The sequence below is a fragment of the Neobacillus sp. B4I6 genome, from assembly GCF_050434045.1.
Lineage (GTDB): Bacteria > Bacillota > Bacilli > Bacillales > Cytobacillaceae > Neobacillus.
This window is the reverse complement of sequence record NZ_JBNPWB010000002.1, coordinates 230686-461371: the sequence shown is the minus strand read 5'-3', so window position 1 is coordinate 461371 and position 230686 is coordinate 230686. Positions and strand designations below refer to the sequence as shown.

At 39.4% G+C, this 230686-nt stretch carries 221 protein-coding genes, 1 tRNA gene, 1 other RNA gene, 3 pseudogenes, 1 riboswitch and 7 other annotated features (2 of these 234 running past the window's edge); of the genes and pseudogenes, 42 read left to right on the top strand and 184 right to left on the bottom strand.

Features of this window, described 5'->3' with window-relative positions:
• The 3 genes from aspS to QF028_RS04055 all read right to left on the bottom strand — a co-directional run.
• Positions 1-25 carry the start of an aspartate--tRNA ligase gene (aspS, locus tag QF028_RS04065; RefSeq protein ID WP_429464284.1) on the bottom strand. It extends 1745 nt beyond the left edge of the window, so the window shows 25 of its 1770 coding nt (coding positions 1-25); its start codon is at positions 23-25; the stop codon falls past the left edge of the window.
• Positions 26-39: 14 nt separating this feature from the next.
• Positions 40-1311: a histidine--tRNA ligase gene (gene hisS / locus QF028_RS04060; protein WP_429464282.1), complete on the bottom strand. Its 1272-nt coding sequence runs from the start codon at positions 1309-1311 to the stop codon at positions 40-42.
• 196 nt (positions 1312-1507) lie between these two features.
• Positions 1508-1749 (bottom strand) — a binding site (T-box leader).
• 61 nt (positions 1750-1810) lie between these two features.
• A complete protein-coding gene (locus QF028_RS04055) occupies positions 1811-1987 on the bottom strand; it encodes a hypothetical protein (protein WP_215000711.1) in 177 nt (58 codons plus the stop codon).
• 167 nt (positions 1988-2154) lie between these two features.
• Here QF028_RS04055 and QF028_RS04050 point away from each other — a divergent pair, with 167 nt between their 5' ends.
• The gene (locus QF028_RS04050) at positions 2155-3702 is read left to right on the top strand and encodes an N-acetylmuramoyl-L-alanine amidase (RefSeq protein WP_429464281.1); all 1548 of its coding nucleotides are present in this window, start codon (positions 2155-2157) and stop codon (positions 3700-3702) included.
• A gap of 274 nt (positions 3703-3976) precedes the next feature.
• On the opposite strand, the gene QF028_RS04045 is transcribed toward QF028_RS04050, so the two are convergent.
• Positions 3977-4936 (bottom strand): NAD(P)H-dependent flavin oxidoreductase, encoded by a 960-nt coding sequence (locus QF028_RS04045; RefSeq protein WP_429464279.1) that lies wholly within the window; start codon positions 4934-4936, stop codon positions 3977-3979.
• A gap of 80 nt (positions 4937-5016) precedes the next feature.
• Between QF028_RS04045 and QF028_RS04040 the strand changes: the two genes are divergently transcribed.
• Positions 5017-5529, top strand: a complete 513-nt coding sequence (locus QF028_RS04040) for a gamma carbonic anhydrase family protein (RefSeq protein WP_410883798.1) — start codon at positions 5017-5019, stop codon at positions 5527-5529.
• A 122-nt stretch (positions 5530-5651) separates the two neighbouring features.
• Here QF028_RS04040 and paaX read toward each other — a convergent pair whose 3' ends face one another.
• From paaX to QF028_RS03970, 14 genes are all read right to left on the bottom strand, one after another.
• The gene (gene paaX / locus QF028_RS04035; protein ID WP_215011276.1) at positions 5652-6542 is read right to left on the bottom strand and encodes a phenylacetic acid degradation operon negative regulatory protein PaaX; all 891 of its coding nucleotides are present in this window, start codon (positions 6540-6542) and stop codon (positions 5652-5654) included.
• Between the two features lie 82 nt (positions 6543-6624).
• Complete coding sequence (locus tag QF028_RS04030) at positions 6625-7401, bottom strand: enoyl-CoA hydratase-related protein (protein WP_429464276.1); 777 nt, start codon at positions 7399-7401, stop codon at positions 6625-6627.
• 64 nt (positions 7402-7465) lie between these two features.
• On the bottom strand, positions 7466-8668 hold the full coding sequence (locus QF028_RS04025) for a thiolase family protein (protein WP_429464274.1): 1203 nt from the start codon (positions 8666-8668) through the stop codon (positions 7466-7468).
• The gene (locus QF028_RS04020; protein WP_215000723.1) at positions 8665-9537 is read right to left on the bottom strand and encodes a 3-hydroxyacyl-CoA dehydrogenase; all 873 of its coding nucleotides are present in this window, start codon (positions 9535-9537) and stop codon (positions 8665-8667) included. The genes QF028_RS04025 and QF028_RS04020 overlap by 4 nt, the downstream gene beginning before the upstream one ends.
• 168 nt (positions 9538-9705) lie before the next feature.
• Entirely contained in the window at positions 9706-11226 is a 1521-nt protein-coding gene (locus QF028_RS04015) for an aldehyde dehydrogenase family protein (protein ID WP_429464271.1), read from the bottom strand.
• 23 nt (positions 11227-11249) lie between these two features.
• Positions 11250-12023: an enoyl-CoA hydratase-related protein gene (locus tag QF028_RS04010; RefSeq protein ID WP_215000727.1), complete on the bottom strand. Its 774-nt coding sequence runs from the start codon at positions 12021-12023 to the stop codon at positions 11250-11252.
• Positions 12024-12034: 11 nt separating this feature from the next.
• Entirely contained in the window at positions 12035-12811 is a 777-nt protein-coding gene (locus QF028_RS04005) for an enoyl-CoA hydratase/isomerase family protein (protein ID WP_215011265.1), read from the bottom strand.
• A 1-nt stretch (position 12812) separates the two neighbouring features.
• On the bottom strand, positions 12813-13115 hold the full coding sequence (locus QF028_RS04000; RefSeq protein WP_215000730.1) for an EthD family reductase: 303 nt from the start codon (positions 13113-13115) through the stop codon (positions 12813-12815).
• A 17-nt stretch (positions 13116-13132) separates the two neighbouring features.
• On the bottom strand, positions 13133-13630 hold the full coding sequence (gene paaD / locus QF028_RS03995) for a 1,2-phenylacetyl-CoA epoxidase subunit PaaD (RefSeq protein ID WP_215011263.1): 498 nt from the start codon (positions 13628-13630) through the stop codon (positions 13133-13135).
• A gap of 27 nt (positions 13631-13657) precedes the next feature.
• Positions 13658-14461: a 1,2-phenylacetyl-CoA epoxidase subunit PaaC gene (gene paaC, locus QF028_RS03990; RefSeq protein ID WP_429464268.1), complete on the bottom strand. Its 804-nt coding sequence runs from the start codon at positions 14459-14461 to the stop codon at positions 13658-13660.
• A complete protein-coding gene (gene paaB / locus QF028_RS03985; protein ID WP_088089105.1) occupies positions 14451-14810 on the bottom strand; it encodes a 1,2-phenylacetyl-CoA epoxidase subunit PaaB in 360 nt (119 codons plus the stop codon). Before paaB ends, paaC begins: the two co-directional genes overlap by 11 nt.
• A 15-nt stretch (positions 14811-14825) precedes the next feature.
• The gene (gene paaA / locus QF028_RS03980; RefSeq protein ID WP_215011259.1) at positions 14826-15782 is read right to left on the bottom strand and encodes a 1,2-phenylacetyl-CoA epoxidase subunit PaaA; all 957 of its coding nucleotides are present in this window, start codon (positions 15780-15782) and stop codon (positions 14826-14828) included.
• Positions 15783-15911: 129 nt separating this feature from the next.
• Positions 15912-16046, bottom strand: coding sequence for a hypothetical protein (locus tag QF028_RS03975; RefSeq protein WP_429464266.1), 135 nt, complete (start codon positions 16044-16046; stop codon positions 15912-15914).
• A 33-nt stretch (positions 16047-16079) separates the two neighbouring features.
• Positions 16080-17408: a phenylacetate--CoA ligase family protein gene (locus QF028_RS03970; protein WP_429464264.1), complete on the bottom strand. Its 1329-nt coding sequence runs from the start codon at positions 17406-17408 to the stop codon at positions 16080-16082.
• 275 nt (positions 17409-17683) lie between these two features.
• On the opposite strand from QF028_RS03970, the gene QF028_RS03965 reads away from it, so the two are divergent.
• From QF028_RS03965 to QF028_RS03955, 3 genes are read left to right on the top strand one after another with little or no spacing between them, the layout of a single operon-like run.
• Positions 17684-18034 carry a DUF485 domain-containing protein gene (locus QF028_RS03965; RefSeq protein ID WP_410883814.1) on the top strand — a complete coding sequence of 117 codons (351 nt, stop codon included), beginning with the start codon at positions 17684-17686 and terminating at the stop codon, positions 18032-18034.
• Complete coding sequence (locus QF028_RS03960) at positions 18034-19584, top strand: solute symporter family protein (protein ID WP_429464262.1); 1551 nt, start codon at positions 18034-18036, stop codon at positions 19582-19584. Before QF028_RS03965 ends, QF028_RS03960 begins: the two co-directional genes overlap by 1 nt.
• Before the next feature lie 15 nt (positions 19585-19599).
• Positions 19600-20049 (top strand): PaaI family thioesterase, encoded by a 450-nt coding sequence (locus QF028_RS03955; protein WP_429464260.1) that lies wholly within the window; start codon positions 19600-19602, stop codon positions 20047-20049.
• Between the two features lie 257 nt (positions 20050-20306).
• Here the strand turns inward: QF028_RS03955 and dtd are convergent, their stop codons facing one another.
• The 6 genes from dtd to QF028_RS03925 all read right to left on the bottom strand — a co-directional run bounded on the left by dtd (position 20307) and on the right by QF028_RS03925 (position 28849).
• Positions 20307-20750 carry a D-aminoacyl-tRNA deacylase gene (dtd, locus tag QF028_RS03950; RefSeq protein ID WP_215000753.1) on the bottom strand — a complete coding sequence of 148 codons (444 nt, stop codon included), beginning with the start codon at positions 20748-20750 and terminating at the stop codon, positions 20307-20309.
• Between the two features lie 13 nt (positions 20751-20763).
• Positions 20764-22962 carry a RelA/SpoT family protein gene (locus tag QF028_RS03945; RefSeq protein ID WP_215000756.1) on the bottom strand — a complete coding sequence of 733 codons (2199 nt, stop codon included), beginning with the start codon at positions 22960-22962 and terminating at the stop codon, positions 20764-20766.
• 219 nt (positions 22963-23181) lie between these two features.
• Positions 23182-23694, bottom strand: a complete 513-nt coding sequence (locus QF028_RS03940; RefSeq protein WP_429464257.1) for an adenine phosphoribosyltransferase — start codon at positions 23692-23694, stop codon at positions 23182-23184.
• A complete protein-coding gene (gene recJ / locus QF028_RS03935) occupies positions 23685-26048 on the bottom strand; it encodes a single-stranded-DNA-specific exonuclease RecJ (RefSeq protein ID WP_429464255.1) in 2364 nt (787 codons plus the stop codon). Before recJ ends, QF028_RS03940 begins: the two co-directional genes overlap by 10 nt.
• Before the next feature lie 97 nt (positions 26049-26145).
• Positions 26146-28410, bottom strand: coding sequence for a protein translocase subunit SecDF (gene secDF, locus QF028_RS03930; protein ID WP_429464253.1), 2265 nt, complete (start codon positions 28408-28410; stop codon positions 26146-26148).
• Positions 28411-28552: 142 nt separating this feature from the next.
• On the bottom strand, positions 28553-28849 hold the full coding sequence (locus tag QF028_RS03925; RefSeq protein ID WP_168245199.1) for a post-transcriptional regulator: 297 nt from the start codon (positions 28847-28849) through the stop codon (positions 28553-28555).
• A 138-nt stretch (positions 28850-28987) separates the two neighbouring features.
• Between QF028_RS03925 and spoVB the strand changes: the two genes are divergently transcribed.
• Positions 28988-30535, top strand: a complete 1548-nt coding sequence (gene spoVB, locus QF028_RS03920; protein ID WP_429464251.1) for a stage V sporulation protein B — start codon at positions 28988-28990, stop codon at positions 30533-30535.
• 46 nt (positions 30536-30581) lie between these two features.
• Here spoVB and QF028_RS03915 read toward each other — a convergent pair whose 3' ends face one another.
• Entirely contained in the window at positions 30582-31241 is a 660-nt protein-coding gene (locus tag QF028_RS03915) for a DUF421 domain-containing protein (RefSeq protein WP_215000771.1), read from the bottom strand.
• A 263-nt stretch (positions 31242-31504) separates the two neighbouring features.
• On the opposite strand from QF028_RS03915, the gene QF028_RS03910 reads away from it, so the two are divergent.
• Positions 31505-31867 carry a TIGR04086 family membrane protein gene (locus QF028_RS03910; RefSeq protein WP_429472174.1) on the top strand — a complete coding sequence of 121 codons (363 nt, stop codon included), beginning with the start codon at positions 31505-31507 and terminating at the stop codon, positions 31865-31867.
• Between the two features lie 97 nt (positions 31868-31964).
• Here the strand turns inward: QF028_RS03910 and yajC are convergent, their stop codons facing one another.
• The 12 genes and pseudogenes from yajC to nadB form a co-directional block, all read right to left on the bottom strand.
• Positions 31965-32258 (bottom strand): preprotein translocase subunit YajC, encoded by a 294-nt coding sequence (gene yajC, locus QF028_RS03905; protein WP_429464249.1) that lies wholly within the window; start codon positions 32256-32258, stop codon positions 31965-31967.
• Positions 32259-32287: 29 nt separating this feature from the next.
• Positions 32288-33427, bottom strand: a complete 1140-nt coding sequence (tgt, locus tag QF028_RS03900; RefSeq protein WP_168245203.1) for a tRNA guanosine(34) transglycosylase Tgt — start codon at positions 33425-33427, stop codon at positions 32288-32290.
• Positions 33428-33454: 27 nt separating this feature from the next.
• Positions 33455-34483 (bottom strand): tRNA preQ1(34) S-adenosylmethionine ribosyltransferase-isomerase QueA, encoded by a 1029-nt coding sequence (queA, locus tag QF028_RS03895; RefSeq protein ID WP_429464247.1) that lies wholly within the window; start codon positions 34481-34483, stop codon positions 33455-33457.
• Positions 34484-34512: 29 nt separating this feature from the next.
• On the bottom strand, positions 34513-35517 hold the full coding sequence (gene ruvB / locus QF028_RS03890) for a Holliday junction branch migration DNA helicase RuvB (protein WP_429464245.1): 1005 nt from the start codon (positions 35515-35517) through the stop codon (positions 34513-34515).
• A gap of 10 nt (positions 35518-35527) precedes the next feature.
• Positions 35528-36139 carry a Holliday junction branch migration protein RuvA gene (gene ruvA, locus QF028_RS03885; protein WP_168245206.1) on the bottom strand — a complete coding sequence of 204 codons (612 nt, stop codon included), beginning with the start codon at positions 36137-36139 and terminating at the stop codon, positions 35528-35530.
• A 378-nt stretch (positions 36140-36517) separates the two neighbouring features.
• Entirely contained in the window at positions 36518-37063 is a 546-nt protein-coding gene (locus QF028_RS03880) for a BofC C-terminal domain-containing protein (protein WP_410883837.1), read from the bottom strand.
• A 131-nt stretch (positions 37064-37194) separates the two neighbouring features.
• Complete coding sequence (locus QF028_RS03875; protein WP_429464244.1) at positions 37195-37890, bottom strand: YhcN/YlaJ family sporulation lipoprotein; 696 nt, start codon at positions 37888-37890, stop codon at positions 37195-37197.
• A gap of 105 nt (positions 37891-37995) precedes the next feature.
• Positions 37996-38985 carry a phosphotransferase gene (locus QF028_RS03870; protein ID WP_429464242.1) on the bottom strand — a complete coding sequence of 330 codons (990 nt, stop codon included), beginning with the start codon at positions 38983-38985 and terminating at the stop codon, positions 37996-37998.
• 1903 nt (positions 38986-40888) lie between these two features.
• Positions 40889-41023: pseudogene (gene safA, locus QF028_RS03865) on the bottom strand (SafA/ExsA family spore coat assembly protein); the annotation flags it as partial.
• 163 nt (positions 41024-41186) lie between these two features.
• Positions 41187-42284 carry a quinolinate synthase NadA gene (nadA, locus tag QF028_RS03860; protein ID WP_429464240.1) on the bottom strand — a complete coding sequence of 366 codons (1098 nt, stop codon included), beginning with the start codon at positions 42282-42284 and terminating at the stop codon, positions 41187-41189.
• Position 42285: 1 nt separating this feature from the next.
• Entirely contained in the window at positions 42286-43134 is an 849-nt protein-coding gene (gene nadC, locus QF028_RS03855) for a carboxylating nicotinate-nucleotide diphosphorylase (protein ID WP_168245211.1), read from the bottom strand.
• Positions 43103-44686, bottom strand: coding sequence for an L-aspartate oxidase (gene nadB, locus QF028_RS03850; protein WP_429464238.1), 1584 nt, complete (start codon positions 44684-44686; stop codon positions 43103-43105). The genes nadC and nadB overlap by 32 nt, the downstream gene beginning before the upstream one ends.
• Before the next feature lie 203 nt (positions 44687-44889).
• Here nadB and QF028_RS03845 point away from each other — a divergent pair, with 203 nt between their 5' ends.
• The gene (locus QF028_RS03845; RefSeq protein WP_429464236.1) at positions 44890-46041 is read left to right on the top strand and encodes an IscS subfamily cysteine desulfurase; all 1152 of its coding nucleotides are present in this window, start codon (positions 44890-44892) and stop codon (positions 46039-46041) included.
• Positions 46042-46096: 55 nt separating this feature from the next.
• A complete protein-coding gene (locus QF028_RS03840; protein WP_429464234.1) occupies positions 46097-46633 on the top strand; it encodes a transcription repressor NadR in 537 nt (178 codons plus the stop codon).
• Positions 46634-46687: 54 nt separating this feature from the next.
• Here QF028_RS03840 and pheA read toward each other — a convergent pair whose 3' ends face one another.
• From pheA to QF028_RS03700, 28 genes are all read right to left on the bottom strand, one after another.
• Positions 46688-47545 carry a prephenate dehydratase gene (gene pheA / locus QF028_RS03835; protein WP_168245214.1) on the bottom strand — a complete coding sequence of 286 codons (858 nt, stop codon included), beginning with the start codon at positions 47543-47545 and terminating at the stop codon, positions 46688-46690.
• 59 nt (positions 47546-47604) lie between these two features.
• Positions 47605-48054: an ACT domain-containing protein gene (locus QF028_RS03830; protein ID WP_168245215.1), complete on the bottom strand. Its 450-nt coding sequence runs from the start codon at positions 48052-48054 to the stop codon at positions 47605-47607.
• A gap of 39 nt (positions 48055-48093) precedes the next feature.
• Positions 48094-49386 (bottom strand): GTPase ObgE, encoded by a 1293-nt coding sequence (gene obgE / locus QF028_RS03825; RefSeq protein WP_410883851.1) that lies wholly within the window; start codon positions 49384-49386, stop codon positions 48094-48096.
• A 63-nt stretch (positions 49387-49449) separates the two neighbouring features.
• Positions 49450-49992, bottom strand: a complete 543-nt coding sequence (locus QF028_RS03820) for a Spo0B C-terminal domain-containing protein (RefSeq protein WP_429464232.1) — start codon at positions 49990-49992, stop codon at positions 49450-49452.
• Positions 49993-50202: 210 nt separating this feature from the next.
• Positions 50203-50496 (bottom strand): 50S ribosomal protein L27, encoded by a 294-nt coding sequence (gene rpmA, locus QF028_RS03815; RefSeq protein ID WP_066257887.1) that lies wholly within the window; start codon positions 50494-50496, stop codon positions 50203-50205.
• A gap of 12 nt (positions 50497-50508) precedes the next feature.
• Positions 50509-50838, bottom strand: coding sequence for a ribosomal-processing cysteine protease Prp (locus QF028_RS03810; RefSeq protein WP_429464231.1), 330 nt, complete (start codon positions 50836-50838; stop codon positions 50509-50511).
• Between the two features lie 15 nt (positions 50839-50853).
• Positions 50854-51162: a 50S ribosomal protein L21 gene (rplU, locus tag QF028_RS03805; RefSeq protein WP_168245219.1), complete on the bottom strand. Its 309-nt coding sequence runs from the start codon at positions 51160-51162 to the stop codon at positions 50854-50856.
• Positions 51163-51175: 13 nt separating this feature from the next.
• Positions 51176-51257: a sequence feature (ribosomal protein L21 leader region), on the bottom strand.
• Positions 51258-51327: 70 nt separating this feature from the next.
• On the bottom strand, positions 51328-52788 hold the full coding sequence (locus QF028_RS03800; protein WP_429464229.1) for an Rne/Rng family ribonuclease: 1461 nt from the start codon (positions 52786-52788) through the stop codon (positions 51328-51330).
• A gap of 201 nt (positions 52789-52989) precedes the next feature.
• Positions 52990-53856: a M50 family metallopeptidase gene (locus QF028_RS03795; protein ID WP_429464227.1), complete on the bottom strand. Its 867-nt coding sequence runs from the start codon at positions 53854-53856 to the stop codon at positions 52990-52992.
• Positions 53849-54637, bottom strand: a complete 789-nt coding sequence (locus QF028_RS03790; RefSeq protein WP_429464225.1) for a peptidoglycan DD-metalloendopeptidase family protein — start codon at positions 54635-54637, stop codon at positions 53849-53851. Before QF028_RS03790 ends, QF028_RS03795 begins: the two co-directional genes overlap by 8 nt.
• A gap of 136 nt (positions 54638-54773) precedes the next feature.
• Positions 54774-55577: a septum site-determining protein MinD gene (minD, locus tag QF028_RS03785; protein WP_088089143.1), complete on the bottom strand. Its 804-nt coding sequence runs from the start codon at positions 55575-55577 to the stop codon at positions 54774-54776.
• Position 55578: 1 nt separating this feature from the next.
• Positions 55579-56259 (bottom strand): septum site-determining protein MinC, encoded by a 681-nt coding sequence (gene minC, locus QF028_RS03780; RefSeq protein ID WP_215000832.1) that lies wholly within the window; start codon positions 56257-56259, stop codon positions 55579-55581.
• Positions 56260-56421: 162 nt separating this feature from the next.
• Positions 56422-56940: a rod shape-determining protein MreD gene (gene mreD, locus QF028_RS03775; protein ID WP_429464222.1), complete on the bottom strand. Its 519-nt coding sequence runs from the start codon at positions 56938-56940 to the stop codon at positions 56422-56424.
• Positions 56937-57818, bottom strand: coding sequence for a rod shape-determining protein MreC (gene mreC / locus QF028_RS03770; RefSeq protein ID WP_410883862.1), 882 nt, complete (start codon positions 57816-57818; stop codon positions 56937-56939). Before mreC ends, mreD begins: the two co-directional genes overlap by 4 nt.
• 92 nt (positions 57819-57910) lie before the next feature.
• On the bottom strand, positions 57911-58933 hold the full coding sequence (locus QF028_RS03765) for a rod shape-determining protein (RefSeq protein WP_214731769.1): 1023 nt from the start codon (positions 58931-58933) through the stop codon (positions 57911-57913).
• Between the two features lie 160 nt (positions 58934-59093).
• The gene (gene radC, locus QF028_RS03760; protein ID WP_429464219.1) at positions 59094-59783 is read right to left on the bottom strand and encodes a RadC family protein; all 690 of its coding nucleotides are present in this window, start codon (positions 59781-59783) and stop codon (positions 59094-59096) included.
• A gap of 44 nt (positions 59784-59827) precedes the next feature.
• Positions 59828-60400: a Maf family protein gene (locus tag QF028_RS03755; protein WP_088089149.1), complete on the bottom strand. Its 573-nt coding sequence runs from the start codon at positions 60398-60400 to the stop codon at positions 59828-59830.
• A 206-nt stretch (positions 60401-60606) separates the two neighbouring features.
• Positions 60607-61692 carry an SPOR domain-containing protein gene (locus QF028_RS03750; protein ID WP_429464216.1) on the bottom strand — a complete coding sequence of 362 codons (1086 nt, stop codon included), beginning with the start codon at positions 61690-61692 and terminating at the stop codon, positions 60607-60609.
• Between the two features lie 134 nt (positions 61693-61826).
• Positions 61827-62594: a pilus assembly protein PilO gene (locus QF028_RS03745; RefSeq protein WP_429464214.1), complete on the bottom strand. Its 768-nt coding sequence runs from the start codon at positions 62592-62594 to the stop codon at positions 61827-61829.
• On the bottom strand, positions 62591-63460 hold the full coding sequence (locus QF028_RS03740; RefSeq protein ID WP_429464212.1) for a PilN domain-containing protein: 870 nt from the start codon (positions 63458-63460) through the stop codon (positions 62591-62593). Before QF028_RS03740 ends, QF028_RS03745 begins: the two co-directional genes overlap by 4 nt.
• Positions 63460-64446 (bottom strand): type IV pilus biogenesis protein PilM, encoded by a 987-nt coding sequence (pilM, locus tag QF028_RS03735; RefSeq protein ID WP_429464210.1) that lies wholly within the window; start codon positions 64444-64446, stop codon positions 63460-63462. The genes QF028_RS03740 and pilM overlap by 1 nt, the downstream gene beginning before the upstream one ends.
• A gap of 16 nt (positions 64447-64462) precedes the next feature.
• Positions 64463-65224 (bottom strand): prepilin peptidase, encoded by a 762-nt coding sequence (locus QF028_RS03730; RefSeq protein WP_429464208.1) that lies wholly within the window; start codon positions 65222-65224, stop codon positions 64463-64465.
• 7 nt (positions 65225-65231) lie between these two features.
• Positions 65232-65753, bottom strand: a complete 522-nt coding sequence (locus QF028_RS03725; protein WP_429464206.1) for a prepilin-type N-terminal cleavage/methylation domain-containing protein — start codon at positions 65751-65753, stop codon at positions 65232-65234.
• Positions 65754-65887: 134 nt separating this feature from the next.
• Complete coding sequence (locus QF028_RS03720) at positions 65888-67105, bottom strand: type II secretion system F family protein (protein WP_429464204.1); 1218 nt, start codon at positions 67103-67105, stop codon at positions 65888-65890.
• Complete coding sequence (locus tag QF028_RS03715; RefSeq protein ID WP_429464202.1) at positions 67098-68147, bottom strand: type IV pilus twitching motility protein PilT; 1050 nt, start codon at positions 68145-68147, stop codon at positions 67098-67100. The genes QF028_RS03720 and QF028_RS03715 overlap by 8 nt, the downstream gene beginning before the upstream one ends.
• Positions 68148-68159: 12 nt before the next feature.
• A complete protein-coding gene (locus tag QF028_RS03710) occupies positions 68160-69821 on the bottom strand; it encodes a GspE/PulE family protein (RefSeq protein ID WP_429464200.1) in 1662 nt (553 codons plus the stop codon).
• 15 nt (positions 69822-69836) lie between these two features.
• Positions 69837-71165 (bottom strand): G5 domain-containing protein, encoded by a 1329-nt coding sequence (locus QF028_RS03705; RefSeq protein ID WP_429464198.1) that lies wholly within the window; start codon positions 71163-71165, stop codon positions 69837-69839.
• A gap of 73 nt (positions 71166-71238) precedes the next feature.
• A complete protein-coding gene (locus QF028_RS03700) occupies positions 71239-72039 on the bottom strand; it encodes a hypothetical protein (RefSeq protein WP_429464196.1) in 801 nt (266 codons plus the stop codon).
• A gap of 228 nt (positions 72040-72267) precedes the next feature.
• Here QF028_RS03700 and QF028_RS03695 point away from each other — a divergent pair, with 228 nt between their 5' ends.
• From QF028_RS03695 to QF028_RS03685, 3 genes are read left to right on the top strand one after another with little or no spacing between them, the layout of a single operon-like run.
• Positions 72268-72723 (top strand): type IV pilus modification PilV family protein, encoded by a 456-nt coding sequence (locus tag QF028_RS03695; protein WP_429464194.1) that lies wholly within the window; start codon positions 72268-72270, stop codon positions 72721-72723.
• A gap of 12 nt (positions 72724-72735) precedes the next feature.
• Positions 72736-73203 (top strand): PulJ/GspJ family protein, encoded by a 468-nt coding sequence (locus QF028_RS03690; RefSeq protein ID WP_429464192.1) that lies wholly within the window; start codon positions 72736-72738, stop codon positions 73201-73203.
• Entirely contained in the window at positions 73200-74414 is a 1215-nt protein-coding gene (locus QF028_RS03685) for a hypothetical protein (protein ID WP_429464191.1), read from the top strand. Before QF028_RS03690 ends, QF028_RS03685 begins: the two co-directional genes overlap by 4 nt.
• Positions 74415-74467: 53 nt before the next feature.
• Here QF028_RS03685 and QF028_RS03680 read toward each other — a convergent pair whose 3' ends face one another.
• The 4 genes from QF028_RS03680 to QF028_RS03665 form a co-directional block, all read right to left on the bottom strand.
• Complete coding sequence (locus QF028_RS03680; RefSeq protein ID WP_429464189.1) at positions 74468-75073, bottom strand: GGDEF domain-containing protein; 606 nt, start codon at positions 75071-75073, stop codon at positions 74468-74470.
• 31 nt (positions 75074-75104) lie between these two features.
• Complete coding sequence (locus QF028_RS03675; protein WP_429464187.1) at positions 75105-75230, bottom strand: hypothetical protein; 126 nt, start codon at positions 75228-75230, stop codon at positions 75105-75107.
• Between the two features lie 61 nt (positions 75231-75291).
• Positions 75292-76614: a bifunctional folylpolyglutamate synthase/dihydrofolate synthase gene (locus QF028_RS03670; protein ID WP_429464185.1), complete on the bottom strand. Its 1323-nt coding sequence runs from the start codon at positions 76612-76614 to the stop codon at positions 75292-75294.
• A 253-nt stretch (positions 76615-76867) separates the two neighbouring features.
• Entirely contained in the window at positions 76868-79510 is a 2643-nt protein-coding gene (locus QF028_RS03665) for a valine--tRNA ligase (RefSeq protein ID WP_429464183.1), read from the bottom strand.
• Between the two features lie 51 nt (positions 79511-79561).
• Positions 79562-79798 (bottom strand) — a binding site (T-box leader).
• 165 nt (positions 79799-79963) lie between these two features.
• Between QF028_RS03665 and QF028_RS03660 the strand changes: the two genes are divergently transcribed.
• Positions 79964-80155: a hypothetical protein gene (locus tag QF028_RS03660; protein WP_168245236.1), complete on the top strand. Its 192-nt coding sequence runs from the start codon at positions 79964-79966 to the stop codon at positions 80153-80155.
• A 20-nt stretch (positions 80156-80175) separates the two neighbouring features.
• Here the strand turns inward: QF028_RS03660 and ysxE are convergent, their stop codons facing one another.
• Both ysxE and spoVID read right to left on the bottom strand, forming a co-directional pair.
• A complete protein-coding gene (gene ysxE / locus QF028_RS03655; RefSeq protein ID WP_429464180.1) occupies positions 80176-81222 on the bottom strand; it encodes a spore coat protein YsxE in 1047 nt (348 codons plus the stop codon).
• Between the two features lie 126 nt (positions 81223-81348).
• Entirely contained in the window at positions 81349-82659 is a 1311-nt protein-coding gene (gene spoVID, locus QF028_RS03650) for a stage VI sporulation protein D (RefSeq protein WP_429464178.1), read from the bottom strand.
• Positions 82660-82831: 172 nt separating this feature from the next.
• On the opposite strand from spoVID, the gene QF028_RS03645 reads away from it, so the two are divergent.
• Positions 82832-83122 (top strand): hypothetical protein, encoded by a 291-nt coding sequence (locus QF028_RS03645; protein WP_429464176.1) that lies wholly within the window; start codon positions 82832-82834, stop codon positions 83120-83122.
• 127 nt (positions 83123-83249) lie between these two features.
• Here the strand turns inward: QF028_RS03645 and hemL are convergent, their stop codons facing one another.
• The 6 genes from hemL to hemA are packed head-to-tail and all read right to left on the bottom strand — an operon-like array spanning position 83250 to position 89469.
• Positions 83250-84536: a glutamate-1-semialdehyde 2,1-aminomutase gene (gene hemL / locus QF028_RS03640; protein ID WP_429464174.1), complete on the bottom strand. Its 1287-nt coding sequence runs from the start codon at positions 84534-84536 to the stop codon at positions 83250-83252.
• Between the two features lie 19 nt (positions 84537-84555).
• On the bottom strand, positions 84556-85536 hold the full coding sequence (gene hemB / locus QF028_RS03635) for a porphobilinogen synthase (protein WP_215000890.1): 981 nt from the start codon (positions 85534-85536) through the stop codon (positions 84556-84558).
• A gap of 3 nt (positions 85537-85539) precedes the next feature.
• The gene (locus QF028_RS03630) at positions 85540-86322 is read right to left on the bottom strand and encodes a uroporphyrinogen-III synthase (protein WP_429464172.1); all 783 of its coding nucleotides are present in this window, start codon (positions 86320-86322) and stop codon (positions 85540-85542) included.
• A complete protein-coding gene (gene hemC / locus QF028_RS03625) occupies positions 86319-87254 on the bottom strand; it encodes a hydroxymethylbilane synthase (protein WP_429464170.1) in 936 nt (311 codons plus the stop codon). Before hemC ends, QF028_RS03630 begins: the two co-directional genes overlap by 4 nt.
• Positions 87255-87279: 25 nt before the next feature.
• Positions 87280-88113 carry a cytochrome C assembly family protein gene (locus QF028_RS03620; protein ID WP_214731798.1) on the bottom strand — a complete coding sequence of 278 codons (834 nt, stop codon included), beginning with the start codon at positions 88111-88113 and terminating at the stop codon, positions 87280-87282.
• Positions 88114-88125: 12 nt separating this feature from the next.
• Positions 88126-89469 (bottom strand): glutamyl-tRNA reductase, encoded by a 1344-nt coding sequence (gene hemA, locus QF028_RS03615; protein WP_429464167.1) that lies wholly within the window; start codon positions 89467-89469, stop codon positions 88126-88128.
• Positions 89470-89743: 274 nt separating this feature from the next.
• Between hemA and QF028_RS03610 the strand changes: the two genes are divergently transcribed.
• The gene (locus QF028_RS03610; RefSeq protein WP_214731802.1) at positions 89744-90232 is read left to right on the top strand and encodes a LiaI-LiaF-like domain-containing protein; all 489 of its coding nucleotides are present in this window, start codon (positions 89744-89746) and stop codon (positions 90230-90232) included.
• Between the two features lie 31 nt (positions 90233-90263).
• Here the strand turns inward: QF028_RS03610 and yihA are convergent, their stop codons facing one another.
• The 13 genes from yihA to QF028_RS03545 form a co-directional block, all read right to left on the bottom strand.
• The gene (gene yihA / locus QF028_RS03605) at positions 90264-90845 is read right to left on the bottom strand and encodes a ribosome biogenesis GTP-binding protein YihA/YsxC (RefSeq protein WP_168245246.1); all 582 of its coding nucleotides are present in this window, start codon (positions 90843-90845) and stop codon (positions 90264-90266) included.
• Positions 90842-93169 carry an endopeptidase La gene (gene lon, locus QF028_RS03600; RefSeq protein WP_410883914.1) on the bottom strand — a complete coding sequence of 776 codons (2328 nt, stop codon included), beginning with the start codon at positions 93167-93169 and terminating at the stop codon, positions 90842-90844. The genes yihA and lon overlap by 4 nt, the downstream gene beginning before the upstream one ends.
• Positions 93170-93415: 246 nt before the next feature.
• Complete coding sequence (lonB, locus tag QF028_RS03595) at positions 93416-95083, bottom strand: ATP-dependent protease LonB (protein WP_215000905.1); 1668 nt, start codon at positions 95081-95083, stop codon at positions 93416-93418.
• A gap of 151 nt (positions 95084-95234) precedes the next feature.
• Positions 95235-96494, bottom strand: coding sequence for an ATP-dependent protease ATP-binding subunit ClpX (clpX, locus tag QF028_RS03590; RefSeq protein ID WP_088089168.1), 1260 nt, complete (start codon positions 96492-96494; stop codon positions 95235-95237).
• A gap of 398 nt (positions 96495-96892) precedes the next feature.
• Positions 96893-98170, bottom strand: a complete 1278-nt coding sequence (tig, locus tag QF028_RS03585; protein ID WP_429464163.1) for a trigger factor — start codon at positions 98168-98170, stop codon at positions 96893-96895.
• 158 nt (positions 98171-98328) lie between these two features.
• Positions 98329-99378, bottom strand: coding sequence for a tetratricopeptide repeat protein (locus tag QF028_RS03580; RefSeq protein WP_429464161.1), 1050 nt, complete (start codon positions 99376-99378; stop codon positions 98329-98331).
• Between the two features lie 101 nt (positions 99379-99479).
• A tRNA-Arg gene (locus QF028_RS03575) sits at positions 99480-99553 on the bottom strand.
• 110 nt (positions 99554-99663) lie between these two features.
• Complete coding sequence (locus tag QF028_RS03570) at positions 99664-100179, bottom strand: metallophosphoesterase family protein (protein WP_429464159.1); 516 nt, start codon at positions 100177-100179, stop codon at positions 99664-99666.
• On the bottom strand, positions 100179-100787 hold the full coding sequence (locus tag QF028_RS03565) for an XTP/dITP diphosphatase (protein WP_429464157.1): 609 nt from the start codon (positions 100785-100787) through the stop codon (positions 100179-100181). The genes QF028_RS03570 and QF028_RS03565 overlap by 1 nt, the downstream gene beginning before the upstream one ends.
• Before the next feature lie 13 nt (positions 100788-100800).
• Positions 100801-101556 carry a ribonuclease PH gene (gene rph, locus QF028_RS03560; protein WP_429464155.1) on the bottom strand — a complete coding sequence of 252 codons (756 nt, stop codon included), beginning with the start codon at positions 101554-101556 and terminating at the stop codon, positions 100801-100803.
• A gap of 133 nt (positions 101557-101689) precedes the next feature.
• Positions 101690-102742 carry a GerMN domain-containing protein gene (locus tag QF028_RS03555; protein WP_429464153.1) on the bottom strand — a complete coding sequence of 351 codons (1053 nt, stop codon included), beginning with the start codon at positions 102740-102742 and terminating at the stop codon, positions 101690-101692.
• A 235-nt stretch (positions 102743-102977) separates the two neighbouring features.
• Positions 102978-103772 carry a glutamate racemase gene (gene racE, locus QF028_RS03550; protein ID WP_251032917.1) on the bottom strand — a complete coding sequence of 265 codons (795 nt, stop codon included), beginning with the start codon at positions 103770-103772 and terminating at the stop codon, positions 102978-102980.
• Between the two features lie 14 nt (positions 103773-103786).
• Positions 103787-104236: a MarR family winged helix-turn-helix transcriptional regulator gene (locus QF028_RS03545; RefSeq protein ID WP_429464151.1), complete on the bottom strand. Its 450-nt coding sequence runs from the start codon at positions 104234-104236 to the stop codon at positions 103787-103789.
• 208 nt (positions 104237-104444) lie between these two features.
• Between QF028_RS03545 and QF028_RS03540 the strand changes: the two genes are divergently transcribed.
• A complete protein-coding gene (locus tag QF028_RS03540) occupies positions 104445-104747 on the top strand; it encodes a HesB/YadR/YfhF family protein (RefSeq protein ID WP_429464149.1) in 303 nt (100 codons plus the stop codon).
• Positions 104748-104825: 78 nt separating this feature from the next.
• On the opposite strand, the gene QF028_RS03535 is transcribed toward QF028_RS03540, so the two are convergent.
• The 7 genes from QF028_RS03535 to QF028_RS03505 all read right to left on the bottom strand — a co-directional run bounded on the left by QF028_RS03535 (position 104826) and on the right by QF028_RS03505 (position 111594).
• Positions 104826-105971 (bottom strand): ATP-binding protein, encoded by a 1146-nt coding sequence (locus QF028_RS03535; RefSeq protein WP_429464147.1) that lies wholly within the window; start codon positions 105969-105971, stop codon positions 104826-104828.
• A 105-nt stretch (positions 105972-106076) separates the two neighbouring features.
• Entirely contained in the window at positions 106077-106787 is a 711-nt protein-coding gene (locus QF028_RS03530) for a Na-translocating system protein MpsC family protein (protein ID WP_429472172.1), read from the bottom strand.
• 493 nt (positions 106788-107280) lie between these two features.
• Positions 107281-107505 carry a spore germination transcription factor GerE gene (gerE, locus tag QF028_RS03525; protein ID WP_026563391.1) on the bottom strand — a complete coding sequence of 75 codons (225 nt, stop codon included), beginning with the start codon at positions 107503-107505 and terminating at the stop codon, positions 107281-107283.
• A 141-nt stretch (positions 107506-107646) separates the two neighbouring features.
• Positions 107647-108228, bottom strand: a complete 582-nt coding sequence (locus tag QF028_RS03520) for a class D sortase (protein WP_429464145.1) — start codon at positions 108226-108228, stop codon at positions 107647-107649.
• 174 nt (positions 108229-108402) lie between these two features.
• Positions 108403-109164, bottom strand: a complete 762-nt coding sequence (gene sdhB, locus QF028_RS03515; protein WP_410883937.1) for a succinate dehydrogenase iron-sulfur subunit — start codon at positions 109162-109164, stop codon at positions 108403-108405.
• Positions 109165-109179: 15 nt separating this feature from the next.
• A complete protein-coding gene (sdhA, locus tag QF028_RS03510; protein WP_168245261.1) occupies positions 109180-110928 on the bottom strand; it encodes a succinate dehydrogenase flavoprotein subunit in 1749 nt (582 codons plus the stop codon).
• A 57-nt stretch (positions 110929-110985) separates the two neighbouring features.
• Positions 110986-111594, bottom strand: a complete 609-nt coding sequence (locus tag QF028_RS03505) for a succinate dehydrogenase cytochrome b558 subunit (protein WP_088089182.1) — start codon at positions 111592-111594, stop codon at positions 110986-110988.
• A 439-nt stretch (positions 111595-112033) separates the two neighbouring features.
• On the opposite strand from QF028_RS03505, the gene QF028_RS03500 reads away from it, so the two are divergent.
• Positions 112034-112477 (top strand): YslB family protein, encoded by a 444-nt coding sequence (locus QF028_RS03500; RefSeq protein ID WP_215000934.1) that lies wholly within the window; start codon positions 112034-112036, stop codon positions 112475-112477.
• Between the two features lie 47 nt (positions 112478-112524).
• Here QF028_RS03500 and QF028_RS03495 read toward each other — a convergent pair whose 3' ends face one another.
• The 11 genes from QF028_RS03495 to QF028_RS03445 all read right to left on the bottom strand — a co-directional run bounded on the left by QF028_RS03495 (position 112525) and on the right by QF028_RS03445 (position 125140).
• Positions 112525-113742, bottom strand: a complete 1218-nt coding sequence (locus tag QF028_RS03495; RefSeq protein WP_429464142.1) for an aspartate kinase — start codon at positions 113740-113742, stop codon at positions 112525-112527.
• 113 nt (positions 113743-113855) lie between these two features.
• Positions 113856-114033, bottom strand: a riboswitch (Lysine riboswitch).
• Between the two features lie 70 nt (positions 114034-114103).
• Positions 114104-115876: an excinuclease ABC subunit UvrC gene (gene uvrC / locus QF028_RS03490; RefSeq protein ID WP_429464140.1), complete on the bottom strand. Its 1773-nt coding sequence runs from the start codon at positions 115874-115876 to the stop codon at positions 114104-114106.
• A gap of 142 nt (positions 115877-116018) precedes the next feature.
• Complete coding sequence (gene trxA / locus QF028_RS03485; RefSeq protein WP_088089186.1) at positions 116019-116333, bottom strand: thioredoxin; 315 nt, start codon at positions 116331-116333, stop codon at positions 116019-116021.
• Positions 116334-116615: 282 nt separating this feature from the next.
• Positions 116616-117593: an electron transfer flavoprotein subunit alpha/FixB family protein gene (locus QF028_RS03480; RefSeq protein WP_429464137.1), complete on the bottom strand. Its 978-nt coding sequence runs from the start codon at positions 117591-117593 to the stop codon at positions 116616-116618.
• Between the two features lie 38 nt (positions 117594-117631).
• Entirely contained in the window at positions 117632-118405 is a 774-nt protein-coding gene (locus QF028_RS03475; RefSeq protein WP_168245266.1) for an electron transfer flavoprotein subunit beta/FixA family protein, read from the bottom strand.
• Between the two features lie 105 nt (positions 118406-118510).
• Positions 118511-119284: an enoyl-CoA hydratase gene (locus tag QF028_RS03470; protein WP_429464135.1), complete on the bottom strand. Its 774-nt coding sequence runs from the start codon at positions 119282-119284 to the stop codon at positions 118511-118513.
• 24 nt (positions 119285-119308) lie between these two features.
• A complete protein-coding gene (locus QF028_RS03465) occupies positions 119309-119893 on the bottom strand; it encodes a TetR/AcrR family transcriptional regulator (RefSeq protein WP_410883950.1) in 585 nt (194 codons plus the stop codon).
• A gap of 197 nt (positions 119894-120090) precedes the next feature.
• Positions 120091-121797: an AMP-binding protein gene (locus QF028_RS03460; RefSeq protein WP_429464133.1), complete on the bottom strand. Its 1707-nt coding sequence runs from the start codon at positions 121795-121797 to the stop codon at positions 120091-120093.
• A 362-nt stretch (positions 121798-122159) separates the two neighbouring features.
• On the bottom strand, positions 122160-123641 hold the full coding sequence (locus tag QF028_RS03455; RefSeq protein ID WP_429464131.1) for a sodium:solute symporter family protein: 1482 nt from the start codon (positions 123639-123641) through the stop codon (positions 122160-122162).
• Positions 123638-123841, bottom strand: a complete 204-nt coding sequence (locus QF028_RS03450) for a DUF3311 domain-containing protein (RefSeq protein WP_215000956.1) — start codon at positions 123839-123841, stop codon at positions 123638-123640. Before QF028_RS03450 ends, QF028_RS03455 begins: the two co-directional genes overlap by 4 nt.
• An 87-nt stretch (positions 123842-123928) precedes the next feature.
• Positions 123929-125140 (bottom strand): M20 metallopeptidase family protein, encoded by a 1212-nt coding sequence (locus QF028_RS03445; protein WP_429464129.1) that lies wholly within the window; start codon positions 125138-125140, stop codon positions 123929-123931.
• 157 nt (positions 125141-125297) lie between these two features.
• On the opposite strand from QF028_RS03445, the gene QF028_RS03440 reads away from it, so the two are divergent.
• The gene (locus QF028_RS03440; RefSeq protein ID WP_429464128.1) at positions 125298-127406 is read left to right on the top strand and encodes a helix-turn-helix domain-containing protein; all 2109 of its coding nucleotides are present in this window, start codon (positions 125298-125300) and stop codon (positions 127404-127406) included.
• 440 nt (positions 127407-127846) lie between these two features.
• On the opposite strand, the gene QF028_RS03435 is transcribed toward QF028_RS03440, so the two are convergent.
• The 5 genes from QF028_RS03435 to zapA all read right to left on the bottom strand — a co-directional run bounded on the left by QF028_RS03435 (position 127847) and on the right by zapA (position 133259).
• Entirely contained in the window at positions 127847-128254 is a 408-nt protein-coding gene (locus QF028_RS03435; protein ID WP_214731850.1) for a DUF350 domain-containing protein, read from the bottom strand.
• A 19-nt stretch (positions 128255-128273) separates the two neighbouring features.
• On the bottom strand, positions 128274-130631 hold the full coding sequence (locus QF028_RS03430; RefSeq protein ID WP_429464125.1) for an endonuclease MutS2: 2358 nt from the start codon (positions 130629-130631) through the stop codon (positions 128274-128276).
• 13 nt (positions 130632-130644) lie between these two features.
• The gene (polX, locus tag QF028_RS03425; protein ID WP_429464124.1) at positions 130645-132363 is read right to left on the bottom strand and encodes a DNA polymerase/3'-5' exonuclease PolX; all 1719 of its coding nucleotides are present in this window, start codon (positions 132361-132363) and stop codon (positions 130645-130647) included.
• 75 nt (positions 132364-132438) lie between these two features.
• Entirely contained in the window at positions 132439-132993 is a 555-nt protein-coding gene (locus QF028_RS03420) for a CvpA family protein (RefSeq protein WP_429464122.1), read from the bottom strand.
• Positions 132994-132998: 5 nt separating this feature from the next.
• Positions 132999-133259: a cell division protein ZapA gene (gene zapA, locus QF028_RS03415; protein ID WP_214731856.1), complete on the bottom strand. Its 261-nt coding sequence runs from the start codon at positions 133257-133259 to the stop codon at positions 132999-133001.
• 107 nt (positions 133260-133366) lie between these two features.
• Here zapA and rnhC point away from each other — a divergent pair, with 107 nt between their 5' ends.
• Positions 133367-134314 (top strand): ribonuclease HIII, encoded by a 948-nt coding sequence (rnhC, locus tag QF028_RS03410; protein WP_410883970.1) that lies wholly within the window; start codon positions 133367-133369, stop codon positions 134312-134314.
• A 63-nt stretch (positions 134315-134377) separates the two neighbouring features.
• On the top strand, positions 134378-134668 hold the full coding sequence (locus QF028_RS03405) for a 4a-hydroxytetrahydrobiopterin dehydratase (protein ID WP_429464119.1): 291 nt from the start codon (positions 134378-134380) through the stop codon (positions 134666-134668).
• A gap of 134 nt (positions 134669-134802) precedes the next feature.
• On the opposite strand, the gene pheT is transcribed toward QF028_RS03405, so the two are convergent.
• The 3 genes from pheT to QF028_RS03390 form a co-directional block, all read right to left on the bottom strand.
• Positions 134803-137217, bottom strand: a complete 2415-nt coding sequence (gene pheT / locus QF028_RS03400; RefSeq protein ID WP_429464117.1) for a phenylalanine--tRNA ligase subunit beta — start codon at positions 137215-137217, stop codon at positions 134803-134805.
• A 58-nt stretch (positions 137218-137275) separates the two neighbouring features.
• Positions 137276-138313, bottom strand: a complete 1038-nt coding sequence (gene pheS, locus QF028_RS03395) for a phenylalanine--tRNA ligase subunit alpha (protein ID WP_429464115.1) — start codon at positions 138311-138313, stop codon at positions 137276-137278.
• Positions 138314-138387: 74 nt separating this feature from the next.
• Positions 138388-138635: a binding site (T-box leader), on the bottom strand.
• 61 nt (positions 138636-138696) lie between these two features.
• Positions 138697-139446 (bottom strand): TrmH family RNA methyltransferase, encoded by a 750-nt coding sequence (locus QF028_RS03390; protein WP_429464113.1) that lies wholly within the window; start codon positions 139444-139446, stop codon positions 138697-138699.
• Between the two features lie 119 nt (positions 139447-139565).
• Between QF028_RS03390 and sspI the strand changes: the two genes are divergently transcribed.
• A complete protein-coding gene (sspI, locus tag QF028_RS03385; protein WP_088089203.1) occupies positions 139566-139772 on the top strand; it encodes a small acid-soluble spore protein SspI in 207 nt (68 codons plus the stop codon).
• 87 nt (positions 139773-139859) lie between these two features.
• Here the strand turns inward: sspI and QF028_RS03380 are convergent, their stop codons facing one another.
• The gene (locus QF028_RS03380; RefSeq protein WP_429464112.1) at positions 139860-140945 is read right to left on the bottom strand and encodes a M42 family metallopeptidase; all 1086 of its coding nucleotides are present in this window, start codon (positions 140943-140945) and stop codon (positions 139860-139862) included.
• A gap of 245 nt (positions 140946-141190) precedes the next feature.
• On the opposite strand from QF028_RS03380, the pseudogene QF028_RS03375 reads away from it, so the two are divergent.
• The 3 genes and pseudogenes from QF028_RS03375 (at position 141191) to QF028_RS03365 (ending at position 145055) form a co-directional block, all read left to right on the top strand.
• Positions 141191-142286 (top strand): annotated as a pseudogene (locus QF028_RS03375) (GerAB/ArcD/ProY family transporter).
• A gap of 57 nt (positions 142287-142343) precedes the next feature.
• On the top strand, positions 142344-143873 hold the full coding sequence (locus QF028_RS03370) for a spore germination protein (RefSeq protein ID WP_429472170.1): 1530 nt from the start codon (positions 142344-142346) through the stop codon (positions 143871-143873).
• A 27-nt stretch (positions 143874-143900) separates the two neighbouring features.
• A complete protein-coding gene (locus tag QF028_RS03365) occupies positions 143901-145055 on the top strand; it encodes a Ger(x)C family spore germination protein (protein ID WP_429464110.1) in 1155 nt (384 codons plus the stop codon).
• Positions 145056-145245: 190 nt separating this feature from the next.
• On the opposite strand, the gene dut is transcribed toward QF028_RS03365, so the two are convergent.
• Entirely contained in the window at positions 145246-145680 is a 435-nt protein-coding gene (gene dut / locus QF028_RS03360) for a dUTP diphosphatase (protein WP_429464108.1), read from the bottom strand.
• Positions 145681-145850: 170 nt separating this feature from the next.
• On the opposite strand from dut, the gene QF028_RS03355 reads away from it, so the two are divergent.
• The gene (locus QF028_RS03355) at positions 145851-146228 is read left to right on the top strand and encodes a sigma-w pathway protein ysdB (RefSeq protein WP_429464106.1); all 378 of its coding nucleotides are present in this window, start codon (positions 145851-145853) and stop codon (positions 146226-146228) included.
• An 18-nt stretch (positions 146229-146246) separates the two neighbouring features.
• Here the strand turns inward: QF028_RS03355 and QF028_RS03350 are convergent, their stop codons facing one another.
• From QF028_RS03350 to QF028_RS03240, 23 genes are all read right to left on the bottom strand, one after another.
• Complete coding sequence (locus QF028_RS03350; RefSeq protein WP_429464104.1) at positions 146247-146507, bottom strand: DUF1294 domain-containing protein; 261 nt, start codon at positions 146505-146507, stop codon at positions 146247-146249.
• Positions 146508-146605: 98 nt separating this feature from the next.
• A complete protein-coding gene (gene rplT / locus QF028_RS03345) occupies positions 146606-146965 on the bottom strand; it encodes a 50S ribosomal protein L20 (protein ID WP_066258061.1) in 360 nt (119 codons plus the stop codon).
• A 38-nt stretch (positions 146966-147003) separates the two neighbouring features.
• Positions 147004-147204, bottom strand: a complete 201-nt coding sequence (rpmI, locus tag QF028_RS03340; protein WP_066258063.1) for a 50S ribosomal protein L35 — start codon at positions 147202-147204, stop codon at positions 147004-147006.
• A 17-nt stretch (positions 147205-147221) separates the two neighbouring features.
• The gene (gene infC / locus QF028_RS03335) at positions 147222-147725 is read right to left on the bottom strand and encodes a translation initiation factor IF-3 (RefSeq protein ID WP_142292242.1); all 504 of its coding nucleotides are present in this window, start codon (positions 147723-147725) and stop codon (positions 147222-147224) included.
• 149 nt (positions 147726-147874) lie between these two features.
• Positions 147875-148006: a sequence feature (ribosomal protein L20 leader region), on the bottom strand.
• Positions 148007-148180: 174 nt separating this feature from the next.
• Complete coding sequence (thrS, locus tag QF028_RS03330) at positions 148181-150115, bottom strand: threonine--tRNA ligase (protein WP_429464101.1); 1935 nt, start codon at positions 150113-150115, stop codon at positions 148181-148183.
• Between the two features lie 277 nt (positions 150116-150392).
• Positions 150393-150640: a binding site (T-box leader), on the bottom strand.
• 96 nt (positions 150641-150736) lie between these two features.
• Positions 150737-151615, bottom strand: coding sequence for a sporulation protein YtxC (ytxC, locus tag QF028_RS03325; protein WP_429464099.1), 879 nt, complete (start codon positions 151613-151615; stop codon positions 150737-150739).
• A gap of 147 nt (positions 151616-151762) precedes the next feature.
• Positions 151763-152692 carry a primosomal protein DnaI gene (gene dnaI / locus QF028_RS03320; RefSeq protein WP_410883993.1) on the bottom strand — a complete coding sequence of 310 codons (930 nt, stop codon included), beginning with the start codon at positions 152690-152692 and terminating at the stop codon, positions 151763-151765.
• A gap of 13 nt (positions 152693-152705) precedes the next feature.
• Positions 152706-154094: a replication initiation and membrane attachment family protein gene (locus QF028_RS03315; protein WP_214731876.1), complete on the bottom strand. Its 1389-nt coding sequence runs from the start codon at positions 154092-154094 to the stop codon at positions 152706-152708.
• 55 nt (positions 154095-154149) lie between these two features.
• Positions 154150-154611, bottom strand: coding sequence for a transcriptional regulator NrdR (gene nrdR / locus QF028_RS03310; protein WP_144564449.1), 462 nt, complete (start codon positions 154609-154611; stop codon positions 154150-154152).
• A 90-nt stretch (positions 154612-154701) separates the two neighbouring features.
• Positions 154702-155097, bottom strand: a complete 396-nt coding sequence (locus tag QF028_RS03305) for a hypothetical protein (protein ID WP_215001018.1) — start codon at positions 155095-155097, stop codon at positions 154702-154704.
• 110 nt (positions 155098-155207) lie between these two features.
• Complete coding sequence (speD, locus tag QF028_RS03300; protein WP_088089215.1) at positions 155208-155582, bottom strand: adenosylmethionine decarboxylase; 375 nt, start codon at positions 155580-155582, stop codon at positions 155208-155210.
• Between the two features lie 343 nt (positions 155583-155925).
• On the bottom strand, positions 155926-156957 hold the full coding sequence (locus QF028_RS03295) for a glyceraldehyde-3-phosphate dehydrogenase (protein WP_429464096.1): 1032 nt from the start codon (positions 156955-156957) through the stop codon (positions 155926-155928).
• A gap of 166 nt (positions 156958-157123) precedes the next feature.
• Complete coding sequence (gene coaE, locus QF028_RS03290) at positions 157124-157738, bottom strand: dephospho-CoA kinase (RefSeq protein WP_429464094.1); 615 nt, start codon at positions 157736-157738, stop codon at positions 157124-157126.
• A gap of 19 nt (positions 157739-157757) precedes the next feature.
• Positions 157758-158393: a sporulation membrane protein YtaF gene (gene ytaF / locus QF028_RS03285; RefSeq protein ID WP_215001023.1), complete on the bottom strand. Its 636-nt coding sequence runs from the start codon at positions 158391-158393 to the stop codon at positions 157758-157760.
• A 104-nt stretch (positions 158394-158497) separates the two neighbouring features.
• On the bottom strand, positions 158498-159325 hold the full coding sequence (gene mutM, locus QF028_RS03280; protein ID WP_429464092.1) for a DNA-formamidopyrimidine glycosylase: 828 nt from the start codon (positions 159323-159325) through the stop codon (positions 158498-158500).
• Between the two features lie 18 nt (positions 159326-159343).
• Positions 159344-161980, bottom strand: coding sequence for a DNA polymerase I (gene polA, locus QF028_RS03275; RefSeq protein ID WP_429464090.1), 2637 nt, complete (start codon positions 161978-161980; stop codon positions 159344-159346).
• Positions 161981-162000: 20 nt separating this feature from the next.
• Complete coding sequence (gene pnpS, locus QF028_RS03270) at positions 162001-163419, bottom strand: two-component system histidine kinase PnpS (RefSeq protein ID WP_429464088.1); 1419 nt, start codon at positions 163417-163419, stop codon at positions 162001-162003.
• The gene (locus QF028_RS03265; RefSeq protein ID WP_429464086.1) at positions 163416-164132 is read right to left on the bottom strand and encodes a response regulator; all 717 of its coding nucleotides are present in this window, start codon (positions 164130-164132) and stop codon (positions 163416-163418) included. The genes pnpS and QF028_RS03265 overlap by 4 nt, the downstream gene beginning before the upstream one ends.
• Before the next feature lie 186 nt (positions 164133-164318).
• A complete protein-coding gene (locus QF028_RS03260) occupies positions 164319-164795 on the bottom strand; it encodes a MaoC/PaaZ C-terminal domain-containing protein (RefSeq protein ID WP_429464084.1) in 477 nt (158 codons plus the stop codon).
• A 90-nt stretch (positions 164796-164885) separates the two neighbouring features.
• The gene (gene mdh / locus QF028_RS03255; RefSeq protein ID WP_215001035.1) at positions 164886-165824 is read right to left on the bottom strand and encodes a malate dehydrogenase; all 939 of its coding nucleotides are present in this window, start codon (positions 165822-165824) and stop codon (positions 164886-164888) included.
• Positions 165825-165927: 103 nt separating this feature from the next.
• The gene (gene icd, locus QF028_RS03250) at positions 165928-167196 is read right to left on the bottom strand and encodes an NADP-dependent isocitrate dehydrogenase (RefSeq protein ID WP_215001037.1); all 1269 of its coding nucleotides are present in this window, start codon (positions 167194-167196) and stop codon (positions 165928-165930) included.
• 135 nt (positions 167197-167331) lie between these two features.
• Positions 167332-168450 (bottom strand): citrate synthase, encoded by a 1119-nt coding sequence (citZ, locus tag QF028_RS03245; protein ID WP_215001039.1) that lies wholly within the window; start codon positions 168448-168450, stop codon positions 167332-167334.
• 279 nt (positions 168451-168729) lie between these two features.
• Positions 168730-169191, bottom strand: coding sequence for a DUF441 domain-containing protein (locus QF028_RS03240; protein WP_215001041.1), 462 nt, complete (start codon positions 169189-169191; stop codon positions 168730-168732).
• A 219-nt stretch (positions 169192-169410) separates the two neighbouring features.
• Between QF028_RS03240 and ytvI the strand changes: the two genes are divergently transcribed.
• Positions 169411-170526 (top strand): sporulation integral membrane protein YtvI, encoded by a 1116-nt coding sequence (ytvI, locus tag QF028_RS03235; RefSeq protein WP_429464082.1) that lies wholly within the window; start codon positions 169411-169413, stop codon positions 170524-170526.
• A 46-nt stretch (positions 170527-170572) separates the two neighbouring features.
• Here ytvI and QF028_RS03230 read toward each other — a convergent pair whose 3' ends face one another.
• The 8 genes from QF028_RS03230 to dnaE form a co-directional block, all read right to left on the bottom strand.
• A complete protein-coding gene (locus tag QF028_RS03230) occupies positions 170573-170959 on the bottom strand; it encodes an FxsA family protein (RefSeq protein ID WP_214731903.1) in 387 nt (128 codons plus the stop codon).
• Between the two features lie 104 nt (positions 170960-171063).
• A complete protein-coding gene (gene pyk / locus QF028_RS03225; protein ID WP_215011047.1) occupies positions 171064-172827 on the bottom strand; it encodes a pyruvate kinase in 1764 nt (587 codons plus the stop codon).
• Positions 172828-172887: 60 nt separating this feature from the next.
• Complete coding sequence (gene pfkA / locus QF028_RS03220) at positions 172888-173847, bottom strand: 6-phosphofructokinase (protein WP_215001047.1); 960 nt, start codon at positions 173845-173847, stop codon at positions 172888-172890.
• Between the two features lie 309 nt (positions 173848-174156).
• Positions 174157-175134, bottom strand: coding sequence for an acetyl-CoA carboxylase carboxyl transferase subunit alpha (gene accA / locus QF028_RS03215; RefSeq protein WP_410884021.1), 978 nt, complete (start codon positions 175132-175134; stop codon positions 174157-174159).
• Positions 175128-176006, bottom strand: coding sequence for an acetyl-CoA carboxylase, carboxyltransferase subunit beta (accD, locus tag QF028_RS03210; protein WP_429464080.1), 879 nt, complete (start codon positions 176004-176006; stop codon positions 175128-175130). The genes accA and accD overlap by 7 nt, the downstream gene beginning before the upstream one ends.
• Positions 176007-176201: 195 nt before the next feature.
• Complete coding sequence (locus tag QF028_RS03205; RefSeq protein ID WP_429464078.1) at positions 176202-176843, bottom strand: FadR/GntR family transcriptional regulator; 642 nt, start codon at positions 176841-176843, stop codon at positions 176202-176204.
• Positions 176827-178065 (bottom strand): NAD(P)-dependent malic enzyme, encoded by a 1239-nt coding sequence (locus tag QF028_RS03200; RefSeq protein ID WP_429464077.1) that lies wholly within the window; start codon positions 178063-178065, stop codon positions 176827-176829. Before QF028_RS03200 ends, QF028_RS03205 begins: the two co-directional genes overlap by 17 nt.
• 128 nt (positions 178066-178193) lie before the next feature.
• Positions 178194-181556, bottom strand: a complete 3363-nt coding sequence (gene dnaE, locus QF028_RS03195; protein ID WP_429464075.1) for a DNA polymerase III subunit alpha — start codon at positions 181554-181556, stop codon at positions 178194-178196.
• A 154-nt stretch (positions 181557-181710) separates the two neighbouring features.
• Between dnaE and QF028_RS03190 the strand changes: the two genes are divergently transcribed.
• Positions 181711-182049 (top strand): YtrH family sporulation protein, encoded by a 339-nt coding sequence (locus QF028_RS03190; RefSeq protein WP_088089236.1) that lies wholly within the window; start codon positions 181711-181713, stop codon positions 182047-182049.
• Positions 182046-182546, top strand: coding sequence for a sporulation membrane protein YtrI (gene ytrI / locus QF028_RS03185; protein WP_215001056.1), 501 nt, complete (start codon positions 182046-182048; stop codon positions 182544-182546). The genes QF028_RS03190 and ytrI overlap by 4 nt, the downstream gene beginning before the upstream one ends.
• 37 nt (positions 182547-182583) lie before the next feature.
• Here ytrI and QF028_RS03180 read toward each other — a convergent pair whose 3' ends face one another.
• The gene (locus QF028_RS03180; protein ID WP_168245311.1) at positions 182584-183534 is read right to left on the bottom strand and encodes a DHH family phosphoesterase; all 951 of its coding nucleotides are present in this window, start codon (positions 183532-183534) and stop codon (positions 182584-182586) included.
• Positions 183535-183631: 97 nt separating this feature from the next.
• On the opposite strand from QF028_RS03180, the gene QF028_RS03175 reads away from it, so the two are divergent.
• Positions 183632-183943, top strand: a complete 312-nt coding sequence (locus QF028_RS03175) for a YtpI family protein (protein WP_168245312.1) — start codon at positions 183632-183634, stop codon at positions 183941-183943.
• Positions 183944-184006: 63 nt separating this feature from the next.
• On the opposite strand, the gene QF028_RS03170 is transcribed toward QF028_RS03175, so the two are convergent.
• The 3 genes from QF028_RS03170 to QF028_RS03160 all read right to left on the bottom strand — a co-directional run bounded on the left by QF028_RS03170 (position 184007) and on the right by QF028_RS03160 (position 186455).
• Positions 184007-185326: a DRTGG domain-containing protein gene (locus QF028_RS03170; protein WP_429464074.1), complete on the bottom strand. Its 1320-nt coding sequence runs from the start codon at positions 185324-185326 to the stop codon at positions 184007-184009.
• A gap of 124 nt (positions 185327-185450) precedes the next feature.
• Positions 185451-185690: a hypothetical protein gene (locus tag QF028_RS03165; RefSeq protein WP_088089241.1), complete on the bottom strand. Its 240-nt coding sequence runs from the start codon at positions 185688-185690 to the stop codon at positions 185451-185453.
• 84 nt (positions 185691-185774) lie between these two features.
• Positions 185775-186455 carry a metal-dependent hydrolase gene (locus QF028_RS03160; protein WP_215001060.1) on the bottom strand — a complete coding sequence of 227 codons (681 nt, stop codon included), beginning with the start codon at positions 186453-186455 and terminating at the stop codon, positions 185775-185777.
• Positions 186456-186646: 191 nt separating this feature from the next.
• Here QF028_RS03160 and QF028_RS03155 point away from each other — a divergent pair, with 191 nt between their 5' ends.
• Both QF028_RS03155 and ssrS read left to right on the top strand, forming a co-directional pair.
• Positions 186647-187744 carry a M24 family metallopeptidase gene (locus tag QF028_RS03155; protein ID WP_429464071.1) on the top strand — a complete coding sequence of 366 codons (1098 nt, stop codon included), beginning with the start codon at positions 186647-186649 and terminating at the stop codon, positions 187742-187744.
• 56 nt (positions 187745-187800) lie between these two features.
• Positions 187801-187996, top strand: a non-coding RNA gene (gene ssrS / locus QF028_RS03150) — 6S RNA.
• Positions 187997-188287: 291 nt separating this feature from the next.
• On the opposite strand, the gene ald is transcribed toward ssrS, so the two are convergent.
• From ald to QF028_RS03135, 3 genes are all read right to left on the bottom strand, one after another.
• Entirely contained in the window at positions 188288-189406 is a 1119-nt protein-coding gene (gene ald, locus QF028_RS03145) for an alanine dehydrogenase (protein ID WP_429464069.1), read from the bottom strand.
• A gap of 175 nt (positions 189407-189581) precedes the next feature.
• Positions 189582-189926, bottom strand: a complete 345-nt coding sequence (locus QF028_RS03140) for a hypothetical protein (protein WP_429472167.1) — start codon at positions 189924-189926, stop codon at positions 189582-189584.
• 218 nt (positions 189927-190144) lie between these two features.
• Positions 190145-190303 (bottom strand): hypothetical protein, encoded by a 159-nt coding sequence (locus QF028_RS03135; RefSeq protein WP_410884040.1) that lies wholly within the window; start codon positions 190301-190303, stop codon positions 190145-190147.
• A gap of 105 nt (positions 190304-190408) precedes the next feature.
• Here QF028_RS03135 and QF028_RS03130 point away from each other — a divergent pair, with 105 nt between their 5' ends.
• Together QF028_RS03130 and QF028_RS03125 are read left to right on the top strand one after the other, a co-directional pair.
• Positions 190409-190861, top strand: coding sequence for a universal stress protein (locus tag QF028_RS03130; protein ID WP_429464067.1), 453 nt, complete (start codon positions 190409-190411; stop codon positions 190859-190861).
• Between the two features lie 141 nt (positions 190862-191002).
• Positions 191003-191317, top strand: a complete 315-nt coding sequence (locus QF028_RS03125) for a hypothetical protein (RefSeq protein ID WP_429464065.1) — start codon at positions 191003-191005, stop codon at positions 191315-191317.
• 37 nt (positions 191318-191354) lie between these two features.
• On the opposite strand, the gene QF028_RS03120 is transcribed toward QF028_RS03125, so the two are convergent.
• The 9 genes from QF028_RS03120 to sppA form a co-directional block, all read right to left on the bottom strand.
• On the bottom strand, positions 191355-191867 hold the full coding sequence (locus QF028_RS03120) for a MogA/MoaB family molybdenum cofactor biosynthesis protein (RefSeq protein WP_429464063.1): 513 nt from the start codon (positions 191865-191867) through the stop codon (positions 191355-191357).
• Entirely contained in the window at positions 191864-192706 is an 843-nt protein-coding gene (locus tag QF028_RS03115) for an EcsC family protein (RefSeq protein ID WP_429464061.1), read from the bottom strand. Before QF028_RS03115 ends, QF028_RS03120 begins: the two co-directional genes overlap by 4 nt.
• A gap of 104 nt (positions 192707-192810) precedes the next feature.
• Positions 192811-194004, bottom strand: a complete 1194-nt coding sequence (locus QF028_RS03110; protein ID WP_215001074.1) for an acetate kinase — start codon at positions 194002-194004, stop codon at positions 192811-192813.
• Between the two features lie 244 nt (positions 194005-194248).
• Positions 194249-195232: a class I SAM-dependent methyltransferase gene (locus QF028_RS03105; RefSeq protein ID WP_215001076.1), complete on the bottom strand. Its 984-nt coding sequence runs from the start codon at positions 195230-195232 to the stop codon at positions 194249-194251.
• Positions 195233-195341: 109 nt separating this feature from the next.
• Entirely contained in the window at positions 195342-195842 is a 501-nt protein-coding gene (gene tpx, locus QF028_RS03100; protein WP_215001077.1) for a thiol peroxidase, read from the bottom strand.
• A gap of 194 nt (positions 195843-196036) precedes the next feature.
• Positions 196037-196537, bottom strand: coding sequence for a GerW family sporulation protein (ytfJ, locus tag QF028_RS03095; protein ID WP_429464058.1), 501 nt, complete (start codon positions 196535-196537; stop codon positions 196037-196039).
• Positions 196538-196554: 17 nt separating this feature from the next.
• On the bottom strand, positions 196555-197226 hold the full coding sequence (locus QF028_RS03090; RefSeq protein ID WP_410884057.1) for a DUF2953 domain-containing protein: 672 nt from the start codon (positions 197224-197226) through the stop codon (positions 196555-196557).
• A 103-nt stretch (positions 197227-197329) separates the two neighbouring features.
• Positions 197330-197797: an RDD family protein gene (locus tag QF028_RS03085; protein ID WP_429464056.1), complete on the bottom strand. Its 468-nt coding sequence runs from the start codon at positions 197795-197797 to the stop codon at positions 197330-197332.
• Between the two features lie 12 nt (positions 197798-197809).
• Entirely contained in the window at positions 197810-198820 is a 1011-nt protein-coding gene (gene sppA / locus QF028_RS03080) for a signal peptide peptidase SppA (protein ID WP_410884061.1), read from the bottom strand.
• 169 nt (positions 198821-198989) lie between these two features.
• Between sppA and QF028_RS03075 the strand changes: the two genes are divergently transcribed.
• A complete protein-coding gene (locus tag QF028_RS03075; protein ID WP_168245330.1) occupies positions 198990-199793 on the top strand; it encodes an NAD kinase in 804 nt (267 codons plus the stop codon).
• 300 nt (positions 199794-200093) lie between these two features.
• Here the strand turns inward: QF028_RS03075 and QF028_RS03070 are convergent.
• The 9 genes and pseudogenes from QF028_RS03070 to refZ all read right to left on the bottom strand — a co-directional run bounded on the left by QF028_RS03070 (position 200094) and on the right by refZ (position 210758).
• A pseudogene (locus QF028_RS03070) lies at positions 200094-200974 on the bottom strand (transposase).
• A gap of 341 nt (positions 200975-201315) precedes the next feature.
• Entirely contained in the window at positions 201316-202248 is a 933-nt protein-coding gene (gene rarD / locus QF028_RS03065; RefSeq protein WP_429464054.1) for an EamA family transporter RarD, read from the bottom strand.
• 131 nt (positions 202249-202379) lie between these two features.
• Entirely contained in the window at positions 202380-203966 is a 1587-nt protein-coding gene (gene mbcS / locus QF028_RS03060) for an acyl-CoA synthetase MbcS (RefSeq protein ID WP_429464052.1), read from the bottom strand.
• Between the two features lie 167 nt (positions 203967-204133).
• Positions 204134-204340, bottom strand: a complete 207-nt coding sequence (locus QF028_RS03055) for an alpha/beta-type small acid-soluble spore protein (protein WP_088089259.1) — start codon at positions 204338-204340, stop codon at positions 204134-204136.
• Between the two features lie 100 nt (positions 204341-204440).
• Positions 204441-205646 (bottom strand): tRNA uracil 4-sulfurtransferase ThiI, encoded by a 1206-nt coding sequence (gene thiI / locus QF028_RS03050; RefSeq protein WP_429464050.1) that lies wholly within the window; start codon positions 205644-205646, stop codon positions 204441-204443.
• Positions 205647-206789 carry a cysteine desulfurase family protein gene (locus tag QF028_RS03045; RefSeq protein ID WP_429464048.1) on the bottom strand — a complete coding sequence of 381 codons (1143 nt, stop codon included), beginning with the start codon at positions 206787-206789 and terminating at the stop codon, positions 205647-205649.
• A gap of 131 nt (positions 206790-206920) precedes the next feature.
• Positions 206921-208083 (bottom strand): IS3 family transposase gene (locus QF028_RS03040; protein WP_429463296.1). Its coding sequence is split into 2 segments (ribosomal slippage): positions 206921-207807 and positions 207807-208083, totalling 1164 coding nucleotides; the frame shifts between segments, so codons are not numbered across the junction.
• A 106-nt stretch (positions 208084-208189) separates the two neighbouring features.
• Complete coding sequence (ezrA, locus tag QF028_RS03035; protein WP_429464046.1) at positions 208190-209878, bottom strand: septation ring formation regulator EzrA; 1689 nt, start codon at positions 209876-209878, stop codon at positions 208190-208192.
• Positions 209879-210125: 247 nt separating this feature from the next.
• Positions 210126-210758, bottom strand: coding sequence for a forespore capture DNA-binding protein RefZ (refZ, locus tag QF028_RS03030; RefSeq protein ID WP_088089263.1), 633 nt, complete (start codon positions 210756-210758; stop codon positions 210126-210128).
• 157 nt (positions 210759-210915) lie between these two features.
• On the opposite strand from refZ, the gene QF028_RS03025 reads away from it, so the two are divergent.
• Positions 210916-211398 carry a GAF domain-containing protein gene (locus QF028_RS03025; RefSeq protein WP_214732630.1) on the top strand — a complete coding sequence of 161 codons (483 nt, stop codon included), beginning with the start codon at positions 210916-210918 and terminating at the stop codon, positions 211396-211398.
• 38 nt (positions 211399-211436) lie between these two features.
• On the opposite strand, the gene megL is transcribed toward QF028_RS03025, so the two are convergent.
• Positions 211437-212621, bottom strand: coding sequence for a methionine gamma-lyase (megL, locus tag QF028_RS03020; protein WP_214732631.1), 1185 nt, complete (start codon positions 212619-212621; stop codon positions 211437-211439).
• Positions 212622-212712: 91 nt separating this feature from the next.
• On the bottom strand, positions 212713-214143 hold the full coding sequence (locus QF028_RS03015) for a diguanylate cyclase (protein ID WP_429464043.1): 1431 nt from the start codon (positions 214141-214143) through the stop codon (positions 212713-212715).
• Between the two features lie 391 nt (positions 214144-214534).
• Here QF028_RS03015 and rpsD point away from each other — a divergent pair, with 391 nt between their 5' ends.
• The 3 genes from rpsD (at position 214535) to QF028_RS03000 (ending at position 217469) form a co-directional block, all read left to right on the top strand.
• Positions 214535-215137: a 30S ribosomal protein S4 gene (gene rpsD / locus QF028_RS03010; protein ID WP_088089267.1), complete on the top strand. Its 603-nt coding sequence runs from the start codon at positions 214535-214537 to the stop codon at positions 215135-215137.
• A gap of 390 nt (positions 215138-215527) precedes the next feature.
• Positions 215528-216610, top strand: coding sequence for a hypothetical protein (locus tag QF028_RS03005; protein ID WP_429464041.1), 1083 nt, complete (start codon positions 215528-215530; stop codon positions 216608-216610).
• 439 nt (positions 216611-217049) lie between these two features.
• Complete coding sequence (locus QF028_RS03000) at positions 217050-217469, top strand: hypothetical protein (protein ID WP_429464040.1); 420 nt, start codon at positions 217050-217052, stop codon at positions 217467-217469.
• An 89-nt stretch (positions 217470-217558) separates the two neighbouring features.
• On the opposite strand, the gene QF028_RS02995 is transcribed toward QF028_RS03000, so the two are convergent.
• Entirely contained in the window at positions 217559-217747 is a 189-nt protein-coding gene (locus QF028_RS02995; protein ID WP_410889190.1) for a DUF6954 family protein, read from the bottom strand.
• 112 nt (positions 217748-217859) lie between these two features.
• Positions 217860-219113, bottom strand: a complete 1254-nt coding sequence (tyrS, locus tag QF028_RS02990; protein WP_410889192.1) for a tyrosine--tRNA ligase — start codon at positions 219111-219113, stop codon at positions 217860-217862.
• A 47-nt stretch (positions 219114-219160) separates the two neighbouring features.
• Positions 219161-219379 (bottom strand) — a binding site (T-box leader).
• A gap of 146 nt (positions 219380-219525) precedes the next feature.
• Between tyrS and QF028_RS02985 the strand changes: the two genes are divergently transcribed.
• Positions 219526-222441, top strand: a complete 2916-nt coding sequence (locus tag QF028_RS02985; RefSeq protein WP_429464037.1) for a transglycosylase domain-containing protein — start codon at positions 219526-219528, stop codon at positions 222439-222441.
• Positions 222442-222552: 111 nt separating this feature from the next.
• On the opposite strand, the gene acsA is transcribed toward QF028_RS02985, so the two are convergent.
• Entirely contained in the window at positions 222553-224271 is a 1719-nt protein-coding gene (gene acsA / locus QF028_RS02980) for an acetate--CoA ligase (protein ID WP_410889196.1), read from the bottom strand.
• A gap of 219 nt (positions 224272-224490) precedes the next feature.
• On the opposite strand from acsA, the gene QF028_RS02975 reads away from it, so the two are divergent.
• Genes QF028_RS02975 through QF028_RS02965 form a run of 3 tightly spaced genes read left to right on the top strand, consistent with a single transcriptional unit; the run spans position 224491 to position 226980 of the window.
• A complete protein-coding gene (locus tag QF028_RS02975) occupies positions 224491-225123 on the top strand; it encodes a GNAT family N-acetyltransferase (protein ID WP_410889198.1) in 633 nt (210 codons plus the stop codon).
• Positions 225124-225163: 40 nt separating this feature from the next.
• Positions 225164-225811 (top strand): acetoin utilization AcuB family protein, encoded by a 648-nt coding sequence (locus QF028_RS02970; RefSeq protein WP_168245346.1) that lies wholly within the window; start codon positions 225164-225166, stop codon positions 225809-225811.
• Positions 225808-226980, top strand: coding sequence for an acetoin utilization protein AcuC (locus tag QF028_RS02965; protein WP_429464034.1), 1173 nt, complete (start codon positions 225808-225810; stop codon positions 226978-226980). The genes QF028_RS02970 and QF028_RS02965 overlap by 4 nt, the downstream gene beginning before the upstream one ends.
• Positions 226981-227017: 37 nt before the next feature.
• Here QF028_RS02965 and ccpA read toward each other — a convergent pair whose 3' ends face one another.
• The 5 genes from ccpA to QF028_RS02940 form a co-directional block, all read right to left on the bottom strand.
• Positions 227018-228016 carry a catabolite control protein A gene (gene ccpA / locus QF028_RS02960; RefSeq protein ID WP_410889203.1) on the bottom strand — a complete coding sequence of 333 codons (999 nt, stop codon included), beginning with the start codon at positions 228014-228016 and terminating at the stop codon, positions 227018-227020.
• Between the two features lie 247 nt (positions 228017-228263).
• Positions 228264-229343: a bifunctional 3-deoxy-7-phosphoheptulonate synthase/chorismate mutase gene (locus QF028_RS02955; protein ID WP_168245349.1), complete on the bottom strand. Its 1080-nt coding sequence runs from the start codon at positions 229341-229343 to the stop codon at positions 228264-228266.
• A gap of 218 nt (positions 229344-229561) precedes the next feature.
• Positions 229562-229897 (bottom strand): bacillithiol system redox-active protein YtxJ, encoded by a 336-nt coding sequence (gene ytxJ / locus QF028_RS02950; RefSeq protein ID WP_429464032.1) that lies wholly within the window; start codon positions 229895-229897, stop codon positions 229562-229564.
• A 95-nt stretch (positions 229898-229992) separates the two neighbouring features.
• Positions 229993-230487, bottom strand: coding sequence for a YtxH domain-containing protein (locus QF028_RS02945; protein WP_429464030.1), 495 nt, complete (start codon positions 230485-230487; stop codon positions 229993-229995).
• A gap of 20 nt (positions 230488-230507) precedes the next feature.
• Positions 230508-230686: the 3' portion of a DUF948 domain-containing protein gene (locus QF028_RS02940; protein ID WP_215010612.1), read on the bottom strand. It continues 283 nt past the right edge of the window; the window shows 179 of its 462 coding nt (coding positions 284-462); its start codon lies off the right edge, out of view — the gene reads right to left on this strand; the stop codon is at positions 230508-230510.

Below are 230686 nucleotides of genomic sequence, written 5' to 3'. Positions count from 1 at the left end.
CACAAAAATATGATCTGCCAAACATAAAATATCCTCCCCTTATTCCTGCAACTCTTGGAATTGTTTAATAAAAGCTGCTAAATCGATTTCTACTTGCTCACCAGTCGCCATATTTTTCACATTAATCTTATTATTTTTAAGCTCCTCATCGCCAAGAACCGCCACATATTTTGCTTTTAGACGATCGGCTGCTTTAAATTGAGCTTTAATTTTTCGATTTAAATAATCTCTTTCTGCTGAAAAGCCCGCCCTGCGCAGCTGCTGCAAAAGTCCGACCGTGTAATCCTTAGCTTCTTCCCCTAGTGCAGCGAGATAGCAATCAATGCTTTCGTTAATCTCCAGCTCGATTCCTTCTGCATTAAGAGCAGCAATAAAACGTTCGATACTTAAGGCAAAGCCTATTCCAGGCGTTTCAGGACCGCCAATTTCTTCTGCTAACCCGTTATAACGGCCGCCTCCACAAAGCGTGGTAATTGCACCAAAGCCTTCCGCATTACTCATAATTTCGAATGCGGTGTGGTTATAATAATCCAACCCGCGTACTAAGTTGGCATCCACTTCAAAGGGAATATCAAGTTGGGTTAAGTAGCGCTGTAATTTTTCAAAATAATTCTTTGAAAAATCATTCAGAAACTCAAGAATCGATGGCGCTGTTTCCATTAATTCATGCTCACGGTCCACTTTACAATCCAGAATACGGAGCGGATTTTTTTCGAGACGATTTTGACAATCATGACAAAACTCGCCAATTCTTGGTTTAAAGTGATTGACTAACGCATCGCGGTGGGCGTTCCGACTTTCCTTATCACCCAAACTATTAATAATCAGCTTCAGCTTTTTTAAGCCCATTTCTTTATACAAGTTCATCGCGAGCGAAATAACTTCTGCATCGATGGCAGGGTCATTACTGCCTAAGGCTTCAATTCCAAACTGGACAAACTGGCGAAACCGTCCTGCTTGTGGGCGTTCATATCTAAACATGGGCCCCATATAATAAAGCTTTACAGGCTGATTAGGCAGCCCAAACATTTTTTTCTCAACATAGGAGCGAACTACCGCTGCAGTTCCTTCTGGTCTAAGTGTGAGACTCCTTTTGCCCCTGTCTTCAAATGTGTACATTTCCTTTTGAACAATATCGGTGCTATCGCCAACGCCTCTTGAAAAAAGATCGGTATGTTCAAAAATTGGGGTGCGAATCTCCTTGTATTGATATTTCTCACAAAGTTCTCTCGCTTTTTCTTCAATCAGCTGCCACTTTTCAACCTCTCCGGGTAAAATGTCTTGCGTTCCCCGTGGAATGCTTATTGACATAGTGGAAAACCTCCTCATTTAATCAGTTATGTAAGTATTGTGTTTAGCTCCATTAGAGTAATCTTCGAAATCGATACCTCGCACGAAAGAAAACCGTTAGCTTTTCTGAAGATCGTCCAGCGTCTAATGAACTTCGCTAAACGGACGCTTCCGCTTTTCTTTTAAACAACAAAAAACTCCCATCCCTTGTATGAATACAAGGGACGAGAGTTATAATAATCCCGCGGTGCCACCCTAGTTGAAGGCATAGACTTCATGCACTTCCTCTTTAACAGTTAACGCCTGCTACGTTCTTCTCCTACTAGAGTTGATCCTTTTTCAGAGAGAAGCCTACGGAGTGTTCCTTCATTAAGTTCCATGTAGAAATGCTTTCAGCCTAGGGCATTTCCTCTCTTTTCATGACTGTGCTTAATTACTATGCTCCATCATTGGTTATGTCGCAATATGTCATTTTATTTTATTTATATTACGGAGCATCGAAGGTAATGTCAATAGTGTTTTAAGATCTTTCTAAATGTTTTTTTAACTTTCTGACATCACCGATCGTTAATCCAAATTCAGATGCCAGTTCAAACGAGGTAGTATTCTGTTCCTTTTGAATAAAATCATGAAAATCAACGCCGAAAAGTCGTCCATCCATTGACTGGATGTTCATTCCTTTTTCACTTGCTCTCATTCTTAATCACCTCTGCCCTTTCTTCAATACTGATATTATTTCCACCATTCGTGAAAAACTTGCATAATCAATAAGTATTTCTCAATTTATTGGATTATATTAGCAATTTAGGAATGATTTTCAGCTTTTAATACGTTAAAATTGAATTAATAGAAAAGGAGGGTGTTATGGTCAAGAAGCATAGTTTATTGCTATTATCTTTTATTCTTATTTTTGGAGCCTTCCTGCCTCAAGGGAAAAGTGTAGCAGCTTCAGGTTCCATTACTATTTCCACCGATTTAGTCAATGTCCGCGGCGGCCCAGGCTTGAGTTATCCCCTTGTAAAAATAGCCAATCGGGGCGAGAAGTATCAAATTGTAAAGGAGCAAGGTGATTGGATTCAAATTCAATTATCATTTGGTAAAACTGGCTGGTTAGTTAATTGGCTAGTCACAAAAGATAACGATTTCCAACAAGAAAGTAAACCAGAAAGTACTGCTACGAAAAATAATACAGGGATCGTCAATGGTGATACATTAAACATAAGACGTGAACCCTCCACATCGAGTCCCGTTATTGGGAAATTAACAGGTGGGACAAGCGTAACCATTTATTCTAAACAAAATAATTGGTTAGAGGTTGGCTTTTCTAATTTAAGGGGATGGGTCATTTCTGAGTTTATTGACAGCCAATCATCAAGTGCTCAAAATGGCACGACTCAAAACGAAAAGACTGCCAGTACCGTCACCGGAACCGTAACAGCGAATAGTCTTAGTGTTCGCTCAGCGGCCTCATTAAATTCAAACCTCATTGGAACTGTAACCTATGGTTTAAGTTATAAGATAGTAGAAGAGAAGAATAACTGGGCAAAAATAGAATACAAGACTGGTAGTTTCGGATGGGTTGCCGGATGGTATCTTGATAAAAAAACAGTGAAATCCCAATCTGGACAAGCTGTGAAGGAAAGTATCATTACGATAATACATAACGGGACAAATATCCGAAAAGAACCAAACGTGCAGTCAGGTGTCCTCGAGCGTGCAAACAAGGGCAGTAATTATCCCGTTAAAAGGGTAATTAATGACTGGTATGAGATTAAGCTGAAGAACGGAAATGCAGGGTATGTTGCTGGCTGGCTTGTTTCCATTAACGGAACGAAACAACAGATTGAAAAGCCCGGAGCCGAATTATATCTTAAAAATAAAACCATTGTTCTGGACCCAGGACATGGAGGAGTGGATAAAGGGGCTACTGGAGCGAGCGGAACATATGAAAAAGAGCTTACACTTAGGACTTCCCAGCTTTTATCTAATAAATTAAAAGCCGCAGGAGCCAATGTCTACGTAACGAGAAAAAATGATTCTTACTTACAACTCGCTGCTCGAGTGAATATGGCAAGTAATTACAAGGCGGATGCTTTTATCAGCCTTCATTACGATAGTAATTTAGATCGCAGTGTTCGAGGAATGACTGGCTTTTATTATCATTCCTATCAAAAAGCCCTGGCTGAATCCATTTTTACATCAACCATTGGACAAACAAAATTGATAAACCGTGGGGTGCGTTTTGGCGATTTCCATGTGATCCGTGAGAATAGTCAAAAAGCCGTTTTAATAGAACTTGGCTATTTAAGTAACCCGGAAGAAGAAATGACGATAAAATCCAGTGGGTTCCAAGAAAATGCCGCTTCTGGTTTGTTTATTGGATTAGCCAGATATTTTAAAGAGAATGAATAAGGACCCTGGCAGGTTTCTACAAATTCCTCGAACTAGCAAACGCCAAAATTATAGGTACTCCTAGGAGCAAAAAGATAAGTATTTCCAAATCAATGTAAGGCACCCTTTGCTAGCCGTTACTTTAAACTGCAAAAAAATAGTATAAGAAATACAAACAAGCACACGACAATAACGTGTGCTTGTTTTGTTGTGGGCTACCGCGGCTGCTCTCCACCCATAATTTGGATCGCCTATAGGCTCCATTATCCAGGTTTGTAAAACAATTAAAATGTAATTATAACATCACAGTAAAGCTGCTTAATCGATCTTCCATTTGTTTTTTAGCATCATTCATCATGCCGTCGAGCAGTTCTTTCACGGTTGGAATATGTTCAATGAGTCCGGCCACCTGCCCGCTATTCATGAAACCATTCTCAGCATCTCCCTGGATCGCACCAGCAATGTGATGGTCCTCTGATGTCATTTCGAGGTATTGCTCTGAAGCCACTCCACTTCGTTCCGATTCGATAATGCTATCAGCATATGGTGCTTTTAAAACGCGTCTTACTTGTCCGACTGACCGGCCTAAAATAACGGTTTCGTTATCCCCAGCATCAAGAAGCCTTTGTTTATAGGTTGAATGAAATGGTGCTTCTTTCGTTGCTATCAAGCGGGTACCTAACTGTACACCAGCTGCTCCGAGCATCAAAGCCGCTGCCAGACCTTGACCATTTCCAATTCCACCCGCTGCCACAACCGGGATTGTGACATGGCGGCTTATTTGTGGAATGAGCGTAAATGTGGTTAATTCCATACTTGAATTAATACCGGCTGCTTCAAACCCTTCTGCCACCAATACATCTGCCCCTGCAGCCTCTGCCTTTTGAGCTTGTTTGACCGACGCGACAACCGCAATTACTTTTATTCCTTTTTCATGCAGGAGTGGAATAAAAGGAGCAGGATTGCCAGCCGATAATGAAACAATTGGTATTTCATGCTTAAACACAAGTTGAATCATTTCTTTTGTATAAGGACTAACATTAATTGGTATATTCAATGCAAAACTGTTATTCGTTTTATCTTTCGTTTCAAGAATAATGGCTTCGACCTGCTCAAGGGACATCGTTCCACATCCTATCGTACCAAGACCTCCAGCTTCAGATACAGCAGCCGTAAGTTGAGCATTGCTTATATTCCCCATTCCCCCCTGAATGATTGGATATTGAATAGAAAAAAGTTCGCAAATATATTTCATTTTTTCAACCCCCTATTAATTTCATGTTATACTATAATCAATAGAAAAACAATTCTGATTTTTTTAAAGGAGCGAAAGAAATGATCATCCCATTCAATGGCATAACCCCTTCCATTCATAAAACAGTTTTCGTGGCACCTGGTGCTCACTTAATTGGCGATATTACGATTAAAGAAGAATCTTCCATCTGGTTTAATGCTGTGTTACGAGGGGATGAGGATTCGATTATTATTGGCGCAAGGTGCAGTATTCAAGATAACTCTACCATTCATTTATTCGAAGGATGTCCTGTTATCATTGAAGACGAGGTTACAGTCGGGCACAACGTTATTCTGCACGGCTGCAAAGTGGGTAAACGTTCAATTATAGGTATGGGCTCTACCATATTAGACAACGTAGAAATCGGCGAAGAATGCATTATTGGTGCGAATACACTGATTGCCGCGGGCAAAAAGATACCGCCTCGCTCACTTGTCGTTGGATCACCGGGAAAAGTCGTCAGGGAATTAACCCATAAAGACCTAGAACTTATTCGCCTCTCTACTGATTCATATGTACAAAAAGGACGGGAATTTAAAGAGATCCTTAAATAGATAATTTAAGATTTTAAGAGCAAAAGACGGAAGCCCCTTGGCGCTGAAGCTAGACAACACGGAGCTGCGGAACAAAAAAAGCTGCCTCGAAAGTCCTCCATTAAAGACTTTTGGGGCAGCTTTTATTTTTTTGAATGAATAATTAAAGGATGATTTTTCGCGTCATAGGAATGATCCTTTCTGCGCAAATCATTATCCGCTTCAAAGACATTTTCAAAAAACCTGCTAGCTGGTTCCGCTAAAAGTTGATAATACTGACTAAACAGCAGCGCCGCATGATTACCACTCCACATTGGCGGTAAAAGTTCCTTTGGCAGACCTGGATCAATGAACAGAAATTTTCTGTATTCATGAACAAGATTTGTTCTCTCCACAAAGCACTCTGAGTCGGACATTTCTCCTTTGCTTAGCACACTTTGATGTACAATGAATTGCTTACTGTACTTTGAGATAAACTCCTCATACTTATTCTCGATTTCCTCAAGCGGCCAGCTTTTTTCCACAAGGGATTGACTATCTTTTGGCCCTTTATAGTCCGAGACGAAGAAATCAACGTATTCACTAATATCATACTTTTCGATTAAAAGATTCACTTCTTTTTCAAGGTTATTCGGTGAAATCCAGCAGGCATTAGAGAAACTTCCAAATCCACTCCACAATAGTTCCTGTCGAAGCTCATCACGAATCTGCCGTTTTTCTTCTGGAATTGAATACATTAAAATACGCCATTTTCTGTCCCATTCATGCGGGTTCAGTTTAAAAATTCGGTTGGCGGCCTCATCCATCCGGGAAACACCTCGTTCAGTCAAAAAGTAAAAACTTTTGTTTCCCTGCTTTTCTGACTGAATCCACCCTTGCTTCACCATTCGCGAAACAGCGACACGAACGCCCTGTTCATTATGCCCAAACTCTTTCAATAAACGAACCAAGCTGCCAATCCAAATTTTATTTCCATAGTGACGTAAATAATCTCCATAAATGGTGAAAATCATCGATTGTGTGTTTGCACCCATAACCTCTTCACTCTTTCTTTTTCCCTGTCCATTACTAATTTTGAACGAGACGTTTTTTTCTATTATATCATAAACGTCAATATCATCTCCCTGAAAATTGAGGTATTCTCCGCTCACTAAATGCATCGAGCGCCTCGATTCGGTCTTCTGTTGGAATCGTCAGTTCATACGCTTTCGCTTCAATTGCAAGCCCCGTCTGTAAGTCTGTGTTCATTCCCTGAGTAATCGCATATTTCGCCTGTTTTAATGCAACAGGCCCATTTTTCATCATATTTGCCGCAAATTGTTTACACTCTTCAGAAAGCACATCACGCGGCACCACTTTTAATACAATACCAAGGTCGAGCGCCTCCTCAGCTGAGATTTTTTTCGCCGTTAAAATTAATTCTTTGGCCTTCATTTCACCAATCAGTCGTGGAAGGCGCTGTGTTCCGCCTGCACCCGGAATGATTGCCCAGCTCGTTTCGGTCAACCCCATGGATACACCTTGTGCCGCAATCGCAAAGTCACACGACAGTAGCCACTCAAATCCTCCGCCCAGCGCGTAACCATTAACCGCTGCGATTGTCGGCTGCGGCAAGCTGGCAATACTATTAAACAAATCACGAATCGCTTTCACATTTCTTCTTACCTCTGACTCATTTAAGGTTTTTCTTTCTTTCAAATCAGCACCGGCACTGAATGCTTTTGGGCCGGCTCCTGTAAAAATAACAACGCGTACCTCAGGATTTACATGAATGGAATCAACAGCCTCCTGCAGTTCACGAAGTGTATCATAGTTAAAACAATTCAATACGTCCGGTCGGTTTACTGTTACATATCCGATATGACCTTTCACTTCATATAATACGTTTCCCATGGCCATTCCCTCTCTTTTTTTTAAATAAAGGCCATCTCACATATTCGAGACAGCCTCTTTAGTTCTAGTCTATATTTTCAATAATCGCCGCTATCCCCTGACCGACTCCTACACACATTGTCGCCAGTCCATATTGAACATTTTGTTTTTTCATTTCATATAAAAGCGTCGTCAAAATACGGGCTCCACTTGCACCAAGTGGATGTCCAAACGCAATAGCACCGCCGTTTACATTGACCTTTTCCTGATCAAACTCAAGCTGGCGTATGCATTCTAGCGACTGTGAGGCAAAGGCTTCATTTAGTTCTACAAGACCGATATCGTTTACCGATAAGTTTGCCCGATCAAGCGCTTTTCTCGTTGCATAAATTGGACCAAGGCCCATAACCGCAGGCTCAAGACCGGCAACCGCTCCAACCACATATTTTGCAAGGGGCTTCAAACCAAGTTCTTTTGCTTTATCCGCACTCATTAATAACAAAGCGGATGCTCCGTCATTTACTCCGGATGCATTACCAGCTGTTACTGTGCCGCCTCCAAAAATCGGACGCAGTTTAGCAAGTTTTTCAATCGTTGTATCTGGACGTGGATGCTCGTCTTGATCGAAGACAACCTCGTTTCCTTTCCGATCATGAAAACGAACGGGTACAATTTCTTCCGCAAAACGATTGGATTCCATTGCTTTTTTTGCCCGCTGCTGGCTTTGAAGTGCAAACTGATCCTGATCTTCCCGTGAAATTGAGCAGCGTTGCGCCACATTTTCAGCTGTCTGAGGCATGGAATCTGCTCCATACATCTCTTCTAGCTTTTTATTCGTAAATCGCCATCCAATCGTTGTATCCTGAAGCTCCATCGATCCCCGAGGGAAGTCACTCTCAGGTTTTGCCATGACATATGGTGCTCTTGTCATACTTTCCGTTCCCCCTGCGATGTAAATATCGCCTTCCCCTACAGCTATAGATCGTGCAGCATACATAACCGCATCAAGTCCTGATCCGCACAAACGATTAATAGTAGTTCCACCAACGTTCACTGGAAGACCAGCTAAAAGTGCGGACATTCTCGCTACATCTCGGTTATCCTCTCCTGCCTGATTCGCATTTCCGAAGATGACATCTTCAATTTGTTCCGGCGGCAGCCCTGGATTCCGCTCTGTCAGCGCTTTAATGACAATTGCTCCGAGATCATCTGGACGTACACTTTTTAATGCTCCTTTATACTTCCCGATAGGTGTTCTTACCGCATCAACAATGACAACGTCCCTCATTTTCCCACCAGCTCTTCAATTTTTGTATAGTCGTACACACCTTTACCAGACTTACGGCCCAGCCTTCCCGCTTTTACATACTGTTCAAGCAGTGGTGCTGGACGGTATTTTTCACCAAGTTTTTCATGTAAATATTTTAAATTATTTAAACGGGCATCTAGTCCTACTAAATCCCCCAGCTCAAATGGGCCCATCGGATAATTCAATCCTAGCTTGATTGCTTTATCAATTTCTTCAGGTGTTCCTAACCCTTCTTGAAGCATATAGAATGCTTCATTCCCAACCAGGCAGCTGATCCGGCTTGTTACAAAACCAGGAAATTCGTTAATGACCACTGTCTCTTTCCCCATCTTCTCAGCAACCTGTTTTATGACTGCTGCTGTTTCATCACTCGTTTCGAGGCCGCGTACAATTTCGACTAGCGGCATTTTCTGTACAGGATTGAAGAAATGCATCGCAATCGTTTTTTCAGGACGCTTTCCATAAGAACCAATTTCTGTCGGGCTCATAGTGGAAGTATTAGTAGCAAAATAGCAGTGATCCTGTGCATGTTCTTCTATTGTTTCGAAAACAGCTTTTTTAACTTCTGCACGCTCTGGAACGGCCTCTATAATTAAATCAGCTTTAATAGCAGCTTCTTTTAAATTGGAAGAATATAACAATCGGCTTTTTCCTGCATCCGCTTCTTCAGAAGTGATTTTTCCGTAACGTACACCTTTTTCAAAAATAATATCAATCTCTTTTTTCGCGCTATCTAATGCAGATGGATTCACATCTACTAATGTTATGTCAAATCCTCCAGTTGCTCCTACATAGGCGATCCCTCTGCCCATTACTCCAGAGCCTACGACTACTATGTTTGTAATCATCTAACTTTCTCCTTCCACATAATAGAGGCTGACTGCGATAGAATCAGATTTGCATCCAGCTATACCCGAATGATTTTTCTGAAATATGTTTCAGCCAGCCTTTATTCACTATTTTGTATCTCGGTTTAATATCCATCAACGGCAGCCCCTGATAGAAGTCTCAACTTATTAAATGCCGAAAGGATTTAATGGGCGACTTCCATAATAGGAAATAAAACTTTTCGTTTCAGTATAAAGATCTAATGTCTCAATACAAAGCTCCCGTCCGAAGCCTGATTGTTTATAACCGCCGAAAGGTGTTCCTGGGAAAGCTGAGAATGGGCAGTTTACCATGACAATCCCTGCTTGGATTTGGTTACCCACACGAGTTGCACGGGCACCATCTTTCGTCCAAAGGGCTGAACCAAGGCCGAACTCTGTGTCATTTGCTAGTCTAATTGCCTCTTTTTCATCTTTGAATTTCATGATTACAACAACTGGTCCAAAGATTTCTTCTTTCACTACTTTCATATTGTGATTTACATTACCAATGACCGTCGGCTCATACCAATAACCGCCTTCGAATCCTTCAACTACTGCCGGCTTTCCACCCACTAAGATTTCAGCTCCATCTGCAATAGCTGATTGAACATAACTATCAACAACATCTAATTGACCTTGATCGATAACTGATCCAACATGTGTTTCTTTATCTAATGGATTTCCTAATTTAAGCTTTTTCGTTTTTTCTACGAATCTAGTAACAAATTCATCATAGATATCCTCGTGCACGTATAAGCGAGATCTCGCCTCACAAGATTGTCCTGTATTATAGAAAATACCGAATAGTGATCCATCTATAGCCGCTTCAATATCAGCATCCTCGAACACGATATTCGGAGATTTCCCGCCAAGCTCCAATGTTACACGCTTTAATGTTTTAGAAGCCTTGCCCATGATATCTCTACCAATTGGTGTAGAACCTGTGAAAGCGACTTTATTTACATTCGGATGTTCAACAAGATAATTTCCAACGTCAGAACCAGAACCAGGAATAATATTAACAACTCCCGCAGGAACTCCTGCTTCAATACAAATTTCCCCTAAAACAATGGCAGTTAACGGAGTTAATGAAGCTGGTTTCACAATGACAGAACATCCAACCGCGATTGCAGGTGCAATCTTCCACGCCGCCATCATCAATGGGTAGTTCCAAGGAATAATTTGTGCACATACACCTACAGGTTCTTTCTCTGTATAGTTATGGAATTGACCTGCCATATTATTTACGGAGCCACTATGTCCTACAATGGCACCTGCATAAAATTCAAAAACTTCAACAGCTTGCATAACTTGACCTTGTGCCGTTGAAATGGATTTACCACTATTTAAGACTTCTAATTCGACTAATTCATTAAAACGGGAACGCATAATTGCCGCAATTTTATTTAAAATACGAGAGCGTTTATTAACAGGTGATTTTTTCCATTTCCCCTTTTCGAAAGCTCCAAGAGCTGCTTGTACTGCTCTTTCAGCATCTTCTTGTGTAGCTTTTGCAACCCTGGCAATGATTTCACCAGTGGCAGGATTGTAAGCATCAATAGTGGCTCCATTAGAACTTTCCACTCTTTCACCATTAATAACTAGATGGTAATAATCACGCTTCATTTCTACTTTTTCAAAAGTTTCTGCTTCTTGTACTTTTACCATTTCATCCCACTCCCTTTTTTATGTTACTCACCAATAAATTGAGCTTTGCGTTTCTCTGTAAATGCCGTTACCCCTTCAACATAATCTTTCGTTAAGCCGGCAATTCGTTGTCCTTCCGCTTCTTCTTTCAAATATTCTTCAAAAGAAATATGGTAGGAGGCTTCTAAATATCTTTTGATTAAGCCGATTGCTTTCGTTGGTCTGCTGGCAATATTTTCTGCAAAGGCTGTCACTTGTTCGTTCCAGTCCTCTACTCCGATTACTTTTGTAGCAAGACCCATTTTTTCTGCCTCAGCAGCAGGTACTTTTTCTCCCAATACAGATAGCTCTAATGCCTTTGCATGACCCACAATTCGTGAAAGGAAATACAGATTACCCGAATCAGGAATTAACCCAATATTGACAAAGGCATTTAGAAAGCTTGCTTTCTCAGAGATAAGACGGAAATCGCAGGCTAATGCCAGACTAAAGCCTGCCCCTGCAGCCACACCGTTTACTGCTGCAATAATTGGTTTTTCACAACTGACGATTTCCTTCATCATCGGACCGTAATCGTCACGGAGCATTTGCCCTAAATTCATGCTGTCATCCACATCTGCTAAGTCTTGACCGGAACAAAAGGCCCTTCCTTCTCCGGTAATGACAATCGCACGCACCTCATGAGACTTTGACGAGTGTTTAATTGCCTTTTGGATTTCTTTATTCATTTGTGATGTAAAAGCATTCAGTTTATCAGGTCGGTTTAGACTGAGCCAAGCTACCCCGTTTTCAATCCGAAAAGTAATTGTTTCGTACATAGCATAACTCCTTATCTGCCTGTAAAATTAGGCTTTCTTTTTTCTACAAACGCTTCCATGCCTTCCTTTTGATCTTCAGAAGCAAAGAGCAAGTAGAAATTCTTTCTTTCATATTGCATTCCTTCATATAAGGAGTAATCCACTGCCTTATTAACAGAGTCTTTGATTATTCTGACTGCTAAAGGCGGCTGTGCCGCAATCTTTCTTGCGAAGCCAATCGCTTCCTCCATCAATAATTCAGGTGCGACAATTTTATTAATAATGCCATATTTTAAGGCTGTTTCTGCATTGATTCTTTCGGCGGTCAAGATCCATTCAAGTGCCTTTGTTTTACCCACTAGCTTCGTCAGTCTTTGTGTCCCTCCTGCTCCAGGCATAACTCCAAGTGTTACTTCTGGAAAGGAAAACAGTGTATCTCCAGCAGCTATAAGTAAGTCACATGATAAGGCAAGCTCAAAGCCACCGCCGAATACAAAGCTTTTGACTGCACCAATGATAGGCTTTTTAACGAAACTTAACCGGTCCCAATCAGCAAATTGATTCAACAATTCCAATCTAACAGGATTGTCATTGGCCATCTCATCAATATCCGCTCCAGCAGAAAATGCTTTTCCATGACCGGATAATAAGATTACTTTCACTTGGGTATCACGGTCGAATTCTTCTGCTGCAGAAACAATTTCACCGACCATCGTCCGGTTCAGCGCATTCAATTGTTTCGGTCGGTTCAAAGTGATAAAGCCTATCCCATCCCCAATTGATGTCTCAATAAATTGAAACTCGTTCATTTTATACTTCCTCACCGATCATCATGGTTACGAGTTTCCCAGCAAAACCCATCAAGTCTTTTCCTGATGCTTTTCCTTCAGGGGAACGCATACCTTGTTGAAGTGCTTCATGATTTTCATAATACATTTCGCATAGAATGTGATATTCAGAGTCTTTCCCCATTGGTGTTCCGACTATTTTTGTAACGACCATTTTTTGAAGACCTGGGATTTTTTCTGTGATAGGACCATGAACACTGAAATAATGTTCATCAAATTCTTCTTTATTTTCCGGCTGCTTATATAGAGCAATTAACTTTACCATTTTATTCCCTCCGTATTTTACATAAATTTAATCATTGGTTTCATTGCTTCAAATGGGTTTTTACATGATTTGCAATATAAAATGCTGCGGCACGCGGTTGGTCCGAATATGTTTTCCATCGTGACATACGTGGATTCACAATACGGACAATCTATATGCCACGATCCATCTTCTTTCATTTGTCGAGGGGGAGGGGAGATTCCGAATACCTTTAGTCCCGCTTTCCCCTTTTCCGTAATCCTGTCAGATGTCCAGGATGGGGAACGTAGGAATTCTACGCTCACTCCTTCAACGCTTGGCAGCTGTTTAACGGCTGTTTCAACATTTTTTTGAATGATAGACAAAGCTGGACACCCTAGAAAGGTAGGCAGTATTTTTACTGAAACATCTGATCCTGATATCTCCACATTCTCCACCATTCCTAAATCTAGAATGCTGACTGTATTAATTTCAGGATCTTTTACGTTTTCCAGTAGTTTATATATTTCTTCTGATGTTAATAACACGGTAGACATAGTCCCCCTCCCCCTTTTCCTCTTGTATTACCAGGAAGCTGCTTTATTACTAGCGTATACTTCACTTAAAGTTTCGAGTGCCTTCTCTAAATCCTCTGTGTGCTTCCCATTTCGTCCATCTCCTTGAGCCATTCCTACTTCAATGGGTCCTTGGAGCCCAACACTTTTCAATACAGGTGCAACAGCCTGATTCCATTTATTCAGTAAAACCGCTTCGCTTTCAATTAAACCTTGTTGCACGATTTTATTTCGATGTTCTCCAAGAGAGAGAACACCTTGAAAATCTTGCAACGTTTTTTCAATAGCTGCTTTCATTCGGGAAACAGCTTCTTCATGACCTGAACCTAAAAGTTGAACGAACCATGTTTTCCAGTGCATTAAATGATAGTAAAGTTCCATTTGCACCTTTGCGGCAACTTCAGCCAGCGGCTCATATGAACTTGAATGTAGTGATTGAATCTTAATCATTTTAGCTTGGGTATAAAAATAATTTCGTACAACTGCAAAAGCCCAATCATAATCCGGTTCTTCCATATAATAGCCAGGTCCATTAACGAGTTCCAAGATAATCGCATTACGCCTTGCATTCGCTGGACGGTCATGGGCCAGCTGATTTGCATTCCCTTCACCGAGTTCTTCTAACAATTGATAGAATATGGCCGCATGACCCATTGTATCTTGGGTGATGGAGGAAGTTGCTACGTCTTCTTCAATGTGAGGAGCGAGACCCAGCCATTCAGATCCACGATAGGAATGGATAAAATCATCGTCTGCTAGTTGAAATAGCAACTCTTTAATTGCCGTATTCTCTACTGATGAATTATTTGCCATTTTTTACGCCTCCTGCCCAAGACAAAATTTCCTTCTCATCAAGCATTTCTTGTTCATATTTCCGCCATTTTTTCTTTAAATAGCCATACCCTTTTGTTGTGCGGTATTCTTTATTATCTAAACGTTGAAGCGTTTTCTTTTCTTCCGAAGTCATTTTACGTATATTCTGACGTTTCACAACCCAGATATCATCCACTGCTTCACGTCGCATAAAGTTTTCCTGTGCCATCAGGATCGCAATATCCTCATTTGGTGCGAGCAAGCTAAAATGATATTGTACTGGTGCAGTTGGGGTCTTGCGGCTAAATACTTCAAACTCTTCAAAATATGATTCTTGCCTAGTTTCCATGTTCCTTCCCCTCCCTTAGACAGTCTTTGGTGACAATGCTTCACGTACCCATTGGTTATTTTTGTAAGAAATTCTTCTAAGATTCAAGCGCTCTTGTGAACGAGGTCCTTCATTTCTAGCAATCTTCTTCAATTTATTCCAGTCAGGCTGTTTATAAATCCATTTTCCTGTTTCTTCATCAAATCGCAGCGTTTCATCCGGAATGGTAAAACCAAGTGAATGAATCCGCTTAATATACTTGCTAAAGAAAGATTGACGAAGTCCTTCATTCGTGCCCGTTCTGATTCTATACTTTAAGGTAACATCTTGTTTTGAAGCACCCATTTCATTCTTGCTTGGCGGTCCGAAGAAAAGCAGCAAAGATTCCCACCAATAATTAAGGGCATCTTGCACCATTTGTCTCTGTTCTTCTGTCCCTTCAGCTAAAGCCATAATAATGGCTTCTCCGTGTTGAGCGTGGAAAACCTCTTCTGCACAAATTCTGTGTAAGGCACGGGCATATGGACCGTAAGATGCACCAAGCATATCCGTTTGGGTGATAATGGCCGCTCCATCAACTAACCAGCCAATCAGCCCTGCATCTCCCCATGATTTAGCTTCCATATGGAAAACATTATGGAACTTTAAATCTCCAGTAAAAAGATCCTGCATCAGATCGTCCCGCTTTTTTCCATATGGTTTCAATAAATCTTCCGCCACACGAAGCAATAATTGTCCGTGTCCCATTTCGTCTTGTACCTTCGCCATAATCCCAAGTTTTCTATGCAAAGTAGGAGCTTTTGGTACCCATTCCTTTTCAGGAAGTGCTCCCATTATTTCGCTCATACCATGCATGGAAATTAATTTGATTAATGTATTCCGATATTCATCTGGCATCCAATCATCTGCTTCAATTTTATCTCCAGCTTCGATCCTAGCTATAAATTGCTCCAGCTTTTCCTGTTCTGTTATTTCATTTAAAAGAACGCTCATTTCAAATCCCCCTTTTCTCAAAAGCAATATAACGTTTATTTAACGTAATTATATTTTATTGTTATATAAAAAGCAAGAATATTGCGTCATTTTTTTAAAATAAAAGAATGGGCGATACTCTCCTTTATTTCAACGATACTTTGAACCGTGACGACCTACTTTATCTTCGCTAAATCGTGGATACGGTGCACGGGCACCAGAAATTTTTGTACAATGACAAGGGAATGGCATTTGTTCTTCTTGACGAAAATGAAGGAACAGCATGCACAATTCCCTGCTGGGATAATGACAGATTCATTATACGCTGATCATAGCACTGTTTCGCTTATCAACAATACGAATGGCCTTTCCTTCAGAACGCGGGATGCCTTTTGGAATGTTGACAACGATATCCATCGTCACTAGACATGTGTTTTTCATATGGTGCTGGACCGTCTTCTTCAATTTCTGAACATTGGCATGTGTTAAGTCTCCATCAATCCTAGTATAGAAATCGCTTTCAATTTCAACATGTAATTCAACACTGTCCATTGCACCTTTCTTAACAAGGTGAATCTGATAATGAGGAACGAGTCCCTTCACTTGCAACAATGCCCGTTCAATTTCAGAAGGGAAAACGTTTACACCTCTGACAATGAGCATGTCATCTGTTCTGCCTTTTACCCTGGACATTCTCGTTGTCGTACGTCCACATTTACATTTTTCTCGGGTAATAGCGGCAAGATCCCCAGTTCGATAACGAATAATTGGTAGGGCTTCCTTCGTTAAGCTAGTAAAAACAAGTTCTCCAACTTCTCCATCTGCTACCGGTTCGAGTGTATCTGGATTAATCACTTCAATCAGGAAGTGATCATCTGCGATATGAAGTCCATCCTGTGCTTCATGACATTCTATCGCAACACCCGGTCCCATAACTTCACTTAGGCCGTAAATATCAACCGCTTTCAATTTTAGTTTCTTTTCAAGTGTCGCTCTCATTTCTTCCGACCAAGGCTCAGCGCCAAAAATACCATATTCAATTCCATTATCAGCAGGGTCTATCCCCATTTCTTCCATCTTTTCAGCCATATTTAGAATATAAGATGGCGTTCCGCAAATACCTCTCGGTTTCAAATCATTAATAAGTGTAATTTGCCGATCTGTGTTTCCCCCCGAAATTGGTAATGTTGCAGCGCCTAGCTTTTCTGCTCCGTAATGAAGACCAAGCCCGCCTGTAAACAATCCATAGCCATAGGCATTATGAAAAATATCAGATTTCCGACCGCCTGCAGTGACAATTGCACGGGCAACCATTACTGACCAGTTTTCAATATCATTTTTTGTATATCCTACAATTGTCGGCTTTCCGCTCGTTCCAGATGATCCATGAACGCGGACAACCTCATCCATGGGAACTGCAAATAGACCGAATGGGTATTGCTCACGAAAATTCTGTTTTTTGGTAAATGGAAGCTTTGTCACATCGCTTAACTGCTGAATATCTTCTGGCGTAATACCCAGTTCATCAAATTTCTCTTTGTAAAATGGTACATTCTTAAATACATTTCTAACCGTTTTTTGAAGTCGTGCCAGCTGCATACTTTCCATTTCAACACGGGTAGCAGTTTCAATTTCTGGATTGTACATTTTGTCAGTCCCCCTCATTTGCTTTTCATTGTTCCTGAAATTACATAACGGAATTAAAACGAAAATAAAAAATCTAGTAATATACTTTTTCAGATTAATACGACATTTCCACGTTGTCAATAGTGTTAACTTTGAATTTTAATAGAAAATATAAAATTTTATTAAATATTTTAATTTACTTAATATTCTAATTATGATAGCTTTAAAACGAGAGTGACATATATCACTTTTTATCATTACCGTTTTAAAATCGTTTTATTCAAGGAGGGGTTATTATGGAATCACCAGTAAAAAAAAGCTACTTAACCGAAGAACATGTCGAAAAGAAGCCCTATTATCAATTGGTTGAAACCGAAGATTTTAAGGATTTACTTCAAAAGAAAAAAGCATTTATTATCCCTGTCACCACTTTCTTCCTTACGTTCTATTTTGTTCTACCTGTGTTAGCTGCTTATACATATCTATTAAAAGGAGAAGCTTTTCTCGGTATAACATGGGCATGGGTTTATGCACTTCTTCAGTTCGTTGTGGTTTGGATCGGTGGAATTGTCTACCTTAAGAAATCAGAGAAGTATGACAAAATGGCCCAAAATATTTTAACTAAATACCGGAAGGAGCTTGGCTGATGAGTACATTATCTCTTATACTTTTTTTAGGCATTATCTTGTTAACGCTTACAATAACCTATTATTCTTCTAAGAAAACGAAAAACGCGAGCGATTTTTATACAGCTGGCGGCGGGTTGACTGCATGGCAAAATGGATTGGCTGTAGCTGGTGACTTTATGTCTGCTGCTTCTTTTCTCGGTATTACAGGGGCTATCGCTCTGATTGGTTTCGATGGATTTTATATGAGCATTGGCAATCTTGTCGCGTTCCTTGTCTTATTATACTTTGTTTCGGAGCCGCTTCGTAATCTTGGAAAATACACGTTAGCCGATATGATTTCTGCTCGGTTTAAGTCCAAAAAGGTACGTGGGATCGCTGCAGCGAACACTCTTGTCATTTCTATTTTTTATATGATTGCTCAACTTGTTGGTGCGGGTGGATTGATTAAACTTCTTCTTGGGATCGATTACGGTCTTTCCGTTCTTCTCGTCGGTGTATTAATGACAATTTATGTTATTTTCGGTGGGATGCGGGCGACAAGCTGGGTACAAATAACAAAAGCCGCGCTTTTGCTGGGCGGTTCTTCCGTTTTGACGTTTATTGTATTTTCCCGATATAACTTTAACATCTCAGAAATGTTCCACCATGTTAAGACAGCAACACCCCTTGGTAATGACTTTTTAAATCCAGGTAATAAATACACGAATGGACTTGATATGATTTCATTTAATATGTCACTTGTCCTCGGCGCAGCAGGACTTCCGCATTTACTTGTCCGCTTCTTTACTGTAAAGGATGCGGCGACGGCACGAAAATCTGTTGTATATTCAACATGGTTTATTGGCGTATTTTTTATTATGACGATTTTCCTAGGGTTCGGTGCTGCTTCATTCGTCGGTTTTGACCGCATTGTTGAGGCTAACCCTGCTGGAAACATGGCCGCGCCGCTTCTCGCATTAACCGTAGGCGGTGAATTCTTGTTTGCATTCGTCTCAGCTGTCGCATTTGCCACTATTTTAGCGGTAGTATCCGGCCTTGTTTTAACGTCAGCATCCGCCTTTGCACATGACATTTATGGAGAAATTATTAAAGACGGAAAAATGACTGAAAAGCAGCAAGTTCTTGTAGCACGTATCTCGGCTATTAGTGTTGCGTCTATTTCAATCGAGCTAGCCTTGTTCGCACAGTCACTGAATGTTGCTTTCCTTTCGGTACTTGCATTAGGTATTGCAGCAAGCGCCAACTTGCCGGTTATTCTTTGCACAATTTACTGGAAACGATTTAATGCAATCGGAGCGATCACCGGCATGCTGTTTGGGTTAATCAGCTCTCTAGTTTTAGTTTTGCTTAGTCCGAATGTATGGAATCCCCAACCTGGAATGGGTATTTTCACAGGAGACCCTATTTTTACAATGAGCAACCCGACCATTTTCACCGTGCCTCTTGGCTTTATAGGTGCCTATATAGGTACAATGTTGTCTAAAGCAAAAGAAGACGAAAATAAATTCGCAGAAGTATTGTTTAAATCAAACACTGGGTATGGCATTAGCTCAGCAAAAGATCATTAAGGAGAGGAAAATTCCATGACAATTCAATTAGATGATCAGGCAATTCACGATTTACATTACGATGAAATTAAGCAAGTTCTAAAAGACGAACCATTTGCATCTTTTCTTGGCATGAAGCTGACAAATCTCGGACCTGGCACAGCGGAAGCGGAATTAATTCCTGACGACCGGATGCTTAATGCACATGGAACAGTTCACGGTGCCATTATCTTTTCACTTGCAGATTACGTATTTGCCGCAGCGAGCAACTCATATGGCAAAACAGCTGTGGGTGTCACCACCAATGTTAACTTTATATCAGCTGGCAAACGTGGCAGAACTTTAACTGCAAATGCAAGAGAAATAAAGAAAAATCACAAACTCGCTTGGTACAAAATCGATGTCCAAAGTGAAAATGAACTAATCGCAACCATGGAAGCGATGGTTTACAGAAAGAGCCATTATTTTGTTAAACAGGATAAATAAAGCATTTATTAACCGGACAAATCAATCGATTCGTCCGGTTATTTTTTACAATGAAAGTAATAAGTAAAACCGAAATTAATGGTACTCAAATTAAAGACGAACGATTTGTGATTCAAATGGTCTCATATTGTTTCTTCATTTTTTTCTACTTGAGTGTTGTAATTTGAAATAATGATTTCCCTGCCTTCAATTGAAAGGGCTTTTCCTATACAAAAACAAAAAAGACTTAGCACCTAATCGAAAGTGCCAAGCCTTTTTTATGATTTACTTTCAAGTATCAACGTCACGGGACCGTCATTGATGAGTTCAACATCCATCATCGCACCGAATATGCCGGTTTCTACACGAATCCCTTTTTCTCGCAGCAAGCTGTTAAGTAACTCATAAAGTTGAACAGCTTGGTCTGGCCGGGCCGCATCCATGAAGTTTGGCCTTCTCCCCTTTCGACAATCACCGTAAAGAGTAAATTGCGAAACAGAAAGAATTTCACCGCCAACATCTAATAAAGATAGATTCATCTTTTCATCGGCATCCTCAAAAATACGGAGGTTGGCAATTTTATCGGCTAGGTAGATGGCATCCTCTTCCTTGTCAGCATGGGTGATACCGACAAGTAAGACAAGCCCCTTTGTTATTTGACCAGTTACTTCCCCGCCAACAGTTACGTTGGCACCTTTACTTCGTTGAACAACTACACGCATTTTTTGAAACTCCTTAATTCATCATTCGACGGACGGAATAAATATCGTGGATCTGTTTAATTCGTTCAACCACCTTTTGCAAATGGTTCACATTGTGTATGGCAATCGACATGCTAATCGTCGCCATTTTATTCCGATCCGATTTGCCTGAAACGGCAGAGATATTTGTTTTCGTTTCATTTACAGCTTGAAGTACTTCATTCAGAAGCCCTCTACGGTCATAACCGTTAATTTCAATATCAACATTATATTCTTTCCGATCATTTAAGGATGATTCCCACTCTACCGGGATTAACCTTGACTGAGCATCATTAGAATCAATGTTCGTACAGTCCGAACGATGTACAGAGACCCCGCGGCCTTTTGTAATAAAACCAACAATTTCATCGCCTGGAACCGGATTACAGCATCTTGATAACCGAATCAGTAAATTATCAATCCCGGAAACTCGGACACCGGATTCACGTTTTTTGGAAGATGGGAAGGTTTTTAGGTCCGTTATGGCATTGGTAATATTCGAACTCTGCTCCTGATCCCTCTTTTTGCGCCATTTCTCGGTTAATCGGTTGGCGACCTGTAAAGCCGTTACACCATTATAACCAACCGCTGCATACATATCTTCTTCACTGGAGAAATTAAACTTTTCAGCAACCTTTTTCAGATTGTCAGAGGTCAATATTTCTTTGATATCGAACTCCATATTACGAATTTCTTTTTCAACCATCTCTTTGCCTTTATCGACATTTTCATCGCGGCGCTGCTTCTTAAAGAAGGCCCGGATCTTATTTTTCGCTTGCGATGTTTGCGCCAGCTTCAACCAATCCTGACTTGGACCGTATGAATGTTTCGATGTAAGGATTTCGATGATATCACCAGTCTTAAGCCGGTAGTCCAGCGTCACCATTTTGCCATTCACTTTTGCGCCTATCGTCTTATTGCCAATTTCGGAGTGAATTCGATAAGCAAAATCAATAGGAACAGAACCAGACGGCAACTCCATGACATCACCTTTTGGTGTAAACACAAAAACCATATCTGAAAATAAGTCAATTTTCAATGACTCCATAAACTCTTCCGCATTGGCGGTATCATTTTGGAACTCCAGTATTTCTCTGAACCAGGTTAATTTCTGTTCAAACGAAGTGCTCTCGTTAAGTGCTTCTTTGCCCTCTTTATAAGCCCAGTGTGCTGCCACCCCGAATTCAGCAATCCGATGCATCTCATACGTTCTAATTTGAACCTCAAGCGGATCTCCTTTTGGGCCGATTACGGTAGTATGCAAGGATTGATACATATTAGGCTTCGGCATCGCGATATAATCCTTGAAACGGCCGGGCATTGGTTTCCAGCAAGTGTGAATAATCCCTAAAACAGCATAGCAATCTTTAATACTGTTTACGACGATTCGAACAGCTAGCAAATCATAAATTTCACTGAACTGCTTGTTTTGCAAAGCCATTTTCCGATAAATGCTATAAATATGCTTCGGACGGCCAGAAAGCTCTGCTTTAATCGACACTTCACCCATTCGGTTCTTTACTTCTTCAATGACATCCACTAAATATTGCTCACGTTCAGCGCGCTTCTTTTTCATTAAGTTAACAATTCGATAATATTGCTGCGGATTTAAATACCTTAAGGCTGTATCTTCCAGTTCCCATTTAATCTTAGAAATACCAAGACGATGTGCCAAAGGCGCAAAAATTTCAAGTGTTTCATTTGAAATCCGACGCTGCTTTTCTAAAGGAAGATGTTTAAGTGTCCGCATATTATGCAAACGGTCGGCAAGCTTAATTAGGATGACCCGGATATCCTGGGCCATTGCCACAAACATTTTTCTGTGGTTCTCTGCCTGCTGTTCCTCGTGAGATTTATATTTAATTTTCCCTAATTTGGTTACGCCGTCGACAAGCATGGCCACTTCGTCATTAAAAGAAGACTCAATATCTTTTAAAGATATACTCGTATCTTCAACGACGTCATGAAGAAAACCAGCTGCAACCGTGGCAGGATCCATCTCCAAGTCAGCTAGAATGCCAGCAACCTGGATCGGATGAATAATGTACGGTTCGCCCGATTTTCTATATTGTTCACGATGAGCATGTTTTGCAAATTCGTATGCTTTTTCCAAAAATTTAACATGTTCATCATTTAAATAATTCCGAGTCTTGTCGATGACTTGGTCGGCTGTTAACACTAGATCATTCGCCATGAAATCACCTTTATTTTCGTCTCATTTTATTTATATAAATGTCATTCTCTAAAAATTTGTTCTAAATAGGAATGATTGTTATTATTATCGAAAAAAAAAGCCAAGATGTAAAGAGATTGAGAGTCTTTTTCCACACTATTCAGGAAAAATTGTGCTAAACGGGCGCTTCCGCTTTTTTATATAAAGAGAGCACTCGCCCTGAGTGCCCTCTTTAATGGTTTAATAATGCATCAATGTTAAAACATCATAACCATCAAGTTTTTTTCTACCTTCTAAATAACTTAACTCAACTAAGAAAGCAATTCCTGCAACTACACCACCAAGTTGCTCCACTAATTGAATCGTCGCATCGATTGTTCCGCCTGTAGCCAACAAATCATCCGTGATTAAGACACGTTGGCCTGGTTGGATGGCATCTTTATGGATGGTTAGAACATCTTTACCATATTCAAGCCCGTAACCAACTTTAATCGTTTCCCGTGGAAGTTTACCTTCTTTACGGACTGGGGCAAAGCCTACGCCTAAGGCATATGCAACCGGACAGCCAATAATAAATCCTCGGGCTTCAGGTCCAACAATCAGATCAATTTGTCTTTCTTTTGCATAAGCAACGATTTGGTCTGTTGCATATTTATAGGCATCACCATCATTCATTAAAGGGGTGATATCTTTAAATTTAATTCCTTCTTTTGGCCAGTCAGGTACGATTGTAATAAATTCTTTTAAGTCCATTCTTCAATTACCTCCTCAGTTTCAACCGACTCTTTAATAACTTGATCGAACCAGGCTTTTAAATCCTGGAAGGATGAAAACAATAGTTCTCTTTCAAGTTCATATTGTGCTTGTTTTATTTGGTAGGTTCGAGAGTCAGTTAGGTCACGCTTTTGCGCTCCGGTGTTTAAAGTTATAAATCCATTGTTTATTGTAACAAAATCCAGGTCAGAAAACACCTTTGACATAAAGTTTATCGTTTCCTGCGACCAACCGCGATGCTTTGCGAGGTCACCCCCATGTCGTTTAAGATCGATCGGACCCTTTTTTAACAGAAAAGCATAAAACCATTTAAAATGGTCACGGGTCGGGACAGTACTAAAGAAATCACTGGATTCTTTATAAAAATAAGCATAAATCCTAGCTGGTTGTTTCCCTTTAAATAAAACCTTTAGGATTTCTTTTGATGATGGAAAGTCAACCAGAACAATATTTGCCTTGTTCCCATCGAACGATTTTGCATCTTCCACATCTTTAATAAAAATGGTCTCATCGATTATATTAGGATTTATTTTTTCAAGGTGTTCTTGATTAAAAATAATAAATTTCCTGTTATCAGCAGGGACAGCATTTGAAAGGCTGTTGATCCGCTTTTGTCCGCGATAATCAAATAATTGCCATGACTCCACGGCAATATCGTGGATGAAAATTTGTGGTTTACGTATATTGTTCCATTCGTTAACAGATAATTCTCCAATTAACGAAATTTTTGATGCAGGTGAAATATGATCCACTAAGGGTCCTAAACCAAAGCCTACCCCATCCAGATTAGCACCACTATCATTCACTAATACCTTTAAGTGGTTTTGCTCACTGCCAATTTTTCTGATATTTGTAATGTCGACATTGTTTATTAAAACCTTTGGTTTGGGATTGTCCATTCCAAAAGGAGCAAGTAGACTCATTTCATCTAATGATGATAGATTTACATGTTGAAGTTTAATTTCCTCATCGAGAAATGTTACTGGAATTAAATCCTCAGGAGTCAGTTGTTCTTCTGCCAGTAAATTTAACCTTGTGCGGAGTTCCGCAACATTCTCTAGGTTTAAGGTCATCCCTGCTGCCATGGGGTGACCGCCAAAATGCGGCAAAATATCACGGCAGGTTGATAAATTTTTAAATAGGTCAAAACCTGCAATACTGCGGGCCGAACCCTTTGCCACTCCCTTATCCGGGTCAAAATTCAGTACAATCGTTGGCCGGTAATACTTTTCAACGAGTCTTGAGGCAACAATTCCGATGACTCCGGCATTCCAGCCTTCCTTACCGATGACTAGAACTTTATTAGACTCGATCGGGAAATTCTTTTCAACCTCTTCCATCGCCTCAGTCGTAATCGAATTAACAATCGACTGTCTTGACTTATTGAGAGCATCCATTTCTGATGCTAGGCTTTCTGCTTCAAGTGGATCATCGGTTAAGATCAGCTGAACGGCTAAGTCAGCATCTTCTAAACGCCCCACGGCATTAATCCTTGGCGCGAGGGTAAAGCCAATTGTTTCTTCATTTATCGACATGGGATCGACCCCTGCCAGCTTTAAAATGGCTCTAAGGCCAATATTATTCGTTGTTTTTAGTTTTTCAAGTCCTTTTTTAGCGATCAGGCGATTCTCATCCTTTAACGAGACTAAATCCGCAATCGTCCCAATCACAGCTATTTCTAACAAATGCTCTGGAACCTCCCCGTAAAGGGCATGGGCAAGTTTAAAGGCTACACCCACTCCTGCCAGTTCACGAAACGGATAGGTACTATCAGGAAGCTTGGGATGAATGATCGCAAGCGCCTCAGGTAATACCGGCCCAGGCTCATGGTGATCGGTAATGATGAGATCCATGCCTAGCTCTTTTGCAACGGATGCCTCATAGGTAGCTGATATTCCAGTATCCACAGTAATAATTAAATTTATTCCATTTTCTGCTGCACTCCGGAATGCGGCCTCATTCGGGCCATATCCTTCAGAGAAACGATTAGGGATGTGAAATTGAACATTTGCACCAAGGTCACGAAGCGTGATCATTAATACTGATGTGCTGCTTACTCCATCAGCGTCATAATCGCCGAATATGAGGATTGGCTCTTGGTTTTCGATGGCTTCATGAATTCTAGTAACTGCAATATCCATTCCTGTTAGGAGAAAGGGATCGTGGAATTCTTCCTTTCCAAATAAAAAATACCGTGCAGACTCAACGGTATTAAAGCCACGGTTGACAAGCAGTGAAGCGACAAGAGGCGTTATTTTCAATTCAGTTTCTAGCTTTTTGATCAGTTGTTCATCGGATTTCCGAACAATCCATCTTGTTTTCGAACTTAACATGTGTATGTTCACCCCTCAGACCTTCTTATTATACAGGAGTAGGATACAGCTTTCAATCAAAAGAAAAACCGCAGGATATCTGCGGTTTCAACTAAATTTATACTTGTGGTTGATCAGAGTACTTTCTTTTCTCTTTTACCGTTTTAATAACGCCCTTCTTCTTCAACTCTTTACATTTCAACACATACCATAAAGAACCTGCGACAAAGACGGAGGAATATACCCCAATAATTAATCCAACGAATAAAGCGATAGAGAAATTACGAATTGCCGGGCTTCCAAAAATCATTAAGCATACTGTCGTAATGAGGACTGTTAAAACGGTGTTGAACGACCGTGTCAAAGTTTGGCGAATACTAACATTTACCACATCTGCAATATCCTGAACCGTTTTAAGCCGTTTTTTCTTTTGCATATTCTCGCGAACCCTATCGAAAGTAACAATCGTATCATGGTTTGAGTAACCAATAATGGTCAAAATTGCGGCGATAAAGTTTAAATCTACTTCAAGTCTTGTAATACTAAAAATAGCAATCATGAAAAATGCATCATGAAGGATGGCAGCAATCGCGGCGATTGCCATATAAGCTTCAAACCGAATCGAAACGTAGAGAATGATACCAATTGAGGCAATCAAGACGGCAAAAAAGGCATTTTTCGCTAGTTCTTTTCCAATCGTTGGAGAAACGGTGCTAACATTCGGCTCATAGCCAAATTGCTTTTTAAAATCTGCTTTTAAAGTTGAAATTTCATCTTTTGACAGTACCCCAATCATTCGGACGGCACCAATTTGTTTTTTATCACCAGAAATGACGACATCATCTGGAGTTAAATGAAGTTTGTTAAAAGCATTTTCCACCTGGGTAGTGGTTAAAGGTGTTCTTGATTGAACCTCTACACGTGTTCCGCTTGAAAAATCAATTCCTAAATTCATACGGAATATAGCGAGAATGATTACACCGGCAACAAGAAGAACCCCGGATAGGATGAATATTTTATTCCTAAGTCTAACAAAATCAATTTTATCAAATCGAGTCGGAAGATCGATTGTATCTACATTATCGTTAATAGATTTAATTTGCGACTTGCGTACTGAAAACCAACCAGGTTTATTATTTAATAAACCGCTTTGGACCCATAGCCCCAGCAATAACCTTGCACCGTAAACATTTGTAAGGAAGCTCATCAGGACACTCACTATTAACATTGTCGCAAACCCTTTTACAGAGCTTGTCCCGTAAAAGAATAATACACAAGCTGTTAAGATTGTTGTTAAGTTTGCGTCAAGAATAGCTGTAAAAGCATGCTGCTCACCAGCTTGGAACGCTGATTTAATGCTTCTGCCTACCTTTAGTTCTTCTCTAATCCGTTCATAAGTAATAATGTTGGCGTCGACAGCCATACCGATTCCGAGAATAATCGCGGCAATTCCCGGCAAGGTCAGAACCCCATTCATCCAATCGAAAATTAATAAGACGAGAAATATATAAATTGATAACGTAACAGTAGCAATGAAACCTGGAAAACGGTAATAGAAAAGCATGAAAAGATATATGATTACAACACCAATGATTCCAGCTAAGACCGTATCATGTAATGCCTGTTCCCCGAACTTAGCTCCGACGGAAGTTGAGTACACCTCTTTTAACTTAACCGGTAAGGAGCCTGCATTTAAAAGAGAAGCCAAGGTTTGAGATTCTTTTGCAGTAAAACTGCCAACAATCGAAACTGTATTTTGATTAAATATTTGCTTTACTGTTGGGGCCGATAAAAATTTAGGGTTCGCTTTTGTTACTTCCTCTTTAAAAGAGTCTTTTCCTTCTTCAAAATCCAGCCAAATAACAAGAACATTGTTTGGTGCCATATTCATAATTTCTTCGGACACCTTGCGGAATTTATCGGCACTTTTTAATGTTAAAGAAACGCTTGGTGCACCATTTTCATCAAAAGTTTGCTTAGCTCCGCCTTGTTTTAGGTCAGAACCATCCATCATCAGACGGTCATTAGCATCACGGAAGGTTAGATTTGCTTGAGTAGATAAGATTTCGCGAGCTTTATTCTGGTCAGTTACCCCAGCAAGCTGCACACGAATCCGGTTCTTTCCTTCAATTTGAATACTAGGTTCACTCACCCCAAGGACATTGATCCGCTTGTCGAGTGCCTCAGCGGTACTTGCCAAAACCTTTTTGTCAATCTTTTGACCTTTTTTCGCTGGCTTAACATCGTACAAAACCTCAAAGCCACCTTGAAGGTCTAGTCCAAGTTTCATATTGTTTAAGATGTTCTTTGTTGTTGCTCCCATTGTGCTTCCTATAATTAGGACGACAAGAAAAAAAGCAACAATTCTACTGCGCTTTACCATTATGTATTGTTCCTCCTTAGTGCTTGTGCATTAGCACTGTTCCGTATAATCCTTATATAAATTACCAAAAAGTCACTTCCTTCATTATGAAAGAAGTTAGATTGGCTGTCAATTTACAATAATATGAATTCATAAGGCATTTTTATTTTAAAAGCTCTTTCAATTCATCTTCATCATCAAATGAGAATTCGGTCGTTTTATATGCCTCAATCGTCGCGAAGCTGAGATAATCGCTCGCCTTAACAGACAGGATTTCTTGGATAATTTCGTACAGTTTCATTTCTTCCTTTACCTTTTTCCACTTTTTCTTAATTAAAAAATCCCAAAGTTCCTTCTCCGTTACAGAATCAATCCCTAGCAATTGAAACTCCGTGAGTTTACTTGCTACTGCTGGTTGGACCTGGGTGCGAAAATGTTCGAATCTGTGACTATTATCCATTATGACTGCCTCCTTGGGAGCTCTCCCAACTGAATTGAACTTTTCAAAAAGCTTTTACTACTTGTCATGCTTTGTCCACCATTAGGCATATAGATAATTGTATATGAATTCTTCTTATTTGAGAAGGTGGGAATCCGCATGTCGAAGTTTTTAAAGGGGACTTTTATCCTATTAATCGCAGGTCTTGTTACAAGAGTCCTTGGTTTTATTAATCGGATTGTAATAGCAAGGAGTATTGGGGAAGAAGGTGTTGGCTTATACATGATGGCGTTTCCTACATTCATCCTTGTAGTGACGCTTACTCAGTTAGGGCTCCCTGTTGCTATTTCAAAAAATGTCGCGGAGGCAGAAGCAAAAGGAAATTTTGCAGAGATTAAAAAAATTCTTGTTGTATCCCTAGCGACGACTATTTCTTTATCACTTATATTTACGCCAGCGCTAATCTTACTTGCACCGATTCTATCAAAAACATTGTTTACTGACCCAAGAACCTTTTATCCTTTAATTGCAATAGCTCCAGTGGTTCCAGTAATTGCGATTTCATCTGTGCTTCGGGGCTACTTTCAAGGCAGACAAAACATGCGTCCCTCGGCAATCTCACAAATTTTAGAACAATTTGTGAGAATTACTTTGATTGCTGTGATGACAAAAGCATTCCTTCCTTATGGAATTGAATATGCCGCTGCAGCAGCAATGGTTTCTTCTGTAATCGGCGAACTTGTCTCACTCATCTACTTAATGACTGCCTTTAAATTAAAAAAACGTTTTAGGCTTAGGAAAAATTTCTTTCAATTTGTCCACAGCGGGAAACAAACCTTCAAAGAACTCATGGATATCGCTTTACCGACAATGGGGAGCAGAATGATTGGATCTGTGGCATGGTTCTTTGAACCCATAGTTGTTGTCCATAGCTTAGCCCTTGCTGGTGTCATCACTGTAGAAGCTACCAAACAATACGGTGCCTTAACGGGTTTTGCGATGCCACTGTTAATGTTACCGTCTTTTATCACCTTTTCTTTAGCTACATCACTTGTGCCAGCGATTAGCGAAGCCAATACGCAGAACAACAAAAAATTGATTGAATACCGATTACAGCAAGCATTGCGCTTTGCCTTTTTATCGGGTGGACTGGCCGTTGTCGTTCTATATGTGCTAGCTAACCCATTGATGGAACTCATGTATGGCTCAGCAAAGGGCTCTTATTTTATTAGATTGATGGCTCCCTTCTTTTTATTCTATTACTATCAAGGACCGTTACAAGCTGTGTTACAAGCATTAAATCTTGCACGAGCAGCGATGATTAATAGTCTTATTGGTGCCATCGTTAAGACAGCTGTGATTTTTTTACTGGCTTCGCAAGCCTCATTTGGAATTAACGGGGTGGCATTAGGAATTATCGTTGGCTTTGTATTAGTCACTGTTCTTCATTTTGCAACGGTATTAAAAAAGATTTCCTTCTCATTTTACGTTCGCGATTATCTGAAGGGACTTCTAGTCATGGGAGCTACAGGTTGGTTAGGCTATTGGTTATTTGAGAACACCTTCCTAACTGAACCGTTAACCATTAAGGTAATATTTTCGTTAATGGCCATGTCCATTTCCTATTTGATCATGATTATTTTGTTAGGTCTTATTAAAAAGGAAGAGCTAAAACGTATTCCCTGGCTTCGAAACTTGTTTGCCTAATTACTTTCTAAATAAATAAGACACGCATTCTTAGCGTGTCTTTTGTTCATTCATCTTGTAGATCAATAAAGAATTTCCCATTTTCATAACTGCAAAAAGAAATCTTCTTCACATCGCGATAGCCCTGTTTTTTCAATTCCTGCCGAAGCCAGAGATTTGTTTTGTTAATTCTTTTTAAACTTTCTTCTTCAATGTTTCCATCTAGGATTAAAGGGATGGTAATATCGCCTAGTTCAGATTCATTATTATTATTCTTTAATTTTTCAATGACAGACAAACTTCCGGAGGATTCTAATATTGCAAACTCCACGTCTGCAATACTGCGAATGTTCTTTTCTCGGAGCTGGGTCATTAAATCATCAAAATTGTACCGCTGCTTCCGCATTGCGTTCTCATCTATTTTCCCCCTATTAATAATAATGCTTGGCTGCCCATCAATCAGATTACGAAATTTTTTACTTTTCAACGAAAAGATGGCTAAGGTTATTTGAATCAACATGAGCAACACCATTGGAACCACCGTATGGAACAAAGGTGTATGAATTCTTTCGATGGCCACAACTGCCATCTCACCAATCATAATAAAAACAACTAGATCTAAAATGCTTAATTCCCCAATTTCCCTTTTCCCCATGACTCGAAAAATGACTAGGATAACTGCATAAAATAAAAGCGTTCGAAATACAATCGTTAAATAATCCTCCACAACCGTCGCCCCTTTTTTTACGTTCAACGGTATTATTTGCATTAGAGGATAAAAAATTACCGGAATAAAATACCAACCTTCTCTTCAATAGAAAAATTCACGGAAAACTATTCTACTTTCCGCCTTCAACGAATACGCTTGTACTAGGAGTGAAACATGTATCTAGGGTCTGGCAGTACTTTACATTTAGGATCATTTGCCAGCCTGAAGGCGACTGAAGGGGGAGAGTTAAAATCGAATCGAAAAGCTTTGGTACTTCAATTCTGTACGGATTAATTTTTATTCTTGTTTTTGCCGTGATATGCAGTCTTATTTTTGCGTTTATTCTCAAGTTTACGTCTGCTCGTGAAGTATCACTACAATATGTCGTCACGGCATTATCATTCATCGGGCTATTCGGAGGCGGTTTTCTATCTGGCGGGAAAAGAAAAGAAAAGGGTTGGCTTATTGGCGGACTAACTGGACTTATCTACTCGTTCGTTGTCTTTTTATTCCAATACTTAGGATATGATCGCCTGTTTAACGCCGAACAAGTAATTTATCATACTTGCTATACCTTAATTGCGATGATGGGTGGAATTTTAGGGGTAAACATTTCTACCAACAATTCACGGAGATCCGCATGACATCGAAAAGAGGAAGGGCTGGGGCTGCTGGGCGCTGGAGCTAGACAATTAATAAATTAAAGGAAGCCATACAGGACGGCTTCCTTTTCGTTTGTTCCTATTTTGTTAGATTGACGCTTCCTTCACTTGCATCCGCTGTGACTTCACGAATGGAATTACGGTCAAATGTAAGACGGCTTCCGTCACCACATTTAATTACGGCTTTATTCTCATCAATTGAATCTATAAAACCATGTAATCCACCAATCGTGACTACTTTATCACCCTTTTTTAAATCACTTTGCATTCTCTGAACCGCTTTCTGGCGTTTTTGCTGCGGGCGAATTAATAGGAAATAAAATAACACAAACATTAATATTAATGGAACAATGGTACCAATTCCTCCTGACATCTTGTTTCCCTCCTTTCAAAAATTATCTATTAGAAATTTTTCGCATTCGGTTTGTTAAAACCATATTGCTCAAAAAATTCTTCTCTAAAATCACCAAGCCGGTCTTCCATGATGGCTTGTCTGACTTTCTCCATTAATCTTAACAGAAAATAGAGATTATGGTAAGACGTTAAACGAATTCCAAATGTTTCGTCACATTTAATTAAGTGACGAATGTATGCACGGCTATAATTTCGGCAGGTATAGCAATCGCAATTTTCATCCAGCGGGCCAAAATCTCTCGTAAATTGTGCATTTTTTACAACAAGTCGACCAGTGCTTGTCATCAATGTACCATTTCTGGCAATTCGTGTAGGCAGCACACAGTCGAACATATCAATTCCGCGAATCGAGCCATCAATTAATGAATCAGGTGATCCTACACCCATTAAATACCTTGGTTTATTTGTAGGTAAAAGTGGTGTCGTGTGTTCAAGCATGCGATTCATAATGTCCTTTGGTTCACCCACTGACAAACCGCCAACTGCATAGCCAGGGAAATCTAACGAAACAAGATCTTTCGCACTCTGCTTGCGAAGCTCCTCATATTCTCCCCCTTGGACGATTCCAAATAAGCCTTGGTCATTGGGGCGGCTATGTGCATTTAAACAGCGCTCCGCCCATCGTGATGTTCTCTCGACAGACTTCTGCATATACTCATATGTTGCAGGGTATGGAGGGCATTCATCAAAGGCCATCATAATATCGGAACCAAGGGCATTTTGAATTTCCATTGCCTTTTCTGGTGATAAAAATAATTTTTCACCGCTCATATGGTTACGGAAATGGACTCCTTCTTCCTCAATTTTACGGAATTCACTTAAACTAAAAACTTGGAATCCGCCCGAATCTGTTAGGATGGCTCGGTCCCAGTTCATAAATTTATGTAGTCCGCCTGCTTCTCTGATGATTTCGTGTCCCGGCCTAAGCCAGAGGTGATAGGTATTACTTAAAATGATCCCCGCTCCCATTTCTTTTAAATCTTCGGGAGACATTGTTTTCACAGTTGCCAGCGTTCCTACCGGCATAAATGCAGGGGTATCAAACGAACCGTGAGGAGTATGGACTCTGCCAAGCCTGGCCCCTGTTTGTTTACATGTCTTGATTAATTCATAACGAATCGCAGTCAAATTTTTTTCTCCTTCCTTATGTACCTCTTAGATGATGAACATTGCATCGCCAAAGCTAAAAAAACGATACCGCTCTGTAACGGCAGTTTGATAAGCATGTAAAACATGTTCTCTGCCTGCTAACGCACTGACGAGCATAATCAAGGTTGATTTTGGCAAATGAAAGTTCGTTATCATGCCATCAATGGCTTTAAATTCGTACCCTGGGTAAATAAAAATATTGGTCCAGCCGCTGCCCTCGATAAAAAGTCCATCATTTGCGGAGGCAATCGTTTCAAGGGTTCGTGTTGAGGTAGTCCCAACGGTAATAATTCTGCCTCCATTGTTGCGTACCTCGTTAAGCAGATGTGCTGTCCCCTCTGTGACGATATAAAATTCAGAGTGCATATCGTGTTCCAATACATCATCTACACTTACAGGACGGAAGGTTCCGAGCCCTACATGAAGGGTAATAAACGCGATATGAACACCTTTTTCTTTAATCGCTTCTAATAAGCTGTCTGTAAAATGAAGCCCTGCCGTTGGTGCCGCGGCTGAACCAGGTTCACGGGCAAACACGGTCTGATACCTATCCCGGTCCTCGAGCTGCTCTTTTATGTAGGGAGGAAGCGGCATTTCACCTAATTGGTCAAGGACCTCATAAAAAATACCCTCATATTTAAAATCTAATATTCTCCCGCCATGGTCCGAGGTCCCAGTGCAAACGGCCGTAAGCAGACCATCACCGAAATCTATTTCCGTTCCTTCTTTTACTCTTTTTGCAGGCTTGATAAGGGTCTCCCATTGATCGCCTTCCAGCTGCTTCAAGAGTAAGACTTCGATTTTTGCACCTGTATCTTTTTTGACGCCAAAAAGACGTGCAGGAAGTACCTTGGTATCATTTAAAACAAGGCAATCTCCTTCACGCAAATAGTCGATAACATTTTTAAACACTTCATGCTTTATTTCGCCTGATTCCTTATCTAGAACCATTAATCTGCTATCTGTCCGATTTTGAAGCGGAACCTGTGCAATTAATTCCTCAGGCAAATGAAAATCAAACAAATCTACCTTCATATTATGACACCCTAATCTAAATTTAATAATCAATCAGTGGCTGGCGAATCCATCCCAAAATGGTGATAGACCAATGAGGTTACCACCCTGCCCCGTGGAGTTCTTTGCAAAAAGCCAATTTGTAATAAATATGGTTCATACACATCTTCAATCGTTTCGGCTTCTTCCCCAATCGATGCGGCAATCGTATCAAGGCCGACAGGGCCGCCGCGGAATCTTTCGATAATACCCTTCAGCAGTTTATGGTCGATATGGTCTAAACCAAGTCGATCTACTTGTAGGAGTTCGAGTGCTTCTCGTGCTAGGGCCAGCTCAATCGTCCCATTCCCTCTTACTTGGGCAAAATCTCTAACCCGGCGAAGAAGACGATTCGCAATTCTCGGGGTCCCTCTTGATCTCCTGGCTATTTCTCGCGCTGAAAGGTCATCGATTTCGGTACCGAACACTTCCGCTGTTCGCAGGACAATATTTTTTAATTGATCTTCCTTATAATACTCGAGTCGGCTTAAAACTCCAAACCGGTCTCTTAAAGGAGCTGATAGGGAGCCTGCCCTCGTAGTCGCTCCAACAAGCGTAAAGGGTGGGAGGTCGAGGCGGACTGACCTCGCACTTGGGCCTTTACCAATGACAATATCAAGACAAAAATCTTCCATCGCTGGGTAAAGTACCTCTTCAATCGTCCTTTGCAGGCGATGAATTTCATCAATAAATAAAACGTCCCCAGGTTCGAGTGCAGTAAGAATCGCAGCTAAATCACCAGGCCTTTCAATCGCAGGTCCTGATGTGGTGCGGATGTTCACACCCATTTCATTGGCGATAATCACAGCGAGTGTTGTTTTCCCTAATCCGGGCGGACCATAAAGGAGCACATGGTCTAACGTTTCCTTACGCATTTTTGCTGCCTTAATATAAATATCAAGATTTTCCTTTACTTGATCCTGTCCGATGTATTGTCTTAAGGTTTGCGGCCTAAGGCTTTGTTCTATGCTGATTTCACTTTCATTGACTTCACTCGAAATAATTCGGTCATCCATGAATCATCACCTATTTTAAAAGCCGCTGAAGGGCTTTCTTAATGTATTGGTCCGTTGACATTTGTTCTTTTCTTAACTCAGGTGAAATCTTTTTGATTTCCTTTTCGGAATAACCCAATGCTTTCAGAGCAAGAATTGCTTCTTCCAAGTTCGAGTTGGTTGCTTGTGTATGTAAGTGAAGTTGGTCGGTATTAAATAAATTGGGGAAATAGTCGGGAACGATATCCTGCAATTTTCCTTTTAAGTCCAATATCATTTGCCGGGCTGTTTTTTTGCCGACCCCGGGGAATTTGACTAGGAAGCTTTCATCTTCATTTTCAACGGCAGTAACCACCTGTTGTACTTCACCGGAAGCAAGGATTGCCAACGCCCCTTTTGGACCGATTCCAGATACATTTAGTAATTTTGTAAAAAGCTTTTTCTCTTCTCTTGTTTCGAAGCCGTACAGGGCCATTACATCCTCACGAACGTAGTGGTAGGTATAGACTGTTACCATTGTTTCCATTTTACTAGCATAAATAAACGGATTGGGTGTAGATATTTGGTAGCCAATGCCGCTGTTCTCAACAACTATATATTCTGGTCCGACAAAATCGACGGTCCCTTTTATAAATTCGTACACTACATTCTCTCCCCTAGTTTTTCACTGTATTTCATTCTATCATACAATTTTAGGTTAGTTGTAGAAAATAGGCTGGTAGACGAAACATCAAACTATTCGGAATTCGGGATTCGCTGATAGAACTGAGAAATTCGCTGATTGGAGTTTGGGATTCGCTGATAGAGTTGGATTCGCTCAATGAATGACGGAATTCGCTCATTAAACCTCAAAATTCGCACAATGGACTGCGGAATTCGCCCATTAAACCTCAAAATTCGCCCATTAAACTCTATTTTCCGCTAATAAATCATTAAGATTCACAAAAGTACGACTCGAACAAGGAGAATTCAAAAAAAAACCAGGCTGAAGTGGCGGCATCAGTCTGATTCGGTGATGTTACTATTCTTTTTTTAAAGAATAAGGCTTAAATGTCTCTAAAACTTCAACAAATCGATCTTTTGTTTTGATTGGTATACCTTGAAGAAGTTCTTCTTGCTTCGTACTTTCCAACTTCTTAATATCTATTTGAAAAAATGATTGGATAATTCTCAATTGGTCCGGTCTTCCATTAAAAATGCTCAAAACACCATCTTCTGTTATCCCAAAAAAGCCATTCGCTTTAAGCAATGGTGATATGTCATTGACCTGTCTCCGAAATACCATGGTCGAATCATCGATATCAGCCAGCTGCCATTGGTCATATTTTGCCCAGAAATTCTCGGCAGACCAGCAAGTCTCGTGGACTACTTCTTGACTTATTTCCCCATCTAAATAGACCCTTTCCAAAATAACGGTTACATGTAAAGGTTCAGTCTTTTTATGGGTATCCATTTGTGAAGCAGCGGCGATAATGGTCATTCCTTTGGCATTAAAAATAAACATGAAGAGAAGAACAGCGAATCCGGCGAGACTATACCGATACCATGCCATCCACTTATACCTCATGCTACTCACCTCTTATTGTTAAAAATTGAACAATCTATCCAGTACTAGTTTAGCCTTATTTTGCCTTTTTATCCTTCATGCAATATTAAAAGGGCAAAGCTCGTAAGCTTTGCCCTCTACCGCGGAAGGAATTACCTTCCGCCCTTTTCGTGCTGATTATCTTTGTTGAAATTGCGGTCGCGGCCAAGGGTTCCTTCATCGGTTATGACCTTTACCGTTCTTCCGTTTGCGTAGGGCCTCACGGCTCTCTTAATTGCACTTTTTGTAGCAGCGGCTTTACCTTGATCATTTAACACTACTGAAACAATGACAGTATTTCCATAAGCGACGGATCTTACGGTCTGTACATTCGGAATCGCTTCTACTTTGTTTCTGACTTTATTAGTAAAATTATCCTGGAAGTCAGGATCCGTAACAACCCCGGCATTTCCATTTTTTACATTCAGATGACCATGATAGTTCATATCGCTTGTACTAAAACGATTATCGCGTTGGAAAAAATTACGGTCTTTGGAAGCTAAAGGTGATGATGGATTTTTTGGATTTCCATTTTCGTCTCGTGATTGAAGCTGCCTTCTTCTGTTTTCATTTGTAACTTGATCCTCATCCCCAAGAGAATGGTCCATCATTTCCGTTATTGCCCCGTCATCATCCCTAAATAAATCGTTATCTGAAGTTGGGTGGTTTTCATTGGAATAATATCCAACCGGGCTTAACGAGTTGTTATTGTTTTTATTAACACCCGCACGATTATTATCATTTGCGCATCCAGCCAGCCCCAACATTAATGCGGCTGAAAGAGGAATCATCCACTGCTTCTTGTTCAAGCGAAAAACCCCCTCCATTAACATCCTGAGCATGAGCTTAACATGCTCATTAATAGGGTGTTATTTTCGGGGGGATTTCATTCAGACGGAAAATTCCAAAGCTGCTCAGTCCAATAACTCCCTTAGGTGGTCAATAAACTTTTTTCTTGCATAAAACTGACTAATGGTTAAATCCATTACCTGTTTATATTTTGTATGATCTGTGTACGATTTTTCACGGATCATTCGATTCCATTCCCGAAAAATATCGGCGGGATAGGCTAAGGCAAATAAAAAAGCCTCTTCGTGTAAGTATTTTTTAATTTGTTTAAGGCTCGACAGTCTGTCAAATGACCAATCGGTAAAAGGCAAAATTCGGTTTGCATATTGTAAATAATCAAATGATGCGGGTCCGATACTAATTAAATCAAAATCAATGAGATGTAACTGCCCCTCTGTATCCCTTAAAAAGTTATGATGGGCTACATCCCCATGCAATATTACGGTTGGTTCTTTTTGAAAAAAGACACGATTATTTTCCATACCTTCAAGTGACCATTTTGCCCAAGACAACATTTCCGAGATGAAGAGCTCATTGATAAAATACCCAAGATAGGGAAGATTATTGGAGAAAACATTTAACCTTTCTGTCCATTTTTCAATAAGGTGCCCTTTTGGCAGTAAGGTTCGATAGCGTGATTCAAACGAAGCTGTGGTTTGGTGAAATTGCTCTAATAACTCCATTCCTTCTTGGCGATTTTTATGAGTATGAAAAGAAAATACGTTTTTATTCGGCGGAATGTACTCCATACATCCGAAGTAAGTTCCCTCAAAAAAAAGCTGGTCTCTCACTGGGGATGTTAAAAACAAATATGTCTTTTTAAATCCTTCTTTTTTCAATGTTGCTGTAAAGGCTTCTTGGAGCCTAAGTCTACTGTTGGTATGATACCCTTTTATGACATAATCATTTTTATTCGTTCTTAAAAAAATAACGGATTTTCGAATCGGAATCATCTGAAGGATTCTATCATAGAACTTTGATTGAAAATAAGAGAGGAGACGATCAAAATAATCATCGTCTCCCTTTTTATTATTTGCTGTATTAAAGGCTCTCATCTTGGTAACCCGGCATACCGTAAGGACTTGTTCCAACCGGACCCATACCATATGGGTTCATATAAGGAGGCTGTGCAGCATTAACAGGTCCTGTATATGGTGCGCTATAGATTGGCGGCGTTGGCGGTACAAAGTTTGGTGGCATGGCTGCTGGCTGCGGTGTGGTTTCCGGTCCAGGCATTCCAGCTGGTGCAGCTCCACAGCCGCAATCCCCCATCGCTCCGGTTCCTACTGGTAACCCCTGTGTTGGATTTGGCTGCTGCATGAATGGACCTGGTCCCTCCATTTCTGGTGTTCCAAAGCCTGCAGGTGCACTCATTGGACCACCCATATGCGGGTATCCGTATGGCATTTGGCCATATGGTGCACCCATTCCATACGGATTAGCCATTGCTGGATTTCCGAACGGGTTTCCAGGCATTACTGGATGTGGAGCAAAGTCAGTTGGGTTGTGTAGTGTCTCGAATCCTGAAGGGCTTTCCATTGGATAGCCCGCTGGCATTTGACCATATCCTCCTGGCATTTGCTGACCAATGCCCGTTGGCATTTGACCATATCCTCCTGGCATTTGCTGACCAGTGCCCGCTGGCATTTGACCATATCCTCCTGGCATTTGCTGACCAGTGCCCGCTGGCATTTGACCATATCCTCCTGGCATTTGCTGGTCATAGCCCGCTGGCATTTGACCATATCCTCCTGGCATTTGCTGACCAGTGCCCGCTGGCATTTGACCATATCCTCCTGGCATTTGCTGCTCATAGCCCGCTGGCATTTGACCATATCCTCCTGGCACTTGTTGGCCATACCCTGCTGGCATTTGCTGCTCATAGCCCGCTGGCATTTGACCATATCCTCCTGGCACTTGACCATATCCTGCTGGCATTTGTTGGCCATAACCTTGTGGCATTTGACCAAAAGCTGCTGGGGAACCGATTGGCTGCTGTGGTGATTGCGCACCCATTACAGCACTCGGATTATACGCTGGGTTCATAACAGGTAGCTGCGGCATAAAGGATGATGATTCATCATCGAAATGCGGCGCTACAAACGATGCACCTGCAACTGACGGAGCATTACCAGGATACCCACTTGGCTGCATTGGCATCGACATACCACCATCTTGCATTTGTTGATAAGGCATTGGCATCGGCATACCACCATCTTGCATTTGTTGATAAGGCATTGGCATCGACATACCACCATCTTGCATTTGCGGGTAAGGTATTGGCATCGGCATACCCCCACCTTGCATTTGCGGGTAAGGCATGAATGGGTTCGGGTTCATTTCCATCGGGAAACCAACTCCAAATGGTGGACAGAATCCAGGGCCAGGCATAACTGGCGTAACAGGTACACAAAAATCTTGTTGCGGTGCCACTTCTACAGGTGCTTCCATGACTGGTGGTGGAGCATAAACAATATTCTCTTTTATTGGAGTCTCTTTTATTGGTACTTCTTTGATTGGTACTTCTTTAATTGGGACTTCTTTTTTTGGTACTTCTTTTATCTCAGGAAGTATATTGGCAGGTTTAGGCGGCTGTTGAACAGTCATATTTTGCATGTTCATCATGTAATAATTGTTGATATCTATTTCTGGGACTATTTGTAGAGGCATTTTTGGAGTATAAGGTGCTTTTGGTGCTTCCTTAATTGGAGCTTCCTTGATCGGTGCCTCCTTGATTGGTGCTTCCTTGATTGGTGCCTCTTTGATTGGAGCCTCTTTAATCGGTGCTTCTTTCGCAATTGGCGCTTCCTTAATCGGTACTTCTTTAACGGGTTTCTCTTTGACTAACGGTTGCTCAGCAAGCGGCATTTCTTTTTTTACTCCTAAGTTGATTGTAGTACCAGGTTTGGTCCCCATCGGTGCTTCTTTTTTTATCGTTCCACCTGAAGTTGGGACCTTTATTTTCATACCGGGCATAATCATATCAGGGTTGCTGAGCTGTGAATTCATCTTTTTCAGCTCTTCAAAATTCACGCCGTACTTCTTGGCAATCTTCCAAAGAGTATCCCCTTTCTGTACGATATGGATCTTCACTCTGATTTCCCCTCCTATGGCATAAGTCCATATAGTCTATGTGAAAATGGGCAAAGTGCTATCCTTCTTCACAAAAACTTATGCTATTTTTCAAAAGAATATGAATCCCCCCTAAAATATAAAAAAGATGCAATCTGGTAAATTGCATCTTTTTTAATATTAATTATGAATTTAATAACATCCGTTCAAGCGCAAGTTTTGCATTTTCAGCAATCTCAGGACTTACTTTAATGATATTATTTGTCTCTTCTAGTGTATCTAGGCTCCAAACTAAATGCGGCAGATCGATTCGGTTCATGGTTAGACACGGACACATATGCGGATTTAACGAAATGATCTTTTTATCCGGGTGATTTTTTATTAACCGATTGACAAGATTCATCTCCGTTCCAATCGCCCAAGCTGTTCCGGGCTCAGCACTTTCAATCGCTTTGATAATATAACTAGTTGATCCGGCCATATCCGCTAGCTCCACTACCTCACGGCGGCATTCCGGATGAACGATAATTTTCATATCAGGATATTGACTGCGTGTATCGCTAACATTTTGGACAGTGAAATTCTCATGAACCGAGCAATGCCCTTTCCAAAGGATTACTTTAATTTTTGAAAAATCACCTTCGTATTCCAGGACATGATTAATTGGATTCCAAATCGCCATTTCGTCTAAACCTACGCCTAAATCAGCGGCAGTATTTCTGCCTAAATGCTGATCTGGTAAAAATAATATTCTTTCCTTCATTTCAAATGCCCACTTAACCATCGTCTCGGCATTGGATGAAGTGACCGTAGCCCCGCCATGTGCACCGACAAATGATTTAATTGCTGCGGTTGAATTGACATATGTTAATGGAAGAATCGTGTCTCCGAATATTTCCTGGAGCGTTTCCCATGCTCTTTCTGTTTGCTGGATATCCGCCATATCAGCCATCGAACAACCTGCGCGCATATCAGGCAAGATCACCTTTTGCTTTTCACTTGTTAAAATATCTGCCGTTTCTGCCATGAAATGTACACCACAGAAAACAATAAATTCAGCTTCTGTATTTTCAGCTGATAATTGCGCAAGTTGCAGGGAATCACCTGTCGCATCAGCAAACTGAACGACTTCGTCTTTTTGATAATGATGACCTGGAATAAACAGACGTGAACCGAGCTGTTTCTTTACCTCCATCACACGGTTTTCAAGTTCTTCTCTCGTCATTTGCTTGTATTTTTCAGGAATCATGATATTTTTTTGTAATGTAGCCAAAATATTCATTTTACTCATCTCCCTTATTCCAAAGTACTTTTACACTGATGTCGAGTGCTTTATATGAATGAGTTAAGTATCCAAGTGAGATATAATCTACACCTGTATCCCGAAAATCAGCAATATTGGCTAATTGGATTCCGCCTGAGGCTTCGGTAATGATGTTAGCCGGGACTAATTTTATCAATTCCTTAATTTCATCAGGGGTCCGATTATCAAACATGATGACATCCGCCCCTGCATTTACGGCTTCAATTACTTGTGCTTCCGTCTCCGTTTCCACTTCAACCTTCACCATATGACCGGCATTTTTGCGAATCGCTTCTACCGCCTTGGTAATCGAGCCGGCAAACGAAATGTGGTTGTCTTTAATCATGACCCCATCGTATAATCCAAAACGGTGATTAAAACCGCCCCCAGTGCGAACAGCGTATTTTTCAAGCATCCGGAGTCCTGGCGTAGTTTTCCGTGTATCACAAACTTTTGTATGTCCACTATCAAGGGTGTGAACTGTTTGACGCGTTAAGGTAGCAATCCCGCTCATCCTTTGAATAAGATTAAGGATGACTCTTTCCCCTTTTAATAAATCAGCTATTTTTCCAGAGACATGTGCTAACTTGTCGCCGTATTTGATTGACTGACCATCCTTCACAAACACTTGAGTTGAAATTTCGTTATTTAACAGCTGAAATCCAGTTTTGATAATTTCTTCTCCACAAAAAACACCATCATCTTTTGAAAGAAAAACAATTTCCCCATTTGTGCTATCACCAAAGATTAGATCGGTCGTAATATCCTGTTCCCCGATATCTTCCATAAAAAATTTCTCAAGTTGCGAGCGCAGTTTCAATGTGTTCATTGGACTTCTCCATTCCCTGATTATAGTTATGAATAATTGATTTCCTTAACCAACTGTGATTTTCTTCTTTCGGATAATCACTTCTGAAGTGACCGCCCCGACTCTCTGTCCGCTTCAATGCAGATTCTGTGATTAGATTGGCGATGATCAGCATAAAAACCTTGGTCATGTCTTGTGTTGAACAAGTATCTAAATGGATCTTTTCGGCCTTATATTGAGAAACCCAAGCTTGCTGCTTTTTCAGATTTGCTTTATTTCGGACAATTCCAACCCGTTCCATCATTAATGCTTTAATTTTTTCAATGGTTGGCAAATTCATTTTTTCTTCCTTCGTTGGATAATAAAAATAATCCTGCACGAAAACTTGTGTTTCTTTACCCGCTTCATTGATCCATTTCGACAACTGTTCCCCTTGAAATAATCCCTCTAATAAGGAATTACTAGCTAAACGATTTGCACCGTGCAATCCAGTGCAGGAGGCTTCCCCGATCGCATAAAGCCCATCAATCGAAGATCGTCCAATTAAATCGGTTTTAATTCCTCCCATTAGAAAATGACTTCCGGGTGCGACAGGGATTTTCCCATCCGAGATACGGATTCCATTGTCCTCACAAATAGAGGTAATCGAAGGAAATCTTTTACTAAATTCTTCAATTTTGCTTATATCCAAATAAATTTGTTTGCCTTTTTTTATAAATTCATAGATCCTTTGCGAGACTACATGCCTCGGGCCAAGATCTTTTAAGGGGTGGACACCCTCCATAATAGGAGTACCATCCTCGGTAACTAGGGTCGCCCCTTCTCCCCTAACGGCTTCAGAAATTAACCCCTTTGTTTCACCGTTTATAGATAAAAGCGTAGGGTGAAATTGAATAAATTCCATATCAACGATATCAGCACCGGCTAAATAAGCCATCGCAATTCCATCGCCGCTGACTGTTTTAGCGTTGGAAGTGTAGGTATATAATTGTCCGCAGCCGCCTGTCGCGATAATGACATGATTGCCGTAAAACCTTTGAATCGCACCTGTTGATGTTTTGGCTTTAACACCTACACAACGTTTCTGTTCGGAATTTAGCAGTAATTCATAGGCAAAGACATTCTCTTCGACCGTGATATTTTTCTTACGCTTAAGCTGACTAATCAGAAACTCCATGACGTTTTTGCCAGTGGCATCGCCACCGCCATGTACAATTCTCTTTTCGCTGTGAGCCCCTTCCATCCCAAGAAACAATTCCCCCGTTTGATCTTTATCAAATATATCCCCTTTGCAAGCAATGTTCTTGATCAGATCTGGTGCGGCATTAATGACTTGCTGAACAGCATCTTGATTGTTGTGAAATCTTCCCGCTTCCAGCGTATCGACAATATGTTTAGAAGGATGGTCATTTGCACCCAACGCTGCCGCAATCCCACCTTGGGCCAGATACGAATTCGCCGTTCGTAATTTCCCCTTTGTGAGAATTCTCACATTCAATTCATTATTTAATTGTACAGCCAGCTGTAAAGCGGCTATTCCACTTCCTATAATTAATATATCGTCATTTGTCATCTAATAATCCTCCTGACCTAACAGGTGTCTTGACATATATATTTACATAGATTTAAACTAAAAACAAGTATTTTTATAGAAAAGTAGAAATCACAGTGTTAAACATGGCTGTTGATTTCCGCTCCAGGCGCTTCGATCAACGTATGCTTTAAAATCAACAATGACCTTTACCACCACCAAAAAAATTCGAGTATTGGAGATGTATGATGAAATATTTTGATTTTGCAGCAACAACTCCATTAGATCCTGAAGCAGCCGAAGTGTATTTGAAAGTTGCCACTGAATACTTTGGCAATTCCAGCAGCCTCCATGATATCGGAGGACAATCAGCTGCCTTACTTGAAAATTGCCGTGAAGAACTGGCTAATCTAGTTGGGGTTGATAAAAATGGAATATTCTTCACTAGTGGAGGATCAGAAGGGACTTTTTTAGCTATAGAAGCCTTGTTATCCTCCCCTAAAAAGAAAGGGAATCATATTATCGCAGGTGTGGCGGAACATTCATCCGTCCATGGGACCCTTAACAGACTAAAGGAAGCTGGCTATGACATCACATTGCTTCCGTTAAATTCAAATGGTTTGATCAATCTTGAACAACTAGTAAAGTCGATTACACCAGAAACCATACTAATGACCCTGCAGCATGTTAATTCTGAGATTGGGACGATCCAGCCAATCGCTGAAATCGCTAAAATTTGCCAGGATCACAATATTCATCTGCACAGCGATTTTGTTCAATCTTTTGGAAAAATGGATCTAAAATCAATTGCTCCGCATGTCAGCAGTTTTTCTTTTTCAGGACATAAAATCTATGGACCCAAAGGGATTGGAGGCGTCTATGTTGATCCCCGTATTAAATGGCAGTCGTTTTTTCCAGGAACCTCTCATGAAAAAGGATTCCGTCCAGGCACGGTCAATGTCCCTGCAATTGCCGCAATGACAGTTGCCGCACAGAAAATAACTGGAAGCTTGCAAGCGGATCATAATAAATATCGATTGTTGCGGAAGGCTTTTATGGATACGCTTGAGCCCATTAAGGAACAAGTGAGGATTTATCAAGGTGACGAAGGTTCGCAGCTCGCTAGTATTATCGGGCTTCGGATTTCCGGAATTGAAGGCCAATGGATGATGCTGGAATGCAATCGATTAGGGTTCGCGATTTCAACGGGCAGCGCCTGTCAGATTGGCATGCAGTCTCCGGCCAAAGTCACGCAGGCACTAGGATTATCGACGGAAGAAGCAAAAGAGTTTATCCGCATCTCTTTTGGCCATTCCACTAGCTTGGAGGATGTTATTCAACTTGGGGAAAGCATCGTTAAAATCGTGAATGCCTTCAAGTCCGCTTCCGTTATATAAAAAAATTTAAACTGTGCTAAAATAGGTAAACAGCAATAGAAATAGGAGGAATTATATGGTCGAGCAAAAAAAAATATTGGGAGAGGAAAGGAGGTCTTTAATTCTACAACAGTTAAAAGATAGCCCTGTCCCGCTGACAGGAAGTGAACTTGCCAATCGAACCAATGTAAGCAGACAGGTGATCGTTGGGGATATCACTCTTCTTAAGGCTAAAAATGAACCCATTATTGCAACCAGCCAAGGTTATATTTATTTAAAGCAAAACTCCAGCACTTATTCCTTTGAAAGAACAATCGCATGCAGACATTTACCGGAAGAAACAGAAAGGGAGCTAAATCTGCTAGTTGACCATGGTGTGTTAGTGAAAGATGTAAGAATTGAACACACGGTTTACGGAGATTTGACCGCATCGATTATGGTTTCAAATCGCCAAGAAGTTAAACAATTCTTGGAAAACATGCAAAAAACCAAAGCTTCCTTATTATCTGAGTTAACGGAAGGAATCCACCTTCATACCATTTCAGCCTCAAGCACCCAAGTCTTAGATAAAGCCGAAGCAGCCCTTAAGGCAGAAGGTTTTATGATTGAATAGCGCCTTGATAGACAGAACAATAAAAGGACCCGAAATACTCGGGTCCTTTCGTTATTAATCCAATTTCACCATAACGGATGGATAGCTTCCTAATAATTTAACACTACAGCCTAATGCCTCTAGCTCTGCCATTGCTCCAGGTATCAATACCTCATCAAATTCCATTTCGATATCAATAATGAAAAAATAATTGCCAATTCCAGTTTTCATCGGCCGAGATTCAATTTTTGATAAGTTTAACTTTCTCCAGGCGAACGCTGATAACACCTGATGAAGGGCTCCAGCTTGGTCGTCCTCAGGCAATGTAACCATCAGTGTCGTTTTGTAATGGGATGAACCACTCATGGCCTGGAAATCAAAATTCTCTTTTGTTAGAACCACAAACCGCGTGTGATTATAGTCAAAATCATGGATGTTCCTTTGGACAATCGCCAACCCATATTCTTTTGCCGCTAATTCATTCGCAATCGCGGCCGCTTTTAAGGCAGGTTGCTCCATTACCATTTGCGCCGCTGCTGCAGTGGAAGACACACTCTCAAACGGCACTCCTTTTAATTGATTATGTAAAAATTTATGGCACTGAGCAATCGCATGAGAGTGGCTGTATACCTTACTTACATCACGCCAATTGTCCATATTATCAGGATGAACCATCAAATGCTGCTTAATAGGTAACGTAATTTCACCAATAATCGGAATCTGAACAACATGTGTTAAATAATCAAGTGTAATATTGACTGAGCCTTCCAAAGCGTTCTCAATTGGAACGACTGCAAGATCCACTTCTTTATCTACGATGGCATCGACACTTGCAGGAATCGTCTGATAGGGCACAAGTTCAAATCCTTGAAAAACCTTTTTCACTGCTAACTCTGTGAATGTAGCCTTTGGTCCTAAATATCCAACCTTCACTATTTCCCCACTCCTTATTTTTTTAAAAAGAAAGCTGAGAGCCGGTAGTAGTTTTTCACCTACACACCTGTTCCCAGCACTTCTACCTTTTCTACAAATTCGAGTTTCCTTAGTTCTTTAAGTAACTCATCTATTTCCATCGTAATGTTTGAAGTGTTTAATGAGAGAGTCACATTCGCCCTGCTTTGCAACGGAATCGTTTGGTGAAGGGTAACAATATTGCAGCCTGAATTGGCCACAACACTAAGCAATTTTGATAGCGTGCCTGAACGATCTTCTAGGTGAAAGAAAAGCGAGATAATCTTTTCCTTTTTAATGGACGAGAAAGGAAAAACAGTATCTCTATATTTATAAAAGGCACTTCTGCTTAAATCCGCTTTATGAACTGCATCTGCAATTGATTCTGCTTTACCTCTCTCAAGCATTTCCTTGACATCAAGCGTTTTTTTCATCGCTTCTGGCAACACATCTTCACGCACTAAGTAAAATTTTTTATCAGCGTTTTCCATTTTTATCACCCTACCTTGATCTCTTCAGGGCCTTTCCTTCTACTCAATAAACTCGAATTCAAACTCCATTAATTTCACAATATCCCCGTCTTTTGCTCCTCTTTCCCTTAACGCTTCATCAACACCAAGACCACGAAGTTGACGTGCAAAACGGCGGACGGATTCTTCTCTTGAGAAGTCTGTCATCTTAAAGAGCTTATCTGTTTTTTCACCAGAGACAACAAATGACCCATCAGGTTCTCTCGTAATTCTAAATGCTTCCGGCTCTGCTTCGTGCTTATAAAGAACACGATGGACACCCGTTATTTCCTCTTCTTCATGTTCAAGTGGAAATTCTGGTGTTTCCTCGATCTTATCAGCTACAGCAAACAATAGCTCACGCAGTCCTTTTCTTGTTACGGCTGAAATAGGGAAGATTGGATAATCCTCTTCCAGCTGCTCCTTAAACTTTTTCAAGTTTTCCTCAGCTTCAGGCATATCCATCTTATTTGCAACGATAACTTGTGGCCGTTCTGTCAAGCGCAGGTTGTACTCTTTTAATTCCTTGTTGATTGTAAGGTAGTCCTCATATGGGTCTCTGCCTTCCATCGCTGCCATATCAATGACATGGACAATAACCCTTGTCCGTTCTATATGACGTAAGAATTGATGGCCGAGGCCAACCCCTTCACTTGCCCCTTCAATCAAACCTGGAAGGTCTGCCATAACAAAGCTTCTGCCGTCTTCCGTTTCTACCATACCAAGATTCGGAACAATTGTGGTAAAATGGTACTCGGCGATTTTCGGTCTTGCCGATGATACAACCGATAATAATGTCGACTTACCAACACTTGGAAAACCAACTAATCCGACATCAGCAAGCAGCTTCAATTCAAGAATGACTTCACGTTCTTGGCCTGGTTCTCCATTTTCAGATAACTCTGGTGCTGGATTGGCCGGAGTTGCAAATCGAGAATTTCCACGTCCGCCACGGCCGCCTCTTGCAATAATTGCCTGCTGTCCATTCTCGACTAAATCAGCAATAACTTCCTTCGTTTTTTCATCAATGACCACTGTTCCAGGCGGTACCTTAACAATCATATCCTTTGCACCGGCACCGTGCTGGTTCTTGGACATGCCATGCTCGCCGCGCGGTGCTTTAAAGTGACGCTGATAACGGAAATCCATCAAGGTGCGCAAGCCTTCATTTACTTCAAAAACAACATTGGCACCTTTACCGCCATCACCACCGGCTGGACCGCCTTTTGGTATATATTTTTCCTTACGAAACGCAACCATACCATTTCCGCCATCTCCGGCTTTTACATAAATCTTCGTTTGATCAACAAACATCTTATTCCTCCAGTCTGCATATCGAATTAACTTTTGTCACGAAAAAAACCTCAGTTTTTTAGCCTACTTTTTTTGAATAGGGATAAAAACTTCTACTGTGAGTTCGCTTTCTGAGAATTCCTTGACCACTACATCCAGTAGAATATTGGGGTCTGAAAGGAATGCTTCAATTAATTCACTTTTTATTATTATCCCGCTAAAATCAAAAAAGAAACGAACTCCTTCTGATTGCGGATCAATTGATATTGATAAATGATTTTCTTGGAATGCTTCAATTGCCTCATTTAAACACTCAAAAAAAAGGCAAGTCCACTTTGTGATCTGTTCTTCATTAATTTGAAAGGATTCCGAATCTTGAAGAACTTCATATTCAAGCTTAAAAGAGGAATTCTCCCAATTAGACTTAAACAGCAGTGAGGCAAATAAAGGCATTTTTAAATTTGTTAGTTTTGACTCATGCTGTGCTTCAATAATAATTTCGTCAATAACCGCTTTTGCCCGGTCGATTCGATTTAAATCCAAGTTCCCCTTAATTAACTGAAGCCTATTTAACCAATCATGTCGAGAGTGCCGGAGCACCTCAACAATATCCCATTCTTTCTCCATACGTACACTCCCACATTAAGTGTCACAACACTATTTTGCTGATAGTATATCAAAAAAATAACCCTGAGTAAGCAATTTTATGTGATGAAAGATCATTAGAGGCAAAAAGAAGCATCTACGAAGTAGTTTTCCTGAAGAATATATGGAAGGAAAAATTCGTTAGCAAAAAGAAAACTCTAACCAAACAGGTTAGAGTTTTCGCTAGTTACCTTAAGCTTCTTGAGCTACTGGATAAACGCTCACTTTTTTGCGATCACGACCGAAACGTTCAAATTTCACAACGCCGTCAACTTTTGCAAAAAGAGTATCGTCTCCTCCACGGCCAACGTTTTCACCTGGGTAAATCTTTGTACCGCGTTGACGGTATAGGATTGAACCACCAGATACAAATTGTCCGTCTGCACGCTTAGCACCAAGACGCTTAGCGTGTGAGTCACGACCGTTCCTTGTAGAACCTACACCTTTTTTAGATGCAAACAACTGAAGATCTAATTTTAATAACATTCATTCCACCTCCTACTTTTTGAAGGTAATCTTTATGTGCTTTCCGTATTCTTCTTCAATCGTACGCAATGAAACAGTCATACCTTCTAGAAGAAGTTGTACTTTCTCATAAATGTCTCCCGAAAGATGTTCCGGTACAACACAGCGGAGAAAGCCGCCCTCATGCTCAATCTCGGGCGTGACACCTGTTAGGGCGTGCACAGCGTTGATTGCTCCAATGGATACTGCAGATACGCCTGCACAGACGATATCCTTGCCTCGATTGGCGAAAAATGCATGACCACTTATTTCGAATGATTGAATAAATCCGGACTCTGTACGATTAATCGTAATTTGAATCATCTATGATTCAACACCTTACGCGTTGATTTTTTCGATGACTACTTTAGTGTAAGGTTGACGATGACCTTGCTTCTTGTGGTAGTTTTTCTTCGCTTTGTACTTGAAAACAGTAATTTTCTTTTGACGACCTTGCTTTTCAATTTTAGCTGTAACCGTAGCGCCTGCAACAACAGGGCTTCCTACTTTTACGTTTTCACCGCCAACGAAAAGAACTTTATCAAAAGTAACTGTTTCACCAGCTTCTGCATTAAGTTTTTCAATGTAGATAGCTTGGCCTTCTTCGACTTTCACTTGTTTACCACCAGTTTCAATAATTGCGTACATGAACTGCACCTCCTTATAAACTCAGACTCGCCATATACAGGCGCTTATGCTTTCACACAAATCTTACTACCTGTTCTGTGCGGTTGTAGCACGGGTGCTACAAACATAACATCAAAATCCTAACATAAAATAAGCAAAAGTGTCAATAGAAATTTAGGAATATGATTAGGAATCAAATGCTTTTTGTGAGATCTCACTCACATTGCCGAACTGCTTTAATATATAATAATGGCGGGCTGAAGGCTGAACTGAAAAATATAGTTTGATATGCATTAGCTCCTCTAATGCTTCCCGGTGGGCTTCATTCGGTCCTACCAATTCCTCTTTCACCGCTTGAGTTGTTTCGACCAAGACTGCCTCAAATTCCGAATAGCGGTGCTCTAACAGCTCCCGTTCAAGCCTAAAACCAACCGTTTCAGGACTAAGGATTCGGCCAGTCCCATCACAAACAGGACACTTCACCTCAAGTGCCTCAGAAAGAGTAACCTTTGTCTTCTTCCTAGTCAGTTGGAGAATGCCTAACGGTGTAAAGCCAATCATTTTTGTTCTTTTCTGATCCTTGGTTAATTCTGTTTCAATCAGCGTGAGAATCGATTGCTTGTCCTCAGCGCGTGTCATGTCAATGAAATCAATAAGGACAATCCCGCCAATATCGCGCAGACGCAGTTGTCTTACCACTTCTTTTGCGGCCAACTGGTTTGTTTTTAATACCGTGTCTTGATAATTTGTCTTTCCGGAAAATTTCCCGGTATTCACATCAATAATCGTTAACGCTTCAGTTTCGTCAAAGATAAGGTAAGCACCATTATCAAGCCAGACAATACGCTTGAGGGCTTTATCAATTTCATGTTCCACTTTATGTACAGAAAAAATATTCTCTTTTCCATTGTAGTAAATGGATTTGAGTTGATCATTTTTTTCCTCAGCTAGCTTTTTTAGCGCTAAATCATCAACGATTACTTCCCCACTAGTCATTCTAGCTACTTGGTCCATAATCAATTCGATAAAGGTATCTTTTTGAAAAATGATCCCTGGTTTTTTCATCGTGGCCACATTCTGCAACAGCTCTTGATGGTTCTCGCGCAGGTTCATTAGTTCTGAAAGGATTTCATCTTCTGTACTCGTTATCGATGAGGTACGGAAAATGATCCCCTCTTCCTCTGTTTTCAAACGACTGCCGATCCGGCGAAGTTTTGCTTTTTGACCTTCGTCGGCGATTTTTTTAGACACCGCCACATAGCGGCCTTTTGGCATGTAGATGAGATTGGGCCCTTGTATTTCAATAATTCCCGTCACGCGAGCACCTTTCGTCCCCGTTGCATCCTTATCGACCTGAACCAGCATTTTTTCACCTTGGTGGGCAAACGAGGTGACAGACTTTTGTTTTTCGGCAGATAAGAGATAGGAAGGAAGTACATCACGGTGTAAATACGCATTTTTCTCTTCGCCAATATCAATGAATACGGCATTCATCCCCGGCAATACTTTTGTCACAGTCCCAAAATAAATATTACCGACCAGTGATCGATGTTCTGGTCGGTCAAAAACGATATTTTCCACGCGGTTGTCTTTCAGATAAGCAAATCGCTTTTCGCGTGAATTGTAATTAATAATAAGTGTTTCCAATCAAGCGACCTCACTTTTTTCTTTTCATTATACCTTTTTAGTTAGGCTATGTGAAACATGCATGTTGATTTCCGCTCCAAGGCGCTTCGCTTTCCGCGGGCGGTCCGGGGAGCCTCCTAGGCGCTCTACGCGCCTGCGGGGTCTCCCCTGCCCCGTCCTCCCGCAGGAGTCTCGCGCCTTCCGCTCCAATCAACATAGGGTTTAATAAGAAAAAAGAAGGTCGCTGATTTTATCGGTTAGACGTTTCTCGGTAAAATAGGCGTGCAATAGTTCATTTTCATCTAACATCCCTTTTTCTTTGCCGTCTGCTTCGACGATAATTGGATGTTTACAGCCACGTTGGAATTTTTCTAGGACGTGTATAAGCAGCTCCTGTTCATTGGCCTCAATCGGTTTCAAGGTCCGAAGACTGGATTTTTTCCCATAGTAACGCTCCAGCAAGAATCTCATAAAAATATAGCGCCTCTGCTTCCATTCGTGGTAAAGCGAGAAATAAAGGAAGGCAATGATGATCCAGACATTGATATGTGTCGGGGCTGCGATCACGATCACCAGTGAAAAGATCGATAGGCTGACCAACGAAAGGATGAGCGTTAGGCGATGGGCGATCGGGAAGGAACTTTTTAATGAGAGCAGTAAGAATACCAGTTTCCCGCCATCCAGCGGCCAAACCGGAAAAAAGTTAAAAACAAAAATCATGAGATTATAGCTTAAGAAGAGCTGAAAAAGGTCTTCAGGCATTAAGTTGACGGTAACCAACCCATAGGCTAGGGCTACCATCCACACATGCTGCAGCGGCCCTGCAAGGACGACTATCGTCTCTTCCTTTAACGGCCGATTGCCATGCTCATCCATTTCAGCAACCCCGCCAAACGGCAGCAGGGTAATTTTCTTGATTCTCCATGAAAAAAAAGAAGCTGCAGCAGCATGCCCCATTTCATGAATAAAAATGATCCCAAGCAACAAGCAAACCTCAAGGAAATGAGCGGTCACAATTGAAAGTCCAATCACAATCCACAATAAGGGATGGATAGAGATAAGTTGGAATAAATTCATGGCTCTATTCAAAGCGTATCACCTGAATTGGGTCGATGAAATCATCGCCTTTTTTTATGGCAAAGTAATATTTTCCTTTGGTTTTATCTTCTCCTGCCGACACTGAGACCGTGCCAACTACTTTTCTTTTATCGATATATTCATATAAGTTAACCTTGATTTGGTCCAAATTCCCGTACCAGGTTTCGGTCGCATCGGAATGCTGAATAATGACTGTTTTCCCCAATCCTTCCTTCACCCCTGCGAAGGTAACGATGCCATCATTAATGGTTTGGACGGACGCCCCTTTTCCTGTTTCAATCATGATACCTTGGCCATTTTTTTCAAAGTTTTCAAGAATTTTTCCCATTGCTGGTACGGAAAATTCCTTTTCGACTACTTCTTTTTTCCCAGTTTGATCTTTTTCAGAAAATGGCAGTAGGGCCAATGGTTTCCCAAACTTGCTTTCGTACCAGTTTGAGACGGTCGCAAATTTAAAATCCTTGTCCATTGTTTTCATGACCACGTCTCTAGCTGGCTCAAAAGTAGCGGAATGGTTCCTAAATAGTATCGCTATCACTAAAAACAGGAGGACAGAGGACAATATTTTGAAAAAAAATACTTCCTTCTTAAACAATGGATGCCCATCATCGCCATTACTGCTTCCTGATGAAGTAAACTGATTGAATCCATATTTTTCATCGTCACTAGGCCAAGCAATTTGGCGGTCGGGACTTTTTACAGATGTTGCCCCAGTATCATTTTTTCGCTTTGCGATTCGCCGCCTAATTTCTTCCGGTGTAGACCGCGCCATCCCCATCACCCCTTTTCCCACTAATTTGTACAAGTCTATGAGGGAAAAGGGAAGAGTATGTCTTAAAAATAAAAACAGCCTGTCCACAAGTTAGTGGGCAGGCTGTTTGAAAAAGTAGGCGCTTCCGCATTTCTAATTAACGAACGCCGAAGAATTTTTTAATTTTTTTGAAGACACCTTTATCTGCATCCTCGAGTGACTGGAGCGGGATGGATTCACCGAGAATCCGTCGGGCAATATTTCGATAAGCAATCGATGCTTTGTTATTCGGATTCAGGGCAATCGGTTCACCATGGTTAGAAGCTTTAATTACCTCGTCATCATCCGCTACAATTCCAATGAGCTCGATGGAAAGATGCTGGGTAACTTCATCAATCTCAAGCATATCACCAGTCTTCACCATATGATTTCGAATCCGGTTGATCACTAATTTGGGCGACTCCATATCGGGTTGTTTTTCGAGCAAGCCAATAATTCGGTCTGCATCGCGTACAGCAGATGCCTCTGGCGTTGTAACAACAATCGCTTTATCTGCTCCAGCAATGGCATTATGAAAACCCTGCTCAATTCCAGCAGGACAATCAATAATGATATAATCGTAGTCTTGCTTTAATTCTAAAATCAAATCTTTCATCTGTTCTGGCTTCACAGCGGATTTATCCACCGTTTGCGCAGCTGGCAGTAAGTATAATAACCCGTCAAATCGTTTGTCCTTCACAAGGGCTTGATGGATTTTGCATCTTTTTTCAACGACATCGACCAGATCATAAATGATTCTGTTTTCAAGTCCCATTACGACGTCCAAATTCCGAAGACCGATGTCTGTATCTACTAAACATACTTTTTTTCCTTGAAGGGCTAATGATGTGCCGATATTAGCAGAAGTTGTTGTTTTTCCTACTCCACCCTTACCGGATGTAATTACTATTGCTTCTCCCACTTTAATGTCCCCCTTCTAATCTTGTTAAATTAGGTCTTAATTGGATTAAAACTTGCAATCTATCAACAATGATTTGACGCTCATCATCTATATATGCACATTCCATTTCCCGTTTTTCATTGCTTTGGACACTGTCTGGTGCTCTATTTAAACAATCACTAATTCTAAGCTGGGATGGTTTCATATTTGACGCAGCAATGACTGCTTGCTCATTGCCATAGCAGCCGGCGTGGGCCATACCTTTTAATGTCCCCATGATAAAAATGTTACCGCCGGCCATCACCGTTCCACCTGGATTGACATCGCCAATTAATAGCAGGTCCCCAGGCACTTCGAGGACTTGTCCAGAACGAATGATTCTAGAAACCGTCATGACCTCTGTTTCGGCTATTAGACGCTCAGCTTCTTCCTTCGTGATTACGTTTGATACAATCTCATCAACCACAAAATTCTTCTTTTTGAGAATTAAGTTTTTTAGCTCTTCCCGTTGCGATTCCGTAATATAGCGGTTGCCGATTGCCACTTTGACAGAGGTTAACTGACGCTCATCCTGAGTCCTGGAGTTCGCTGAAAGCTTATGATCGAGTTCCCTTTTTAGTTCTTCATAGGAACAGGTATCATCAAGATGAAGGACGAGACCTTCCTTCGTTCCTTTTATTGTAACATTTTGCCGTTTTTTCATGGAGAAATTTTCACCTCATAATAAGAAAGCAATTTCGAAACAAGCAAAATTCGTTGTTTCAATGGGATTTGCAAGCCCTTATGCTTATTCCGAATCAAAAGTACATACTATCTTAATAAAAATTCGACACGATGCGTCCATTCTCCTCTTTTTATAAAAAAATCATTCATCCCTTAATGCTTCCGAATGTTTTTCAAATAGCCACTTTAATGGATAGGCGATAATTAGAGTAATAGCTGCATTTAATAAAAGGGTAGGGTAAAAACGCAAGTTAATAAAGCTAATAAAATCAAGGTCTGTTACATGGATTAAATAATTCATTTCATAAACACCCATCTCTAATAACGAGATACCGAGAAGGGCAGCAAGAAAAGCAGTGATAATATTTGATTGCAAAACCTGCAATAATTTATAAATAAGATAGGAGATAAATGGATATAGAAAAAAATAAATACCGATAATTTCGACATAAACAATGTCAAATAAAAGCCCAAAAATGGCCGCATAAATAATTCCGTGTTTTTTTCCGACAAAAATCGTTAAAAACAAAATGGCTGTAAACAGAAAGTGAGGGACAAATATTCGCTCAAAGCCAAAAATCTTTGCCGGTAAAAACTCGACAAAAAGGCTTTCTACGATAAAAAGAAACAGAAATAAAAGAGGTAGAAGGAATTTTCTCAAAACTCCCTCACCTTCCCATCTGATAAATCACTTTTAACTGGCTGAGTCATTAATCTTTTTATGACAATCACATTTTCAATATCGTAAAAGTTCGCTCCTGGTTTCACTAAGGCCGTTTGATTTAAGCCATACTGATCGGGTTTAACATCAACCACTTTTCCAATCATCAGCCCTTTTGGAAAAACACCACCTAAACCGGAAGTAATCACGGTTTGGCCTTTTTCAATTTTTGAGCCAGATGGAATCGCCTTAATTAATAGTAATTTTTGTTTGTCATCAAAACCCTGTACAAATCCATAAACATCTTTTTTGCCTTGAACGACAGCAGAAATTCGATTCTTAGGATCCATTGCACTTAAAAGTTGTACAGTAGAACTGAATTGTGTCACATTTTTTACTTTTCCAATGAGACCGGTTGCCGTAACGACAGCCATATTTTTTTCGATGCCGTTTAGTTTGCCTTTGTCGATAATAATCATTTCATGCCAACGATCAGGGTTTCTGCCAATGACGGTAGCTGGTAATGGTTTAAAGTCTCTCAGGGTCTTTTTTTCACCGAGAATGTCACGCAATTCTTCATTGTCATTTTTCAACTCTTGGACTTGTGCTTCAAGATTGACAAGATTTTCGATCCGCGATTTTAATTCTTTATTCTCATCGTATGTATTTTGCAAATCCTGGAGATTTTCAAAAAAGCCTGCAACAAAATGGGTAGGCTTTGAAACCAGGGATTGAACCCAGCCGGTTGTATCTTTGACAAATTGCTCCGGCCAGGATAGTTTACTTCTCTCCCTTAAAGAAAACCCAATCAATGCCACGAGAACAATGATGCTGACAAGCAAAATAATCAGACGTTTATTCAGAAAGAACTGTGGCATGATTATACACCTCTATTTTCCTAGATAAAAAGTATAGTTTTAAGCTTTGATAGTTATCTTGCTCCAGCGGCTAACGGGCGCTGCCGCTATTCTTAGCGTGAATCTCTCGTTTTGTTTTTAAATAAATGAATATGATCGAGAGCTTTTCCTGTCCCAATCGCTACGCAATCGAGTGGATTCTCGGCAATCAGAACAGGCATTTTCGTTTCTTCACTAATCACTTTGTCTAAATTGCGGAGCAGTGCCCCCCCACCTGTTAGGACAATCCCGCGATCCATAATATCGGCAGCGAGTTCCGGCGGTGTTTTTTCTAACGTATTCTTGACCGCTTCTACAATCGCAGAAACCGTATCGCGTAATGCTCCAGCAATTTCTTTTGCGGAGATTTCGATTGTCTTTGGCAGACCCGTTAATAAATCCCGGCCGCGAATCTCCATATTGTCGACACCTTCAGGATCCCCTGCAGAGCCAATTTCCATTTTAATCGCTTCAGAAGTCCGGTCCCCGATCATCAAGTTATAATTTTTTCGAATATAAGAAACAATCGACTCGTCCATTTCATCGCCAGCAACACGGATTGAAATGCTTGTAACAATTCCACCTAACGAAATAATCGCCACTTCGGTCGTTCCCCCGCCAATATCGACGACCATGCTGCCAGTTGGTTCCCAAACAGGCAAATTGGCGCCTATCGCCGCAGCAAATGGCTCTTCAATGGTATAGGCATCCTTTGCCCCTGCTTGTCTAGTGGCATCGATCACCGCTCTTTCCTCGACCGCTGTAATCCCAGAAGGCACACAAACCATCACGTATGGATTTCCCGTAAATACGTTCTTCCCTTTCTGTGCTTGACGAATATGGTACTTCATCATTGCCGCTGTGGTTTCAAAATCAGCGATGACTCCATCCTTCATCGGTCTTAAAGCGACGATATTCCCCGGTGTCCGTCCAATCATATTTTTCGCGTCGTTACCAACTGCGACAATATTCTTCGTATCTGTCTGCATTGCCACAACGGATGGCTCGCGTAAGACAATTCCTTTTCCTTTTACATATACAAGGGTATTTGCTGTCCCCAAGTCAATCCCAAGATCTCTAGCTCTTATTCCAAACATAATTTTGTAGCTCCCTTTCTGATACGTAATACAAAAACTCCAATAGGTTGGTAATTACTTTTATATCATGTCTTTTTTCTCAATATTTATCTAGTTAAGTCTTAAGCAGTCCTAAAAAACCATAAGCAATATTATAACTTAACGTCAAATAAAATCATAGTTATAAATACCCTTTTTCCTTGAGACTCACAAACTTGTTCTCTCCGATGATTAAATGATCGAGTAAATCGATGCCAATTATTTTTCCGCATTCGACCAGTCGCTTGGTCACCTCAATATCCTCGCGGCTTGGTGCCGGGTCGCCACTCGGGTGATTATGCGCTGCAATAACGGAAGCAGCTGACCGCTTTAACGCCTCGCGGAACACCTCCCTTGGATGAACAATCGAGGCGTTTAAGCTGCCAATAAAAATCGTTTGTTTATGGATTACTTGATTCTTAGTGTTTAAATACATACAAACAAAATGCTCTTGTGATAAAAAGCGCATATCATTCATCAAATACTTCGCACCGTCTTCCGGCGAGCGGATGACATATCGGTCCTTGTAATCCAGGTTGGTAATCCTTCTGCCAATTTCGACAGCAGCAAGAATTTGAACGGCCTTCGCCGAACCAATTCCTTTTATCTCAGTCATTTCTTCTAACGTAGCCGCTTTTAATAGTCGTAACCCTTCAAAATGGGTCAGCAGTCGATTCGACAGTTGCAGAACCGATTCGTCCTTTGTTCCGGTTCGAAGTAAGATGGCAATCAATTCATGATTGGATAAGCTTTGTGGTCCATGCTGAATAAAGCGTTCTCTAGGCCTTTCATCTTGAGGGAAATCACGGATCATTAATGTATTGGTGGACACTTTTTTTCCTCCCTTTTTTAAGGGAGTTAATGAACTAAAAAAGTTTAATACGGCAACTGGTAGCCAGCCTTTTTCAATTCTCTAATCGTTCTTGAAACAGGCAGACCGACAACCGCAAAATAGTCTCCATTTATTTTTTTGACAAGCATACTTCCGAGCTGCTGAATGCCATATGCACCTGCTTTATCAAGCGGTTCACCACTTTTTACATACGCCCGTATTGAGTCGTCAGTTAACTCCCAAAACCAAACTTCTGTTCTTTCATAAAACGTTGTTGTACCTGTTGGAGACACAATCGAGACTCCAGTAAAGACATCATGCTGCTTTCCTGACAAGCTTTTTAACATCGTAAATGCTTCTGCTTCATCTGCAGGCTTTCCTAAAATTTGATTATCCGCCACAACTATTGTGTCCGAGCCAATCACAAAGGCGTTCTGGTTTTCTTTAAAAACCGCCTGGGCCTTTCGATCGGCTAACTCCATCACTACTTCTTTAGGAGAGAGAGCTGGGTCAAAACTTTCATCAACTTCACTACTTGAAATCGCGAATGTTAAACGGAGAGTTTCTAGAAGTTCTTTTCGCCGTGGAGAAGAAGAGGCTAAAATGAGGTTCTGCATTCGATCACCTTACCTTTTGGTACGTATTAGGGAGATACAATTCAATCGTATCAGAAATTGTAGTAGCAAACAATTTTTATACGAAAAAAATTTTGATGGAATTTGTAAAATTATGCGGAATAATTCTTTTTATGACATATAAAAAGGCCTATCCAGATTCGATAGGCCTTATTTCCCGGAAAATATCGAGCTTTGTCACATATTGATTACTTTGAAAAATACAACGACATGAAGTTTAGCAAGTGCTGTTGGGCATCACTAAGATTCTTTTCGGATTTTGATTCTTGAAATGCTTTTAGTTTCTTGTTCGCACTAACTAATTCTGCTTTTAGATCTTTTAATTTTTTGTTTTTAACACTACTCTTTAATTGTTCTTCAATCTCTATGAGGGCTTTGCTGGAATCCTCAGAAAGCGACTTGGTCAGGAGAGCAGTCGAAGATGTAAGAGATAACGTTTGATACATGGTCGGTACAGCTTTTAAAAAGTTTTTTTCTTTTTCAGTAACACCGGTAAACTTCTTTTCATCTAATAACAGCGGCTTGGCAAACACATCTTCAATTCCATTTTCTTTATATTGAGCCCCAAGTGCTTTAGCGGCTTCGATGGAATCCGCAACACCAAGGAATAAAAAGTACTTGCCATCCATTTCAACGGATTGGGATGGTATGCCTTTCGAGTCTAAACTGGAAGATGTCTCCTTGGCACCAGCTTCCGATGAAAAAACTCCGCCCTGAATAACGTAAGCAGTTACTTGGGATATAGCTGCTGACGTGTTCTTGCCCTCCGTAGTTTTGGTTTCGGTGGTGCTAGCAGGCTTTTCAGTGACTACTGTAGGTTCGGTTACAACAGTCTTGTCGGTTGGTGTAGTTATCACTAACTTTAGCATCACAACCCCGATCGTTGTTCCAATAAGGATAGCGAAGACGGCTGAAATTAAAATGGTTCCTAACGGCCGGCCATTTTTCTTTTTTGAATTAGATGAACTGGATGAAAAGGTTGTTATTTTGGGAAGGGCAGATTTTTTTCCACTTTGACTTGGTACAATTTTAAACTCCTCTATGTCATTTTCGGAGGATTCAGGAATAATCCAATCAAAACTTTCGTCGACAGACTCTTGTGCTGCCGCTGTCTCCATTAAGTTATCCGATTCTGAGAGATTCGAATTTATTTTTATCACTTTAGGAATGGGGTCGATGCTGGCTTCGACTTCTTTTGGAGAAACATCCAGATGGGGCGGGTTTTCTCCATTTAATTTGATCTTGATTGTATTGCCTTTATTAGGCTTGTCCACTAAACCGTACTCCTCTCTCTACCACGGGTAATTTGTTCCATCCTATCATAAAGGCAAAAAAAAATAACAAGACTTTTGTCGTCTTGTTATCGTAGACTTTCGCCAAATTATTTACTAGTTTGCGATGGTGTTAATTATGGCTGCGCCCCGGTCGTGGCAGAAAACTGACTTAGTGGATTGTCTTTACCAGCTGGTGCTGGTGCATCGATTTTTGGAAGCTCTGCGGCTAAGTCTGTTAAATTCGGCATGTAGAAGGCAGAAATTGTCAGACTATAGGATAATGGCTCATCTTCTTGGTCTAAACTGGTGATCTCTTGCCCGCCTGAATAACTTATCGATTCAACCACGACAATGCGATTTAAAGATTCTAATGTATCAATAAACTTCTCTAAATCTTCATAGCTTGGTGATTCCACACTCATCGAAACGGTCAGCTTCTTCAAACCCGCAATTTGGGCAGAAGCGGTTTGTTGTGACGCTGTGGCTTGATTCGTGTCAGTTTGGTTCGTAGTAGCTTGTTGACCATTTGCATTTTCGGCGGTTGCTTGGTCAGCGGTAGTATTTACATCCGCGTCTTTTGAAAAACCCATCGAACTAATTTTACTTTTTGAAAGGTTTTCTGCCTTTTCTAAGTCTAAGATCAATTGTTCCTGTAACGGCTTGACAGGTAATTTCTTCTGTAATTCCCGCGTATCTACAGTCGTTTTTTTCGTATCTTCAGCCTTTTTTTGACTGACGATTTCCAATAGCTTTTGTTCGGATTCAAGTGACTGCTGCTTGTTCGTTAAATCTGATTTTAAAGGTGAGAGTTTAAAGAACTGAGCATAAACAAGGAATAAGACCACTAAAAGGGTAACGACCCCAATTATTAGGCTTTGTTTTTTGGAAAAACGGAGCTTCATGAAGCAGTCACTCCTTCCTCATCTTTGTTGCTCTTTTTAATATTCTTTTTAACCACTTCTTTATCGAGTTTTATTTCAAATTGACCTGTATAGCGAGGAAGGATATCATCGCTTACTGTCTTACTTTCGGTACCATTTGAAGTTGTTGTATTGTTGACAGAACCTGTAGTTGCTGTCGTGTTCGACGTATTGGTTTGAACACCGGTTCCAGTTGTTCCTGCAGCTGAATTCGTTTGACTATTCGTATTTGAAGTTGAACTTTGGTTAGTAATCGTTTGGTCCGAATTAGCTGTGTTGGTTTGGTTCGTTGTTTGAGTCGTTGAATTGGTTGCATTTGTTTGGCTAGTCGACGTTGTTGCACTAGCATTATTAACTGCCGATTCTGTAGTTGAGGCTGCTGCTAATGAGCTCAAACTTGCTTCTTCAATCCATTTTGATTCATTAAGATTATCTAAAAAGTACGCAGCTTCTCTTGCACTATCAAATTGCACCGATAACGAAATTGTCCCTGCTTCAGTGTAAGCGAAACTCTGGATAAAACCACGTTCAGGTAACAATGATGTCAGATAGCGCATGACAGGAATGGTCTGAATGGGATAATCGTTGGCCCAGTCAATTGCACTCTTTAATTGACTAACAGAGCTAGTAACTTCAGCTGTATCTGTACTTTTATTTTCTTTTTCAGCAATCTTTTTTGTCATCGAGATTTGTCTATCTAAAGAAGCAATATTACTCTTAGCGGTATTGGTTTGCCAAAGGTAATAGGCGCCAGTAAGTAACAATAAGGCAACTAAACACGATAAAGTTATAATAAAGCCGATTTTTTTCGGTTCCTTTTGGGGAAGCAGGTTAATTTCTACTAACATTATTGCACCCCTTTTAACGCGAGACCTAAAGGTAGTAATAGACTAGGAGGCATACTATCTTTCTTTCCGGGTTCGAGAGAAATCATATCGACAGGGACGTCAAATCGCTCTTTCATTTCATCATAGATCGCTGTCAGCATTGGATGGTCACCGTTCAATAAAAACTTGGTGATATCACTTTTTTCATTGTTAAGTGTATAGCGGTAAAAGTCGCTTAGCTTATTAATTTCTCTAAAAATATCCTCAAATTGAATCACTAACTCTTCTGTATTACCTGTATACTTAAATGCCAATTTGCCAGCCCTGTCAACCTTTACATCCCATAGATCAACATTAAATGGGATAGCAAATTGACGCATAACAAGGGGAACATTTTGTTCAAATATAGATAAATTGACACTCGTCAAATCAAATTGAACAGAGAAAAGGACTTCATTTGCACTAGTTTGATCAAGTTGATGATACAAGCGGTACAGTGCAAGCGGAGAAATATCTGCCGCAATCGGGTTAAGCTTTAGTTTAGAAAGTAAATTTGCATACTCCATTACCTGCTGCTCCGGTGCTACAAATAAAAGTAAATCCCTTGTTTTGCCATTACTTTCTAATGAATAAAAATCAAAGACAGGTTCTTCAAACGGTAAATGGATACTCGAACCAAGTTCTAAATACAGGTATCCTTGAATTTCATCCTCCTGAATTTCAGCAGGAATCGAAACTTTCCGGATGATGACCAGCGGATCTGGCACTAGAAAGCGAACTTGACGTCTTTGAATCTTCCATTCACCGATACACTCTTCCAAAATATTTGCTAAAGAATCGATATCGGTAATTTTCCCATCACTAATAATACCTGGTGGGAGGAAGCGTTCGCACCATCTTTGAGCAACAGGTGGATTCGCCTGCTTTAATTCAAGCAGACGAATCGAATGATCATTTAAAACGAGATTAATTATTCGGTTTTTAGATGTAAACAGGGAAAAAGCCATATGAAAAACCCCTTAGTTAAAATCCTTGATTAAGGAAATGCATATACAAATTAATTAAATCCGATCCCCAATAATACGCTGTTAATGTTCCGGCCGCAATAAATGGTCCAAATGGAATGGGCTGTCGTCTTTTGACAATTCTAAAAAGTAATGCCAATCCGCCAATAACAGCTCCGAACAATGTTGAAAGAAAGAAGGACAAAAGTACTAGTTTAAACCCTAATACCAATCCAAGTAAGGCATACAGTTTAACATCGCCGCCTCCAATTCCACCTTTGCTAGCGACAGCAATGAGTAAAAGGAAAATGAAACCAGACACTGCTCCAAGGAGGCTGTCCCACCATGGGTTTAGCGGCCAAATTATCCGCTCCAATAAAAAAATCCCTGCAAACCAGATCAGAATTTTATCAGGGATAAGCATATAGTGAATATCTGAAACAATGATAATCATAAACATTGAGATTAGTGATAGTGCAACCACTAATTCACCAGACCATCCGATAACTAATGGTGCTGTCATAAACAAGATTCCAGTCAATAATTCAAAAAACGGATAGATAGGAGAAATCCGCGACTTACAGCCGCGGCATTTTCCCTTTTGAATCAAATAAGATAATACAGGTATAAGTTCGTATAATTTTAACTTATGCCCGCAATAAGGACATGAAGAACGTGGAGTTACAATAGATTTACCCAATGGCACACGAAGCCCCACCACATTATAGAAAGAGCCAAGTATTAACCCAACTAATAAAAAATAAACAAATAGAATAATCATTTATATATTATGGTGTTCGAATGCTAGTTCTTTTAATATCACTTAATTTAAATGGTTCTGCTGCCTTAGTAACTACATTATTGGTCTTTTCTTCTGCAGTTCCATGTTCATCGATATGCATTACTGAATTTTTCAGGATTACACCAGTTACTTTACCAGCTACAACTGTAACATAAGAATCATTTGATGTCGGTGAAGTTGTATAACTAGTTTCTGAACCTGGTCCATAATCATTACCATCGGGTGACTCAAATTTTTCAAGATAACCTTCTTTAACCAAGTATCCTAAATATAAATATTTAGCACCTGTACTCTGTAAATCACTATCTGAGGCAATTGCCATTTGAGCAGAGCTTACCATTTGTTTTGCGTTTGCAATATGTGCGTCTTTTTTAGAATTATTAATAATACCTAATACTGATGGTATAGCAATAGCTGCAATAATCCCTAAAATCACAATAACTGCAAGTAATTCAATTAATGTAAATCCTTTTTGATCTTTAAGCTTATTTTTTAACATTTGACGCATTAATTTCATCTCCCTATATGGTTCTATGAACCTAGTAATATTGTCCCTTGTAGTATACATTAATTGACAAAGGAAAGAAAAGAATTTTTTGGTATTTTGTCCAATATCCTCAATATTTTTGTTTTCTTGTCATACTATTGATTCATCTGTTGAAATTGGTCGAACATGCTAAACATTGGAACCATGATAGATGTGACTATAGTCCCAACTAAACCTGCCAAAAAGACTATCATTATAGGCTCTATTAACGATTTTAACCTATCTGTTCCATTTTCTACTTCTTTTTCATAGAATTCAGCGATTTTTGATAGCATCGCGTCAAGTGCTCCCGTTTCCTCCCCGATAGCAATCATTTGAGTAACTAAAGGCGGAAAGGCCCAGTGTCTTTGCATCGGATCCGTCATGGAACGTCCTTTTTCTAGTGAATCCCGTGACTCTCGAATTACCTTGGCTAATACTTCATTTTCGACTACTTTCTCTACAATTGACATTGCTTGTAGAATTGGAACGGAGCTTGAGAACAATGAGCTGAGTGTTCTCATCATCCGAGCAAGCGCTGCTTTTTGTAGTAAATTACCAAATATCGGCATCTTCAATATAAAAAAATCAAAATAATATTTTGTTTGGTTATTTTTTTTAAGATACGTAATTAAAAAGACAATGGCAAAAATCATAAGTATTACAATCCACCAAAACGACTGCATAAAGTCACTTGCTGATAGGACGAATTTTGTAATTGCGGGCAGTTCCCCGCCCATATCGTCAAACATCGAAACAAATGTTGGTACAACGGCAACAAGTAAGAAAATAACTACAATAATAGCAATAATTCCTACCGCAATCGGATAGGAAAGCGCAGAAACGATCTTTTGCCGTGTGTAGTGTTGTTTTTCAAAATGCTCAGCCAAACGATCAAGTGTCTCATCTAAATTACCACTGATTTCCCCAGCTTTAACCAGATTGATAAACATTTGATTAAAAATTTTCTTGTGTTTAGCCACAGCTTCTGAAAGTGGATTACCTTCCCGCATCTCCTGTTCCACATCTAGTAAAGCTTTCTTTAAGGCTTTGCTCTCGGTTTGTAAAGCTAAGATGGCTGTTGCATCGACAACAGTTACGCCAGCCTTAATTAAAGTCGAAAATTGTCTTAAGTAAATAACAAAATCCTGAAGTTTCACTGGAGTTCCAATTGTTAGATCCTTTGTCATTAGAGTCTCTGGCACTTGGGTCATTTCAATTACCCTAATTCCCTCTTCTTTCAGCTTTTCCATCGCTTCTCGCTTGGAAGCTGCGTTCACGGTGCCCTGCCGTTTTCCTTTTCGATCACGTCCAGCGTATTTAAATCTAGCCATTCATCATCATCTTTTCATGTAAGTACTGTGATGCCGCTTCTTTTTGAATTAGGTTACGCTCAAGAAGGTCCTTAATACTCATTTCAAGTGTATGCATCCCTTGGGCTCGGGAGGTTTGCATCGTACTTTGAATTTGGTGTACCTTTTCATTTCTAATCAGGTTGGCAATTGCAGCATTGTTGACCAATATTTCAGTGGCAGCTTTTCTACCCTTTTTATCAATAGTAGGGAATAACCGTTGCGAAATTACCCCTACTAAGACAGACGCTAATTGAATTCGGATTTGAGACTGTTGTTCTGACGGGAACACATCGATAATCCGATTTATTGTTGTTGGTGCACTAGACGTATGAAGTGTTCCTAAGACAAGGTGCCCCGTTTCTGCTGCTGTAATTGCGATCGACATGGTTTCTAAGTCCCGCATTTCCCCTACAAGAATGACATCAGGGTCTTGACGAAGGGCAGCCTTTAAACCACTTGCGTAGTTATTTGTGTCAAAGCCGACTTCACGCTGATCAATAATTGAATTTCCATGTCGATGAAGATATTCAATTGGATCTTCTAAGGTAATAATATGTTTCCTCATCGTTCTGTTCATGTAATCAATCATCGAAGCTAAGGTAGTTGATTTCCCGCTTCCTGTTGGTCCTGTAACAAGTATAAGACCTTGGGGTTTTTCGACCAATTTTGAAACAATATCTGGCAAGTTTAATTCCTCAATCGATGGAACCTTTGAAGCAACTACCCTTAGCGCAATTGACACGCTTTTCCGCTGATGGTAGGCGTTGACACGGAAACGAGAACTGCCTGGTACACCATAGGAGAAATCAAGTTCACCTTTTTCGATAAATAAATCCCACATATGCTCTGGAATAATTGCTTTTGCCATACCTTCTGTATCAACAGGGAATAATTTCTCGGTTCCATACCTTCTTAAGTCACCATTGATCCTCATGACAGGAGGAACACCGACGGTTAAATGAACATCAGATGCTTTATATTCAATTGAAGCTCGTAGTATTGCGTCAATTTTTTCTTTCATTTTAATGCTCTCCTACTCCAGAATTGCTACTTTTAATACTTCCTCGGTTGTAGTTAAACCTTGTTTTACTTTTAGTAAGCCATCATCAAGTAAAAAGATGGTTTTATTTTTATTAGCCAATTCCTTCATCTTTTGAAACGATTCGCCGTTCATCATTGCTCGGCTCATCTCGTCATTTATGACCAACACTTCATGAAGAGCAAGCCTGCCCTTATAGCCTGTCATACTGCAGGATGAACACCCTTTTCCTCGTGTGATTTTTTCAATCTTCATCCCACGCTTGGCAAAAATCTCAATCTCACGCTTTGATGGTTCTTGAGTCTCCGCACAATCTCGACATACTTTTCGGACAAGGCGCTGAGCAACAATACCGCTTAAAGATGAAGCTAGTAAAAATGGTTCTACCCCCATATCAATCAGCCGGGTAACTGTCCCGATTGAATCATTTGTATGAAGGGTACTTAAAACTAAGTGACCCGTTAACGAAGCACGTATCGCGACCTCAGCTGTTTCTTTATCACGGATTTCTCCAACCATGATAATGTTCGGATCTTGACGAAGAATCGATCTAAGTCCGGCTGCAAAGGTCATGCCAACATTCGGGTTTACCTGAATTTGATTGATCCCTTCCAATTGATATTCAACTGGATCCTCAACCGTAATTATGTTAACTGCTTCACTGTTAAGCCTATTTAGCGCTGCATATAAGGTCGAAGATTTTCCTGACCCTGTTGGACCCGTAATGAGGACAATACCTGTTGGCTTTTCAATCATCCCAGAGAATCTCTTCATATTTAAGGAATTGAAACCAAGTTTGCTTAAATCATTTAAAGTCGATCCCATGTCTAAGAGACGCATAACGATCTTCTCACCGTAAACAGTTGGTAGCGTTGAAACACGGAGATCAACAGGATGAAAGTCGAGATTCAGCTTTATTCGTCCATCCTGAGGTACCCTATGCTCAGTGATATCAAGATTAGACATGATTTTTATTCTAGCTGTTAATACACTTTGCATATTTCGAGGGAGAACACGTTCATTCCTTAAAACTCCATCAATTCGGTAACGGACCACTACCTTTGTCTCTTGTGGATCGATATGAATATCACTAGCTCTCTGAATGACAGCATTGATCAAAATTTGATTAACCAAACGAACAATCGGTGAATTTTGATCAGTTACATCCTCATTTCTGTCCCGATCATTAAGTGGAAGTTCGTCTAGTAATTCATCGAGTCCATCATCAACATCATAATATTTATTAATGGTACGGAGAATATCATCCTTCGTAGCAATGGCGGGCTCAATATGAAAACCTGTCGACAAACGTAAATCGTCAATCACAATAAAATCCATTGGATTTGCCATCGCTACAAAAAGTTTATTTCCATCCCTTTTTAACGGAATGATTAGATTCCTTTTTGCTGTTTCTTTTGTGATAAGTGAAAAAAGATTGGTATCAAATGGATAGTGAAACAGGCCGACATGTGGAATTCCAAGTTGATACTCAAGGACTTCAACTAATTGCTGTTCTGTTAAATATCCTCTTTGTAAAAGAGCATCTCCAAGTTTTTGAGCAGCATCTTTTTCATCTAAAGTGGTCTGGAGTTGCTCAGGAGTAATCAGTCCTTCTTCAATTAACAAATCACCAAGTTTTTTTCGTGCTTGCCTCATTTTACATCCCTGCTTTTATTTTGGTTGTTCATTTGGTTTTCCCCATAGGTCATTATCTGTAGATTCCTGCTGGGTAATATCTGAAGTTGTCGTCGTTTGATTTGCATCAGGACTGGTTGTATCGACAATCTGGTTACTGTTATCAACCTGATTACCAGATGTATCAGTAGTTTGGGTAGTTGTTTGTACGCTTCCAGCAAGACCATGAATTTCAATCCGATAGGTTGGGGGATAATAATCCTCAGATACTAATTCGGTCTTTAGGGATTGGCCTCCTTGATAGACTTCCCGATAAACCTTAATAATTTGACCCTGTTCACCTTTTGTTTTCACCTTTGTTTTTCCAGGTAGAAGCAAAGGGCTATATTGAATGATTGTTTTAGGTACTAACTTTTGTTCGTCTTTTGTGGTTATTTGATATTTATAAATTAACTTTTCTCCGGTCAAAGTAACCTTCAATTGTTTGTTTACTAAGGTAAGTTTAAGAATATACTTCGCCTTATTTGGATTTGCTATCACTAAATCGGCCTTTTTAGTTAAATTAACTTTAGCTTCGAATCCCAAACTCGAATAATTCGGCAAAGAGCTGCCAATGTTTCTTTCCACAATTTTAAAATTTGAAGGTAAGATCGCTTGATAAATTCCAGTGGCAATCACATTTAGTGAATCCGGATCTTCAATTTTTTGTTTTCCAGCAAAATCTAAAAGTGAAAAAGTCGATCCTTCTGAAATTTCAATTTTAGGGTTTTTATCAATTACAGTTTGCAAAGCAAACGGAACTTCATTCATTGTGATTACTGCTGTATTTAAGACAGCATCCTTTTTGATATGATCTGCAAGTAAGAAATCATTATAAAGGTCTAAGTTTTGTGAACCTGATTGGAATAGTGCAGCTGTTGAATTTAAGCTAGTCGTAAGCTTGTCTATATCAACATCACTTGTATTTAATTGAGGAAATAAAATCTCTAGTTGTTCTTTCACTTGTAATTTATCTACAGTAATAACAGCAGAATTTTTTTCTCCATCCTTGATTGAATGGACTGTTTTCTCGGAATCAAGATGGGATTGGTTTAAATCAAAGGGAACTGTTTTTTCCCCATACTGCAGTTCAATGGATGTATCTTTAAGCCAAGAGACGTACTTTTCCTCTAACAGACTTTTTGCTTCATCTTCAGTCTTACCTGAAACATCTAATGCACCGATCGTAGTACCATCAGAGAATTTCCCGTCTGCATTTATTATTTTCTCAAATGCTTTAGCGCCATAATGGGAGAAACTAAATATAAATGCCGTACAAAAAAGTAAAACAACAAACAATTTGATCATTTGCTGATTCTTGCCCAAAATATCTGCCTCCCTTCAAACACACACATTATACTTCAACATGAAATCTATTATATATAACAATTATTGTTAGTTACTTTTGTAAACTAACCTTTTCCTTCGGTTCAATTTCATCTAGGATATCATCTCGTTCTGAAGCTATTTCTTTTTGCGCGAGAAGAAAATCGAAAAGAGAGTCATCTATAGGCTCTTCTTCCTCATCAAGTTGTACAGGGAATTTCTTTTCTACCTTGATAGGCGAAAGTTCATGAATTTCTTCAAGCAAATCCTCTTGCACCATTTTTTCTTCAATCTCTAGTAAACTCTCAATATCTAATACATAGTCGTTTTCCTTGTTTTTATCTTTATTTTGCTCGTATTCTTCTACTTCTGTATTTCTTTCTAAGAAAAATGAAAGATCCTCACCGATTGTTTCCGATTCATTAGCTGTTTTTTCTTCAATACCAGACATTACTGGAGAAGGAATTAATTCGCTCACTGCATCTTTTTCTATATTAATATTTGATGAAATAGGTAACGCTAACTCTTCGTCAATTTTCACCAAATTAACATCTTTTAGACTTTCTATTTTGTAAACGGGTTTGTAACTCTCAAATTCCTCATCAAAAGCTTCACCAACGACAGAATTTTCATTGAAAATTAATGTCCCGATACGTTTATTCATAAAGTAAGCTGCAAAAAAGATGAGAGCAAAAAGCATTAATGCTATCTCCCACAACGGTAAAATCGAAATAGCTGCAAGTCCACCAAGTGACAAGATAAAACTAGTTAAGACTAAAAGGAACTTCCCCTTAAAGGAGTAACCTAAAGGTAAAAAGGATATTATTAACATCAAAACAATCATAGAACTAATGGCCCATAAAATCATTTGCATTTATGCACTCCTCTTTATATAGTCTATTTATACTATTAAACTACATTTTTCATCAAGAAAGTAAGTTTTTTATTGATTTCCATAAAAATCAGACAAAATTCGCCTACTAAATATTGTATAATACTTTTAAGTCATTTAATAGAAGATGAAAAATATTTATGGGTAGAAATTACTAAATATTTTTAATTCTATTTGTACAAATTTGCTATCATTAAGGAACTGATCGAAATGAAATTTATTCAAAATGAAAAAGGCGTTACTCTTATAGAGGTTCTTATATCCATTGTTCTTCTTTCAATAATCTTTTTATCTGTTATGAGTTTTTTCCCACAAATGGGCCTAATGAATAATCAAAATCAAGATAAAGCGAAAGCCATTAATATTGCTAAAGAAGTTCTTGTTAATTGGCAAGAATCGAGTGATGTGAAATGGTTTCTGGTTAAAACGGATCAAGTCACTGGTTTTACACCAACAGAACCGAAAGTGGCTTATAGCAGGTTCTCCTATGATGTTAACTATTATTATTTCGAAACAACTAAAGATAAATATAACGTGCATATTAGGATTAAAAAATTTCCTGAAATAAGTTCAAGATTATCCAGCATAAATTCTATTGTTATTCAACTATTAGATAAAAATAATAGACATGTCGTTAGTGAAACATTCGGATATGTTAAAAGATAGGAAATGATATTTGTGAACCGAGCGCAAAGTGGTTTAACACTAATTGAAGTATTAGTAACTCTAACTATTCTTTCCTTTTTAAGTGTAATTACTTGGAGTGTTTTTTTTCAAGGCTTTAATTTTTCGCAAAAAGCAATCTCAAAAAACTCAATGATTCAAGAAACCAATCTCTTAATCTCCAACTTAAATAAGATTCACCAAACGATGATTAAGTACGAATTTAAAAGTGAAAATTGTGAAATCAAAGTTACAAATCTAAATTCTACTCCTCAACAAACTCAAATATTTAATCATTCAAATATATGCTTTAAAATACTTGAAATTAATGCAGTGCTAGGTCAGGGACCAAAAACAGTAGAACCAAATAAAACCGCAAATGATGTGTCTTTAAAAATTAGTGCAAGTGATAAGAACAATCCACAAAACAGCATAACTCAAGATACTTTTCTTTATCGAATGAAGGGTGCTGATTATCAATGAAGAATTTAATGAAGAATGAACGAGGATATGCACTTGTAACGGTATTATTAATCATAACCGTTTTTATGGTTGTTTTCCTCTCCTTCATGGGGCAAGCTTTTAGCAGTGTGAAACAAAATCAGGTTGTAGAGAAGAAATCTCGTTCTGTTGCCGCAGCTGAAGCGGGGATTTCGTATTACCAGGTTGAGGTTCAAAAAACTTTTGAATCTAAACAGCAATTGGTAAGTGATTACATCAAGGATCGACCAGCACTAATTCAGGACTTTAAAAAGGAAGCTGCTAAAAAAATGGCAGAAGTACTTCAAGGAACACCCATTACCACTCCTACAAATGCACCATATCGTATGAGCAATTATGTTGTAACTGCAGACCCTGTTCAGAGCTCGAGTAAAGTAATTATTAGTTTCAATGTTGTAGGCAGCGATAACGGTAAAGAATCCACCCTTATTACAAAAATGACCATCGACTTTGCTTCTATCATTAATCTAGCAACACTGGATACCAATAACAATTACGCGTTGCCAACATTCGAGACGGTTAAACTCACGTCAGGATGTACCACGTTAGCTTGTAATGAGGTATATATAAACGGTAATGGAGACTTTTCAGGTAATAATAATATAAACGATAACCAAACAATTTTCACTACAGGTACACTAACTTTTGATGGAAATGGTAACGAAAATAATATAACGAATGTTAAAATCCATTCTGATGGTGCATTTACTAATAACAAAAACATGAATAGCGCTGCCAATGTTATTATCGAAACAAAAGGTGATGCTAAATTCATGCAAAATGTAAAAATAAGTGGAACATCAAAAATACTAGTAAATAAAACATTGGATGTTGACCAAAATTTGGAGCTAGCGAATAATTCTTTTGTGTATGTTGGAGGTACAGATGCTCCGACAACTGATATTAATTATAAGATCGCAACCATTGATAATAACTTAAATATTTTCTCTTCCTCAAAGATGTGTGTAAAAGGAAATTTATCAGCTAAAATGATTGATGTTGCATCGTCAAGTAATCCGCCAAGTAAGTTATATGTATTAGGAAAAGTGTGGGAAGACGGTACGTTAAAAACTAATTATACAGTTGATATAGACACATTTACTAGAGAGTGTGGATCACTAATACCGCCAGAATTCAAAATTAAATGGGGTGACAATGTTAATACAATAATAAATTCAGTTGAATATAATTAAACCCAAATATAAGGTGTGACCGTAGTTGAAATAAACAGCTCGACCACACCTTTTTAACAAGAAGAATACTCCGCTACCCGATTCCTACCAGCCCGCTTCGCCCCAACATAAAGCGCTCTATCCGCATGTCGAATCAACGCCAAGGCATCTTCCGCATCCTCAGTCGCAGTTGCGACCCCAATCGATGCAGTAATCATTACCTTTTGTTGGGTATTATCTATTTCTAAGGACTGTTTTAGTGTAAATGGCCAATTGGAAATCATTTGCCTTATTTGTTCAGCCATTTGGTAGGCCTCTTCTTTTGGTGCATCAGGTAAAAGAACGACAAATTCTTCCCCGCCATAACGTGCCACCGTGCCACGACCACCTACCAACTTTTTTAGCCTGCTGGCAAGCTCAAACAGGATTTCATTTCCGCTCTGGTGACCGTAGGTATCGTTTACTACTTTGAAGTGATCGATATCGAGAAGGATTAACGAGAGCGTTCGGCGCTCGAATCGCATCAGTTTTTCAAATTCCTCGGTCAACATATTTTCAAAATAGCGGTAATTATGAAGTTTGGTTAACGAGCAGTGTTCGCTTTGCATTTTGGTTAGTTCATAATGTTTAGCATTTTCAATCGCAACAGCGAAGTGGGAACAAAGGATATCGATAATCATCAGCTGGAAGTTTTCAAAAGCACGTTTTCGATTAAATATCTAACCAATGCCCAATAAAATTAGGAGGATAAGCCTTATAGATGTACCAGGTTCCTGCAGGGACAAACAAGAGCCAGGCAAGAAAAATAGCATTCTTGATGCGCGGTTTTACGTTCATGCTTATCCTCCTCTCAGTCTTATTTAAATATAATTATTTTACCATGATAAAAATAAACTTATCATAAAGAAATTATCTTATTCTTCAAACAGTTAGTCAAAAATGGTTTTACCTCTGAAATAAAGTAGAGTGAACCCGTTATGACTAACATGCTGTTGTTCTCTATGGTTTGGATCTCTTCTATAAGAAAAGGACCCCAGTCATCGACTGCCAATTTGTTGTGTGATTGGCTAATTTTGAGTAATTCTTCCGCTTTTGCTGCACGTGGAAAATCAAAGCTGACAAAGGCAATTTGGGAAGCCATTTGGTCCAGCTTGGCAATCATTTGATCAAGCTTTTTATCCGATAGCGCGGCAAACACGATCTGAATACTGCGATCTTGATATCTAGTACTTAATTCATGGGTAAGAGCAGTTATTCCCTCATCATTATGGGCCCCATCAATAATCACAAGTGGACTTTCAGAAACGATCTCAAATCTCCCCGGCCAGTACGCCTTTTTTAAGCCCGTACGAATAGATTTCTCTGTAATCAGGAATGAACCTTTTTGATTTAAAAATTGGGCGGCCATGACAGCAAGTGCGGCATTTTCTGTTTGATGCTGACCGATCATCCTGATTTCTAATTGGGCGATGGTTTGAAGTTGAGTGATGACATCAAACACTTCACCATTAGAAAGGGATTTATGAGCACTAATCGAAAATTCCTGATTTAAGCGGTAAAGAGGTGCTTTTTTCTTATCTGCTTGGTCATCAATTACCTTGATCGCCCCTGGATGCTTGACAGCTGTAAAAATGGCGGTGTTCTCTTTAATTATCCCTGCTTTTTCAAAAGCAATTTCCTCATAGGTGTTTCCGAGGATGTTTGTGTGATCAAGACCGATATTGGTAATGATCGAGGCTAATGGCTGGATGATATTTGTTGAATCAAATCGACCGCCTAAACCGACTTCAAAAATAACAACGTCAACCTTGTTCATGGTTGCGAAATAATGGAACGCCATTGCGGTGATGACTTCAAACTCAGAAGGCCCGCCAAGCTCTGTTTCTTCTAATTCGTCCGCCAATGGGCGAATGATATTGGCTAGTTGGAGCAGCTCCGCATCTGATATGGCTTTCCCATTCACACTGATCCGCTCATTGAACTGTTCAATATAAGGCGAGGTAAAGGTACCCACTGAATACCCTCCTGCTTCAAGAATTGAACGGAGAAAAGTAACGGTGGAGCCTTTGCCATTTGTACCGCCAATATGAACCGTCTTCATTTTCGTTTCTGGATTACCAAGCTTGTCCATCATCCATTCCATCCGTTTTAACCCTGGCTTGATTCCCAGCCTTAACCGTGCATGAATCCATTCTAGGGCTTCTTTATATGTAGCAAACATTCGTGACACCCCATCTATATTTTAATGTTTGATTAATATTTACTTCTAAAGTGTAATCTATTTTTTGATTCGCTGATAAAATCCAATTTTCGCTGATATATTAGACGTTTCCGCTGATATATTCCTGAAAACCGCTGATAAATTGTAATCTCTGGCATATTTGCATCAAACATGTTGATTTTGTTTGTTTTTTCAATGTCTTAGTAATAAGGCGAGACGAATCCTCAGAGAATTCGCCTCGCCAAACTAATTATTACCCTCTTAACTCTTTAATGCGTGCTTCGACAATCGCTCTTTTTTCGCGATAATCATCTTCCTTGGCACGCTCTTCGGCTACAACACTTTCAGGTGCCTTTTTCATGAAGCCTTCATTGCTTAGTTTCTTCTGAACTCTGTCGACTTCTTTATTTAAGCGTTCAAATTCTTTTTCGAGACGTGCAATTTCTTCGTCAATATTAATCAAGCCTTCAAGCGGCAGGATGATTTCTAAACCAGTAATCACGGCTGTCATTGCTTTTTCCGGCGTTTCAAGGTCAACGCCCATTTGTAGTTCTTCTGGATTACAGAAGCGTTCAATATAGCCGCGGTTATTCTCGATAGCTTTGAGAACCGTTTCATCCTTCGCTTTAACAAGCATTTTGATTTTCTTACTCATTGGTGTATTTACTTCAGCACGAATATTCCGAACCGCGCGAATCATCTCGACGAGCAGTTTCATTTCTTGAGCTGCTTGGTCATCAGAATGAGCTGGATTTACTTCAGGCCAAGCTGCTGTCGTAATTGATTCACCTTGGTGAGGAAGGTTCTGCCAAATTTCCTCGGTGATAAATGGCATGAATGGATGCAATAAACGCATTGTTTGATCTAATACATGCGCCAGAATCGAACGAGTTGTTTTCTTCGCTGCTTCATCTTCACCATATAGCGGCAATTTCGCCATTTCAATATACCAATCACAGAAGTCATCCCAGATAAAGTTGTATAATGCACGGCCCACTTCACCAAATTCATAACGGTCAGAAAGTCTTGTCACATGTTCAACCGTTTCATTTAAACGTGTTAAAATCCACTTGTCTGCAACCGATTTTTCCCCGCTAAAATCAATCTCTTCGTAGGTCATTCCGTCCATATTCATTAACGCGAAACGGGAGGCATTCCAAATTTTATTGGCAAAGTTCCAAGTTGACTCTACTTTTTCAAAGCTGAAGCGTAAATCTTGACCTGGTGAACTTCCTGTTGACAGGAAGTAACGCAATGCATCGGCACCGTATTTTTCGATGACATCCATTGGATCGACGCCGTTTCCAAGTGACTTACTCATTTTGCGTCCCTGTTCGTCACGAACGAGACCGTGGATGAGAACATCTTTAAATGGTCGTTCCCCTGTAAACTCGATGCTTTGGAAAATCATTCTGGATACCCAGAAGAAGATAATATCATAGCCTGTTACTAAAACATCGGTTGGGAAGTAGCGCTTGAAATCAGACGCTTCTGTATCAGGCCAGCCCATGGTTGAAAAAGGCCAAAGCGCGGAGCTGAACCATGTATCGAGTACGTCTTTATCCTGCTCCCAGTTCTCAGCGTCTGCCGGTGCTTCTGTACCAACATATACTTCACCTGTTTGCTTGTGGTACCAAGCTGGAATTCGGTGACCCCACCAAAGCTGTCTCGAAATACACCAGTCGCGGATATTCTCCATCCAACGTAAGTAGGTCTTTTCAAACCGATCCGGGACAAAGTTTACTTTTTCATCTTTGCTTTGCAGGGCAATTGCTTCATCCGCGAGCGGCTGCATTTTAACAAACCACTGGGTGGAAAGATACGGTTCAACAACAGCACCGCTTCGTTCCGAATGCCCTACGGAATGCGGATGCTCTTCAATTTTGAAAAGAACACCTTGTTCCTGCAAGTCCTTAACGATTTGCTTACGGCATTCAAAACGGTCGAGTCCTTTATACTTGCCAGCTCTATCATTCATCGAACCGTCTTCGTTCATTACGAGAACTCGCTCTAGATTATGACGATTACCTACTTCAAAATCGTTCGGGTCATGGGCTGGCGTAATTTTAACCGCACCAGATCCGAATTCCATATCCACATAGTCATCACCAACGATTGGAATTTCACGGCCAACAATTGGGAGGATAACAGTTTTGCCAATCAGGTGCTTGTAGCGGTCGTCTTCTGGATGAACGGCAACCGCGGTATCACCCAGCATCGTCTCAGGACGGGTCGTAGCCACTTCAATTTGGCCAGAACCATCGGCAAGCGGATAACTCATATGATAAAAAGCACCTTGAACATCTTTATAAATGACTTCAATGTCGGATAGAGCTGTTTTAGTGGACGGATCCCAGTTAATAATATATTCACCGCGGTAAATGAGACCTTTTTTATAAAGGGTAACAAACACCTCTTTAACGGCATCAGATAAGCCTGCATCCAGCGTGAAACGCTCGCGGCTGTAATCTAAGCCTAAGCCCAGTTTCGACCACTGCTGACGGATATGGGAAGCATATTCTTCCTTCCACTTCCATGTTTCCTCAACGAACTTCTCTCTTCCTAGATCGTAGCGGCTTTTTCCTTCATTGCGAAGTTTTTCTTCTACTTTAGCTTGGGTAGCAATCCCAGCATGGTCCATCCCTGGCAACCAAAGAACGTCATACCCTTGCATCCGCTTCATCCGGGTCACGATATCTTGAAGCGTTGTATCCCAAGCATGACCTAAATGAAGTTTCCCGGTAACGTTTGGCGGCGGGATAACAACTGTGTACGGCTCTTTGGCCTCATCGTTTTGTGCTTCGAAAAATTTACCCTTTAACCACCATTCATAACGGCCTTTTTCAATCGTTTGCGGATCGTATTTGGTAGGCATTGTTAGTTCCTTTGTTTCCATTGTAAAATTCCTCCTTTGATTCCTTTTCCACATAAAAAACCCCATTCGTCATAAAAGGACGAATGGAGTTTGCTTCGCGGTACCACCTTTTTTCCAATCCAAAAAACGGATTGGCACTTATGTAGATAACGGATTTAGTCCGTCTTCAACTAATAGGATTTTAAAAATCCGTTCGCAGAAGAAGCTCGTGGGCGACCTTCCGACTTTCTGCTTAGGAAAACTTCCAGCTAGTGATTTCCCTCTCTTGAAGCAGGTTTGTATCGTACTCTTCCCTGTCATTGCTTATATAATTAAATTATATAGTTATACTACCGAAAAAAAGGGTTTGACGTCAATAATGATAACCACTTTTTTTATTTTTTATACTATATGCCGTTTTTTTGGAGAGTTCTCCGCACTTGTGGAATATACATAAAGAAAAATATATGCCAGATTTGTAAAGGGGGGTTGTCGATGAAAAGAAATTTCAATAAATTTAAATACCAACCCTGGTTTAGAACCTGTCGGAGAGTTTGCGCACAGTTAATTATTCCGTTTGTGATCTTCCAATTTATTCGAACACTCATCATTCCAACGTTTTTTGATATCTTATTATTAACAGTTTTTGTTGCCATAGCCGTGTCACTATATTTTGAAATCGTTTAAGGAGCCCATTTTGCAGATGATTACTGCGGCTGGGCTCCTTCTTTTGCTGCTGCGGCGGCGGCTGCCTGCGCATCCATTTCGGTCATTCTCATGACGACATATTCGGAATTTTTCAAATGCCAGTAGCGGTGCTGCAGCTGACGGACATATTTTAATTCATTCTTTGGACGCGACTTTCGATAGTAGCTTTCTGCCACTTGAATGATTGGAATCGGAAGCGCTAAATAGCTGTAGAATAATAGCTTTTCATCTGCTTTAAATGGAAAGTATTTAAAGTAATGGTATACCCAGTCAATGGCTGTGTCGCTGCGCTTCGGGTTGGTATTTAAGGCACGTGATAAATAGGGAAGGAGATCGTGAATCGGTGAGCCGTAGTGAGCATTCTCAAAATTAATAAAATAACCGTACCCTTTATCATCATACAAGAAATGCTCGGGTGACAATTTTCCGTGCGTAATAACCATACGGGCCTTTTCATCGTCTTTCGTTTTTTCATACCATTCTTCAAATTTCGTTTTCGAAAATCGGAGCGCCTGGCTGATTTCATTGTAATAAAGGCAATATAACAATTCAAACGGCGACATATAGGTCTTTTTTTCACATTCGTCGATGAAGCCATCGAGAAATGCCTGTTGTTTTTCATGCTGTTGAATCGTCTTTTCATAGTGCTCAGTCCGCTCTTCTTTGTTCAAGGTAATTTCTTTGGCGGAAAGGGTATGAAGACGAGCGAGCTCACGAAAAAGCTGATGATCTTTTTGCTGCCGGTCTTCCTTGTGTTCATTCGACATCCATGGCATTAAGTAATAAAGATTGTTCTCGTGTAAGACCGCATACCTGCCGTCCATCGTAGGGTAGATGGGAACGATGCGATTATACCCTTTTTGGTAGAGGAGATGAACATGGCGAATGAAGTCGGTCCCGGTCGCAGGGTCGATTTTTTTTAAGGCAAACGTCCCTTTATTTGAATAAATCTTCTGAACGCTGCCAAAATCCTCTACAAAATGAGGCTCAACAAGGTAATTTCTTAAGATGGTAGCAAATGTGTTTAGTTGATTCGGGTTACTCATGAGTACTCAACTCACTTTCAAATATAAAAGCGTAAGCGCCCGTTTAGCGGCGTATGGACTGGAGCACTTTGACTGTGTATGAAAAGAAGGTGAGCAGGTCAAAGTAACCCGCTCATCTTTTAATAATTATTTTTTTGTAAGGCTGCCGGGAATATATAATACTTGACCTTCAAATATATCTTGGCTGAGTTCAAGATTGTTGATGCGCATGAGGTTTTGTACCGAAACATCGTATCGATCTGCCACGCTGTTAACGGTATCACCCTTTTGGACGATACAAACTTTTACTTTCGCCTGGGCAGAACTTTCATCCTTCCTAGCAAAAAATTCTGTTAATGTCATGCTTTTCTTTTTTGGTGCTTTTTTCTTTTTAATATTCTTTGGTGGTGCTTCTTCATGTGCGGAAGAGCTTTCCTCTGCTGGATTCACTTCTTCCTCAAACTGGACAGTTGGAGGTGGCGCTGGCTCTACTTCAACCACTTCTGGCTGGATGCTCTCAGCTGGCTGGCTAGCTTCACTTCTTGCTTCTTGGAAATTCCATGTAGGTTTGCTGGCTTCACTTCTTGTTTCTTCGAATTCCCAGGCTGGTTTGCTGGCTTCACTCCTTGCCTCTACGAAATCCAAGGATGGTTTGCTGGCTTCACTCCTTGCTTCTACGAAATCCAAGGATGGTTTGCTGGCTTCACTCCTTGCCTCTACGAAATCCAAGGATGGTTGGTTAGCTTCTTCCTCAACGTCTTCCTGTGGTTGATAATTGAAGGTCGGAAACTTCGGTAAAATTTCCACACTCTCGTCTTTTTCTTGTGGTTTTCTTGCCTCAGCTTCAAACAAGAAGTTATCTTGGTAACTGCTATGAACTGATTCAAGTTCGTCTTCAATTTCCTCGTCATCTTCCTCAAAGAACTCAATTTCAGAGCGAGGGATAAGCTCAAGTTCAACTACTTCTTCCTGCGGTTGTTGTTGTTGCTTCTGTTGTTGCTCAATTCCGTATAAGCCGCTAATGGTCAGTTCAGCTGCTAGCTTGAGGCAGCTGCGCTCAGGAATCGAATAATCAAAGGATTCGACGAGGACATCGATATCATAGATACTTTGGATTCGATTATTGGGGATCGTGATATCGACAGGGAATCGATGTGAAAACTCACAGTTTCCTCCCTCTCGTGCATCGACCCTCTCTACAAACTTTTGCGATGTTACATTTTCATCTTCGTTTTCATTGGTAGGTTCGTAACTTTTATATTCGCCTGTGAGTTCTAGCGAACCTCTTATGGTTACGTACTGATCGTTTTCTTGGATGGTAATGTCTGGGTCTAGAGAAATGGAAACAAGCTCTTCGACTTCCTGTCCTTTTCTAAACCACAATGACTCCTCCAAAGAAAATCGTAGGCACGATTGATTCTCCTGAGACAAAGCGACTCCTCCTTTCGTTTCCTTCACTCAAAATCACTATGTCACTTACACTCTATGAACCAAGGCTTTTATTTATGATAAAAAAGAGAGTTTCGTCTGGAAAAGAATCGAAGTATTTAGGAATGGGGGGTGGATTGGAGTTTTTTTGAGGGGTGGGAGCAGGTTTGGGGTTTGGGTTTCGGATGGTGGGGGGGATGTATTGGGTGGATTCCGCCAAGTTGCTTCGGATTCCGCTGAATTTCTGAATGATTCCGCCAAACTTGGACTTTATTCCGCCAAAACTCGGATGATTTCCGCCAAACTGCTTTTTAGTTACCTATTTTTAGAGTACTCAGACCTTGATTTCTTTGATTTCCAGGGGATCGCTCTTCTTATAGTGAGGGCGGCTTCCGCCAAGTTGCGTTCGGATTCCGCCGAATTTCTGAATGATTCCGCCAAACTCGGACTAATTCCGCCAACCCCTACATTTTTTCCGCCAAAACTCGGATGATTTCCGCCAAACCCCATTTTGAGCTACTCTTGAATGCTATAAAAGCCGGTCCCCGAACTGCCTCAACTAATTAAGTTTCTAACCACACAAAAAACACCCACCAAAAAAGTGGGTGCCGGGAACCATCTTATTTAAGCTTCGAAAAAGCAATCTCTGCTGCACGGATTGTCTTTTCAATATCCTCATCGGAATGCTCCGTAGATAAGAACAAACCTTCAAATTGTGAAGGCGGCAAGAAGATCCCTTGAAGAGCCATCTCGCGATAATAGGCTGCGAAGAATTCCAAATTGGATGATCTTGCTACCTCATAATTAATGACAGCTTCATTGGTAAAGAAGAAGCCAATCATCGAACCTGCACGGTTAAATGTTATTGGAATATTATATTTTTCAGCTGCAGCCTTAAAGCCTTTTTCCAGTAAGTCACCCTTACGGATAAACTCTTCATAATGCGCTGGTGTTAATTGGCTTAACGTTTCATAGCCAGCTGTCATTGCAAGTGGGTTACCAGACAGGGTACCTGCTTGATAAATCGGACCGCTTGGAGCAATTTGCTGCATGATTTCCGCTTTACCGCCATAAGCACCAACAGGAAGACCGCCGCCGATTACTTTTCCAAGACATGTAATATCCGGAGTGATATTGAAATAGCCTTGTGCACAATTGTAGCCTACACGGAAGCCAGTCATTACTTCATCAAAAATAAGCAATGCGCCGTGATCGGAAGTAATTTCACGTAGACCTTCTAAGAATCCTGGCAGTGGTGGAACTAGTCCCATATTACCGGCCACAGGTTCAACGATAATACACGCGATATCGTCGCCAAATTGTTCGAAAGCAAACTTTACGCTCTCAAGGTCATTGTAAGGAACTGTGATCGTATTTTTCGCTACACCTTCTGGAACACCAGGGCTGTCAGGTAAACCAAGTGTTGCCACGCCTGAGCCCGCCTTAATCAAAAGGGAGTCCCCATGACCATGGTAACAGCCTTCAAATTTCAAAATCTTATTCCGGCCCGTATAGCCTCTGGCTAAACGAAGCGCACTCATCGTTGCTTCTGTTCCTGAAGATACCATCCGAATGACTTCGATCGATGGTACACGTTCAATGACAAGATTAGCTAGTTTATTTTCCATTAAAGTAGGTGCACCGAAACTTGTCCCAAGTTCTGCAACCTTTTTTAAGCCTTCTACCACACGGTCGTTCGTATGGCCGAGGATGAGCGGCCCCCATGAAAGAACATAGTCAATGTATTCATTGCCATCTATATCATAGATTTTAGAACCCTTTCCTCTTTCCATAAAAATCGGGTCCATATTCACGGATTTAAAAGCACGAACTGGGCTATTCACTCCGCCTGGCATGATGGTTTGGGCTTCTTTAAATGCTTCAATCGACTTCGTATAAGAACGCATTCTGTTCCCTCTTTTCAAATTATTGGTCTTCTTTTAACCAGCGAACTGCATCTTTGGCAGCATAAGTTATAATAAGGTCAGCACCTGCACGTTTCATACCCATTAACATTTCAAGAACCGTGTTTTTCTCATCAATCCAGCCGTTTTGGGCAGCGGCTTTAACCATTGCATATTCTCCGCTTACATTGTAAATAACAATCGGTAAATTAAAGGTATTCTTCATATCACGAACAATGTCAAGGTATGGCATACCCGGTTTCACGATTAAGAAATCGGCACCTTCCTCCACATCGGATTCTGCTTCTCTAAAGGCTTCCATCCGGTTAGCAGGGTCCATTTGATAGGTCTTACGATCGCCAAATTGCGGCGCACCTTCCGCAGCTTCACGGAAAGGTCCGTAGAATGCCGATGCATATTTTACGGCATAAGACATGATCGGAATCTCTGTAAAGCCTGCTTCATCCAATCCCGCACGGATCGCCGCAACAAAGCCGTCCATCATGTTAGATGGAGCAATAATGTCTGCACCTGCTTTCGCTTGAGCCACCGCAGTTTTTACAAGCAATTCAAGTGACTGATCGTTTAGAACCTTCTCCCCTTCAACTACTCCACAGTGCCCATGGCTTGTATACTCACAAAGACATGTATCCGCAACGACAATGATCTCTGGGAATTTTTCTTTGATAAAACGGGTCGCCACCTGGACAATCCCATGGTCATGAAAGGCTTGCTCACCACATGCATCTTTCGTTTTTGGAATCCCAAATAGGAGAACGGATTTAATTCCATGGGCAACAATATCTTCCATTTCAGCTTCCAAATGATCCATCGATACTTGGTATACTCCAGGCATGGATGAGACTTCCTTGCGAATATTCTCACCTTCATAAATAAATAACGGATAAATAAAGTCCTCCGCTTTTAAGTGATTTTCTCTAACAAGTGAGCGCATGCTCGCACTTGAGCGTAAGCGGCGATGACGTTTAAATTGAAGTTCCATTTATTATTCCTCCATATCTAAATAGGCAATCGTACTGTTAATCATTTCTTTTACGGTGTACTCTTTTGGTGAGGCATGGACCATTAATCCATAAGCACGTAATTTTTTCTCGGTAACCGGACCGATACAGCCAATGATGCAATTTTTCAGCTGCTCATCCAATCGATACTCCTTCACGACATCCATTAGATGGTCCACCGTTGATGGGCTCGTAAACGTGAGGATATCCAGTTGGTTATCTGCTAGCATATTAGCCAGCCTCAGGCGACTTTCGTCGGGCATATAGGTTTCGTAGATTACAACCTCATCGACCACGGCACCGGCCCCTATTAAGGATCTGGCGATATATTCTCGGGCAAGATTTCCTTTTGGAACGAGCACCCGTGAACCCTTATCAATCAATGGGATAAATTCCTCTACAAACGTTTCCGCAACATAAGCTGACGGGACGAACGCTGGAGATAGCCCTCTTCCCATCAAAACCTCTGCTGTCTTTTTGCCAATAACAGCGATTTTCGGAAACGCTTCGCTAACCCCTTCCTCTTTTAAAAAAGAAAAGAAGGTTTCAACGGTTACGTTACTCGTAAAAATAATCCAGTCATATGTATCAAGAACCAGCAAAGCTTCGTGAAGGCGCTGATTTTTTTCTATCGGACGAAAGGCAATAAGAGGGATTTCGATTGGAATCCCTCCATACCTTTCTACAAGTTGTGAAAAGGATTTTGCTTGATTTTCTCCTCTTGGAATAAGAACGGTTTTATCAAGCAAAGGTAACGATTGGATCATTGACCTTCGAGCTCCCGCTTTACCTTATCAATTAGGTCTTTCCCGCCTTTTTGAATTAATAAGTCCGCCGCCTGAACACCAAGCTCTTCTGGATTTTGTCCTCTAACTTCTTCTTTAATGATTTCATGTCCTTCTGGTGAAGCCACTAAAACATTTAGGACAATTTCATCATTTTCAGCTACATAGGCGAAGCCGGCAATTGGTACCTGACACCCGCCTTCCATTTTTTGAAGGAAGGCACGTTCTGCACGAACCGCTCTTTCCGTTTTCTGGCAAGTGAATTTTTCAAAAAGTTCGAGAAGTTCTTTATCATCCTCACGGCATTCGATCGACAATGCCCCTTGACCGACAGCAGGAATACATAGGTCGGCATCGAGGAATTCGGTGACTACGTCAGAAGCCCAGCCAAGACGGTAAAGGCCAGCTGCGGCTAAAATAATCGCATCGTATTCTTCTGTTTCTAATTTTGCTAATCTTGTATCCACATTCCCTCGGATCCATTTAATCTCTAAATCTGGACGCGCTGCTAATAGCTGTGCACTGCGGCGAAGACTGCTTGTCCCGATAATTGCACCTGGTTTTAAATCTTTTAACTTCACATGACCTCTTGAAATTAGCGCATCACGGTGGTCCTCACGAAAAGGAATGCAGCCAATTGTAAGTCCTTCTGGTAAGACAGCTGGCATATCTTTCATACTATGAACGGCCATATCAATCTCTTTATCAAGCATTGCTTGCTCAATTTCTTTTACAAAAAGTCCTTTGCCGCCAACTTTCGAAAGGGTAACGTCAAGAATTTGGTCCCCTTTTGTGACGATTTCTTTTACTTCAAAATCAAAGCGAGGGTCCAACTTTTTTAGCTGATCCATCACCCAATTAGTTTGTGTTAATGCCAATTTGCTTCGCCTAGAACCTACAATTATTTTTCTCATGATTGCGACCTCCTGAAGTTATGCGCTACGCATACCATAAATGAAAAGATGATAATTGACCAAATAAGAAAAAGTTAATTAAAACAATTAAAAAGGCAGCTGTATTCCAAATTGCTAATTTTCTTCCTGATAGATTTTTCACAATTCGAAGATATAAAAGAATACTATAGACGGTTAATAACAGAAATGAACCGATGATTTTCATATCGTACCATGGCATCCCGGGTACCTTAAGAAAGGCCCACTGCAATCCTAAGATGAGACTGAGCAGAAGCATCGGAACACCGATTACGGCCAATATGTAGGATGATTTTTCAAGCTTATCTAAGTCGGCCAGTCGTAAGAGTCTAGTTCCCCATTTTTTCCTTTTTAATAAATCATATTGAAGCAGATATAATGTCGAAAAAACGAATGATAATGAAAAGGCCCCGTAGGAGAGGATCGCCATCGTAATATGAATCAAAAGCAGTTCAGAAACAAGCTGCTTCGCCATGATATGCGAACCATATTGCATCGGGGCAAATGTATGAATCGCCATGACCGTAAAGCCAAGTATATTCGTGAAAAAGACGATAAAATCGACTCGTAATAAATGATTTATACCAATTGACAATGTGACTAATATCCAAGCATAAAAATAGAGTCCCTCAAAGATAGTTAACACAGGGAATCTGCCTGTTTTATACATATAGATTCCGAGAAAGACGGTTTGCAAAACCCATACAAATGCAAGTAACCAGAAAGCAATACGGTTTGCCTTCCGGTTATGATGTAGAAAATCGAAAAAATATAACAACACACTGAAGGCATATAGAACAACGGTTAATTCATGAAGCCTTGTCATAAAGACATTAAACATAGAACATACCCCTTATGACTGAAAGGAAGCCTGCGGTGTTGTAACCGGTATTTGATTGGTTTCGGCTGCTTTCGAATGTTGTTCCTCAACAAGCTCTTCAATATTAAAGATCTTCATGAAAAGATCCATTGCTTGATTTGCATCAGGTCGCGCAGCCAATTCTTTCGCTTGTAATATAGGGTCTTTTAAGAGCTGGTTGATGATACTTTTTGTATGTTTATTTAACACTTTTAGATCACGCTCTGATAAATTTGGCAGCTTTCTCTCCAAACTAACCATGGTTTCCGATTGGATTACATGTGCTTTTTCTCTAAGCGCCGAGATAACCGGGACCACTCCAAGCATACCTAGCCATTGCTTGAACTCAACGATTTCTTTTTCAATCATGAGCATGATTTTTTCAGCCGCCTTCTTACGTTCTTGCAGGTTGGCCTCAACAATCCCCTCTAGATCGTCGATATCGTATAAAAAGACATTTTCAAGTTCAGCTATTCTTGGATCCAAGTCGCGCGGTACAGCAATGTCCACCATAAATAACGGCTTACCCTTGCGCTTTTTCTCGACCTTGACCATCATTTCTTTTGAAATAACAAAGTCTTTTGCACCGGTTGAACTGATCAGGATATCTGCTTCCGCCAATGATTTCTCTAATTCAGCTAAGGATCTTGCTTTGCCGCTGAAACGATGAGCTAAGTCTTGTGCTTTTTCATAGGTCCGATTGATAACTGTAACTTTCTTCACACCATTACCATGCAGGTTTTGGGCAGCCAATTCACCCATTTTTCCTGCGCCAAAAATTAACACATGTTTATTAGCAAGTGAACCAAAAATCTTCTTCGCCAATTCCACTGCGGCATAGCTGACAGATACAGCATTCGCACCAATATCAGTTTCTGAATGCGCGCGTTTGGCAACGGTAACCGCTTGTTTAAATAAGTGGTTAAATACGGTCCCCGTAGTTCCAACTTCCTGCGCTAGCATAAAGCTCGTACGAACCTGGCCAAGGATTTGTGTTTCTCCTAAAACCATGGAATTAAGTCCACAAGTTACGTTAAATAAATGATCAACTGCGCCATCGTCTTCATACACAAATAAAAACGGAGAAAATTCTTTTTGTTCTATCCCGAACCATTCTGACAGAAATTCTTTAATATAATAGCGGCCTGTATGTAATTGATCCACAACCGCATAAATTTCCGTACGATTACATGTAGACAAGATGATATTTTCTAGGATGCTTTTTTTGGTATTTAATTTTTTTATGGCCTCCGCAAGATCAGCTTCATTAAATGACAACCGCTCACGAATTTCCACAGGGGCAGTTTTATAGTTAATACCGATCACTAATGTATGCATTTGAAAGGACACCCCCAATAGATATTGCAACTTAACTAGTATGATTATATCATGAGCAATTTCGACTTTTGCTCGAAAAATGTGAACAGAAAACGAAACTATATGGTAATATATTTAAGTAAGTCGAGTAATGCTGATCCCGATAGGGACACATTAACAAAGTTTCCTTTAGACTTTCTTAATACCCATAACTATTTTTTTAAATACTTCCTTATGTACAGTACCAAAAAAATGGACGAGATTCAAGTGAACCTTACTGGAAGCGGTGTTTTTAATGAAGAATCAACGAATTTTTCCTGGGATCATTCTTATAGGCTTTGGAGCTTACTTCCTATTGCAGCAAACTGGGATCACTATTTTCCAACAATTTTTCACATGGCCGACCTTACTTATGATTGTTGGAATTGCCTTTTTAGGTCAAGGTTATTCTGCTAAAGAGTCTGAGGCAATACTTCCTGGCGTCATTATGGCTGGATTTGGACTTCACTTCCATCTTGTCGGTAAGGTGTCCTTTTGGCCTAGTAACAATATTGGTATGTTAATTTTAATCATTTCAATCGGATTTTTTCTGCGATTTCAAAAGACGAATTCAGGATTGTTCCAAGCATTCCTCTTTCTTATTTTAGCAATCCTTCTTTTATTTTATGATAAAATTACTGCCTATTTTGATTTACTTCAAAATGGGATGAGTTTTGTGTGGAAATTTTGGCCCGCTCTTCTCATTGTGGTTGGTATTTATTTTCTCCTAAAGAAGAAAAAATAACGCCTGGCGCTCATGCCCAGGCGTTTATTTTTTACATAAAACTCTGTAGAACAGACCATGCTTCGTCTTTTCCTAAACCAGTTTCCGATGAGAAAAGAACCATTTGGTCATTTTTATCAAGATCTAAGGTTTCTCTTACTATTTTTAAATGCTTTTGCCATTTCCCTTTAGGGATTTTATCTGCCTTGGTGGCAATGATGACACAAGGAATTTCGTGATGCTTTAAGAAATCATACATCATGACATCATCCTTTGAGGGTGGATGTCTAAGATCAACAATTTGAACCGCCGCTTTTAATTGCTCCCGCGATGTAAAATACGTTTCAATCATTCTTCCCCAAGCGGCCCGCTCAGATTTTGAAACCTTTGCGTATCCATAGCCAGGAACATCGACAAAATGCAGCATTTCGTTAATTAAATAGAAATTAAGCGTTTGTGTTTTTCCTGGCTTGGAAGATATTCTCGCCAAACCTTTTCGGTTTAGCATTTTATTGATAAAAGAAGATTTACCGACATTGGAACGACCTGCAAGCGCAAATTCAGGTAAGTCTGTTTCCGGGTATTGTTCTGGCTTTACTGCACTGATGACTATCTCTGAGCTGACTACCTTCATTTCACTTCACCTTCCAACAGGGCATGCTTCAAGACTTCGTCCACATGGGAAACAAGGACAAAATCCAGTTCATTCCTAACGCTTTCAGGAATATCATCAATATCTTTTTCATTATCCTTTGGAAGAATAATTTTTGTTAAGCCCGCTCGATGAGCACTAAGTGTTTTTTCTTTTAAGCCGCCAATTGGAAGAACTCTGCCTCTTAAAGTAATCTCTCCGGTCATTCCTACTTCTCGGCGAATGGCTCTGCCCGACAAGGCTGATACAAGCGCCGTTGCTATGGTAATACCGGCCGATGGTCCATCCTTAGGAACTGCACCTTCTGGAACGTGAATGTGGATATCATATTTTTCATGGAAATCCTCATCAATCCCAAGTTCCTTAGCTTTGGATCGGATATAACTAAACGCCGCTTGTGCTGATTCCTTCATTACGTCGCCAAGCTTTCCAGTTAACACAAGTTTCCCTTTCCCTGGTGCTAAAGAAACCTCAATCTGAAGAGTGTCTCCACCCACCGTTGTATAGGCTAACCCAGTTGCTACTCCAACTTGATCTTCTGACTCGGCCATCCCATAGTGGAATCTTGTTTTTCCTAAAAACTCTTCAATATTCTTTTCGGTAATGATGACACGCTTCTTTTGACCGGAAACAATGATTTTTGCCGTTTTCCGGCAAAGTGTTGCCATCTGACGCTCTAAACTTCGAACGCCTGCTTCACGTGTGTAGTAACGAACCACTTTTAGAATCGCATCATCGCGGACCTTAAGAATTCCTTTGGAAAGACCATTTTCTTTAATCTGTTTTGGAAGTAAATGATCTCGGCAAATATGGACTTTTTCAAGTTCCGTGTAACCGGCAATCGTGATAATTTCCATTCGGTCCAAAAGCGGACCAGGAATTGTTGATAAGTTATTGGCTGTCGCTATAAACATGACCTTGGAAAGATCATAGGTTTCTTCTATATAATGGTCACTAAAATTACTATTTTGTTCAGGATCAAGTACTTCAAGCATGGCGCTTGATGGATCCCCGCGGAAATCGCTTGACATTTTATCGATTTCATCAAGTAAAAAGACCGGGTTAATCGTACCCGCCTTTTTCATTCCTTGGATGATTCGTCCTGGCATTGCACCCACATAGGTTCTGCGATGTCCACGAATTTCAGATTCATCACGAACACCGCCAAGTGAGATGCGGACAAAATTTCGATTGAGTGATGTCGCAATCGAGCGGGCAAGGCTTGTTTTCCCAACCCCTGGAGGTCCTGCAAGACAAAGGATTGGTCCTTTTAACGAATTCGTCAGCTTCTGAACAGCTAAATATTCGAGGACGCGCTCCTTTACTTTTTCAAGTCCGTAATGGTCCTGATTTAATATCTTTTCAGCACGGAGAATATCAATGTCATCCTCTGTTTTTTTCGACCAAGGGATGGAAATGAGCCAGTCGATATAATTGCGAATTACGGCACTTTCAGCTGAGCTTGCTGGCACCTTTTCATAACGTTCAAGTTCTTTTTGTGCGGCTTGAAGAACATGTTCAGGCATACCTGCTTGCTCAATTTTTTTGGTAAGTTCAGCAATTTCGCCAGTTTTGCCTTCCTTATCGCCTAATTCCTTTTGGATCGCCTTCATTTGCTCACGCAAATAATACTCTTTTTGCGTCCTTTCCATGGAACGCTTAACACGCTGACCAATCTTTTTTTCTAAATTCAGGACTTCTTTTTCGTTATGAATGGTATCAATTACTTTGTTTACTCTTTCTTTAATATCTGTCATTTCAAGGATTTCTTGCTTTTCCTTCAATTTGATTGGTAAATGGGAAGAGATGATATCCGCCATTCTGCCAGGTTCTTCAATATCTGCAACTGAAGCATAGGTTTCTGCAGAGATCTTTTTCGATAATTTTATGTATTGCTCGAAATAATCAAGCATCGTTCTCATTAAGGCTTGGTCTTCGACATCTTTCGTATCCGGGTCTTCGTGGGTAATAATCGTAACAGCATAGTGGTCTTCTTCATCATGAAATGAAACGATTTCCCCGCGATTTAATCCTTCAACCAATACTCTTATCGTCCCGTTTGGCAGTTTAAGCATTTGTTTAACTTTCGTTAAGGTTCCAATCGTGTATAAATCCTCTTCAGAAGGGTCATCAATAGAAACTTCCTTTTGAGTGGTTAAGAATATTAAATGGTCATCTACCATTGCTTTTTCAAGTGCTTGTACTGATCTTTCACGTCCTACATCTAAATGAAGGACCATAGTCGGATAGACGAGCAATCCTCGAAGCGGCAGGAGGGGGACGATCAATTCGCTCTTTTTCGTCAAAATACTGCACCTCCACATGCAAATCATTTTTTAACTGCAAAATCAGAATGGTCTTTGTACAATTCTATCCTATTTATTTTTAAGTGTCTATTTTTAGAGATGGTGTATGAAACCTCATTTTCAGCATGAATTTATTTTCCCCAAACATAAAGAATTCTTTCTATGTTTCTGTTAGATTTCTCACATTAATAATTATGCAATAAAAAACTTCGGTTTGCCTATTGAACCACAAACCGAAGTTTTTCGTTAGATACTCTCTTTTTTTGATAGTTCAATCGATGCAGGGATCGCATCCATTTTCTGATAGTCATTTACTAGGGCAATCTCAAATACCTCGTGTAGATGGGTAACGGGAATAATATTGATTCCGTCAATTTCTTTAAGAATTGTTTGCATATTTTCTTCTGGGATGATCACCGTTTTTACTCCTGCTTTTTTCGCTGCCTTCACCTTTGGATAGACACCGCCAATCGGCTTTACATTTCCATGGATGCTTATTTCTCCTGTCATTGCCACGGTGTTATCGATTGGAATTTTATAAATAGCGGAATAAATTCCCGTCGCCATTGCGATTCCGGCCGATGGTCCGTCAATGGGAACACCACCTGGGAAATTCACATGGATATCATAGTCATTTGCTGGTACACCCATTGATCGCAAAACTGTGATAACGTTTTCAATCGAACCGCGCGCCATACTCTTCCGACGAATCGATTTCCCTTGTCCGCCAATACTTTCTTCATCTACGATTCCAGTAATATTGATCGATCCTTTATCTTTTGCTGGGATCACAGTCACTTCGATTTCTAGTAATGCACCTGAATTCGGACCATAGACTGCCAGTCCATTGATAAGTCCGACATGAGAAATATCATTAATCTTTCTTTCCATTCTTGGTGACATTTGACTAGCATGAATGACCCATTCAATATCTTCATCCTTGATAAAATTACGGTCTTCCGTAATCGCAAGTCCTGCTGCGATCTGAATCAAATTGACTGTTTCACGGCCATTTCTTGCATAGTTTGCGATGGTATTCACACCAAGTTCGCTTATTTGAAGGTTAACTTTTTTCGCGGCATTATTGGCAATTTCCACAATTTCTTCCTGATTTAAATCCCTGAAGAAAACCTCCATACAGCGCGATCGAATCGCAGGCGGGATTTCACTCGGCGTTCTTGTTGTCGCGCCGATTAAACGAAAATCAGCCGGAAGTCCATTTTTAAAAATATCATGGATATGCGTCGGGATTTGGTTATTTTCCTCGTGGTAATACGCACTTTCCAGGAAGACCTTGCGATCCTCTAATACTTTTAACAGCTTATTCATTTGAATCGGATGCAATTCGCCGATTTCATCGATAAACAAGACACCGCCATGGGCGTTGGTAACTGCCCCTTGTTTCGGCTGTGGAATTCCTGCTTGTCCCATCGCTCCGGCACCTTGATAGATTGGGTCATGAACGGAACCAATTAAGGGATCGGCAATACCTCTTTCATCAAATCGTGCCGTTGTTGCGTCTAGTTCAATAAACACGGATTCAGGTTTAAATGGTGATTTACGGTTTTTTTTCGCCTCTTCTAACACAAGCCGTGCAGCTGCTGTTTTTCCAATTCCTGGAGGTCCATAAATGATCACATGCTGCGGATTTGGTCCACATAGTGCTGCTTTTAATGATTTGATTCCATCTTCTTGGCCGACAATGTCTTGAAAGCTTGTAGGCCGAACTTTTTCAGCTAATGGTTCTGTAAGTGAAATGGATCTCATTTTGCGAAGCTGATCCATTTCCTTTCGGGATTCCCGATCAATGGATACTTTTTGTGTCCGCTGATTCCTCAGCAAATTCCAAAAATACAGCCCAATGATGATTCCGAAAAATAGCTGTATAAATAAGGCAATCCCCGTCCAACTCATACATTTCCCTCCTGCATTTCAACTTATTACTAAATATATATTAATAAGTATTTCCTGCAGTGGGGTGGAATAAACCACAAATTGTAAGAAACTGTTCGGAGGGACGATACAACTAGAAAAGACCCGGCCTAAGCCGAGTCTTCGTCAATTATTATGCAGATTTTTCTTCAGCAACAACAGTTCCATCTTCCAAAAGAAGTTTTGGAACACTATTGTTAATAACCGTTTCTTTAGTAATGACACACTTTGTAATGTCATCACGTGAAGGAAGGTCAAACATAACATCGAGCATAATTCCTTCGATAATCGAACGTAAACCACGGGCGCCGGTTTTGCGTTCAATTGCCTTTTTGGCAATTTCAGTCAATGCGCCTTCTTCAAATTGAAGTTCAACCTCATCGATTTCAAGCATTTTTTGATATTGTTTAACAAGTGCATTTTTTGGCTTTGTTAAAATTTCAATCAATGCTGCTTCGTCCAATTGCTCAAGACTTGCGATTACAGGAAGACGTCCGATAAATTCAGGAATTAATCCAAAGCGTAATAAGTCTTCAGGTAATACTTTGGAAAGAAGTTCTTTCTGTCCCACTTCCTGCTGCTTAATATCTGAACCAAAACCAATAACTTTTTGGCCTAAACGACGCTTAATAATCGGTTCAATCCCGTCAAATGCTCCGCCGCAGATAAATAAAATATTCGTTGTATCGATTTGGATAAATTCTTGATGCGGGTGTTTTCTTCCCCCTTGTGGTGGAACACTTGCAACCGTACCTTCAAGAATTTTTAATAATGCTTGTTGAACACCTTCACCAGAAACATCCCTTGTAATCGAAGGATTTTCGGATTTTCGTGCGATTTTATCAATTTCATCAATATAAATAATTCCTTTTTCTGCCTTTTCAACATCATAATCAGCAGATTGAATTAATTTTAATAAAATGTTCTCAACATCTTCCCCAACATATCCAGCTTCGGTAAGGGAAGTTGCATCTGCAATCGCAAAAGGTACATTCAGAATACGTGCCAGTGTTTGGGCTAGTAAAGTTTTACCGCTTCCTGTTGGTCCAATCATACAAATATTACTCTTTGCAAGCTCAACATCATCTATTTTGCTATTAGAATTGATGCGCTTATAGTGATTGTAAACTGCAACAGAAAGAGACTTCTTTGCTTGATCTTGACCAATAACATATTCATCAAGAATTTCACAAATTTCTTTTGGCTTTGGTACATCTTTAAATTCTACTTCTTCTTCCGTTCCAAGTTCTTCCTCAACGATTTCGGTGCAAAGTTCAATACATTCGTCACATATGTAAACTCCTGGCCCGGCAACCAGTTTACGAACTTGGTCCTGCGTTTTACCACAGAAGGAACACTTTAATTGTCCTTTTTCATCATTAAATTTAAACAATCCTTTCACCCCTTAAAACGTGTTAAAACCCTATTGTAACTTGCGAATCACACAACCAAAATTCGAGTCTTTTTCTAATAATTGAATAGTATGTATGTTGCATTGTAACACATAAAGCCAATGGACTGGAAATAAAAAGCTTAGGGTAAATATGTTTTTCAGAACTCTCATTTTGTTAGGTGTGATTCATTTTAAAAACTTATGTACTCATTAATCTTAACCATTATGAGGAAAATAAATCTCAAACCTGTCTGGAAATTATTTATTGTTTATTCGCTATGTCTAACTTGTTTTCCTGCCCATTGTTAAAAATGTTCCCACTTCTTATTATAATATGTAATTGAAAAAATGTATAAAACAAGGCACGATTCAAATCGTGCCTTGCAATATTTTAAACATTACTTCTTGTTTTCAACAATAAAGTCAACTGCTTTTTTAAGTTTAAGGTCTGATTTGATACCTTCAAGTCCGCCTAATGCTTGTTTAATGCTATCAACGGTCATGTTGTACATTCCAGCCATGTTCTCAAGTTCTGCATCAACTTCTTCTTCAGTTACTTCAAGGTTTTCAGCCTTAGCAATCGCTTCTAATGTTAAGTTCGTACGAACGCGAATTACAGCTTCTTCTTTCATTTGCTCACGTAAAGCATTTTCGTCTTGACCTGAGAATTGGAAGTAAAGTTCAAGGTTCATACCTTGCATTTGTAAGCGTTGTTCGAATTCTTGAAGCATACGATTTACTTCGCTGTTGATCATTACATCTGGAATTTCCACTTCTGCATTTGCAGCAGCTTTTTCAACAACTGTATCACGTAAATGATGCTCCGCTTCGTGCTTTTTGCTGTTTTCTAAACGAGTTTTGATTTTCTCTTTAAGTGCGTCTAATGTTTCAACTTCATCATCCACATCTTTAGCAAACTCGTCATCTAATGCAGGAAGTTCTTTACCTTTAATCTCATGAATCGTTACTTTGAATACTGCAGGTTTACCAGCAAGCTCAGCTGCATGATATTCTTCAGGGAATGTAACTTCCACGTCTTTGGATTCGCCAGTAGCTAAACCTACTAATTGCTCTTCAAAGCCAGGGATGAATGATCCTGAACCAATTTCAAGTGAATGGTTTTCAGCTTTTCCACCTTCGAACGCTTCGCCATCAACGAACCCTTCGAAATCTAGAACAACAGTATCACCATTTTCAATTGTGCCTTCTTCTTTAACTACAAGCTCAGCTTGACGCTCTTGAAGAGTTTTTAGTTCGTTAGCAACGTCTTCGTCAGTAACGTTTGTATCGAGTGCTTCTACTTCTAAGCCTTTGTATTCGCCTAATGTTACTTCAGGTTTTACTTGAACAGTAGCTTTGAAGATAAGTTCTTTGCCTTTTTCCATTTGCTCGATGTCGATATCTGGACGGTCGATTGGCTCGATGCCTGTTTCGTCAATTGCACTTCCGTATGCTTCTGGAAGAAGAATATCTAATGCATCTTGATAAAGTGATTCTACACCAAAACGCTTTTCAAACATTGGACGAGGCATTTTTCCTTTACGGAAGCCTGGAACATTTACTTGCTTAACAACTTTGTTAAAAGCCGCAGTTAGTCCTTCATTTACTTTTTCCGCACTTACTTCAACCGTAAGAACGCCGCGGTTACCTTCTAGTTTTTCCCATTTTGCTGACATACATTTTCCCTCCAACAATCTATTCTCATATCATTCGTAACGAATTTGAGTTTGGAAATAACTTGTCCATCAAGCTATTATCCTTCTTTTAAATGTGTTTTTTACACAATGCAACCACTACATTATAACATAGGTTTGTTTTCTTTCAACAGCGAAGCCTATATATTAGGATAAGAAATTTTCTCAATTACCTCAATCATCGCGATAGCTTCTTCTATTTCCTCCACCGGAACTTCATATTCTCCGGACAAGTGATGTATCTTTATGTCCATACCTAGGTAATATTCGGCCAAGTGGTGAAAGGCTGCAGCCCAAGCAGCAGTGCTTTTCGGCTGCAATTCGAAAGGATAGCTTATAAAAAAATTTCGCTCTGCCATTCTGAAGCTGTTTTCAAAAAGAACGGGGTCTTCACTTTCCAATTGAGCCTCTAATAAAGCCTTTACCTCTTTCAATCTTGGTTCTTCCCTAACTTCTGGAAGATGTGTTGGAATAACTTTTTTCTCCATCTCAAATTTCATGACAGATAATTCTCTATCAATTTCCTGTTCTTTTAAAAGAGATAACAGGATTGTTTTAAGGAATGGATGTCCTGCTTCTGCTGCCAAATATTCGGCAATCTCAGGGAGGTAGGGGCGAATGTTTTTCTCAGCCAAGCTCGAAACGAGGAGCATTTGTTCGTTTAGATTATCAATCGAAAAAAGGTTTAGTTCATGAACGTTTGTTTCCTCTGGGGTGATGTCATATGTAATTGATTCTGTTTCTGTGTCTGGGTCTGGTTGACGGTTTTCTGCCATTCTACGGCTGAATTGCAGGATGGTTAAAAAGTGGTCATGTTTTTCAGGCGGAATCTCTTTTTCTTCTAATAAGACTTCAATTGTTGCTACAATTTCCTGGTATTCATGAAGCTGGATCAGGACAGTCAAATAGAGATCAACCATTTGCAAATAGTCCCCAATTCCTTTATGAAGCATTTCTTTGGCAAGTGCTTTTGCTTTTTGAAAAGAAGATGCTTCAAAATAAGCCAGAACCAAACCAATCAATATTTCGTCATTGTCAGGATCATGTTCTCTGGCTTCTTCCAAAAGGTTTATCGCTTCGTTAAATTTTTTCTTTTCAAGGTTTTCCAGACCTTTGTCAGTTAATCTTTTTTCAAGTCCGGGAAAAAAGATCACATTATCTATTCTTTTCACAGGTTCCCGTTTTTTCATAAAATCCGCCCTTATGATAGTCTTGGAACATAGTTTAGCATAAATAGAAGGCAAAAAAAACTCACTTATAAAAGTGAGTTTTTTTCTACCATGTAGTATAGCGTCCCAGGAGAGATTCGAACTCCCGACCCACGCCTTAGAAGGGCGTTGCTCTATCCAGCTGAGCTACTGGGACATATAAGTTGTTTAAGACAAGATTTATTATATTACCGTAATATCAAAAAGTCAACAGACTTTCGATTATTTTTTTTAAAAAATAAAAGGGAGAGGAAATCTCCCTCTCATTTATTGAAGGGTAAATTCACGAGCAAGCTCAAAAATTTCCCGTCCATCCGCTTCAAACACTGACATTTTAACTTTCTCATCCTGCAAATCAAGAATAACATAGGTTTTTTCTAAGCGTTCCCTTGGCAAACGAATGCTGCCTGGATTTAAAAATAAGGTACCATCGATCACTTCCGCACCAAGGACATGCGAGTGGCCAAAACAGACGATATCGGCGTTTACTTCCTGTGCTTTATATTTAATATTCATCAAAGAAGATTTTACTGAATAAAGATGCCCATGGGTAATGAAGAATTTCTTCCCCGCCGCCTCGGCTATCGTCTCCAACGGATATCCGCTGCCGAAATCACAATTACCCCTTACCGTTATATATCCAGATATCGCTTGATCATCAGGCATCAATTCCGAATCGCCACAATGAATCATTAAATCAACATCTTCAGAATGCCTTTCTCTTAACAATTGGAGTTCCTTCGTCAACCCATGGCTATCACTAACCACTAAAATCTTGCTCATTACTTCTCCGCTCTTTCTAAAATAGAATCCAAGACCACATCGAGCTTCTTCAACGCATTCGCACGGTGGCTGATTTTATTTTTTTCTTCTGATGATAATTCGGCCATGGCTAGACCTTTCTCAGGCACATAAAAAACAGGATCATAACCAAATCCATTGGTACCTCTTTGTTCTTCAAGAATACGACCTTCACAGGTGCCTGACACTGTTATGGTTTCTTGACCTGGAACGGCGACAGCTAAAGCACAGTAGAATCGTGCGGATCGCTTTTCATCTGGAAGTCCTTTTAATTCTGACAGGACTTTTTTTGTATTGTTCTGGTCATTTTTTGGTTCCCCAGCATAGCGTGCTGAATAGATTCCTGGTCTTCCTTCAAGCGCGTCCACCATCAGGCCAGAATCGTCGCCAATCACCATTTTCCCAAGTTCTTGGGAGACAGCCTCCGCCTTCAAGATCGCATTTTCTTCAAAGGTCGTACCCGTTTCGTCTACGTCCGGGATTTCAGGAAAATCAAGCAAGGTTCGGACTTCGATCCCTCTTGATGCAAAGATATGCTCAAATTCCCGCGCCTTTCCAGGATTTTTCGTCGCAATAATAACTTCTTTCACTCATAACCGCCCCTTATTTTTGTCTTCGTGATTCTATTTTTCGGGTAATCTCTTCACCTAGAGCCTCTTTTTGTCGTTCAAATAGGTCCATAAGCCCAGTTTGAGCAGCACTAAGCAGACCTTGAAGCTGCTCGTAGGAGAATGTTGATTCCTCGCCCGTTCCCTGCAGTTCAACAAATTCGCCATTTCCAGTCATGACTACATTCATATCGACCTGTGCCTTAGAATCCTCTGCATAATTTAAGTCAAGAACAGTTTGGTCATTTTGTAAAATCCCCACACTTGTTGCCGCTAAATAATCCGTAATCGGAAACCTTGCAAACGACTTTTTCTCTGCTAAAGAATTTAAAGCGAGGGTCATCGCCACAAATGCACCGGTGATCGAGGCTGTTCGTGTCCCGCCATCCGCTTGGATCACATCGCAATCGATCCAAACGGTTTTTTCACCCAACGCCCCTAAATCGACAACTGCTCTAAGGGCACGCCCGATTAACCGTTGAATTTCCATTGTCCGGCCAGAGACCTTCCCTTTTGACGATTCGCGAATGTTTCTTGTTTCTGTCGCCCTTGGCAGCATCGAATACTCGGCAGTAATCCAGCCTTTGCCTTCCCCTCTCATAAAATGAGGAACTCTCTCTTCAATACTTGCAGCACAAATTACTTTCGTATCACCAACAGAAATAAGGACAGAACCTTCAGGGTGCATTAAATAATTTGGTTCAATATGTATGGGCCTTAGTTGGAGCGGCTCTCTTCCATCAACACGCACAAATACTACCTCCTTCAACTTTGTAAAGCATTTTTAAATTGGTACATGAATTTTACTTATACCAAATAAAGAAGAGGCGGGCTTAAAGCCAACCTCTTTCTTGGTCACTATATAGTATAACAAATAATTTTTTTTAAAAACTACCTGTATTGACTTTTTCTGGTCGAGTTACTGGTTCAGTTAATTTTTTGCCATTGTCATCTTTGATGTCTGCCTTGCCATTTACTTGAACAGCCACTTTTTCAACACCCTCTTGTTCCGTTAAGGAAAGCACGAGTGCATCTAGTAAATGCTGTGAAATTTCCTTTTCTTCAAAGCTGCCAAAAATATTCTCATTAAAGTTCAAGGTTACTTGTCCGTCCTCGTACTTTGGCGCCTCTAGGAGTTTAACATCTGACATAAATTCAGATACGAGTGGTGATTTCCCACTAGGTCCTTTTATTAATTCATTGACGACTGCAACATAGGGATCTTTCTCAGTGTTGCTAACCCGGCGCGTCACAGGTACATAATAGTAGGAGCCTTCTTCACCGCCAATATAATAGACAGTTACTGGTTTGGTATTGGTGATATCAGTTACATCCGCTGTATCATAGTTGATACCGGTGGCTCTTGAAAGGTTTTCACTTATTGGTGTTCCATTAACAGGCATTTCCGTTAAATCATGACCGTTCATTTTTAGCTTAACGGTTTTAACATTATCAAACTGAGTCAGCGTCCAAGTGACCGATTGGAGGATCTTCATCTCATCTTCAGCTTGGTAATTCTTAAACTCTTTTGAAAAATTAACCGTGGCGACGCCATCTTTATCAATATTCACAGACAGATCCGTGTCCTCTGGGAGGACTGCTCGAAAATCATTTGGTAGTTGATCTGTAACAGGTCCATTCGCCACTAAATATTCAAGGGCTTGTTTAGCAACTGATGTTGTTTTCGGTAGGTCCAATGTTTGCGGTACAACATAGCCATCTTTATCAACCAGATAAAGCTCCGTTTTGACTGTGTCTTCTTGCTTAGCCGTTTCTTTAGCCGTCGGTTCCTTACTCGTTGTTTTTTCCGCAATCGTCGTACTCTTTGGTGGATCAATTTTCTTTTGTGTTTCCGACCCTAATAATCCACAACCTGACAGTAGAACTGTTGAAGTAAGCACAGTCGACATAAGGATCTTTGCTTTATTTTTAGACATAACTATTTCCCCCTAAGACAGTTTGTACTAACATGTATACGAGCCTAGAGAGAAATTAGACCGACTTACACAAGAAAAATAGAACAATATTTAAAAAAATAACATAAATAGTAACAATAGTAACAATGGTAAAAATGGTGTCAGGTACCACTCGTGCACAAATGTCCATGGGCGGTGGACATTATCGTTTTTTCAGCAAAATAAAAACGAGCCTCTTATTTAAAGAAGGCTCGACTTATAGCTTGATCTTTTGCACATTGTTAATTGGATTCCCCAGCCATTGTGAGGCGATTTTTGAAAATATCCGCCTTGAACCGGTTGTGTAAAATTCATGCTCTGGTTCTTCTTCACACGAATCAAGTAACCCATTAAATTGGAGGATTGCACTTATTTCTCGAGCGGTCTCATCACCAGAGCTAATTACGCTTACAGACTCACCCATGACATTTTTTATGACGGGCTCAAGCAATGGGTAATGGGTGCAGCCTAAAATAAGGGTATCCAGGTTCTGATTCTGCATCGGCTTTAAAGCCTCGTCGACAATTCTTTCCGCAATCGGTCCACCAAATTCATCACTCTCTACAAGAGGGACAAATTTTGGACAAGCATGTGCTTTGACAAAAAGCCGGCTATTTAATGATTTCAAGGCTCTTTCATAAGCACCACTTTTTACTGTACCCACTGTGCCGATAATTCCGACACGGTAGTTTTTTGTCTTTTTGATTGCCGCCCGTGCTCCAGGATTAATTACCCCTAAGACTGGGATGGACAATTCCTTACGAATCTCGTCTAGTGCCGCTGCTGTTGCCGTATTGCAGGCAATTACGAGCATCTTAATCTTCTTTTCTAATAAAAAAGAGGTCATTTCCCAAGTGAACCTCTTTACTTCCTTTGTTGTTCTCGGACCATATGGGCAACGTGCGGTATCGCCCAAATAGATGATTTTCTCATTTGGAAGCTGTCTGATTACCTCTTTGGCAACAGTTAATCCGCCAACGCCGGAATCAATAACACCAATTGCTTGTTTCAAACTTATCGCCTCTTTTAACGCATTTCCTGATGCAATTTCGTTAAACTTTTTTGAAGAAGTTGAATTTCTTCAGATGAGAAATCGACCAACACTTCTTCTAAATAGACTTGACGCTTTTTAATCACTTCATCAATGATTCGCTTGCCCTCTTCAAGTAGATGAATTCTGACAACACGACGATCGTTTGGATTTTTTACCCGCTCTACGAGTAAATTTTTCTCCATTCGATCAACAAGATCTGTCGTCGTACTGCATGCCAAATACATCTTATTAGAGAGCTCCCCGATTGTCATATCACCATCTTCAAAGAGCCATTGCAATGCAATGAATTGCGGTGGAGTAATCGTATAATTACTTAGCATTTCTCTTCCTTTTTGCTTGATGATCCCAGAGATGTAGCGTAAATCCTTCTCAATATTGGCAACAATCTCACCATTTGCTTCTTGTGAATTTTCGTGTTTCATCTCATAACACTCCTATAAAAAGCTTCTCTTCTCCTCAAGACCATATCTATTTAAACATATTGTTTAAAAATTAAATATCTAAATACTTACCTTATTTTCTACTTTTTTCGCTAAAAATTCAAGTTGAAACTATTAGAAATATTAGTTTAAGACTCTTTGGAGTATAATAAAATAGAAATTAGAATAATCGACCAAAGGTGAGATAAGAATGGAAATTGTAATCAGCAAGACAGCAGTAAAGTGGTTTAAAGACGAAGTAGAGTTAAAAACAGGAGATAAGGTGAAGTTTTATCCAAAGGTTTATGGAAACAGCCCTGTGCAAGAAGGTTTTTCGCTCGGTTTCACAGTAGATAACGAGCCAATCGATATGATAACTAAATTCGAATCAGAGGGCATGTGGTTTTATGTTGAAGAAAGGGACTTGTGGTTTTTTAATGGACATGATTTACAGGTAAATTTCAATGAAAAAACAGATGAATTAGAATATAGTTATACCAAGTCACCGGAATAATAGAATACTCAACAAAAATAGGAAGGTTGTTCTCAGCCCTCCTATTTTAGTCTTTATTAAAACTCCTGCCTATTTTATTTACCATTTTTTCAAAAAACCTCTCCCCCTCTGTTTAGACCTTTCCATCTTATCTCCATTAATTGGCAGTATCACTTCGATTAGCGTTCCTTTTTCATCGCTCCAAAAATGAACGGTCCCATGGTGATTTTCAACAATTTGTTTGGAATTCATAATTCCTAATCCAGTGCCGCTCTCTTTTGTAGTAAAAAATGGTTCCCCTACTCGTTTTAATACATGATGCGGCATTCCACTTCCTGTATCCTTAATTAGCATCTTTACTTGATTAAAACCGTGCTTTTTCAGCTCAATAGTGATCACCCCGCCATTCGGCATCGCTTCAATCGCATTTTTTAAAAAATTTATAACCACTTGTTTTAGTTGATTTTTATCGCCGTTGATGATTAAATTTCCACAATCATTAACAAATTCAATCTGCACATTATTCATAATTGCCTGGGTATCAATCAGAGTTTTCACATCTTCAATCAATGCTTGTAAAAGCACAGGCTCAAACTTTAGATCTTGTGGTTTTGCGAGTATCAATAACTCACTGAGAATAAGTTCTATTCTATCAATTTCCGATTGGATAATATCAAAGTAAGATTTATGGTCATTTAGCTTTGTTTCTATTAATTGAAGAAACCCTTTAATCGCAGTGAGTGGATTTCGTACTTCATGTGCAATCCCTGCTGCCAATTGGCCAGCTACATTTAATTTCTCAGCATTTAGTAATAGTTCTAGTGTTTTTTTTCGATCAGTTATATCCCTGATAATAACATGCCTTGCTGGTTTATTTTGAAATATCGTGGGAATTCCTTTTACTTCCGCCTCAAACACAGTGCCATCCAACCTGATCAATTTATATTCAAAAAAGTCTGTTGCATCCCCACGCGTTACTATTTCCACCCGTTCTTTAATACGCCCATGATAATCAGGATGGATGAGATCGACTATTTTCTTTTGTTGAATTTCTTCTTTGTTTGATGCTCCAAATAATCTTGCACCCGTTTCATTTATAAAAAGAATGTCATATTCACAGGCAATGATTACGGCGTCAGGTGAATTGTCAACTAAATCCCGATAGGATTCTTCACGTTTTTCTAATTCTTCTTCTATATTCGTTTGAATTGATCCATTATAAGTTGCTTTTATTGAACTGCCCATCTCTATTTATCTATTCCTTCCCCCATAAAATAAAAGCCAAGATAGGAGTCATCCCATCCTGGCTTATGTCTAGCTCAATTGAAATTGTCTAGTTCACTTCCGCCTTTATGCTGTTGGTGATAATATTAGTACGATTACACTTTTATCGCGATAAAAATCCCAATCCACAAATATATCATTCACTTTCGTTTGTAGAATCGATTCAAAATTACCGCTATTATGTAATAATCGCTTCTCTAGATTCCGTTTCGCAATCCTTAATATCTCAAAGTTCCCTAAACGAATTAACTCCTTCTCAATTGGCACAAGAATTCCATTTCGAATAACTACTAGCGTTCTTTCATTTAATAAATAGGAAACGACCTCTTCAGGCGTTTTTTCCGCTTGAAGGCTTATTCTATTAATTTCTTGGTGAAGAGATTCTTGACCATGATAATTACAGGTTTTTTCATTATTAATTTCGATTTCGGTCGAGGTAGAGCCAATACAAACAAATAATCCACTTTTATTATGTAAATCCCAATCATAATAAAACTCATTAACTTCCATACTTGTCAAAATTTTAATATAGGCTTTAAACTCAGGGATTAATTTTTGCATCAACAAATCTCTTGTTGTTTGGATCATCGCTTCTTGTTGCTGCCCTAACAAAACACTTTCAGAAGGCGAAATAAAGTTTCGTAAATAAACAGTCAGTATCGTGTGATTATAGGAAACATAAACAGATTCGGGACCTTTGCCGAAGTTTTCACGGAGTGTTCTCCCAATATAACCCGCCAGTTCTGTTTGCACTTGTTTGTATTCCAAGAAAAACATCCTTTGATGAGATAAAAGCATTATTTCTTTTATCCTAGGTTTATTTTAAATGTCTATAACTAGATTATCAATTTATTTATGAAGATTTATTCGCAATTTTTGTAACAAATTTACTTTTCGTTGACAATTTCGCACTGAATTCGTGGCTGTTATCACACACAACCTGAATAAAATTATTTCCTAGATTAACAATAACCTTAGTGTTACTTTTTAACACGAATCTTCAATGTGGAGGGATATGCTTTGAATATTCTCTTTAGCTTATTCTCAACCTTAATTATTATGGGGGTTAGAGCAGCCTTCTTATTTAGTCATACCACTTCTCGGCTAAAATTGTGGTTTAGAATGCCTGCTTTCAAGTAAGCATAAAAGTATTTTTCAAGTATCGCTGATCTGCATTGTAGACAAAAGGGTAAGCATTTCGTTTGCTTACCTTTTTTATGGCTATCTATTCAAAATTAAACCGGCCTCCCCAAGAGGATGCCGGTCATAATTAAAGTTCTAGCTCTCCCATTCGAAGGAGCTCTACAACTGCTTGTGAACGCCCCTTTACACCAAGCTTTTGCATGGCATTTGAAATGTGATTCCGAACCGTTTTTTCGCTTATAAATAATTCACCAGCGATTTCTTTCGTTGTTTTGTCTTGTACTAATAACTCGAATACTTCTCTTTCTCGTTTGGTGAGTAACGGCTTGTGATTATAAACATTCTCCTTCAAGTACTGTAACCCTCCTTGCCTTCGCCAGTATGAACACGGGGTGGGTATATATTTAGTCAACATATCTTATGTGAACAGTTCTAATGTAGTGACTATATTTACAAACAGATGATTGGTTTTTAAAAAAAAAACTCCTAGCGATTAGGAGTTTTTGGGCTTTGCATAAATAATGTATCGTTTTGGGGCATTTCCTATATAACTAAACGGGTAACAGGTTGTTAAGATTAATTCCTCTTTATTATGTTGGAGCGTAATAATGCTCGTATCATCAGACTTAACAATTTTGGTATCAATTATTTCATAAGTATAGGATCCATACGGCATTTCCATCTTCAGTGAATCGCCAATCTCAAGTTCCCCTAATTTACGAAAAACGGTGTCTCGATGTCCTGAAAGAACAATTTGTCCTTGATCACCAGGATAATAGGCTCCTTTATAATGGCCGACACCTTTTTCGAGATCATCGGGGTCCGTTCCTTCGATGATTCCTAACTCTGCTTTGATTTTCGGAATGGCTAAAAGACCAACTGTCTCCCCCATTTTTGGCGGCTTGCTGTTTACTTCCCTCTTTTTAGGGGCATCTTCAGGCTGGTCTGCAATTAGTTCCTTAGCTTGCTTGAGTGAAGCATGTGTTTGCGTTTTCACATCTATAAATTGCCAAAGCCCAATACCTACTAATATTAATCCTGTAAGAATAAATAACAGCGGAAATTTAGATTTCACCTGTATGTACCTTCCTTTTTCAACGAACTAACGTTATTAATAAGAGTATAACAAATCACTACTGAAAGAACCATTGCAATTATAGCCCATAGACGACAAAAAACCTTCTTTTCAATGATAGAAAAGAAGGTTTTTTGAATCACATTTTAATTAAACGAAAAGTCTTCCGCCATTCTATGCGTGGTCGCTTCCAAAGAAGCTTCTGAAGGCTTGAATGGTTGTATCACGATTTAATGCAGCAATTGAGGTAGTCAACGGAATACCTTTCGGACAAGATTGAACACAGTTCTGTGAGTTACCACAGTTTGCAAGTCCGCCGTCGCCCATTATCGCTTCAAGTCTTTCTGCCTTATTCATTGCACCAGTTGGATGGGCATTGAAAAGACGAACTTGAGAAAGCGGCTGTGCCCCAATAAAGTTTGATTTGCTGTTTACGTTCGGGCATGCCTCAAGGCAAACCCCACATGTCATACATTTAGAAAGCTCATAAGCCCATTGACGCTTTGTCTCAGGCATACGTGGTCCTGGGCCCAAATCATAGGTACCATCGATTGGGATCCATGCTTTCACTTTCTTTAAGGCATCAAACATTCTACTCCGGTCAACCTGCAAGTCACGAACCACTGGGAAAGTTTTCATCGGAGCTAATCGAATCGGCTGCTCCAATTGGTCGACAAGTGCTGAACAGGCTTGACGAGGCTTCCCGTTGATCACCATGGAACATGCACCGCAAACTTCTTCAAGACAGTTCATATCCCAGGCAACAGGACTAGAATCTTGTCCTGTTGCGTTTAATGGGTTCTTACGGATTTCCATTAACGCCGAGATGACATTCATATTCGGACGGTAAGGAACCTCAAATTCCTCCTGATAAGGAGTAGTATTTTCGTTATCTTGACGTGAAATAATAAATTTAACCATTTTAGTTTCAGACATTCTTCCTACTCCCCCTTAACTTTTTGCGTAATTGCGTTCGCGTGGCTTGATCAATGAAACATCAACATCTTCATAATGGAAAGCCGGTGCTGATGAACTGTCAACAAATTTCGCCATTGTTGTTTTTAAGAATTCCTCATCATTACGTGTAGGGAAGTCAGGCTTATAATGAGCACCACGGCTCTCATTCCGGTTGTATGCACCAATTGTAATAACACGAGCCAATTGCAGCATGTTTTGAAGTTGACGAGTAAAGGCTGCCCCTTGGTTGCTCCATTTGGATGTATCATTAATATTGATGTTTTGGTAACGTTCTAGAAGTTCCTGAATTTTCTCATCTGTCTTTAATAGCCTGTCGTTATGACGAACAACCGTTACATTATCTGTCATCCATTCCCCAAGCTCTTTATGAAGAACGTAAGCATTTTCATTTCCATTTAGGGACATAATTGAATTCCACTTATCTTCTTGTTCTTTCACATGTCGGTCAAATACGGTAGAAGAAACTGCATCGGAACTCTTCTCCAAGCCTTTGATATATTTAACTACGTTTGGTCCTACAACCATTCCGCCATAAATGGCTGAAAGCAAGGAATTGGCACCTAAACGGTTCGCACCATGCTGAGAATAATCACATTCACCCGCTGCAAATAGACCAGGGATGCTTGTCATTTGGTCATAATCAACCCAAAGTCCACCCATTGAATAGTGAACAGCAGGGAAGATTTTCATTGGAACTTTACGAGGATCATCACCCATAAATTTTTCATAAATTTCAATAATCCCGCCAAGTTTAATATCTAATTCATGTGGATCCTTATGAGAAAGATCGAGGTATACCATGTTTTCGCCATTGACTCCGAGTTTTTGATTAACACAAACGTCAAAAATTTCGCGAGTGGCGATATCACGTGGTACCAGGTTTCCGTAAGCAGGATATTTCTCCTCTAAGAAATACCATGGTTTCCCATCTTTATATGTCCAGATACGGCCGCCTTCACCACGAGCCGATTCACTCATGAGGCGAAGCTTATCGTCACCAGGAATGGCCGTTGGATGGATTTGGATCATTTCACCGTTAGCGTAATAAGCACCTTGCTGATACACAATCGATGCTGCTGAACCTGTATTAATAACTGAGTTTGTAGATTTTCCAAAGATAATACCAGGGCCGCCGGTAGCCATGATTACAGCATCCCCTGAGAACGATTTAATTTCCATGGTTTTTAAATTTTGAGCAACGATACCGCGGCACACACCATCGTCATCAACGACTGCACCTAGGAATTCCCAGCCTTCGTATTTGGTTACAAGACCGGCAACTTCCTCACGACGAACTTGTTCATCCAAAGCATAGAGTAACTGTTGACCAGTAGTCGCACCTGCAAATGCTGTCCGGTGAAACTGTGTTCCCCCGAAACGACGGAAGTCCAATAGTCCTTCTGGAGTACGGTTAAACATAACTCCCATACGGTCCATTAAGTGAATAATACCAGGCGCTGCGTCACACATTGCTTTTACTGGAGGCTGGTTTGCTAAGAAGTCTCCGCCATAAACGGTGTCATCAAAGTGAATATATGTTGAATCGCCTTCACCTTTTGTATTTACAGCTCCATTAATACCACCCTGGGCACAAACAGAGTGAGAACGTTTAACGGGAACAAGAGAAAACAACTCTACAGGTGTTCCTGTTTCTGCAACCTTAATCGTTGCCATTAAGCCAGCTAAACCACCGCCGACAATAATTACCTTACCTTTACTCATTCGTGACTCACTCCCTTAATCCAAAATCCAATATTTTTCCGATCAATCATTAATTTGTTATACAAAAGCTAATAAAGTCGTTACTCCAACATAGGATAGAGCTAAGAAAATAACGATTGTCACGTATGTAGAAATAACTTGAGAACGTGGAGATACTGTGATGCCCCAGCTAACAAAGAATGACCACAATCCGTTTGCAAAGTGGAAAATTGCTGAAATAATCCCAATGACATAAAACGCAAACATAAACGGTGAGGAAAGAATATCTTGCATCATTTGAAAGTTAACTTCATTTCCAAACGCCGCTGCTACCCGTGTTTCCCATACATGCCATGTGATAAAAATAAGTGTAATCACACCAGACACACGTTGAAGCATAAACATCCAATTTCTAAAGAATCCATATTGGCTTGCATTGTTTTTGGCTGTAAAAGCAATATACAGCCCGTAGATTGCATGGAATAAAATTGGTAAATAAATAATTACAGTTTCTAACACGTAGCGAAAAGGAAGATTTCCCATAAAATTCGCAGCTTTGTTGAAAGATTCTACCCCAACTGTCGCATAGTGGTTCACAATCAGATGCTGGATGACAAAGATCCCGATTGGAATAACCCCTAGCAACGAATGCAATCTCCGATAAACAAACTCTCGATTACCTGCCATAAATTTACCCCCCTATAATGTTTAAAAAAATGATGTTCAGTTTCTAGCATTTAAGTTTCCTTATATGAAACCTAGCATCAGTGTGACAATAATGTGACATGTCCATTTTACTCCCATCATCTTAGAGCGTCAAGAAAACGGATACACAATTCTATCATAAATAATAAAATTTTTAAAATATATTGAAATTATAATAGATTGGTTATTTTCATCAATAATTTGGATTATATTAAAAATTAATAGATAATTACAATTAATTACCAAGATATAACGGTTGTTATTTTTACCATATCGGGAATTATAATTATCATGGAAAACAAGGCAAGATATTGCAAAATAACAAAAAAACTACTGTAAATTAATTCGTTTTATCTAGAAAAACTGTACTGACACCTAACAAAAAGCGTATATAATAGAATGATAGAAAGAGGGGAAGCTTGTGAACGATAGTACAGTTGTTGTTGAGACTATAGATACCGATGAACCAAAAACCATATCTATTTTCGGGTATGAATTAATCAGAGAAATTCTTTTACCTGAGATTTTAGGAAAAGATACACCTGAAATATTATATTGGGCCGGAAAACGCCTCGCACGTAAATTTCCACTAACTGATATTGCTCAGATTATGGATTTTTTCACCAAAGCCTCTTGGGGCCAACTTGAAATTAAAAAAGAAAATAAAACTGAAATCCAATTTGAACTAATGAGTCCAGTTATTGTCCCGCGTGTGAAATCAAAAGCTGAGCACTTTTTCCAACTCGAAGCCGGCTTCCTTGCCCAACAAATTGAACTTCAAAAAGAAGCCAATGCAGAAACCTTTGAACATCCTGTAAAGAAATCAAATAAAGTCCTTTTCACTGTTAAATGGGAAAAGAACTAAACGTGGGAATAGGGTGTCAGGCACCGCTTGGTGCCTGACACCCTTTTTTATTTGTTTGCCAGTTCGAAGGCTTCGTGCAAGGCTTCTACTGCTTTTAACATATTTCTTTCTTCTACTACTGCTGATACTTTGATTTCGGATGTGCTGACCATTTTAATTTGGATGTTGTTAGCAGCGAGTACCTCAAACATTTTTGCTGCTACACCAGGATTAGAAATCATTCCTGAGCCAACAATTGACACCTTCGCTAATTTATTTTCTGCATCAATCTGCTCATAAGCTAGCACTGCTTTATTGTCTTCTAATACCTTTAATGTTTCTAATAAATCATTAGTATGGATAGAGAAAGACAAATTAGCCGTATCGCCCTCTGTAGTACTTTGAATAATAATGTCAACATTCAGGTGATTTTCCGCTAGTGTTGAAAAGATGGTAGATAGACTTGTTAATGAATTCCCCAATCCTAATACTGTTACTTTTGTTATTTCGTCTTCAAATGCGACACCGCGGACTACTAAGTTTTGTTCCATTGCTGCTTCCTCCTCAATAACTGTTCCTTCTACTCTCTCCATGCTCGAGCGAACCTCAAGCCGCACCTGATAGTTTTTAGCAAATTCTACTGCTCTTGGATGGAGCACACCAGCACCTAAATTAGCTAACTCTAGCATTTCATCGTACGATACTGATAATAATTTGCGAGCATTCTTGATATATCTTGGATCCGTGGTGAAAACCCCAGTAACATCGGTATAAATATCGCATTTATCTGCCTTTAAGGCTGCCGCTAATGCCACAGCTGTCGTATCAGAACCACCACGACCGAGCGTCGTAATTGCGCCTTCTTCCGTGATTCCTTGGAATCCTGCCACAATGACAACCTTACCCGTTGCGAGCTCCGTTTCAATTGCAGACGTTTTAATATTCGAAATGCGGGCATTTCCATGGACAGGTTCTGTGATGATTCCTGCCTGCCAGCCTGTAAAAGAGACGGCGTCAAGCCCTTGCTGATTTAAAGCCATTGACAATAACGCAATGGTTACCTGTTCTCCTGTTGATAACAGCATGTCCATTTCCCGCTTATTTGGCTGTGCGGAAATTTCTTTTGCTAATCCGACCAGTGTATCCGTTGATTTTCCCATCGCAGAAACAACAACGACTACATTATTGCCACGGTCTGTCTCCTCTTTTACACAGGATGCAACATTTAGTATTCTTTCTACATTCGCAACGGAGGTGCCTCCGAATTTTTGTACAATAATCCCCATGTTTGTTTCTCCTTCTTTTAAGTGAATACCTTATTTATCCCCCAAAAAACAAAAAAGCAATGAGAAGGGCATCTCATTGCTTTAGAACACGAAAAAATATTCTCGCACCTACAATGTAAGATAGCTCTCCAAGACATTCGTCCTGACAATCCGGCATTTATTCAATACAGGACCAGCAAAGAAAGAAATGAGACTTTCTTTACTTCGGCGAACATTCCCTTTCATGATCCGTCTTAGAAGCTCATCCTTCTCAGAACCATTACTCTTGAAGCTCGCACCTCTACCTTCACTTTAATACGTAAAAGTGATAGTAAATTAAATTTTCACTTATTATAGCATGTTCTATTTTTTCTTACAATCACTAGGATTGAAGTTTTTTAATTAATTCTTCGGCTACATTCATAGGAATTCCGATATTTGTAAATTCCTCCATACTAGCCTCTTTCATTTTTTTCACAGAGCCAAATTGTTTTAGCAATAGCTTTTTTCGTTTCTCACCGATTCCAGGAATATCGTCGAGCAAGGATTGAAAGGCACTTTTTCCACGAAGCTGACGATGAAACGTAATGGCAAAGCGATGGACCTCATCTTGAATTCTTTGCAGTAAATAAAACTCCTGGCTGTTGCGGCCTAATGGAACAATTCCCAAAGGATTGCCGTACAGCAATTGGGAAGTTTTGTGTTTATCATCTTTGACGAGTCCCGAGAGTGGAATATCCAGTCCTAGCTCATTTTCCAACACATCTCTTACGGCTTCAACATGACCTTTACCACCATCGATGATGATTAAATCAGGGAGGGGAAGTTCTTCTTTTAAGGCGCGTGAATACCTTCTTATTGTCACTTCACGCATGGATTCATAATCATCAGGTCCTTGTACGGTTTTAATTTTATATTTCCGGTACTCCCGATGATTTGCCTTCCCATCAATGAAAACGACCATGGCTGATACTGGGTCTGTCCCTTGAATGTTGGAGTTATCAAATGCTTCAATCCGGTGCGGAGTATAAATTCCGAGTAATTCCCCCAAGTTCTCGACCGCCTTAATGGTGCGGTCTTCATCCTTTTCGATCAAGGAAAACTTTTCATTTAAGGCAATTTTTGCATTTTTGATTGCCAGTTGGACAATATCCTTTTTCTGCCCCCGTTGTGGCTGGAGCACTTTTACTTCAAGCAGTTGTTCCGCCAGACTCAAATCGACTTCATCTTGAATCAGGATTTCCTTCGGCTTGAAGTGATTAGCTTTCGAATAAAATTGTCCAAGGAAAGTTAGTATTTCTTCCTCAGGCTCATTATAGAAGGGGAACATGGAGACGTCCCTCTCAATTAGTTTCCCTTGGCGGACAAAAAAGACTTGCACACACATCCAGCCTTTATCGACTGCATAACCAAAAACATCACGATCCGTAAAATCGTTCATGGTAATTTTCTGTTTTTCCATGATGGTTTCGATATGAATGATTTTATCACGGAACTCCTTCGCTCGTTCGAAGTCTAACTCTTCAGCAGCAGCTGACATTTTTGCCTGAAGCTCTTTTTTTATTTCCTTATAACCGCCATTCAAAAAGCGGGTAATTTCATCCGTCATTTGTTTATACTGTTGTTCCTGAATTTCATTGACACATGGTGCCAGGCACTGCCCTAAATGGTAGTATAAGCAGACCCGATCAGGCAGGGTTGAGCATTTCCGCAGCGGATAAATTCGGTCAAGAAGCTTTTTGGTTTCATTGGCAGCAGTCGCATTTGGGTACGGACCAAAGTATTTACCTTTGTCCTTTTTTACTTTTCTTGTAATGATGAGTTTCGGATGCTTTTCAGCTGTCAGCTTAATAAATGGATAGGTTTTATCATCCTTCAGCATGATATTGTATTTTGGATCGTATTTTTTTATTAGGTTGAGTTCAAGTAGAAGTGCTTCAATATTTGAAGAGGTTACAATATATTCAAAGTCCTCAATCTCATTGACTAGTCTAAGCGTCTTTCCATCGTGTGACCCAGTGAAATAAGAACGTACGCGATTCTTTAATACTTTTGCCTTCCCCACATAAATAATCGTACCCTGACGGTCTTTCATTAAGTAGCAGCCAGGTTGATCCGGCAGCAGCGTCAGTTTTTGCTTGATTATTTCATTCATTCCGGCCACTCCACTCCCGTCTATATATATAGTGTCTGTTAAAATTTTAAAGGAAAAGGCTCATAAATGAAAGTGGTAGTCATTTGCAAAAAAGAAAAACCTTAGCTGGATTGGCTCCAGCTAAGGTTTTGTCTTTCTATACTTACACGTGTTTTTCTAAAACACTTGCTAATGCATCTTTTGGTTGGAAGCCGACTACTTTGTCTACCACTTCGCCATTTTTCATTACTAATAATGTTGGAATGCTCATAACACCGAAATTTGCTGCAGTTTGCGGGTTATCATCCACATCAAGTTTAGTGATTTTAACTTTTTCGCCCATTTCTAAGTCAAGTTCTTCAAGAACTGGAGCTATCATTTTACAAGGTCCGCACCATGGTGCCCAAAAATCTACGAGAACAAGGCCTGAACCTGTTTCTGCAGAAAAGTTTTGATCTGTTAAGTGTGAAATTGCCATTTATATTGCCCTCCTAATGATTACTGAATTTCTTACCGAAAGTATAACATCGTTTGGAAAATCAAGCTAATAAATTGCTTCATCGATCATTTTCCCCCGATTTACTTCAATTTATCCTTAAATAAAGCGAGCGGAACCCTTCCGCTCGCCTTTATATTGTCTAGCTACAGCGCCTAGGGGCTCTGGGTCATAAGCCAATCCGTCTAGAAGGTTAAAGAGCAACCTTCTCGCCGGCTCGTCTTATGCCTGTCGCCCCTGGACAAGGCGCTTCCGCTTTTCTTATTATGAGTGCACTTTCAGTTTTTTAAACTCTTCAGTTAGTAATGGCACCACTTCAAACAAGTCGCCTACGATTCCGTAATCAGCTACTTTGAAGATATTAGCCTCTGGATCTTTGTTAATGGCCACAATTACTTTTGAGTTAGACATGCCGGCTAAGTGCTGAATTGCTCCAGAAATACCACAAGCAATGTAAAGGTCTGGTGTGACTACCTTGCCAGTTTGACCAATTTGTAAAGAGTAATCGCAATAGTCGGCATCACAGGCACCACGTGAAGCTCCTACCGCTCCGCCAAGGACATTCGCAAGTTCTTTAAGCGGTTCAAAACCATCTGCACTTTTAACCCCGCGTCCTCCTGAGATAACCACTTTTGCTTCACTTAGGTCCACACCTTCGCTTGCTTTTCTAACCACTTCTTTAATAATGGCACGTAAGTCTTTGATGTCTACAGAAAGAGTAGAAACCTCGCCGCTTCTACTTTCATCTTTTTCCAAAGGCGCAATATTATTTGGACGGACCGTTGCAAAAATTAAGCCATCCGTTACAATTTTCTTTTCAAATGCTTTCCCAGAATAGATGGGTCTTGTGAACACGACATTTCCACCTGCAACCTCAACAGCAGTCGCATCTGATATTAAACCTGATGCTAATTTTCCAGCAATTCTTGGAGATAGGTCTTTGCCTAGTGAGGTATGACCTAACACTAACCCTTCTGGTTTTTCCTGGTCAAGCACTGCTAACAGCGCCTGAGCGTATCCATCTGAAGTATATAGATTTAATTTTTCATCTTCAACAACTACTACGCGGTCGGCTCCGTTGTGGATCAACTCCGTACCTAAAGCGCTTACAGAAGCACCTACTAAAACACCAACCACTTCTCCGCCCTCAGCAACCGTTTTTGCTGCTGCAATCGCTTCGAAAGAAACATTACGTAATGAACCGTCACGAACTTCTCCTAATACTAAAACTTTTCTTGACATTCCATATACCTCCTGAAAACATATTTGTAAAAAGTCGATTAAATTACTTTTGCTTCGGTATGAAGTAGCTGAACAAGTTCTTTTACTTGATCATTCAAATCGCCGGCTAATACTCTGCCTGCTTCTTTTTTAGGCGGCAAATAAATTTCGATTGTTTTTGTTTTTGCTTCCACATCGTCTTCTTCAAGATCAAGGTCGTCTAATTCTAATTCCTCAAGCGGCTTTTTCTTTGCCTTCATGATCCCAGGTAATGAAGGATAGCGCGGCTCATTTAGACCTTGTTGTGCAGTTACTAATAGAGGAAGGCTCGTTTCTATAACTTCGGAATCGCCTTCAACATCTCTGGTAACGGTTACATTTGTACCGTCGATTTCTAACTTTGTGATTGTTGTTACGTAAGGGATGTTAAGTAGTTCCGCGACACGTGGTCCGACCTGACCTGTACCACCGTCAATCGCCACATTTCCGCCAATGATTAAATCAGCATCTTTATCCTTTAAATATTCAGCAAGGATTTTTGCTGTAGTAAATTGATCCCCATTTTCCACATCATCTTCTGTATTAATAAGGACGGCTTTGTCAGCGCCCATCGCAAGTGCTGTACGTAATTGCTTTTCAGACTCTTCCGTACCAACAGTAATGACAGTTACTTCTCCGCCCTTAGCATCGCGAACTTGGATGGCTTCTTCAATCGCATATTCGTCATAAGGATTGATAATAAATTCAGCACCGTCCTCATTGATTTTTCCGCCGCTAATCGTAATTTTTTCTTCAGTATCAAAGGTTCTTTTCAGTAATACATAAATATTCATGGTTTCCCTCCTAATAAAATTTCGAGCATTCGCTCAGTTTGAAAGATTAAGAAAATTTCCTAGAAAAAAAAGGGCTTCCTTAACAATTATACTACAAAGATACGTTTATTCACCTTTAAATTGTGGATCCCTTTTTTCAATAAAAGCTTGAATGCCTTCTTTACCATCGCTAGAGACAAAAACTTGACCAAATAACTCAGATTCTCTTTTCGAACCTTCATAGAACTCTTCTGTTTTTGCATAATTTAATAATTCGATGGCTGCTTTAATAGAGCCTGGACTTTTCTTAGCAATTTTTCCAGCGAGCTTATACGCCTGCTCTAATACTTCTGCCTCTACATAGGCATGATTCGCTAAGCCATATTTTACCGCCTCAATACCTGTAATTGGCTCGGATGTGAACAGCATTTCAGCAGCTCTTGCCACACCTACATATTTCGGCAGACGCTGCGAACCGGCAAATCCAGGAATTAAGCCCAGTTGCAGCTCCGGAAGACCGAGTTTTGCGGTTTCACTGATAAGGCGAATGTGACAAGCCATAGCAAGTTCGAGACCACCGCCAAGCGCCGCGCCATGGATTGCCGCAATGATCGGTTTTGGAAATTTTTCCATCCGGTCAAATAAATCCTGTCCAAACTTACCAAGATTAGAAAAACCTTCAGCTGAAGAAACCGTTGTAAATTCTTTAATATCTGCCCCAGCCGAGAAGAACCGCCCTTCCCCATGAATGACAAGGACTCTAATTTCACGGTTTGGTTCGATTTCATCAAGCACTGTCGACAATTCCCTTAAAAGACCTGAAGAAAGTGCATTTGCCGGTGGACGATCAATCGTGATCGTGGCAATACTGTCTTGATAGGACCATTTTAAATATTCCAAAATAACTCCCCCCTATTTTAAATTCTACCGGCTTCCGCAGCCATTGATCAAGAGGCGTTGGACTGGAGACGCCAGTGCAAGCAAATCATACTTTTCCTCATTCATCACCCACGATGTAACGGTTTCATCAATTGTACCGAATATCATTTGCCGGGCCAGACGAATATCGAGGTCGATTGAAAACTCTCCTGTTTCTTTACCTTCAATAACAATCTTTTCGATTACCTTTAGGTAACCTTTTAGAACATCATTAATTCGGAGTCGCAATTCTATATTGGATTGCCGTAACTCCAATTGCGTTACGATCGCCATGTGATGGTCGTCAGAAAGCATACTAAAGTGAGCTTCTATCATCATTAATAATTTCTCTGCCGCCGTCCCTTTTCCTGCTATCATTGTATCTATTTTTTCAATGAAACTTCCCATTTTTTCTTCAAAGAGAGAGATAAGGATGTCTTCCTTGTTTTTAAAGTATAGATAAATGGTTCCATCAGCCACTCCTGCCTGTTTGGCAATTTTTGAAACCTGGGCTTGGTGATAGCCATTTTCTGCGATTACAATCACCGCAGCATCAATAATTTGCATGTATTTTGGTTTATTTTTTTTCAACTATATCCCTCCTTTGAAGAAAATTATGTTACAGTTTATACTGTTGATCTTGACTAAATAAAAGAAAAATATGAATGAATAATCATTCATATTTTCATAATAATTATTATTCGTTTATCTGTCAAGATATACTCTATACCTTTTTCATATTTCCAACATAGGGACAGGCTTAATCTGTCAAAAAAAAGAGGAAGCAATTATGCGTGTTTTTGGTTTTCTGCTTCTATTTTTTGTTTTTCTTCTTCCACAAGCATCCTTCTTAAAATTTTCCCTACAGCTGTTTTAGGCAATTCTTTTCTAAATTCATATAATCTCGGGGCTTTATATGCAGCAAGATATTTTCTTGAAAATTGGTTCATTTCATCTGCGGTAACCGATGAACCTTCTTTTAAGACAATATATGCTTTTACCGTTTCTCCGCGGTACTGGTCAGGAATACCTGCTGCGACCGCTTCAAGAACATCTGGATGTTCATATAATACTTCCTCTATCTCTCTAGGATAAATATTGTAACCTCCTGCAATAATCATATCCTTTTTGCGGTCCACCACATAAAAGTATCCTTGTTCATCCATATAACCAAGGTCCCCTGTATACAGCCATCCATCATGTAAGACTTCCTTAGTATCTTCTGGACGATTCCAATAGCCTTTCATGATTTGCGGACCTTTTATGGCAAATTCGCCTATTTCCTTTACTGGGACGGGTTCACCTGTTTCAATCGATACGATCTTTACCTCAGTATCAGGCCAAGGCACACCAATACTTCCCTTCACCCTTGGTACGTCCCATAAAAAGTTCGAATGTGTTACAGGAGATGCTTCCGTTAAACCATAACCTTCAACTAATTTCCCTCCTGTTACGGCCTCAAACTGCTCTTGTACTTCAATTGGCAACGCAGCTGAACCACTTATACAAGAATGAATGGATGATAAATCATATTTTCTTAGATCAGGATAATTCAATATTCCAATATAAATCGTCGGTGCACCAGGAAACAGAGTCGGGCGCTGTTTTTGAATGGTTTTTAATGTGGTCTCAACATCAAATTTAGGTAATAATATCATTTTATTTGCCTGCATCACAGATAAAATAAGAACGGTTGTCATTCCATAGACGTGAAAAAACGGGATAATCCCGAGAACTGATTCCTCTCCTGGCTTGGATTTGTAAAGCCATGCCTGGCACATCTTTGTATTGGCTATTAAATTTTTATGTGTTAACATCACGCCTTTTGGAAATCCTGTTGTCCCTCCTGTATATTGGAGGAGTGCTACGTCTTCCTCAGGGTTGAAATCATAATTTCTTACATTTTGAGGCTCCATTTTTAATATTTCCGAAAGTAAATGCGTGCTTCCTTTGTGTTGAACATTAACGACAATTCCATATTGTTTTTTCTGGATGTAGGGATAAATTAGATTTTTAGGGAATGGTAAGTAGCTTTTGATAGCGGTTACAATTACATGCTGTAATTCTGTTTGCGGCATCACTTGAGATACGCGTGGGTAGAGGATGTCGAGTGTGATGATGGCCTTTGCTCCCGAATCTTTCATCTGGTATTCAAGTTCACGTTCCGTATATAATGGGTTTGTTTGAACGACAATTCCGCCTGCCATTAATATGGCAAAATAACTAATTACAGCCTGAGGTGTGTTTGGAAGCATAATAGCAACGCGGTCACCTTTTGAAATGCCTAGGTTTCCCTGTAAATAACCAGCAAAATTCATTACTTCATTATAAAGTTTCTTATAGGTAATTTCTTTCCCCATAAAATGAATGGCCACTTTTTCTGGGAATTTTCGAGCAGAATTCACTAAGTATTGCTGTACTGGCTCTGAGGAGTACTCGAGTGTGGCAGGAATTTCTTTAGGGTACAGGGCCAGCCACGGTTTTGATTCATACATAAGATCCCCCTTTTCTTTATGGATAATTTTAAAAATTCACACTTTTCTTTTATTATAGTACAGTATTTTACAATTAACAATTGAAGTTGTAAGAAAAGCGGAGGACTTATTTGTAAACCCTAGTTTGTCCTCCCATCTAAAGACATCTGCGGACTTAACGCAATTGTTTAATCTTTATGTTCCATTTTCTGATATGCATACCTATTCAGTGGATAAATGTTTTAGATGTGACAGGAGTATACCAGAGGACTCCTTATAGAAAAATCCCCAATTTCGCAGTTGTAATCATTACAACTACGAAATTGGGGATTAAGCCTTTTTGAGTTATTCTCTTGCTTTTGGATTAAAATAATAATTGTTAACTATGCTGATTGAACTTTATCTTTTTCAGATAATTGTTCTCCAAAGCTTCGTGTTAATAGACTTACAACAATCGTAACAAACAAGTTTAAAATGAGGGCAATAATTCCTGTGTTTAATTCTTGTACCCCTTGAGGCAAAGACGGGAACAACGTGCCAATTGATGCTTTGGTAAGTGTTATATATCCTACTACGAACATTCCGACAATCATACCGGCAGCGGCTCCTTGTTTCGTTACAAAGGTTTTCTTCACTAAACAAGCGAGTAGCGCCGGGAATATTTGTGTAACAAAACTATAGGCCATCAAGAGTAAAGTAACAATTCCCTCTCCGCCATTTAACGTAAAATATACTGAAATTAGTGCGATCACAGGGACTAACGATTTTGAAAGAGTTAATACTTGCTTATCCGTTGCTGATGGAATCATCACTTTATAAACATTTTTTGCTAGTGCACTAGAGGCAGTCATTAACATCATCGATCCAGGGACTAATGCTGTTAATAAACCCGCTGCCCCGATTACACCGACAAACCATGGATCAAATGTTTGAATAGAAACGCGGAGCAGAGCAAGATCGATTGCAGCTCCCTCTAAACCAGGAACTTGACCGATTGCGGCAAAACCGACTAAGAAAACGAAAAGCAGCATCACAACATAAAGCGGTGTGAATATAGCATTCTTTCTAATGGCTTTTGCGCTCTTTGCCGAATACGCGGAAACGAATATATGAGGCCACATTATCGCACCAAATACAGTCATAATAACGGTAGAGATCAACCAAGACATGCTTAATCCTTTATCAGGTATCGTTAAAAATCCTGGATTAGCCTCATTAATTTGCTCAAACATTGGCTGTATTCCTCCATAATAGTGAAAAGGAATATATAATCCGATAAAAATAACGATTCCAAAAATCATAATATCCTTTATAACAGCTGTCCAAGCCGAGCCGTGAATACCAGAAATCATTACATAAATGGTCACGGAAATTGCTGCAATCCAAATCGCAATAGTTGGAGAAATCGTTCCATATGAAGCTTCTGAAACAATAATCCCAAGCCCTTTTAACTGAAGGACGATATAAGGGATCATCGATATCACACCGATAAAGGTTACAAGTACTCCAAGATATTTACTTTTGTACTTACTAACAAAGTAGTCAGATTGCGAAACTAAATTATGGTCTTTTGCATATTTCCAAACGGTAGGAAATACCCAGTAGATTAAGACATATAAAAGACTTAAATAAGCGAGAATGTATAGAGCAGGCCCACCTTTTCCGTAGGCCCAAGAACTTGCACCAAGGAACGTAAAAGTCGTGAATGATTCACCCGCCATTAAAAGGAATACAAAGATTGCACCAAAACCTCGTCCACCCACAGTCCACTGTTCAAGGTTCATTTCTTTTCCTTTCTTTGCCTTTATTCCTAAATAAAGTGCAAAAATTAAAAAACCAAAGATAACTAAAAGGGCAGAATTCATCCTATATCACCTTCCTTATTCGCAGGGTCAAGTTTATAAACGATTGCTAATATGATCGATGTCAAAATAACCCAGACCATAACCCAAAAAAATATAAATGGTAATCCTAAAATATATGGTTCTACCTTGTTTACAAATGGCAGAACCCCTAACATACCAATAAACGGAAGCAATGAAAGCAGCGCAATTACAGGCTTCATTAATATTCCCCCTCGTATAAAGTTGAACGCCGCTCCCTCCCCAGTATGTTTTAACCTAAGAGGGAGACTTATAACTTTTTTGTTAATTTAATTTACATAGGATTTACCTTGATTTACATTTGAATGTTCAGATAAATAATCAAAAACAGCACTTATAAATAGTTTTCCAATATTAATCATAGCCCGTTCATCTACATCAAATCTTGGATGGTGATGTGGGTATGTCGCATTGATTTCGGGGTTTGCTCCGCCAACCCAAATAAAAGTTCCAGGTACTTCTTTTACATAGTAAGCGAAATCCTCCATTCCCATCATCGCTTCTATATGCTGAACATTGTTTTCTCCAAACAATGCTGTGGCTAATTTTTCAATTCGTTTCGTTTCCTCAGGATGGTTCCATACAGCTGGGTAGCCTCGAGTATATTTAAAGTCGGCAGCTGCTCCAACCCCTTTGCATGCATTTTCGACAACTTGTCCCATTTGTTCCTCAATCATATCCCTAACATCTTCATCAAATGTCCGAACTGTCCCAATAATTCTCGCTTTATCCGGGATCACATTAAAACCGCTGCCGCTATTAAATGCTCCAACTGTAACAACTGCTGTTTTAATAGGATCAACTCGCCTGCTTACAATTTGCTGCAAATTCATGACGATCTGGCTGCCAGTTACAATCGGATCAATCGTTAAATGAGGAGTCGCTCCATGACCGCCTCTACCTTGAATTTCAATTTCAAATGTATCTCCACAAGCGCAGATGTACCCTTCTTTAATACCAATTGATCCGTACGGATGCATAGAAGATACGTGTGCTCCGAAAATCACATCTACTCCATCTAAACAGCCATCCTCAATCATCGATTTCGCCCCGCCAGGTATCACCTCCTCGGCAAACTGATGAATAAACACAACATTTCCTTCTATTTCGTCTCTTACTTTACTTAGTACTTTTGCAACACCAAGTAAGGAGGCAGTGTGGATATCATGTCCACATGCATGCATTACACCTGGAACCTTAGATTTGTATTCAACATCTTTTTCGTCTTGAATCGGCAATGCGTCAAAATCAGCCCGCAAAGCAACAGTTTTCCCTGGCTTTCCTCCCCGAATCAATCCCGTAACGCCTCTGCCGCCAATTCCTGTTTTCACTTCCAAACCTAAGTTAGTTAAAAACTCTGCTACTTTCTTCGGTGTATTCACCTCATGAAAAGATAGTTCAGGATGCATATGCAGATCTCTCCGAATTGCAACCATTTCTGAGTACAGTTTTTCCAAATCATCAAAAAGTTGTTGTTGCATTAGATAACCTCCTTTTATTGATAACAAAATACAAATTTTCTAACTTTTCTAATACTTGTAAAAATTATAAATTCACTATACAATTATTACAATGTAGGCTTTTACAATATATTGCCGAAATAATGTATGTTTTTACACTTAGGGGTTGTGATGGGACATGATAGAATCGGTCTTGTTTTTTTTAGAAAACAATTTCATTGATTCTTCTTTTCAAATTTGGGCAGGTCAGCAGCATGAGCAAAAACATATTTATAGTAGAGGCGTAAATGCACCATTATCACCACCTAGTTTTTCACTTTTAAAACCACTTAAAACTTATAAGATTCATAGGCAAAATGGGATGACCTTCCTCTTTTTTTACTATCCGGAAGATTTTCATATTTGTGTATGTATTTTCAAAGAAAATTTGCTAATTACCGATGAATCACTTGATCAGCTGCACTTTTTTTTCTATCCATTATATAGTCAGGAAATACTTCAAAAAAGAGATCATGAGTGGAAAATAGTGATGGAAACAACAAGATCCATTAATTCATCAATTAATACCGACGAGTTGTTAACGAATATCGTCCGAAATGCTATAAAGGTGATCCCTGCTGCAGATGCAGGGTATTTACAGCTATATGACGAGAATCGGGAACGACTTGTTCTAAAGGCCTCTGTTGGTTTCAATGAAAACATTAACTACTTTCAGCCAAAATGCGGCGAGTCCATTACCGGAATGACTTTTCTTGATGAAAAAACGAGAATTTACTATTCTAGAAAAGAAATATTGGATGCGATGAGCGAACAAAAGATTACGGAGGAAAATTACCGTTATATTATTTCTTCTATTGATGACCATTTTCTTAGAGGAGGTATTTGCGTAGCTGTTTCAATTGGAGAGAAACGAATTGGCGTCATGATGGTACACCAATTTTCCGCAAAAGGTAGGTTAACGAAGCGAGATATCATTTTACTACAAGGGTTTGCAGCACAGGCAGCGATTGCCATTCAAAATGCGGCTCTTTTTTCAGAAGTAAAGAAAAATGTAGCTGAGTTGACAGATCTAAGTAAGCAATTGAAAGAAAAGAATGCTGTGTTACAAATGCGTAATCAAGTTCATGAAACGTTAACGCAAATTTCACTAAAAAATAAAGGGGCAAAAACAATTATTTCAGAATTAAGCAAAATGATTGAAATCCCCATTTCTTTTTACGATTGTATCCAAGATGAGTTTTTCTGCAGCCACCAAAACCAGTATCATATTTTCAATACTGAAGAAGTGAGGAAAAGAATTAGTACGTATCAGTCCCCACAGTACGTTGAATTACATAAAGATAAGAATACCCATTATTATCTTTATCCAATCAAGAATGGAACAGCTTATTTCGGTTGCTTAATTGCTGCTACAAATCCGCTTAATAAAATGGATATTGTTACGATTGAACAAGGAGGGGCTGTCCTTGCATTAGAATTAGTAAAAAAACATACACTCACAGATATTTATTATAAGAAAACGCATGAGTATTTTTCTGCACTCATTAAAAATACGAATCCACAATCGCTTTATCAACAAGGATCAGTTCTTGGGTTAATTCCAACGTCCTATATATGTGCTGGGGTATTTGAAATAAAAACATATCATGACTTGCAGCAGTTAGAGGCAAACATTCATCGCCTAGTATCGTTTATTAGAAAAAGCTTTTCAGCGACAAACTTATTAATCTATGGCTTTCATAATAAAGTCAATCTTCTCATCTCTTCTGATAATCCAATTACACAAACTAAAATAACAGAAAAACTCGGACATTTAATCACATTGTGGAAAAATAATGGAGGCCCGGACTTAACGGCTGGCATTGGTTTAACTTATAAAGGGATTGAAAATATTTCAAAGAGCTATGATGAAGCGGAAAAAGCGCTCTCCTATTTAAGGAATCGAAACAGCCCGAATATTATTCATTATGAAAACATTGGAGTAAACCGTTTATTTATCCACCAACAACCACAGGAAATCGATCAATTTTTACAGGAAACATTCGCACCGCTCTTGTCAGATAAGAACACTCGTGAACTCGAACATACACTCCTTACATTTATTCAATTGAACAGGTCAGCTGCTGAAACGGCAAAACAGCTTCATATTCATATTAATACCCTATACAAACGGTTAAAAAGGATTGAGGAACTATTATCGATAAGTTTTAACAACCCAGAAGATAACTTACAAATACAATTAGCATGCCATCTCAAAGATTCATACAAAACAAATACTGCGTTTTAGGCCTAGTGACAGGGTTGCTGCTGCGATCCGTAAAGTATTTTACAATATATGTGGTGCTACCAGCGAAATTACTATAGACCGCAATCAGCGAATTAATACCTGTCAAATGCTTTTGTTTTTGGTCAAGATTACTCTGGAAAACGATCTGAATGTATTTTCCAATAACCATCAAAGTGGTCCTTTAATATTTGTTTGATGATTCCACTCTTTTGTTTACTCATACCGTTTCTCCCAATGTTAATACGAACATTTTACCGAACATTATCCACAGGTCTAGAAATTTATAATTTCCTAAACGACAAAAAAATCACCGCTGATATATCTCAGCGATGATTTTTAAGTTAAGCAAAAAACAACATATAGATCAAGCCGATTAGCAAAAACAAGCCGCATAATCCAAGAAGTACTTTAGCTAAGGTCTCCACTTTTTTATTCTCCCTTTACGTAATTCCTGCACCGATTACAATCGATAAGCCAATTGAAATAACCATCGAAATAAAACCAACTGCGCGGTTATCCTTTTGGATTTCTTCGTCAATTTTGAATTTTGGCGTTAAAAATTCAAAGATAAAATAACCGACTACTAAAAGTATAAAGCCATAGATCCCCCAACCAACCATCGCAAGCAGCGAATTATTCTGCTCAATCGTATAGCGAAAGATATTGGCAACGCCCAAAATTTTCCCTCCGGTTGCCATCGCCACAGCCACATTACCTTTTTTAATTTCTTCCCAATTTTTATATTTGGTTACCATCTCAAAAATCGCTAAAAAAACAACCAAGCATAAAATCACGACGCTATAATAAGCAGCTATTTGGATATATTCATTCTCCCAAAACTGGTCCATTGCCAAAACTCCCCGGACATTATTTAAACTCCACGATGGTTACGCCAGACCCGCCTTCCCCGGCTTCTCCAAAGCGAATTTTTTTAACTTGACGATGGTTTCTTAAGTATTCCTGAACTCCCTGTCTTAATGCACCAGTACCTTTCCCATGGATAATCGATACACGCGGATAACTGGATAGCAGGGCATCATCAATATATTTTTCCACCTTAAGGATCGCATCTTCATACCTTTCCCCGCGTAGATCTAACTCCAGTTTAACAAATGAATCCCGACCTTTTACAATCGCCATCGGCTTGGTTTCTACTTGTTTCGGGGTACTCATATATTCGATGTCTTTTTCTTTTACTTTCATTTTGAGAATTCCGATTTGAACCTGCCATTCATTCGAAGAAACTCTGTCAACCAGCGTGCCTTTTTGACCAAAGGTAAGCACTTTCACCTCATCACCAGGCATATACGTATGTTTTTTCACTTTCTTATTTGCGAGCTTGGCTGATTTTGGGACTTCCGGTGCTGCTCCTTCTAGACGCCGCTTTGCATCAATTAATTCATGCTCCTTAATTTCTGCGTGCTTTTCTGTTCTCATTTTACGCAGGTCGCGGATTACCTTGTCGGCCTCACTTTTCGCCTCTTCCACGATTTCTCCAGCTTTTTCTGCTGCCTTTTCGAGCATAGAGTCTTTTTTCTCGTAAAACTCCATCAGTTGGTTTTGCAGGTCTTGATGAAGCTTTTCAGCAGATTTTAAATAATCGCGGGCTTCCTCCTGCTCTTTTTCTGCCAGCCGTTTGCTGTCTTCCAAGGATGCGATCATCTTATCGATTTGGTTCGTATCTTCACTCACATGGGAACGTGCAGCCAGAATGACCCGTTCATTTAAGCCCAGCCGTTTCGAGATTTCAAAGGCATTACTCCGGCCTGGGACTCCTAGCAGTAGTTTATATGTAGGGCTTAATGTTTCAACATTAAACTCAACACTCGCATTTAACACACCCTCACGATTATAACCATATGCCTTTAACTCCGGATAGTGGGTCGTAGCAATCACCCTTGCCCCGCGTTTGTGGACCTCATCTAATATCGAAATAGCTAAGGCAGCGCCTTCCTGTGGATCCGTTCCCGCACCTAGCTCGTCAAATAACACAAGGCTATTAAAATCCACTCTATTTAAGATTTCGACGATATTAACCATATGGGAGGAAAATGTACTTAAACTTTGTTCTATCGACTGTTCATCGCCAATATCAGCATACACAGCATCAAAGACAGCAAGTTCAGATCCGTCATAGGCTGGAACCTGCAATCCCGCTTGAGCCATTAATGTACATAAGCCCAGTGTTTTTAAGGTAACTGTTTTACCACCCGTATTCGGGCCAGTAATCACAATAGTAGTGAAGTCTTTCCCAAGCATGATATCGTTAGCAACCACTTCATCGATCGGAATGAGCGGGTGTCTTGCCTTATATAAAGCAATTCTCCCCTCATTATTCATAATCGGCATTGATGCTTTTATTCGTTTCCCATATCTTGCTTTTGCAAAAATAAAGTCCAAATTAGCCAGGACTTCCACGATAACTTTGAGTTCGCTCTCATGCTCGGCTGCTTCAGCTGATAGTGCTGTTAGAATTCGATCGATTTCCAGCTGTTCCTTGACACGAATATCCTGCAGCTGATTATTTAACTGGACAATTACTTGGGGTTCAATAAAAAGTGTTTGTCCGGATGCACTCTGGTCATGAATAATTCCGCCGTAGTGACCGCGATACTCCTGTTTAACAGGAATAACAAAGCGGTCATTACGAATAGTGACTATGGCATCGGAAAGCATCTTGCTTGCATTTGATGACCGAATCATACTTTCAAGTTTTTCCCGAACCCGTGACTCATTGGACCTGAGTTGATGCCTTAATGAACGAAGCAGGTCACTTGCGCTGTCTAACACCTCGCCGCTTTCATCAATCGCTTGTTTGATCGATTGCTCGAGATTGGTGAGCGGAATAATCCGCTCTGCTTGTTCAGATAAAATCGGAATTTCTGTTTTTTCGTCAGCGAATTCCTCAATAAATCGTTTCATTTGCCGGCTGGCATGGATCGTGCTAGCAATTTGGACCAGTTCATGCGGACTTAACACACCGCCAATTACGGAACGTTTGATGTGTGCAAGAATATCATGGACACCTGAGAGTGGAACATTTCCTTTTACACGAAACACGGTTGCCGCCTCATCTGTTTCTGCTTGAAGTTTGACCACTTCATCAAAATCAGTGGAGGGGACTAAGTCCTTTATTTTTTTTCTACCAAGTGACGATGCAGCATGTTCTAAAAGCTGCTCTTTTACTTTAGTAAATTCTAATACCTTTAAAGCTTTTTCTTGCATGGAGATAACCTCCTTATCCTCGATTATGCAAAAATTCTAGCAGGTCATTTTTATCTAGTGCATTTATTACGGATGATTTTTTGATCCAGCCCTTTTTGGCTGCAGAAACACCGATTTCCATATGCTTTAATGTATCCATTTTATGTGCATCGGTATTGATGAGAATTTTCACCCCTGCATCCTGTGCTCTTCGTAAATATTCAGCTGCAAGGTCAAGCCGGTTGGGATTGGCGTTTAATTCTAGCGCCGTATTGGTTTCTTTGGCGAGTTGGATAAGTAAATCAATATCGACATCGTACCCTTCGCGGCGGCCGATTTTTCTGCCGGTAGGATGGGCAATTAAATCCACATGAGCATTCGTCAACGCGTTTTTAAGCCGCTCCATAATTTTTTCCTTGGATTGGGAAAAAGCAGAATGTATGGAGGCAATAACGAAATCCATATCAGCTAGGAATTCGTCGTCATAATCAAGCGTGCCATCAGGAAGAATATCCATTTCCACACCGGCTAGAATAAGAAAATCGTCGTACTTTTCATTTAATTTTTTAATTTCTTCTCTTTGTTTTAAAAGTCTTTCACGAGTTAGACCATTCGCCACCTTTAAATACTGTGAATGGTCAGTAATCGCCATATATTGATAACCTCTAGCCCGGCAGACTTGAGCCATTTGTTCGATCGAATGGGCACCGTCACTCCAGGTGGAATGCATATGAAGGTCACCCTTGATATCTTCGAGCTCAATTATTTCCTCAGTAGCAGAGAACGTTTCTACTTCCCTACCGTCCTCTCTAATTTCCGGAGGAATGAATGGAAGATCAAAATGCTTGAAAAATTCTTCTTCAGAAGAAAACGTGCGAATTTCCCCCGTCTCCACGTTTTCCACGCCATACTCACTGATTTTTTCACCGCGTTCCTTCGCTAATTGTCGCATCCGGACATTATGTTCTTTTGATCCGGTAAAGTGATGCAAGGTAGTTGTAAATTCTTCCGGCTTAACCAGACGGAAATCGACGGAAATATCATAATCATATCCAAAAACTACCGAAACCTTGGTATCGCCCGCACCAATCACTTCTTTTATATTTGGCAATTCCAATAGATGCCCGCGCACTCGTTCCGGTTCATTAGTAGCGATAATAAAATCAAGGTCTTTGATCGTCTCTCTCATCCGGCGCAAACTTCCGGCACGTGAAAACCGATGAATATCTGGTAATTCGGTTAAGGTTGCTTCAATTTGCTCTGCAATCGGAAGCATGTAAGCTAACGGCAATCGATCCGGTCTTGAGCCGACATTGGCAATCGCACTTAGGATTTTTTCTTCTGTTTTTTTACCAAAACCAGCGAGCGCTTGTACTTGCCCTGCTTCACATGCTTCTTTTAAACTGGAAACATCAACGACCTTTAATTCTTTGTATAGTTTAGCAATTTTCTTTCCGCCAAGCCCCGGAAGCTGCAATAACGGGATTAGACCTGTTGGGACTTCCTCCTTCAACTCCTTTAATACCGAAGAAGTACCATCCTTTATGTATTCATCAATGACAGCGGCCGTGCCTTTACCGATTCCAGAAATAGCGGTAAAGTCTTCAATCTCTGTTACGTCGCGTTCATCGGCTTCCAAAGCGTTAGCCGCTTTCCGAAAGGCTGAAACCTTGAAAGGGTTTTCCCCCTTTAACTCCATATAGACCGCAATCGTTTCTAGCAAACGAATGATTTCTTTTTTATTAACTTCCATTTAATTATCCACCTACCTATTATTTAGCATTTTCATTTTATCCTACTTTAAGGCATGAATAGAAAAACTTCTCTGCTACAGAGAAGTTAAAGCAGCTGTATATTCAATCCACATGCTCTTAATTTGCTGTGAAAGGATAGGAGTGTGATTCACAATTGCTTTTGCCATAATCGAATGATCCAAAGCATTTTGTAAAAATTCAATTGGTACCAGGGCTGAAATATATAATAAAATAAAAATAACTAAATATACTTCAATGAAACCAAAAAGGCCTCCTGCCCAAACATTTAACTGCCTAAGTACTGGCAAATGGGCAATAAAGTCAAGCATTGAACCAATAATTTGCAATAACACTTTTACAGCAACAAAGATAATAACAAAGGCGATCGCTCGGTAAAAAGCTGCTTCCATATTACTGCTATCAGTTAGAAGTTTTAATGTAGCAATATTTCCAAAGTTTGGATAAGGAATCCATAATGTTAACTTGGGGGCTAACTGTTCGTAGTATGAATTTGCCACTACATATGCAATAATAAAACCTATTAAATGAACAAGCTGCAGTATTAAGCCTCTTTTTAGGCCTACAAAGAATCCAATAATTAAAAAGATGATAATTGCTAAATCCAACATATTTTTTAGTCCTTTTCTTTTAGTAGTTCTGATTGAAGCCGATCCAATTGGTCTTTCATTTTGAGATAATCATTGACTGCGTTTACGGCTGTTAAAACGGCGAGTTTACTTGCGTCTAAATTTGGATTCTTAGAACTGATTTCGCGCATTTTATTGTCAACTAATGAAGCCACATGCCGGATGTGGCTTGGACTTTCCGTGCCCATAATAACGTAAGCTTGACCGTATATATCTACGGTTGTTCTATTTTTTTGATTATTCGACAACGTCCTGCCTCCATTCAGAGAATCCTACTCTATATCATAACATGAACCGTTATCTGTGGAAAAGTTAAAGCATATTTTATATTATTTAGAAATGTGGTGTTTGTAGTATGGGTAATGTTGTATTGAATTTAGAAATGAATAAGATAATGGAAATGAGAAACTTTTACGGAAAAAATTTATTAGATAAAAACATCCCTGGAAGTGTGTTTGCAGCGAAAACGTCTGCTTGTATGATCACAGCTTATAAATCAGGTAAAGTTTTATTTCAGGGAAATGATAGTGAAAAAGAGGCAGGTCGATGGGGCAGTGCAAGCGCCTCCTCAAAGAAGCCGAGCTCTTCCCATTCGAAATCTGTTGCGAAGGGTGACCTTCCAACTGGTATCGGACAAATGTCTGCTATTGGTTCAGATGAAGTCGGTACGGGAGACTTCTTCGGGCCGATTACAGTGGTGGCAGCCTACGTGAAAAAGGAAAATATCCCTTTATTAAAAGAATTAGGTGTCCGCGACTCGAAGGATTTAAACGATGAAAAAATCATTGCGATCGCAAAGGTCATTAAAGATATTATTCCATTTAGTTTGATGACGTTAAAAAACGAAAAATATAATCAGGTTCAGCAGTCAGGCATGTCGCAAGGGAAAATGAAGGCAATTTTACATAATCAAGCGATCTTAAATGTGTTAGACAAAATTTCACCTGAGAAACCTGAGGCGATTCTCATCGACCAATTTGTTCAAGCTAGTACCTATTTTCAGCATTTAAAAAGCCAAAAAGCAATTGCCAAAGAGAATGTTTATTTTAGTACGAAAGCTGAAGGTATCCATTTGGCAGTCGCTGCTGCAAGTATTCTCGCCCGCTATGCCTTTATCCAATATATCGATAAACTTAGCGAGGCGGCCGGCTTTAAGATCCCAAAAGGTGCCGGGGCACAGGTGGATGTAGCTGCAGCCAAGCTGATTATGAGCAAAGGCCGCGACATCCTCCCATCTTTTGTTAAGCTCCACTTCGCTAATACCGACAAAGCGACGGCACTTGTTAATAAAAAACGAAAATGACATGTTTTTTGGAGTTGTTACGAATAGAATAGATATATAGAATCGGTTTTTGGAGGGATAGTGGTGGCAAATCGACTAAGTGAGGCGGAGATTACTTCCGCTGTTGCGGGATTATCAGGCTGGAAACTGGACGGAAAATTCATCGTGAAAAAGTACCGCTTCCGTGAGTTTTTACAAGGCGTGGCGTTCGTGAATGTCATTGCCCAGCTCTCGGAAGAAAAAAATCATCACCCATTTATTGCGATCGATTATAAATTAGTGACACTAAGACTAACCTCCTGGAATGCAGGCGGATTGACCGATTTAGACATGGTCTTAGCGAAAAACTATGACTCCATTTTTGAGAAAATATAATTTAATGCGGAATTTGAAGGAGGTTGTCCTTTGGTGCAACCTCTTTTTGTGATTTTTAGCGATTTTTTTTAATCCCTCAGACATACAAAAAAGCCAGCCCGAAAATCTACACATTCGGGCTGGCTTCTATTAATTTAACCTCTTAGAACGGCTCCTGCCTTTTCTTTCAAGGTATTAAGCACTTTCTCATGAACCTTCGTTACCTCTTCATCAGTCAACGTACGCACTGGATCAACATATTTCAAAGAGAACGCGATCGATTTCATGCCCTCTTCCATCTTGTCTCCCTCATATAAATCAAACACGTTAACCTCTTTCAAGAGCGGTGCACCATTTGTTAAAATAATTTCCTTTAGGGTGCCTGACACCGTTTCTCTGTTTACCACAAGGGCAATGTCTCTTGTGATCGACGGGAAGCGCGGGATGGCTTCGTACTGTAATGCTGGTGTTTCTGCTTCAAGTACTGCTTTTAATGAAAGTTCAAATACGTAGGTATCTTTCAAATCCAGCTCTTTTTGAACCGTTGGGTGGACTTGCCCGATAAAGCCGATTTTCTCACCGTTTAGGTGAATTTCCGCTGTACGGCCAGGGTGCATACCATCTATCTGTGCTTGAACAAATTGAACTTGTTCAAGTAAGCCAAGCTTAGCAAACATTCCTTCTAAAATGCCTTTAACAACGAAGAAGTCAACAGCCTTCTTCTCCCCTTGCCAAGAATGACTGGACCAAAGCCCGGTAACGGCTGCTGCTAAATGTTCTTTTTCAGTTGGAAGAGTGTCTATGCCATTTGCTAAGAACACCGCACCTGTTTCATATACACCCAAACTATCGTTTTGGCGAGCACTGTTATATTTTAATACTTCCAAAAGTTGTGGCATGATGCTCAAACGAAGGATGCTGCGCTCTTCACTCATTGGCATCGCGAGACGGATTGTATCACGTTTCTCAAGTGCAAATTGGGCTGCCTTTTCCTCACTTGTCAGTGAATACGTAACAGCTTGGTATAAGCCTGCTCCCTCAAGATATTGACGAACCACACGGCGCTTTTTCTGATACTCAGACAAACCACCTGGTGTAGTTGATCCAATCGGCAACGTTTTTGGAATATTATCATAACCAAAAAGGCGGGCTACTTCTTCCAGTAAATCTTCTTCTATCTTAATATCTCCGCGGCGTGTCGGTGCCGTTACGGTGATGGTATCTTCTTCGATACTTACACCGAATTGAAGACGATCAAAGATTTCCTTCACGTCCTTCATCACAAGGTCTGTGCCAAGGACACGATTGATTTTTTCTAAAGTAATCGAAACAACTGCCGGCTCAACCGTCATTGTGTCTGCTTCAGCAGCACCTTCTAATACTTCACCGCCTGCGTATTTTGCCATTAGATAGGCGGCACGCTCTCCGGCAGCACGAACACGATTCGGGTCGACACCTTTTTCAAATCGAGCGCTCGCTTCACTTCTTAAACCATGCTCTTTCGAAGCTTTTCTGATCGTAGCCCCGTTAAAGTAAGCTGATTCAAGTAAAACAGTCGTTGTGTCTGAAATTACTTCTGAATTTGCTCCCCCCATAACACCAGCTAGGGCAACAGGTTCAGTTCCATTTGTAATGACTAAATGATCAGCTGTAAGTGTGCGTTCTGCATCATCGAGCGTGACAAATTTCTCCCCATCTGCTGCACGGCGGACAAGGATTTCTTTTGAACCTAAGCGGTCATAATCAAACGCATGGAGCGGCTGACCGTATTCAAGAAGAATATAGTTAGTAATATCAACCACGTTATTGTGCGGACGAATTCCTGCTGACATCAAGCGCGTTTGCATCCATAAAGGTGATGGACCGATTTTTACATTTTTAATGATTTTTGCCACATATAATGGGTTATCTTCTTTTGCCTCAACGACAATTTTCACATAATCAGATGCTTTTTCAGTTGCAGACTGAAGATTCGTTTCCGGAAGTTTAACCTCTCTCCCAAGGATCGCCGCCACTTCATAGGCAACTCCTAGCATACTTAAGCAATCCGCACGATTTGGAGTCAAGCTCAACTCAAGGATCTCATCGTCACGATTTAACATGGCAAGTGCATCAACACCCACTTCAGCATCCGCTGGAAAAACAAAGATTCCCTCAGAATATTCTTTCGGTACAACTTTTCCTTCCATCCCTAACTCAGTAAGCGAACAAATCATTCCGTTCGATTCTTCGCCGCGTAGTTTCGCCCGTTTAATTTTAAAATTACCTGGAAGAACTGCACCAACTGTGGCCACTGCAACCTTTTGACCTTGGGCCACATTCGGAGCACCGCAAATAATTTGGACCGGTTGTTCCCCGCCTACATCAACAAGACACTTACTTAATTTATCAGCATTTGGGTGCTGCTCGCGTTCAAGGACATGACCAACGACTACACCTTGGATGCCGTCGTTAAGGATTTCTACTCCTTCGACCTCAATACCGCTTTTTGTAATTTTTTCAGCTAATTCAGATGCAGTTACTCCAGTTAAATCAATATAATCCTGGAGCCATTTATATGAAACGAACATGTCGTCATCCTCCTTTATTTTTATCAAGCTTCAACGGCTTGGGTTGAAGCATTCAGTTTCACTCGTGTTTTGAAAATTGTTTTAAGAAACGAACATCATTTGTATAGAAATGTCTGATATCATCCACACCGTACTTTAACATCGCAATCCGCTCTGGTCCCATACCGAAAGCAAAGCCAGTGTATTTTTTAGAGTCATATCCAGCCATCTCAAGAACGTTAGGATGGACCATACCGGCACCGAGAATTTCGATCCAGCCTGTTCGCTTACAAACGCTGCAGCCATGACCGCCGCAGATTTTACAAGAAATATCCATTTCTACTGAAGGTTCAGTAAATGGGAAAAAGCTTGGACGCAGGCGGATTTCACGATCTTCGCCGAACATTTTTTTCGCAAAAACTTCTAATGTTCCTTTTAGGTCACTCATGCGGATGTTCTCACCGACCACAAGACCTTCGATTTGCATAAATTGATGGGAGTGTGTCGCATCATCATTATCACGACGGTACACCTTTCCTGGGCAGATAATTTTGATAGGACCCTTGCCTTGGTGCTTTTCCATCGTACGAGCTTGAACAGGTGATGTATGGGTACGGAGCAGGATATCTTCTGTGATATAGAAAGAGTCCTGCATGTCGCGGGCCGGGTGCCCCTTCGGTAAATTAAGCGCTTCGAAGTTATAATAATCCTGCTCTACTTCAGGACCTTCCGCTACCTGATACCCCATACCAATGAATAAATCCTCAATTTCTTCGATGATTCTTGTCAGTGGATGGTGGTTTCCAACCTTAACTGGTCGTCCTGGGAGGGTAACATCGATGCTTTCAGAAGCTAATTTTTCTAAAACAGCCGCCTCTTCTAACCCCGTATGTTTGGCTTCAATTTTAACGGCAATCGCTTCACGGACTTCGTTTGCTAATGCCCCCATAACTGGACGCTCCTCAGCAGAAAGCTTTCCCATTCCGCGTAGTACTTCCGTGATTGGGCCCTTTTTACCTAGGTAGGCAACACGAATGTCATTTAATTCTTTTAAGCTTACCGACTGTTCAATTTTTTGAATAGCCTCTTCCTGCAATTCCTTTAAACGTTCTTGCATGTCAATTCCTCCTTAATATTAATCAGTTGATCGGTGTCAGGCACCAATGAAAAAACAAAAAAACCCCATCCCTGGAAAGGGACGAGGTTTATAGTTCGCGGTACCACCCTTGTAAACACGTTATGTAAAGAAACATTGTGTTCGCTTCATTCGGATAACGGCATCTGCCGGTGCATCTTTACATTTTCGTTCGCGAAAATGGTCCCGATGCCAACTCAGGAGGTGAACTTCGCTTATCCTTTCCATAAAAGTGCTTTCAGTCGCGGCACTTTCTCCCTAAATGGTCACTAAATAAGGTACTTTTCTCCGTCATCGTTCTTTAATATTCAATATTGTTCATTATTATATAATAATTTCCCTGTAAAGGTCAAACTAGTTTCCGCCTATTTTTTCAAATAATAGAGCAGAATCCCTGTTGCAACGGCAACATTCAAGGATTCACTTTTGCCGTAAATCGGGATATACAGGTTGGCTGTGGTGCTTGAGAGTATGTCTTTCCCGACGCCATTCCCTTCGTTTCCAACGATCAGGGCAAACGAATCACCTGTGGAAATGTCAGTATATGCAGATGCCCCTTCAAGTGCTGTACCGTATACAGGAATATTTTTTTCCTGGAGTTTGTCCATCCATTCATGAAGGTCGCCTCTTATTATCGGAAGGTGAAAATGGCTTCCTTGTGCCGACCTAAGGACCTTTGAGTTGTAAATATCCACACTTCCCCGTCCTACCACAACGGCGTCGATCCCTGCTGCATCTGCTGTGCGAATCATTGTTCCGAGATTTCCTGGGTCCTGAACGGCATCAATAAATAGGAAGGTCTTGGCATCTACCACTTCAGCATTTGCTATTTGGCAAACCCCATAAACTCCTTGTGGTGCCTCTGTATCTGTTAATGCATTCGATATCTCTTCCGTGACTTGTATTACTGGCGTCGAACCAGTATCGAAGCGGGAAGGTAAATCTACTTTTTCAGAAACTATGATTTCTACAATTTGCTCTCCTTGTTTTAGCGCTTCCTCCACTAAATGAAAGCCTTCAACTAAAAATGTTCCTGACTTATCCCGTTCTTTTTTGGTTAAAAGCTTTTTCCACTGTTTTACTTTAGGGTTATTTATCGATTCAATATATTTCAAAACCCGCTCTCCTTTTACAATTACGATGATTTTTTAATTATAGCCTAATAAAAATACATAATAAAACCAAAAGTAGAAAAACTATTTAAGAAATACAGGATAAAAAGGAGTGCATATACATGAATTTAAATTTACGTAATGCCATTGTTCACAATGTTTCGGGAAATACACAAGATCAATTAGAAGATACCATTGTTGATGCCATTCAAAATGGGGAAGAAAAAATGCTCCCAGGTCTTGGTGTTTTATTTGAAATCATTTGGAAAAATTCATCCGAAGATGAGAAAAAAGAAATGCTTACAACCCTTGAAAGCGGGTTAAAGTAATCATTTGTTGAAGCTGCCGATTACCCATCGGCAGTTTTTTATTTAAAAAAATCCCCGGCAAAGTTCATCCGGGGACCCCACAAAAAGTTATTCAAACGTAATTTTATCAACAGTCTCTCGGTCTAAGCGCTTAATAACTTCGACAATCAACTTCACTGCGTTTTCATAATCATCACGATGGAGCATAGCCGCATGTGAATGAATATAGCGCGTCGCAATCGTAATCGGAAGCGCCGGAACCCCATGATGTGTCAAGTGGATTGACCCTGCATCTGTACCACCGCCAGGAATGGACTCGAATTGATAAGGGATGTTCAATTCATCGGCTGTATCGGTCACTAAATCACGTAAACCTTTATGCGCTACTAGTGAGGCATCATAGATAACAACTTGTGGTCCCTTCCCCATCTTACTCATTGCTTCTCTTTCCGAAATTCCAGGTGTATCTCCGGCAATACCGACATCAACAGCAAAGCCGATATCCGGTTTGATTTTTGCAGTGGCTGTCTTAGCACCGCGCAACCCTACCTCTTCTTGAACATTACCTACCCCATAAACAACGTTCGGATGATCTACACCCTTTAATTGTTTCAGGACATCAATGGCAATTGCACAGCCAATCCGGTTATCCCAAGCCTTGGCTAATAGCATTTTTTCATTGTTCATCACTGTAAATTCAAAATATGGCACAACCATATCGCCTGGACGAACGCCCCATTCAGTGGCTTCCTCACGGCTAGATGCACCAATATCAATAAACATGTCTTTAATTTCAACCGGTTTCTTACGAGCTTCCGGTGATAAAATATGCGGAGGCTTAGAACCGATAATCCCGGTTACATCTCCTTTTCTTGTAACAATCGTCACACGCTGTGCAAGCATTACCTGCCCCCACCAGCCGCCAACCGTTTGAAAACGAAGGAAACCTTTGTCATCGATTTGAGTAATCATAAACCCGACTTCATCTAAGTGACCAGCCACCATGATTTTCGGGCCGCCCTCTTTACCTACCTTTTGAGCAATCAAACTGCCAAGTCCATCGGTTGTGATTTCATCAGCGAATGGAGCTATGTATTTTTCCATGACCTCGCGAACTTCACGCTCATTGCCGGGAATCCCCCTGGCATCAGTTAACTCTTTTAACATCGTCAAGGTTTCATCTAGTTTTTCCATTATTTCGCCCCCTTTGTATAGGTACAATTTTATTATACAGAAGTAAATTGTAAAGTTACAAATTTCGCTCTGATTGGTTTAAATAACTCAGCATCCTTTGATTCTTTAAGAGGTTCACGGAATCTAGTCTTCATGGATAACATGTATCTTTATGGAGAATATTAAGTAAAAAGGAATACTTTGTTAAGGACGGGTTTGCTTTTGTATGTCATAAGCCTTTTTTACTGCAAAAGGGAGATAAATTAATGATTAAGGAAAAAATCAGTGCAATCCAGCTTTTTTATTTAATGGCAGGCTATGTATTAGGCACCGCGATGATTTTGGGATTAGGGGCAGACACGAAGCAGGATGCATGGATCTATATCTTAATCGGAATGGTATCCAGTCTATTATTAATGGTTGTTTATACGCAATTATCAACCTATTATTCAGGGGATACACTCGTTCAGATGCTTCCAAAGATAATCGGAAGGTTTCTTTCCTATCCCATTATCCTGCTTTATATTGCGCATTTTACCTATTCTGCTGCAAGAGCGTGCAGAGAATTGGGGGATCTGATTGTCTCAACCATCCTAACTGAAACCCCAATCTTAGTGGTAATAGGAAGTTTTATGGTGTTAATGATATATTGCTTGCTGGGCGGAGTAGAGACTTTGGGGCGAATGGCGGAAATCGTCTTTCCTATATATATTTTTGCTCTTATCCTGATTTGGCTTCTATTACTAAGTGTTGATCCATTTGATGTAAAAAATCTAACTCCTATTAGGTAATGGTGTAACGCCCCTATTGAAAAAAGCAGTTCCAAAAGCCATAAACTTCCCATTTGGCGAAACCGTTGTCATTATGATGTTTTTTCCTTTTCTAAGTAATAAACAAAATATAAGAAAGATAGGATTGTCCAGTCTAGTTATCGGAGGAATCCTGTTAACAGTTAATTCTATTATGATGATTTCTACATTAGGACCGGAAATTTACAGCCAGGACCTTTTTACACTGCTTGCTGCAACTCAAATGGTTTCTGTTGCAGACTTTCTTGAGCGGTTTGATGCCCTAGTTATTTTAATGATGGTAGCAGGAGTATTTTTTAAGGTGGGAGGATTTACATTCGGTGCTTCCATTGCTATTTCTCAATTATTCAAGTTAAAACAAACTCGTTCCGTATTGATTGCACTAGGGTTAATTATTACCCCCTTATCGCTCATAAGCTCACCTAATTATGTTGAACATTTAGTTTTTGGATTTAAGTTTTATGTTCCATATTTTATGACTCTATTACAAATCATGGTGCCAATTTTATTACTTTTCATCGCAATGATTCGTAAAAAATTGGGCCATCTATAGTCTCACTTAATCAATAAGGGTGGTACGTTCATTGAGAAATTTAAGACGAATTAAAAAATTAAATTCGACTATCCAAAATCAAAACCGAGACAAAATTCAGGAGGAAAAAGGAAACGATCAATTATCAGGGTTTCTTCAGGAAGATTACAGGTAAGGAAGTATTTTGAAGGGGCTTCAGATTTTAGATATCGTGAGCTTGAAATATGCTCTACATACTCGGCTATGATTTTTTATCTCGATGGACTAGTGGGTATAGAAAGAATTGAATTAAATGTCATAACTCCTTTAGTCAAAAACAATGATGCATTCCTAAATAACCCTAAACCGACAATTGGCACCATAGTAGAAGAACTAAGTTCAGCTCAAGTAAAACAAGGAGAAACAATCCAGGAAGTGATTAATCATATTTTGTTAGGTGACACCGTTTTACTGATTAATGGATTTAAACAATTCCTTTTTATTAGTGAACAAGCATGGGAAAAGCGCTCAATTGAAGAACCTCTATCCGAAGCAGTCGTTTTAGGACCAAGAGAAGGCTTTACTGAAAATATCCGAACCAATACAAGCATGATTCGAAGACGCTTAAAAACAACTAAACTTAAATTCGAAAGTATAAAAATCGGGAACCTTTCCCAAACCGAAGTAGTCATTACTTATCTTGATGGGATTGCACAGCATTCAATCGTGGAAGAAGTTCGCAGTAGATTAAACCAGATTAATATCGATGCGATTGAGGACAGCTGCTACATTGTGGAGCTTATTGAGGATCATCCTTTCTCAGTGTTTCCGCGAATATTGCAAACTGAACGACCAGATCGAGTGGTCGGTAACCTTCTTGAAGGCAGGATTGGGATTATCGTTGAAAATAGCCCTTTTGCTCTTGTTGTTCCTGTGACTTTTTTTCAAATGATGAGTTCTCCTGAAGACTATTATGGAAAGTTTATCGTGGCAACATTTATTCGATTCATCCGCTATCTATTTTTATTGGTTGCACTATTATTTCCCTCCATTTATATTGCTGTGACTACCTTCCATCAGGAATTACTGCCAACCAATCTTTTGTTTAGTGTTGCGGCTTCACGGGAAACGGTGCCCTTTCCAGCGGTTATCGAAGCCCTATTAATGGAAATAACCTTTGAAGTATTGCGTGAAGCAGGGTTACGATTGCCGCGTCCAATTGGATCAACCGTTAGTATTGTTGGGGCATTAGTAATCGGCCAAGCAGCTGTTGAGGCAGGAATTGTTTCTGCTCCATTAGTCATCGTTGTATCCACTACAGGCATTGCATCATTTATGTTTCCTAGTTATACCTTAACAGGAGCTATTCGGATCCTTCGGTTTTTAATGATTTTTTTATCCGCAACGTTAGGGTTTTATGGGATCTTGTTAGGAGTTTTCTTTATTTTAGTTCACCTTGTTCAACTTCGTTCCTTTGGTGTTCCTTATTTGGCCCCTGTCGCCCCACTTAATTTTAACAACCTTAAAGACGTTTTTATTCGTGTTCCTTGGTGGAAGATGAATGAACGCCCAGAACAAACAGGAAAAAGGAATTTGAAGAGATTAGGTTCCCGAAACCGTAAATACTAGTTCGTTTTAAAAGGACGGGATGGGATTATGAAAGCGATTAGAAAGCTGCTAATAGTCGGCATAAACGTTTTTTTGCTTACAGGTTGTTGGAACCGGATTGAAGTGAATGATATTGCCATAGTTACCGCGATTGGATTAGACCTTGTTGAAGACGATATGATTCGCTTAACCCTTCAAGTAGCCATACCAACTAAGTTAGGACCCTCTGGAGGAAGTAATGGAGGAGGAAAAGAACGCAGTACATTTGTCATTTCAGAGAAAGGTGTGACCGTTTCTGAAGCTTACCGAAATTTACAACTGAAGCTATCAAGACGTGTATTCTTTTCTCAAAGCAGGATCTTATTGATCGGTGAGGCTTTAGCTAGGAAGGGAGTATCTAATATTATTGATTTTTATAAAAGGTTCCACCAATCTCGAATGAACAGTTTTATCATGTTTACAAAAGGAGAGGCTTCCGAAGTTATTAAAAACATACCAAATTTAGAAAGTATTTCGGCAGAAGAAACAAAGGAACTTGCAAAGCTAAGTGTAGGTTTAAAGGTTTATGTCAGAGACTTTTTGAACATGCTTCTTACAGATGGATTAGAACCATATGCCCCTCAGTATAAATTAACTTCATTAGAAGTAGATACAAAAAATGAATCAGGAAAAACACAGGCTATCAATGGGGCTGCTGTATTTAAAAAAGACAAGCTAATAGGTTGGATGGATGAAACTGAAACCCGTGGAATTTTATGGCTTCGTAATGAAATAGAAGGAGGAGTCATTTCCATTGAAGTCCCAAAGGAAAAAGGCGGGGGAAATATTAGTTTTGATATTATTAGATCAAAAACCAAAATTCTTCCCCATCTTGAACATGGACAAATGAAACTTACTGTAAATGTTACCTCAGAACTGAGTGCAATTGAAAATTCTTCAAAGCTAGTATTATTTAATCCAAAAGTAATCGAAGAGACTCAAAAAAATATTGAAAAGGAGATTAAAGCTCGAATTCAATTGGTAGTGAATGGGGCTCAAAAAGACTTTCAATCAGACATATTTGGATTTGGCCAAGCCGTTTACAGAGAATATCCAAAAGCATGGAATACGTTTTATAAGAAGAATTGGAACCAGGAGTTTTCACAAGTAGACGTAACCATCCATTCAAAAGTTTTTATAAGAAGAATCGGCTTAAGTAAGTGAAGAAATACTTCATAAAAAAAAATAAAAAATGTTCTAATCCTTTTTGGTATAAAAGGGGAACCATACCTATTTTTATTCTCAGAAGATTATCGATTAAAATAGTATGAAAAGGGACATTCTCACCTTATTAAAGAAATTTGATGCTGCAAAGCCCAAATTCTAATTAAGGAACGAATGTCCAATAATACTTTTATTTACCGGAAGAACCGAATCCACCTTCTGATCTACCCGTATCCGATAATATTTCTGTTTCTATAAGGTTAACTTTTAATACTGGGGCAATAACCATTTGGGCAATTCTCATTTGTTTTTCAATTGTAAAATCCTCTTTCCCATGATTAATAAGGATAATTTTTATTTCCCCTCGGTACCCTTCATCAATAGTCCCAGGACTATTAAGCACAGTTATGGAGTGATTTAAGGCTAGACCGCTTCTAGGCCTAATCTGCGCCTCGGTTCCTTTAGGTAATTCAATTTGTAACCCCGTTCTTATTAAACCAGCTTCCCCTGCTTTGATTATTTTTTCCTCTATAGAAAATAAATCTAATCCAGCATCACCTTCATGCGCTCGATAGGGTAATAAAGCATCATCGTTTATTAATTTAACTTTCAATTTATATTCCATTTCGAACCTCGTTTCAAGAAATTTTTATGTAGCTTAATTATTGATTAATATATTGACTTGTTTTTACTATTTTTTAATAATCAAGCCTGCCAATTTCCATAAATGATAAAAGTGAAACTTTTTTCCTGATGAATCGTATTAGAAGGAAAAAAGGTGTAGGAGGCTTAGCCATGATATGGTTGCTGCGCTTCGTATTGTTGTTTTTCCTATTCTTCTTATTTAGCTATGTGTTAAAATCCCTTTTTACATCGAAACGAAAACTAGAAGCTGCCCGTAAACATAAACGTTTTTTATTAATTGATGATCAGGATGTCAGAAAAAATTTCTTACTTACTTATAAAGGTGCTATATTTGCTGGTGAGAAATACATGGGTCCTGCTGACAACACCTTTGACGTCGTCTCAATCATCATCTCGCCTGAAAATGCAGTCTCGCTAAAAGGGCTAGTTAAGGATGACTTTTTTTATATGGATAAAAAAATCCTTGAGTGTTATCCGAATGCTGAAATCCATTGGAAAAGTCCGGTGAAGGAATTTTTGCAGGATTAGCCGCCATTCATGCTCTTTTTAGATCAGAAACTTTATGAGAAGAACGAGTTCGATTACTGCTAGGACAGGAAAACCAATTTTAAACGATGTATGCTTCGTTTTATGGCGGTAAAGCTGCATCCCTGCCGTCGTACCGACAGCGCCCCCAAATAATGCCACCAGCCACAAGGTCCTCTCTCGGATTCGGTACTCATGTTTTTTTGCCCGCTTCTTATCCTCCCACATAATCACGAGTCCTGCGATATTCATGATTAGATAGGCCAATAACCATATTTTCATATCCAATACCCCCTTATAGAAAAAGCCATCCTCATCTATGAGAATGGCCTTTACATATGTCTAGCTCCAGCGCCTAAGGGCGCTTTTAGCTTTTCTAATTACTTGTTAATATTTTGTTTTGCAACGTTTGCTAATTCAGCAAATGCGTTTGCATCGCTTACTGCTAATTCAGCAAGCATCTTGCGGTTTACTTCGATACCAGCAAGCTTTAAGCCATGCATTAAACGGCTGTATGAAAGACCGTTGATACGAGCTGCTGCATTGATACGAGTAATCCATAATTTACGGAAGTCGCGTTTTTTCTGACGACGATCGCGGAAAGCATACATTAATGATTTCATAACCTGTTGGTTAGCAACTTTGTATAATGTATGTTTTGAACCGTAATAACCTTTTGCTAATTTAAGAACTTTTTTACGACGCTTGCGCGTAACTGTACCGCCTTTTACACGTGGCATGTAATTTCCCTCCAATATATAAATCGATCACTAAATTTTTACTTCATGTAAGTTAACATTTGACGAATGCGTTTGAAATCACCTTTAGAAACAAGGGATGCTTTGCGAAGCTTACGCTTTGCTTTTGTAGATTTGTTAGCAAATAAGTGGCTTGTATAAGCGTGGTCACGTTTAAGTTGACCTGAACCAGTTTTCTTGAAACGCTTTGCAGCGCCACGGTGAGTTTTCATTTTTGGCATTTGGGATATCCTCCTTATTACTTGTCGATTTTAGGTGCTAAAACCAGGAACATGCTCCGGCCATCCATTTTAGGATGGGATTCGATCGTTGCAACTTCCTTGCACGCTTCTGAAAAACGGTCTAACACACGTTGACCAATTTCTTTATGGGTAATCGCCCGGCCCTTGAAACGGATTGAAGCTTTTACCTTGTCGCCTTTTTCCAAGAACTTAATCGCATTACGTAACTTTGTATTAAAGTCATGCTCATCAATCGTTGGGCTGAGACGAACTTCTTTAGTAGTAATGATTTTTTGATTCTTCCGAGCTTCTTTTTCTTTCTTTTGTTGCTCGAATTTAAACTTGCCATAGTCCATAATTCTGCCGACTGGAGGCTTTGCATTTGGTGCTACTAGTACCAAATCAAGATTCACTCTTCCAGCAATCTCTAAGGCTTCAGTTTTGGTTTTAATCCCTAACTGTTCGCCATTTTGATCAATTAGGCGGATTTCGCGAGCGCGAATGCCCTCATTTAACAACATGTCTTTGCTAATAATTAGCCACCTCCAAGGTTTTATCACGAATACAACGTTTTGGTCAAGAAAATCATAAGGAACCCTTTTCAACCTAAACGTCTGACACCCTATTGAATCAACAGGTAGTAAAGCTTTTTAGCAGTGCTATTAAGTGAACAAACAAAAAAGTGCGGATGAATGCACCCACACTTTACAGAACATAAGTAATAAAACCAAAAAGTTCACGTAAACCTGCCAACTGCCAATTGCGTCAATCAGGTGAGAAGCGGGTGCTTCTTCTTTTCCCAAAAACAAGTATTCAATTTTTCACCTTAGTTAATATAACATAAGCAAAGACGTATTGTCAAACAAACTATTTCCTTTGACAACGAAATTTATTTTAGCAAGAAACTGAAAATTATTCAATATATTTTTTTATTAAAAAAAAAGAAAGAGAGATTGCTCCCTCTTCCGAATAAAAATTATCCTCTTTTCACTTCAGCAACGATTGCTGCTAAAAACTCTGAAAATGGCTTTGTTTCTGAGTTTTGTTCACCATATTTACGGACATTGACAGCTTGGTCTTCGACTTCTTTATCACCAACAACCAGCATATATGGTATTTTTTGCATTTGAGCTTCGCGAATTTTATAGCCGATTTTTTCATCACGGCCATCCAATTCGACACGTAATCCTTCATTTTGAAGTTGCTCCTGTACTTGCTTAGCATAATCATAATGTGCACCAGGAGATACTGGAATAACCTGTACCTGTACTGGAGCCAGCCAAGTAGGGAAAGCGCCTTTGTATTCTTCAATTAAGAAGGCAACAAATCGTTCCATTGTTGACACAACGCCACGGTGGATAACAACTGGACGATGCTGCTTGCCGTCCTCACCAACATATGTTAAATCAAAACGTTCCGGTAATAAGAAGTCTAATTGAACAGTGGAAAGTGTTTCTTCTTTCCCTAGAGCTGTCTTAACTTGAACGTCAAGCTTAGGACCGTAGAATGCTGCTTCTCCTTCTGCCTCATAGTAGTTAAGACCAAGATCATCCATGGCATCCTTCAGCATCGATTGTGCTTTTTCCCACATCGCGTCATCGTCAAAATACTTTTCAGTATCTTGCGGGTCACGGTAAGATAAACGGAAGGAATAGTCATTAATATCAAAGTCATTATAGACCGCTAAGATTAGGTTAACAACCCGTTTGAATTCATCTTTAATTTGGTCAGGACGAACAAAAATATGTGCATCATTTAAAGTCATTCCACGAACACGCTGTAGTCCTGAAAGGGCACCAGACATTTCATAGCGATGCATTGTTCCAAGTTCGGCAATTCGGATTGGAAGTTCACGATAGCTGTGAATGCTGTTCTTGTACACCATCATATGATGTGGACAGTTCATTGGACGAAGAACTAATTGTTCATTGTCCATTTCCATGATCGGGAACATATCTTCCTGGTAATGATCCCAGTGACCTGAAGTCTTATATAAATCAACACTGCCCATGACCGGAGTGTACACATGGTCATAACCTAGACGCTGTTCTTTATCAACAATATAACGTTCAACCACACGACGAATTGTTGCGCCTTTCGGAAGCCATAACGGTAATCCCTGTCCTACCAATTGGTTACTAGTGAAAAGGTTTAACTCTTTACCAATTTTACGGTGGTCACGTTCTTTCGCTTCTTCAAGCAAGCGAAGATGCTCAGCTAAATCTTCTTTCTTAAAAAAGGCTGTTCCGTAAATACGTTGTAACATTTTATTTTTGCTGTCACCGCGCCAGTATGCACCCGCAATGCTTAACAATTTAAATTCTTTAATTTTTCCTGTCGATGGAACATGGACACCACGGCAAAGGTCAAAAAAGTCACCTTGCTCATAGATTGTCACTGTTTCCTCATCAGGAATGGCCTCGATTAGTTCCAGCTTGTAAGGGTCACCCGCTTCTTTAAATAGCTGAACAGCGTCCGCACGGCTTACTTCCTTGCGAACAATTTCAATATTTTCATTGACGATTTTCGCCATTTCCTTTTCAATCCTTGGCAGATCTTCTGGAGTTAATGATTCCTCAAGGTCCATATCATAATAAAAACCACCCTCAATAACAGGACCAACTCCTAAATTCACACCAGGATAAAGCCTTTTAATAGCCTGTGCCATTAAGTGTGCTGTACTGTGCCGTAAAATCTCTAAAGCATCATTGGAATCAGGGACGACGATTTCTATTGAACCGTCTTCATTAATTGGACGGCGAAGATCATAAAGTTGACCGTTCCATTTACCGGCAATCGCTTTTTTCTTTAGGCCAGGGCTGATGGAAGCGGCGATATCTTCCGTTGTTGTTCCACGTGGGAACTCCTTTACTGCCCCATCTGGAAACGAAATCTTAACAACGTCTGACATGGTAATTCCTCCTTTGTAATGAAGCGTCTTCGGGTCATTTTGGCCCAGAAGATTCGCTGTTAAAAAAGCTATGTTAAACTTGGCTGTTGATTTCCGCTTCAGGTGCTTCGCTTTCCGCGGGCGGTCCGGGGAGCCTCCTCGGCGCAAAGCGCCTGTGGGGTCTCCCCTGCCCCGTCCTCCCGCAGGAGTCTTCGCACCTTCCGCTCCAATCAACGTAGGCTTTATAAATCAACAATGACCTTTAACACAGCCAAAAAATAAAAAAACCCGTCCCTGGAATAGGGACGAGTTTTGATAAACACGTGGTTCCACCCAATTTTTCATTTTCGAATGACACACATTGAAAATGACTTTGGTCAGTTAACGGCTGTGACCGTCAACAATTACTGACTTCATGGAAACATGAAGTGTTCACTGCTGAAGTTTAAAGGTGGTAAGTATTATTTTCGTGTTAGGAGGCTTTCAGCCCTGTCCTCCCTCTCTAGAAACCGTAAAAAATACTGTTATCCTTATCATTACTTTTGCTATGAATATTCTATGTACGTTATTATAATGACTAATTCCCTAAAAATCAAGGGACTTCAACCTACAAAAACAAATTATTACAAAAATTCCTGTATCTCAAGCATGGTTTTCCGAAGAATTATTATCTGCTGCCCATTTTTTAACTTCACGGAGGGACGCAAACGATTTCACAGTTACTCTTTCTTCAAAGATGTTTTTGATTGTTCGAACTAAGGGTTCTTCTGGGTCTTTTGTATACAGAAAAATAGTTGTAGGCGCAAGCGATAAAAGTGGTGCAATCGAAGCAGAATCGACATAAACAGGATGATTAACAAGTAACTTTCGGTCAATCAATCTAATTAATTCAGCTCTTTTCATCTCTTCAAACTGGTCGTTATAAAAAGTAATTTCCTCGTCAAACAATAAATGAAGAACGTCCATTTTTGGTTCCCTGTTCAGTAAAAAGTCCCTGAGCATTTGCACAAACATTTGATACTCCTGCTCCATTTTATATTCATCAATGGCAATCTCAACATAACCTTCCAGTAACTGGAGGTATGGCCGCAAACGAAATTTATGAAAGGAGTCAAACGAAAAAGAAATATCATCCTGAAAGATATACTCGATGGCTGCTTTAATATTAGGCTCTTCATTTGAATCCTTCAAAAAGACAATCAGATCTTCTCTTTGACCTTCAAGAATGGAATAGATAATTTCCATTATTTGTTGCTGTACTTCTAGATCCTCATAAAAATAACGGTTTTTTAATATTTCCCTGAACCAATCGTCACGTTTTATGTTCGTAATAAATTCGTAAAATGCATTTTTAACCATAGTAGAAATTTCAATGGATAAGAAGCTACCTAAAAATTTTACTATATGTTGATCTTCTATTAGAAGAATAGTTTCTTTATCATAATTATTTGGTAAGTACTCCAGCAAGTGGTAATAAAACTTTTGAGCATCCAGCTTGCTTTGGAAGATGATTTCCGCCAACCAAATCCCCCCTTTAAGCCAATCTTTGTTAATATATATGGGGGACTTGGCTAAAATAGAAGTTAGCTGACAGTTGCTTTTGTTATTTACAGAAAAAAATACAAAAAAAAGACTGCTGACCTGTTTCAGCAATCCGGAAAACACGTTTTATTCCCGTCTGTTTGGACCATCGACCATCACTGGCACACTCAGGGAGCGGATTCTCTCCATGATTCGTCGGGCTTTCATTTTCTCTTCTTCGCCCCGCTGGCTGTAGGTTAAATGATGCTCTAGCTCCCCAAAATTAAAGTTTGAGGTAAAAAATGTCGGCAGGCTTTCAAGCATACGGAACTGTAAAATTGGCCCTAAAACTTCATCCCTTGTCCAACTTGAGACAGCTTCTGCACCAATATCATCAAGCATTAGGATCGGTTCTCTTTTTAATGCTTCAATTTTTTCATTCAAAGTCGAATCAGCAATCGAACTTTTCATTTCCCTTAATAGTTCAGGGACATAGACAATCATCGAAGAAATCTGTTTTTTTGCCAATTCATTGGCGATTGCCCCTAATAGATAGGACTTTCCGACACCGAATTTCCCGTAAAGAAAGAGGCCCTTTGGTTTTTTACCTGCCTCATAATTCATTAAAAAAGTTGCAGCCTTATCTCCAGCATCCAGCCTGCCTGAGTCTCCTTCAAAGTCTTCAAAGGTGGCCTCAAGTATGTCTCTTGGCACATATAGACTTTTGATTAGTTTTTCATTTTTCTTTTTTTCATCTGCCATGATTTTTCGAGGACAGCGTTTATAAACAACATCAATGGAGTTTCGGGATAATACCAATTCTGGGTGATATCCCTTCATGAAATTGATACAGCTATCCAGACTTTCACATTTGTGGCATTCTTTGCTTTGGTTCGTATACTCGTACAGTTTACTCATACTTTTATCAATCATAGATTGATCAATCTCATTTTGATGTTTTGCTAAAAAGGCCTGAATATCCGGATTTTCAAGGACTTGCCTGCGTTGTTGCTCATATCGTTTTTGAAAGCTTTCATTAGAAGCTAATCTTTTCAATGTTCGATTGATTTTTTCCAATTTTGGTCACCCCCTATTTGCGAAACGCTTTTAACTTTTCTTCAATCGCACGCTTTTTCGCTTCAACTTCACTGTTGTTTCCTTGCGCGGGATCTTTGCCCGCATCTTTTGTACTTTCATCAAACCAGTCAGGAATTAACTCTGTCCGAATTGGCTTTTTATTAGACGATCTTGTAGTTTTTTTGCTTTCTGTTACCTTGTGTTCCTCATTCTTCGCGAGCTCCATCGCTTCTTTCACCGTTTTCACTTGTTTCCTTGCCCAATGACTTGCGATTGACTCGACAAAACCCTTTGTAAATTTCATGTCCGTTTTTCTCATAACCACTTCAATTAGGACATTTACCACACCTGGGGGAAGTTTATATTTAATCATGATCTCTTCTAAGGTTTTCAAATTGGCATTCGAAGGTTCAACACCGCCCGAGATTTCTTTAAAAACGATGAGTGGCGGGGTCGTCTCATACGAGCGAATTAATTTTTCTTCCTGTGTTTTAGGTTCGGTGATTTGAGTTTGATGAACAATTGGTTGTGTTCGGTTAATAAGACTCGGAAGTTGGTCGTAATTGACAAATTGATACCAATCACGAGCCCCCTTTCTCAAGTCCTCTATATCAATTTCTTCATGCTCATTAATAGCACCTAAGATGAAATTTTTCATTTCGATTGCATCAATTTGGTACAGAAATGCAAGATTACTAATTACACTTTTTACTTTTGGCGTTAGCGCTTTTTTGGGAACAAGTGATTCATTCAGCCCTGCAGTTAACAAATCAAAATCAAACGTGTCCACACCAATTTGGATCGGACTCGGCTCATTTCGACCGATAAACTGTTGATTTTCTTCCTCTTGTAATTCTTCGGAAAGGGCTTGAATATATTGCATACTGCCAGGGGCTGCTGATGCAAACACGTCCTGAAAGGCTCTCGTAACATCTACATACTCGTCTTCCCTTGGCTTTTGTTGATCACTAAAAAAGCGCTTCAGACGAGAGAAATGGTTTTTTCCAATTTTTCGATAAAGATAAATATTTAACATCCCATCTAAAAAGAATTGCTCAGGACTTAAAGGTGGATGCAGTTCATAGATGAAGGACCGTCCCCCTTCATCTGTTTTGACACGAGTCTTTAATAAACCAATGCCTTCTAGCTTCAATCTGGCTTCGTAAATATCCTTTAAGTTCATCTCTAAGAGATTCATCAATAAATGATGAGTGGAAGACTCAGACCAGAGCCGATTTTCCTCTAACTCCGCCCAAAGCGTCATATACAAACTAAAGCAAGTTGACCCAATCAAGGGCTGATATAAAAACGTCAGCACTTTACGGTCATACTCATGCAGCAGCCCATCAGCCGCAACTATATAACGGTCGATAGGGAGAATTTCCTGCCAATGCTGCGCCATATCACTCCAACCTTTCTTGTTATAAAATCAAAAAGAGCCAAAAACTCTTTAGCTCTTAAGATTTTTCTTTTTTGATTAATTCTTTTAATTCATCAATAAAAACATTAATATCTTTAAACTGACGGTAAACGGATGCAAACCGTACATAGGCGACTTCGTCCACGTGTGCCAGCCTGTCCATGACCATTTCACCGACTGCTTCACTTTTTATTTCAGAAATCCCCTGACTCCGCAGATCCTTTTCAACACCATGCGTTATATCTTCTAATTCCTTTAAGGCTACCGGCCGCTTCTCACATGCCTTAATCAAGCCACGTAATATTTTATCACGGCTAAACTCTTCTCGGGTCCCTTCTTTCTTGACTACAATCAGCGGGATCTCTTCAATCTTCTCAAACGTAGTAAAACGATACCCACATTCTTCACATTCGCGTCTCCTCCGTGTTGCTCGACCTTCATCAACTGGGCGAGAGTCGAGGACGCGTGTACCATAATTTTGACAAGATGGGCATTTCATTGTAATCAACTCCAAATCTACACTTTACTCCCGAACAAAAACGCTTACTTTCATCTTATAAAAAAGACTATCTTTATACAAGTAGTAGTACTAGGAGTTTTTTATTCCTATAAAGGTATGTAATTGATTAATTCGCTCGTAATAAGAATTAATCCGCTTTTTTAAATCGGGATAGGTGCCGAGTAAGGAAAATTTTTCAGATGAAATATTAAAGTCTACCGCTGTTTCCATTGGCTTTACTCCCACAATTGTAACAATTAGAAAGCAGGGGATGGGTTTACTGATTTCAACAGCAATTTCTCCATGTTCTTTAGAAACCGTGGTGACCCGGCAATCAGCATCTTCATGGAATAACTTTTCAACAGATGCAAATAATTGATTAAACATCGCCTTATAATAATGCGTTTTTAAGGAATCATCCTTAATCTGATCTGAAGTCTCAATTTGCTTTTTAAAACGAACAAATAGGTTACCTAACATAGCCATACTATTCCTCCCATGATGTAGCTTTGTTCTTATTGTACAACATTAGTCTAGAAAATATAAAAAGAGGTGTATGTATAAATACACCTCTACGTTAATTATTTTTATAGTGATTATAAAACCTTTGCCTGTTTTACATGAACAGGACCCATGCCACGTGGAATTTCAATATTTTCACGTGTTTGTGCATTTAATGCCTCAGCAATATAATCGGCCGCAACATTAGGATTCAAATCGCCGCAAGTGTATACATCTATGCTAGCATATCCATGTTCAGGGAAGCTGTGAATGGTAAGATGTGATTCAGAGATAATAACTACACCACTTACACCTTGTGGGGCAAATTTATGAAATGCTACTTCACGGATTTCCGCACCTGATCTAAGAGCTGCTTCAACAAAAGTTGTTTCAATAAAATTCATATCATTTAATTTTTCAAAGTCGCATCCCCAAAGCTCAGAGATTACGTGACGTCCCATTGTTTCCATATTCATTTTTCCCCCTCTAACCTTTTATGTTCTTTCTTGAAATCCTGTTATTGACGGTATCCGAGTAACTACCACGGGGGAAAGTTAGTCCAGAGAGGTCCTAACCCTTTAAGTAATTAATAGCTACCTGATTTCAAGAAGTTCACGATGACTAGTATACTTTGTTTATATTTTTTTTGCAACCTATCAATATAAAAAACTTTATATGTTAATTTTGTAACAAGGTTAATGGGCATGTTCCATTTTTCATTCGATAAAAAAACACTAAATCAAAGCTATTTTATGCAAAAAACACCCAAATGGCTCAAGCAAGGCAAAAAAAATGCTGTCTATCGACAGCATTTTATCCAACCTTTATATGTGATGATTTTGCTATTTCCTCTGCAACATACATGGTGAGATCCACGACACGTGAAGAATACCCCCACTCATTATCATACCATGCTAAAACCTTTACTTTTCTTGTTCCCATCACCATTGTGGAAAGACCATCAATGATGGCAGAATGTTCATTAGTATTAAAGTCAACGGATACTAATGGTTCCATCGTCAAATCCAAAATGCCTTTTAATGGGCCATTTGCCGCTTCAATAAATGCGTTATTGACATCATCAAGGGTCACATCTTGATTAAGATCAACTACTAAGTCAACAAGTGAAACGTTTGGTGTTGGCACACGAAGTGACATCCCATGTAATTTACCTTTTAAGTGCGGTAATACAAGTGAAATTGCCTTGGCCGCTCCTGTTGTTGTTGGAATGATAGATTGTCCACATGCACGAGCCCTTCGTAAATCTTTATGAGGGTTATCGATATTTTTTTGATCATTTGTATAGGCATGAATCGTTGTCATTAATCCGCTTTCAATGCCAAATTTTTTATCTAACACCTTTGCAACAGGTGCAAGGCAGTTGGTGGTACATGATGCATTTGAGATAATGTCATGATGATTGATATCAAGCATTTCTTCATTAACACCCATTACAATTGTGACATCCTCATTTTTCCCTGGTGCAGTTAAGATCACTTTCCTGGCTCCTGCTTCTAAGTGCAGTGCAGCCGCTTCACGAGCATTAAACTTTCCTGTCGCCTCTATAACAATATCAATACCAAACTCTCTCCAGGGAAGCTCCTCTGGATTACGACTGCTTAATAGTTTAATTCTTTTGCCATTGACGATTAACTCATCATCTAAAGGGATAACTTCTCCCTGAAATGGTCCATGATTTGTATCATATTTAAGTAAATGTGCTAATGTTTCCGCTGGATAGCTTGCATTTATGGCAACAACCTCAAGCTTATTTTCAAGGATCGCTTTTCTAAAAACCATCCTGCCAATTCTCCCAAATCCGTTTATTGCAACTCTCGTCTTCATTTTACATCCCCTTTTTGTATTAGTGTCATACTTAATACTTGTATTGTTGTAATTAGTATAACATATTTAGGTTTAATTGTGATGAATAAACTGCGGATTTTTAAAATGTTTTATAATTCAGGCAACTTAGAAACAGAAAAAAAGAGAAGGTTGCCCTTCTCTCCCATTACTTATGATTATTTATATCGATGCCAAACTGGGCTAAAATTTCAAGAAGTTGTTTTTTTGTATCTGCGATCGAACCATTATTATCAATTACAGCATCCGCGAGCTTTATTTTTTCAGACAGGGGCATCTGAGAACGAATCCTTGCTTCGGCATCCTCTACTGATAGATTATTTCTCTCGATTAATCTTTTTAATTGTGTTTCATCGTCAACATAAACAAGTAACGTTTTATCCACCATATACGTAAGTTTACTTTCAAATAATAAAGGGATATCAAGAACAACCACTTCTTCACTGTTTTTTATTGCCTGATCGACTTGGTCCCTCATTCTTTTTCTAACCTCAGGGTGGACGATTTCGTTTAAAATTTGCCGCTTTTCAGCGTGATGGAAAATAATTGCGCCAAGCTTTTGCCTGTCAATTTCACCATCTTCCAATAAAATATCACGGCCAAACTCTTCAATAATCTTAAAATAAGCGGATTCACCTTGCATTACCGCTAGGCGTGATTCTATATCAGCATCGACTACAGTGATATCCATTTCTTTGAAAAAGTTTGAGACTGTGCTTTTTCCACTGGCGATTCCGCCTGTTAAACCGATAACTAATGACATGATCTTTTCCTTTCTAGATTCATAACTTCCATATTCCAATTATGATTAATAAAATCCCTGGCAAAAACGTGAACTTTTGGATCCAATCAAACTTATGAAAAAAAGTTCCGCTTTTTATCCCTAATAGAACAAATAACGAGCTCATAATCGCGACAGTAAATGCTAAATAAAAAGGAGAGAAACCAAGCATCGCTGCACCAATCCCGGCTCCAAAGGCATCCAGCGACAAAGCAAAGCCTAACATTAAAGCTTCGATCCCCGTAATCGTACCCGATTGGTCAAAGTCAGCCGACATCGGCTTTTTCAAGATGTTGATGGCTAATCCTAGGGATTTAATTTCAAAATTTACGATTGTTTTTTCATGTTCTAGTACGTCTTTTTCCTTTTCTGGTTTGAAAAATTGAAACAAAACCCATGCACCAAGAGCAATTAGAATGATTCCCCCTAGGCTTGCCGTAATACTTGGAGATAGAACTTTTTCAAGTCCATGCCCAATTGACACGGCAATCATTAAAGAAATAGCCGAGCAACTTGCAATAATAATCACTGATCGGATCGGCATGACCATTTTCCTTAGTCCATAGGTAAAACCCACGCTAAAGCTATCAAGGCTGAGAGCAAAAGCAAGTATGAGAAGCGAGAACAACTGAACCATGATGTCTAGGGCTCCTTCCTCCAAAATCATTACGATAGTATATGGCAGGAGCCTATCAAAGGTTAATATTATTCAATTCTCACTTTTTCTACTTTTTTTCCCACTTAAATCTTTTGGCACTGCGGGCAGTAATGGGTCCCTCTGCCCCCTACGGTCGTTTTTTCTAATGGTGTTCCACATCGTTTACACTCTTCCCCTTTACGACCATAAGCGTATAATTCAAGCTGAAACATACCTATTTCCCCTTGGGAGTTAACATATGAGCGGATCGTACTTCCGCCCTTTTTGACGGCTTCGCTTAAGGTCGCAACAATTTCACGGTGAAGAAGGGCAAGTTCATTTTTATTTAATGTATTAGCAATACGTTCTGGGTGTATACCTGCCCGAAAAAGTGCCTCATCCACATAGATATTACCGAGCCCCACAAAAAGTTTTTGGTCCAATAGAGCTGTTTTAATTTTTCGATTCGTTTTTTCAACCTTCTTAGTCAAGTACTCTACCGTAAATTCCTCTGAAAAAGGTTCAGGACCAAGCCCTATGAGCGGTTCCGTTAAGAATTCGTCCCCTTTTTTGTATAAGTGCATCGTTCCAAATTTCCGAACGTCCCTATACCTTAATTCTGTTCCATCTGTAAAGTGAAAGAGTACATGTGTATGTTTATCAAAGGGTTCTTCCTTAGGATAAAGCCCGTACTTTCCTTCCATTCTCAAATGCGATACTAACGCGAAATGATCCGTATAAATGATTAAAAATTTCCCTCTTCTGCCTACATCAACAATGGTCTCCCCTGCTAAAGCATCAACAAATTGTTCCACTTCAAGTGGGCTTTTAATGATTTTTGGCCAAAAGACGGTTATATCTTTGATGGTTTTATTGACAACTAATCTTTTTAACGTTTTCCTTATGGTTTCTACTTCTGGAAGCTCCGGCATTGCTGAGGGGTCCCCCTTTTATTTGGCGTCAAACCATGTTGGTCCATAGGCATAGTCCACTTTCAACGGCACCTTCAATTCGAGGGCATTTTCCATCACGTCTGGGACTAACTTCTTTAAAATTTCCAATTCGTCCTCAGGTGCTTCAAATATCAATTCATCGTGCACTTGAAGTAAGAGGCGCGTCTTTAAACCCTTGTCCTTTAAAGCATCGTCCATATCAATCATTGCTTTTTTTATGATATCAGCGGCACTGCCCTGAATTGGTGTATTCATGGCTGTCCTTTCTGCAAAGCTTCTGATGTTAAAATTACGAGCTGTAATTTCAGGAAGGTATCTTCTTCGCTGCATCAAAGTGGAGACATAGCCCTTTTGTTTTGCCGAGTGAATAATATCATCCATGTATTCTTTGACACCTGGATAGGTATCTAGATAACGATTAATGAATTGACCAGCTTCCTTCCTTGTAATTCCTAAGGATTGGGACAGACCATAATCACTGATTCCATAAACAATTCCAAAGTTAACAGCCTTGGCCTGACGCCTCATATTGGAAGTTACCTCATCTTTATTGACATGAAAAACTTCCATTGCTGTTTTTGTATGAATATCCATATCTTCTTTGAAGGCCTGAATCAGCTTTTCATCACCAGCAATATCCGCAAGGACACGCAGTTCGATCTGTGAATAGTCGGCTGCAAAAATGATCCAGCCTTCCTCTGATGGAACAAAGGCTTGGCGGATTTTACGTCCCTCTTCAAGGCGAATCGGTATATTTTGCAAATTAGGATCAATTGAACTTAATCTGCCAGTCGCAGTTAAAGTTTGTTGATACCTGGTATGGACTTTTCCCGTTTTAGGATTAATAACCTTCAGTAATCCTTCTATATAGGTGGATTGAAGCTTACCTAATTGTCTGTATAGAAGAATATGCTCGATGATTTCATGATCTTCTGCTAATTTTTCCAATACATCTGCTGAAGTTGAATGACCTGTTTTCGTTTTCTTAAACGAAGTAAGGTTTAATTTTTCAAATAAAATTACACCTAGTTGCTTCGGTGAGTTGATATTAAACTTTTCCCCTGCTAATTCACAAATCTTCTCTTCAATCTCGACGAGTCTATCATTTAGCTCCTTACCCATTGCCTGAAGACGTTCCTGTTCCACCTTGATCCCGCACGATTCCATATCAGCCAAAATCAGCGATAAAGGCATTTCAAGCTCAGTAAATAATTCATATTGTTCATTTTTTCTTAATTCATCTTCTAGTTTTTCTTTAATATCAGACATTGCAAGGCTTTTCCGAACTAGATGTTCAGCGAGCTTAGACACTTCAGGGACTTTTCGTTTCGCCCCTTTCCCATAAAACGATTCATCAGATTGAATATTATGTAGATCGAATCTTTTCGTTATTGCAGCGAGGTCTTCAATGTTTTCTGAAGGATTTATGATATAGGAAGCCATTAGAATATCAAAATTGGCCCCTTTTAGATGAATATCATGTCTTCTTAATGAAACTTCAGATCGCTTGGCATCATAAACTATTTTCTTTTTACTCTCATCTTCCGCCCATTTTTTAAAAGCTTCTGACTGTAATGCCAAGTCAGTTGGCAAGTAGAAATGTCCTATTTCATTGACAAGAGAGAAACCGATAATCTCTGCATAATGATAATTATCATCCAGCATTTCAACGTAAAAATAATTAGTGTCTGCAAACAGTTCTTCTGTTATTTCAGTTGGAATTTGAAAATCAATATCTTCAAGTTCCTGCTCTTCAATAGTGTCTGGACCTTCTCCAAGCTTGCCCAATAATGAATGAAAGCCTAATTCTTTAAATAAGGCTACTAATTTTTCCCGCGTAAAGCCCTCGTATGCGACGTTTTCTAAATCCACTTCGACAGGTGCTTGTCTTTCAATCGTAGCAAGTTCTTTACTCATTAATGCTTGGTTCTTAAATTCTTCTAGCTTCTCTTTCAGCTTGTTTCCAGTTACTTGTTCAACGGAGTTTAATAAATTTTCGAGGGTTGAAAACTCCTTCAACAATTTGATCGCTGTCTTTTCACCTACCCCAGGAACACCAGGAATATTATCGGAAGGGTCCCCCATTAGCCCTTTCATATCAATGATTTGTTCTGGTGTTAGTCCATATTTTTCAGCCACATGTTCAGGGGTATATTCTTCAATATCCGTAATCCCTTTTCGAGTAATTCCGACGGTTGTAGTGGCGGAAGAGAGTTGGGTTAAATCTTTGTCTCCTGAAATCACTTTTACTTCGTACCCATCCTTTTCTGCAGTTAATGAAAGGGTACCTATGATATCATCGGCCTCATAATTTTCAAGCTCATATCTGGAAATTCCATAAGCATCAAGAAGGTCACGGATAAACGGAAATTGTTCGGATAGTTCGGGTGGGGTTTTTTGCCTTCCACCTTTATACTCACTAAAGGTTTTATGGCGAAAAGTAGTTTTTCCAGCATCAAATGCGACAAGTAAATGTGTTGGCTTTTCATCTTCAAGAATTTTCATCAACATCATCGTAAAGCCATATACCGCATTCGTGTGGATTCCTTTATCGTTATTAAGCAGGGGTAATGCAAAAAATGCTCGGTAAGCAATACTATTACCGTCAATCAGGACAAGTTTCTTTTTTTCCATTTATATCCACCTTCCAAAAATCATATCAAATATTTATGTAGTTCAATAATAAAGTCGCTTCCTTCACCCAAATTACTTCTGACACTTATGTTACCATGATGCGCTTCTATTAAGTGTTTTACGATTGCTAATCCAAGGCCTGTCCCACCTGAGTTACGACTTCTGGCACGGTCCACTCTGTAAAATCGTTCAAAAATACGTGGAATCTCTTCTTTACTAATTCCTACCCCTGAGTCTTTCACATGGATCCGAACGTTCTCACCATGTTCGAGAAGGATAATTTTTACGTCCCCTTCTGGCGGGGTATAGTTAATTGCGTTGCCGATTAAATTGATAAATACTTGTTTTAAACGGTCCGAATCGCCATTGATTAACACTTGATTTTGCTTGCTGTAAAATTCAAGCTTGATATCCTTTGCTTCTGCTTTTCCTGTAAGAATCGTGATTACTTCTTTTAATAACATATTCAAATCTATTTCTTGAATGTTTAATCTGAAGCCTTGCTGCTCTATTTTTGAAAGCTCTAACAGGTCTTGTATAAGTGTTTGCAGGCGATCACTCTCTTTTAAAATGATCGAAAGAAACGCTCCTAATGTTTCTTTATTGTTCATGGCACCGTCCAACAATGTTTCAGTAAATCCTTTAATAGAAGTTACTGGGGTTTTTAATTCATGCGAAACATTGGCAACAAAATCCTTCCGCATTTGCTCGAGTTTTTTTATTTCGGTTATATCATGAAAAACAAGCAGTACCCCTTTCCAAACATTATTTGTTCCAATTATCGGGACACCATACACAACAAAATACCTTCGTTCGATCAAAAAGGGCACAAGTAATTGTTCACTTACCTTCTTTTCAGTCCGAAAAACCTCTGCTACTAAATGACAAATTCCTTCATATTCAATCACTTCATAGTAGAGTTTATTTAAATAATCACTTGGATTCACCTGAAAAATATCAATAAACCCTTTATTAATGAGATTAATGTAACCCCGACTGTCTATTAAGACTAATCCTGCTCCCATATTTTCAATTAAAGCACTTAACCGGTCCTGTTGCATTTCTTGTGCTTTAACAAGTTCTTGGAGGTTTTCGGCCAGCATATTGATCGATGACCCAAGCATGCCGGTTTCATCCAATCGATCTACTTTTGTTCGTGCCCGGTAGTTTCCGTTTGCCAGTTCAATCGCTACATTTGTGGCAGCTTCAATTGGTTTTGTATACTTTGAGGTAATTCTAATGGATAGAAAAATAATTATTATTATTGCAATCCCTAGACAGATGGAAAGGACCCACAAGATTTCAACTTTAAAATGTTCATTTAGAGACTCTAAGTAATAGCTTTTAAAAAATTGGCCCAGCAATATTCCTAATCCAACTAAAACAGCCATAATTAATAAGATTAGTGTAATTAGCAGACCTTTTCGGTATTTGGTCATTCTCCTTTCGGCTCCTCCAATTTATAGCCCAAGCCTCGTAACGTTTTAATATAGGCCGGCTTTTTCGTATCCACTTCAACTTTCTCTCTTAAATGTGATATATGTACATCCACAATTCTAGTATCTCCAGCAAAGTCATAATTCCAAACAGCACTTAGTAATTGATCACGCGTCAAGACGCGGCCTTTATTTTGCGCGAGATAAAGAAGTAATTCAAATTCCTTTAAGGTTAACTCCAAAAGTTGGTCGTTAAAATAAGCCTCATATTTTTCAGGATCGATTCTTAAATTAGCGATCACTAGTTGACCCGTCTCTTTTTCACCTACGTCAATTGCCTCCGTTTGGACTTGTGTCCTCCTAAGAATTGCTTTCACGCGGGCGATCACTTCTCTAGGACTGAAAGGCTTAACCATATAATCATCTGCACCAAGCTCTAAACCTAATATTTTATCGAGCTCATCATCTTTTGCAGTTAACATTAAAATTGGGGTCATTATACTCTTTTGACGGAGCTGCTTACATACTTCCATTCCATCCAACTTCGGTAACATGAGGTCTAATACAATGATATCAGGGCCTTGTGTCTCTGCAAGATGTTTCCCCTCCTCACCATCCATTGCAGTGATCACTTCATACCCGGCCTGCTCCAAATTATATTGAAGCAAAGTAACAATTGACTGTTCATCATCGACAACAAGTATTTTATTTTTCATAATATCCCCCACTAAAATAAGTTACCTCCATTATAATAATAAAAATTACATATTATCTAGTTTTACAAAACTTTAACATTAAAGGAATGTGCACGTGGGCGCCTCAACCTTTTTAGGCTTTATGAACCGTACGTTTTCTTTTTAACGCAAAAAGGAACGTCTACACATTCCTTTTTTACATCTTTATTAAAAATTATCCAGCGTCTTACCATGTATTTCCTCCAAACGATGTGGAGGACAAACTTTAACCCTTCCCAGTATGACAGTTTCATTTTTTTCATTCATTCCAATGACACTGATCACAATGGTATGCTCATCTCTTACAACCTCAATCACTTCAAACAAAAACTCGACGGTTCCATAATGATATACCGGCTTAGGAAACTCAATTTCTTGGCTTAAGATATGGCTCCCAGGACCGGGTAAATATTTTGAGATGGCAGAGGTTATCATTCCCGTAAGCATAATGCTAGGAACGATTGGTTTTTCAAAAGGAGTCTGTGAAGCATAATCATGTTGAATATAGAGAGGGTTGGCATCGTCTGTTAATCCTAAATAAAGAAGGATATCCTTGTCTTCTATCTTTTCAGACATAGACAATTTTTCACCGACAGTAATTTCTTCAATCCTTCTGCCTAACTTTCTTTTTTTACCTAAAAGCATATAACTCCACCTCTGTTGTAAGCGATTTCATTTGAATGCAAAGAAATTCGGGGAAACCCTTGCAGCCCCGAATTTCTCTATTATAATTTTTTATGCTAACACTTGCATTACATTGCGAACGGATTCCGCTGATTTATCTAATGCAGCTTTTTCGTCAGCAGTTAACTCAAGCTCAATTATTTTTTCAATACCATTTGCACCAAGGATCGTTGGTACTCCGAGGTAAATGCCATCGTAACCAAATTCGCCTTCAAGATAAGCAATGGAAGGAATCACTCGACGTTGATCTTTAAGGATTGCTTCACACATTTCTACTAAAGAAGCTGCAGGCGCATAATAAGCACTTCCATTACCTAGAAGGTTTACAATTTCACCGCCGCCTTTTCTTGTGCGTTCTACAATTGCTTCTAGACGGTCTTTAGGAATTAATGTTTCTAATGGAATACCACCAGCATAGGAGTAGCGTACAAGAGGAACCATGTCATCTCCATGTCCACCCAATACAAATCCTGTAATGTCTTTAACAGAAAGATTTAATTCTTGAGCAACAAATGTGCGGAAACGAGCACTATCTAGAACCCCAGATTGACCAATTACACGGTTTTTAGGGAATCCTGATTCTTTAAATACAGTATATGTCATTGCATCTACTGGGTTGGTTAGAACAAGAATCGTACAGTTTGGAGAATACTTTACAATCTCCTGTGTAACACTTCTCATTACCTTTTGGTTTGTCTGGACTAAATCATCGCGGCTCATTCCAGGTTTGCGGGCAATACCAGCAGTGATAACGACAATATCAGAATCACGAGTATCTTCATAATTTGAAGTACCTGTAATATTAGAATCAAAGCCTTGTACTGGACTCGCTTCAAGCATATCTAACGCTTTACCTTTTGTTGGGTTTTCCATTTGTGGGATATCAACTAGAACTACATCGCCAAGTTCCTTTTGTGCCAGTAAAAATGCAGTGGTTGCTCCTGTAAATCCGCCGCCGATAACAGATACCTTTTTACGTTTTAATGACATTTTAATTCTCCCCCTTGAACTTTTTAATGTTTCACTTGAATCTAGAAAAGGCAGAAGGGGCTATTTTTATTAACAGCCCGCATCTGCTCTTTACTTTCCCTTCTTATTCCATGTTCTTAATTAGCTCGTCACCGAATTCAGAAGTTTTTACTTCAGTTGCTCCGTCCATTAAACGAGCAAAATCATAAGTTACAACTTTAGAAGCAATTGTTTTTTCAACAGATTTAATAACCATTGTAGCCGCTTCATTCCAGCCTAAGTGCTCAAGTAATAACACACCTGATAAAATGACAGAAGAAGGGTTTACTTTATCAAGACCCGCATACTTAGGTGCAGTACCATGTGTTGCTTCAAAAATTGCATGTCCTGTTTCATAGTTGATGTTGGCGCCTGGTGCAATACCAATACCGCCTACTTGCGCTGCAAGTGCATCAGAAATGAAATCTCCGTTCAAGTTCATTGTTGCAACCACATCAAACTCACGTGGACGTGTAAGGATTTGCTGTAAGAAGATATCAGCAATAGCATCTTTTACGATGATTTTGCCTGAAGCTTCTGCATCAGTCTGAGCCTTATTAGCAGCTTCAGAACCTTGTTCCGCTTTAATGCGGTCATACTGTAACCATGTAAATACTTTGTCGCCGAATTCCTTCTCAGCAAGTTCATAACCCCAGTTTTTAAACGCGCCTTCAGTGAATTTCATGATATTTCCTTTATGCACGAGTGTAACGGATTTACGGCCTTCTTTAATAGCATAATTGATCGCTGCACGTACTAGACGGCTTGTTCCTTCTTCCGAAACTGGTTTAATACCGATACCTGAAGTTTCAGGGAATCTGATTTTCTTAACACCCATTTCGTTTTGTAGGAAGTCAATAACCTTTTTAACTGCTTCAGTACCTTTTTCATATTCAATACCCGCATAAATATCTTCAGTGTTTTCACGGAAAATAACCATATCCGTATCTTGTGGGCGCTTAACAGGGGAAGGAACACCTTCGAACCATCTAACTGGACGTAAGCAGACAAACAAATCTAATTCTTGTCTAAGAGCAACATTTAATGAACGAATTCCTCCGCCAACAGGAGTAGTTAATGGACCTTTAATGGCAATTAAATACTCTCTGATCACGTCAAGCGTTTCACTTGGAAGCCATTCACCTGTTTTGTTAAATGCCTTTTCTCCAGCTAAAACTTCTTTCCAAATCAATTTACGCTCGCCTTTATAGGCTTTTTCAACTGCTGCATTTAAAACTCGCTCGGAAGCTGCCCAAATATCTGGACCGATACCGTCACCTTCAATAAATGGGATGATTGGATTATTTGGTACATTTAATACTCCGTTTGTAACCGTGATTTTTTCGCCTGACATAGTTGATTCTCCCTCCTATTATGTAAAAGAAAACTAAAAAACTTACACCCTTTGTCTTATCAAAGGTTAGAGAGGTTAGTCTCTAACCTTTTCATACATATCTATTAGACCAATTATTCTAACAAAAGTAAAATATTAGCCTCGTTGCTCGATTGGAACATATTTTTGCATTCCAGGACCAATATAATCTGCACGCGGTCGAATTAACCGGTTGTTCTCATATTGTTCAAGAATATGTGCAAGCCATCCTGATACCCTGCTGACAGCAAAGATTGGTGTCATTAAGTCATGATCAATCCCTAAACTGTGATAAACAGAGGCTGAATAGAAATCCACGTTAGGTGGCAAATTCTTTTCACCTGTGACAATGCTTTCAATTTTTTCAGACATATCATACCAGTGTGGTTCGCCCGTTAGTTCAGTTAACTTTTTAGACATTGCTCTTAAGTGCTTGGCACGTGGGTCACCTTGTCGATATACACGGTGGCCAAAGCCCATGATTTTTTCTTTCTTCTCAAGTTTACCACGGACGAATGGCTCTACATTTTCAAGCGTGCCAATTTCTTTTAGCATTTTCATTACAGCTTCATTTGCCCCACCGTGAAGTGGTCCTTTTAGGGCTCCAATTGCGGCAGTTACTCCAGAATAAACATCTGATAACGTAGCTACACAAACACGTGCTGTGAATGTAGATGCATTCAATTCATGGTCCGCATGTAATACGAGCGCTTTATTTATTGCTTCTTCAGCAATTGGTTCTGGTTCCTTGCCAGTTAACATGTATAAGAAATTCGCTGCAAAGCTTAATTCCTTTTTAGGAGGAATTGGCTCAAGTCCTTTTCTAACACGTGCAAATGTTGCAACAATGGCTGGCATTTTTGCTTGAAGGCGAATTGCTTTTCGGTAATTTGATTCTGTGTCCATTAAATCAGCTTCTTCATCATATAGACCTAAAAGGGAAACGGCTGAACGAAGGGCTGCCATTGGGTGGACCTTTTGGATTGGGTACATTTTAAAATGCTCAATTACTTCCTGTGGAAGTGCTGCATTCTCAGAAAGTTGTTTTTTCAATTCTGTTAACTGCTCTGCATTTGGCAGCTTTAAGTGCCATAATAAATAAATTACCTCTTCAAAACTAGCATTCACAGCTAGATCATCAATGTCATAGCCAACATATGTTAGCGTGTCATCAATAATTGAACTGATTGAGGAAGTTGTTGCCACAACCCCTTCTAAACCGCGTGTTACTGTCATAGTATATCTCTCCTTCACATTCTAATTTTCCCCATACCTTTTTAAAAATTATTCCCCTTATTTCATCCTTTAAATTGACTGAGCGATTGCTCGGGTAAAAAGCAAATAGTTAAAATGAGATTCCTTTTAGAGGCACAAATTGATTTATAAACAATTCAGCATATCTATGTGGTTTATGTAAAAAAAGGATACGCTTACAAGCCTATTATAAACAATTATCAGATTTTTGTGAATGAAAAGGAACCGAAAAATGCAAAAAAATATTATTTTACAAAAAATCTAGGTAAAAAAACTAAAAATTCTCATTGCTGTATAGGCAATTCCAGCTCCAATTAGAGGGCCAACTGCGACCCCTTTAAAAATTGACACAGATAAAATAGTGCCAAGAACTAGTGCTGTTGTAATCTGTGGATCATCTGCTAGTAACTTAACCCCTCCTTTTGCCAGCATAGCGACAATCATGCCCGAGATCAGGGCAATCCAAGCATATGATGATTTAAATGCCCCTGTTAAGTCTTTAAAACCAATTTCTCCACTTGCAATCGGGACTAATACCGCAATTGTAATAATTGTGACACCCCAATTAATACCTTTGGACTGTATAAATGAGAATGCCTTTGTATCCAATCCTACTACCTTTAAGGTAATGAGCACTGCAATGGCAACCAGTAAGGAACTGTTTTTCGCAATAAAACCAATAACGAGCAATAACAGTAAAAATAAAAATGACTCATTTAGCATGTTCTCACCATCCCATATCCAAATTATCGTAACATAATACCTGCTAAAGCATGAAATTAATGATTACAATAAGTTTCTGTTCAATCTCCTTGCGAATCCTTCAAATAAAATGTTCGTAATATTTTTAAGACTATTATATTTATCTGGAAAAGTTATGCAGTTTATTTCATAAAATGTTAAACTAGAACTACCAAACATACATATAAAGGAGGTTTGTCTTTGAATCTAAAGTACTTATACCGGACAATACGATTCTTAATTGTAATAGGTGCTATTGTTTTGGCGCTTTACTCTTTTTACTTTCTGTCAAAAGTTACCTATCCATTTTTAATTGGACTAATTATTGCGTTTATGATTAATCCACTTGTAGATATTTTTGAAAAAAAGGCTAGAATGCCTCGTGTATTAGCTGTTTTTATTGCACTTATTATTATTTTTGCCTTATTTGCAGGTTTAATTACACTACTAATAGCCGAGATTGTCTCTGGTGCAAATTATTTGTCTACGGTAGTCCCCGATCATCTAGATACGTTAATTGAATATATAGAGAAATATTTTACTGCTCAAATTCTTCCGATATATGATCAATTAACAAGTGTGTTTAATAAACTTGAATCAGGGCAGCAGGATACGATTATTGGTAATATACAGAATGTTGGGACGAGAATTGGCTCAACCGTTGGCAATTTTATTCAGAATCTTTTTGGTATAATTCCAAATATCATCGCTTGGCTTCCAAATGCTGCAACCGTATTAATCTTTTCCTTATTGGCTACTTTTTTTATCAGTAAGGATTGGTACCGTTTATCGACATTGGGCGGGAGACTCTTACCTGAGAAAGCAAAAACAAGCAGCCGGTCAGTTTTTGTTGATTTAAAAAAGGCGCTGTTTGGTTTTATTAAAGCCCAATTAACACTGGTATCGATTACCACGGTTATTATTCTAATTGGCCTACTTATTCTTCGTGTTGATTACGCGATAACTATCGCTTTAGTAACAGGAATAGTGGATGTTATTCCTTACCTGGGTACGGGTGCTGTTTTTGTCCCATGGATTATTTATGTGGCGATTGGAGGCAATACAGGTCTTGCCATTGGCTTAGGGGTTCTTTATATTGTTGTCATCGTTCAACGGCAAGTCATGGAGCCCAAAATCCTTTCTTCTAATATTGGACTTGATCCATTAGCCACACTGATTGCGTTATTTGTCGGTTTTAAATTGATTGGTCTTTTAGGATTAATTGTTGGCCCCGTCACCCTTGTCATTATTAGCACCTTGTATCGTGCGAATGTTTTTCATGATTTATGGGTTTTTATTAAAGGAAAAGAGGTTTGAGACTTCTTAATAAGAAAAGTCAGCCCCAATTGGATGCTGACTTTTCTTATTTTATGATTTTAATATTTCCTTTATTAATCCGTCTTCGCCACGCTTTGAGGATTAGAAATTTTATGGGCTTTCTGGTTGGCGGGAAAAGAAATAGGAACCCAGTAACATCAGTGATAAATCCTGGCGTTAATAAAAGTGTTCCGCCAATTAGGATACAAATTCCATCTAAAAGAGCTTCGCCTGGAATCTGACCGTAGCTTAGTTGTTCCTGCACCCTTCTGATTGTCTGGAGTCCCTCTCTTTTAGCTAAATAAGCCCCAATGATTCCTGTTAATAAAATTAGGGCAATGGTTGGCCAAACACCGATAGCTTTACCTGAAAAAAGTAAAACACCAATATCCATAGCAGGAATTACAATGATCAATAAAAATAAATAACGCATTGATTGTCCCCTTTCAAACGGCTTATTCTTATTATATTATCAATGGGGATGATTTTGTGGTTATTAAAAAAAGAAGGGGTCTCCCCTTCTTTTTTCCTTATCTTTTATAGGACACTAGCATGCCCGTTGTAGATAACTCCACTAGTAGCATCTACGGTTATTTCTTGGCCATCTTTAAACAATTCTAAGGCATTATCTACCCCAACAACCACTGGGATGCTTAGGTTTAGTCCAACCACTGCTGCATGGCTCGTTAATCCACCCTCTTGGGTAATAACTGCCGCACATTTTTCAAGTGCTGGCACCATATCACGGTCCGTACCAATTGTCACAAGAATCGAACCTTGCTTTACTTTTTCTAAAGCTTCTTTCGCATCATGGGCAACTACCACTTTCCCAAAGGCTGACCTACGGCCAATTCCTTGCGCTTTTGTAATAATATCGCCGACAACATGGATTTTCATTAGGTTTGTTGTACCGGCTTCACCCACTGGTACACCAGCTGTAATGACAACTAAATCACCACGGTTAACGATACCGCTATTTAAGCTTTCTTCAACGGCAATATCTAACATTTCGTCTATTGTGGTAGCGACTCTCCCAAATTGCGGGTAAACACCCCAAACAAGGGATAAACGGCGGCATACATGTTCAACGGAAGTTACCGCAACGATCGAAGCTTTTGGACGATATTTAGAAATCATTCTAGCAGTATGGCCGCTTTCAGTAGGGGTAATAATTGATTTTACTTCAAGATTTAAAGCAGTATGTGCAACAGATTGTCCAATCGCATCTGTAAGATTATGTTCTGTATCTTTACTGCGGCTTGAGAGTATTTCTTTATGATCTAAAGCTGATTCTGCTCTGGAAGCAATATTGTGCATCGTTTGGACTGCTTCAACAGGATATTGTCCAGCAGCAGTTTCACCAGAAAGCATAATTGCGTCAGTTCCATCAAAAATCGCATTCGCTACATCACTAGCTTCTGCACGAGTTGGTCTAGGATTTCTCTGCATGGAATCAAGCATTTGAGTCGCAGTAATAACTGGTTTGCCCTGCGCATTACATTTCTTAATTAACATCTTTTGGACAAGTGGAACTTCTTCAGCAGGGATTTCTACGCCAAGATCTCCACGAGCAACCATTAAGCCATCAGAAATTTCTAAGATTTCGTCAATGTTATCGACGCCTTCCTGGTTTTCAATCTTAGGAATAATGTGGATATGTGTAGCATTATTTTCTTCTAATAACTGACGGATTTCTAAAACATCCTTTGCACGTCGAACGAAAGAGGCAGCAATAAAATCAACACCTTGTTCAATTCCGAAAAGAATATCTTGAGTATCTTTTTCTGTAATTCCAGGCAGGTTCACTGATACACCTGGAACGTTAACGCCTTTTTTATTTTTCAATGTACCGCTATTTAAAATTTTGGTATGGATTTCATTTGCCGATTTATCCACATTCGTTACTTCTAAGCCAATTAAGCCATCATCTAAAAGAATCTTTGAGCCTACATGGACATCTTCAATTAGCCCTGGATATGTAACTGAAAACTTTTGAAGCGTTCCTTCTACTTCGGTCATGGAAACGATAATATTTTCTCCAGCCGTTAGCTCAAGTGCACCGTTTTCCATGTTGTTTGTCCGAATTTCAGGACCTTTTGTATCTAATAGGATGGCAACGATTTTGCCAGTTTGTCTGGATGCTTCGCGAATATTTTGGATTCGTGCACCATGTTCTGCAAAATCTCCATGTGAAAAATTTAATCGAGCTACGTTCATACCCGAATTGATTAATTGTGTTAATTTTTCAACGCTCTCACTAGCTGGACCAATCGTACAAACGATTTTTGTTTTTCGTAACATTCTTATTTTTCCTCCCCGTATTAGAAAAGCAATTTTGCCATTTCTTAAATTCATAATTCCTTAAATCGATAATTCCATAGAAAGTTTGTAAAGATCATGATCTAAAGTATGGTGTCGGCCAAGCGCTTCAATAATGTCATAATCTACAAGCTGATTCTTTTCAATCCCTACTGCTCGGCCGCCTTTCCCTTCAATAAGAAGCTCAACTGCTCTTGCTCCTAATCTGCTTGCAAGAACTCTGTCAGCTGCAGTTGGTGAGCCGCCGCGTTGAATATGACCTAAGACAGAAACTCTCGTATCAAAGTTTGTTGCCTCCTGAACTTGCTTCCCAAGCTCAACACCACTGCACACACCTTCAGCAACAACAATAATACTATGCTTTTTACCGCGTTCCTGCCCTTTTCGAAGTTTTTCAACGATATCATTCATGTCATAGCCTTCTTCAGGTATTAATATCGTTTCTGCGCCGCCAGCAAGCCCTGCCCAAAGAGCAATGTCCCCAGCGTTTCGCCCCATTACTTCAATAATAAAAGTTCTTTCATGAGAAGTCGCAGTGTCACGAATTTTATCTAATGAATCTATAACTGTATTTAAAGCTGTGTCAAACCCAATCGTAAGTTCTGTCCCAGGAATATCATTATCAATCGTACCCGGAACCCCAACGCACGGATAGCCATGTTCTGTTAACGCTTTTGCCCCACGGTAAGAACCATCTCCACCGATAACCACTAGGCCTTCAATTCCATGTGCTTTTAGCTGCTCGATCCCCTTTTGCTGTCCTTCTTTTGTTTTAAATTCTGGGCAGCGTGCCGATTGGAGCATTGTCCCGCCGCGCTGAATAATATCTCCAACAGAACCAAGTTCAAGCTTTTTAATATTTCCAGAAATTAATCCCGTATAACCACCATAAATACCATAAACCTCAAGATTGTGATAAATTGCTTTCCGAACCACAGCACGAATGGCTGGATTCATCCCTGGGGAATCTCCACCACTTGTAAGTACTCCTATTTTTTTCATGGTTACCACCTCAATTTTTAATTTAAAAAAATATGTATATCCTCATTTGAAAGAGAAAATAAAGTTACGATCTTATTAAAAATTACTTCTTTTATTATTTACTTAAAACCCTCGAATATTTATAAAATAACATGAAGAAATAACTATAACAACCTTCTGGTATTAGTAATTATAATAGGCAGAATAGTCTATTAACTGGAAACGCTTTATTCACTCTTGTAAGCGTCATCAACAAACTTTTTATGGATTTCTGGTGAACATTTTGTGAATTAAACAAAAAAACGTGCCCATCGTTATGAGCACGTTAAATTAATTAACCCCGATGTATTCATTGACAATTGCAAATTCACCAATAGTCCTGAAACGGTTGTAACGATCAGCAATTAATTCATCTTCTGAAAGCTTAAGCAGCTGCTGCAACGCTGTCTTAAGTACATTATCAATTTCTTCTGCTTGCTTGATTGCGTCTCTTTGGGCACCGCCCTTAATTTCGGGAATAATCCCGTCAATGACGCCTAGTACTTTTAAGTCCGGTGCGGTTATTTTCATTGTTTCGGCTGCATTTTTAGCCAGAGCTGCATCTTTCCATAATATTGCCGCAGCACCCTCCGGTGAAATAACCGAGTAGGTTGAATTCTCCAGCATATAGATACGATTACCAACTCCAAGTGCAAGAGCGCCGCCACTCCCGCCTTCACCAATCACTATACAAACCACTGGAACCCTAAGACCAGCCATTTCAAACAAATTGCGAGCAATTGCTTCACTTTGCCCGCGTTCTTCTGCTGCCTTTCCAGGATAGGCACCCTTTGTATCAATGAAACAGATAATCGGTCGATTAAATTTATCTGCTTGTTTCATTAATCGAAGTGCTTTTCTGTAGCCTTCTGGATGTGGCATTCCAAAGTTTCTGCGAATATTCTCTTTCGTGTCTCTTCCGCGCTGATGGCCAATCACTGTTACAGGTAATCCTTTATATTTAGCAATTCCGCCCACTATTGCCTCATCATCAGCAAAGGTTCGGTCGCCATGACATTCAAAGAAATTCTCAAACAGATAGGGAATATAATCTAGCGTTGTCGGCCTGTTCGGAAGACGAGCAATTTGTACCCGATCCCAAGGCTTAATGTTTTCATAGATACTCTGCTCAAGCTTTTCAAGCCTAGTCTCTAATTTGCTAATTTCTGAACTTAAGTCAACATCAGCGGTTTTGGTGAACTCTTTTAAATCAGTGATTTTCTTTCTCAGCTCGATGACCGGGCGTTCAAATTCTAATTCTCCTACCATCTGAGCACACCTCCAGGTTGATGGATTTCTAGAATGTTTGTGACTTTCTCAACTAAGTCATTTCGAACGATAATTGCATCCAACTGACCGTGTTTTAACAGAAACTCTGACGTTTGAAAATCCTCAGGCAATTCTTCGCGGATGGATTGTTCAATAACTCTCCGTCCAGCAAATGCAATGAGCGCACCTGGTTCAGCTAGGTTGAAATCTCCCAATGATGCGAAGCTCGCAGATACACCACCAGTTGTCGGATGCGTCATAATCGAAATGATTAATCCACCATTATTACTAAACCTTTTTAAGGCAACACTTGTTTTTGCCATTTGCATTAAACTTAAGGCACCCTCTTGCATCCTCGCTCCACCTGATGCGGTAAAAATAATAAACGGAACATTTAACTCATCTGCTTTTTCAATAGCTAGCGTAATTTTTTCGCCAACAACTGAGCCCATGCTTCCCATTCGGAACGATGCATCCATAATGGCGAGAACAATTTTATGACCGTTAACTGTTCCAATTCCAGTGACAACAGCCTCGTTCAATTTACTCTTTTGTCGGTCTTTTTCAAGCTTTTCAAGGTAGTCAGGAAAGTTTAATGGATTTTTTGAAATCATATTATCATTCATTTCCACGAAACTTCCTTCATCTATGAAAGTGTCAATCCGTTCTTTTGAGTTCATTGGAAAATGATGACCGCAATTCAAACATATTTTTAAATTTTTCATTAATTCTTTTGTATACATAATCTTCTTACATGAAGGGCACTTTGACATAATTCCTTCAGGAACATCATTTTTTGCAGTTTCAGTCGGTATTTGAGCATATTTCTTCTTTTTTGTAGGATTTTTTGAAAAAAGATCTTTTAGCGCCAAAAATTAAACCTCCCTTGTGTTACGATAACTCTGGCAAGTTTCTCCAATTAATACTATTTAAAAGTTTTTCTATTCATACTAAACTTCATACATCCATAGTGGTCAGACCACCATTGAAATAAAAATACCCCATCTTAGGGCTTGGTAACCTACACTATAAATTAAAATGGGTTCAAAATCTGTTAGTATTTGTCGTTAAAAAACAGACAAATTCCGTAGATTGTAATATGCAGATAGTGTTTTGACTTCATTCTTTTCAGACAGGGCCTCAATTAGTAATAGATAGTCTTGACGAGGATTGACGATTTTTTTTGATTCAAGCGAATGGTAATACTCTTTTAAAATAGACCAAATTCTAGAGAAAAGATGGTTATCAGCGATCTCAATAATTTGATAAAAAAACTCATCATCATTTACGCTGTTATCTTGATTTGCCCATTCGTTCAAATTCACTATATTTTTGTTATCTATTTTTTGCAAGGCTAATCTTAGGCAGTCCATCTCAATATAACACTTTGTCTCAAATACATCACGTTTCGCTTTTTCATCCTGTAAAATAAATGTACTAAGAAGCTGGACGAGATGATTGCCCCGAAAGTCGCGAATAAACGTCCCTTCGCCCCTCCGTGTTTCAATTAACCCAAGCAATTCTAATGCCCTAAGTGCCTCTCTAACGGAAGAGCGCCCGAAATTCAGGCGCTCCGACAACTCTCGTTCAGATGGGATCTTATCTCCGGATTGTAATCCATCGATTGTAATCATTTCTCGTAACTGCTTAACAATCTCTAAATATACCTTAGTATTGTTTCCCACTAACGTATCACTCACTTTTGCCAATAATAGCGAGCCTCTTTGTTTTTTCCTTTATTTCTTCAGGATCAACCTTAATGCGGGCAACCCCGGTTTCCATTGCTGCTTTTGCGACTGCTGCTGCAACATCTGGAGCAACTCTCGGGTCAAAAGGTCCGGGAATGACATAGTCGGCATTCAGCTCATCTGGACTGATTAAGTTGGCAATAGCTTCTACAGCCGCGACCTTCATTTTTTCATTTATATGGGTGGCACGGACATCGAGTGCCCCACGGAAAATTCCTGGGAATGCGAGAACATTGTTCACTTGGTTTGGAAAATCTGAACGGCCTGTTCCGACCACTTTTGCTCCTGCTGCTTTTGCCTCATCAGGCATAATTTCAGGGTCCGGATTGGCCATAGCAAAAATAATAGAATCTGGATTCATTGATGCTACCATTTCTTTTGTAAGTGCACCTGCAACTGAAACTCCGATAAAAACATCCGCACCTTTAATTACATCTGCAAGGCTGCCTGTTAGGTTATCTCGGTTTGTATATTTCGCTACTTCAGCTTTAACTGTATTCATACCCTGTGGACGCCCTTCGTAGATGGCGCCTTTTGTATCACACATAATTATGTCCCTAACACCGTAACTATATAACAATTTAATAATGGCAATTCCCGCTGCACCAGCACCGTTTGCTACCACTTTAATTTCTGTCATTTTTTTGCCGATAAGCTTAAGTGCGTTGACAAGACCTGCAACCGTAACAATTGCTGTCCCATGCTGATCATCATGAAAGATTGGAATATTTGCTTCCTTTTTTAATCTTTCCTCAATCACGAAACAATTTGGAGCAGCAATATCTTCAAGATTTACGCCTCCAAAAGTAGGTTCAAGTAATTTTACAGTTTCAACAATTTTGTCAACATCAGTTGTGTTCAAACAGATGGGAAAAGCATCAACACCAGCAAAGCTTTTAAATAGTACTGCTTTACCTTCCATAACAGGGAGAGCTGCCTCAGGTCCAATATTACCAAGTCCAAGAACAGCGGTGCCATCGGATACAACTGCAACCATGTTCCCTTTCATGGTATATTCGTAAACCAATTCTGGTTTCTCATAAATATCTTTGCATGGCTCTGCAACACCTGGTGAATAAGCTAAACTTAAATCATGTGCATTTCGGACTAAAACTTTTGATTTCGACTCTAACTTCCCCTTATTAATTCGATGCATATGTAATGCTTCTTCCCGTAAAGTCAAGATAGTTCACCCCTCAAATTTTTACAAAAGATTATTTAACATCCCGCTATATGTAGTCCTATTTTTTTGGTGGTCAGACCACACTTGTCTCATTATCACTATAACATATCTTCGAAAGTTGTAAAGAATTATTCCTTCAAAACAACATTTTTTGGACCTAACACATTTCTTAATAATTGCAGTAATTTTGGGGTAGGATTGATATTATTTTCTGACCCCAGTCTAATTGTTTTCCGGTTTTTTTCATAGTGTAAGATCACCGCTGCTGTTCCTTGATGTTCTTTTAGCAGCTGATTTAATTGCTGAAGGGAAGATTCATCCTGTTTATCCTCAACTATTTTCAAATATAAGACTGACTGTTTAACAGTTTTAGTTTGTAACCACTCTTCTAAGTTTGAAACTTGTTGAATGATAAATTGCTGCTTCCCTTCACGTTCTTCTATTTTCCCTTCAATCAATAAAAATTTCCCGTGCCCTAATAGATGCGAATATTTTTTGTAAACATTCGGGAATGCCACTGCTTCCATTTCGCCGCTTGCATCACTTACCGTTAAAAAGGCCATTGAATCGCCTTTCCTGGTACGAATGGATTTCATAGAGGTGATATAAACGCCTGATGAAATCCTTTGGGTTTGATTTTTGATCCCAAAAAGGGCGTGTGCCCCTGCATGTTTGAGTTGCTCTTCATAAATAGAGACCGGATGGTCCGATAAATAAAAGCCAAGTGCTTCTTTTTCAAATGTCAGCTTATTCTCCAGACTTATGGGATCGACTTGCATATAGTTAGGCTTTGGTATGAATTCTTCTTCAAATAAATCAAATTGGTTATTTTCAGATGGTTTAAATATTTGTGCATGCTCCATCGCAACATCTAAACTAGCGAGCAGAACGGCACGATCCTCACCAAATTCATCAAAGCAGCCAGAATGGACCAGGAACTCAAGTGTTTTTCGATTGATGGCTTTTGAGGAAACCCGAATGCAAAAATCAAATAAGTCTACAAATCTTTTCTTTTTCCTTGCCTGAAAGATCTCTTTTAAGGCGGCAGCCCCTACGCTTTTAATGGCTGCTAAGCTGTAACGTATTCCTTCCTGTTCTACTTGAAAGGAGTAACCACTATTATTGATGGATGGAGGCAGGACCTTGATGTCCTTTTGTTTTGTTTCCATGATGTATTGAGCTATTTTCGTATCATTTCCGATTGCCGATGTAAGCAGGCCGGCCATAAAATAAACCGGATAATTTGCTTTTAAAAAAGCTAACTGGTATGCAATCATACTATAGGCAACAGCGTGGCTTCGGTTAAAGCCATAATTAGCAAAACGAACAATTAAATCGTAAATGTCATTGGCTAGTGTTTGTTCATACCCTTTTCTTAGCGCTCCCTGGACAAAATGACTCCGCTCTTTATCAAGAATCTCCTTTTTCTTTTTCCCGACCGCTCTTCTTAAAAGGTCGGCTTCTCCAAGTGAAAAACCAGCCATTTTCGAAGCAATTTGCATGATTTGCTCTTGGTAAACAATGACGCCATATGTATTCTCAAGGATAGGCTCCAAATCAGGGTGTGGATATTCTACTTTCTTTACGCCGTGTTTTCTATCAATAAAGAGTGGGATATTTTCCATTGGTCCTGGACGGTACAAGGCATTGACTGCCACAATATCTTCAAATCGGGAAGGTTTTAAGCGGGTTAGAACTTTGCGCATCCCTTCAGATTCCAGCTGAAATATACCTGTCGTTTCTCCGTCTGCTAACAGGTTGAAGGTCACAGTGTCCTCTAATGGAATCGAGTTGATGTTTACTTTCTTACCAGTTTTCCGATAGATAGAAGATAAAATTGAATCGATTAATGTAAGGTTCCGTAAGCCTAGAAAGTCCATTTTCAAAAGGCCGATTTCTTCGAGATGTTCCATTGAAAATTGCGTTAAATATACCTGGTTAGACCCGCGTTGAATGGGGATTAAATCAATTAGCTGCTTCTCACTTATGACCACACCAGCTGCATGGGTGGAAGTGTGGCGCGGTAGACCTTCTAGTTTTAAAGCCGTTTCAAAAAGCCGTTGATTCATCGGGCTTTCCTTAATAAATCTTCTAAGTGGTTCCGATTCCTTATAGGCTCCTTGCAGGTTTATTCCTAATCGCGACGGAATCGTCCTTGATAAATGTTCTAGTTCCTTTGAATTTAACCCGAATACCTTACCGACATCCCTTAATGCAGCTTTTGCTGCGAGGGTTCCAAATGTTACGATTTGCGCGACATGTAGTTCACCGTATTTCGCCGCAACGTAATTAATCACCTCATCGCGCCGATGATCTGGAAAATCAATATCAATATCTGGCATCGAAATTCGCTCAGGATTTAGAAATCGTTCAAACAATAGATTATGCTTTAATGGGTCCACATCAGTTATGTATAAAACATAAGCAACAAGCGATCCTGCTGCCGAGCCCCTTCCTGGACCTGTTAGAATTCCCTGCGCGCGGGCATATCTCATAAAATCCCAAACAATTAAAAAGTAGTTGCTAAATTCCATTCGCTTAATAACTGATAGTTCATAGGACAAACGATCAAAATATTCCTGAGATGGGGCAGAAAAACGTTCGCTTAATCCCTGTTTGCATAACAATTCCAAATACTCCGAAGCTTGCATTCCATTCTCCGTTGGGAATGCTGGCAGATAAGTCTTATTCAGTTCAATGTTAAAGTCGCATCTGTTTGCAATCCTGAGTGTATTTTCTAATGCATCCGGGACATCAGAAAAGCGATCCACCATTTCACTTGCAGTTTTTAAATAGAACTGATCGTTTTCCAACTTTTCTCTGTGATCGTCCTGCAATTTATCGCCATTTTTTATGGCTAACAAACACTCTTGGGCAAACATATCTTCTTTTTCTAGATAATAGACCTGATTTGTCGCTGCCAGCGGGATATTCATTTCTTTTGAAATCAAGTTAAACTGATTTCTGATGGTTGTTTCTTGTTCGAGTTGATGATTTTGAATCGCTAGAAAAAAGCAGTCTCTGCCGAAGATGGTATCTAGTTTTCTTATTATATTTCTGGCAATTTCTTCTTCACCATTTAAGATGGACTGCTCAATTTCACCTTCTAGTCCAGGTGTGATTGCTATAAGCCCTTCCGAATAATGTTTCAACCATCTGAGCGGAATCCCCTGATCCGTTTTTGTTTGAACCGTACTAGATATCTTTAATAGATTTTTATAGCCATGATCATTTTCTGCGAGTAAGACCAATGGATAAGACTCGTTATTGTTGTTTTCACTTTCTACATCCACAGTTAACCCGATGATGGGTTTAAGATTATTTTTCTTACACAACTTATAAAATTCAATCGTTCCGTACATGACGTTTCTGTCGGTTAAGGCGATCGCAGAAAAGCCTTTTTTTTGTGCATTTTCAATTAAATCCGGGACAGATGCCGTACTTGTTAATAAACTATATGCACTATATACATGTAGGTGAATAAAAGACATATTGTCACACCCTTAATTCCATAATCTCTCCCTTTATTATAGAACGTTATTGATAAAAAAGAAAATATGTTCTCATTTTTAAAAAACATATTTGTAAATGTTTGTCCATATAAATGAGTATTGGGATTGATTATGGGTAAGGGCGGTTGACGAGATGAAAGAAATTGGTTTTTTTCCTGCTTTTATAGAAAGTTACTTTATTGCCTTAGGTGTGGTGCTTGGTGGTTCGCTTATTGGTGGGATAGCCTCATTTCTAACCGGACAGCCACCGCTAACGACCGTTTACCGCTTATCATCAGCGCTTCGAATTTGGGCGATTGTTTCGGCGATTGGCGGGACATTTGACGCGGTTTATACGTTTGAAAGAGGCTTATTTGATGCGAATACAAAGGATCTTTTTAAACAATTTTTATTAATACTCTCTGCCTTAGGCGGGGCCCAGACTGGTGCCCTCCTGATTAATTGGTTAACCCAGGAGCATATCTCATCATGAGAATCCCGCCATTATATCGAAGACCTTCCTGGCAGCGTTTTTTTGGAGGAATGGCCGTAGGCGGTGTGATTAGCTGGTGTATTTTTTTATATATTTATGGGGTTTGGCAGGAAAAGAACACCGAATTAATTCGGACACAAGCGAAGGAAATTATTGACCTAAACGGAGAGAAAAAAATTTGGCAGGAAGAATATAAAGAAATTAATAAGCGAAATATTGAACAGCTTACAGTCCAGAAAATCAACATTAGAATTGCAAACTGGGAAAAATATAAACTTGATTCTTTAAGTGTATTAGAGACAGAAGACTCGGTTAGAGATGATATTAGCATGATGATTGCAAAAGATATCGAAACCGTCTACAAAAGTAAGGACCTTCTGAAAAAAATTATTGAAAATAAACCGATTAAAATAAATGATAAAAGGTATAAACTAAAGGTTAAAGAAATGGTTTTTTATACAAACCTATCGATCCAATTAGAGATTCATTTTGAATAATAAAAATCGACCCTCACTCTCACAAGGGCCGATTTTTCTATTTATTAAAAGAATAATTTTCACATACTTCGTCAAGTGCTTTTAATACATCGTCCACTTCGTTCCAAGAATAGATGGATGCTCCTGATGCCAGTGGATGTCCCCCACCTTTAAACTGCCTTGCAACTCCATTGATTACAGGACCCTTTGAACGCAGACGTACCCTTATCTGTTCTGCTTCCTCGATGAAGAATACCCATGCCTTTATTCCTTTTACATTTCCTAATGTTCCAACTAAGAGGGATGCCTCTGCGGGTTTTGCATTGTATTCTTGTAATAGTTCTTTTGTTAGCTTAACGGAGGCAACACCGTTATTCTGTAACTCAAAATTTTGGAGTATAAAACCGTTTAACTTAATGATATTGGTATCCAATTCATACATCTTGTCAAATAGCTCAGTCCGTGAAAAATTATAATGAATTAATTCCCCAGCATACCCCAGTGTTTTTTCCGTCGTACTCGGGAAAAGAAATCTTCCAGTATCACCGACAATGCCAGCGTATAACAATCTCGCTGCTGCATCATTCATTTTTAGCCCTTTGTCTTTTCCGTTTAAATAAAATTCATAAATCATTTCGCTGCAAGAGCTAGCGCTTGTATCCACCCATAATAAATCACCATACGGGTCCTCATTTGGATGATGATCAATTTTTATTAACTTTTCACCCAGAGAATAACGCTTGTCACAAATCCTTTCAGCATTTGCGGTATCACAAACGATCACTAATGCACCCTTATATACTTCATCTTCAATCACATCAAGCCTGCGCATGTAATGAAGGGTTGGTTCCTCTAGACCAACGGCATAAATCTTTTTATTTGGGTAGGATTCTTGAAGAATCGCTGCCAATCCACCTTGTGAACCGTAGGCATCGGGGTCTGGACGGACGTGACGATGAATAATGATGGTTTCAAATTGTTCAATCTCTGCTAAAATCTGCTCAATCATGTGCAATGCTCCTTTACCAACTAATAAACCAAATGTGGTATTTTTTTGTTTTTACAGTTACAATAATAGAAGATTTTCTATGCTTGGAGGAAATAATATGTTTGTACTTGTTGTATTAATTGCTATACTATTTGCTTTCTATCTATTTTATAAAACAAAATACATCAGAAGCAACCGTTTAGTAGAAAAGAAATGGCTTGCTGCTAAATCAAATATTGCCCTAGGGCTTTTTGTCTTTTTATTTGGAGTTAATCACTTGTTATTTATTTCCGAAACAACGGTTATGTATATAGTTGCCGCTGTATTTATTGTTTATGGAGCATTATTCAGCTGGATCGGTTTCAAAAAATATAAACATTACCTTCCATTCGCAATCGAGGAAGCAAAAAATTTTGAACTGCAAAAATAATTATTGAAGCCGCTTCTCCATTAGTGAAGCGGCTTTTTTTATTGATATAAATTTGATAGCTGTCTAATTTCTATCAAGCAATTGACACATCATCATTGCTTTTCCAACTAATATTCCTTCATTGAAAACTTCTACATCCACTTTTCCAAATTTACGTCCGACTTCAAGTACTTTCGGATAAATTTCTAATATACTCTCCATTTGAACAGGTTTAATAAAGTAAATAGTCATATTTTCAACGACAAGATCGCCTTTTTTATAGCTCCGTAATACACGGTTTGCTGCATCAGAGACAATCGTTGTAAACACACCGTAAGAGATTGTTCCAAGTTGGTTGGTCATTTGCGGGGTTACTTCGCAAGAGTAAACCTCTTCTCCTTTTGCTTTTCCCTGCATTAATACTATTTGATTTGTAACGATATCGTCGAGAGTTTCCCCGACCTGTGGCTGCCGCTGGTTCATTTGTAATGCTTTTAAAACATCCTGCCTGCTAATAATACCTTCCAAACGGTTTGAGTCATTTGTAACAGGAAGTACTTCAATTCCTTCCCAGACCATGGTATGTGCAGTTGAAGCCACACTTGTCTTCCCATTTACCGACATGGGGTGCTTGGTCATAATTTTATCGATGGATGCTTCTAAATCCTGACCTAAAATGTCCTTACTTGTCACCATCCCTTGAATCTTCATGTTTTGGTCAACTACTGGGTAGCGGCTGTGTGCAGTTTGTTGGTTAAATTCATGCCATTTTGACACCCTATCCGTCGTTTTTAGATAAAAAGTATCAGCAAGAGGGGTTAAAATATCTTCGACTAAAATAATTTCTTTTTTGATTAATTGGTCATAAATCGCCCGGTTAATCATGGTTGCGACCGTAAACGTATCATAGCTCGTTGAGATGACCGGTATTTCTAGTTTATCTGCTAGCTTTTTGATATGATCGTCAGCATCAAATCCACCGGTTATGAGCACAGCGGCTCCAGCTTTTAAAGCAAGTTCATGCGCCTGAGTCCGGTTCCCGACTATTAATAGGTTACCAGCCTCAGTGTAGCGCATCATGGCTTCTAATTTCATGGCACCAATAACAAATTTATTTAGGGTTTTATGCAAGCCCGTTCTTCCGCCCAACACCTGACCATCAACAATATTTACTACCTCAGCAAAAGTGAGTTTTTCAATATTCTCTTTCTTTTTCCGTTCTATTCTAATCGTTCCAACCCGTTCGATGGTACTTACATATCCTTTATTTTCCGCTTCTTTAATCGCACGGTAGGCTGTACCTTCACTAACGGACATCGCCTTGGCAATTTGTCTGACAGATATCTTTTCCCCAATAGGGAGACCATCAATATATTGTAAAATTTGTTCATGCTTAGTGGCCAAGACCTTCACCCTTTATAGTCAAATTCCAATTATTCTATTTAGAATAACCCGGATTACATATAATTTTTATTATAGAGTGTTGAAAGCCTTGATTCAATGCGGATTCTCACATTACTCTTAATTCTCAATGATAGAACCTAGATTTCTTCCTAGATCGTCGCTCCGATTGAAGTTTATGTCCTTGCTTTTTGGGGCTATAAAGAAGGCCAGTAAGATTTCCAGCGATAACGATTAAGGCAAATGAGAGCCAGGCTAATGAAAATATCCCTTGAGCCCCATCAGCATAAATAGATAATCTTGGTGCTCCATAATAAAGCAAGATGCCACAGAGTAACAGGCAAAGTAAATATCTGTTCTTTTTCAATTTTATTTCCTCCCCCTAAAAGACTGCTTGTTCCATATTTATGCATAGTGGAAGGAAAAAAGTATGTAAATCGCCTAAGAACAATTAAATTTCGATGGCTTCGCCTGGTTGGAGTACTTTACCGTTTTTATCTTCCAGCATCTCAATAAACTTAAACGGGTCTTGTTTGATTGGCGGGAAGGTATTGTAGTGGATCGGCACAACTGTATTAGCTTTTAACAGCTTTGCTGCGTATGCTGCATCTTCAGGCCCCATTGTAAAATTATCACCTATGGGCAGGAAGGCTACTTCAATCGGATGGCGCTCACCAATCAACTTCATATCTGAAAATAACCCCGTATCACCAGCATGATAAATCGTCTTTCCTTCATTCATAAATAAGATTCCAGCAGGCATGCCGCAATAGATGAGTTCATTATTTTCTGTTGTAAAGCTTGATCCATGGAAGGCTTGCGTTAGTTTAACTTTGCCAAACTCAAATTGATGGGCACCACCGATGTGCATACCATGGGTATGAACTCCCTGCCAGCTTAAGTAAGTAGAAATTTCGTGGTTAGCAACGACAAGGGAGTTATTTTTCTTTGCCAGCTCAACCGTATCCCCGACATGGTCATTGTGACCATGCGATAAAATAATGACATCTGGTCTTAGTTCCTCCACCTTCAAGTCCGTCAATTGATTGCCATTTATGAAGGGGTCAATTAAGATGGTTTTCCCGTTTGTTTGAATTTGTACAACAGAATGTCCATGATACGAAATTTTCATTCGACTTGCTCCTCTCGGTTTTCATATAGTATATACTTCCATACGATAACTGGAATTCCTTCCATATCTCTAGTTTAATCCTAATATATTGATTTTAAGCAAGGAGAAGTATAAGGTGGTCAGTTAGTTTACATTTCAAGTTTTAATTGATAATCTCATCATAGGACATGAATTACATAGGGGGAGTAAAAATGAATCAGCGATTAACTAAGCTTCAAACATGGATGAGAGAAAACGATATTGAAGTTAGCTTCCTAACCTCATCAGAGAATGTATTTTATTTAAGCGGATATTACACCAATCCACATGAACGCTTGCTCGCACTAGCAGTCTTTCAAACAGACGAGCCCTTCCTTGTTTGCCCAGGGATGGAAGTCCACGATGCCAAACGTTTTGGCTGGGCCAATGAAATTCTCGGCTATAGCGACATTGACAATCCGTGGGAAATGATTCTAAATTCCATCAATAAAAGAATAAATGGCGTGTCAAAAGCAGCTATTGAAAAAGAACATATGAATGTGGAACGTTATGAACAACTCTCAAAGTTATTCCCTCAGGCATCATTTGTTTCTGCTGAAGAAAAATTACGAATGCTTCGAATGATTAAGGATGCCAAGGAGTTAAAAACTATTGAAGAGGCCTGTGCCCTTGCCGATTACGCAGTTGAATTCGGTGCTAATGAAATCAAGGAAGGCAAAACGGAGTTGGAAATACTTAATGCCTTAGAATACGCCCTAAAACAAAAGGGTGTGACCGAAATGTCGTTTTCGACAATGGTGCTTACCGGAGCAAATGCAGCTTCTCCACATGGAAACCCCGGAGAAACAAAAATTCAAAAAGGCGATCTTGTTTTATTTGATTTGGGTGTGGTCGTTGACAGGTATTGTTCTGATATCACTAGAACGGTTGCTTATGGGGACATTAATGACAAGCAAAAGGAAATCTATGACACCGTATTAAAAGCCCAGCTTGCTGCCATTGAAGCAAGCATTCCAGGGGTTCGTGCAGCCGAAGTGGACTTAACTGCCCGTCGAATCATTGCTGAAGCCGGATTCGGAGAGTATTTTCCACACCGCCTTGGGCATGGTCTCGGGATAAGCGTGCATGAATACCCATCATTAACTGAGACAAATGACCTTATTATTGAAGAAGGTATGGTATACACGATTGAACCAGGTATCTATGTACCAAATGTGGCTGGTGTTCGCATTGAAGACGATGTGTTTATTACCTCAGACGGGGCAAAAGTCCTCACAAAATTCCCAAAAGAGTTACAGATCATTAAATAATTTCTTTTGGACTTTTTTTACATTGAAATCTGTGAAGAGTTGGTATATTATATAAATACAAGCTGCGTTGTTCGTAGTCATAATAAAGTTTTAACCTTTAAGCTGTAAAAGGGAGTTTAACCATTGGAGCTCGAATGACAAGCCTCTGTCTATAAGACCTGGAGGACATGCAGAAAAGTTTCTGAGAACACCCACTTTGAGGAGTGGTGGTTTAAAACTTTCTTATATTAATACGGCAAATGCGGCTACATATTTAGTTTTATTAAACCAGTTCCTTTTTAGGAGCTGGTTTTTTTTATTAAATGCTTGGTTAATAATTTTAGACTTTATACGCCAAATGTGCCCTGTTTCAAAGTTTCTGGCTCGTTTCGGACACGTAGAACCCCTCTACGTTACCCTTTTCTCTGGTCCTGGCTCTTTTCGGTCACGTTGAACCCCTCTACGTGACCTTTTTCTCTGGTCCTGGCTCTTTCGGTCACGTAGAATCACCTTTTAGAAAAAGGAGGAGGGACATATCCGTCCCTCCTCCTTCCTAGTTAATCATTATTTTTCCAGCAATGTTTTGGTAGCTAAAAATTCAAGTCCATGTGCGTCTGCGACTGCTTCGTAAGTTACATACCCGCCTAGTGTGTTGATACCCTTCAATAATGCTTCATTGCTAAGACATGCTTGTTTGTATCCTTTATTTGCAATTTGAACCGCATACGGTACGGTTACGTTTGTTAACGCAATGGTTGATGTTCTTGGTACCGCACCTGGCATATTGGCAACAGCATAATGGACAACATCATGCTTCACATAGGTTGGATTATCATGAGTAGTAATCCGATCAGTCGTATCAAAAATACCGCCTTGGTCGATTGCAATATCGACAACGACACTGCCAGGTTTCATTGATTGAATCATCGCTTCCGTTACAAGTTTCGGTGCTTTGGCCCCCGGAATAAGAACAGCACCAATGACCAAATCCGACTCCCTTACTGCTTCGGCAATATTATAAGGATTGGACATTAAGGTTGTCACATCGGATCCAAAAATATCATCTAATTGACGAAGCCGATCTGGATTTAAATCAATAATGGTCACTTTTGCCCCTAAACCAATCGCCATTTTAGCCGCATTCGTTCCAGCCACACCTCCGCCAATAATAGTTACCGTTCCTCTTTGGACTCCTGGGACACCGGAAAGAAGAATACCCATCCCTCCATGAACCTTCTCAAGGAATTGAGCACCAATTTGAGCAGCCATTCTTCCAGCGACCTCACTCATCGGTGTTAATAATGGTAAACTTCTATTAGATAACTGAACCGTTTCATAGGCTATACCCACTACTTTTTTATCAATCAATGCTTTGGTTAATTCTGGTTCAGGTGCAAGATGTAAGTATGTAAATAATATTAAGCCTTCTCGGAAGTATTTATATTCACTAGGAAGCGGCTCTTTAACCTTCATTACCATTTCCATGGACCATGCTTCTTCTGCTGTATCTACTAATTTTGCACCAGCAGTTTCATAATCCTCATTTAAAAAACCAGAGCCTAGCCCTGCTCCTTTTTCAATAAAAACCTCATGACCAAATTTCACTAGGTTGACCACTCCAGCAGGTGTCATGGCTACACGGTTTTCATTATTTTTGATTTCCGTAGGTACTCCGATCCGCATGTGTTTTCCTCCAAGTATTATTATTCATAGAAAAATAGACCAAGCCAATTTTATTATAACCTTTTTCATAAGTTAGATGTATTCTCATTGATGATAACAAATACACATTTTAATTCCATAAAAAATATAGCAAAAGCTTTGCCGATTATGGCAAAGCCTATGTTTTAATGAGTCATTAATACCAAGGATAATAAGGGTATGGGTACGGTGGATAGTACGGATATCCGTAACCGTATCCGAAACCTGGAGCTAATAAGGCACCTGCTGCTAACCCAGTTAAGAATGGGAACCCAAATCCAAAACCAAATGGTCTTCCGAAGCCAAAACCAAATGGTCTTCCAAAGCCGAATCCAAATGGTCTTCCAAACCCAAATCCAAATGGTCTGCCGAAGCCACCAAATCCAAATCCTGGACGGCCAAATCCACCAAAGTGTCCGAATCCTCCATGGCCGAATCCACCAAAGTGTCCGAATCCTCCGTGGCCGAATCCCCCATGAATTCTTTCATCTGCTGGGTTCATCACATCATATTGCACATCAATGTTACTAGGCATTCCATACATTTCTGTACTCATAATTCTCCTCCTCAATTCTAATTTATTGACACATTAAAGAATATGCAAGTGTGTATGCATATTCTTGGGTATTTGCCTGTAACCTTAAAAATTCCCAAGACACATGTCTAGAAAAAAAGACTGCCCAATATTGGACAGTCCCTCAGTATCTATACATTTTTTACTTAGCTCTCTGTACCAGAAAAATCCTCACTATCAGCAATCGCTGTTCCTTCGCCAATAAAACCACTAGTATACGAATTCATAATTTGTTGGCTTACTTCAATCGTACCCTGTTCGTCAAACTCAAACAAAAACTTTTTATTCTGGTCATGGTTTACCATCCGACAATCTCCTTTCCTTTGTAAACTACCTCTTTATTGTTCGAAAAATTGCAACAGTTATTCCTTGTTAAATAATGTATAATTTAAGTAAGGAGATGATAAATCATGGGACTTAAATATCAGAATATTTTAGTCGCTATTGATGGTTCAAAAGAAGCAGATTGGGCTTTTAAAAAGGGCATTGAAATTGCCAAAAGAAATGACGCCACCCTATTATTAGTCCATGTTATTGACACTAGGACGTTTGCTTTAATTGAAGCTTACGATACAGTTATTGGTGATCGGGCAGAAAAGCTTGCAAAAGATATGCTTGAAAATTATCTAAAACAAGCGGAGGATGCAGGCTTAACAAAAGTGCAATATGAAATAGACTACGGCTCTCCTAAAATAAGAATTCCTAGAGATTTGGCTAAAAAACACAATATTGATTTAATTCTCTGCGGTGCTACTGGATTAAATGTAGTGGAAAGGTTCTTTATCGGCAGTGTTTCTGAACATATCACCCGATATGCAGCTTGTGACGTTCTCGTCGTACGCACAGACAAAGATTCCGAATAAATATGAAATTTTCAAAAGCACGCAGCCATGATGCTTCGTGCTTTTTTATACACTAAATTGACCTTAAAAATAGGTTTGTAGAGAATGGTTTATACATGTATAGTATAATAAAATACTAATAAATAGATTGGAGGCAACTATATGAAAGAATATTTTTCATTTGATGATCGTCTTGGTATCCAGCTCCCCGATTTAACAATGGAATTGGCTGATTACAGCATAGAAACACAGGAAGAGATTCTCTTATATTGGGAACAAGTTCGAGGCTCTATCCCGGACCGGATTGGAGAACTAGAAAATCAAATTAATCAGAAACAAGCACTTCTTTCGAATGAAAGTAATTTCCCTCGCTCCTGTCAACTGAACACCGAAATTGCGGAACTAGCTTCGATTATTAATGATTTATGGCTATGGTACCGAGCAAACGAAGTTCTTTCAACAAAAGTCCATCAATAAAAAACTCCCTTTCCATCGAAAAAGGGAGTTTTCTCTATTAAAGGTCTTTTTGTATTTCTCTCACTACATGGCCAAGTTCAGGTAAAATTAATTTATTCATCGCTAGTTTCACAGCACCAGTTGAGCCTGGGGTGGAGAATACAGCTTTATTTTTTATCACCCCCGCAATGGCCCTTGAAAGAATTGCAGCGCTGCCAATATCGTCTTGATAGCTCAACATCCTGAACAATTCTCCAAATCCAACAATTTCTTTATCTAGTAAATTTTGTACAGTTTCTATCGTTACGTCTCGCTTTGCAATCCCTGTGCCGCCATTTGTTAAAATGACATCAATTTCTTCTCTTGAACAGCCCTTTACTAATTCATCATGAATTGGTGCGGCCTCATCTTTTACTATCACGTAATCTATAATTTTGTGACCTGCTTGTTCAAGCAGTTCCATCATCAGTTTACCACTTTTGTCTGTTTCGCTATTTCTTGTATCACTAACTGTGATTACTTTACAATTTACCGTTTTTGGGGCTTCCTTTTTATGTTCTTGAGTACTCATCCAATATACTCCTCTTTTTCTTTTAGGTAACGAAGTTGATAATATTTATGCGCTAAATCAGTTACCTTTCTCGTTAACTGATAATTGGCGCCTGCACCAATCGCCATACTGACAAGCGGGATACCTTGTATCACCTTTTTTCGGAACAATGTAATAACCAACGCTTTCAATAGTTGCTGTACTGGCTGTTCAATCCATGTAATATCAATAATTTCCTCATTTCCTTTATAAAAATAATAGTCATCCCGATTCTCCAATTCATCCATCAACAAGCTCCATCCCTCTAGTTGAAGCCTTGGCGGCAATGTTGCCGTATGAAACACCTTCAGAGAGGTCATCATTTCAAACGGGGTATTAACCTCAATCCCATAGGTCATTGCAATTAATTGGACGGCCCTTAAATTAATAACGGCTATTGCTGGTATGTCTGTGCTTAGAAGAAGTGGACCACCAGTCCCAGCTAAACCACCTTGAGCAAAAGAGTATAGACGATGCCTCGCAATTTGCTGCTCTGCAATGTATTGTAATTGCTCAATTTTTAATTGGCGTAAGTCTTCTACTTTTTCTAAGTCTTTATGAAATATCCGCCCCGCAGAAAGAATTCTCTCCTTTGCATCCATCTGTAGCTGCGAGCCTTGTATCATACTATGTAAATGAAACAGCCAACTATCAATAACAGTAAAGAATTGCCGTTGAACCCTTTCGGGTAATAATAAGAATGATTGTTGCAGATATTTTTCATAAGTTAATTGGAAATCATTGGGCTCAAATTCACGTAAATTTCTTTCCCAATCCTGTATTTCATTCAAGACCTTTGCTTCACGGTCTGTTAATGGCATGATCGATTCCCCTCCACAGCAAGGCTTTCTATTTCCAGTATATCACAATGAAATAAAAGGATAAAAAGGCAAAAGCCATTAAATTAGCTTTTGCCTTCTGTTTATTAAAGAGTATTTGCTAAGCGAACGACGTCTCTAGCAATCATTACTTCTTCATTAGTCGGTATAATTAATACTTTAACTGGTGAGTGTGGATAGTTGATGAATGTTTCTTCGCCTCTCACTTTGTTCAAAGCAGGGTCCCAATAAACACCCATAAATTCAAGGCCTCTTAAGATTTTCTCCCTAATCGTATCACTATTTTCACCGATACCAGCTGTGAAAATAATTGCATCTACACCATTCATTCTTGAAGCATAGGAACCAATGTATTTATGGATACGGTTTGCAAATACATCTAGAGCAAGTTGAGCGCGGTCATTACCCTTTTTTGCTTCAATTTCAATATCCCTTAAATCACTAGAGAAGCCTGACATAGCGAGCATACCACTCTTTTTATTCAAAACATCAAGGACTTCATCCGCTGTTTTATTTGTTTTCTCCATAATATAAGGAATGAGTGCAGGGTCAATATTACCTGAGCGAGTTCCCATCGTTACCCCTGCAAGTGGTGTGAAGCCCATAGATGTATCAATCGACATACCGCTTTCAATCGCAGCAATACTTGCTCCATTCCCTAAATGACACGAAATAAGGCGAAGTTGTTCAACGGGTCGACCTAGTAACTCTGCAGCACGTTGTGAAACATATTTATGTGATGTTCCATGAAAGCCATACTTACGAATGCCATACTTTTCGTAATACTCCATTGGCAGGCTATACAGGTAAGAACTTTCTGGCATCGTTTGGTGGAAAGCCGTATCAAAAACAGCTACCGCAGGAACATTTGGGAGCACACTCATGAAAGCTTTAATTCCTGTAAGATTTGCTGGGTTATGCAAAGGTGCAAGTTCTGATAATTCATCAATTTTCTTTAATACTTCATCTGTGATAAGCACTGAGTCATTAAATGTTTCACCACCATGGACTACTCGGTGTCCCATTCCAACAATCTCATCAAGTGATTTGATAATCCCTAAAGTGGTTAGTTTATCCAAAAGCATTTTAACCGCGACTTCATGATCAGGAATATCACTGATTTCTTGGATTTTCTCTCCATTTACTGTAATATTAAAAATCGAATCATTCAATCCGATTCTTTCAATTAATCCTTTTGTAATAACATCTTCGCTTGGCATTTCAAACAATTGAAACTTCAAGGAAGAGCTTCCTGCATTAATTGCAATAATTTTTGCCATTTTTGTTACCGCTCCTTTTATATAACAACACTGGTTTGGAGTAATTTTTGTTAGTACAACATTATTTTGCTCAAACCGCTCTTGATTATTTCCTTCCTCATTTAATCATTGTGTATATTATATTTCAAGGTATAATTCACATGGCAGCGTTTACATTACGAATGTTAATATATTCACATATTTCGGTAATTTTATAAGATTTATAACACTCAGAAAAAAAGGATGAGCAGGGTTTAAACCCTGTTCATCCTTTGTTCTCTTGGAACCATTTTTCCATTTTAGATAGTATTTTATCCATTTCTACTGCATTCGAAAGGCTAGGCAAATCGACAAGTAATGCCTGCTTTGGCGGTTGCACGCCTAAACCCTTTTTTTGGAGGATGATGATACTCTTAGCTGTATTTTTATTATTAAACATGCTCGTGGGTAATTGTAACAATCCTTGCACAATGACATGCTCTTTAAAGAATTCACTTAGTTGAGAGGCTTGTTCACTTTCAAATAAACCATTAGGAATAATAAAGAATAAATACCCACCAGGTGCTGTATACATGACACTTTGCTCAATGAATAAATGATGGGAATAGGTATGTCCCTCATCTGCCTTTACTTGATACTCCGCTGCTCTGACATCATTCGGATAATATCCAACAGGTAAATCACCGATGACCGCATCTACGGGGTCGATAAGCAGTGGCTCAAGGCTGTCTTGATTGAAGAGTTGAATAGGGTGCTCTTGTAAATTTGCATTAACATAGGCAAGCTTAATTAACAGGTCATCAATCTCCACACCGACAGAATCTACTTTTTTTTGCAGGTGATTTAATACAGTTGTTAACAAATTACCGGTTCCTACTGCTGGGTCAAGCAAGCGGAATGTTGACTGTTTCATAAATCTATTTACTAAATAACCGACAAGCATCCCCACTGTATCAGGTGTCATTTGATGGTTAGGCTGAACACTTTCTTTCATCCCTTTTAAAATGACAAGCTGATATGCCTTTCGAAGTTCCTCGTTTGAAAATTTGTTTAAATTGATCTGTTCATATTGTTTCTTAATCCTTTTTTCTGTTAGTTCGCTGACCTCAGCCTGAAGGATAGAGCCATGAAATAAATTCTCGCCAGTTTCTGCAAGTGCCTCTAAATATGTACAATTAAGTTCTTCCTGTAAAAGAAGTGCTGTTTCATTAAATAACGTAAAAAGTTGTTCTACTGGAGAAACGTTCATCTTTTCCCCTCCCTCTTTAAATTCCTTATCCATTTTAATCGAGTATAGCTATTTTATACAAGTTTTAACCAAACAAAAAGGCCTCGTAATACCGAGGCCTTCTGCTTTACTATTTTGCAGCCTTTGCAGCTTCAATTGCTGCTTCGTAGTTAGGGTGGTTTGTTGCTTCACTAACATACTCAACATATGTCACTGTATCACTTGAATCAACAACAAATACAGCACGAGCCAATAGTCTTAATTCTTGGATAGCAACCCCATATGCTTCTCCAAAAGAAAGGTCACGGTGATCAGATAACGTTTGAACGTTTTCTATTCCGCTTGCAGCACACCAGCGCTTTTGTGCAAAAGGTAAGTCCATGCTTACAGTTAAAATTTTCACGTTGCCTAAGCTATTTGCTTCTTCATTAAACCGGCGTGTTTCTGCATCACACACACCCGTATCCAAAGATGGGACGGAAGTAATTAAACGCACTTGACCCTTTGTATTCTCTAATGTTACTGCTGATAAGTCATTCGCTAGGACTGTGAAGTTAGGTGCTTTGTCCCCTACCTTTACTTCATTGCCTAATAGAGTAATTGGGTTTCCTTTAAATGTTACATTTGCCATAATACATCCTCCTTTGTCGTATCCAAGTTCAAGCGATTGTTGTAAACCACTTCACTTCAAATATGTACAGTGTAAATATATCTTTTCAATATCTATTTTGCAATTATTTAGACTTATTGAAAATTGCTAGCGCCCCGTTTAGCGACATGAAAAAAGTTAATCTTCCTAGTCTTTTGGAAGATTAACCTTTCCTACTATAATTCAAGCTCTTCTTTTGGTTTATGCTCGTTTTTAGATCCTTGCGAACTATTTTGCTGTTGCCCTTGGTCCTTTTTTGAGAACATTTGCTGAACTTTATCAATCGCGGAAGGAGCAAGTTCAAGTATTTTCTCATACAAATGGGTGCTTTCATCTAAATGCAGCATTTTTACTCCATGAGAGTTGACAATTAAAAAAGCAATTGGGGTAATAGAAACACCGCCCCCGCTCCCTCCCCCAAATGGATGGGATGAACCTTGACTTTGTCCTTGACCTTGTTCTTTTCCTTGTCCTTGACCTTGACTTTGACTTTGAGACCCTTGGAGCTTAAATTCACTACCACCTGCAGCAAATCCAAAGCCTACTTTCGATACTGTCAAAATAACACTGCCGTCTGGGGTCTCAACTGGGTCCCCTATAATCGTATTAACGTCAATCATTTCTTTCAAACTTTCCATTGCAGTTGTCATCAAACCTTGAATTGGGTGGTCAGACATGGCTGTTTCCTCCTTTTTCAAACGGATTTTGTTTTATCATTTGCAAAATTAGTTTTCTTTTTAAAGTGCGGAAGTCCGCCCTTCCAGAATCTAAACAGTTTTAATCCTGCTAGAATAGCATACCCGATACGAAACTGAATAATACATGTAAATCTTGTTTGAATTACGGCAGCTTGAAAGTGTGGGGTAACCGATATTTTGGGCATTTCTTTAAGTTTGAAATAATGACTGAGAAGCCCTATGATGCTCCCCTTAAAGGCCCATATTGCTCCGGTTATTGTCCCAGTGTGCGCCGCATCTCCGAGACCAATCAGCGTATTCCATTCTAAGCCTTTCATTGTGACCTTCCGAAAAAACTTCCTGACAATACGATGTAATCCGAACACATGATTGAGTAATTTTTTGGCATTTGATGCATTAGTCTCCACCTCATCTGTTGTAATATGATTCGTGTCTTGTTTAGTTGATTCTCGTGCGGAATCTCCCATTTTAGTATTACTTTCTACAACTATGCTAGGAGAATTATCATCCACTTTTATTAACGGAACATTTATTGTATATTTTATTAACCCGAACCAAATCTTTAATTTTATCTTTAGATCGTCATTGTCATTATGATGATAATAATTAATAAGGATTGTTAATTTAGTAAAAAGAATGAGAATGAAAAAGAGCAATAGAATGGACAAAATCAGGAGCACCCAAAACAATTTCAATCACAACCTTTCAGCGGGTAGTATTTGCTTTTATATAAAAAAATAAACCTACCAACAATTGTTGATAGGTTTATTTTCACCGTTCCACATGGATAACTGTTGTGTCAGTGAAGAGATCATGCAAGCCCTGTTTTTTTGGTAAAAAAGCGACAATGATATATCCGAAGATAATCGTTGCTGATATAAATCGGCCGATCCATTCACGAAAGAGTATGGTTCCCCAGGTCAATTGATCATTCTTTAAATCGACTACCTTCAATCCAAACACCATTTTCCCAAGGGTTTGATTAAGATATTTTGTCATCAAGACGAAATATAAATAAAAGATGACCGCCGATGAAATGGAGACTGGCGCAAACATATTGGTTTCTGATAAAGGAATATCCAATAATCGAAAAATAGGTTTAATTAGCAGCCGAACAATGCTTCCCACGACCACTAAATCAAGCAGATACGCCCAAAAGCGCATCCAGAAGCCCGCATAACGAACGGTATAATTTTCCTTTCTGTCAGGCGTGGTTTCTTGATATTCATTTATATCCATTAATTAGCCCCCCTATTCTGCATACAGATACATGAGACGTGGAGAATTCGGCTTCGAAAGTATTTGCATTAATCCAGCCATTTCAACGTTTTCACCCATTAATTTCTTTGCCTGCATAGTAAATAAGGAACCCAAACCAAGAGAATCTGAATAACGAACCACCTGCGCCCCTTTGAGCTTTTCTTGTTTTTTCATAAGATTCACTACATCGTCTAAGTAGCCGAACCCATCGATTAGGTGTAAATCCTTCGCTTGTCGTCCATCGTAAACACGGCCGTCAGCAATTTTTTTCACCTGGGCGACGGGCAAGTTACGCCCTTCTGAAATCACTTTGACAAATCCTTCATAGGAATTATTGATCATCGACTGTAATATTTGCCGTTCTTCATCTGTCATTTTTCTTGTTGGGCTCATAATGTCCTTATGCTTGCCACTTTTTATGGTGACAAAATCTACCCCATACTTATCGGCAAGACCTTCATAATTGATGCCTTCCATAATAACCCCAAGGCTGCCCGTCATCGTCTCAGGACTTGCATAAATCTTTTTTGCTGCAGTTGAAATATAATATCCTCCTGATGCTGCCATTGAACCCATCGAGATATAGACTGGTTTTTTACTGTTTTTTTGAATTTCAACGAGTCTATCGTGAATTTCTGCACTTTCAACGACACCACCGCCTGGTGAGTTGACCTTTATTATTATCCCTTTTACAGAATCATCTTTTTTTATATAGTTTAACTTTTTCATAAAATCCTGATGATTGTAGCCTGCACTTTGTAGGAAGGAACCAGTTTCACCAGTATCCTGTATGACACCATTGACATCGAGAATCACAATTTTCTTTAATTCGTTGCCTTCATTGACAACCTCTTCTGTAAAAGGTTGCTCAGCTGATGCCATAAAGTCGGTAAAATCAGTTTGAATCCCTTTAAAAGTAGTAGCTGATAAAAAATTAATTACCACAGAAACAAAAAATAACGCTGCCGCAATCCCTAAAGCAGCCCACCGTTTTCCATTCATAGATAAGTAAGTCCCCCTTTTTCTTTTAGTCTAAAATTTATGTCCTGCTTTTATATTGTTTCAATAAAATGCTAAACTAATTTCAGACTAACATTATTTTAGCAAAGATTATTTTTGGGGTGGGTAATCATGTTACAATTATCTCATCTTTTTCCAGGGGGTACATAAAATGGCAAACAGGCGCAATATTTACTTTTATCATAAACGGGATGAGGATATGCTATCAAAAATGGCTCCTCTTTTTGATGTGGCCGACCGTTATGGTTTTACGATTGTCACTGATTACCGAAATGCTAATATCATTGCCAGTGTTGGAGATGACGGAACATTTCTACAAGCCGTCAGGAAAACCGGCTTCCGTGATGATTGCCTTTACATGGGGATTTCAACTAAAGATAGCTTGAATATGTATTGTGATTTCCGAATTAATGATATTTCAAAAATGATTGACGCTATTATTACAAATGAAAATTTAAAAGTTCGTCGTTATCCATTAATTGACGTATCCGTTGATGGTCAGGGTACTTTTACTTGTTTAAACGAATTCAGCATACGTTCTTCGATCATAAAAACACTAGTGGTAGATGTCTTTATTAATAAGCTCCATTTAGAAACCTTTCGCGGGGATGGGTTGATTGTTGCGACACCAACCGGAAGTACTGCTTATAATAAATCGGTGAAGGGTTCGATTGTTGACCCTCTTATCCCCTGCATGCAGGTGAGTGAAGTAGCATCCCTAAATACAAATCTTTACCGAACACTAGATTCCTCCTTTATTGTTGGAAGTGAACGAACACTGACATTCAATGTAATATCCGAAGGCAATGATTATCCTACCATGGGGATGGATAATGAAGCATTAAGTATTCGTCACGTTGAGAAAATCAGCATAAGAATAAGTGATAAAAAGTTAAAAACACTAAAGCTTAAGGACAACTCCTTCTGGGAAAAAGTGAAACGGACTTTTTTATAAGAAAAGCGGAAGCGCCCGTTTAGCGAAGTAATAAGTTTTTCTTAAGAATAGAAAAACCTTATCCTATTAAAGGGATAAGGTCAGATTGTCGAGAAAGGGTATTTTTCTCGGCAATTTTTTATTCTCAGCATTTAATTATTCATTGTACCTGCTAATGGGCCTGTTGATTTCCGCTCTAGGCACTTCGCTTTCCGCGGGCGGTCCGGGGAGCCTCCTCGGCGCTAGCGCCTGCGGGGTCTCCCCAGCCCCGTACTCCCGCAGGAGTCTGCGTGCCTTCCGCAGAAATCAACAGGGAGGTAATCAACTTAAAGAATTGCAACACACTTTTTCTAGCCTTGCTAATTGTGTTGCAATCTTTTTCATATTTTGGCAGGCTGCCGTAAGGAGAGCCTCGCTTGCTTCTTCAATCCCCGTAACCGGCAATAGCGAAGCCCGTGCAGCTCTTTTGAGTCTGCGAAGCTTCGCTCAATTTTTTCCTTTCTAAATTTATAAAGCATTTTTCCAGATTTAGATAAGCGATTTTCCCTTAACTTTTCCTTGTGCTCTTCCCAAACATGACGTGTCACTACTTTTACCTTATTTTTGGAGCGTGTACATTGGGAAAGAAGTGGGCAGTTTTCATATTTCTTCGAATCAGACTTATATTCTTTATAACCCTCACGGTTTGTTGTACTGTAGGGTAATTCTTGATTATTAGGACAAACGTATAGATCTCGTTTATTAGCGTTAGCCTTTAAATGAGTAGAATCCGAAAATAAGACACGACCACCTACCATTTTGTGATTCATTGCCTGGAGAACCATCTCATCAAATATTTCCTGAAAGATATCGGTACCTTTAAAACGATGTTGGCGATTCCAACTAATCGTTGAGTGGTGTGGAACAGGATCCTTAAATTTCAGGCCTAAAAACCAGCGGTAGGCAACATTCATTTCAATTTCTCTTTGTAATTGTCGCTCGGATCGGATGCCATATATATAACCAATAAACATCATTTTAAATAGAATAGTGGGATCGGAAGGGCGTCCGTTATCATCACTATAATAAGGACGTACCTTTTCAAGAAGGAATGAAAGATCAATATATTTATCGATTAAACGAAGAAGGTGATTGTCAGGAACCAATTCATCAATAGAAACAAATTCATATTCACTTTGGGTAGATACTCTTGGTTTAAACATAGATTTCACCACTTAATTTTTTATTGTTTGGTTGTGTTAAGAGCAGTGTATTATTGATTTTACAGCTCTGTTGATTTGCGCGGAAGGCACGCAGACTCCTGCGGGAGTACGGGGCAGGGGAGACCCCGCAGGCGCTTCAGCGCCGAGGAGGCTCCCCGGCACGCCCGCGGAAAGCGAAGTGCCTGGAGCGGAAATCAACAAACATGTTGCAAAGCCTATATATTAATAATATTATAATAAATTAACGCGGTGAATGGTTAAAGTTTATTGTAGAAAATAAGAGGCTGTCGAAAGTTTCTCGACAGCCTGACCTTTTCCTATTAAAGGGATAAGGTTTTTGCTTATATGCTCGTGCTCTTTTCTTTTCGCAAATGTAACCATTGTGGAGACAATAGTTTTGTTTTTGAAAGGGAATAAATTGTTAACGCAGACCAGATGAACATAAAGGATAGAAGTTGTATTTTTGAAAAATGTTCATGATAGATAAATACCCCTAATAATAAGGTTAATGTAGGTGCAATATATTGGAGAAATCCTAATAAAGATAAGGGAATTTTTTGTGCTCCTTTTGCAAAATATAGAAGCGGCACTGCTGTTGCAACTCCTGCACCGATTAAAAGCAGATCGGTTTGGATCCCTGATGTTATAAAGGAATTGGATCCATTCATAAATAAGTAACCAATATAAATGGCGGCAACAGGTGTAACAACAAGTGTTTCTAATGTTAATCCGACTGCAGAATCAACGTTTATTAACTTTTTCGCTAAACCATACACGCCAAAGGATAGGGCCAAAGAAATGGCAATCCACGGAAACTGCCCATGCGAAATAGAAATAATCAATACCCCTATTGCAGCTAAAATGAAAGAGACGTATTGATAAATAGTTAATTTTTCCTTAAGAACAATCATTCCTAATAAAATACTAATTAATGGATTGATATAATATCCAAGGCTAGCTTCAATCATATGACCACTATTAACCGCCCAAATATAAATGAACCAATTCACACTTATTAATAAGGAGGCAATCGTCAGGGCATACATTTGTTTTTTATTCTTAGTAAACCCTTTAATGGTTTGGAGAAATAGTCCTAATTTTTTCGTTAGGAAGAGAATGATGATCATAAAAATAAACGACCATAAAACACGGCTCGCTAAAATTTCCTTTGCATTAACATTGTCTAAAAGCTTCCAATAAATCGGCAATAATCCCCACAGCAAGTAAGAAAAGCCGGCATACATGACTCCTTTTTGCGTTTCAGTCTTTTTCATCTGTTTTCGAGCCCCTATTCTTTCTAGTTTCGAAATAATTTCTATTATAACTCGAAACATCGTGAAATGGGGAATTTTTTGCTTCCAATAAAAAGCAGACGGAATTCCGCCTGCTTCCATGAAATATTAAACTAAACTTGTTTAGCCGCCTCGAGTTCCTTTTTGCGGAGTTCAATTCGACGGATTTTCCCTGAGGTTGTTTTTGGAAGTTCACTCAAATATTCTATTTTTCTAGGGTACTTATATGGAGCTGTAAGTGTTTTGACATGCTCCTGCAAGTTCTTTGTTAATTCTGGATCCGTTGAATCAATATCCTCTTGTAAGACCACAAATGCTTTGACAATAAATCCACGAATTTCATCCGGGCTTGCCACGACGGCACATTCCTTAACAAATGGATGTTTAACGAGCGCATCCTCCACTTCAAATGGTCCAATTGTATAGCCCGAGCTAATGATAATATCATCACCGCGGCCTTCAAACCAGAAATAGCCATCTTGATCCATTTTGGCTTTATCGCCTGTTACATAATAGTCACCTCGGAACTGCATTGCCGTTCTTTCTGGATCTTTATAATAATTTTTGAAAAGAGCTGGAGTTTCTACATGGACGGCAATATCGCCCACTTCTCCGACAGCACAAACTTGGCCTTCTTCGTTAATGATTTCAACTCTATTTCCAGGTGTCGGCTTGCCCATGGATCCAGACTTCAATTCCATCCCTTTTGTAACCCCTACTAGCAAGGTATTTTCAGTTTGTCCATAACCGTCACGGACATCAATATTAAAATGCTTTCTAAACGTATCAATAACCTCTCTATTTAAAGGTTCACCTGCTGAAACCGCACTATGAAGATTTGGCAATTGATAACCAGCTAAATTATCTACCTTCGCCATTAATCGATATTCGGTAGGTGTACAACAAAGGACATTGACATCATATTTTTGAAGGAGGCTCAAATACTTTTTCGGATCAAATTGTCCGTTGTAGACTAATCCTGTTCCTCCTGAGCCAAGTACCGATAGGAAGGGACTCCAAATCCATTTTTGCCATCCTGGACCTGCAGTTGCCCAAACCGTATCACCATCTTCAATGCAAAGCCACTTTGGTGCAGCTGTTTTTAAATGAGCATAGGCCCAGCCGTGCGTATGAACAACCCCTTTAGGATTCCCTGTTGTGCCGGAGGTATAGGACAAAAATGCCATATCGTCTCTAAACGTATCTGCTGGCACCAATTCTTCTGATGCAGCTTTCATCTCTTCGTCCAAATGAATCCAGCCATCTTCAGACCCTCCGATAGTAAATTTAACCAAAGCTTGTGGTGCAGTTATATTTTTAAATTGATCAACGAATGGATAATAACTAATGATTCCCTTAACATCACCGTGTGTAATACGATACTTCAAGTCTTTTTCCTTTAACATTTCAGAGCTTGGAATGACAACCATTCCAGCTTTTAATGCCGCTAAATAAACAACATATGCTTCAATCAGACGGGGCACGATAACAAGGACCACGTCGCCCCTATTTAAACCATTCTTGGCGAAAACATTCCCCGCTTGGTTAATCTTCTTCATTAATTGCTGATATGTAACTTGTTTTGTCTTTCCAGTCTCATTCTCCCACTTCAATGCGACTCTGTTCGGTTCTTTGGCAAAACGCTCCATTTCAGAAACAAGATTATACTTTTCTGGCGCAATTAAATCTTCCCGCTTCATACTTCTCCCCCTTAACTTTTTCGTATTAATCCCACCAAATTAATTATACAAAATTATTTAAAAATTTTAAATTGTTTTTATTTTAAAAACATTTTTCACTATCTTGAGCATAAAAAAGAGAGCGGGGGAAGCCCCACGCTCTCTGTAGCCATCGTATTTATTTTTTATTAACGAGAGAATCCGCCGCCTAATTGAGATTCAGCCATTGCTACTAGACGCTTTGTGATTTCACCACCAACAGATCCGTTGGCACGTGAAGTAGTGTCAGCTCCAAGATTTACACCAAATTCAGAAGCAATTTCATATTTCATTTGGCTTAGAGCTTGTTCAACACCAGGAACCAATAATTGATTTGAGTTGTTGTTGTTTGCCATGTGATATCACCTCCTTGTGAGTATAGAATGTGTAGAACTTAAAAGCTTCATTCTATTTTACAATTGGTAATTGTTCACAAAATATTCTAATTTTACCTTTTTAAAATAATTCACTAAATTCTGAGTGCTGCTTGTCATCAGGTTTAATTACAAGTGTCTCTGTCTCTTGCACCGCTTCATGAATGAGTGGCTCGAAATCAAAGAAGCTTTCATAATGCTGAACCTTTTCCCTTTTTGGCTTTGTTTTTGGAGAAGCTGGGACAAAGATGGTACAGCAATCCTCAAACGGCCTATTCGAAATTTCTAGTGTATCAATTTCCTGTGCGATTTTAATGATATCCGTTTTATCCATCGTAATCAATGGCCTCAAAAGAGGCGTATTTGTTACATCATTGATTGCGTACATACTCTCAAGCGTCTGGCTCGCAACCTGCCCGAGGCTTTCACCGGTAATTATAGCAAGACCTTCATGTTTTTTCCTAATCTCATCCGTGATTCGAAGCATCATCCTTCTCGTAGATGTCATCGAATAATTTTCAGGTACTTGTTCGCGAATTGTTTGCTGAATATCAGTAAACGGGACAATATGCAAGGTCATCGATCCATATATTTCAGCCAGTTTTTTTGAAAGGTCAATGACCTTTTCCTTCGATCTTTCACTTGTAAATGGGGGGCTGAAAAAATGAACCGCTTCGATTTCTAGACCCCTCTTCATTGCCATATAGCCGGCAACAGGGCTGTCAATTCCACCTGAAAGCATGAGCATGGCTTTTCCACTTGATCCAATCGGTAGTCCACCGGCACCCTGTATGGTTTCGCATGATAGGTAAATGGCTTCCTTTCTGACTTCAATCCGTAAATTAATATCCGGATTTTTCACATCCACTTTGAGTCCAGAGATTTGTTGCAACAAATGACCGCCAAGGGTGTGGTTAATTCCGTCCGTATCCAACTCAAATGTTTTATCAGATCTTTTCGGAGTAATTTTGAAGGTTTGACCCTTCTTGTATAGGGAGCGCATCATATCTAGTGAAGTCTGTTTTAATACCTCAATATCTCTTTCCAGCTTGATGGCCGGACTAAAGGATTGGATACCAAATATATTCTTCAATTTTCCAATAATTGCTTCGCTGCTTTCACCATTTAATAAGACATACATCCGATCACGGCTTGCTTCTACTTTAATTTTTGGAAAGGGAGCAAGAGCAATTCTAACACTTTTTCTTAATTTTTCTACAAATTGATTGCGATTTCTTCCTTTTGTCGATATTTCACCGTAGCGAATGAGTATACGATCATATTCCATTTATTTCATAACCTTTCGTAATTGGTTTGCGGATTCTTTAAATGTAACTAGAGCTGTCACTGCCTCTTCTCTGGTATTCTCAAATGAGAGACTAATCCGGATGGCACTTTCAGCTTGCGTTTCATGAACGCCCATTGCGAGAAGCGTTTTACTTGGTGATTTCTTTTTTGAGGAACATGCACTTGTGGTGGATACAAAGATACCTTTCCGCTCAAGTGAATGAATGAATACTTCTGATTTTATTCCCTTTAATGAGAAATTTAAAATATGGGGTGCTGCATGTTCAGTAGGTGTATGAATTTGAACACCTTCTATTTCTGCTAACCCCTTCCTGAGCAGGCTGTGGATATTCTTCATTCGTTCCATCTCTGCTTCGCCTTTCATTAATGTCATCCTAAGTGCCTTTGCCATCGCAACGGCGCCTGCCACATTTTCTGTACCGCTTCGAATCTTCCGTTCCTGATTGCCGCCAGAAAATAATGGAGCAAGTCTCACACCCTCACGGATAAAAAGGGCACCGGTGCCTTTTAAACCATGAAATTTATGACCGGATATCGAACAAAGATTCACTCTGTTTTTATAGAGAGAAAGGGGAATCTTTCCTATTCCTTGAACTGCATCAACATGAAATAAAATTGTTGGATGTTTTTTTAATAGGTCTCCAATTTCTTTAATTGGCTGAACCGTCCCCACTTCATTATTCACCTGCATAATGGATATTAAAATGGTATCTTTTCTTATCGCTTTTTCAAGATCCGAAACATTAATTCTTCCAAACCTGTCAACAGGCAAGTAAGTTATCTCAAAACCCTCCTGTTCAAGCTGTTCCATTGCGGCTCTTACTGATGGATGTTCAACACTTGATGTAATCAGGTGCCGACCTTTATTTTTATGTAATAAAGCAGATCCTTTTATCGCTATATTATTACCTTCCGTTCCCCCGGAAGTAAAATAAATTTCAGATGGCTTTACTGTTAAGAGCTTGCTTACTTGTTCCCGCGCCTGGGATAGCAGCTTCTCTGCCAGTCCCCCCATACTGTGTAGTGAGGATGGGTTCCCATAATATTCACTAGACACCGTAACAAACGAATCTATAACGTCTTTAAACGGTTTTGTCGTTGCACTATTATCAAAATAAATCATTTTTTCTCCTCCGAACTCTTACAAAAATAAATCTTATCATAAAGACAAAAAAAAGAATAACAAAAAACCGATTCAGCGAAAATGGCACTTAGACTGTCCTAGTCATTTGAGACAGAGATAAAACACCCTTATTAGGCTGCCATACTCCCAAATTCAATGGGGGTTCGGTAGCCTAATTTTTCTTGAATGCGTTCTTCATTATAATGTTTAACGTAATCATTTACATGATTTCGTACGTCCTTTAAGCTTATTGAGTTGAACTTAATATATTGGAACTCCTCTGATTTCAAGTTGGAGTGAAACGACTCAATAACTGCATTATCCCAACAATTTCCACGTCTTGACATACTACTAATCAGGTTACTCTCTTTCACAAACTTTTGAAAGGCATATGATGTATATACACTTCCTTGATCAGAATGAAGGATGACTCCGGATGGGTTTCTACGTGCACTTAATGCTGCTTTAAGTGTATCCAACACAAGTGGAGTCTGTTGATGATCATATATCTTATATGCCACAATTTGATTGTTATACAAGTCCACAATAGTCGACAAATACAACGTAGATGGACCATATTGTAGGTAAGTAATATCGGTGACCCACTTTTGATTTGGAGCACTGGCTGTGAAATCTCGTTCTAAAATATTGGGTGCAATAACAACGGATTCTCCCTGCGATTTCCACTTTCGTTTCGGCTTTACACGACATTGCAAATAATGTTTTTGCATAATACGTTGAACAGTATTACGATTCAATTTAATCTTATAGTCACGATATAACATAGCCTTTATTTTACGGTGCCCGTATCGATATTTTGTTTCCTGGCATATAGTAATGATGATTTCTTCCTCTTTAGTTAATACGTCCTTTCCCGCTTTTGCCCACCGATAGTAGGTAGCTCGCGGCAAGGATAGGGCAGATAAAATCGCCGTAACCGTGTACTTCTTACGGAACTTTTCAACTATCTGCAGGACTACTTGTTTTTCAACTCCTTTACCATCTCCAAATACTTTTTTAAGATTTCATTCTCCTGTTTCAAGTGAGTAAATTGCCGATCTTTCTTTTCCTCTTCACTCACATTATCTGGTCCAAGCCCGTACGAATATTGTTTGCCAATCGGCTGATCAAAACGATGTATCTCATTCTCTCGGTACCATTTCATCCATGTCTTTATCTGAGAAACATTTTTAATTCCGTACTTCTCCATAATCTCTTGATTAGTTAACTCCCCTGACATCTTATCCCTCACCACTGCCCATTTTGTTTCACTAGAATATACGTTTTTGCCCATGCAAAAACACCTCCGATTTTAGTACTTAATTTCAGTGTACCATTTCGAAGGTGTTTTATCGTGTCTCATTTTATTAGGTTAGTCTAACTGATCGGTTTTTTGTTATTTATTCTGTTACAAATGTGGCTTTTATTTTTTTCAATGCATCTGGGTCAATAACATCAAGTGTTGCAGCCGCTTGTTCTAAAGCCTCTTGATATTCATAGTGTCTAAATGCCATTTCTGCTTCCAATAATCCTTTGGCTACATTTGGATATTGGCTTTTATAACGATTTCCATATTGAATGGCTTTTTCCGCTAACATCACATTTTCTAGCAGTTCTATCGTTGAATTGGTAAGTTTCTCCACCGTTAATACAGCAATTTCTAAATATTGATTGAGAGCAGAAATGTTAAGTGGCTTTTCTTCAAGCTGGTATCTCACATTTTGAATACTTTCATTTGTATCCTCAAATAAATACCTATAATCTTCTGGTAAGCCAGGGACATTACTCTTAGTAACGAGACGAACCGTCTCTCCAACTTTCTTGGTAAGTTCTTTAAGCTTTTCTCTTGCTTCAAATTCATCTTTCCTAAGGGCTTGAAGTTTTAAAGCAAAATCTTGCTGCCCTTCTCGAATGATATCCAACTGTTCTTTTACTTGAGCTAACTCTTCACTAATCACCGATTGTGCTGTTTCGTTTAACTTTAGTTTTTCAATCAGAATCTCAAAATGTTTATAAACAGTGGAAAGTTCTTTTTCGAGCTGTCGCTGCGTTTCAAAGTCACCTTCAGATAGCTGGTAACTTTCTTGAACATGAATGACTTCACTTGAAAGATGACTATTTTCCTCATAGGCAGAAATGAGAAGTTCACTTGCTATTTTTTCATTTTTTTGGACAAAATGCTTGGCGTGTACTTCTTTTTCCAATAAATCGAAAAGGACATCAATTCTTTCCTTTATTTCTTTTATACATTCTACTGCCTCATCAATCTTCGTTGCTTCGATAAGCTCTAGATTCTCAGCCAGTTTCTCTTCTAAGCGTTTGATTTCTTTTTCCAAATTAATATGTCCTAAATAGTATTCTTGATCAGACATTTCACGGTATCCGTCAAGCATATCTGAAAGCTGATTTGGCAGAAGTGATTGACATTCAATTAACAGCTGCGGAATCAAGTCCATATCTTTTTTAATCATTCCAAGCTGACTATGAATCATTAAAACTACTTCACGGGCTTCAAGATAATTACCATGTTCAGTTTTCTCATCAAATTCCTGAAATTTTAGTGAAACGCCGTTGAGTTGTTCCTCTAAGCACTTTTCTGAACTGCCAAAGCTGTGACGATGGGCAAGCAGCATTTTTTTTGATTCCCGATACTGCTCTTTAAGCTCTTCAATTTCAACTCGGTTCTTTTCCTCGCTGCCAACCAATTCATGTAACTCTTCTAATATACTTTTTATTTGATCCTCAGTTTCTTGTAACTTTGCTCCAATAGCTTGCTGGACACCTTTCGCTTTGCTAAATCGGTACTTATCTATGTACTCTTCGGCATCAAAAAGCATTTCCTCTAAATCAGGCAGCTGTACCGTTACCACATCGTCCCATTGATTTCGCCAACGTTCGAATAGTTCTTCAGTTTGCCCTGTCATATTAAGCAGCTTCACTTTTGACATTTCATCCAGTACTGGACGATTCATTAAATCGATTTTCCATCCTTCCAATCGATCCATTTCCTTAAAGTACTTTTTCTTTATTAAATACCCAATTACAAATAAGGCTAGTAAAAGGATAAAAAATCCAATGAAATATTTCACAAGTAAGCCCCCTATTTCCCAAAACATTCTTTCAAATTCCAGTTTTCATGCATCTATTATAAAAAAATCTCTTAATGTTCGATTCAATGCTATTATGATACCATGTTAACGACATTTTTTGACTATTATTTTCAATTTTTTTGTAAAATAAATGAAAACTCACCAATTGGCGAGTCTGATAGGACGGTTCATGAGGCGCAGTTGAATTTATGCTTTCCTATTAACTAAAAAAAAATAGCGATTGCCGCTATTTTATGACTGCACTCATTTTCATTGGTACATCCGAGCATAGTGTTTTATCAATCCACAAATTAATATCCTTTAAATATTTCTGCTCAAAAAATGGTTCATTTGGAAAGACATACAAGACTTCCCTCATATAATGTGTATTCATAAATGGCATCATCAATAATCCTTTAAGTTGAATAATTAAATAAGGAATCGAGTGGGGGCGGAATTCATTCCATTCAAAACCACGCTCAAATACTAATTGAAAATAGTATTTTTCCTTAAGTAAATAGGTTGACATGATTTCGCGAACCACTTGCGAATCCATGGACATTTCCCGATAGACAAGACTGGCTAATTTACTATTTTCACATTGATAATGAAGTAAATCAGTGACAATTCGCTTTAAACACTCCTTTGCTCCCTTGTCTATCGATGCGTAGGCTTCTTCCATTTTACTAATATACTGTTCAAAAAAATGCGTAAAGCAATATTCTAGCAGACCTGGTTTATTTTCGAAATGGTAGGCAATCGTTGCCGTATTTACTTTTGCCAGTCGGGCGATATCCCGAATTGATGTTCCAGAGTATCCATTGGACTTAAACAATGTTATAGCGGCCTTAACAATTGCTTCTTTAGCATTTTTCTTCATAAATTGTCCCCCCTTCTGGTATACCCAAAAATCCCCTTACATTATAATTCTTTGTTATAACACAGATTCCTTTATGAAAAAATCGACAAAGTCTGCTCATTTTCTTGTAAATTTGATAAAATAATAAATAAAATTGTTGAAACAAAGGGGAAATACCATGTTTAACGTCGAAATGTATACTGCGAGCCGCGAGGAAAATTATAATCTTGTTAAAAAACAACTGCATGCTCTTATTCACGATGAGAACAATCAGATTGCAAATCTCAGCAATGCCAGTGCCCTTTTGAATCAATTTCTTGACCGAATTAATTGGGTCGGATTTTATTTAATGGATACGAATCAACAACTAGTATTAGGACCATTCCAAGGTCTTCCTGCATGTGTACGTATTCCTTTGGGTAAGGGTGTATGCGGGACATCTGCTTTGAAAAAAGAAACCGTTCTTGTAGCAGATGTTCATCAGTTTCCCGGCCACATTGCTTGTGATGCAGCCTCCCAATCCGAGATTGTTATCCCTCTCATTAAAAATGAGCAGCTAATTGGAGTTTTGGATATTGATTCACCTGAAAAAAATCGTTTTGATGCACTTGATCAACAAATGTTGGAAGAATTTGTTGCAATTCTAGTTGAACATATATAGAAAATAGCACAGAGAAATTCTCTCTGTGCTTTTTCTCTTTAAATCCTTTCCAGTGCCTGATCCAGGTCTTCTTGAATGTCCTCCCATGCTTCTAAACCAACAGATAGACGCAGCAAGTTATCTTCAATCCCCATTTTTTTTCGTTCCTCCTCTGGAACCACGGCATGGGTCATCGTTGCAGGATGCTGAATCAATGTTTCTGCGTCTCCAAGACTTACCGCAATTTTTATTAATTGTAATTGATTCATAAACTGTTGTGCCGATTCCTTGGATCCCTTTATCGTGAATGATATGAGCCCGCCTGATTGTTTCATTTGTTTTTTCGCGATCGAATAATCTTGGTGTTCTGGATCGCCAGGGAAATACACTGATTCAATTTTCGGATGACTTTTCATAAATTCAAATAACCTCTGGGCATTTTCACAATGGCGGTCCATGCGCACTGGAAGTGTTTTAATCCCCCTTAACAACAGCCATGCATCAAAAGGCGAGATAATCCCGCCAATATCTTTTTGGGTCGTCCGTGACACCTGCCTAATAAACTCCTTCTCCCCAATGACAAGACCCGCTATAACATCGCCATGTCCACAGATATATTTTGTTGCACTATGAATGACAACATTGCATCCGAGGGTAAGAGGGGTTTGTATATATGGGGAACAAAATGTGTTATCCACAACAACGGGAATCCCTTTTTTATTTGCCACCCTCGCCACCAATTCCAAATCTACCAGCTTCATTGTAGGGTTTATTGGCGTTTCAATATAGATACAAGCCGTATTAGGGAGGATTTCTTGATCTAATGCTTCTGCCGATTCCATTAATGAAAAGTCGTGTTCAATCCCATATTTCCCTTTTAATAGTTCCAACAATCCGAAGGTACAGCCGTATACTCCTTGTGAACAAAGGATATGGTCACCTGTTTTTGTTAAGGCCACTAGCACTGCACTCACAGCCGCCATTCCTGACGAAAAAGCCAAGCCTGCCTCACCTTGTTCAAGGACTGCCATCCGTTCTTCCAGTATTTTCACCGTTGGATTTCCCAAGCGTGAATAAATAAATCCCTCTTCTTGCCCAGCAAACCTTCTTTCCCCTTGTTCCGCACTGGTAAATGTAAATGTAGATGTTTGATATAACGGGGGAACTAAACTGTCTTGATGTTCGTCTGGCCGGTAGCCTGAATGAATAACTTCCGTTTCAAACCGTGATTTCTTTTTCCCCATTTTGGATTCCTCCTGTTTGAAAACGTTTTCATGCTTATAATATATTATGTAGATTGGGGGAATATCGTTAGAGAATTCATAAATGAATGCCCTAACTAACCATTATATTGTTTCCTTGAATGACCACTTTGTTCTTCCCAGTTCCTTTAGCAATATACAAAGCTTCATCTGCTCGTTTAAATAAGAAATTATAGGCATCGATCCGTTCCTTATGCCAATAAGAAACACCACAGGACACTGTAATATGCGGGTCGGAGCATTCGGATACCTTTTTAACTAATCTTTCAGCGATGGCTGCTCCTCTTTCTAAAGGGACACCAGGAAGATAAAGGGCCAGTTCTTCCCCACCCCAGCGGGCGCCTATATCTTGCCCGCGAATATTTCGTTTAATAAGGTTTGCAACCTGAACCAGAACTTTATCTCCAACCTGATGGCCGTATGTATCATTTAACTCTTTAAAATTATCAATATCGAGGAGAATAAAGGTACCTTCTTCAATCTCTTTCATTGACCACTGGATTTTTTCATCCAAAAATTTGCGGGAATGGAGCTTGGTAAGGTGGTCTGTAATTACCATATGCTCTAACTCTTCTCTGAGCATTGAATTGGTAAGCGCTAGCGATGAATGATGAACTAGTGACTGCAGGAGCTTAAATGTGTCAAAGGAAAAGAAATAAGGCTTTTGATGCATCACAATGGAGAAACCTTTTAATTTTTCGCTCTGAATCATCGGAATCGCAAGAATCGAATGAAAGCTTGTCATACTTTTTATGTTTTGGAGATTGATATCTCCTATAAATAAAGGATTTTTTTCCTTTTCGATCTTTTCCTTTATATAATCAATGTAGAGTCGGGCCTGTTTAGTGTAAAAGTATGAAGTGGAACCTGGGAGTATTTTTACATTTGCTTGTTCATTTGAGAATAAGAAAAAGCCAACTTCTTGTGCATCAATGGAAGTGATGATTTGTTCTGACATATATGTCATCGTATCAACCATGCGTAGGTTAGAATTTAAACAATGGGAAGTTTCGTTGATTAATTGTAAGTTGGAGATTTCCCTCTTTGACTGTTGATAGAGGTGGGCATTCTCCATAGAACATCCCGCAGAACCTGCTAATAATGTAAGAAACTCCACCTCATATGCCATAAATTCAGTCGTATCTGCTGCAATTAACTGCAAGACTCCATAGGTTACCTGCTTCCCTTTTAATGGGGCATAAATAAGTGCATGTTTATCAGGGGGGGAATATTCAAATTGAATCTCCCCGGTTGCATAAGCATTGGTAGCAGCAATATTTTCACTATCATATTCAAGCTCAATAATCGGAAGGTCGCTGTGGCTTTGAGTATCCTGTGAAAGCAATAAGGAAAATGAGTAGTCAGGGTACACTTCCTTAAGCGCTACGCATAATTCTCCCAAGATGAAATTCACATCAAGGAACGAATGAAGTTTTTCTGTAATTTGTATTAATTGTTTATATCTATTAACTTGCATGTGTAAATCACATTCGAGAATATCCATATGGGTTTCACCCGATCTAATTCCAGATATATACATAGTACCCTAATTATAGTTAATTTTCAGACACTTTGGCGACATTTATTTGTATAATTTATTAACTTTATTAAAATAATCTTTCCGATAATTTTCTCCTGTATCATCCGCCCCAAAAAATATTCTTGACTTTACAGGAATAAAAATTATATAATACTCCTTGTGTAAAATATTGCAGCCTATGTGAAAACTTTATTCGTCTCATTTTATTCCTCTTAAAGGTAGATTACCTTTAAATGATGGTGTATCTTGTAACCCTTAGCTGCTAGGGCGAAGGTGCATGAAAATAAAATGGCTTTAAAGCGTCTCATAACGGTTTTTATTTTACCAAAATAAAAACACTAAGGAGGAGTCATTCATGGCTCGTTATACTGGCTCTAGCTGGAAAATTTCCCGTCGTCTTGGAATCTCTCTAAGCGGCACAGGTAAAGAATTAGAAAAGCGTCCGTACGCTCCAGGACAACATGGTCCAAACCAACGCAAAAAGCTTTCTGAATACGGATTACAATTACAAGAGAAGCAAAAGCTTCGTCATATGTATGGCGTAACTGAGCGTCAATTCCGTAATCTTTTTGATAGAGCTGGCAAATTAAGCGGCGTACACGGTGAAAACTTCATGATTCTTCTTGAATCACGTCTTGACAACGTTGTTTACCGTTTAGGTCTTGCTCGCACTCGTCGTGCAGCTCGTCAATTAGTAAACCATGGCCACATCTTAGTTGATGGCGCTCGTGTAGATATCCCATCATACCGCTTAAAAGCTGGTCAAACAATCAGCCTACGCGAAAAATCTCGCAATCTTGATGTTGTAAAAGAAGCTGTCGAAGTTAATAACTTCGTTCCTGATTTCTTAACATTTGATGCGGACAAATTAGAAGGTACTTTCACTCGCTTACCAGAGCGTTCTGAATTACCTGCTGAAATCAACGAAACTCTTATCGTCGAGTTCTACTCACGTTAATTGATTTACTTATTAAATAGCAATCACAAAAACCCTAGAAACAGCGTTATATCAGCGCTTCTAGGGTTTTTTGTTTTTACTATGTTTAGTAGAATTTTGTATTCTCCCCCAAAGAGATGGGGGCAATTTTGGAGGAAGTTTTAACAAAATTATTCAAGTGGACAGACGCATACTATTTTGTAAAAATCCTACTAACAATAGTCATCGCAGGAGTTTTTAGCAACAAAATTAAAAAAAGGCCATGATAATATCAGGATCTTAATAACGATGTTCTATGAAGGGAGCGAACCGGTGAGCAAAAGACAGGCTATTTGCTTAGGACAACTTCCTCCCGTTATACATACGATGCAGTGTAGTTAATAACTTAATTTAAGGGGGAGAATTTTTTATATGGGTAAAGACCTCACGAAATATTTTCAAGATAGAGTAATCAAGGTTGATCGAGGCGGACCAGAATCCAGAGTTGGGATGTTTATGCATGCAAGTGAAGATTACCTCTGCCTTCTCACGGAAGAAGATGGGATCGTCTACCACAACACTAAACATATTAAAAATTTTACAGATAATCTGAAAGAGCAGTTTAAATTCGACGTTGATGTTCCGAAGGATTTCGAATTTAAAAAAGCTAAAAATTTCAAAGACCTGCTTAAATCATTGGAATATCGTTGGGTAATTATCAATCGTGGCAGTACTGAGACGGTAGAGGGGGTACTCTGTGAGGTAAAAAATGATTTAGTTCATTTGGTCAATAATGGGGAAATCGTTCGCATTGCCATGTCCCACATTAAAAATGTTAGTTATGGAGTAAAAATTAAAAAGGCGAAATCGGAAAAACATGAGTCACGTCAAAAATCAAACGATAAGAGTGGAAATAACAAAAATAACACCAATAATAGCCCTAAGAGAACTTCACAAAAATTACATCAAAAATCAAACGATAAGAGTGAAAATAACTACAATAACACCTATTGTAGCCCTCAGGTAACTTCCCAAATATTATGTCAAGAATCAAACGCTGCGAGTGAAAATTACAACAATAACACCAATAATAACCCTCAGGGAACTTCGCAAATATTACGTCAGGAATCAAACGTTGCGAGTGAAAATAACATCAATAACACCAATAATAGCCCTCAGGGAACTTCCCAAATATTACGTCAAGAATCAAACGATGGGAGTGAAAATTACAACAATAACACCAATAATAGCCCTCAGGGAACTTCCCAAATATTACATCAAGAATCAAACGCTGCGAGTGAAAATTACAACAATAACACCAATAATAGCCTTCAGGGAACTTCCCAAATATTACATCAAGAATCAAACGTTGCGAGTGAAAATAACATCAATAACACCAATAATAGCCTTCAGGGAACTTCGCAAAAAACATCTTTTGAAAATGAACTTGATGTGTCAGTTCTTTTATCCTCATTAATCTCATTGGAAAAGATTTTACGAAGATTAAATTTTTAAAGTTTCTCACTCATAGTGGTTCGCAGAGTAGTTGAAAATAAAGGGACACTGTCAACAAAAACGCTTGATAGTATCCACTCATTAAATAAGTTATTTCTTCATGAAATTTTGTTTTTGCCCAAGCCGTTTTAGTTTTAATAATATTTAGTGCGAGTGTCAATTTTCACACTTTCCTCTGATTGAAGCGTCTAACGCTTCTTTTTTCTTCTTCTTTTTGACTATTAAGACATAAAGAGACATTATCGCTCTCCTCTTTTTTTAAGGATTGAGCAGGGTCTTCTTAAGTATTGTCATTTTTCTAATCTTGAAGATACTTATTTTCATGGTAAAAAATGAAAAAGACAAACAATTTAAAGACAGGCCATTTGCTTAGGACAAGTTCCTCCCGTTATACATATGATGCAGTGTACTTAAATAACTTTAAGGGGAGATTTTTTATATGAGTGAAAACCTAATGAAATATTTTAAAGATACAGTAATCAAGGTTAATCGAGACGGATCGGAATCCAAAATTGGGAAGTTATTGGATGAAAGAGACGATTATATCGTCGTTCTTACAGAAGAGGATGGAGTCGTTTATTACAAAACTCAACACATTAAAAGTTTTACAGAAAATACGAAAGGGAAGTGGGAATTCGACGTTGAAATTCCTGAGAATTTTAAAAATGCTGAGAAATTCAAAGACCTACTTAAATCATTGAAATATCATTGGGTAAAAATTAATCGTGGAAGTTCTGAAATGGTTAAGGGGGTACTTTGTGAGGTAAAAGATGATTTTGTTCATTTGGTCGCTAAAGAGGAACTCGTTCGCATTCCCATCTTCCACATTAATAATGTTAGTTATAGGAGTAAAAATTGAAAAGCTGAATCCGAAGAACATAAGTCACGAGGACATGAGTCACGTTAATAAGGTTAAAGCCCTCATACCCATTGGTATGAGGGCTTTTTCTATCTTCGATTGACCCATTTGATAGATTTCCTATATAAAAAGGCAAGTATTATATAAATGACAACTACGATAGCCGCAGTCGATAATCTTTCTTGTAATATCCCGTCTGCATATAAAACAGGACCAAGTCCGAAAAATGTAACAAGTGCGATGAGAATAATAAATACGGCGTGTAATAAAAATTTCAATATATTCACCCCCATTTTCGTTCCTTTTATATTAGACGAAATAAATTAACCCGTTGTTACACCGATATCCTTATAGCAAAAAAGGGCTTTGATTTCCAAAGCCCTTCTTTTATTAGTATTTAATTAACGTATACTTCTTTTTACCTCTTCTAATAATCGTAAACTTTCCTTCAATTCGATCGGATTCTGCTAAGATATAAGCGTTGTCCGTAATTTTTTCACCATTAACAGTAACAGCACCATTTGAGATGTCTTCACGTGCTTGACGCTTGGATGGAGAAATTTTCGCTGCAACCAAAAGATCGACCAAATTCTCCTCGTTTTGTGAAGTATAAGCTGGTACATCTTTAAAGCCCTGCTCGATTTCCGCACCTGAAAGACTTCTTACATCCCCGCTAAATAACGCCAGGGAAATTTTGATTGCCTGTTGCAAGGAATCTTCACCGTGTATCAAACGAGTCAGTTCTTCAGCTAATACCTTTTGTGCCTTACGAAGATGCGGCTCTTCCTGAACAGCTTTTTCTAATTGTTCAATTTCCTCATGCGAAAGGAATGTAAAAATCTTTAAGTATTTCACCACATCTGCATCAGCTGTATTAATCCAGAACTGGTAGAACTCATACGGGGTAGTTTTTTCAGGATCTAACCAAACTGCACCACTTTCCGTTTTCCCAAACTTTGTACCATCTGCTTTTGTCACAAGCGGAATGGTTAACCCAAATGCCTTCGAGCCTTCTGGCTGAACTTTGCGGATTAATTCCAATCCTGAAGTTATGTTCCCCCACTGGTCACTTCCGCCAATTTGTAATTTACAGTTGTGATGCTCATATAAATGAAGAAAATCCATCGCTTGTAAAATGGTATAGGTGAATTCTGTAAACGAAATACCCGTCTCAAGCCTTGATGCAATGGTATCCTTCGCCAGCATGTAATTGACACCGATATGTTTGCCGATATCACGCAAGAAGGTAACGACATCCATTGAGCCTGCCCAATCATAGTTATTAACCATGATTGCTCCGTTTTCACCTTCAAATTCGAAAATAGATTCAAGTTGCTTTTTGATACCTGCTACATTATCCTGCACTGTTTCTAGTGTTAACAACTTTCGTTCTTCACTTTTACCACTCGGATCACCAATCAAGCCTGTTGCTCCTCCGACTAACACAATCGGACGATGTCCATGCTGCTGAAATCTTCTAAGTGTTAAAAATGGCAGCAAATGGCCGATATGCATACTATCAGCAGTTGGGTCAACACCACAATATAAAGAAATTTGCCCCTTGTTTAATGAATCCTTCAGACCTTCTTCATCCGTTTGCTGGTAGATGATTCCTCTCCATGCCAAATCCTGTAATAAATCCATCCTATTCCCTCCAATTTGGTAAAAAAATAAAAACGCCCCTGCAAAAATGCAGGGACGTAAATTTACGCGGTACCACCCAGCTTGAGGAAAATTCCTCCAACTCAAAAAATTAACGGTTTAGACCGTTCTCCGCTACAAAAAAATCATTTTCACAGAGAAAGCTCAGGGGAGTAATTCATTCTTCTATATGTATCAGCTTTCACCACCGCTGACTCTCTTGAAACAGGGATAGAAGAACTACAGTTGGTTCCCTTCACAGCTTTTTTATTAAATTAATGTATAGCTTTTTTTACCATATTTCAAGTTCCCTGTCAAACTTAACTGGAAATTTCAGATAAATGTAGAACTTTGTCAGTTTTTATACCTTTGGTATGCTATAATGTACTTGATTTTAGATGAGGTGATACTATAGATGGTTGAAAAATTACAAGCATTGATAGAAAAAGTAAAATCCGTGTTGAACATATTTACCCATAAAAGAACGGTTAAAAGTGCACGAATCACATATCAAGTAGTTTGGAATCTGTTACTCCTTGTATTAACAGTCGTCATTCTTGGCGGATCATTTGCGACAGGTGTTGGTGCGGGTTATTTTGCTTCACTTGTAAAAGATGAACCTGTTCGCTCGTATGACAGCATGAAAAAAGATATTTATAACTATACGGAAACTTCTGAGTTATATTTTTCGGATAATGTTTATCTTGGTAAACTTCACACCGACTTGGAACGGGAAGAAGTAAAATTGGACGATGTATCAAATGATTTAGTCAATGCGGTAGTTGCAACCGAAGACGAATACTTTTACAAGCATAAAGGTGTTGTCCCAAAAGCAGTATTTCGGGCCGTCTTTCAGGAAGTGACAAATTCTGCTGTTCAATCCGGCGGCAGTACGTTAACACAGCAATTAATAAAAAATCAAATCTTAACAAATGAGGTCTCGTTTCAAAGGAAAGCCAATGAAATTTTACTTGCTCTTCGTTTAGAGAAATTTTTTGATAAAAAAGACATTCTTGAAGCTTATCTTAATGTGTCTACCTTAGGAAGAAATTCGTCTGGACGAAACATTGCGGGTGTCCAAGCAGCTGCAAAAGGGATTTTTGGTAAAAAGGCGAGTGATTTAACACTCCCGCAAGCTGCCTTCATTGCAGGATTGCCTCAAAGCCCGTTTGGATATACCCCGTTTACACGGGAAGGGACGATAAAAGAACCGCAATATCTGGAACCTGGTCTCACACGGATGAAAACCGTCCTAAAGAGAATGTTTGACGGCGGCTATATTAACGAGCATGAATATGCGCAAGCCTCTGCCTACGATATTAAAAAGGATTTTATCAAACCGGTTGCAAATCCACTGGAAAAATACCCATGGCTAACAGTCGAAATTGAAAAGCGGTCGATTGAAGTCCTGACCACTGTCTTAGCAAAAAATGATGGGATTTCAGAAAAAGAGTTAAAAAACGATGACAACCTTGCATATAAATATCAAATATTAGCTAGAAATGCTTTGCGTCAAAATGGATACCAAATTCATTCGACAATAGACAAAAAAATATACGATGCGATGCAAAAAGTTAAGGACAATTATCAATATTACGGACCCGATAAGCCACAAGAAAAAAAGGATCCTGAAACTGGAGAAATAAAAACAGTTATGGAACCTGCTGAGGTTGGGGCGGAACTGATCGAAAACAAGACTGGAAAAATTATCAGTTTTGTCGCTGGAAGGAATTATGACGACCAACAGCTTAATCACGCAACCAGTGCCATCAGACAAAACGGTTCTACCATGAAACCACTTCTTGTCTATGCACCAGCGATTGAGTTAGGAAAAGCAGCTCCGGGAACACCGCTGCCGAATGTAGCGTTGAGTCTTGCTCCCGGCAGAAGTGATCCTTGGCCGCAAAACTATGACTATCGGTACAGCGGACTAGTTTCAGCAAGATATGCATTAGCGAAATCCTATAACGTACCAGCGGTTAAGCTTTACAAGAGTATCGTTGATCAACGTCCCGCCACGTATCTTGAAAAAATGGGATTTACCTCTTTAAGAAAAGATGATTATACCAATCTAGCTACTTCGATTGGATCGATGACAAATGGGGTAACCATCGAAGAAAATACGAACGCATTTAGTACCTTTGCTAATGATGGGAAATTTATTGATGCCTATATGATTGATAAAATTGTCGATAAAAATGGCAAGGTTATCTATCAGCACGAAGTGAAACCTGTTAATGTCTTTAAGCCGCAAACAGCCTATTTAACGATTGATATGATGCGTGACGTGGTAAAGATGGGAACGGCAGCAGGAGTTAGAAGCAAACTAAATTTCAGTGCGGACTGGGCTGGGAAAACGGGGACAGGAAATCAATATATTGACTCTTGGTTCGTTGCTTCAAACCCTAATGTCACCTTTGGTCTTTGGAGAGGGTATGATACACCAAAATCGCTCCAGACATCCGGTATGTCTTATAGTTCACGGACCAATAATTTATGGGCTCAGTTAATGAACGCTGCCTATAAAATTAAACCTGATCTAATTGCTCCAAAGAAGACATTTAAAATGCCAAAAGGAATCGTGCAACGTTCTTATTGTGCAGTTTCCGGAATGCTGCCTTCTGAGGCATGTTCAAAAGCAGGGTTAATCGAATCAGATTACTTTAATGTCAATAATGTACCAACAAGAGTTGATGATAGCTTAATTGAAGGAAAATATGTTATGGTTGGCGACAAAAAATATTTGGCCTTGGATTCTACACCAAAAGAGTTTGCCCAATTTGGTCTCATTTTAAATCCTGATTTTATCAAACGCATTGTTGGAAGTAACTTCCATAATTATAGACAACTAATTCCACAGAAAGAGCGCTGGGGGAAAATTCTCGTATCAAGTGCAAAAATGTCCGATAACGGGAAGAACCCCGACAGTGTCAGCTTAAAAGTAGAAGGAAATACATTAACATGGTCAGCATCTGGTGATAATGATGTTGTCGGTTACCGAGTCTATCAAGGTGGATTAGTTTCAGCAAAGGTAGACAGTGTGATCAATGGCTCAAAACGATCATTTCAAGCTGGTACTGGTACCTATTATGTAACGGCGGTCGATATTGCTGGTAGAGAGTCTGCCCCATCGAATCTGGTTGAGGCTGGAGTAATAGTAACACCACCACCTGTAGATCCTACTAAACCTGCGGTACCGAAAGATCCTGCTAAACCTGGTGTACCGAATAGCCCTGCTAAACCTGGTGTACCGAATAGCCCTGCTAAACCTGGTGTACCGAATGGCCCTAATGTTCCAACTAAACCGACTGATCCAACAACAACACCGTAAATATTTAAAACCGCACCGATAGTTGGTGCGGTTTTTTCTGTTCTTGAACACTAAAAAGCCAGGCATCTGCCTGGCTCTAGTCATTGTTTTTTCCCTATGAAAAACGGGTCTTTAATCTTCCATTGTAGAAAGGTCACCTGTTGGCAGGTTTAGTTCCCATGCCTTTAACACACGTCTCATGATTTTCCCGCTTCTTGTTTTCGGCAGCTTATCACGGAAATCAATTTCCCTTGGTGCTGCATGAGCGGCAAGACCTCTTTTCACAAATTGCCTAATTTCTTCTTTTAGTTCGTCCGTTGGAGCATAGCCGTCTCTGAGTGCAATGAAGGCTTTAATAATTTCACCACGAACTGGGTCTGGTTTACCGATGACACCGGCTTCAGCAACGGCAGGATGCTCGACAAGCTTGCTTTCTACTTCAAACGGTCCTACGCGCTCCCCTGAGGTCATAATAACGTCATCGACACGGCCCTGGAACCAGAAATAGCCCTCTTCATCCATGTAAGCAGAATCGCCTGAAACGTACCAATCGCCTGGCATAAAGTAAGATTCATATTTCTCTGGATTATTCCAAATTGTATTCATCATGGAAGGCCAGCCTTTTTTAATCGCGAGGTTCCCCATCCGATACGGCGGAAGTTCATTCCCTTGATTATCAACAATCGCTGCTTCTACACCTGGAATCGGTTTCCCCATTGAACCTGGTTTAATTTCCATACAAGGATAGTTACTAATCAATTGCGCACCAGTTTCTGTCATCCACCAGTTATCATGAATTCGCTTATTGAATACTTTTACCCCCCATTTAACAACTTCAGGGTTTAATGGTTCCCCGACGCTTAGAACATGACGGAGACTGCTTAGGTCAAATTTCTTAACCAATTCATCACCTGCACCCATTAACATTCGGAATGCTGTAGGAGCACTGTACCAAACGGTTACACCAAAGTCCTCAATCATTTGATACCAGGACTCTGGACTAAATCGACCGCCTACAATTACGTTCGATGTCCCTGTTAACCACGGCCCAAAGATACCGTAAGAAGTACCAGTTACCCAGCCTGGGTCAGCAGTACACCAATAAACATCATCCTCTTTTAGATCGAGCACCCATTTAGCTGTTTGGTAATGCTGAAGCATGGCATTATGTACATGCAATACGCCTTTTGGTTTTCCTGTTGAGCCTGATGTGTAGTGCAGGATCAAGCCGTCCGTTCTGTCAACCCATTCAATTCGAAGATCCTTGCTAGCGGCATCAAATTTTTTCAAAAAGTCAATATATCGGCCTTGTTCATCAACTTTATTACCGATAAGGAAAATATGCTTCAGTGCAGGCAGGTCTTGAACAGGTACCCGGTCCAACAGTTCAGGTGTTGTGACTAAAACTTTCGCTTCACTATCTTGCAGACGGTCCCTGACAGCCCCTTCCATGAATGCTTCAAATAAAGGACCAACAATTGCCCCAAGCTTGATTGCACCCAAAACGGTAAAGTAAAGTTCTGGAGAGCGCGGCATAAAAATAAATACACGGTCACCTTTTTCTACATCCCCGTAAGTTTTTAACACATTGCCCGCTTTGTTTGATAGATCTTTCATTTCTTTAAAGGTGTACTTCTCATTTCTTGAACCATCACGATAGTATAGTGCAACTTTATTTTTCCGGAAGGTTTTGGCGTGACGGTCAATGGCCTCATACGCCATATTGACAAGCCCCGTTTCACTCCATGTAAATTCCTTTTCTGTTTCCTTCCAGTCGAAATGCTTGTACATTTCTTGATAATTACCTAGATTATGATCCCCTTGCACAACTGGCAACGCTTCCACTTTCATTCAATCTCCCCCTTTGACCTTATTTTAAATTATTATAGTACAAATAATAACTATTCACAATTTTAAAAAAAGTACTATATTATTATTTTTTATATTTATACATAAAATGTCAATATTTTTTTACTATAAGACAGAAAATTTTGTAAAGTTACTTTTCTGTAATAGATTTTATGTATAATAGAATTATATTAGAAAGATTTTTCCAGGGTAGGTGACCGTATGGAACACAAAATGACATACAATGCCAAACAATTAAAAACACCTCACGGGTCTATAATTGTTGAAGGGCCTATTACTTCAGATAAACTTGCTGGCTATGAATTTCACGAAGACCTCACTGCCTTCCGCCCTTCTGCACAGCAGCATCAGGCTTTAATTGGTATTGCTGAGCTTCCAGAAGGTAGAATTATTATTGCAAGGAACAGAAACACCATTGTCGGATATGTTACTTTTCTATATCCTGACCCGCTTGAACGATGGTCAGAAGGCAAAATGGATAATTTAATCGAATTAGGTGCCATCGAGGTGATTCCTCAATTTAGGGGATGTGCAGTCGGGAAAAGCCTATTAATTGTCTCCATGATGGATGATGCGATGGAAGATTATCTTACCATCACAACTGAGTACTATTGGCACTGGGATTTAAAAGGTACCAAACTAAATGTGTGGGAGTATCGGAAGATCATGGAAAAAATGATGAATGCGGGCGGCCTTGAGTGGTATGCAACCGATGATCCTGAAATTTGTTCACACCCTGCTAATTGTCTCATGGCTAGGATGGGAAAAAGAATCGATATGGAAACCATCCAAAAATTTGACCGTCTAAGATTTATGAACCGGTTTATGTATTAATCATTTTCCTGATATTTGGTTAGGTAAGGGGGATATTCTTATGATAGTAGAACAAATCATGAAAATAGATGTTGCAGTACTTCTGCCAACAGATACCATTGCAGATGCAATCCAATTAATGGAGTCAAGAAAAATCCGCCATATTCCTATAATTAATGAGGAGAAACATTTAGTTGGTCTTGTCACTGTTTCGAAAATACATGAAGCAACTCCATCTATTTTTCATGCCAATGAGCATCCAGAGGATATGAAAAAGCCACTTGAGGCGATTATGGAACGAAATGTCATTACAGGCCATCCTCTTGATTTCGTCGAGGAAGTGGCAGGTCTCTTCTATGAGCATAAAATCAGTTGTCTGCCGATCATAAATAACCGGGAATTGGTTGGAATTTTGACCGAAACAGATTTGCTGCGGACATTAGTTGAATTAACAGGGGCCCATCAGCCAGGATCACAAATTGAAATTAAGATTCCTAATCTTGCAGGTAAACTCAGTGAAATCACTGCTGTTATTAAGAACCGGAAAGCAAATATATTGAGTGTATTAGTTTACCCTGATAAAACAGATGAGCAATATAAAATACTTGTGATAAGATTGCAAACTATGAATCCCACTGTATTAATTCAAGACCTTAAACAGGCAGGCTTTCATGTATTATGGCCAAACCTTCCGGGGATTTCAATATGAGCGATAAGTGTTCCTTTATTTTTTCAGACGAGCTGCTGAAATATAAATTTAGCAATCAGCATCCTTTTGACCAATTCCGGCTTAAGTTAACAGTAGACCTACTAGAGAAGATTAATGCTCTTAATCCAGACGATGTCATCCCGCCAAGAATGGCATCTACGGAAGAGTTAGCCTTAATACACGACCTAAGTTACATAGAAGCAGTAAAAAAGGCGGGGAATGGCCAATTGCCACAAGAGATAGCAGAAAACTATGGCCTTGGGACGGAAGACACTCCTATATTCCCTAGCATGCATGAAGCGAGCGCCTCAATTGTTGGGGGGACATTAACGGCCGTCGATCAGGTTATGACTGGAAAGGCACTTCACGCTCTTCATCTTGGCGGAGGATTGCATCACGGATTCAGAGGAAAAGCATCTGGATTTTGTGTTTATAATGATAGCTCGGTCGCCATCAAATATCTTCAAGAAAAATATAATGCTCGTGTCTTATATGTGGACACCGATGCACATCATGGAGACGGCGTTCAATGGTCCTTCTATGATGATCCAAATGTATGCACCCTTTCGATCCATGAGACAGGAAGATATTTATTTCCAGGTACAGGCAATGTAAATGAGCGCGGTCAAGGGTTAGGCTATGGCTATTCCTTTAACATCCCCGTGGATGCCTTTACCGAAGATGAATCGTGGCTGCAGGTCTACACACATGCGTTTAGAGAAGTGGCTGAGTTTTTTAAACCGGATGTGATTCTAACCCAAAATGGTGCAGACTCCCATTATTTGGACCCTTTAACACACCTTTCTTCAACAATGAAAATCTATCGAGAGATACCAAGGCTTGCTCATGAAATTGCCCATCAGTATTGTAAAGGGAAGTGGATTGCAGTCGGCGGCGGCGGTTATGATATCTGGAGGGTAGTTCCAAGAGCATGGGCCCTTATTTGGCTGGAGATGACAGAAAACTCAAACTGTTATGGCAGTTTACCTAAGGAGTGGTTAGCTTCCTGGCGAAAGGAAGCTCCTGTTTCGTTACCAAAGGAATGGGACGATCCAGACAATTTATATACTCCCATCCCTAGAAAAGCAGAAATTACCGAAAAGAATTTATTAACCCTCGAAAAAGCACTTTATCCGATTCGAAGTCAGCAAAAGAGCGAATCCGTATAAAAAAGTGGGGTGGCCAACATGTGGCCACCCCATTATTTTATTTTGTAGATTGTCGGTGTTCAATCCGATGTGGGAGAACCACAATTTGTTCTGACACCTTTTCTTTGTTCATTAATTTGGTTAAGAGCCGCATTGCAACCGCGCCAATATCATATAATGGCTGAACAATGGTTGTAAGCTGCGGGCGCACCATTAGTGATAGCCTTGTATTGTCAGATGTGATAACCTCAAAATCTTCAGGGACCTTATAGCCTTTGTCCTCTGCACCATGGACAACGCCTAGTGCCATTTCATCAGAACCCACTAAGATGGCTGTAGGTCGGTCTGCCACTTCAAGTAGTTTTTCTATTGCTTCAATCCCAGAATCGTACGTATAATCACCTTCAACCACAAGTTCTTCATTATAAGGAATGCCGGAATCTTGTAATGCCCTTTGATACCCTCTCAACTTCTTGAACGTATTTTTAGGTTCATGAAGTGGTCCAACTACAAAGGCAATATTCTTATGACCTTTTTCTATAAATTCCTTGATTGAGTCATATACCGCTTCTTCATAATCAATATTTACTGAAGGTATCTTGTTTGATTCTTCAATCGATCCTGCCAACACAATCGGTACCGGTGATTTTTCAAATTCCTCCACATGTTCGGCTGTAATATTACCACCCATGAAGACTAATCCATCCACTTGTTTACCGAGCATCGTATTAAGCAAATGTAATTCTTTATCTTTGTTTTGGTCGGAATTACTTAAAATGATATTGTACTTATACATCGTTGCAATATCTTCAATCCCACGGGCTAATTCGGCAAAAAAGATATTTGAAATATCTGGAATAATAACTCCAACTGTAGTAGTTTTTTTGCTTGCCAATCCTCTAGCGACAGCATTTGGACGGTAGCCTAATCTGTCAATTACTTCTAACACCTTTTTGCGGGTCACCGGCTTTACATTCGGATTTCCGTTAACCACACGGGAAACGGTTGCCATTGAAACACTGGCTTCTCTTGCTACATCATAAATAGTAATATTCACTTAACACACTCTCCTAAAACGAACATCGTTTTCTTTATTTTACATCAGCTTGTATAAACTTAAACATTTAGTTTTTGTTTTTGTTTGTGAGAACGTAAACAATCTTTAATATGTATTTAATGATACGACAAGAAGATTAAAGCCGCAATTGCATTTGTCAACATTTTTGCTAAATAGCTAAATATTATCAAAAAAACCTCCTGCAAAGGAGTTGCAGAAGGTTTTTCATAAAACTATCTACTTGAAATTAGAGTCGAACATAATTGGATGCAAGCAGTTCATTATAGAATTTATCAAACTGATTAAGATCCATTTGCTGCTTTTGATCCGAAAGTGCCACTGCTGGATCTGGATGAACCTCTGCCATAACACCATCTGCACCAATTGCTATCGCGGCTTTCGCACATGGCAATAATAAGTCTCTTCTACCTGTAGAATGCGTTACGTCAACCATTACAGGTAAATGTGTTTCTTGCTTTAAAATAGGTACTGCTGAAATATCTAGAGTGTTTCTTGTAGCACGTTCGTAAGTCCTTATGCCACGCTCACAAAGGATGATTTGCCCATTCCCTTGTGCCGCAATGTACTCAGCAGCATTGATAAATTCTTCGATTGTAGCCGCAATCCCTCTTTTTAACAGAACAGGTTTTTTGACGGAACCTGCTGCTTTTAACAGTTCAAAGTTCTGCATATTACGTGCCCCAATTTGAATGACATCGATATAGTCACAAGCCATTTCAAGATCAGCTGGGTTAACAATTTCACTAATAACAGCCATATCAAATTCCGTTGCAACACGTTTCAAGATTTTTAATCCCTCAACACCTAGCCCTTGAAAATCGTAAGGAGATGTTCTAGGTTTGTAAGCTCCGCCACGTAATAGGTTTAATCCTTTTTCTTTCATTGCTTTTGCTACAGTTGCCACTTGCTCATATGACTCGACTGCACATGGACCAAAAACGAAGTGTGGTTTACCATCGCCAATATTTTCACCCTTTAAGGTAACAATGGTGTCTTCAGGCTGCTTTTTTCTTGAGACGAGTAAGGCTTTACTATGGTCATCCTGTTGCAGGTCAAGACCAGCTTTAAAAATCTCTTTAAAAATATGATCAATGGTCGAATTTTCAAAAGGGCCATCATTATTCTCTTTGATAATATCAAGCATTTTTCTTTCACGGACTGGATCGTAACGGTAAACCCCTTGGTTTTCTTTAACCCGCCCTATATCCTGAACGAGCTGTGCTCTTTCATTAATTAACCTCAACAATTCTAAGTTTAGTTCATCGACACGCGACCTCAATTGTTCTAATTCAATTTTTTTGCCCATCCTTCGTCCCCGTCCTTCCTTTGCTAATCAGAACTCTTTAAAATGAAGCTCTGAATGCCTTTTTTTCTTCTGTCATTATAATATCGGCTCAAGTTTAAGAATTTAAATATTATAACAATTTAATAATTAGGACTTATTATAGCGGATAAATATTTGTTTGTCACTTGTTTTTTCTTTAATGATTAAACGCTTTTAAGCGCTAAAGCGTTTGTAATATATTATGATTGATTTTCACCAAAAGCGCCTGTCAAAGAACGACTTGTTATTTTCCAGTGTGAAGCATTCCATAAAGGCTCTCCGTTTGAAAACAAGATGGTTTGTGGCGATTCATGTTTGATTTGGAATTTCTCTGCTACTTCATTGGACAAGGGGCGAGAATCCTGAACAGCTAAGAAATAAGTGGGTACAGCTTGATTTTCATTTGCAAATTTTTCATATTCTTTATATGCAGCATGGCTAATCGGACACGTTAGGCTATGCTTTAAGAGAAAAAACGTACTCTCCTTTTTTAATACTTCATCAAATTGTTCAATTGAATCAATTTTCTCTAACATGTGTACATACCTCCAGAAAATAAATAAACGGTGAAGTAATTTTATCACTCCACCGTTTTTATAACAAATAAACAGATTTAGCTTGCGACTAATTTTTATAATTTAACCTTATTTTCTTCCTCATCAAAGGCTTTTTCTGCTTCTTCCAGCTTTTTTCTTATTTCTGAGCTATCAAGGGGTCCAATTTCGATTGACTTCTTCGATTCTATCTTTTCTTTTGGAGTATGAAGAGGAATATAGTTTAATTCTCCTTCTTCTTTCAACTCGTCTTGGCTCGTTATTTTTCCTTTTACCTTGTTCAATAGTTCTTGGGATTGTAGGACAATTCCTTGGGAAAGGCTGGATCCTTTGGACGCTAATTCATTGCTTTTTGTCATTACATTTTCACGCATGGCAGCTGTTTTATCGAAGATCGTTCCAGCTTGGTTATTAAACTTATTGCGGAGATCTTTTCCGGACTTGGGAGCCAAAAGCAGTGCCGCAGCTGCACCAACCACTCCTCCGATAATTGCTCCCAGCAAAAAGCTATTGGAAGACTCCTCATTTCGAGTTTGATTCGTATCCCGTGAATCATATTCTCTATTAGGCATTTAATTTCCTCCTCTTTATTCTAATGGGATCTAACCTTCTTGCCCTCGTCTAAGCTTACCCTGTTTTTTTGTTGCTTCCTAGCTTGCCACTTATCCTTTAATTCAAGAATGATATGACTCCATTGAACAATTTGCGAGACCTTTTCTTTACTTTCCTCTACTTGTTTATCTACAGATTGAGTAATGTTTTGTAAAGTCC

Bases quoted from the DNA above. Each gene is read 5' to 3' on its own strand.
- hisS (WP_429464282.1), bottom strand. From the start codon at position 1,311: ATGTCAATAAGCATTCCACGGGGAACGCAAGACATTTTACCCGGAGAG.
- QF028_RS04055 (WP_215000711.1), bottom strand. From the start codon at position 1,987: ATGAGAGCAAGTGAAAAAGGAATGAACATCCAGTCAATGGATGGACGA.
- QF028_RS04050 (WP_429464281.1), top strand. From the start codon at position 2,155: ATGGTCAAGAAGCATAGTTTATTGCTATTATCTTTTATTCTTATTTTT.
- QF028_RS04045 (WP_429464279.1), bottom strand. From the start codon at position 4,936: ATGAAATATATTTGCGAACTTTTTTCTATTCAATATCCAATCATTCAG.
- QF028_RS04040 (WP_410883798.1), top strand. From the start codon at position 5,017: ATGATCATCCCATTCAATGGCATAACCCCTTCCATTCATAAAACAGTT.
- paaX (WP_215011276.1), bottom strand. From the start codon at position 6,542: ATGGGTGCAAACACACAATCGATGATTTTCACCATTTATGGAGATTAT.
- QF028_RS04030 (WP_429464276.1), bottom strand. From the start codon at position 7,401: ATGGGAAACGTATTATATGAAGTGAAAGGTCATATCGGATATGTAACA.
- QF028_RS04025 (WP_429464274.1), bottom strand. From the start codon at position 8,668: ATGAGGGACGTTGTCATTGTTGATGCGGTAAGAACACCTATCGGGAAG.
- QF028_RS04020 (WP_215000723.1), bottom strand. From the start codon at position 9,537: ATGATTACAAACATAGTAGTCGTAGGCTCTGGAGTAATGGGCAGAGGG.
- QF028_RS04015 (WP_429464271.1), bottom strand. From the start codon at position 11,226: ATGGTAAAAGTACAAGAAGCAGAAACTTTTGAAAAAGTAGAAATGAAG.
- QF028_RS04010 (WP_215000727.1), bottom strand. From the start codon at position 12,023: ATGTACGAAACAATTACTTTTCGGATTGAAAACGGGGTAGCTTGGCTC.
- QF028_RS04005 (WP_215011265.1), bottom strand. From the start codon at position 12,811: ATGAACGAGTTTCAATTTATTGAGACATCAATTGGGGATGGGATAGGC.
- QF028_RS04000 (WP_215000730.1), bottom strand. From the start codon at position 13,115: ATGGTAAAGTTAATTGCTCTATATAAGCAGCCGGAAAATAAAGAAGAA.
- paaD (WP_215011263.1), bottom strand. From the start codon at position 13,630: ATGTCTACCGTGTTATTAACATCAGAAGAAATATATAAACTACTGGAA.
- paaC (WP_429464268.1), bottom strand. From the start codon at position 14,461: ATGGCAAATAATTCATCAGTAGAGAATACGGCAATTAAAGAGTTGCTA.
- paaB (WP_088089105.1), bottom strand. From the start codon at position 14,810: ATGGAAACTAGGCAAGAATCATATTTTGAAGAGTTTGAAGTATTTAGC.
- paaA (WP_215011259.1), bottom strand. From the start codon at position 15,782: ATGAGCGTTCTTTTAAATGAAATAACAGAACAGGAAAAGCTGGAGCAA.
- QF028_RS03975 (WP_429464266.1), bottom strand. From the start codon at position 16,046: ATGCTGTTCCTTCATTTTCGTCAAGAAGAACAAATGCCATTCCCTTGT.
- QF028_RS03970 (WP_429464264.1), bottom strand. From the start codon at position 17,408: ATGTACAATCCAGAAATTGAAACTGCTACCCGTGTTGAAATGGAAAGT.
- QF028_RS03965 (WP_410883814.1), top strand. From the start codon at position 17,684: ATGGAATCACCAGTAAAAAAAAGCTACTTAACCGAAGAACATGTCGAA.
- QF028_RS03960 (WP_429464262.1), top strand. From the start codon at position 18,034: ATGAGTACATTATCTCTTATACTTTTTTTAGGCATTATCTTGTTAACG.
- QF028_RS03955 (WP_429464260.1), top strand. From the start codon at position 19,600: ATGACAATTCAATTAGATGATCAGGCAATTCACGATTTACATTACGAT.
- dtd (WP_215000753.1), bottom strand. From the start codon at position 20,750: ATGCGTGTAGTTGTTCAACGAAGTAAAGGTGCCAACGTAACTGTTGGC.
- QF028_RS03945 (WP_215000756.1), bottom strand. From the start codon at position 22,962: ATGGCGAATGATCTAGTGTTAACAGCCGACCAAGTCATCGACAAGACT.
- QF028_RS03940 (WP_429464257.1), bottom strand. From the start codon at position 23,694: ATGGACTTAAAAGAATTTATTACAATCGTACCTGACTGGCCAAAAGAA.
- recJ (WP_429464255.1), bottom strand. From the start codon at position 26,048: ATGTTAAGTTCGAAAACAAGATGGATTGTTCGGAAATCCGATGAACAA.
- secDF (WP_429464253.1), bottom strand. From the start codon at position 28,410: ATGGTAAAGCGCAGTAGAATTGTTGCTTTTTTTCTTGTCGTCCTAATT.
- QF028_RS03925 (WP_168245199.1), bottom strand. From the start codon at position 28,849: ATGGATAATAGTCACAGATTCGAACATTTTCGCACCCAGGTCCAACCA.
- spoVB (WP_429464251.1), top strand. From the start codon at position 28,988: ATGTCGAAGTTTTTAAAGGGGACTTTTATCCTATTAATCGCAGGTCTT.
- yajC (WP_429464249.1), bottom strand. From the start codon at position 32,258: ATGTCAGGAGGAATTGGTACCATTGTTCCATTAATATTAATGTTTGTG.
- queA (WP_429464247.1), bottom strand. From the start codon at position 34,483: ATGAAGGTAGATTTGTTTGATTTTCATTTGCCTGAGGAATTAATTGCA.
- ruvB (WP_429464245.1), bottom strand. From the start codon at position 35,517: ATGGATGACCGAATTATTTCGAGTGAAGTCAATGAAAGTGAAATCAGC.
- QF028_RS03880 (WP_410883837.1), bottom strand. From the start codon at position 37,063: ATGAGGTATAAGTGGATGGCATGGTATCGGTATAGTCTCGCCGGATTC.
- QF028_RS03870 (WP_429464242.1), bottom strand. From the start codon at position 38,985: ATGAGAGCCTTTAATACAGCAAATAATAAAAAGGGAGACGATGATTAT.
- nadA (WP_429464240.1), bottom strand. From the start codon at position 42,284: ATGAATATTTTGGCTACATTACAAAAAAATATCATGATTCCTGAAAAA.
- nadC (WP_168245211.1), bottom strand. From the start codon at position 43,134: ATGAACACATTGAAACTGCGCTCGCAACTTGAGAAATTTTTTATGGAA.
- nadB (WP_429464238.1), bottom strand. From the start codon at position 44,686: ATGACAAATGACGATATATTAATTATAGGAAGTGGAATAGCCGCTTTA.
- QF028_RS03845 (WP_429464236.1), top strand. From the start codon at position 44,890: ATGATGAAATATTTTGATTTTGCAGCAACAACTCCATTAGATCCTGAA.
- QF028_RS03840 (WP_429464234.1), top strand. From the start codon at position 46,097: ATGGTCGAGCAAAAAAAAATATTGGGAGAGGAAAGGAGGTCTTTAATT.
- QF028_RS03830 (WP_168245215.1), bottom strand. From the start codon at position 48,054: ATGGAAAACGCTGATAAAAAATTTTACTTAGTGCGTGAAGATGTGTTG.
- obgE (WP_410883851.1), bottom strand. From the start codon at position 49,386: ATGTTTGTTGATCAAACGAAGATTTATGTAAAAGCCGGAGATGGCGGA.
- QF028_RS03820 (WP_429464232.1), bottom strand. From the start codon at position 49,992: ATGGAGAAAGAATGGGATATTGTTGAGGTGCTCCGGCACTCTCGACAT.
- rpmA (WP_066257887.1), bottom strand. From the start codon at position 50,496: ATGTTATTAAAATTAGATCTTCAGTTGTTTGCATCTAAAAAAGGTGTA.
- QF028_RS03810 (WP_429464231.1), bottom strand. From the start codon at position 50,838: ATGATTCAAATTACGATTAATCGTACAGAGTCCGGATTTATTCAATCA.
- rplU (WP_168245219.1), bottom strand. From the start codon at position 51,162: ATGTACGCAATTATTGAAACTGGTGGTAAACAAGTGAAAGTCGAAGAA.
- QF028_RS03790 (WP_429464225.1), bottom strand. From the start codon at position 54,637: ATGGCGCGGTCTACACCGGAAGAAATTAGGCGGCGAATCGCAAAGCGA.
- minC (WP_215000832.1), bottom strand. From the start codon at position 56,259: ATGAAAAAACGGCAAAATGTTACAATAAAAGGAACGAAGGAAGGTCTC.
- mreC (WP_410883862.1), bottom strand. From the start codon at position 57,818: ATGCCACAGTTCTTTCTGAATAAACGTCTGATTATTTTGCTTGTCAGC.
- QF028_RS03765 (WP_214731769.1), bottom strand. From the start codon at position 58,933: ATGTTTGGAATAAGAGCTAGAGATCTTGGGATTGACTTGGGGACAGCA.
- QF028_RS03755 (WP_088089149.1), bottom strand. From the start codon at position 60,400: ATGCAGAACCTCATTTTAGCCTCTTCTTCTCCACGGCGAAAAGAACTT.
- QF028_RS03745 (WP_429464214.1), bottom strand. From the start codon at position 62,594: ATGAAGCTCCGTTTTTCCAAAAAACAAAGCCTAATAATTGGGGTCGTT.
- QF028_RS03740 (WP_429464212.1), bottom strand. From the start codon at position 63,460: ATGTTAGTAGAAATTAACCTGCTTCCCCAAAAGGAACCGAAAAAAATC.
- pilM (WP_429464210.1), bottom strand. From the start codon at position 64,446: ATGGCTTTTTCCCTGTTTACATCTAAAAACCGAATAATTAATCTCGTT.
- QF028_RS03730 (WP_429464208.1), bottom strand. From the start codon at position 65,224: ATGATTATTCTATTTGTTTATTTTTTATTAGTTGGGTTAATACTTGGC.
- QF028_RS03725 (WP_429464206.1), bottom strand. From the start codon at position 65,753: ATGCGTCAAATGTTAAAAAATAAGCTTAAAGATCAAAAAGGATTTACA.
- QF028_RS03720 (WP_429464204.1), bottom strand. From the start codon at position 67,105: ATGGCTAGATTTAAATACGCTGGACGTGATCGAAAAGGAAAACGGCAG.
- QF028_RS03715 (WP_429464202.1), bottom strand. From the start codon at position 68,147: ATGAAAGAAAAAATTGACGCAATACTACGAGCTTCAATTGAATATAAA.
- QF028_RS03710 (WP_429464200.1), bottom strand. From the start codon at position 69,821: ATGAGGCAAGCACGAAAAAAACTTGGTGATTTGTTAATTGAAGAAGGA.
- QF028_RS03700 (WP_429464196.1), bottom strand. From the start codon at position 72,039: ATGCAAATGATTTTATGGGCCATTAGTTCTATGATTGTTTTGATGTTA.
- QF028_RS03695 (WP_429464194.1), top strand. From the start codon at position 72,268: ATGAAATTTATTCAAAATGAAAAAGGCGTTACTCTTATAGAGGTTCTT.
- QF028_RS03685 (WP_429464191.1), top strand. From the start codon at position 73,200: ATGAAGAATTTAATGAAGAATGAACGAGGATATGCACTTGTAACGGTA.
- QF028_RS03680 (WP_429464189.1), bottom strand. From the start codon at position 75,073: ATGATTATCGATATCCTTTGTTCCCACTTCGCTGTTGCGATTGAAAAT.
- QF028_RS03675 (WP_429464187.1), bottom strand. From the start codon at position 75,230: ATGAACGTAAAACCGCGCATCAAGAATGCTATTTTTCTTGCCTGGCTC.
- QF028_RS03670 (WP_429464185.1), bottom strand. From the start codon at position 76,614: ATGTTTGCTACATATAAAGAAGCCCTAGAATGGATTCATGCACGGTTA.
- QF028_RS03665 (WP_429464183.1), bottom strand. From the start codon at position 79,510: ATGGAAACAAAGGAACTAACAATGCCTACCAAATACGATCCGCAAACG.
- QF028_RS03660 (WP_168245236.1), top strand. From the start codon at position 79,964: ATGAAAAGAAATTTCAATAAATTTAAATACCAACCCTGGTTTAGAACC.
- ysxE (WP_429464180.1), bottom strand. From the start codon at position 81,222: ATGAGTAACCCGAATCAACTAAACACATTTGCTACCATCTTAAGAAAT.
- hemL (WP_429464174.1), bottom strand. From the start codon at position 84,536: ATGCGTTCTTATACGAAGTCGATTGAAGCATTTAAAGAAGCCCAAACC.
- hemB (WP_215000890.1), bottom strand. From the start codon at position 85,536: ATGGAACTTCAATTTAAACGTCATCGCCGCTTACGCTCAAGTGCGAGC.
- QF028_RS03630 (WP_429464172.1), bottom strand. From the start codon at position 86,322: ATGATCCAATCGTTACCTTTGCTTGATAAAACCGTTCTTATTCCAAGA.
- hemC (WP_429464170.1), bottom strand. From the start codon at position 87,254: ATGAGAAAAATAATTGTAGGTTCTAGGCGAAGCAAATTGGCATTAACA.
- QF028_RS03620 (WP_214731798.1), bottom strand. From the start codon at position 88,113: ATGTTTAATGTCTTTATGACAAGGCTTCATGAATTAACCGTTGTTCTA.
- hemA (WP_429464167.1), bottom strand. From the start codon at position 89,469: ATGCATACATTAGTGATCGGTATTAACTATAAAACTGCCCCTGTGGAA.
- QF028_RS03610 (WP_214731802.1), top strand. From the start codon at position 89,744: ATGAAGAATCAACGAATTTTTCCTGGGATCATTCTTATAGGCTTTGGA.
- yihA (WP_168245246.1), bottom strand. From the start codon at position 90,845: ATGAAGGTAGTCAGCTCAGAGATAGTCATCAGTGCAGTAAAGCCAGAA.
- lonB (WP_215000905.1), bottom strand. From the start codon at position 95,083: ATGAGTTGGACGGGGATTGCCTTATTTATACAGCTATTTTTCGGAATC.
- tig (WP_429464163.1), bottom strand. From the start codon at position 98,170: ATGTCAGCAAAATGGGAAAAACTAGAAGGTAACCGCGGCGTTCTTACG.
- QF028_RS03580 (WP_429464161.1), bottom strand. From the start codon at position 99,378: ATGAAAAAACGGGAACCTGTGAAAAGAATAGATAATGTGATCTTTTTT.
- QF028_RS03570 (WP_429464159.1), bottom strand. From the start codon at position 100,179: ATGAGCAAGATTTTAGTGGTTAGTGATAGCCATGGGTTGACGAAGGAA.
- QF028_RS03555 (WP_429464153.1), bottom strand. From the start codon at position 102,742: ATGTCTAAAAATAAAGCAAAGATCCTTATGTCGACTGTGCTTACTTCA.
- QF028_RS03545 (WP_429464151.1), bottom strand. From the start codon at position 104,236: ATGAAACACGAAAATTCACAAGAAGCAAATGGTGAGATTGTTGCCAAT.
- QF028_RS03540 (WP_429464149.1), top strand. From the start codon at position 104,445: ATGGAAATTGTAATCAGCAAGACAGCAGTAAAGTGGTTTAAAGACGAA.
- QF028_RS03535 (WP_429464147.1), bottom strand. From the start codon at position 105,971: ATGGGCAGTTCAATAAAAGCAACTTATAATGGATCAATTCAAACGAAT.
- QF028_RS03530 (WP_429472172.1), bottom strand. From the start codon at position 106,787: ATGTTTTTCTTGGAATACAAACAAGTGCAAACAGAACTGGCGGGTTAT.
- sdhB (WP_410883937.1), bottom strand. From the start codon at position 109,164: ATGTCTGAAACTAAAATGGTTAAATTTATTATTTCACGTCAAGATAAC.
- sdhA (WP_168245261.1), bottom strand. From the start codon at position 110,928: ATGAGTAAAGGTAAGGTAATTATTGTCGGCGGTGGTTTAGCTGGCTTA.
- QF028_RS03505 (WP_088089182.1), bottom strand. From the start codon at position 111,594: ATGGCAGGTAATCGAGAGTTTGTTTATCGGAGATTGCATTCGTTGCTA.
- QF028_RS03495 (WP_429464142.1), bottom strand. From the start codon at position 113,742: ATGGGGATTATTGTACAAAAATTCGGAGGCACCTCCGTTGCGAATGTA.
- uvrC (WP_429464140.1), bottom strand. From the start codon at position 115,876: ATGAATGAAATAATCAAGCAAAAACTGACGCTGCTGCCGGATCAACCT.
- trxA (WP_088089186.1), bottom strand. From the start codon at position 116,333: ATGGCAATTTCACACTTAACAGATCAAAACTTTTCTGCAGAAACAGGT.
- QF028_RS03480 (WP_429464137.1), bottom strand. From the start codon at position 117,593: ATGTCAAGAAAAGTTTTAGTATTAGGAGAAGTTCGTGACGGTTCATTA.
- QF028_RS03475 (WP_168245266.1), bottom strand. From the start codon at position 118,405: ATGAATATTTATGTATTACTGAAAAGAACCTTTGATACTGAAGAAAAA.
- QF028_RS03460 (WP_429464133.1), bottom strand. From the start codon at position 121,797: ATGTATGAATCAAAACCGTGGCTGGCCCTGTACCCTAAAGAAATTCCT.
- QF028_RS03455 (WP_429464131.1), bottom strand. From the start codon at position 123,641: ATGAATTCTGCCCTTTTAGTTATCTTTGGTTTTTTAATTTTTGCACTT.
- QF028_RS03450 (WP_215000956.1), bottom strand. From the start codon at position 123,841: ATGAAGCCTGTAATTGCGCTGCTTTCATTGCTTCCGTTTATTGGTATG.
- QF028_RS03445 (WP_429464129.1), bottom strand. From the start codon at position 125,140: ATGCAACAACAACTTTTTGATGATTTGGAAAAACTGTACTCAGAAATG.
- QF028_RS03440 (WP_429464128.1), top strand. From the start codon at position 125,298: ATGATAGAATCGGTCTTGTTTTTTTTAGAAAACAATTTCATTGATTCT.
- QF028_RS03435 (WP_214731850.1), bottom strand. From the start codon at position 128,254: ATGGACCAGTTTTGGGAGAATGAATATATCCAAATAGCTGCTTATTAT.
- QF028_RS03430 (WP_429464125.1), bottom strand. From the start codon at position 130,631: ATGCAAGAAAAAGCTTTAAAGGTATTAGAATTTACTAAAGTAAAAGAG.
- polX (WP_429464124.1), bottom strand. From the start codon at position 132,363: ATGGAAGTTAATAAAAAAGAAATCATTCGTTTGCTAGAAACGATTGCG.
- QF028_RS03420 (WP_429464122.1), bottom strand. From the start codon at position 132,993: ATGTTGGATTTAGCAATTATCATCTTTTTAATTATTGGATTCTTTGTA.
- rnhC (WP_410883970.1), top strand. From the start codon at position 133,367: ATGGGTAATGTTGTATTGAATTTAGAAATGAATAAGATAATGGAAATG.
- pheT (WP_429464117.1), bottom strand. From the start codon at position 137,217: ATGTTCGTTTCATATAAATGGCTCCAGGATTATATTGATTTAACTGGA.
- pheS (WP_429464115.1), bottom strand. From the start codon at position 138,313: ATGCAAGAACGTTTAAAGGAATTGCAGGAAGAGGCTATTCAAAAAATT.
- sspI (WP_088089203.1), top strand. From the start codon at position 139,566: ATGAATTTAAATTTACGTAATGCCATTGTTCACAATGTTTCGGGAAAT.
- QF028_RS03380 (WP_429464112.1), bottom strand. From the start codon at position 140,945: ATGGAAAAACTAGATGAAACCTTGACGATGTTAAAAGAGTTAACTGAT.
- QF028_RS03365 (WP_429464110.1), top strand. From the start codon at position 143,901: ATGAAAGCGATTAGAAAGCTGCTAATAGTCGGCATAAACGTTTTTTTG.
- dut (WP_429464108.1), bottom strand. From the start codon at position 145,680: ATGGAATATAAATTGAAAGTTAAATTAATAAACGATGATGCTTTATTA.
- QF028_RS03355 (WP_429464106.1), top strand. From the start codon at position 145,851: ATGATATGGTTGCTGCGCTTCGTATTGTTGTTTTTCCTATTCTTCTTA.
- QF028_RS03350 (WP_429464104.1), bottom strand. From the start codon at position 146,507: ATGAAAATATGGTTATTGGCCTATCTAATCATGAATATCGCAGGACTC.
- rplT (WP_066258061.1), bottom strand. From the start codon at position 146,965: ATGCCACGTGTAAAAGGCGGTACAGTTACGCGCAAGCGTCGTAAAAAA.
- rpmI (WP_066258063.1), bottom strand. From the start codon at position 147,204: ATGCCAAAAATGAAAACTCACCGTGGCGCTGCAAAGCGTTTCAAGAAA.
- infC (WP_142292242.1), bottom strand. From the start codon at position 147,725: ATGTTGTTAAATGAGGGCATTCGCGCTCGCGAAATCCGCCTAATTGAT.
- thrS (WP_429464101.1), bottom strand. From the start codon at position 150,115: ATGTCAGACGTTGTTAAGATTTCGTTTCCAGATGGGGCAGTAAAGGAG.
- QF028_RS03315 (WP_214731876.1), bottom strand. From the start codon at position 154,094: ATGGCGCAGCATTGGCAGGAAATTCTCCCTATCGACCGTTATATAGTT.
- nrdR (WP_144564449.1), bottom strand. From the start codon at position 154,611: ATGAAATGCCCATCTTGTCAAAATTATGGTACACGCGTCCTCGACTCT.
- QF028_RS03305 (WP_215001018.1), bottom strand. From the start codon at position 155,097: ATGGCTATGTTAGGTAACCTATTTGTTCGTTTTAAAAAGCAAATTGAG.
- speD (WP_088089215.1), bottom strand. From the start codon at position 155,582: ATGGAAACAATGGGACGTCACGTAATCTCTGAGCTTTGGGGATGCGAC.
- QF028_RS03295 (WP_429464096.1), bottom strand. From the start codon at position 156,957: ATGAAGACGAGAGTTGCAATAAACGGATTTGGGAGAATTGGCAGGATG.
- coaE (WP_429464094.1), bottom strand. From the start codon at position 157,738: ATGTCATTAGTTATCGGTTTAACAGGCGGAATCGCCAGTGGAAAAAGC.
- ytaF (WP_215001023.1), bottom strand. From the start codon at position 158,393: ATGGTTCAGTTGTTCTCGCTTCTCATACTTGCTTTTGCTCTCAGCCTT.
- mutM (WP_429464092.1), bottom strand. From the start codon at position 159,325: ATGCCGGAGCTTCCAGAAGTAGAAACCATAAGGAAAACGTTAAAAAGA.
- polA (WP_429464090.1), bottom strand. From the start codon at position 161,980: ATGGAAAAAAAGAAACTTGTCCTGATTGACGGTAATAGTATTGCTTAC.
- pnpS (WP_429464088.1), bottom strand. From the start codon at position 163,419: ATGACCAAATACCGAAAAGGTCTGCTAATTACACTAATCTTATTAATT.
- QF028_RS03265 (WP_429464086.1), bottom strand. From the start codon at position 164,132: ATGAAAAATAAAATACTTGTTGTCGATGATGAACAGTCAATTGTTACT.
- QF028_RS03260 (WP_429464084.1), bottom strand. From the start codon at position 164,795: ATGCTTTTAGGTAAAAAAAGAAAGTTAGGCAGAAGGATTGAAGAAATT.
- mdh (WP_215001035.1), bottom strand. From the start codon at position 165,824: ATGTCATTAAAACGTAAAAAGGTATCTGTTATCGGCGGCGGATTTACA.
- icd (WP_215001037.1), bottom strand. From the start codon at position 167,196: ATGTCAGGCGAAAAAATCACGGTTACAAACGGAGTATTAAATGTACCA.
- citZ (WP_215001039.1), bottom strand. From the start codon at position 168,450: ATGACAGTAACACGCGGTTTAGAAGGGGTTGTGGCAACAACTTCCTCA.
- QF028_RS03240 (WP_215001041.1), bottom strand. From the start codon at position 169,191: ATGCTAAATGAGTCATTTTTATTTTTACTGTTATTGCTCGTTATTGGT.
- QF028_RS03230 (WP_214731903.1), bottom strand. From the start codon at position 170,959: ATGCGTTATTTATTTTTATTGATCATTGTAATTCCTGCTATGGATATT.
- pyk (WP_215011047.1), bottom strand. From the start codon at position 172,827: ATGTTACGAAAAACAAAAATCGTTTGTACGATTGGTCCAGCTAGTGAG.
- pfkA (WP_215001047.1), bottom strand. From the start codon at position 173,847: ATGAAAAAAATAGGAGTACTTACAAGTGGTGGAGATTCCCCAGGGATG.
- accA (WP_410884021.1), bottom strand. From the start codon at position 175,134: ATGGTAGGAGAATTAGAATTTGAACGCCCGGTCATCGAGCTGAGAAAG.
- dnaE (WP_429464075.1), bottom strand. From the start codon at position 181,556: ATGTCTTTTATTCACCTACATGTATATAGTGCATATAGTTTATTAACA.
- QF028_RS03190 (WP_088089236.1), top strand. From the start codon at position 181,711: ATGAAAGAAATTGGTTTTTTTCCTGCTTTTATAGAAAGTTACTTTATT.
- ytrI (WP_215001056.1), top strand. From the start codon at position 182,046: ATGAGAATCCCGCCATTATATCGAAGACCTTCCTGGCAGCGTTTTTTT.
- QF028_RS03180 (WP_168245311.1), bottom strand. From the start codon at position 183,534: ATGATTGAGCAGATTTTAGCAGAGATTGAACAATTTGAAACCATCATT.
- QF028_RS03175 (WP_168245312.1), top strand. From the start codon at position 183,632: ATGTTTGTACTTGTTGTATTAATTGCTATACTATTTGCTTTCTATCTA.
- QF028_RS03160 (WP_215001060.1), bottom strand. From the start codon at position 186,455: ATGAAAATTTCGTATCATGGACATTCTGTTGTACAAATTCAAACAAAC.
- QF028_RS03155 (WP_429464071.1), top strand. From the start codon at position 186,647: ATGAATCAGCGATTAACTAAGCTTCAAACATGGATGAGAGAAAACGAT.
- ald (WP_429464069.1), bottom strand. From the start codon at position 189,406: ATGCGGATCGGAGTACCTACGGAAATCAAAAATAATGAAAACCGTGTA.
- QF028_RS03140 (WP_429472167.1), bottom strand. From the start codon at position 189,926: ATGAACCCAGCAGATGAAAGAATTCATGGGGGATTCGGCCACGGAGGA.
- QF028_RS03135 (WP_410884040.1), bottom strand. From the start codon at position 190,303: ATGGTAAACCATGACCAGAATAAAAAGTTTTTGTTTGAGTTTGACGAA.
- QF028_RS03130 (WP_429464067.1), top strand. From the start codon at position 190,409: ATGGGACTTAAATATCAGAATATTTTAGTCGCTATTGATGGTTCAAAA.
- QF028_RS03125 (WP_429464065.1), top strand. From the start codon at position 191,003: ATGAAAGAATATTTTTCATTTGATGATCGTCTTGGTATCCAGCTCCCC.
- QF028_RS03120 (WP_429464063.1), bottom strand. From the start codon at position 191,867: ATGAGTACTCAAGAACATAAAAAGGAAGCCCCAAAAACGGTAAATTGT.
- QF028_RS03115 (WP_429464061.1), bottom strand. From the start codon at position 192,706: ATGCCATTAACAGACCGTGAAGCAAAGGTCTTGAATGAAATACAGGAT.
- QF028_RS03110 (WP_215001074.1), bottom strand. From the start codon at position 194,004: ATGGCAAAAATTATTGCAATTAATGCAGGAAGCTCTTCCTTGAAGTTT.
- QF028_RS03105 (WP_215001076.1), bottom strand. From the start codon at position 195,232: ATGAACGTTTCTCCAGTAGAACAACTTTTTACGTTATTTAATGAAACA.
- tpx (WP_215001077.1), bottom strand. From the start codon at position 195,842: ATGGCAAATGTAACATTTAAAGGAAACCCAATTACTCTATTAGGCAAT.
- ytfJ (WP_429464058.1), bottom strand. From the start codon at position 196,537: ATGTCTGACCACCCAATTCAAGGTTTGATGACAACTGCAATGGAAAGT.
- QF028_RS03085 (WP_429464056.1), bottom strand. From the start codon at position 197,797: ATGGATATAAATGAATATCAAGAAACCACGCCTGACAGAAAGGAAAAT.
- sppA (WP_410884061.1), bottom strand. From the start codon at position 198,820: ATGAATGGAAAACGGTGGGCTGCTTTAGGGATTGCGGCAGCGTTATTT.
- QF028_RS03075 (WP_168245330.1), top strand. From the start codon at position 198,990: ATGGCAAACAGGCGCAATATTTACTTTTATCATAAACGGGATGAGGAT.
- rarD (WP_429464054.1), bottom strand. From the start codon at position 202,248: ATGAAAAAGACTGAAACGCAAAAAGGAGTCATGTATGCCGGCTTTTCT.
- mbcS (WP_429464052.1), bottom strand. From the start codon at position 203,966: ATGAAGCGGGAAGATTTAATTGCGCCAGAAAAGTATAATCTTGTTTCT.
- QF028_RS03055 (WP_088089259.1), bottom strand. From the start codon at position 204,340: ATGGCAAACAACAACAACTCAAATCAATTATTGGTTCCTGGTGTTGAA.
- thiI (WP_429464050.1), bottom strand. From the start codon at position 205,646: ATGGAATATGATCGTATACTCATTCGCTACGGTGAAATATCGACAAAA.
- QF028_RS03045 (WP_429464048.1), bottom strand. From the start codon at position 206,789: ATGATTTATTTTGATAATAGTGCAACGACAAAACCGTTTAAAGACGTT.
- refZ (WP_088089263.1), bottom strand. From the start codon at position 210,758: ATGAAGAAAAATGCTAAAGAAGCAATTGTTAAGGCCGCTATAACATTG.
- QF028_RS03025 (WP_214732630.1), top strand. From the start codon at position 210,916: ATGTTTAACGTCGAAATGTATACTGCGAGCCGCGAGGAAAATTATAAT.
- megL (WP_214732631.1), bottom strand. From the start codon at position 212,621: ATGGGGAAAAAGAAATCACGGTTTGAAACGGAAGTTATTCATTCAGGC.
- QF028_RS03015 (WP_429464043.1), bottom strand. From the start codon at position 214,143: ATGGATATTCTCGAATGTGATTTACACATGCAAGTTAATAGATATAAA.
- rpsD (WP_088089267.1), top strand. From the start codon at position 214,535: ATGGCTCGTTATACTGGCTCTAGCTGGAAAATTTCCCGTCGTCTTGGA.
- QF028_RS03005 (WP_429464041.1), top strand. From the start codon at position 215,528: ATGGGTAAAGACCTCACGAAATATTTTCAAGATAGAGTAATCAAGGTT.
- QF028_RS03000 (WP_429464040.1), top strand. From the start codon at position 217,050: ATGAGTGAAAACCTAATGAAATATTTTAAAGATACAGTAATCAAGGTT.
- tyrS (WP_410889192.1), bottom strand. From the start codon at position 219,113: ATGGATTTATTACAGGATTTGGCATGGAGAGGAATCATCTACCAGCAA.
- QF028_RS02985 (WP_429464037.1), top strand. From the start codon at position 219,526: ATGGTTGAAAAATTACAAGCATTGATAGAAAAAGTAAAATCCGTGTTG.
- acsA (WP_410889196.1), bottom strand. From the start codon at position 224,271: ATGAAAGTGGAAGCGTTGCCAGTTGTGCAAGGGGATCATAATCTAGGT.
- QF028_RS02975 (WP_410889198.1), top strand. From the start codon at position 224,491: ATGGAACACAAAATGACATACAATGCCAAACAATTAAAAACACCTCAC.
- QF028_RS02970 (WP_168245346.1), top strand. From the start codon at position 225,164: ATGATAGTAGAACAAATCATGAAAATAGATGTTGCAGTACTTCTGCCA.
- QF028_RS02965 (WP_429464034.1), top strand. From the start codon at position 225,808: ATGAGCGATAAGTGTTCCTTTATTTTTTCAGACGAGCTGCTGAAATAT.
- QF028_RS02955 (WP_168245349.1), bottom strand. From the start codon at position 229,343: ATGGGCAAAAAAATTGAATTAGAACAATTGAGGTCGCGTGTCGATGAA.
- ytxJ (WP_429464032.1), bottom strand. From the start codon at position 229,897: ATGTTAGAGAAAATTGATTCAATTGAACAATTTGATGAAGTATTAAAA.
- QF028_RS02945 (WP_429464030.1), bottom strand. From the start codon at position 230,487: ATGCCTAATAGAGAATATGATTCACGGGATACGAATCAAACTCGAAAT.